The sequence below is a fragment of the uncultured Rothia sp. genome (assembly GCF_963544205.1).
Classification (GTDB): Bacteria; Actinomycetota; Actinomycetes; order Actinomycetales; family Micrococcaceae; genus Rothia.
In genome coordinates this window covers 1-169,939 of sequence record NZ_CAUUDY010000003.1, presented here as the reverse complement: position 1 = coordinate 169,939, position 169,939 = coordinate 1, and the positions used below count along the sequence as shown (strand labels likewise).

At 60.2% G+C, this 169,939-nt stretch carries 140 protein-coding genes and 3 tRNA genes; 49 read left to right on the top strand and 94 right to left on the bottom strand.

The features are described 5' to 3' along the window. Positions 1-102: 102 nt before the first annotated feature. The 5 genes from RWZ58_RS03420 to RWZ58_RS03400 all read right to left on the bottom strand — a co-directional run bounded on the left by RWZ58_RS03420 (position 103) and on the right by RWZ58_RS03400 (position 2,932). Entirely contained in the window at positions 103-594 is a 492-nt protein-coding gene (locus RWZ58_RS03420) for a hypothetical protein (RefSeq protein ID WP_314075646.1), read from the bottom strand. Between the two features lie 36 nt (positions 595-630). Then, the gene (locus tag RWZ58_RS03415; RefSeq protein ID WP_314657414.1) at positions 631-1,113 is read right to left on the bottom strand and encodes a hypothetical protein; all 483 of its coding nucleotides are present in this window, start codon (positions 1,111-1,113) and stop codon (positions 631-633) included. Between the two features lie 22 nt (positions 1,114-1,135). Beyond that, positions 1,136-1,576, bottom strand: coding sequence for a hypothetical protein (locus RWZ58_RS03410; RefSeq protein ID WP_314657412.1), 441 nt, complete (start codon positions 1,574-1,576; stop codon positions 1,136-1,138). 163 nt (positions 1,577-1,739) lie between these two features. Next, a complete protein-coding gene (locus RWZ58_RS03405; protein WP_298698937.1) occupies positions 1,740-2,375 on the bottom strand; it encodes a DUF4190 domain-containing protein in 636 nt (211 codons plus the stop codon). 209 nt (positions 2,376-2,584) lie between these two features. Further along, positions 2,585-2,932, bottom strand: coding sequence for a DUF4190 domain-containing protein (locus tag RWZ58_RS03400; RefSeq protein ID WP_314657411.1), 348 nt, complete (start codon positions 2,930-2,932; stop codon positions 2,585-2,587). A 254-nt stretch (positions 2,933-3,186) separates the two neighbouring features. On the opposite strand from RWZ58_RS03400, the gene RWZ58_RS03395 reads away from it, so the two are divergent. Next, a tRNA-Ser gene (locus tag RWZ58_RS03395) sits at positions 3,187-3,278 on the top strand. A 78-nt stretch (positions 3,279-3,356) separates the two neighbouring features. On the opposite strand, the gene RWZ58_RS03390 is transcribed toward RWZ58_RS03395, so the two are convergent. From RWZ58_RS03390 to RWZ58_RS03350, 9 genes are all read right to left on the bottom strand, one after another. Beyond that, positions 3,357-3,902, bottom strand: coding sequence for a histidine phosphatase family protein (locus tag RWZ58_RS03390; protein WP_314075649.1), 546 nt, complete (start codon positions 3,900-3,902; stop codon positions 3,357-3,359). A 169-nt stretch (positions 3,903-4,071) separates the two neighbouring features. Further along, positions 4,072-4,824 (bottom strand): winged helix-turn-helix domain-containing protein, encoded by a 753-nt coding sequence (locus RWZ58_RS03385; RefSeq protein ID WP_070832201.1) that lies wholly within the window; start codon positions 4,822-4,824, stop codon positions 4,072-4,074. Positions 4,825-5,398: 574 nt separating this feature from the next. After that, positions 5,399-6,037, bottom strand: coding sequence for a uracil phosphoribosyltransferase (gene upp, locus RWZ58_RS03380; protein WP_070832204.1), 639 nt, complete (start codon positions 6,035-6,037; stop codon positions 5,399-5,401). A gap of 184 nt (positions 6,038-6,221) precedes the next feature. Next, positions 6,222-6,308 (bottom strand) — tRNA-Ser (locus tag RWZ58_RS03375). 167 nt (positions 6,309-6,475) lie between these two features. Beyond that, entirely contained in the window at positions 6,476-7,096 is a 621-nt protein-coding gene (locus tag RWZ58_RS03370) for a TetR/AcrR family transcriptional regulator (RefSeq protein ID WP_070665911.1), read from the bottom strand. A 78-nt stretch (positions 7,097-7,174) separates the two neighbouring features. Next, positions 7,175-9,781: a YhgE/Pip domain-containing protein gene (locus tag RWZ58_RS03365; protein WP_314657408.1), complete on the bottom strand. Its 2,607-nt coding sequence runs from the start codon at positions 9,779-9,781 to the stop codon at positions 7,175-7,177. A gap of 2 nt (positions 9,782-9,783) precedes the next feature. After that, positions 9,784-10,500, bottom strand: coding sequence for a multidrug ABC transporter ATPase (locus tag RWZ58_RS03360; RefSeq protein WP_314657406.1), 717 nt, complete (start codon positions 10,498-10,500; stop codon positions 9,784-9,786). 300 nt (positions 10,501-10,800) lie between these two features. Beyond that, entirely contained in the window at positions 10,801-11,328 is a 528-nt protein-coding gene (locus RWZ58_RS03355; RefSeq protein ID WP_314657404.1) for a nucleoside deaminase, read from the bottom strand. A 42-nt stretch (positions 11,329-11,370) separates the two neighbouring features. Next, positions 11,371-13,557 carry a RecQ family ATP-dependent DNA helicase gene (locus RWZ58_RS03350; protein WP_314657402.1) on the bottom strand — a complete coding sequence of 729 codons (2,187 nt, stop codon included), beginning with the start codon at positions 13,555-13,557 and terminating at the stop codon, positions 11,371-11,373. A 337-nt stretch (positions 13,558-13,894) separates the two neighbouring features. Here RWZ58_RS03350 and RWZ58_RS03345 point away from each other — a divergent pair, with 337 nt between their 5' ends. Then, the gene (locus RWZ58_RS03345; protein WP_070507274.1) at positions 13,895-14,551 is read left to right on the top strand and encodes a DedA family protein; all 657 of its coding nucleotides are present in this window, start codon (positions 13,895-13,897) and stop codon (positions 14,549-14,551) included. Positions 14,552-14,683: 132 nt separating this feature from the next. Here RWZ58_RS03345 and RWZ58_RS03340 read toward each other — a convergent pair whose 3' ends face one another. The 8 genes from RWZ58_RS03340 to RWZ58_RS03305 all read right to left on the bottom strand — a co-directional run bounded on the left by RWZ58_RS03340 (position 14,684) and on the right by RWZ58_RS03305 (position 20,411). Then, the gene (locus RWZ58_RS03340) at positions 14,684-15,298 is read right to left on the bottom strand and encodes a hypothetical protein (RefSeq protein WP_314657399.1); all 615 of its coding nucleotides are present in this window, start codon (positions 15,296-15,298) and stop codon (positions 14,684-14,686) included. A gap of 148 nt (positions 15,299-15,446) precedes the next feature. Beyond that, positions 15,447-16,106, bottom strand: a complete 660-nt coding sequence (locus tag RWZ58_RS03335) for a hypothetical protein (RefSeq protein WP_314657398.1) — start codon at positions 16,104-16,106, stop codon at positions 15,447-15,449. A 325-nt stretch (positions 16,107-16,431) separates the two neighbouring features. Then, on the bottom strand, positions 16,432-17,247 hold the full coding sequence (locus tag RWZ58_RS03330; RefSeq protein ID WP_314657397.1) for a hypothetical protein: 816 nt from the start codon (positions 17,245-17,247) through the stop codon (positions 16,432-16,434). Positions 17,248-17,325: 78 nt separating this feature from the next. Further along, positions 17,326-17,919: a multidrug DMT transporter permease gene (locus RWZ58_RS03325; protein ID WP_297604638.1), complete on the bottom strand. Its 594-nt coding sequence runs from the start codon at positions 17,917-17,919 to the stop codon at positions 17,326-17,328. A gap of 107 nt (positions 17,920-18,026) precedes the next feature. Next, positions 18,027-18,830 carry an organic solvent tolerance protein OstA gene (locus RWZ58_RS03320; protein ID WP_314657396.1) on the bottom strand — a complete coding sequence of 268 codons (804 nt, stop codon included), beginning with the start codon at positions 18,828-18,830 and terminating at the stop codon, positions 18,027-18,029. A 136-nt stretch (positions 18,831-18,966) separates the two neighbouring features. Continuing rightward, on the bottom strand, positions 18,967-19,656 hold the full coding sequence (locus RWZ58_RS03315; RefSeq protein ID WP_314657394.1) for an amino acid transporter: 690 nt from the start codon (positions 19,654-19,656) through the stop codon (positions 18,967-18,969). 1 nt (position 19,657) lies between these two features. Next, entirely contained in the window at positions 19,658-20,167 is a 510-nt protein-coding gene (locus RWZ58_RS03310) for an asparaginase domain-containing protein (protein WP_070832225.1), read from the bottom strand. 171 nt (positions 20,168-20,338) lie between these two features. Beyond that, positions 20,339-20,411, bottom strand: a tRNA-Lys gene (locus RWZ58_RS03305). 87 nt (positions 20,412-20,498) lie between these two features. On the opposite strand from RWZ58_RS03305, the gene RWZ58_RS03300 reads away from it, so the two are divergent. The 6 genes from RWZ58_RS03300 to RWZ58_RS03275 all read left to right on the top strand — a co-directional run bounded on the left by RWZ58_RS03300 (position 20,499) and on the right by RWZ58_RS03275 (position 27,794). Next, the gene (locus RWZ58_RS03300) at positions 20,499-21,272 is read left to right on the top strand and encodes a histone acetyltransferase (RefSeq protein WP_314657391.1); all 774 of its coding nucleotides are present in this window, start codon (positions 20,499-20,501) and stop codon (positions 21,270-21,272) included. A gap of 394 nt (positions 21,273-21,666) precedes the next feature. Then, a complete protein-coding gene (locus RWZ58_RS03295) occupies positions 21,667-22,284 on the top strand; it encodes a hypothetical protein (protein ID WP_005504391.1) in 618 nt (205 codons plus the stop codon). Next, on the top strand, positions 22,284-23,318 hold the full coding sequence (locus RWZ58_RS03290; protein ID WP_314657389.1) for an inorganic phosphate transporter: 1,035 nt from the start codon (positions 22,284-22,286) through the stop codon (positions 23,316-23,318). Before RWZ58_RS03295 ends, RWZ58_RS03290 begins: the two co-directional genes overlap by 1 nt. A 142-nt stretch (positions 23,319-23,460) precedes the next feature. Then, entirely contained in the window at positions 23,461-24,543 is a 1,083-nt protein-coding gene (locus RWZ58_RS03285; protein ID WP_314657387.1) for a glycosyltransferase family A protein, read from the top strand. A gap of 2 nt (positions 24,544-24,545) precedes the next feature. Further along, complete coding sequence (locus RWZ58_RS03280) at positions 24,546-26,303, top strand: polysaccharide pyruvyl transferase family protein (RefSeq protein WP_314657385.1); 1,758 nt, start codon at positions 24,546-24,548, stop codon at positions 26,301-26,303. Positions 26,304-26,465: 162 nt separating this feature from the next. Beyond that, a complete protein-coding gene (locus RWZ58_RS03275; protein ID WP_314657383.1) occupies positions 26,466-27,794 on the top strand; it encodes an FUSC family protein in 1,329 nt (442 codons plus the stop codon). Positions 27,795-27,926: 132 nt separating this feature from the next. Here the strand turns inward: RWZ58_RS03275 and radA are convergent, their stop codons facing one another. Next, positions 27,927-29,369: a DNA repair protein RadA gene (radA, locus tag RWZ58_RS03270; RefSeq protein WP_314657381.1), complete on the bottom strand. Its 1,443-nt coding sequence runs from the start codon at positions 29,367-29,369 to the stop codon at positions 27,927-27,929. A gap of 208 nt (positions 29,370-29,577) precedes the next feature. Between radA and disA the strand changes: the two genes are divergently transcribed. Continuing rightward, positions 29,578-30,654, top strand: a complete 1,077-nt coding sequence (gene disA / locus RWZ58_RS03265; RefSeq protein ID WP_314657377.1) for a DNA integrity scanning diadenylate cyclase DisA — start codon at positions 29,578-29,580, stop codon at positions 30,652-30,654. Between the two features lie 154 nt (positions 30,655-30,808). Then, positions 30,809-31,048, top strand: coding sequence for a phosphoglycerol transferase (locus tag RWZ58_RS03260; protein ID WP_314643811.1), 240 nt, complete (start codon positions 30,809-30,811; stop codon positions 31,046-31,048). A 99-nt stretch (positions 31,049-31,147) separates the two neighbouring features. Here RWZ58_RS03260 and RWZ58_RS03255 read toward each other — a convergent pair whose 3' ends face one another. Beyond that, positions 31,148-31,912, bottom strand: a complete 765-nt coding sequence (locus RWZ58_RS03255) for a hypothetical protein (RefSeq protein WP_314657375.1) — start codon at positions 31,910-31,912, stop codon at positions 31,148-31,150. A 93-nt stretch (positions 31,913-32,005) separates the two neighbouring features. On the opposite strand from RWZ58_RS03255, the gene RWZ58_RS03250 reads away from it, so the two are divergent. Next, entirely contained in the window at positions 32,006-33,043 is a 1,038-nt protein-coding gene (locus RWZ58_RS03250) for an A/G-specific adenine glycosylase (RefSeq protein ID WP_314657374.1), read from the top strand. A 144-nt stretch (positions 33,044-33,187) separates the two neighbouring features. Here the strand turns inward: RWZ58_RS03250 and RWZ58_RS03245 are convergent, their stop codons facing one another. From RWZ58_RS03245 to folP, 11 genes are all read right to left on the bottom strand, one after another. Further along, a complete protein-coding gene (locus tag RWZ58_RS03245; RefSeq protein WP_314657372.1) occupies positions 33,188-35,758 on the bottom strand; it encodes an ATP-dependent Clp protease ATP-binding subunit in 2,571 nt (856 codons plus the stop codon). A 958-nt stretch (positions 35,759-36,716) separates the two neighbouring features. Next, on the bottom strand, positions 36,717-37,070 hold the full coding sequence (locus tag RWZ58_RS03240; RefSeq protein WP_060824230.1) for an Lsr2 family protein: 354 nt from the start codon (positions 37,068-37,070) through the stop codon (positions 36,717-36,719). A gap of 683 nt (positions 37,071-37,753) precedes the next feature. After that, the gene (gene lysS / locus RWZ58_RS03235) at positions 37,754-39,337 is read right to left on the bottom strand and encodes a lysine--tRNA ligase (protein WP_083324832.1); all 1,584 of its coding nucleotides are present in this window, start codon (positions 39,335-39,337) and stop codon (positions 37,754-37,756) included. Positions 39,338-39,389: 52 nt separating this feature from the next. Further along, entirely contained in the window at positions 39,390-40,337 is a 948-nt protein-coding gene (gene panC, locus RWZ58_RS03230) for a pantoate--beta-alanine ligase (RefSeq protein WP_314657370.1), read from the bottom strand. Further along, the gene (locus tag RWZ58_RS03225) at positions 40,334-41,296 is read right to left on the bottom strand and encodes a DUF2520 domain-containing protein (RefSeq protein ID WP_314657369.1); all 963 of its coding nucleotides are present in this window, start codon (positions 41,294-41,296) and stop codon (positions 40,334-40,336) included. The genes panC and RWZ58_RS03225 overlap by 4 nt, the downstream gene beginning before the upstream one ends. 133 nt (positions 41,297-41,429) lie before the next feature. After that, positions 41,430-43,322, bottom strand: coding sequence for a PH domain-containing protein (locus RWZ58_RS03220; RefSeq protein ID WP_314657367.1), 1,893 nt, complete (start codon positions 43,320-43,322; stop codon positions 41,430-41,432). After that, complete coding sequence (locus RWZ58_RS03215) at positions 43,322-44,119, bottom strand: PH domain-containing protein (RefSeq protein WP_314657365.1); 798 nt, start codon at positions 44,117-44,119, stop codon at positions 43,322-43,324. Before RWZ58_RS03215 ends, RWZ58_RS03220 begins: the two co-directional genes overlap by 1 nt. Beyond that, positions 44,106-44,624, bottom strand: coding sequence for a DUF3180 domain-containing protein (locus tag RWZ58_RS03210; protein ID WP_005504359.1), 519 nt, complete (start codon positions 44,622-44,624; stop codon positions 44,106-44,108). The genes RWZ58_RS03215 and RWZ58_RS03210 overlap by 14 nt, the downstream gene beginning before the upstream one ends. A 45-nt stretch (positions 44,625-44,669) precedes the next feature. Continuing rightward, entirely contained in the window at positions 44,670-45,305 is a 636-nt protein-coding gene (folK, locus tag RWZ58_RS03205) for a 2-amino-4-hydroxy-6-hydroxymethyldihydropteridine diphosphokinase (protein ID WP_399549420.1), read from the bottom strand. Then, entirely contained in the window at positions 45,305-45,718 is a 414-nt protein-coding gene (gene folB / locus RWZ58_RS03200) for a dihydroneopterin aldolase (RefSeq protein WP_314657363.1), read from the bottom strand. The genes folK and folB overlap by 1 nt, the downstream gene beginning before the upstream one ends. Positions 45,719-45,759: 41 nt before the next feature. Further along, positions 45,760-46,719 carry a dihydropteroate synthase gene (folP, locus tag RWZ58_RS03195; RefSeq protein WP_314657361.1) on the bottom strand — a complete coding sequence of 320 codons (960 nt, stop codon included), beginning with the start codon at positions 46,717-46,719 and terminating at the stop codon, positions 45,760-45,762. 157 nt (positions 46,720-46,876) lie between these two features. On the opposite strand from folP, the gene RWZ58_RS03190 reads away from it, so the two are divergent. After that, entirely contained in the window at positions 46,877-47,083 is a 207-nt protein-coding gene (locus tag RWZ58_RS03190; protein WP_294627161.1) for a hypothetical protein, read from the top strand. Between the two features lie 155 nt (positions 47,084-47,238). Here the strand turns inward: RWZ58_RS03190 and folE are convergent, their stop codons facing one another. The 5 genes from folE to ppa all read right to left on the bottom strand — a co-directional run bounded on the left by folE (position 47,239) and on the right by ppa (position 52,863). Beyond that, a complete protein-coding gene (gene folE, locus RWZ58_RS03185) occupies positions 47,239-47,823 on the bottom strand; it encodes a GTP cyclohydrolase I FolE (RefSeq protein WP_005504347.1) in 585 nt (194 codons plus the stop codon). Beyond that, the gene (ftsH, locus tag RWZ58_RS03180) at positions 47,810-50,017 is read right to left on the bottom strand and encodes an ATP-dependent zinc metalloprotease FtsH (protein ID WP_314657358.1); all 2,208 of its coding nucleotides are present in this window, start codon (positions 50,015-50,017) and stop codon (positions 47,810-47,812) included. Before ftsH ends, folE begins: the two co-directional genes overlap by 14 nt. 294 nt (positions 50,018-50,311) lie before the next feature. Continuing rightward, a complete protein-coding gene (gene hpt / locus RWZ58_RS03175; protein WP_005504342.1) occupies positions 50,312-50,863 on the bottom strand; it encodes a hypoxanthine phosphoribosyltransferase in 552 nt (183 codons plus the stop codon). A 195-nt stretch (positions 50,864-51,058) separates the two neighbouring features. Beyond that, a complete protein-coding gene (gene tilS, locus RWZ58_RS03170; RefSeq protein ID WP_314657356.1) occupies positions 51,059-52,192 on the bottom strand; it encodes a tRNA lysidine(34) synthetase TilS in 1,134 nt (377 codons plus the stop codon). A 185-nt stretch (positions 52,193-52,377) separates the two neighbouring features. Beyond that, a complete protein-coding gene (gene ppa / locus RWZ58_RS03165; RefSeq protein WP_005504328.1) occupies positions 52,378-52,863 on the bottom strand; it encodes an inorganic diphosphatase in 486 nt (161 codons plus the stop codon). Positions 52,864-53,181: 318 nt separating this feature from the next. On the opposite strand from ppa, the gene dacB reads away from it, so the two are divergent. From dacB to RWZ58_RS03140, 5 genes are all read left to right on the top strand, one after another. Beyond that, a complete protein-coding gene (gene dacB / locus RWZ58_RS03160; protein WP_314657353.1) occupies positions 53,182-54,741 on the top strand; it encodes a D-alanyl-D-alanine carboxypeptidase/D-alanyl-D-alanine-endopeptidase in 1,560 nt (519 codons plus the stop codon). A gap of 189 nt (positions 54,742-54,930) precedes the next feature. Continuing rightward, positions 54,931-58,041, top strand: a complete 3,111-nt coding sequence (locus tag RWZ58_RS03155; RefSeq protein ID WP_314657351.1) for an AAA domain-containing protein — start codon at positions 54,931-54,933, stop codon at positions 58,039-58,041. 438 nt (positions 58,042-58,479) lie between these two features. Beyond that, positions 58,480-59,721: an MFS transporter gene (locus RWZ58_RS03150; protein ID WP_314657349.1), complete on the top strand. Its 1,242-nt coding sequence runs from the start codon at positions 58,480-58,482 to the stop codon at positions 59,719-59,721. A gap of 241 nt (positions 59,722-59,962) precedes the next feature. Then, positions 59,963-60,583: a hypothetical protein gene (locus RWZ58_RS03145; protein WP_005507641.1), complete on the top strand. Its 621-nt coding sequence runs from the start codon at positions 59,963-59,965 to the stop codon at positions 60,581-60,583. 204 nt (positions 60,584-60,787) lie between these two features. After that, a complete protein-coding gene (locus RWZ58_RS03140; RefSeq protein ID WP_005504316.1) occupies positions 60,788-61,519 on the top strand; it encodes a metal-dependent transcriptional regulator in 732 nt (243 codons plus the stop codon). A 94-nt stretch (positions 61,520-61,613) separates the two neighbouring features. On the opposite strand, the gene RWZ58_RS03135 is transcribed toward RWZ58_RS03140, so the two are convergent. From RWZ58_RS03135 to RWZ58_RS03080, 12 genes are all read right to left on the bottom strand, one after another. Beyond that, complete coding sequence (locus RWZ58_RS03135; protein ID WP_314657347.1) at positions 61,614-62,498, bottom strand: metal ABC transporter permease; 885 nt, start codon at positions 62,496-62,498, stop codon at positions 61,614-61,616. Further along, positions 62,499-63,323 (bottom strand): metal ABC transporter ATP-binding protein, encoded by an 825-nt coding sequence (locus tag RWZ58_RS03130; RefSeq protein WP_314657345.1) that lies wholly within the window; start codon positions 63,321-63,323, stop codon positions 62,499-62,501. A 199-nt stretch (positions 63,324-63,522) separates the two neighbouring features. Beyond that, positions 63,523-64,485: a metal ABC transporter substrate-binding protein gene (locus RWZ58_RS03125; protein WP_314657343.1), complete on the bottom strand. Its 963-nt coding sequence runs from the start codon at positions 64,483-64,485 to the stop codon at positions 63,523-63,525. Positions 64,486-64,814: 329 nt separating this feature from the next. Then, positions 64,815-65,615 (bottom strand): exodeoxyribonuclease III, encoded by an 801-nt coding sequence (locus RWZ58_RS03120; protein ID WP_314657340.1) that lies wholly within the window; start codon positions 65,613-65,615, stop codon positions 64,815-64,817. A 223-nt stretch (positions 65,616-65,838) separates the two neighbouring features. After that, positions 65,839-66,642, bottom strand: coding sequence for an S-layer homology domain-containing protein (locus RWZ58_RS03115; protein ID WP_314657338.1), 804 nt, complete (start codon positions 66,640-66,642; stop codon positions 65,839-65,841). A gap of 486 nt (positions 66,643-67,128) precedes the next feature. Beyond that, positions 67,129-68,457 carry a glycosyl hydrolase family 28-related protein gene (locus RWZ58_RS03110; protein ID WP_314657336.1) on the bottom strand — a complete coding sequence of 443 codons (1,329 nt, stop codon included), beginning with the start codon at positions 68,455-68,457 and terminating at the stop codon, positions 67,129-67,131. Between the two features lie 402 nt (positions 68,458-68,859). Beyond that, positions 68,860-70,206: a glycosyl hydrolase family 28-related protein gene (locus tag RWZ58_RS03105; protein WP_314657335.1), complete on the bottom strand. Its 1,347-nt coding sequence runs from the start codon at positions 70,204-70,206 to the stop codon at positions 68,860-68,862. Between the two features lie 590 nt (positions 70,207-70,796). Next, on the bottom strand, positions 70,797-71,795 hold the full coding sequence (locus RWZ58_RS03100) for a bile acid:sodium symporter family protein (RefSeq protein WP_371260003.1): 999 nt from the start codon (positions 71,793-71,795) through the stop codon (positions 70,797-70,799). Between the two features lie 171 nt (positions 71,796-71,966). After that, the gene (locus RWZ58_RS03095; protein ID WP_314657333.1) at positions 71,967-73,544 is read right to left on the bottom strand and encodes a M48 family metalloprotease; all 1,578 of its coding nucleotides are present in this window, start codon (positions 73,542-73,544) and stop codon (positions 71,967-71,969) included. 381 nt (positions 73,545-73,925) lie between these two features. Further along, positions 73,926-74,879, bottom strand: a complete 954-nt coding sequence (locus RWZ58_RS03090) for a hypothetical protein (RefSeq protein WP_005507657.1) — start codon at positions 74,877-74,879, stop codon at positions 73,926-73,928. Positions 74,880-75,508: 629 nt separating this feature from the next. Continuing rightward, on the bottom strand, positions 75,509-76,645 hold the full coding sequence (locus tag RWZ58_RS03085) for an acetate kinase (RefSeq protein ID WP_314657330.1): 1,137 nt from the start codon (positions 76,643-76,645) through the stop codon (positions 75,509-75,511). Between the two features lie 715 nt (positions 76,646-77,360). Continuing rightward, positions 77,361-78,107 carry a carbonic anhydrase gene (locus tag RWZ58_RS03080; protein WP_314657328.1) on the bottom strand — a complete coding sequence of 249 codons (747 nt, stop codon included), beginning with the start codon at positions 78,105-78,107 and terminating at the stop codon, positions 77,361-77,363. Between the two features lie 433 nt (positions 78,108-78,540). On the opposite strand from RWZ58_RS03080, the gene RWZ58_RS03075 reads away from it, so the two are divergent. Further along, positions 78,541-79,227 carry an acyl-CoA synthetase gene (locus RWZ58_RS03075; RefSeq protein WP_314657327.1) on the top strand — a complete coding sequence of 229 codons (687 nt, stop codon included), beginning with the start codon at positions 78,541-78,543 and terminating at the stop codon, positions 79,225-79,227. A 120-nt stretch (positions 79,228-79,347) separates the two neighbouring features. Here RWZ58_RS03075 and RWZ58_RS03070 read toward each other — a convergent pair whose 3' ends face one another. The 5 genes from RWZ58_RS03070 to RWZ58_RS03050 form a co-directional block, all read right to left on the bottom strand. Then, positions 79,348-79,773, bottom strand: a complete 426-nt coding sequence (locus RWZ58_RS03070; protein ID WP_314657325.1) for a hypothetical protein — start codon at positions 79,771-79,773, stop codon at positions 79,348-79,350. Positions 79,774-79,875: 102 nt separating this feature from the next. After that, complete coding sequence (locus RWZ58_RS03065; RefSeq protein ID WP_314657323.1) at positions 79,876-80,964, bottom strand: diacylglycerol kinase family protein; 1,089 nt, start codon at positions 80,962-80,964, stop codon at positions 79,876-79,878. Between the two features lie 100 nt (positions 80,965-81,064). Continuing rightward, positions 81,065-82,375: a serine--tRNA ligase gene (serS, locus tag RWZ58_RS03060; protein WP_314657321.1), complete on the bottom strand. Its 1,311-nt coding sequence runs from the start codon at positions 82,373-82,375 to the stop codon at positions 81,065-81,067. A gap of 116 nt (positions 82,376-82,491) precedes the next feature. Beyond that, the gene (pheA, locus tag RWZ58_RS03055) at positions 82,492-83,439 is read right to left on the bottom strand and encodes a prephenate dehydratase (RefSeq protein ID WP_314657319.1); all 948 of its coding nucleotides are present in this window, start codon (positions 83,437-83,439) and stop codon (positions 82,492-82,494) included. A 171-nt stretch (positions 83,440-83,610) separates the two neighbouring features. Continuing rightward, positions 83,611-84,498 carry a fused MFS/spermidine synthase gene (locus tag RWZ58_RS03050; RefSeq protein WP_314657317.1) on the bottom strand — a complete coding sequence of 296 codons (888 nt, stop codon included), beginning with the start codon at positions 84,496-84,498 and terminating at the stop codon, positions 83,611-83,613. Positions 84,499-84,621: 123 nt separating this feature from the next. Here RWZ58_RS03050 and RWZ58_RS03045 point away from each other — a divergent pair, with 123 nt between their 5' ends. Together RWZ58_RS03045 and pta are read left to right on the top strand one after the other, a co-directional pair. Continuing rightward, on the top strand, positions 84,622-85,245 hold the full coding sequence (locus RWZ58_RS03045) for a GNAT family N-acetyltransferase (protein ID WP_314657315.1): 624 nt from the start codon (positions 84,622-84,624) through the stop codon (positions 85,243-85,245). A 194-nt stretch (positions 85,246-85,439) separates the two neighbouring features. Continuing rightward, entirely contained in the window at positions 85,440-87,530 is a 2,091-nt protein-coding gene (pta, locus tag RWZ58_RS03040) for a phosphate acetyltransferase (protein WP_314657314.1), read from the top strand. A 148-nt stretch (positions 87,531-87,678) separates the two neighbouring features. On the opposite strand, the gene RWZ58_RS03035 is transcribed toward pta, so the two are convergent. After that, positions 87,679-88,110 carry a hypothetical protein gene (locus tag RWZ58_RS03035; RefSeq protein WP_314657312.1) on the bottom strand — a complete coding sequence of 144 codons (432 nt, stop codon included), beginning with the start codon at positions 88,108-88,110 and terminating at the stop codon, positions 87,679-87,681. Positions 88,111-88,458: 348 nt separating this feature from the next. Here RWZ58_RS03035 and RWZ58_RS03030 point away from each other — a divergent pair, with 348 nt between their 5' ends. From RWZ58_RS03030 to RWZ58_RS03000, 7 genes are all read left to right on the top strand, one after another. After that, positions 88,459-91,686 (top strand): DUF3427 domain-containing protein, encoded by a 3,228-nt coding sequence (locus tag RWZ58_RS03030; RefSeq protein WP_314657311.1) that lies wholly within the window; start codon positions 88,459-88,461, stop codon positions 91,684-91,686. 555 nt (positions 91,687-92,241) lie between these two features. Next, entirely contained in the window at positions 92,242-92,952 is a 711-nt protein-coding gene (locus tag RWZ58_RS03025; RefSeq protein ID WP_313969154.1) for a DUF6318 family protein, read from the top strand. Between the two features lie 278 nt (positions 92,953-93,230). Then, positions 93,231-94,127: a peptide ABC transporter ATPase gene (locus tag RWZ58_RS03020; RefSeq protein ID WP_314657310.1), complete on the top strand. Its 897-nt coding sequence runs from the start codon at positions 93,231-93,233 to the stop codon at positions 94,125-94,127. Between the two features lie 293 nt (positions 94,128-94,420). Beyond that, positions 94,421-94,846, top strand: coding sequence for a metal-sensitive transcriptional regulator (locus tag RWZ58_RS03015; RefSeq protein ID WP_314657309.1), 426 nt, complete (start codon positions 94,421-94,423; stop codon positions 94,844-94,846). A 60-nt stretch (positions 94,847-94,906) separates the two neighbouring features. After that, positions 94,907-95,122 (top strand): heavy-metal-associated domain-containing protein, encoded by a 216-nt coding sequence (locus tag RWZ58_RS03010; protein ID WP_314657307.1) that lies wholly within the window; start codon positions 94,907-94,909, stop codon positions 95,120-95,122. 29 nt (positions 95,123-95,151) lie between these two features. Beyond that, complete coding sequence (locus RWZ58_RS03005) at positions 95,152-95,538, top strand: hypothetical protein (protein ID WP_005504270.1); 387 nt, start codon at positions 95,152-95,154, stop codon at positions 95,536-95,538. 310 nt (positions 95,539-95,848) lie between these two features. Continuing rightward, positions 95,849-98,251: a heavy metal translocating P-type ATPase gene (locus RWZ58_RS03000; RefSeq protein ID WP_314657415.1), complete on the top strand. Its 2,403-nt coding sequence runs from the start codon at positions 95,849-95,851 to the stop codon at positions 98,249-98,251. A gap of 192 nt (positions 98,252-98,443) precedes the next feature. Here the strand turns inward: RWZ58_RS03000 and RWZ58_RS02995 are convergent, their stop codons facing one another. From RWZ58_RS02995 to RWZ58_RS02985, 3 genes are all read right to left on the bottom strand, one after another. Continuing rightward, positions 98,444-99,100, bottom strand: a complete 657-nt coding sequence (locus tag RWZ58_RS02995) for an NAD(P)H-dependent oxidoreductase (protein WP_314657304.1) — start codon at positions 99,098-99,100, stop codon at positions 98,444-98,446. Between the two features lie 125 nt (positions 99,101-99,225). After that, positions 99,226-100,650, bottom strand: a complete 1,425-nt coding sequence (locus tag RWZ58_RS02990; protein WP_314657302.1) for an MATE family efflux transporter — start codon at positions 100,648-100,650, stop codon at positions 99,226-99,228. Positions 100,651-100,736: 86 nt separating this feature from the next. Beyond that, the gene (locus RWZ58_RS02985) at positions 100,737-101,129 is read right to left on the bottom strand and encodes an RNA-binding S4 domain-containing protein (RefSeq protein WP_005504266.1); all 393 of its coding nucleotides are present in this window, start codon (positions 101,127-101,129) and stop codon (positions 100,737-100,739) included. 290 nt (positions 101,130-101,419) lie between these two features. Between RWZ58_RS02985 and RWZ58_RS02980 the strand changes: the two genes are divergently transcribed. Beyond that, positions 101,420-102,247 (top strand): UDP pyrophosphate synthase, encoded by an 828-nt coding sequence (locus RWZ58_RS02980; protein WP_314657300.1) that lies wholly within the window; start codon positions 101,420-101,422, stop codon positions 102,245-102,247. A gap of 137 nt (positions 102,248-102,384) precedes the next feature. Here the strand turns inward: RWZ58_RS02980 and RWZ58_RS02975 are convergent, their stop codons facing one another. Then, the gene (locus RWZ58_RS02975; RefSeq protein WP_314657298.1) at positions 102,385-103,599 is read right to left on the bottom strand and encodes an ABC transporter permease; all 1,215 of its coding nucleotides are present in this window, start codon (positions 103,597-103,599) and stop codon (positions 102,385-102,387) included. A 158-nt stretch (positions 103,600-103,757) separates the two neighbouring features. On the opposite strand from RWZ58_RS02975, the gene RWZ58_RS02970 reads away from it, so the two are divergent. Both RWZ58_RS02970 and RWZ58_RS02965 read left to right on the top strand, forming a co-directional pair. Continuing rightward, on the top strand, positions 103,758-104,381 hold the full coding sequence (locus RWZ58_RS02970; RefSeq protein WP_303986898.1) for a TetR/AcrR family transcriptional regulator: 624 nt from the start codon (positions 103,758-103,760) through the stop codon (positions 104,379-104,381). Between the two features lie 114 nt (positions 104,382-104,495). Further along, the gene (locus RWZ58_RS02965; protein WP_314657295.1) at positions 104,496-105,605 is read left to right on the top strand and encodes a sucrase ferredoxin; all 1,110 of its coding nucleotides are present in this window, start codon (positions 104,496-104,498) and stop codon (positions 105,603-105,605) included. A 206-nt stretch (positions 105,606-105,811) separates the two neighbouring features. Here the strand turns inward: RWZ58_RS02965 and RWZ58_RS02960 are convergent, their stop codons facing one another. The 3 genes from RWZ58_RS02960 to RWZ58_RS02950 all read right to left on the bottom strand — a co-directional run bounded on the left by RWZ58_RS02960 (position 105,812) and on the right by RWZ58_RS02950 (position 110,383). Then, positions 105,812-107,479 (bottom strand): NAD-dependent succinate-semialdehyde dehydrogenase, encoded by a 1,668-nt coding sequence (locus RWZ58_RS02960; RefSeq protein ID WP_314657293.1) that lies wholly within the window; start codon positions 107,477-107,479, stop codon positions 105,812-105,814. Positions 107,480-107,877: 398 nt separating this feature from the next. After that, positions 107,878-109,482, bottom strand: a complete 1,605-nt coding sequence (locus tag RWZ58_RS02955) for a glycerophosphodiester phosphodiesterase family protein (protein ID WP_314657291.1) — start codon at positions 109,480-109,482, stop codon at positions 107,878-107,880. 388 nt (positions 109,483-109,870) lie between these two features. Further along, entirely contained in the window at positions 109,871-110,383 is a 513-nt protein-coding gene (locus RWZ58_RS02950) for a PTS glucose transporter subunit IIA (protein ID WP_049357482.1), read from the bottom strand. A 338-nt stretch (positions 110,384-110,721) separates the two neighbouring features. Here RWZ58_RS02950 and RWZ58_RS02945 point away from each other — a divergent pair, with 338 nt between their 5' ends. Beyond that, on the top strand, positions 110,722-111,309 hold the full coding sequence (locus RWZ58_RS02945; protein ID WP_314657289.1) for an arsenic metallochaperone ArsD family protein: 588 nt from the start codon (positions 110,722-110,724) through the stop codon (positions 111,307-111,309). A 177-nt stretch (positions 111,310-111,486) separates the two neighbouring features. Here RWZ58_RS02945 and fbaA read toward each other — a convergent pair whose 3' ends face one another. Further along, complete coding sequence (gene fbaA / locus RWZ58_RS02940; protein WP_314657287.1) at positions 111,487-112,512, bottom strand: class II fructose-bisphosphate aldolase; 1,026 nt, start codon at positions 112,510-112,512, stop codon at positions 111,487-111,489. Between the two features lie 263 nt (positions 112,513-112,775). Here fbaA and RWZ58_RS02935 point away from each other — a divergent pair, with 263 nt between their 5' ends. From RWZ58_RS02935 to RWZ58_RS02925, 3 genes are all read left to right on the top strand, one after another. After that, on the top strand, positions 112,776-113,162 hold the full coding sequence (locus RWZ58_RS02935; RefSeq protein WP_314657285.1) for a cobalamin ABC transporter ATPase: 387 nt from the start codon (positions 112,776-112,778) through the stop codon (positions 113,160-113,162). Positions 113,163-113,468: 306 nt separating this feature from the next. Beyond that, complete coding sequence (locus RWZ58_RS02930) at positions 113,469-115,070, top strand: amino acid permease (protein ID WP_314657283.1); 1,602 nt, start codon at positions 113,469-113,471, stop codon at positions 115,068-115,070. Positions 115,071-115,355: 285 nt separating this feature from the next. Beyond that, positions 115,356-116,408, top strand: a complete 1,053-nt coding sequence (locus RWZ58_RS02925) for an ornithine cyclodeaminase (RefSeq protein WP_005504242.1) — start codon at positions 115,356-115,358, stop codon at positions 116,406-116,408. A gap of 230 nt (positions 116,409-116,638) precedes the next feature. Here RWZ58_RS02925 and RWZ58_RS02920 read toward each other — a convergent pair whose 3' ends face one another. From RWZ58_RS02920 to RWZ58_RS02895, 6 genes are all read right to left on the bottom strand, one after another. Beyond that, the gene (locus RWZ58_RS02920; protein WP_314657282.1) at positions 116,639-117,451 is read right to left on the bottom strand and encodes a hypothetical protein; all 813 of its coding nucleotides are present in this window, start codon (positions 117,449-117,451) and stop codon (positions 116,639-116,641) included. 88 nt (positions 117,452-117,539) lie between these two features. Then, on the bottom strand, positions 117,540-118,364 hold the full coding sequence (locus RWZ58_RS02915; RefSeq protein ID WP_070616252.1) for a hypothetical protein: 825 nt from the start codon (positions 118,362-118,364) through the stop codon (positions 117,540-117,542). A gap of 265 nt (positions 118,365-118,629) precedes the next feature. Continuing rightward, on the bottom strand, positions 118,630-119,385 hold the full coding sequence (locus tag RWZ58_RS02910) for an RNA methyltransferase (protein WP_005507934.1): 756 nt from the start codon (positions 119,383-119,385) through the stop codon (positions 118,630-118,632). Between the two features lie 113 nt (positions 119,386-119,498). Next, positions 119,499-120,080: an orotate phosphoribosyltransferase gene (gene pyrE / locus RWZ58_RS02905; RefSeq protein WP_005504234.1), complete on the bottom strand. Its 582-nt coding sequence runs from the start codon at positions 120,078-120,080 to the stop codon at positions 119,499-119,501. 79 nt (positions 120,081-120,159) lie between these two features. Next, positions 120,160-121,740, bottom strand: a complete 1,581-nt coding sequence (locus tag RWZ58_RS02900) for an anthranilate synthase component I family protein (RefSeq protein WP_314657280.1) — start codon at positions 121,738-121,740, stop codon at positions 120,160-120,162. A gap of 27 nt (positions 121,741-121,767) precedes the next feature. Then, on the bottom strand, positions 121,768-122,100 hold the full coding sequence (locus tag RWZ58_RS02895) for a rhodanese-like domain-containing protein (protein WP_314657277.1): 333 nt from the start codon (positions 122,098-122,100) through the stop codon (positions 121,768-121,770). A gap of 309 nt (positions 122,101-122,409) precedes the next feature. On the opposite strand from RWZ58_RS02895, the gene RWZ58_RS02890 reads away from it, so the two are divergent. The 4 genes from RWZ58_RS02890 (at position 122,410) to RWZ58_RS02875 (ending at position 127,583) form a co-directional block, all read left to right on the top strand. Next, positions 122,410-123,870, top strand: coding sequence for an oligopeptide:H+ symporter (locus tag RWZ58_RS02890; RefSeq protein WP_314657275.1), 1,461 nt, complete (start codon positions 122,410-122,412; stop codon positions 123,868-123,870). A 482-nt stretch (positions 123,871-124,352) separates the two neighbouring features. Further along, positions 124,353-124,877: a DUF4242 domain-containing protein gene (locus tag RWZ58_RS02885; protein WP_314657271.1), complete on the top strand. Its 525-nt coding sequence runs from the start codon at positions 124,353-124,355 to the stop codon at positions 124,875-124,877. A 30-nt stretch (positions 124,878-124,907) separates the two neighbouring features. Beyond that, entirely contained in the window at positions 124,908-125,993 is a 1,086-nt protein-coding gene (locus RWZ58_RS02880; RefSeq protein WP_314657269.1) for an acyl-CoA dehydrogenase family protein, read from the top strand. Positions 125,994-126,248: 255 nt separating this feature from the next. Next, positions 126,249-127,583 (top strand): uracil-xanthine permease family protein, encoded by a 1,335-nt coding sequence (locus tag RWZ58_RS02875; protein WP_070832390.1) that lies wholly within the window; start codon positions 126,249-126,251, stop codon positions 127,581-127,583. Between the two features lie 329 nt (positions 127,584-127,912). On the opposite strand, the gene RWZ58_RS02870 is transcribed toward RWZ58_RS02875, so the two are convergent. The 3 genes from RWZ58_RS02870 to RWZ58_RS02860 form a co-directional block, all read right to left on the bottom strand. Next, positions 127,913-128,725 (bottom strand): HAD family hydrolase, encoded by an 813-nt coding sequence (locus tag RWZ58_RS02870; RefSeq protein WP_314657266.1) that lies wholly within the window; start codon positions 128,723-128,725, stop codon positions 127,913-127,915. Between the two features lie 68 nt (positions 128,726-128,793). Further along, positions 128,794-129,339: a YbhB/YbcL family Raf kinase inhibitor-like protein gene (locus tag RWZ58_RS02865; RefSeq protein ID WP_314657265.1), complete on the bottom strand. Its 546-nt coding sequence runs from the start codon at positions 129,337-129,339 to the stop codon at positions 128,794-128,796. Between the two features lie 84 nt (positions 129,340-129,423). Beyond that, positions 129,424-130,359 (bottom strand): carbohydrate kinase, encoded by a 936-nt coding sequence (locus tag RWZ58_RS02860; RefSeq protein WP_314657264.1) that lies wholly within the window; start codon positions 130,357-130,359, stop codon positions 129,424-129,426. 287 nt (positions 130,360-130,646) lie between these two features. Here RWZ58_RS02860 and RWZ58_RS02855 point away from each other — a divergent pair, with 287 nt between their 5' ends. Further along, positions 130,647-132,083 (top strand): glyceraldehyde-3-phosphate dehydrogenase, encoded by a 1,437-nt coding sequence (locus RWZ58_RS02855; RefSeq protein WP_314657260.1) that lies wholly within the window; start codon positions 130,647-130,649, stop codon positions 132,081-132,083. Between the two features lie 137 nt (positions 132,084-132,220). Here RWZ58_RS02855 and RWZ58_RS02850 read toward each other — a convergent pair whose 3' ends face one another. The 4 genes from RWZ58_RS02850 to RWZ58_RS02835 form a co-directional block, all read right to left on the bottom strand. Then, positions 132,221-133,417: a putative glycoside hydrolase family 15 protein gene (locus RWZ58_RS02850; protein WP_314657259.1), complete on the bottom strand. Its 1,197-nt coding sequence runs from the start codon at positions 133,415-133,417 to the stop codon at positions 132,221-132,223. Further along, on the bottom strand, positions 133,407-135,122 hold the full coding sequence (gene pelF / locus RWZ58_RS02845) for a GT4 family glycosyltransferase PelF (protein WP_314657258.1): 1,716 nt from the start codon (positions 135,120-135,122) through the stop codon (positions 133,407-133,409). The genes RWZ58_RS02850 and pelF overlap by 11 nt, the downstream gene beginning before the upstream one ends. A 33-nt stretch (positions 135,123-135,155) precedes the next feature. Further along, positions 135,156-136,511, bottom strand: a complete 1,356-nt coding sequence (locus tag RWZ58_RS02840; protein ID WP_314657257.1) for a hypothetical protein — start codon at positions 136,509-136,511, stop codon at positions 135,156-135,158. Positions 136,512-136,962: 451 nt separating this feature from the next. Further along, on the bottom strand, positions 136,963-141,852 hold the full coding sequence (locus RWZ58_RS02835) for an NAD-glutamate dehydrogenase (RefSeq protein ID WP_314657256.1): 4,890 nt from the start codon (positions 141,850-141,852) through the stop codon (positions 136,963-136,965). Positions 141,853-142,092: 240 nt separating this feature from the next. Here RWZ58_RS02835 and RWZ58_RS02830 point away from each other — a divergent pair, with 240 nt between their 5' ends. Continuing rightward, the gene (locus tag RWZ58_RS02830) at positions 142,093-143,007 is read left to right on the top strand and encodes a shikimate dehydrogenase (protein ID WP_314657255.1); all 915 of its coding nucleotides are present in this window, start codon (positions 142,093-142,095) and stop codon (positions 143,005-143,007) included. Between the two features lie 84 nt (positions 143,008-143,091). On the opposite strand, the gene RWZ58_RS02825 is transcribed toward RWZ58_RS02830, so the two are convergent. The 6 genes from RWZ58_RS02825 to RWZ58_RS02800 all read right to left on the bottom strand — a co-directional run bounded on the left by RWZ58_RS02825 (position 143,092) and on the right by RWZ58_RS02800 (position 150,269). Then, the gene (locus RWZ58_RS02825; protein WP_314657253.1) at positions 143,092-144,384 is read right to left on the bottom strand and encodes an MFS transporter; all 1,293 of its coding nucleotides are present in this window, start codon (positions 144,382-144,384) and stop codon (positions 143,092-143,094) included. A 302-nt stretch (positions 144,385-144,686) separates the two neighbouring features. Next, positions 144,687-145,859: a hypothetical protein gene (locus RWZ58_RS02820; RefSeq protein ID WP_314657251.1), complete on the bottom strand. Its 1,173-nt coding sequence runs from the start codon at positions 145,857-145,859 to the stop codon at positions 144,687-144,689. A gap of 155 nt (positions 145,860-146,014) precedes the next feature. Next, entirely contained in the window at positions 146,015-146,890 is an 876-nt protein-coding gene (locus RWZ58_RS02815) for a glycosyltransferase (RefSeq protein ID WP_070689884.1), read from the bottom strand. A gap of 49 nt (positions 146,891-146,939) precedes the next feature. Next, on the bottom strand, positions 146,940-147,317 hold the full coding sequence (locus RWZ58_RS02810; RefSeq protein WP_314657248.1) for a DUF2304 domain-containing protein: 378 nt from the start codon (positions 147,315-147,317) through the stop codon (positions 146,940-146,942). 2 nt (positions 147,318-147,319) lie between these two features. Then, positions 147,320-148,063 (bottom strand): glycosyltransferase family 2 protein, encoded by a 744-nt coding sequence (locus tag RWZ58_RS02805; RefSeq protein WP_314657247.1) that lies wholly within the window; start codon positions 148,061-148,063, stop codon positions 147,320-147,322. A gap of 184 nt (positions 148,064-148,247) precedes the next feature. Beyond that, positions 148,248-150,269: a DUF6541 family protein gene (locus RWZ58_RS02800; protein WP_070689887.1), complete on the bottom strand. Its 2,022-nt coding sequence runs from the start codon at positions 150,267-150,269 to the stop codon at positions 148,248-148,250. Between the two features lie 408 nt (positions 150,270-150,677). Here RWZ58_RS02800 and RWZ58_RS02795 point away from each other — a divergent pair, with 408 nt between their 5' ends. From RWZ58_RS02795 to RWZ58_RS02785, 3 genes are all read left to right on the top strand, one after another. Further along, positions 150,678-151,220 carry a flavin reductase family protein gene (locus tag RWZ58_RS02795; protein ID WP_049340082.1) on the top strand — a complete coding sequence of 181 codons (543 nt, stop codon included), beginning with the start codon at positions 150,678-150,680 and terminating at the stop codon, positions 151,218-151,220. 131 nt (positions 151,221-151,351) lie between these two features. Next, positions 151,352-152,581, top strand: a complete 1,230-nt coding sequence (gene argE, locus RWZ58_RS02790) for an acetylornithine deacetylase (protein WP_314657245.1) — start codon at positions 151,352-151,354, stop codon at positions 152,579-152,581. Between the two features lie 471 nt (positions 152,582-153,052). After that, positions 153,053-154,060 (top strand): MIP/aquaporin family protein, encoded by a 1,008-nt coding sequence (locus RWZ58_RS02785; protein WP_314657244.1) that lies wholly within the window; start codon positions 153,053-153,055, stop codon positions 154,058-154,060. A 161-nt stretch (positions 154,061-154,221) separates the two neighbouring features. Here RWZ58_RS02785 and RWZ58_RS02780 read toward each other — a convergent pair whose 3' ends face one another. The 9 genes from RWZ58_RS02780 to RWZ58_RS02740 form a co-directional block, all read right to left on the bottom strand. Next, a complete protein-coding gene (locus tag RWZ58_RS02780) occupies positions 154,222-154,656 on the bottom strand; it encodes a HEPN domain-containing protein (protein ID WP_314657243.1) in 435 nt (144 codons plus the stop codon). Positions 154,657-154,696: 40 nt separating this feature from the next. Next, a complete protein-coding gene (locus RWZ58_RS02775) occupies positions 154,697-155,242 on the bottom strand; it encodes an ArsR family transcriptional regulator (protein WP_314657241.1) in 546 nt (181 codons plus the stop codon). 113 nt (positions 155,243-155,355) lie between these two features. After that, positions 155,356-155,997 carry a VanZ family protein gene (locus RWZ58_RS02770; RefSeq protein WP_314657239.1) on the bottom strand — a complete coding sequence of 214 codons (642 nt, stop codon included), beginning with the start codon at positions 155,995-155,997 and terminating at the stop codon, positions 155,356-155,358. Between the two features lie 223 nt (positions 155,998-156,220). Further along, positions 156,221-156,673, bottom strand: a complete 453-nt coding sequence (locus RWZ58_RS02765; protein ID WP_294627277.1) for a CrcB family protein — start codon at positions 156,671-156,673, stop codon at positions 156,221-156,223. Further along, positions 156,673-157,077 (bottom strand): CrcB family protein, encoded by a 405-nt coding sequence (locus RWZ58_RS02760; protein ID WP_314657236.1) that lies wholly within the window; start codon positions 157,075-157,077, stop codon positions 156,673-156,675. Before RWZ58_RS02760 ends, RWZ58_RS02765 begins: the two co-directional genes overlap by 1 nt. Positions 157,078-157,235: 158 nt before the next feature. Next, positions 157,236-160,022, bottom strand: a complete 2,787-nt coding sequence (locus RWZ58_RS02755; RefSeq protein ID WP_314657234.1) for an MMPL family transporter — start codon at positions 160,020-160,022, stop codon at positions 157,236-157,238. A 198-nt stretch (positions 160,023-160,220) separates the two neighbouring features. Then, positions 160,221-160,922 (bottom strand): TetR/AcrR family transcriptional regulator, encoded by a 702-nt coding sequence (locus RWZ58_RS02750; RefSeq protein ID WP_314657232.1) that lies wholly within the window; start codon positions 160,920-160,922, stop codon positions 160,221-160,223. 280 nt (positions 160,923-161,202) lie between these two features. Further along, positions 161,203-162,867 (bottom strand): HAMP domain-containing sensor histidine kinase, encoded by a 1,665-nt coding sequence (locus tag RWZ58_RS02745; protein WP_314657231.1) that lies wholly within the window; start codon positions 162,865-162,867, stop codon positions 161,203-161,205. A gap of 93 nt (positions 162,868-162,960) precedes the next feature. Beyond that, a complete protein-coding gene (locus tag RWZ58_RS02740; RefSeq protein ID WP_005504149.1) occupies positions 162,961-163,704 on the bottom strand; it encodes a response regulator transcription factor in 744 nt (247 codons plus the stop codon). A gap of 259 nt (positions 163,705-163,963) precedes the next feature. On the opposite strand from RWZ58_RS02740, the gene RWZ58_RS02735 reads away from it, so the two are divergent. From RWZ58_RS02735 to RWZ58_RS02710, 6 genes are all read left to right on the top strand, one after another. Then, complete coding sequence (locus tag RWZ58_RS02735) at positions 163,964-164,836, top strand: PRD domain-containing protein (RefSeq protein ID WP_314657229.1); 873 nt, start codon at positions 163,964-163,966, stop codon at positions 164,834-164,836. Between the two features lie 714 nt (positions 164,837-165,550). Further along, positions 165,551-166,531: a mannose/fructose/sorbose PTS transporter subunit IIA gene (locus RWZ58_RS02730; RefSeq protein ID WP_314657227.1), complete on the top strand. Its 981-nt coding sequence runs from the start codon at positions 165,551-165,553 to the stop codon at positions 166,529-166,531. Next, positions 166,528-167,397, top strand: coding sequence for a PTS mannose/fructose/sorbose transporter subunit IIC (locus RWZ58_RS02725; RefSeq protein ID WP_005507993.1), 870 nt, complete (start codon positions 166,528-166,530; stop codon positions 167,395-167,397). Before RWZ58_RS02730 ends, RWZ58_RS02725 begins: the two co-directional genes overlap by 4 nt. 11 nt (positions 167,398-167,408) lie before the next feature. Beyond that, positions 167,409-168,263, top strand: a complete 855-nt coding sequence (locus RWZ58_RS02720; RefSeq protein ID WP_314657224.1) for a PTS mannose transporter subunit IID — start codon at positions 167,409-167,411, stop codon at positions 168,261-168,263. 186 nt (positions 168,264-168,449) lie between these two features. Further along, positions 168,450-169,223 carry an HAD family hydrolase gene (locus RWZ58_RS02715; protein ID WP_314657222.1) on the top strand — a complete coding sequence of 258 codons (774 nt, stop codon included), beginning with the start codon at positions 168,450-168,452 and terminating at the stop codon, positions 169,221-169,223. Positions 169,224-169,349: 126 nt separating this feature from the next. After that, entirely contained in the window at positions 169,350-169,844 is a 495-nt protein-coding gene (locus RWZ58_RS02710) for a hypothetical protein (RefSeq protein WP_314657221.1), read from the top strand. Positions 169,845-169,939: the final 95 nt, after the last annotated feature.

Here is a 169,939-nt window from a genome sequence, read left to right as displayed (position 1 = left end):
TGGAAGCTGTGTAAGGGTTACTATTTATAGCGTCCAAGTTTCGGGGCGCAGTTCACCATGAGGAGCGGGGCTTTTCGTGTTCAAGGTTCTGAGTTCTCGAGGCTAGTTCCAGTACTGCATAAGAGCGTTCAGGGTCCTCGACGGGCCTGAATCATTTAATCCAGACAAAGCACTCAGAATCATGATGATCAGGGCGACGATACCAATGAAAATGCATAGCCCCAGCCCGTTAAGAAGCAGACCACCGATGGCGCGCTTACCGTATCGTCGTGCCACGAACGCCTGCCAGATACCCAAGATGTTTAGCAATGGGGCAGTGAGAGCCAGGAGTGAACCGATTTCATAGCCATAGGCAGACCACCGAAACCCTAGAACGAAAGACAGCGGGCCGAGGAAGCCAAAAAGTAGGGAAAATTTCGCTGCTCTTTTACCGGCTTGCTCCCTCTGCACGTCGGGAGGTAGTAGCTCGCTTACAGATTGTCCCCAGTCGTCCGTACTGTCAGCGTCGGACTGCACGCTGTTGTTCGCCTGGTAGATCTTGGCGTATTCGGGGTTGTTATCGAAGGCTTCATTGTTTTGGGGTAGCTGCGACATCGCATCCACAACCTTTCAATACCGGGTGTTACGTGTCTATCGAAGTAAGAGAGCGTTCAGGCTCCTCGACGGGCCTGCATCATTGAAGCCGTACAGAGCAAACCCAATCATTATGATGAAGCCGACGATGGCGATGACAATGACCATTCCTATCCCGCTGAGAAATAGACCCACGTTGGCGTCCTCACCGTGCTGTCTTGCCACTCGTGCTTGCCAGAGACCCAAGAGGTTCAGTAACGGCGCAGCAATGATTATTGGCATGCCGATACCAAAGCCATGGGAAACCCACCAAAACGCTAGGGCGAGAGTAAGCATACCGAAGACACCGAAAATCAGGGAGAGATGTGCGGCTTTTTCACCAGCGCCCATCTTCCACACGCTCGGAGAGAACTCACTCGCGGGTAGCGGCTGGCCGTCCGTACCAGACTGCACGCTGTCGCTCCCCCGGTGGGGCTTGGCGTATTCGGGGTTGTTATCGAAGGCTTCACTGTTTTGGGGTAGGTGCGACATCGCATCCACAACCTTTCAGAATCCATACACGTTAGTTGGTGCGCCACACCCACAGTGTCCAGGCGTTCACGAGCACGAAGCTGACGATGGCAACCCAGCTCAATACGCGACCCGCGGCAGGAATCGCACCGTAGCGATCTGCTTCCTTAGCCTTCCACAGACCAAGAGTACCCAGCACAACAGACGGAATACCGAAAAGCCACCAGCCCCATACCGCAACGCTGACAAGACTGAGCACGCCAAAGGCAAGTGAGAGTTGGGATGCGCGTTCCCCCAAATCCCGTTCAAAAGACTCTCTTCTCTTCTGTGAGAGCGGTGTCAGCGGGGGCCGACTATCAGGGTCGTAGCGGTCATTCGGGTTGTAGTCATCATAGTGTTCGCTCGTGCTTTTATTCTGCTTCAACCCTTTGTACCCAAAGCTTGAGTCAAAGGGGTTGGGCTCTTGCAGGTAGTAGGACGACATCGCATCCACGACCTTTCAATACCGGGTGTTAACTTCACCCTAGACCTCCCCCACCTGGGGAACAAGCATGTCGAGCCCAATCCAGGAAACACACGGCATACATACAGCAAAGCCCCGCGCCTCACCATGAGGAACGGGGCTTTCGTGTGCCCTCCAGCGAGGGCGAAAGTATTTAGAAAAGCGTCAACATCTGTACAGTCTCCACGAGCTTAGAATTTGCGGCAGAATCCGAAAGAGCCAGCATAATCGCCAGCAGCATACCGCCACCGAAAAGCACCAAGAACATGCCACCAATGGCTACGCCAATCCAGTTCATGATGCGACCAGCCGAAGCAGCCGCGCCGTAGCGCTCCGCCTCGTTCGCCTTGAAGATACCGATAACACCCAGAATCAGGGAGGGCAGACCGAACATCCACCAGCTGAGAGTCGCAATACAAGCCAAGCTGATAATACCGAGCACCGTGGAAGTCTGAGCAGCCTTCTCACCGGCAAGCTGCTCGGGAGTCTTGTGAATGATACCCACGGGAATCATCATGGGCTGACCGTACTGGTACTGCTGCTGGTACTGCTGACCGTACGGGTCGTACTGATTCTGGCCGTACGAGTCTTGCCCATACGAATTCTGACCGTACTGGTCGTAGGAGTACTGATCATAAGAGCCCTGGCCGTACTGACCGTATGAACCCTGCCCGTACTGTCCGTACTGGGTATTCTGCCCATACTGACCGTTCTGGTTGTACTGCTCGTTCAGACGGTTGTAGTCCGGGTTGTAGTCGTAGGGGTCAGCGCCCCGCGGATTCTGAGACATGGCATCTCACTTTCGTACGGCTGGTGTGTGTTAAACCTAATTCACCCTAACCCATGAATGGGACGGGTACAACTAAGCCCGTTATGCAACCCCGCACAATGGCACTTTGATGCACTGGGCACGGGCTTTACAGAGCGCACAAAAGCCCGCGTGCGCACAGGGCGCTCGCGGGCTTTCACAAACTATAAAACCGCTTTGAACAGTCTGTTCTAGTACTTTACAAAAATCTTCAGAACGAGCATCAGAAGAATACCGACGATACCGAGAATGGTGCCGGTAATAGCCATACCGCGGTTCTTCAGCTCGGGGTTATTCATAGCCAGGCGACCGGTCACAATTGCCACAACACCAAGGATGTAGCCGAAGATGAACAGGCCCACGATGCCGCTCACCAGAGAGACAATGGACAGGGTCTGCGCCTTCTTTGCCTGAGCCTGCTGCTCGGGGGTCGGGACCGACTGACCGTACGGAGCCTGCTGACCATACTGGGGTGCCTGCTGGCTGAACTGGGGGTCCTGGTTGAACTGGGGCTGGGGGTTGTTGGGGTTTTCAGACATGATTTCTCGCTTCGCTGAGTGATGAGGTGCCTCTGATGTGCTGGATCGGAAGATAAAACATCAGAGGTGCCCTCTATTTATCGGTTGGACACATGCAGTGTATCGAAAATGTGTATGAGCCTCAATGTTTACAACCGGTAGTCCACGCCTAGAGGCCTACCTCCCCTGCCTACGCCTCACCTGCTACACAAGCCGAATTGACCAAGCGCAAAACAGCCTATATTCTTATAGGGATGCGCTCACGAGCGCACCGTGGAGACGTGCCAGAGCGGCCGAATGGACTTCACTGCTAATGAAGGGTCGGGGTTAAACTCGACCGGGGGTTCAAATCCCCCCGTCTCCGCCACTAAAAGCCCCGTACCGGTTGGTACGGGGCTTTTGCTATGCCCACTATATTCGGGCGCGAAGTCTAGAAGCTCCTGACCTAGAAGTTCTTAAAATCCACGAGGCGCGCATCCGCACCATCCAGCAGAGCCCACTCCCCCGGTACCTCAAACACCGCAATGGAAGAGGGCGGGAAGCCATAGTACACATCCATGGACGCATTCGGGTCAGAATCGGGGCTCATCAGACGCTGCGCGGCATCCTGCACACCGGGAAGATGCGACACCACCATCAGAGAATGAACATTCTCAGAAACACTATTGATACGCGCAATGATGCGGGACGCAGACACCTCATACAGTCCCTCATCCAGATGAGCAGTAGGCGCCTTCGCCCCCAAACCATCCGAAACCCAGGTCGTCGTCTGGCGAGTACGCAACGCCGACGACGACATAATCTGCTCCGGAATATAACCGCGCGAAGCCAACCAGGCACCAGCAGCGGCAGCCTGCTCATGACCGCGCTTCGTCAGCGGGCGATCAAAATCATTCAGACCCCAATCAGCCTCCGCATGGCGCATAATAATCAGACGCTTAACCCCGCGGCGGTGCGAGCCAGATGCAGTGTTGGAAGAATTTTCAGCCATACACCCATTCTATCTAGAGGGCGCCAACACGTGCTGCACACCGCCACGTGAACGAGCCCCGCAGACACAAGCAAGCGGGCACAAGTAAGCAGGCATAAGTAAACCCCGGCGCACCGGCATCACGCCAGCACACCGGGGTGCACTCTACAGAAGCTAAATTCTGTACACGCTAAATCGAGTATTCCGGAGCAGCCCAGACAACGACCTCGGGGTGCTCAAAGAAGCGGTAGCCCTGACCGCGCACCGTACGCACGGTACCCGACAGGCGGCCCAGCTTCGAACGCAGACGACGAATATGCACGTCAATCGTACGCTCGTGCGGATGCTCGTCACCCGAGCTCCACAGCGCTTTCAGCAGCTCTTCACGACCCACGGTACGGGAAGAATTCTCTACCAGGTGCGCCAGCAGCTCGAATTCCTTGAAGGTCAGCATGAGCGGCTCACCGTCCAGGAACACCTCGCGGCGCGCCAGGTCAATCAGAACGCCCGAGGAGTGGCTGTTCGTGGTCTCTGCTTCGCGGGCGACATTCGCCTCCGGATGCATGTACATTGCGGTCGGATCGCCGAGCGCATTACGCACCACCTCAAGGTCGCTACCCTCAGCGTTCACGGGAGCCAACGCCACAGCAGCGTAGGACTCCGACTCGGGTGCCAGATGGTGTGCATAGGTGCGCAAATCCTGAACGATACGCACCAGGGAGGTGCCGTTTGCAGCGGCAAGTTCCTCATTCAAACCCACGTAAAGCACGAAGCCGCGTGCCTCATTTTCCTGAGCCTGCTTGTGGGCAGGGTCGCCAGCTGAGAAAGTCATCGGACGCAACGTTGCGGCCTGAGCAGCGGGACGCTGAGGCTGCACGACCTGGCGCTTAGCGGCGCGGCCGCGCTGGGAGATGTGGACATATCCAGGTACAGCACCTGACATGGTTCAACCTTCTCTCAAAGTCTGTGTACGGGATCCCAGTCGTACATGGTGTGGGATGCGCCGGAAGTGACGCCGAGTCAAACAGTCCCCAATACCTGTTTGAGTCTCAATCCTCATACTTAATATTTCTCCTATTTGACGGATAAATCAAGCGGATTCAGCATAGTGGATATACCTCTGGCGGTAACAGGAGTACAATACCCCGCCCTATTTTGGGAGGTTTCAAGCAGAGCGTGAGGCTTTTAGCTTTTTTCTCACATAAATATTCACGGTTTCTGTTATGTATGGGTCATACCCTGCATTTTCATGTGAGGCTGTGAATACGCTTGAAGTTTTGAAGCACCCCAGACACCCAATTGTGTTACTTGTCACACTATAGGTGAGGTGTTCCCAAAGCCCACACCGATACCCAGCAGCACCATCGCCACCCAAGCCCCGGACGCATTAGACACGCACCGCCACACCGCGGCACGCAACCCACCGAATACTCACAAGACGTAGCAAAGCGCCTCCGCACATACATATGCAGAGGCGCCCGCTCACCGTAAGCAAATAAGCTCGCTCAGCCAGGCTATTACTCAGCCAGACCGTACAGACGGTCACCGGCGTCGCCCAGACCCGGAATAATGTACGCCTTCTCGTTCAGACGCTCATCACGAGCAGCCAAGAACAGGTCAACATTCTCCATGCCCTCAACACCCTTCTCCAGAGCAGCAATGCCCTCAGGAGCAGCAATCAGACACACACAAGTCACAGACTCAGCACCGCGCTTACGCAGGAACTTAATAGCCTCAATCAGAGTGCCACCGGTAGCCAGCATCGGATCCAGCAGGTACACCTGACGGCCAGTCAGGTCCTCCGGCAGACGCTCAGCATAAGTCACAATATCCAGGGTCTCCTCATTACGAGCCATGCCCAAGAAGCCAACCTCAGCGGTCGGAACCATGCGAGTCATACCCTCCAGCATGCCCAGACCAGCACGCAGAATCGGAACAACCAGCGGCTTCGGATCAGCAATACGAACACCGGTAGTAGTCGCCACCGGAGTCACAACCTCAACCTCTTCCACGCGGATCTCGCGAGTCGCCTCATAGGCAAGCAGAGTCACCAGCTCATCAACCAGCTGACGGAAAATCGGGGACGGAGTGTTCTTATCACGCAGAACACTAATCTTGTGAGAGACCAGCGGGTGGTCAAGAATCTTAATACGCATAATACGATTTTACCCAGCCCCGAAACCGCAAGCACCGGGAAAGCCCCCGAAGTGGCACACACCCTATAAAACACAGTAAATACCACCGCACAAACACCCACCAACGCACCCGCCAACACCACCCCAAAACAATCCAGGCATGCAAAAACCCGCCGAGACGAATCTCGACGGGTTTTCGTTGGTGCGGTGGTGGAGGGATTTGAACCCCCGTTGGCTTTTACACCAAACATCATTTCGAGTGATGCACCTTCGGCCGCTCGGACACACCACCAACAGTGGAAAACTATAGCACACCCCCAACAGGAGGGCAAGAACGAGCCCACATATAGTGCGCGTACGGCAGCCGGGTGTCGCCTCTTTCACGGCCCCTTTAACCGTGCCCTTTTCGACACCCGACACCGAAGTCCCGGCTACGTCCGCAGACCACAAAAGGTCCGACTAATGACGGATATACCCATCTACAACCAGCATGACAGCACGCGTTGCATCCTCAGCATTGCGCTCCGCCTGATGCACTTCACGATCCATGGCAAGCATATAAATCGCGCCGAACATAGAGATCGCAATCGCACGAGGATTCTGAGCGGTATCAACCGTATAGCGGCGAGCCACAGCCTCCGTCATCTCCTCCAAATAATTCAGAAGATCCAAACGGTTATCGCTCATCGCCTCGGTCCAACCATCCGCGCCCTTCCACGCCTCCGCAAGCCACATCCGAGTAAAACCCGGACGGTCCTCAAGATACTGGAACGCGGCACGAATAGCACTCCGCAACGCCTCACGCGGATCAGAATGAACCGACGCCGCGCGACGCGCATCGCTCAGCAGCAACTGCGTGCCGTACTGGACCAGCTGATCCACCATGGTCTTCTTAGAACCGAAATTGTAATAAACAGTTCCCTTAGAAACACCCGCCCGGGCAGCCACCTCTTCAACAGTGGCGTACTCAAGCCCCTTCTGGGTCATGATATCCATGGCAGCGTTGAACAACTTCAACTGAGTTTTACCAGTACGGCCGGGACGACGACTTGCAGCTTCAGCGACTGGGCGCTGCAACATCAGAAGTCCTCCCTCCCTTTTTGCAGATATATCTCTATTTTATTAGACAGTTTTCCCCGGTGCTAGCCAGCAGAGCGCCTAAACCTCAATCTCCGGCGCAAGCTTCTTCAACGACCACGTACGATCACGACGCGTGCCCAGGTAACCCAGCAACAAACCAGCCAGACCCCACAGAGTCAACACCAGCATGATGCCCCACAGGCTCGACTCATTAATGCCATACGCCAAACGACGCGTGCCCGTCACCGCATAACCCATCGGGAAGAAGTCATGCATCCAACGAATCGACTCCGGCAGAGTCTCATACGGCATCGTGCCACCCGCAGTAATCAACTGCAGAATCAGAATCACCAACGCCACCAGCTTGCCCGGCGCACCCAAGATCACCGTCAAACCGTGAATGAAACCAGTAAAGACCAGAGCCACATAGCAGAGGAACAGCCACACCAGCCACGGGTGAGCCATCTCAAAGCCCAAACCGAACTTAATCACGACAAACATCAGAGTCGCCTGAGCAATACCCACCAGGCCAAACGGCATCCAGCTACCGAGCATCACACGAATCGATGGAGCATGCGAAGCCAACGCGCGGTTATTCATCACGCGCAGCGTCTGAACCAGCATCAGGCCGCCAATCCACAGCGCCAGACACATGAAGAACGGGCCCATGCCCTCACCATAGTTACGGCCCGACGCCAGCGACTCATGCGACAAAGTCACAGGGTTCGACATCGTATCCGCAACCTTCGCCTGATCAGTCGGCGCAAGGCTCGGAACCTGCTTAGCACCAGAAGCCAGACCGCTCTCCAGCGACGAAGTACCATCCTTCAACTCGGAAGCACCATCATTCAGCTGAGTAGAACCATCAGACAGCTTCGCCGTACCATCAGAAAGCTTCGACGCACCATCCTTCAGCTCATTCGCGCCATCAGCCAGCTTCTGCTGACCCTCAACCGCAGACTGCTCCTTCTCCGCCAAAGTACCGCTACCATCCTTCAGCTCGGCAGTGCCGTTCTTCAAAGAATCAGTACCCTCCTTCAGCTCAGAAGCACCACCGGACAGAGTCGCAGAACCACTCGCAAGGCTCGAAGCACCCGAAGCAATCTTGGAATTACCATCCGCCAAAGTCGCCGAACCCGACGCCAACGAGGATGCGCCCGCATCCACACGAGCGGCACCATCAGCCACCGACGAAGCGCCCTTCGCCAACGACGAAGCACCAGAATCCAGCGAATCCACGCCAGAAACCAAAGTCTGAATCTTCGCCGCAGTCGACGACGTACCATCAGACACACAATGGCTCGACTTCAACGCGCTCAACTTCGACAGGGCATCAGCAGCGGCAGCATCACGAGTAGCCAGATGCGACTGCAGAGCCTTCTGATTCAGCTCAGCAACCTCATTCTTCGTCTCCTCAGAATCAACAGCCGCCACCAGCTGATCAGCCTGCTCCTGAGTCAACGTACCCGCCTCAACCAGCGGAGTCACCCGAGCACGAACCTTCTGCGCACTCGCAGACACCACAGTATTCGACAAGTCACGACCAAAATCGCCACTACCAGCAGAAGTATCCGTCTCATGCAGGCGCATGCACATCGCGTTCAGCTCAGCCGGCAACTCACGAATACCAGCCTGATCCATACCCGAACGCAGCTGATGAATACCCGACGCCAAATCATTAGCGCCCTTCGCAACCGCCGCCGAACCATCCTTCAAGCTCGCAGTACCTTCAGCCAGGGTCGCCGCGCCGTCCTTCAGCTTCGATGCACCATCAGAAGCAGACGCCGCCGCCGAAGCCAAAGTCGACGAACCATCCTTCAAACTCGAGGCACCATCAGCAAGCTTCGACGCGCCAGAATCCAGCTTCGCGGCGCCCGAATCCAAAGTCGACACACCATCAGCAAGCTTCGCGGCGCCCTCCGCCAACTGCTTCTGACCGTCCAACAGCTGGGACTGGCCATCAGCCAGGGAGGAGGTGCCATCCTTCAGCTTCACGGCACCATCATTCACCGTGGCGGTACCATCCTTCAGCTGAGTGATAGCGTCAGCCAGCTTCACCGTACCGTTATTCACCTTCAACGCACCATCAGCGGCCTCACCCATCTTCGAATGGATGGTCGTGAAGCTAGCCAACAGCGAATTAGCCGTCGAATTACCGACCTTCTCAGCCACCGAATCACGCACCGCAGTGCCCGCCTTCGTGACAATATTCGTCAGCACATAGTTATTCGCGTCATTCGTAATGACCTCAATACCCGCCGAACGCGCATCAATAGTGCCCGTCTTACCGTCAGCATCAGGCTTGAACGAACCGGCACTCTGCAAATTGCGGGAAAAATCCTTCGGAATCACCATCGCAAAGTCATAAGTACCGTTCTCCACGCCCTCGACAGCCTCAGCACGAGTCTGTACCTGACGCCAATCAAACGTGCCAGCATCCAGAAGATTCTTCTTCACGTCATCACCGGTATTCACCCGCTGACCCTCAGAATCCGTCGCGCCCTCATCCTCAACCACGAGAGCACCCACAATGCCGTTCACATTGCCGTAAGCATCCCAGTTACCGTACAGGTACAGGGCACCGTACAACAGCGGAATACAGGACATAGCAAGCAGCACCAGAACCGGCAAAACACCGCTGGTCAGGCGCTTAAGCTCAACAAGAGCCACACGCAGAACAGTCATTCTTACTCCTTCTCAGCGCTTTCGCCATGTTCGGGGGATTCAATCGAAGACTCAACATCCTCAGCAGAGGTCAGCTGCTCCTCCTCAGGGGCGCGACCAACCACAGCACGCGCACCATGCCACGATTCAGAAATATGCGGAACAACAGCCACCACAGTGCGAGGGTGATCCTCATCAGCGGCAAGCTCCTCCAGGAAGGGAAGCCACATATAGGTATGGTTCAGGTGGCGCGAGGGCGTATCAAAAACCAACAAATCAGACGGGCTATGTTTCGCCAAAGCAGCCATCAGCTCAATATTCATCTCGCCGCTAATCTCGTCCATCCACAGGCCGTCCAGCTCCTCAAGGCCGCGTTCCTTCAGCCAGCGGCTCGCGCGGGAACGACCAAAAATCGGCAGATTATAGGAAAGCATCTCCGACACGTAATCGTGCACACGCATATGCTGCTCGGGAGCGGTCACATCAGGAGAGTCCACCACGCTGCTGAGAGCACGCAGACGCTTCATCGAAATACGGCGGGGCTCTTCATCACCCGTGCTCCAGCTAATCGTGCCGCCGGAGAGGGGGAGGCGACCAGTCAGCGCCAACGCAAGAGAAGTACGCTCCAACTGGCTATCCGCCTGAACAATAATGACTTCACCCTCGCCCACTGAGAAGGTGGTGCGGTCAAAAAGCGGAGTGTGGCGCCCTTTTGCCCAAATATTGTCAACGCTTAACACGGTTAAATCCCCTCAGAGAATGGATGATTCGGGTGAGTTTCTGGGAGCCCTCAGCAGACTGTGCGCGGGGTGTTAATTTCAATCGCGGGCAGACGGAGGCTCCAGTGCCTATATATGGTAGACCCCGACATGTGTGATGTAGTGGGCTTTTTGCTCGAAATTGGGTACCAATTTTGAAATTTTTGAAGTATTTTTCAAATAAATGGGTGGTTTCGTACAAATAACGTGGAAAGCCACGCGTTCTCACGCAGCTTTCCGCGTTATACAAAACAGTTTCTGAGGCGACACCACGGGTGACAGCTAGGGGCGGCGTTCCTTAAAGAAGTCCACCATCAACTGCGCACACTCATCAGCACGCACCCCCGCATACACCTCGGGAGCTGGAGCAACCCTGCCGTCACGCAGTACATCATAACGACTACCGGCAGCGCCAGTCTTCTCCTCCCAGGCACCAAAAACCACCGTCGAAACGCGCGACGCCAAGATCGTGCCGGCACACATCAGGCACGGCTCAACCGTCACGACCAGGGTGCACCCGTCCAGGCGCCATTGCCCACGATGTGCCGCCGCCTGACGAATCGCATTCACCTCCGCATGGGCGCTAGGGTCGTGCTCCTGCTCGCGGGTATTGCCCGCCGAACCGATAATGATACCCCGCTCATCCACCACCACGGCACCGATAGGAATCTCTCCACGCTCACCTGCGGCGGCACCCTCAACGAGGGCACGCACCATCCACTCGCGGTGTTCGGGGCGAGCGGGAATATCGCTGAGCGCAGCGGAGGAACCGTCAGTGACCGTTAATTTTGAATATTCCGAATATGACATAAATCCTCGTCAGGGGAATAACTGAAGCATTACCGAGCGCGACTAGTGAGTAGCAGCCAAAGAGAAAGGATACACCGCAGAGGCACCCGCCAGTCGTAGCTCACGCGCCACCGCAGTAAACGCCCAGCGTGAATCCACCACATCAGAAACCAGCAGAACCGGGCACTGATGCTCACGCACGTAGTCCAGAACCTCAGCAGGAACCCGGTACGAGCGCAACACGTCCGCGCAACGGAACGCGCTATTGCCGCCAAAGAAACGGGGCTCATCCACCAGAGAAACCTGACCCAAATCCACCAGGCGACCCACCGACGCCAGTCCCCGTCCCAAAGACTGAGTCAAGCGCGGACGCACCGGCGACGGCAGAGTCAGCACAGCCACCGGACGACCCGCCTCAGACCATTCCCAAGCGGCAAGCACCTTCACGCAGGCGCGACCCAGCTCGGCAGGAACCTCAGAATCAACCGGCTCACCCAGCTCATTCGTCGCCAGAAGCTCACGCAGGCGAGTGCCGTACCCCATGTCGCTCAGACGCGCCAACGCATAACCGGGTTCAGCCTGCTCCTCCGGGCGGATACGACCGCGCGGTGCATCCGCACCCATCAGCTGATCCAACCCGCTCGGCCACATGCGACGCGGCTGCAACGGCACACCGACCGTGTTGAAGCTGCTCTGTGCCGCCTGCAGCGCCTCAGTAGGGACCTCCACCGGGTACCAGGGGCCCGCGCACACATCGCAACGGCCACAAGCGGTAGCGGAAGCATCATCAAGCTGCTGAGCTAGGAAAAGCATACGGCACTGACTAGTGCGTTCATACTCCAGCATAGCGTTCTGCTCCAGCACACGCGCCTGCGCCACCGCCGCATAGCGAGCGTTATCGTACCGCCACGGCGAAGAGGTTCGACGCCAATAGTTGCCTTCCTTCACGACGGCACCCTCAACATCCAGCACCTTCAGCAGAAGCTCCAGGGTGGATCGGCGCAGCTGAACGCGCGCCTCCAAAGCGGTAATGCTCAATCCCTCCGGGGACTGAGCCAGGGCATCAAGCACCGCCAGCGCCTGCTCCTCGTTAGGCATGGAGGCGGTCGCAAAGTACTCCCAAATGGCGCGGTCTTCACGACCGGGCAGGAGCAAAACATCCGCATTGGCGGCGCCTCGACCGGCACGACCAATCTGCTGGTAGTAGCTCACCGCAGATGACGGCGCACCCAGGTGCACAACAAAACCCAAATCAGGCTTATCAAAACCCATACCGAGGGCACTCGTCGCAACAAGAGCCTTCACCCTGTTTTCCTTGAGTGCCTGTTCTGCAACCAGGCGCTCATCCGGGTCGGTTTTACCCGTGTAGGCGAGCACCTCGTAGCCGCTGGCGCGCAGAGCGTTTGCGGTATCTTCTGCCGCAGAAACCGTCAGCGCATAGATAATGCCGGATCCGGGCAGGTCGTTCAGGTGGGTGAGTAGCCAGCCGATGCGTTGCGCCTCATTGGGCAGGGTGAGCACGCCCAGGCGCAGGGACTCGCGGGATAGCGGGCCGCGGATTACGTGCACGGGGGCGGTGTCAGTGCTGAGCTGTTCGGCGATATCGCGGCTCACACGGTCGTTCGCGGTTGCGGTAGTCGCCAGCACCGGCACACCCTCCGGCAGAGACTTAATGAGCGAACCAATGCGTCGGTAATCGGGGCGGAAGTCATGACCCCAGTCAGAAATACAGTGCGCCTCATCAATGACGAGCAGACCCAGGCGCGGCAGCAGGTACGGTAGCCACTGCTCGCGGAATGCCGAGTTGTTGAGGCGTTCGGGGCCCACCAGCAGCACGTCAAGCTCATCAGCTTCGAGGCGGGTGCGGATCTCGTCCCATTCGGTGACATTCGCGGAGTTTACCATTGCAGCGCGCACTCCCGCGCGGGATGCCGCCTCGACCTGATCACGCATCAGGGAGAGCAGCGGGGAGACAATAAGCGCCGGACCCATACCGCGGGCACGCAACAGCAGGGAGGAGATGAAGTAGACGGCGGACTTACCCCAGCCGGTACGCTGCACCACCACAGTGCGGGCTCGGTCAGCGACGAGGGCACGAATCGCCTCGTACTGGCCATCGTGGAACTCAGCATCAGGAACGCCGGTGAGGCGGCGCAACACTTCGCGGGCTTCAGCGTGCAGAGGGTCAGAGTGCAGGGAATCAGCGCGCGGGGAGTCCGCGGGGCTAGAAGCTGACTGCTGGGGGTTCATGGTTCTCTCCAACGGTGGGTGGTTGGGGTCATCGCTACGCCGCGACGCGCCGTGCTCTCTTCCCATCATGTCACACCCCGTATCGCACGGCTCTGCTGATGGTCATTTCTTGGGGAGGCATGCGAGCGCCGCGTCACCTCGCGTAGTTTCGCTGTGCGAGTGGGGAGATTTACGCCTCGCTCACCCGTGCGTCCAGCGTAAATGCCGGTAGAATTGTGCCAGTAATACACAGCCTCCGCATAGTTATGCGCAATGTTCACCATAGGTACGCTTTCTATGCTGGTGTTACTCCGCCGCCGATCCGTGTGTGCGGTCCACTCACAGTTCAGGATTTTTCATGACTTTTCTTGCCACCGCTTTGGCGCATCTTCCGGTTGCGCTCTTGGGCCTCGACCTTGAGCAGTTCCTGCTCGATACCGGCCCCTGGGTTCTGGTTGTTTCGGCAATTATCGTATTTATTGAGTCCGGTGTTCTTTTCCCGGTTCTTCCGGGTGACTCCCTGATTTTTGCTCTGGGTATGCTTCATGAGCAGATGGGCCTGTCCCTGTGGGTTGCTTTCCCGGTCCTGGTGCTGGTTGCTATTGCTGGCGCTGAGGTTGGCTACCAGATTGGTGCCCGTTACGGCCGTAAGATCTTCAAGGATGACGCGAAGATTCTGAGCACTAAGAACTTGCACACTACCGAGGAGTTCTTCCAGAAGCGCGGTAGCTTGGCTCTGGTTCTGGGTCGTTTCGTGCCGATTGTTCGTACGTTTGTGTCTCTTGCGGCGGGTATTTCTTCGTACGACCGTAAGAAGTTCCACCTGTGGAATGTTGTTGGTGCGGTTGCGTGGATTGGTTCGATTGGTCTGGCGGGTGTGCTGCTGGGCGGTATCCCGTTCGTGCACAACAACATTGAGTACATTGCTGTGATTATTGTGGCGGTTTCTGTGGTGCCGGTTATTATCGAGTACCTGCGTGGCCGTTCGAAGGCGAAGCAGGAATCTGCTGAGTAATACGTGAGTCCTTCTCGGCTACTGAGCCGGGGACGAGAAAGGGTGGGGATACCGTTTGGTATCCCCACCCTTTTGTGTTCTCTCAACCCCTGTGGAGGCGACGCCCCGGAAGCGAGCTACACCTCCGCGGGGTTACTTTAGGCCCATGCTTTTAAAGTCCTCATGAGCTTTGAAGTACTGCAAGACCTGCGGTCGGGTCAGAAGAACAAGGATGGCGATGTGCAAGGCAACATCAATTACGGTCTTACCTAGAACCAGCAGAACCATGACAGTGGGATCTCCATAGTGGTATGCGCCTGCTGTCCTCGCCACTTCTAGGATGGGCATACCAGCCCGGCTCAAAACAGGGAGCATTAGTACGCTCGATAGGGTGAGGAGGATGTATAGCGCACAGTCAACGATGACCAGTATGTGCGCCCATCGGGCTCCTTGCCAGAGCTGCCAGACGACGAGTCCTCCGATAGCGGTAAAGCCAATCCATGAGAAATCATTAAAATCCACACCATCCCAGGCCATCATGTAGAGGGATGCTAGGGCTGCCAATACCATCACAGCAATTGCGCAGCCCATTGCCGCACGCAGAGCGGCAGGTTGTGAAGGGACGTAGACTACCCCGTAGGGGCCCGGTGTTCCGTACGAAGGAGCGGGTACGCCCGGAACCGGAAAGTTCGGTGCCATAGCGTTATTGGGCTGAGCTGCCTGCGGTGCCGGATTGGCGCCCGGCGGGTTGGGAACGTTGTTAAACATCGTCGTTCTTTCTTGTATGTGCCCCACGCTGATGCGTGAGCCGGTGATTGTTTAAGTGATTGTTCTATCCCCCTGCAGGCTCATGCGAAACCTGCATTAGGGGGTGGGCGGGGTATGCCCCGATTGGTTATGTCTTCTGCAGTACGAGTTAGCGCACGCCCATGCGTCGCAGGTCTCCACGCAATTGGATGTACCGCCCCACCTGCGGCTGGCAGAGAAGAACAATAATCACGATGCGGCTGATGAAATCAAAAGCGAGCTTTGCATACAAGACTTCAAAGGACATAAACGGGCCAAAAAACATCACTTTATACATTGCTGATTGGTTGTCGTTGTCCAATAAAACGTGAGAGAAGAGAGCTACAAACACAAGATCCAGGATCATGCGTAGTGCGCCCTCGATAATAATCGCCTTTCGTGCCCATTGATAACCATCATTGAGGCGCCCAGCAGCGAATGCTCCAAAAACAATGGGGAAGATCATCGTAAGCCCCATGGTCGTGCCTGCCAGCATATACGTGAACGTGAACTCTAAACCCACAATAGGCTGTAGGGGATACGTAGACAGGAACACAATCATGAAGATGAATACAATCTTGATGGCGAGGGGGCGCGGGGGAAGATTGCTGGTTACCTGAGGGTTAGGCGCACCGTGCACGGGGCGGGAACCAGCAGGAACCGGAGGCTGAGGTGCCACTGCTGCGGGTGCTGCGAAGTTCGGTGCCGGAAAGTTCGGTGCTGCGGCATTAGGCTGAGCTGCCTGGGGTGCCAGCGTGCCCACTGAGGTGCCGGAAGCGTTGTTAAACATCGTCGTTCTTTCTCTCGTATGCTCGCACTATGGTGCGCAAATCGGTGGTTGTTCCACTTTCTAGGTAAATTTAAGTGAAACCTACCTAAAAGAGTTATTTGATGTAGTTAGCTGAGAGAATAATACTTTTTCAGTATAGGGTAAGCCCTTCGAGGGGAATAGGGCTTTTTATAGAAAGACTGGAACCTTTTAGACAACTCAAAGGGTTTTACCAGCTAGAAGATTGCGATGTTTAACGCGAAAGGGTGGGGATACCGTTTGGTATCCCCACCCTTTTCATGCTCTAAACCTTTTGGTGATAGTGGTGCCGTTTGGGACAAACGCCCTAGTTGAGGCGGTAGCCTTCCTCGGTGTACACGGAAGTATCCTTGTAGCCGCGCTGTTCGTTGCGGGAATTCCTCCGTGCATCCTTGCGGTGGGTCGTCTTGTACTGTTGTGCGACTGCCTCTTCAGCCCGTCGGTTAGCTTCTTTCTCTTCCCGACATGTCTGCTCTTCTTCCAGGTGAGCACGCGTTTCTGTGTCCTGATGCACAACGATCCAACCGTCAGCGGCGTTCACCTGTTCACGTGCTTCTATCCATGCCAACCTCGCAGTAGCCATAAACGACCTGGTGGAGCGGCTCAAGAGCAGCACAACTATCAGAAGGTAGAAGGCCGTAAGAAAAGCTCCCATAATGTCACTCACCACAATGGAAACTACGTAGTCTCGGGGCCTTGAAGTCAACGATTCATCCGCCAGCCTGGAGAAATAATCAGCCGAGATGAAAGATTGCAAACTCATCGCCCCGACAAACACCACAAAAGCACTACCGAAGAGGGTGAGGAAGTACGCCCATCTACGGCCCTTCCACAGTCGACGGAGGACGAAAATCGGTATAAGAGAGAAGATGAAGGTAGCAAATATGCCTGAAATGATGATGCCAGGCATATTTTCCATAACGCGGTCTGGGACCTCGTTATGGATAGATACATAGATACGTTGGATTGCGGACAAAACAATAATGGCTGTAGCGCACCACATGACGCCGCGCAGCGTCTTCGGGCGCGGCGGGAGCACCACCTTAGGGGCGGCAGGCGCAGTGGAGGCGGCGGGGCTAGTCTGCGATGAGGATTCGTGCAAAGGTTCGGAAGTAGGGTGCACGGGTCATCCTAACGGTGGTTGGTGAATAAAGTTATCGGTGAGCTGCAGGTCCGGGACCCGCAGCCAGAATCTGCAAGGCTAAATCAGGTAGTCCTCGCTGCGGCGCAAACGCCAATCACGGCGCGCCTCCATGTAAGAACGCGACTGACGCGACCACACCAACGCCAACGCCACCACGCACACCAGCATGTACGGCGCAGCAATATACACGGGCGTATACAACGGCGAAGCGCTACTGAGCAGCAGCTCAACATCCTGGCTCGGTGCACCATTCAACGTACCCAGAAGAGCCGCAACCGCCAGCATAATCAGCAGGGACGCCAACACACCCAACGCCAACGCCACCGACAGCACCAGCGCTGCCCAACGATAACCGCGCAGATACGCCACCGTACAAAAACTATGCAACGTCACGTTACCGAACGCACTCACCAGCAAGAACATCACCGGGTAGTACGCCTGCGCCTCCACCAGCGACTGGGCACGCCAGGTTGACAGGTGCGCCAGCTGCGTCGTCGCATAGGTGACGCCGGTGTACCCAATCAGCACCAGCCAACCCACAGCAATAGCGAGCAGAACCCAACCCGCCACAGACACGAGGGTCGGGGTGGCAGGCTTCGTAGGATGGGTGGTGTTCGGAGCGGATGGCGGAGAGGACTCAACGGCGGACATAGCTGAATCTTTCGAATGTCGGCTGATAGTGTGCGGAAGATGTATGAGCGAGTGTGTGGTGTGTGGGTGGCGGCGCGGCGTTCGTCTACCGCGCCGCCTCAAAAACTTTAGGCAGAAATGGACGGGTCAACCGTCGCAGAAATACTGTCAGGTAACGACGGCGAATCTGCCTGATTCGCCATCGCAATCCTCAAATTATTGAAGCGGTAAATGGTCAGCAACGATAAACCGACCTCGCTCAACCAGACCAAGCCCAAGAGCACAAGCACCAGCATCGGATCAAGGCCCAACGAAACACCCGCCCAGTCAAGCATCAACAACAGGAACGTGATGGGTGAAAGCACCAAACCCACCGCAATATACCCAATCAGCGAACAGATCGCCCACACGCTATACACGGAGGCGTCCGCCGAATCGCGGGGAGGGCGCACCAGCGGCCACATCTGAACCACCAGGTAGAGAGCGGCAACAAACCCAAAACAAATCGCCAACGGCTGCGTGTACTGAGAAATAATGAGGCCCTCAACCAGGCTCAAAATACACAAAATAACAGCGCGAGCCAGGAGGTTTTTCCTCAGCTTCTGCTTGCGTTCCTCCACCTCCTCAGCGGTGTAGGTGCGCAGAAAAGCGGGAACCTGACCCTGCCCCGGGAACGGCGGCAGAGGACCCGTCGGGTGCGTACGCACCACAATCGGCGGGTTCGTACCATCCTGAATGATGACGGTAGAAGTCGCCGAAATAACCGGATGCGAACCAGTCACCACCGGCGGCACGTTCAGCGGAACGGACACCTCCGGCGTAGCAGGAGTCACGTGACGAATAGGCGCCTGAAAGCGAGTCTGCATACTGAGGTCTTCATCCGGGCGTTCCTCGGATGAAGCGGCATCTGTATTCAGGTGTGTAGCGCCCATGAGTGGCCTCCTGGCAGGTGCGGATCGTGTTTCTGTCTCTACCGTATCACGCGTACTTTAAGGGAATCTGAGCAGTAGCTGGGCGCCGCGGGCAACGCCGCCCAGCATCATTAATTGCCTCCTGTTGAGGCGCAGGTTAGCCCTGCTCCGCCGCCTGCGAAACCTCCGCGTTCGGCTCTGCTACCTTCTGCTCTTCTGCATTCTGGTGCTCTTCCTCCGCCTTCTTCCGCTTGCTACGGCGCAGGCTCCTGCGAACCGCCAAACTATAGAACAGCGAGAACAGAACCTCCAACGCGAAGGAAGCCATCACCGTCAGCAGGGTCACCGTATAGAACATGCCCACCCGGTCCAGCAGAGTCTGCGGGCCGTGCAAGGCCACGAGTACATAGGTGAAGAACGCCGTCATGATGGCAGCCGCAGCCCCGGATGCCACATTCGCAAGCAGCACCAGCTTCACCGAACGGTTTGCCCGGTAAATCATGGCAAGCCACATGTGCATCACCAGGTACACCAGCGGCACCGCACCAATCGGGAAAAGCGTGACGCGAATGAAGTAATAAACAATAATCAGCGAAGGAACCACCAGCAGGAACACACGCACCAGGTAAAGGTTCTTAGCCGGCAGCGGATACTCACTGGCAACATTCCAGAACTCGTCAGCCTGCTGCTCCAGCTCCTCCATCGCCTGCAACTGCATCAGCTGCGCCTGTGACATATGTTCCTGGGACATATGCTCCTGCGGCACAAGATCCGAGGAACCCGCCACCGGCGCCAGCTCGGCGGCAGAAACCGGTTCGCCCCTCCGCATACGAGCGGAATCAGCCATACTAGCCCTCAAAAATACCGCGCGAACGGTCCTTACGCACGCTCTCAGCAGGGAAAATACGGCCGCTCATGCTGATGTACACGCCCGGCTCCAGCAGGTTCAGGGCGGCAATAGCGGCACCCAGGTTGAAGCCTGCATCCGAACGAGCCATCACGGCGGGCTGCATCGCGCCGGTCAGCACCACAACCTTATCGCCCAGGTCAGCGTGCTCCACCAGGTAGCGGGCGGTCTCCGGCATAGTGTCGGTACCGTGAGTGATGAGCACCTGGTCGTTGGTAACAGCGTTCAGCGCCTCGGTCAGCTCGGCACGATCCTCATCGGTCATGTCCAGGCTGTCCTTACCAATCAGCGGGCGAATATCAAAACGGATATCAGTAATCACGCGGTCCAGCAGGTCCTTAGCGGCAGGCTCACCAATATCCATGGTGCCCGCCACCGAATAGAACTTATCAATCGTGCCGCCAGTGGCAAGAATCGTAATCTCTTCAGGGTTCTTAATGGTGACGCTCACGGGGTTTCCTCATCTTTTCAGGTCAACGTACACGAACTAAAAACTGCCAGGCCAACCCGGCAGAATACGCCCCACCACACGGGATCAACACGGGGTGAAAAGCCCACGCATGAGGGTGAAGACGCAAAAACCCGCCGACCCCCGCAAAGCGGGAGGCGACGGGTCGGCTAGTGCGCCCTGTGGGGCTCGAACCCACGACCTGCGGATTAAAAGTCCGTAGCTCTACCGACTGAGCTAAAGGCGCTCCTATCCACACAAAATTGAAAGTGTGCAGATAGAAATACTATACACTACCGGCCCCCAGCCGATGAACGGTACACTGGGAAATCCTATGTCTACACCCGCAGCATCAACCGGCGCCTCCGGGCGCGCACGACACCGAACCCACCACCGCCCCGTCCTCTACTCCGCCGAAAAGTTTGAACGCCACGAAGGCGGCATGGACCCCGCCGCACGCGAGGAGGCGGCACACGCCTCCGCACGCATCCTGCTGATGCGCGGACGCGGCACCGATGAACAGATGACCGAACGGCTCGTCAGCTTCACCGACGACTACGGTATTGAGATGCTCGCCGAACTCTGGTCGCACGCGAGCGCCCACTCCCTGCCGGGTGCGCTGTGGCGCATGTACTGGCTGCGGGATCTGGTGCATCGTTCGCCGCGCGGGGTGAGCCGCGCTTTTGAGCTGGGCATGGCGGAGGATTACCGTTCGCACGTGGTCGCGGGTGTTCCCGACCCGCCCGGTGCCGATGAGGTGGTCCACACGATTGATGAGATTCTGGCGGGCCTGTACACCGGCGATATGGACATTGCGATGGAACGCTGCGCCGCGTTTGCGCACGTGGTGGCGTTGGGTATTCGCGCCGATTATGCGCGCTCTGCCGGGCAGGATGGTGCGGTTCCGGGTAGCCACGAGGTGAAGCGTGAGGCGGTGGAGCGTCGTGCACGCCTGCCGCGTCAGGCTCAGCAGATGGAGCAGATTGCGCACGATTTGGAGGCGGTCGCCGCCCAGCTGCGCGCCGTTGAGGCTGGTCAGCAAGCTAACGGGGGTTCCGGGGCTGATTCTGCGCAGGAAAAATCGCAGACCAACCTCGAAGCATTCTAGTCTTCTGCGACGTTTAGCCGCCCAAAAATGCGGGTTCGTGCCGCGAATTGGCACAGGTTCCACATTGGGTCGCACAGGCATGAAAAGCCTGTTTTCGATTGACTCTGCGCCGGGTGCGGGTGGATAATAATTACAAGATGTCGGGTTGCTAATAGGTAGCCCCGGGCTCCAAATCTTTAGCCGCTTCGAGCGGCCTTCCGCCGAGAGGCGCTCCCAACCCGACATCCCTAAACGTTCCGGTGGGGGTCGAGAAATCGACCCCCACCGTTTTTGTTTAAACCCGGTCAAGAAGCCACTGTCAGCTCGGCGCGATTGCGCATGAAAACCGGGTGCCCGTGAGATACCCACGAGCTGTGCGCACCCGCAACCCCTAATACTGGTTAGACTGGGAACTATGCTGCACCGACTTTTTCCCCACGCTAACGAATCCCTCGCCTCCCTCGCTGAAATCTCAGCGCAGGTCGGTGAGGCAGCCGCGTTGCTCTCCGAAATGGTCGGCTCCCCCGTCGCAGAGTACCCCGAACTCTTCGAACGCATGCTCACCCACGAGGCGGACTCCACCAACCTGCTGTTCCGTACCCTCACCGAAGTGCGCAGCTCCTTCTCCCCGCCGATCCCGCGTGAAGACCTGTACACGCTGGCACGCAAGCTCACCAACGCCGTTGAGAAACTCACCAGCGCCGCACACGTGCTATCCCTGCACAGCATTGACGGCTTCGCCACGCACATCACCTCAATCCTGGACATTATTCAGCGTCAGGCGGTGCTGACCGCCGCCGTCATCCCCAAACTCGCCGATATTCGCGGCCTCGACAACTACTGGATGGACATGCTGCGCATCTCCCGCCAAGCACTGCGCACCGCCGAAGAATACGACGCGTACATTGCCGAACGCTACACCCCCGAACGGTACCGCCGCTACGCCACCTTCCTCGCGCAGCTGACCGCCGCCTCCAACGCTATGCGTGATGTGTCTGCCGAAATCGGCCGCATCATCGTTCAGGAATCCTAATGCTCCTGGGTCTTCTCGCCTGCTGCGCCTTCATTGCCGCGGTCTACATCACCGCTCTGCACGACGCCTCAAACGCCGTCGCCATTCCGGTGCGTACCCGCGCCCTCGGCGAGCGCTCCGCCCTGTACCTTGCCGCGCTCTTCAACGTGCTCGGCGTTGTTGGTGCGTTCCTGCTGCTCGGTGAGTATTCCGCCTCGTGGGTGAGCGCCCCGGACGGTACCACCGGCCTGAACGGCATCGTTGCGGCGCTGCTGGTCTGCGTTATTTGGGGTGTGCTCACCTGGTTCCTGCGGTTGCCGTCCTCCTCGACCCACGCGCTGGTGGGCGCCCTCGCCGGCGTGAGCTGGTGGACCCAGACGAAACTCGAGGACGGTGCTGAAGCCTTCGGTTCCCTCGCCTTCCTGCCGCATATTTTTGGGGCGACCCTACTGCCGCTCTTCTACCTGCCGCCGCTGATTTTTCTGCTGTCTTGGCTGATGGTGGTGCCGTTCTACCGGCTCGTGGTGGGGCATAACCCGCGCCTGGTGAATCAGCACGCCCGCGAGGTGCTGGCGGTGTCTGCCTCCGCGATTTCGCTGCTGCACGGCCTGCAGACCGGCTACCTGTATCTGCTGCTGTGGGCGCTGCTGAGTGAACGCATCATGGACCCGGCGCTACTCCAATCCCTCACCAGGGGCGGGATGCTGCTGGGTGCCCTCGTCATTGCCCTCAGCCTGGGCGCGGGCACGCTGACCGGTGGCCGCCGCATCGGCTACACCTTCGCCTACAAGATGGTGCGTCTGGATCCCTTCCGCGGCGCGGTCGCCCAGGGCACCACCGCCGTTGTGCAGGTGCTCGGCTACTTCCTGCTGCAGGTGCCGTTCTCCTCCTCGCACCTGGCGACCGCCTCGGCGCTCGGCGCGGGCGTGAACCAGCGTTTTAACGCGTTGAAGTCCAGGATTGTTCTGCAGATTCTTCTGGTGTGGCTGGTAACCATTCCGGCGTGCTTTGTGCTCGGAGTGCTGGCAATGGTGGCGCTACAGTCCATCCACTAGATTTTGGGGACGCTGCATGCCCCACCGTGTCCACTGCCGCGGGATAGCCGGGCAGCGGGTTGAGTCTGAACAGTGCACACCTTCATAATGGGTTGAGTTCTTGGGCTGGCACGCGCCCACTCACCCTCGACTGATTGTGGTTATGTCTTCTCCTACCGTAGCTATTCTGGTCCGCACGAAGGACCGCCCCCGCTTCTTGAGCCGCGCCCTGGAGAATATTGCGCAGCAAACCTTCACTGACTACACGGTCTGCGTGATTAACGACGGTGGTAACGAGCAGGCGACCCGCGCCGTTATTGAGGCGTCCCCGCTGGGTATGCAGGGCTCTGATGCGCAGGGTTCCAGCCGCGTGCAACTGCTGACCACCGCCGGCGACAACATGGAGGCGGCATCCAACGCCGGTTTGGCGGCGACCACCTCCGAATTCGTGGCGATTCACGATGACGACGACCTGTGGGCACCCGAGTTCCTGGAGCGCACCGTCGCGGCGCTGGAAGAGAGCGGCGCGCTCATGTGCACCACCCGCATTGTGGAGCGGTACGAACGCGAAAACGCCGATGGCGAGTTCGAGGTGTACGAGGAGCGTATTTTCCACGATGGCCTACCTGGCGTGGGTTTGCAGTTCCTGTTCCGCACGAACCGTGCCGTGCCGATTGGCATTCTGTACCGCCGCAGCCTGCACGAGCTGGTCGGTTTCTATGACGAGTCCCTGCCGGTGGTCGGCGACTGGGAGTTCAACATGCGTGCCGCCTCTGTTGCAGATATTCTGCTGGTGGATGAGCCGCTGGCGTACTGGTCGCTGCGCCCCGACGCGGAGGGCTCCGAGGCGAATAGCGTGAAGCGTCAGGCTGATCACGCCCGCTTCGATTCGATGGTGCGTGCCCGCGCTATCCGCGAGGATCTGCAGGCGGGTGCCCGACCGGGCGCGTACCTGTACCAGGCGCATCTGGCGGCTGACTTGGAGCGCCGCGTCATTGACGGGCACGATCTGACCCGTGAATCCCTGGACATTCTGCGCTCTATTGAGAGCCGCCTGGAGCGTATTGAGGCTCGTCAGCAGGCTATTGAGTCCCGCCAGCAGAGCATTGAGGAGCGCCTGCGGGTTCTGAAGTACCTGCGCGCACCGGGCCGTGCACTGCGTTCCTTTGCGCAGCGTTCGCTCAATCAGCGTTCTCAGGCTCGTCGCGGTACTGAGGCAGGTTCTACCGGCGAGAAGGACGCATAGCCGTGACAGAGAATAATCATTCTTCTACAGCGCCGCCCGTTACTGAAGCACCGCACTTTAATGAAGCACCGCGCGTACTCGTCATCGGCGATATCGGCCAGCACACCTACCACGTGGGCGACGAAGCCATGACCATTGCGAGCGCCCAGGCGCTTTCCGAAGGCGGCGCGGCGGTCACCCTCATGACCCGCGATGTGGGCCATTCAGCGCGCTATATCGGCGCGGCTGCTCATGAGGCGGGCGCCCCCTACGAGTACCTGCCGTTCTTCCTCTTTCCCTGGGCACCGGCTGAACGCGAGCTGACCCTTGCGGCGCTCGAGTGCATCCTGGTGGAGCTGCACGCCAACCGGGAGCGCCCCTCCACCGCCGAGCTGGTGGCGTTACCGCAGGTGCAGGCACTGCCCGAGGTGTTGCATCCGCTGGAGCAGACCGTTGAGCGCATGGTGGAGTTCGCAGGCTCCATCGCCGCCATGGACGCGGTCGTGGTCTCCGGCGGCGGTAACCTCAACTCCCGCTACGGCTGGCTGCTCTACGAACGTGCCGCCGCGGTACGTGCCGCCGAGCATGCGGGCGTGCCCGTGTACGTGACCGGTCAGTCCCTGGGCCCGGTCCTCAACCCCGAGGATGCGCAGGTTCTGGAGCGCATGCTGCGCGCCGCCCGTTCGGTGACGGTGCGTGAAAGCTCCTCGCTCGCCTGGTGCCGTGAGCGGGGTATTGACGCGCGTCTGAGCGTAGATGACGCCACCAACTATCGGGTGGCTTCCCCGGCGCGTACCCTGCACTATGCGGAGGGTATTTCCGCAGGTCAGGCACTGAATGAGCTGCCGGAGCACTACGTCTGCGTGACCGTCAACGAGTGCACCAACCAGCAGGCACAGCAAATCGCGCGCCTGCTCGACGGCATGTGGCGCGAGCACGGCTACACGCCCGTCTTCCTGAGCCACTACGGTGACCCGCAAGACCCTGCAAGCGGCGATATTCAGGCGCACCAGCGCATCGCCAAGCGGCTCAGCCCCTCCACCCCGACGACCCTGTTACCGGTTCTGCACGCCGACCAGAGCATCGCCGTGCACCGTGCGGCGGCGTTCACCCTGACCAGCCGCTACCACCCGGCGGTGTTCTCCGCCGCGGCGGGTATTCCCGTGCTCGCCCTCGTGCCGGATGCGTTCACGCAGATGCGTGTGGGCGGCGCCCTGCGCCAGTACGGGCTGGGCGAGTTCACCCTGCCGTTGGGCATGCTCGCCGGTGGGGTTCCCGAGCTGATGGTTGCCGCCGTCCTGCGGTACGCGGCGGTGGCATCGGATGCACGCCGCATCGAGCTACTGGAGGTTCTGCGAGCTGAGCGCGCCTACCTGCTCGCGCAGATTCTTGCATCCGACGCAGAAATTCGCGGCGAGTCAGAAAATCACGGCGAAGCAGAAGCCCCCGCCCCCTTCCCCACCGTGGAGCAGGTCCCGGCGCTCCCCGAACCGCTGGGCGCGACCGTCCGTGCCGCCCGCGAGCTCTTCACCGAAACCTCCCTCACCGCAGGGTTCGAGTGGGCGATGTCTGACCGGGCGCACTCCTGGGATGCCGAGCACCGCCGGCAGCTCGAGCGCGCCCGCGCAATCGGCGGGTACAGCGCGCACGGTATTCACGGGGCACACGGTGCAGAAGAAACGCGCCCCATCACCATTGAGGCTGATTCTGAAGCACCCGCCGAGACGCATTCCGCCCAGCCGGGTCTGCTGGCGAGGGTGGCGCGGCGCCTCCGCGGCTAGATTCGCGGCTAAGCCCCTTGCACTGAGGTTTCGGCACGCAAGCTGAGGTTTCGGCACGCAAAACCGCCCAAGCCGGGGCGCTAAGCGGGGTTCGGGGCGCGGGGTCTCTCACACTTCAACCCAACACTCCCCTACCCCCTTGTGCACCGCATATGCGCCGGTATGATGGTGCCCATGGCACGATTCGCAGACATTCTACGCACTACTGAACAGAACACCCGACAGTTCATCCGTGAGGGTGTTCATCGAGTCCGAGCAGACTTCTTTCAGTCTGTGCAGATTGTTGCGGCGTCTATGGGCGCTTGGCTTTTCGCTGAGCACATCCTGGGCCACCACGAGCCCATTTTCGCGCCGGTCGCTGCCCTCGTATCCCTCGGCTATGTAAGCGGTGCTAAGCATTCCCGCCGAATCCTTGAGGTATCCTTCGGCGTGACCCTCGGCATTCTCATTGGCGACCTTCTGCTGATCCTGCTCGGTCACGGTACCTGGCAGGCGGCAGTGGTGCTTTTCTTGACCGTGATTATTGCCCGATTTATTGATAAGGGCATTATTTTTACGATTCAGCTCAGCTTCCAGGCCTGTTTCACGTTGCTACTGCCCGTACCTGACGATGCGTTCACCCGCAGTTTTGACGGCATTGTCGGTGGCGCCTTCGCGTTCCTCGCCATGTACCTGATGCCGCGCGACCCGCGTAAGAACCCGCGTGCCCGCGCGCAGGCTCTCATGGATGCGTTCGCGAAGGTTTTCCAGCTCTCCTCCGAGGCAATCCGCTACTACGATTACAACAAGGCGTACCAGAGCCTGCTCGATGCGCGCGCCCTGCAGCCGCTCTACGATGCATGCCGCGGTGACCTGATTACCGCGCAGGGCATGAGCGAGCTGTCCTGGAATAGCCGCAAGAGCAAGGGCGAGCTGGCGCGCATGGCGAAGACCCTCGCCGCGGTGGATTTGGCGATTCGTAACGACCGCGTGCTCAACCGTCGTATGGCGTCCACGATTCACCACGTGCAGTTGCGTACTGCCGCGCAGCTCTCGCTTAGTGACGCACTGACTGAGCTGTCGCTGGCGGCGCAGAGTCTCGGCCTGGGTATGTCTGCCCCGACGGAAGGCGAACGCGAGCACTACATGATGGCGGCACGCGAGCGCATGATCAAGCTTGCCGGCACCCTCGAGCCGCGCACCATGGGTGTGGCGACTTTTGAGGGCGAGTCGCTGGTGCTGATGCTCCGCCTGATTGTGGTGGACTTTTTGGAGGCGACCGGCTTGTCCCACAAGGATGCCGTGGCGGTTCTGGTACCCCTCGGCGAGGCGGTCACGAAGCATGCACCGCGCACCTCGGCAATCCCGATTGTTGACGCTGACATGGACGACTCCACGGTGGTTGATGACGTGACCGATAGCGCGGTGAACACCCACCACACGAACAAGCTCAACACCCGCTCGATCAACATTATGTTGCACGAGAACGAGGAGGAGAGCCGCTCCTCCTAGCGGGGCTCTAGCAGGGTTCTGGCAGGGTCAGCGGCAACCCACCAAGACGCACAACGGAGGGGCTCCCGGCGGCATTCACGCCAGCCGGGAGCCCCCTCCTCTGCTATCTCTATGCTGTTGATGCGCGGGTGACTATTTCTGCGGGAAGAGCAGCGCGAGCGCCTCACCCAGGGTGGTTACCTCACGCACGGTGACGCCCTCGGGCACGTCCCCCACACCGGTCGGGGAGGCGGGCACCAACACGTGTGTGAAGCCCAGGCGGCCCACCTCCGCGATACGCTGGCGGATGCCCGGCACGGCACGCACCTCACCCGCCAGGCCGACCTCGCCGAAGACCGCGAGTTTGCGCGGTAGCGGCTTATTTTGCGCCGCCGAGGCAAGGGCCATAACGCACGCCAGGTCGGCAGCGGGCTCGGCAATTTTTGCGCCGCCCACCGTGGAGACGTAGCAGTCGAGCTTGCCCACGTTCAGCCCGGCGCGGCGTTGCAGCACCGCCAACAGCATCTGAATACGCGCCGAATCCAGGCCCGAGACGGTACGGCGAGGGGCGGGCGCCACCGCCTGATCCAGTAGCGCCTGCACCTCCGCGAGCAGGGGTCGACGGCCCTCCATCGTGACGGTCACGCAGGTGCCCGCCACCGGGTGCGGGGTACTCGAAACGAACATGCCGGAGGGGTCCAGCACCGGCGCGATGCCGTCCTCGTGCATGTCGAAACAGCCCACCTCGTCGGTGGGTCCGAAGCGGTTCTTAATCGCGCGTAGCATGCGGATATTCGAATGCTTATCGCCCTCGAACTGGCAGACCACGTCCACCAGGTGCTCGAGCAGTCGCGGGCCCGCGATGGTGCCTTCCTTGGTCACGTGGCCCACGAGCAGGGTGCACATATTGCGTTCCTTCGCGGCGGCAATCACGGAGGCGGCAACCTCACGCACCTGGGTCACGCCGCCGGCGCTACCCTCAACTTCCGCGGAGGCGAGGGTCTGCACGGAGTCAATGACCAGCAGGGAGGGGTTGACCTGCTCAATATGCGCCAGGGCGGTGCCGAGGTCGGTTTCGCTGGTCAGGTAGAGGGTATCCGCGATGGCGCGGATGCGGTCGGCGCGGAGCTTGACCTGCGCGGCGGATTCCTCGCCGGTAATGTACAGGACCGGGTGCGGCGGCTGGGTGTTCTGCACCGGATTATTCTGCGCCCCCTGCTGCCCCGCATTTCCGGCGGTGCCGCGCGCGAAGGTGGCGGCAACATCCAGCAGTAGGGTGGATTTGCCCACGCCGGGTTCGCCCGCCATGAGGATGACCGCGCCGGGTACGAGTCCGCCGCCGAGCACGCGGTCAAATTCGGGGTTTCCGGTGCTCATGTAGGCAGCTACGCGCGAGTCGACTTCTGCGATGGGCTGGGCGGGTTTCTGCACGCTGGATGCGGCGCGGGTGCGCGCACGGGTGCCCCCGGCGGCTTCTTCGACGGTGCCCCAGGTTTGGCATTCGCCGCATCGGCCTACCCATTTGGCGGTGGTCCAGCCGCATTCGGTGCAGCGGTAGGCAGGTGCGGTTTTGGTGTTTTTCGTGCGCGCGGTCATGGGTCTATTTTAGGGTCTGGGGCGATATGGTGCGCGGTGTTTGGTCAGGGCGAAATGGGGTACCGCAGAACACATTTTTACTCTTAAATGCAGATAGTTTCACCTCGTGCACTCCCGTATAAATATCGAGAATATACGTTCGCTTTTAAGGCACTTTAGCCCGCCGTTCCGCCCCTGACCTGGCTCAATAACCACCCTTACGGGTACAATGTTTTTTGTGCAGATGAATTATAGTGACCTATTGCTTAAAACTATCGCCCGAATCGCCCCCGGCACCGAGCTCCGCGAGGGCCTGGAACGCATCATGCGTGGCCGTACGGGCGCACTCATCGTACTCGGATCCGACCGCACCGTATCCTCCCTGTCTTCGGGCGGTTTCAACATCGACACCGAGTTCTCGGCAACCCGCCTGCGCGAGCTGGCGAAGATGGATGGCGCTATCATCTGCGACCGCGACGCCACCCGCCTGTTGCACGCCGGCGTGCAGCTCATGCCGGACGCCTCCATTGAGACGAACGAGTCCGGCACCCGCCACCGCACCGCCGAGCGCACCGCCATTCAGACCGGTTTCCCGGTGATTTCGGTGAGTGCCTCGATGTCCGTGATTTCGGTGTACGTTGACGGCACCCGCTACATGGTTGAGGACAGCCAGTACCTGATGGCTCGCGCAAACCAGGCGATTCAGACCCTTGAAAGCTATAAGAAGCGTCTGCGTTCGGTGCTCTCCAGCCTGTCTGCCCTGGAGATTGAGTCGAACGTTTCCCTGGGCGACGTGGCGATGACCCTGCAGCGCATGGAGATGGTGAACCGCATTATCCGCGAAGTCAGCCACTACGTGCTGGAGCTCGGCGTGCACGGCCGCCTGATTGCCCTGCAGCTGGAGGAGCTGCGCGCCCCCGAGATGACCGCTAACGACCTGATTCTGCGCGATTACCTGCCCGAGGTGAACGACGAGCTGATTACCGCTGGCGTTGAGGCACTTCAGAACCTGGACGATATGGCTATCGTGGATCTGCGCACGATTGCCCGCACTGTCGGCTTTGGCGAGAACCCCGATCTGGAGTTCCCCCTGCAGCCTCGCGGTTTCCGTCTGCTCGCCGGTATTCCGAGCATCCCGAACGCTATTTCTGAGCGTCTGGTGGAGCGCTTCGGCAGCCTGCAGGCTCTCATGGCGGCATCCCTTGAGGATCTGCGCGCCGTGGACGGTGTGGGTGAGGCTCGTGCCCGCACGGTGCGTGAGCAGCTGTCCCGCATGGCGGAGAGCAGCTTGGAGAAGTACCTCTAAGAAAGACCCATACGCAAAGCCCCCGTGCCGGAAGACTATCCAGCACGGGGCTTTTTCCGACCTCACGAGAACCTTTTGCATTATGATGTAGTGACAGCGGAGTTTTCTCCGCACCCTGATGTCTCATGCATCATGACACCCCCTGGAGGTCACAATGTCGTACTCACGAGCTAAGTATCCGTCGGCTAAGCGCCCCGTCCCGTTCTTCGTGTGGGCGTCCCCCATCCTGTTCCTGATTTACCTGCCGCTGCTGTGGTTCAAGGTCATCCCCAATTCTTTTGAGGTGACCGACCTGTCCACCCTGCTGTTGGCGGCACTGCAGTGGACCGCTTTCGGTAGTCTGCTTGGGTACCTGGGCGAGCGCCGCTTCGCCAAGCCTCGCACCTCCAAGTAATCACCAGATAAAAGCTCATACGAGAAGCCCCCGCGCCGGAAGACTATCCAGCACGGGGGCTTCTCACGCCCATTCACGGGCGAAAACTATAGAAGTGAACTACTGAATCACAAAGTTCACCTGAGCCGAAGTCACACCATTCACCGTGGCAGTCGCCCAATAAGATCCCTTCTGAGCGGTCGAAGCGGAGGAACAACCCAGAACGTTGATCTTACGGTCCCACGCCAGATCGGTTGCGCCCTCGGCACCTGCGGCCACCTCAGACTTCTGAACGGCGGTCGCCGCGCACAGGCTACGGGTGTACACCTGAGCCGCACCGGAGGTGATGTTCAGGTCCACGCCGGTGTTCGTGCCCTCGCCGCCCACGGCGCAGGGGGTCTTCGAGGAGTTCGTGTAGGTCACGTGGAAGGACACCTGCTCACCGGCCGCGAAGGTACGCTTCGCGGGGGTGACGGTCACCTTCAGGTCGTTCGCGGTGCACGCCGCAACAACAGCCGCGGTGGTCACCGAGGGAGCCGGTGCGGGGGTGGCCGGGGTGACTACGGGGGTAGCGGTGGTCGCGCTTGCAGTGGGTGCTGCAGATGCAGTCACCGAAGGGGTTACCGAGGCAGTTGCCGAAGCAGTCGCGCTAGCGGACGGGGTTGCCGAAGCAGTCTCGGAGGGGCGAGCACTGAAGCTCTGGAAGGGTGCACCGGAAGCCGTCGCGGTGGAGGCTACGGTAGCGTCCTTCTTGCCATTAATCATGCCGACCATGGAGGTCACGCCAGCGACCAACAGCAGAATGACAGCGAGCAGAGCAATGACCGCCACGATACGACGACGGCGGTACACTTCGGGAGGCAGAACGGGACCATTTTCAGACATACCCTTAAGGATACCGGGTTTAACCCTGAGATTCACAGTGAACTCTGTTCATGCGGTTTTGGGAATATATGCCCTGTGGCGTAGGCTTTTCGGATGACCTCAGAGCCCAAACGCACCGCACGCACACGCCCCGAACCTACCCTGCCCGAAGGCACGAATACCGAGGCGCTCCACCACCGAATCAACCAGTGGTTCCTCGACCAGGCACGCGATTTGCCGTGGCGTCGCGACGAGTGCACCCCCTGGGGCGTGATGGTCAGCGAGTTCATGCTGCAGCAGACCCCCGTCAAGCGTGTTCTACCCGTGTGGGAGGAATGGATGCGCCGCTGGCCCACCCCCGCCGACCTTGCCGCCGAGCCCGCCTCGGAGGCGGTGCGCGCCTGGGGCCGCCTGGGTTACCCGCGCCGCGCGCAGCGTCTGCACGGTGCCGCTGTGGCGATTGTGGAACAGCACGGCGGTGAGGTGCCCGCCGACTACGAGGCACTGCTGGATTTGCCGGGCGTGGGCTCCTACACTGCGGCGGCGATTAGCGTGTTTGCGTTCGGTCTGCGCGCCACAGTGATTGATACGAATATCCGCCGCGTGCATGCGCGCGCCGTGTCTGGCAAGGCACTACCCTCCCGCTCGTTGACGGCGACTGAGACTCGCCTGGCGGAGGCACTCATGCCCGCCGACACCCCCACCTCCTGCCTGTGGAACGCGGCGACCATGGAGCTCGGCGCGCTGGTCTGCACGGCGAAGTCCCCGAGCTGCAAGCTGTGCCCGGTGGAGGATCTGTGCGCCTGGATTGCGGCGGGCAAGCCGGAGGCGGATTACACTCCCAAGGGTCAGAGTTGGCACGGCACGGATCGTCAGGTGCGCGGGGCGGTTATGGCGGTGCTGCGTGCGGCGCATGAGCCGGTGAATCGCGACCTCATCCTGGGTGCAGGCACCACTGCGGTCACTGGTGCATCAGCTTCGCCTGACTTGGCCTTCCCGGCGGATGCACCCGCCGCGGTGCATCGCCCGCTGAAGGCGCTGTACGACCTCTCCCCCGTTGCCGAGCAGCTGCAGCGCTGCTACGCGGGGCTTCTGGCGGACTCTCTCGCCCGCGAAGTCGCCCAGGGTGATACTGTGCTCGTCTCGCTCTAGTACCCGCCGCAGAAAGGCTCCTAGAGGCTCCTGGGGGGCTTATAAAAGCATAGAAACGCCTGAGGGGCGGTACCGGAAGTATCCGGTACCGCCCCTCAGGCGTTTAGTGCACTAAGCCTAGCTACCTAGGACTTATTCCAGAGCTTAGTCGTTGCCCTGACCCTCAGCGGCAGGCGCCTCAGCTACGGGAGCCTCGGAAGACTCGCCCTCGTTCAGCTCCTGCACCGAGTCCAGAGCCAGCTCCTTCATCGGCTGAGAAGAGAAGACGAACTTCGCGGAGTCGCCCTCACCCTCAACGTCCACGGTGATCTTCTCACCGGGCTTGATGTCGCCGAAGAGGATCTTCTCGGACAGGGCGTCCTCAATGTTGCGCTGCATCTCGCGGCGCAGAGGACGAGCACCCATGGACGGGTCGTAACCCTTAGCCGCCATGAGGACCTTCGCAGCGTTGGTCAGCTCAATGGACATATCCTGCTCCGCCAGGCGCTTAGCCAGGCGACCCACGAACAGGTCCACAATCTGCAGAATCTCAGACTCGGAGAGCTGCGGGAAGACGATAATGTCATCCACACGGTTCAGGAACTCGGGGCGGAAGTGCTCCTTGAGATTCTCCATCACACGTGCCTGCATGCGCTCGTAGTCGGCTGCGGTATCATCCATCGCTTGGAAACCAACCGGGATGCGGCGGTTCACGTCACGCGAACCCAGGTTGGTGGTCATGATGATGACGGTGTTCTTGAAGTCCACCACGCGACCCTGCGAGTCGGTCAGGCGACCGTCTTCCAGGATCTGCAGCAGCGAGTTGAACAGGTCGGCGTGAGCCTTCTCCACCTCGTCGAACAAGACCACGGAGAAGGGCTTGCGGCGGACCTTCTCGGTCAGCTGGCCGCCCTCATCGTAGCCAACGTAGCCGGGAGGCGCACCGAATAGACGGGAGACGGTGTGCTTCTCCTGGTACTCAGACATATCCAGGGTGATGAGCGAATCCTCATCACCGAACAGGAACTCCGCCAGAGCCTTGGCGAGCTCGGTCTTACCCACACCGGTCGGGCCGGCGAAGATGAACGAACCACCGGGGCGGCGCGGGTCCTTCAGACCTGCTCGGGTACGGCGGATAGCGCGGGACAGTGCCGCAATAGCGTGCTCCTGGCCGATGACGCGCTTGTGGAGCTCCTGCTCCATGGTCAGCAGGCGGCTGGACTCTTCCTCAGTGATCTTGTAGACCGGAACACCGGTGGAAGCGGCAAGAACCTCAGAAATAACCTCGGGGGTCACGGTACCGAATGCGTCGCCGCCTTCGCGCCATGCCTTCTCGGCTTCTTCCTTCTCAGCCAGGACCTTCTGCTCCTGATCACGCAGGCCTGCGGCCTTCTCGTAATCCTGGGAGTTGATGGCGTCTTCCTTCTGCTGGCGCAGCTTGGCGGCCTTCTCGTCGAGCAGCTTGATTTCCGGGGGTGCGGTCATGCGCTTGATGCGCAGGCGTGCGCCCGCCTCGTCAATCAGGTCGACAGCCTTATCCGGCAGGAAGCGGTCAGAGATGTAGCGTGCCGCAAGGTTCACGGCAGTCTCGATAGCCTCGTCGGTAATGGTGACGCGGTGGTGTGCCTCGTACTTATCGCGCACACCCTTGAGGATCTGCACGGCGAGCTCCTGAGAGGGCTCCTCAACCTGAATCGGCTGGAAGCGGCGCTCCAGGGCGGCGTCCTTCTCAATGTGCTTGCGGTACTCGTCCAGGGTGGTTGCACCAATGGTCTGCAGTTCGCCTCGAGCCAGCATGGGCTTGAGGATGGAGGCAGCGTCAATCGCGCCCTCAGCGGCACCTGCACCGACGAGGGTGTGAATCTCGTCAATGAACAGGATGATGTCGCCGCGGGAGCGGATTTCCTTCAGGACCTTCTTCAGGCGCTCTTCAAAGTCACCGCGGTAACGGGAACCTGCGACCAGGGAGCCCAGGTCCAGGGTGTACAGGTGCTTGTCTTTGAGGGTCTCGGGGACGTCACCGTGCACGATAGCCTGTGCCAGGCCCTCCACGACGGCGGTCTTACCGACGCCGGGCTCACCAATCAGCACGGGGTTGTTCTTGGTACGGCGGGAGAGGACCTGCATGACGCGTTCCATCTCCTTGTGGCGGCCGATGACCGGGTCCAGCTCGCCCTCACGTGCTGCTGCGGTGAGGTTGCGGCCGAACTGATCCAAGATGGTCGAACCCGCGGGAGTGCCTTCGCGAGAGTTACCCGCACCCACGCCGGCGGTTTCCTTATCGCCGGAGTTGTTGCCGGGGTAACCAGAAATCAGGTCCATAACGGCCTGGCGCACGGTAGCGGGCTCAGCGCCCAGCTTGACCAGCACCTGGTTTGCCACGCCCTCGTTTGCACGAACCATTCCCAGCAGGATGTGTTCGGTGCCGATGTAGCCGTGGTTCAGCTGAATAGCCTCGCGCATGGACAGTTCGAGAACCTTCTTCGCGCGCGGGGTGAAGGGGATGTGGCCGTTAGGCGCCTGGGGGCCGGGGCCGACGATGTCCTGAACCTGTTCACGTACTGCGTTCAGGGTAACGCCCAATGATTCCAGGGCGCGGGCACCGATGCCTTCGCCCTCGTGAATCAGACCGAGCAGCAGGTGTTCGGTACCGATGTAGTTGTGGTTGAGCATGCGTGCCTCTTCCTGGGCAAGCACCACAACGCGCCGAGCTCGATCGGTAAAGCGTTCAAACATTTACGCACTCCTTGCATTTTCCTATTGATACAAGAGTACGTTGAGCTGCGGGTTTATGCCCCCCGTGTGGGCGCCTGTTCGCCATCAAGAGAACAGATGAGCTGTTCGGGGCGTTTTGAGCGTGTTTTCGGGCGCCTAGGAGGGGGTTCCGCGGGATTTTGGGGAGGTTCCAAGGAGTAGCTCCACAGGTGAGGGAGAGGTCGGAAAGCAGGTGCGGAGGCTCTGCAAGTGGGCCCTAAGGGGTACTAGAGCCGATACGAGGGCGCCTGGGAGAGCAGAACCCACAAAAAGCCACACAGACCCACACTGAAACCCCTAGTTTTCTGCACGCGCGTGAATATATTGCAGAAATTTTTAAAAATTTATATGTTTGCGTGAGAAATTTCAATAATTCGCAAAAATATATACAGCTCGATTATTGGCAGAATATTTCCACATAATTCCCAGGCAATCTACAGCAGAATTTCCTCCGACAATCATCTCGACATCAGGAAAGTATCATGGCAAATCTCCACGACAGCACACGGGCAGCACGCTTATTATTTTCTACCCCATTCAGCGCATGCACCGCGGCCCATACCAAGTGAATATCCCAGCAAATAACAACAGTGCCGAAGAGATTAATGCGCTAACACCTTTAGTGTTCCTGCCGATGCATGAAATCTAAATGAACGCAGTTTCCAAATGCAGGATATGTCGTTACGGTTGACCAACATCCCTCTCATCATTGCGCAGAATGTACCATCAGGACACCCAATATATTTTACATGTAAATAGTTAATTGGATTTTGAAACAAAACATCCCCTCCCCTATTCAGATATGCAGAACATATCAGCATGCACAAGAAGGCATAACAAAAGGCGGACGGTGAGAACACCGTCCGCCTTGAATACCGGAGGCATAGAACTCTAAGGAACCAGCCCCTCCAGTAATGCACAATGCATAAGCCTGAACTATTTAGCCCTGAGCCTTCATTGCTTCGTAGTATGCGTCCTGAATATCCTGGTGGATACGACCGCGGTCAGAGACCTTGTGGCCGTTAGCCTTAGCCCACTCACGGATTGCTGCGGTCTCGGGGTTGCGCTTGACCGGAGCAGCGGTACCGCGGGGTGCACGGGTGCGCTGGGTAGCGGTACCCTGCACGCGGCGGGACTTTGCCACGAAGGGGCGGATAGCGTCACGCAGGCGAGCTGCGTTAGCGGAGGACAGGTCGATCTCGTAGTGAGCACCGTCCAGGCCAAAACGGATGGTTTCGTCTGCGGGGCCGCCGTCGAGATCGTCTTCAAGGATGATGCGAACCTTCTGTGCCATTGAGGCACCTCCTCATCTGATTGCATATATCCTGTGGATTAAACCCAAAAGCCTCTATCGGAGATTGAGAAAATAGTGTGCCGGATATATTTATGTACTAATTTTCTTTCACATAGTAACAGAAATATATTAAAGATTCCGAAAATATCCTGAATATTGAAATAATGCGCTGATCGCTCTGAGCGATATATCCATTCCGTTCGTCTCCGCATAAATCCGTACCCACCCCACACATTAATGTGCAGTTTGGAGTGCAAATACTTTGGATTCTCTTGCGCACACACGGAGACAAATATCAAATAATGCGCACCCAGCACCGCCCAACAATCTACAGGAAATACACTGCTCACACAGGCACCCACAATAGACCATTCATGCTGCACATTTCCGAACCATTCAAAAGCGAAATTCTGCCCCTATCCCAGCACCTCATTCTTTTCTATACGACACATTCGTGTATAAGAACAGAAACCCCCGCCAGAACGAATAGAGCAGCATAAATCGGCACCAGAATGGAACAAAAAAGCACCGAAAAAGCCTCTGACCTGTGCAAATACCAATTTAAGCCCACAGCACACGCTATACACCGTGCAAAACAGTGCACACAAAACGGCGGGTGCTGCAGGTACACACCGTACCCGCGGCACCCGCCGCATTATCGCCTCTCAAGGTAAAGCTAAAGCTTAGGCTTCCGGCTTCATCAAGGGGAAGAGAATAGTCTCACGAATACCGGGCTGACGCACCACAGTACCCGGACGCTCCGGATCCTGGTCGCCCGCCAGCAGCATAATCAGACGGTCAATGCCCAGACCCAGGCCACCCATCGGGGGTGCACCGTGCTCCAGGGCGCGCAGGAAGTCCTCATCCAGCTCCATCGCCTCATCATCACCGGCAGCAGCCAGTAGCGACTGAGCGGTCAGGCGCTCACGCTGAATAACCGGGTCAATCAGCTCGGAGAACGCGGTACCACGCTCCATACCGCCAATAATCAGGTCCCACGCCTCAATCAGAGGTTCACCGGAACGGTGCGGACGAGCCAGCGGCTGAGCGCTCGGCGGGTAATCGTACACGAAGGTCGGGTTCACCAGGGTCGGCTCAACAATCTCACCGAAGAGCTCGGTCACCAGCTTCTCAGCGTCCCACTTCGGGTCGATATCAACCTCGTGCTTCTCAGCAATCTCACGCAGAACAGAAGCGTCGGTCTCGGGGGTGATCTCAACGCCCACAGCCTCAGACAGGCCCGGGTACACGCCAACCCACTTCCACTCACCGAACAGGTCGATGGTGCCGTTCTCAGTCTCAATACGCTCGGTACCAACAGCCTTCGCGCAGCTCTGGATAATCTCCTTCATGCGCTCAGCCATCACGAACTGGTCTGCGTAGGTCTCGTAGCACTCCAGGGTGGTGAACTCGGGGCTGTGGGTCGAGTCCACACCCTCGTTACGGAACACGCGGCCAATCTCGTACACACGCTCAATACCACCAACCACTGCACGCTTCAGCGGCAGCTCGGTCGCAATACGCATGGTCATCGGCTGGTCGAAAGCGTTCAGGTGGGTGCGGAACGGGCGAGCAGTCGCGCCACCGTGCACCAGCTGCAGAACGGGGGTCTCAACCTCAATGTAGCCGTGATCCTCCAGCACGCGGCGGACGGTGCGGGTAATCAGGGCGCGCTTCTTCACCAGCTCGCGAGCCTCCTCGCGAACCATCAGGTCCAGGTAACGCTGGCGAACGCGGGTTTCCTCGTTCAGGTCCTTGTGCAGAACCGGCATGGGGCGCAGCGCCTTAGACGCCATCTTCCAGTCGGTCACCATAATGGACAGCTCACCGCGGCGAGAAACAATCACGCGGCCGGTCACGAACACGTGGTCACCCAGGTCAACCAGGGACTTCCACTCGGCCAGGGACTCCTCGCCCACCTCAGCCAGCGACAGCATCGCCTGGATGCGCTTACCCTCGGTGCCACCCTGCAGGGTCGCGAAGCACAGCTTACCGGTGTTACGAACGAACACCACGCGTCCACCCACGTGCACCACACGGTCGGTCTCGTCGCCAGCCTTCAGTTCGCCGGACTCCAGCTTCGGGTCGTACTCGGCGCGCAGATCCTCAATGTGGTTGGGCTCCACGCGGTTACCCTCAGAATCCAGCAAACCCACCGGGTATGCCTCACGACCGGACTCGATCAGCTTCGCGCGCTTCTCCAGGCGAATCTGCATCTGCTCGGACATATCAGCAATCGCCGGTGCGGCAGTGTGCTCAGTGCTCACGGTGATACCTATCTGTGTAGTGTGTTGGGGACTCTTCTAAACGAGCGAACGCTTAGCGCAGGTCCATGTTGTCAATCAGGCGGGTCGGGCCAACGAACGCAGCAACCAGTGCCAGCACTCGCTCCGACTCCTCAGTCGGCTCACCGAAAGTCATCGGATCAACCAACTCCAAGTAATCCAGGCGCACGCCGGGAGTGGAATTAATCCGCTCGCGCGCACCCTCCAAATCAATCTCGTGGAAGCCACGGTTCAGCGAATTCTCACGCAGCATCGCCAGGGTGCGGGACAGCACCAGGGCGGACTCGCGCTCCTCATCCGACAGGTAGCCGTTACGCGAAGACAGCGCCAGGCCATTATCGTCGCGCACAATCGCCACCGGACGCATGGTCACGTCGTGGTTAAAGTCGTGAACCATACGCTGAATCAGGATGTACTGCTGAGCGTCCTTCTGACCGAAGTACGCATTCACCGGGTGGTTACCGGCTGCGGGGCGAATAATGTTGAAGAACTTATTCACCACGGTCAGCACACCATCAAAGTGGCCGGGGCGGGTCGCACCCTCAAACTTGGTGCCCAGCTCGCCGCTCGAAATGCGGATCAGCGGGTCACCATCGGGGTACATTTCCTCCACAGAGGGTGCGAAGATGATGCTCACGCCGGCGGCACCAGCCAGGGCAGCGTCTGCCTCCAGGGTGCGCGGGTATGCTTCGTAATCCTCGCCGGGGCCAAACTGCAGCGGGTTCACAAAAATGGAGGCGACCACTACATCATTCTGTTCAGCGGCGCGACGCAACAGGGTTGCGTGGCCGTCGTGCAGGGCGCCCATGGTGGGCACGTAGCCCAGGGATGCGTTCTGGTACTGAACTGCGGTGCCGTTCTGCTCCGCCTCCTGGCGGGCTGCCCGGTCCAGTTCCTCCTGCGCTGCGGCAAGAGATTCGGTGATTGCCGTGCGGAACTCCGCAATGGTGGTCACGACTCGGGGCTTCGAAGTCTCAGTCATGACGAGAACTCCTTGTTTTCGGGGGTTGAATCGTCAATATCGCCGGGGTGGTTGCGGTCCGAAGACTCACCCAGCAGATTCTCAATTCGTCCCAGTTGTTCATCGTTTAACAAACCTCTATTATGCGCTCTTTTTGCGGTTGCGTGTGCCAGAGCGGCATAAGAGTCTGTAATATCACCTGTTTTCTCATGCTCTGAGTACTCATTCAGAGCATGCAGGTGAGCCTTCACGGTGCCTGCGTCTCCACGTGCCACGGGCCCGGTCAGGGCACCCTCGCCGCTGGCGAGCGCGTTGTCCACGGCGGCTCGAACAAGCGGCCCCATGTAGCGTGCCGGGTCCTCAATACCGATGGATGCGAGCATCTGCTGGGACTGACCCAGGATGGTCACGAGGTGGTTCGCGGCGTGCGCCAGGGCTGCGTGGTAGAGTGCCCGGTCAGCCTCGGCAACGTGCACGGGTTCGCCGCCCATCTCCACCACGAGTGCCTGAGCAATCGGGATGAACGGCGCCGGACCGGTCACGGCGAAGCAGGTGCCATTCAGGCGCTGCAGGTCCACGGACATGCCGGTAAAGGTCATGGCGGGGTGAATCGCCAAACCGATAGCGCCCAGCGCGGTCGCCGGTGCGAGCACCTCGGTGCCGTGGCGGCCGGAGGTGTGCACCAGAATCTGACCGGCGGTAATACTTCCCGAGGACGCCAGGTAGGTGACAAGACCCGGCAGCTCATCATCGGGAACCGCAAGAATCAGCAATTCACTACGTTCGGCAATCTGCTCCACAGGCAGCAGCGGCACATCGGGAAGCAGCATCGCGGCACGCTCCTGAGAAGCCTCAGACACCGCGTGAACACCCACAATCGTGTGTTCGCAGGCGCGCAAAGCCGCACCGAGGACGGATCCGACCCTCCCGGCTGAAATAATTCCAATGCCCAAACGCGCAGGTTTTGAATGCTGTATCACGGCTTTAAGTATATTCTCCCTTTCACGCAGGCCCTGCCGCCGGTGTCACGAAGAGCACCGACGGCAGGATGCGCTCTGCAGTTTTGCTAGTTGTCTGGCTGAGCTAGCGGGTTAGCTGAGCTGGCGGGCTGGCTTAGGGGCGCCCGCTCAGTACCGGCTCAGGTACGCGGTAGTAGGGCTCAATACCCTCCAGGCGAACCGTCATCAGCCACACCAAGTCCTCGCAGACGCGCGGCGGCAGGTGCATCATGAGGGTGCGCACCGGGCCGGGTACCGTACCGAAATGCACGCTCGCGCATCCGAAAGCACGCTGCAGCGGGCCCTGCCCCCAGCTCACGCTCAGCACACGGTCGACCGGCACAATCGACAGCGTGCGGATAAAGTAGCCGCCACGAATCAGCAACAGGTCACCGCGCGTATGCTCACCAACGCTCGCGCGTGCGACATCAGAATCAATGCGGGTGGTCGCCCGCGCCGAACCGGCAGTGTAACCGACCGTGGTCACGCCGTTACGCTTCCAGGTGAGCAGGTCCATCCAGCGCGCCGACGAAGGGGTCACAATCATTGCCGGAACCTGCGGCTGCTGACGCTTCAGCGAACCGTCGGCGGTATCCAGCAGCACCTGCGCCTGCGCCTCATCCAGGGCGGGTAGGAGCAGACGCAACACCATCAGCGCCTCCTGCCTATTACCAACCGGCAGGGCAACATTGCGGGTCACCAGCTTCTGGTTGTCGTTCTGCTCAACACCGATACCGGCAATGGTCATCTTGATGCGGTACCAGCCGAACACACGCCACAGAATGGACTGTTCCACCGCCAGCGCCTGAATACGCTCAACCATCACGTTCTGGGTGTGCGTACCGGTGAAACCGTACCGCAGGGTCACCCCGCCCTGACCACTCGGGGTGATTTTGAAGTTCGCGGCACCATCAAAACGCGCCCACAACGTACCCAAGTAACCGAGCAGCGGTACGAAGGTGCCGGGTAGCAACGCCATGAAAATGAAGAACGGGTTCTCGCCGCTTATCACCGCAGCGAAGACGGCCGCACCCAGCATGAGGCTCACGACGGGCACCAGCCACACCAGATGCTCCAGCATGATGGAGGCAACCAGACGCACATTCGAGATGCGGAAAATCGGCGGCTGCGATGGGTCAGCCGCGACCGGCATCGGCATGCGAGCGCCGCGGCGGGATGCGCCGGGGTACTGAGTACCGGACTGCTGGATGCCCTGCTCGGGTGCGGGCTGCACGGGTGCGGACTGCGAGTAGTCGCCCTGCTGAGGTGCCTCCTGCTGATGAGCGGGCTGGGTGCCGTCCTGCGCGGGTGCGCCATAAGACGCTTCATAGGACGTTTCAAACGGGTGATGCAGCTGATTCGCATCCGGCATGCGCTCCGCCGAAATCTGCATGCTGTCGGGCAGCACGTCGACCGGGCGGCCAGCCGCCTCTGAACGCAGCAGGTTAATACTCGCCATCGCGGTGCGGCGCAGAACCTCCGCCTTGCGGGCAGAAACGTACTTGATGTGCAGCGCCTCCGAAGAGCCGTCAGCCACCTCAAAACGAAGCTCCGACAGACCCAGCAGGCGCGCCACCAGAGGACGCGAAATGTCCACGCTCTGCACGCTCTCCAGGCGGATCGTGCGGTTCTTTTTGAACAGAAAACCGCTACGGCGGTGAATCGCCAAATCGTCCAGGCTGTAGCGGGTAAACCACCAATCAATCGAGCCGCCAACCAGAATCAGCATGAGCACGCCGAAGCCGATGAGCTGCGAGTACGTCGCGCTGAAATAGCTGCTGTTCTCGTCGAATGCCTGCGTCAGGCGCGCGCCCCACTCATTCGGCGGGGTCGTCAGAATATTCAGGATGATGCTCTGGAAGAAACCAAACGCCAACAGAATAATGAACCAGAGGTTCATGATGAACGTGCGAATATCGGCACGCCACCACTTCTGCTCCTGCGGTACCTGAGACACAGGAGGCTGCGGTGCCTGCGACGCGGGGTTGGGCGGAACCGGGGTACTCATTAGAGTGCCGCCATTCGCTCATCGGCGCGGCGCACCAGATCCGCGCGCAGCTCCTCCGCCACGTTCAGCGGAATACCAAACAGCACCATCGTGCCGGTGGTCGTACCTGCGGTGCGCACCGTCAGGCGGGCAACACCGCACATGCGCTCCAGCGGACCCGAATCCACATCAACATACTGGATGCGACCGTACGGCATGGAGCTCATCGAACGGAACACGATACCGCGGCGAGCCATCAGGTGATTCGACTCCAGCGCGTAGCCGAGCGCGCGAGTACGGCGCGGAGTGGTCAGAATCCACCACAGACCCCACACACCAAACACCGCGACCACCGCCAGACCGACGATGCGTAGCACCTCCGGGCCGCCGAAGAACGCACCCGCACAATACAGGGCAACACCCGCAAGAATCGGGAGCGCCAGGGCAGAAATAGTGTGAACAAAACGAACCGTCAGGTAGCCGGAGGCGGCGGGCACCCACTGCGGCTCCGGCACGGGCTGCGAGGGAACCGGCTGGGAGCTTACCGGCTGGGAAGGTGCCGGCTGCGAGGGAACCGGCTGAGGCGCGTTCGGGTACGCGGCAGCGGGCGGAACCTGCTGACCGTACTGCGCTTGCTGGTCATACTGCGCTTGCTGGTCATACTGGCTCTGCTGTCCATACGGGGCACCAGCCTGACCGTAGGGTTGCTGGTACTGTCCGTACTGGTTCTGCTGAACAGGCTGACCATACTGACCCTGTTGGGCGTCCTGCCCATACTGGCCATTCGGCGAATAACTATTCTGGTTAGGAGCCGACATAGGTTCCTCCCTCTCGCGGCTTTACAGCACCGGAAGAGGAGGCCGCATCCTCATCATCCTCCGGCGGAATACGACAACAATGCTGAGCCCACAGGCCAGCAATCAGCAGGGCAACACTGCCCACACAATTAACAAGAACCTCCCAAAAGACCACCGAAAAACCGCGCACAGACACCATCGCCACATGGTAACCAAGAATCGCAGCGCACCAGCCCGTCAACAGGGCACCGGTCATGATAGAACCCTGCGCATACGCCACCGCACGCGCCGCAAGAATCGGGCCCATATGGGGTACCTTCTCACGCGTCTGAATACGACGATAACGAGCCACCTGCACACCCAGCCATACGGCGCCCGCCGCAACCAGCAGGCACACCGCGCCGAGCATCCACGAAAAATTCAGCTCACCAAAACCGGCGCCAATCATCGCGGAATTCACCATAAGAGCGGCAGCGGCACCGCACACAGCCGCCACAATAATCGCCCGATAACTCAGGGGCTTCACGGTGTTTCCTTTCGGTAGGTTCCTCTACCTTCCAGAGTGCCACATTTAAGGCTGATCAGGTACCTGCATCTCACGCATATAGCTGATAGCGTCTTCATCCGCCCCAAGCAGCGTGCGGGACAGCTCCGCAACGTTCACGACCTCGCGGCTCAGCGGCGCAGGAACCTCATCCGGCCGCTCCCCCGAAGGCTCCGCACGCCGGGTCACCGTCAAGTGTGCCTGCGGGTCCATCTGCGCCCACGGCACCAGCACGAAAGCACGCTCCTGCACCCGCGGATGCGGCAAAGTCAGCACCGGATCCTCAGAGATCACGCCGTCATAGTCAATCACGTCAATATCGAGGGTGCGCGGGCCCCAACGCACCAGGCGCTCACGGTGATGCGCCGCCTCCACCGCATTACACAGCTTCAGTAGCTCGTAGGCGCCCAGGTCAGTGGCCACCTCAATGACCGCGTTCACGAAATCCGGCTGACCCACCGGGCCACCCACCGGGGCGGTACGGTACAGCCCGGAGGCGCGCACCAGCTGCACGCCGCCCGCCACCAGGTCGGCGACGGCACGCTCCAGGGTGTCTTCGCTTTCGCCCAGGTTCGAGCCCAGTGCCAGCACTGCGCGGTGCCTCTGTATGCTGGGTTTCTGCGTATCGGGCTTCTGCGTGTCGGTTTTCTGGGTGCCCAGCACTAGCGGCCGCCCTCAGCGGTACGCTCAGTAACACGCTCACGGAACGCACTCACCGCCACGTTACCGAACGGCAACTCAATCGGCGCCTGCGGCTTCGACACGGTAATCTCCACCGCCTCAACGTGCTCAAACATCGCGAGAATACCCTCCGCGATATTCACGGCAAGGGTCTCAATCAAATCCAGCGAACCGTTCGTAATGTGGCGGTGAATCAGGTCCACCACCAGCGCGTAGTTCGTGGTCTTCGTCAGGTCATCCGTCGCAGCGGCGGCGGAAAAATCGCTGTACAGGGTCGCATCCACGACGAAAGGCTGGCCGTCGCGCTTCTCAAAGTCGAGCACACCGTGGTAGCCCTTGGCGGTGATGCCGGTGAGGGCGATGCGGTCGTGGCGTGCGTAATCTGCCTGGGTCATTGGGGTCTCCTAAAAGTATTCGGGTAGTCGGCGAGCGAGGTTTAGCTGACAGAACGCAGTGCGGAGGCGACCGTCACCGCATCCACGCTGGCGGGCACGTCGTGCACGCGCACCGCCCACACTCCGCGCGCCGCGACCAGGGCGGTTACCGCCGCCGAGGCTGCGGCACGGTGCTCAGCCGGGCGCGGCTCCGACAGCGACTGCCACAGTTCGCGTTCAGCTTCGCCCGCATCGGTTGCGGTAAAGCCGCTCGCGTTCAGGCGCTCAGCCAGCGCCATATCCGCCGCGGTCAGGGCGTTGGCGATAAAACGCTTGCGGGAACCGGCAATGAGCAGGCGGTGGCCCAGGCCCTGCAGCTCGTCAATGGCGGCGAGCAGCTCCCAATCCTGCATGCCGCCCTTCGCGAAGCCCAGGCCCGGGTCAAGAATCAGGTTCTGCGGCAGCACACCGGCGGCAAGGAAACGCTCACGCAGGCCGGTCAGCTCCTCCACAACCTCGGTAACCACGCCGCGCGGGTACTCCGCCAGGCTGTCCATGGTCTGGGAGGTGCCGCGGGCGTGCATGAGGATGTACGGCACCTGCAGCTCGGCGGCGGTTTCAATCATTTCGTCGCTTACGTTCAGACCGGACACATCGTTGATGATGTGCGCACCGGCGGCGATGGCGGCGCGGGCGGTCTGCGGGTTCATGGTGTCAACGCTGATGGTGGTGCCCATCTGCGCGACTGCCTCGATGACGGGCAGGATGCGGCGCTGCTCCTCCTCCACGCTGATGCGCACGGCACCGGGGCCGGTGGATTCGCCGCCAATATCGATAATGGAGGCGCCCTCGGCAATCATGCGGGCGGCGCGGGCGATGGCGTCGGTGGCTGCGTAGTGCTGGCCGCCGTCGCTGAAGGAGTCGGGGGTGACGTTGAGGATGCCCATGACGAGGGTGCGTTCGGCGGCGAGCGCGTCGCAGGGCAGGGGTGCTACACGGGTGGTGTGTGTGGATTCGGTCATGGTTTTAATCGTACCGAATCTGCCGGATGACACAGCGCGCCATATTTGCATATGGCATACCGATTTAGGGGTATCCTGGGAGGGTATGCTCTGCCTGCGTCACAGCGGTGTGGGTTGGGCACCTCATACACATACATACTCTAGGAAGTGACTCATTGTGAATATGAAGACCGGCGCTTGGATCCTGTCCCTGGTGGCTCTTGCCGCGCTTGTGACCATTGTGCTTGCTGAAGGCGCCCCCGCGGTCCGCTGGATTGCTTTCGGCACCGCAACCGGTTGCGGTTTCATTGCCGTGGGCTTGATCGTGACGCTTGCCCTGGGTTGGGATGATCCGAGCGAGGCGAAGGGTCGCCTGCAGCGTTAGTGGTGGGGCTCTTCTAGCTTCTGCGGTAAGGCACTATCGGCGCCGCCACGGCCGCAGAAGGCACCCGGCTCAGAACACACTCTCGGAGCACTTTGGCGATGCTAAAAGGGGCGGAGGTTTTCACCTCCGCCCCTTTTAGCGTGTCTATCGTGCGCTTAGCGCTGCGAGAAAATCAGGCTCATCGCCTCCGCACGGGTTGCGCCGTTCATCAGCGCACCGCGTACCGCACTGGTCACGGTCTTTGCGCCCGGCTTACGCACACCGCGCATCGACATGCACATGTGCTCAGCCTCAATCACCACAATCGCGCCGCGCGGGTTCAGGTGCTCCTCCAGAGCCTCCACCACCTGCGTAGTCAGGCGCTCCTGCACCTGCGGGCGGCGAGCGTACATATCCACCACGCGAGCGAGCTTGCTCAGGCCGGTGACCTTGCCGTCCGGGCCCGGGATGTAACCCACGTGCGCCACGCCGTGGAAGGGCACCAGGTGGTGCTCACAGGTCGAGTAGAACGGGATGTCCTTCACGAGCACCATCTCGGAGTGGGCGATATCGAAGGTCGTACCCAGAATCTCGCCGGCGTCCTGGTGCAGGCCCGAGAAGAACTCCGCGTAGGCACGCGCCACGCGGGCCGGGGTCTGCTGCAGACCGTCACGGTCCGGGTCCTCACCAATCGCGAGCAGAATCTCTCGGACGGCAGCCTCAATACGCGGCTGGTCGACGGCGTTCTTAGCCTCGCTCATTCTCTGCTCCATTCTGGTTCGGGGTGCCGTTCTCCGGGCGTTGCGCCGGAGGGGCGGGGTAGTTCGGGTACTGCTGGGTGGGCATTGCGACGGTCGGGTCGGCGTCCGGGTCGCTGAGGGGCGCCTGAGGCGGCAACGGCTGCGTAGGTGCTACCGGGACCTGCTGCGCGGGTGCAGCCGGTGCTACCGGAACAGTCGGCGCCTCGGCAGGTGCTTCCTCAGACTTTTCGGCTTCCTTCGCCAGCTCGCTCGGTGCCTTCACCGGCGGGATGTCGGTACGCTCGCGGGTCGACTTGGAGTACCAGTACTCACGCTCGGGGCGCTTGCGAACATCCTTGAAGATTTCGGCAATCTCGTTCTCGAGCAGGGTTTCCTTCTCCAGCAGGGCGAACGCCAGGCGGTCCAGAATATCGCGGTTTTCCAGCAGAATCTGGAATGCCTCATCGTGTGCCTGCTCCAGCAGGGCGCGGATCTCAGCGTCAACCTTTGCCGCGGTCGCGTCGGAGTAGTTGCGTGCCGAAGCGCCGCCGCCACCGAGGAACGGTTCGGTGTCTTCGCCGCCGAGCTTCACGGAACCAATCACGGCGCTCATGCCGTAGTCGGTGACCATCTTGCGGGCGGTGTCGGTTGCCTTCTGAATGTCGTTAGACGCACCGGTGGACGGGTCGTGGAAGACGATTTCCTCAGCCGCACGGCCACCCATCGCGTACGCCATCTGGTCGAGCAGTTCGTGGCGGGTCGTGGAGTACTTGTCGTCCTGCGGCATGACCATGGTGTAACCCAGGGCGCGGCCGCGCGGAAGAATCGTAATCTTGGTGACCGGCGCGGAGTTACGCAGTGCCGCCGCGACCAGGGCGTGACCGCCCTCGTGGTATGCGGTGACCTTACGCTCGTGCTCGTTCATGATGCGCGAGGAACGCTGCGGACCAGCCATGACGCGGTCGATTGCCTCGTCGATAGCGCGGTCGTCAATCACGTTGCCGTTATCGCGGGCGGTCAGCAGAGCCGCCTCGTTCATGACGTTCGCCAGGTCAGCACCGGTGAAGCCGGGGGTGCGCTTAGCGACCTGTGCCAGGTCAACGGTGTTAGCAATCGGCTTGCCTGCGGCGTGAACGCGCAGGATGTGTTCGCGGCCCTGCATGTCGGGGGCGTCCACACCAATCTGACGGTCAAAACGGCCGGGACGCAGCAGCGCCGGGTCCAGAACGTCGGGTCGGTTCGTTGCCGCAATGACGATGACGTTCGAGTTGCCGTCGAAGCCGTCCATCTCAACCAGCAGCTGGTTCAGGGTCTGCTCACGCTCGTCATTACCGCCGCCCATGCCGACGCCGCGGCGGCGGCCAACAGCATCAATCTCGTCGACGAAGACGATGGCGGCGGGGTCGCTCTTCGCTTCCTTGAACAGGTCGCGCACGCGGGACGCACCCACACCCACGAACATTTCAACGAAGTCAGAGCCAGAAATCGAGTAGAAGGGCACGCCAGCCTCGCCCGCCACAGCCTTGGCGAGCAGGGTCTTACCGGTGCCGGGAGGGCCGTACAGCAGAACGCCCTTGGGGATCTTTGCACCCAGGCGGGTGAACTTTTCGGGTTCAGCCAGGAACTCGCGGACTTCTTCCAGCTCGGCGAGCGCCTCGTCCACGCCGGCGACGTCGCTGAAGCGGACTTCCGGCTTGTCCTTGGTGAACTTCTTCGCGCGGGACTTGGAGAAGCTCATCACGGATGAGCCGCCTCCGACTCGTCCCATCAGGAACCAGAAGAGCACACCAAAGAGCAGAATCGGCAGGAGCAGGGACACCAGGGAGCTCAGGAAGCTGTGCTCAACCGGCTGGTCCGTGTAGCTTTCCAGCTCGGCGGATTCCATTGCCTTAGCGACTTCTTCGCCGCGGGGCTGCACGTAGTAGAAGCGCACCGACTTACCGTAGTTGTCGTTGCCCTTCTTGTAGTCGTCCTTAAGCTGCAGCTCGACGCGCTGGTCGCCGTCGTAGATCTTTGCGCTCTTGACCTGGTGGTCGTTGAGCAGCTGAAGACCCACGTTGGTGTCCACCTGACGCGAGGGCTGAGTGAAGAAGGAGGCCATGAGGAAAGCCAGCATGATCACGAGAGCTGCGCCCGGCCAGAACCAGGGGCCGTTAATCAGCTTCTTCAGGAAGCCCTCCGAGCCTTTCTGCGGAGTATTGGGGGTTTGCGCCAATGCTTTGTCCTTACGTTGCGGCTGTAACCCGTTGGGGTGCGGCATGCCTGCCGGAACACCCAACGATGCAACCTTAAATGTACCCTACCCCGGCGGGCGGCTAGGTACCGGGCTTCTCTATTTCACCTGCGGGCTAAAGGGTTGTAGCACTCGGCGGGGGTGAAAGTGCATCTTCTGCGCCGGGTACATCCGCCTCCGCGTACATTCGCCGCCGGGTACAGCAACGCCCCGCTCCCCCACAAGCGTGAGGAGGCGGGGCGTAACCACCTACAGCATGGTTGCTGAGGTGAAGGCTTAGGAGTAAACGTGCGGGTGCAGGGTTGCGACGCAGTCCAGGTTGCGGTACTTCTCAGCGAAGTCCAGGCCGTAACCAACAACGAACTCGGGCTCGATGTCCCAACCGACGTACTTGACCTCAACGTCAGCCTTGACGACCTTGGGCTTGCGCAGCAGGGTGCAAATCTCAACGGAAGCTGCGCCGCGAGAAATCAGGTTCTGCTGCAGCCATGCCAGGGTCAGACCGGAGTCAATGATGTCTTCAACAATCAGGACGTTGCGGCCCACCAGGTCGGTGTCCAGGTCCTTGAGGATACGCACAACGCCGGAGGACTTGGTGCCGGAACCGTAAGAAGAAACAGCCATCCAGTCCATGGTGTAGTGGCCCTTGAGAGCGCGGGAAAGGTCAGCCATGATCATGATGGCGCCCTTGAGAACACCCACCAACAGCACGTCCTTACCGGCGTAGTCTTCGTCGATGCGCGCCGCCAGTTCGGCGACCTTCGCGTTAATCTCTTCCTTGCTGAAGAGAACGTTCTTGATATCGTCCTGCACGTCGATAGCCTGCACGATGTATTCCTTCGTATTCTTTTAGACGCTCTGCGCCTCCGCCGGGGCCCCGGGGGCGGGGTTTCATGCCTTCCCACAGCGGACAATGTGGATGGTGTTCGCTTTAAGTATGGCTTAAAACGGCGCCGCGGCGCACCTCACCACGCAGATAGTGTGTGCTGAGGGCGCTCCACAGGCATCTAGCTGGGCACCTAGTTAGGGTCGAGTTGGCACTAATACGAGCACGTCCAGGCGTTCACCGGTTGCCGGATGCACAATTTTGCGGCGGCGGTACGCGCTCACGTGACCGGGCATCTGAACGGGCCCAGCTACCGCGTATTCGGCGGTGAAAGAGTCCAGCGCCTGCAGTCGCTCGAAGCTGGGGTTCTCTCCTCTGGCTGCCTTGCAGGCGGTCGCGAGCACACGCAAACGTAGCGCCGGGTGCAGCTCCGCCACCTGCGCGCGATCCAGCAGCACGGCGTCCTCACGTTCGATGCCGCGCACGGCGGTTCCGGCGGGTAGAAGCGCCTGCTTGTAGGCTGCCTGCGCCTGCTCGTCGAGATAGTCGGCATCGGGGCCGGCTACGGAGGCGGTGCGCGCCAGGGAGCGGGCGACGTCCCCGCCGAGGTGCTCCTCCAGGTAGGGCAGCACGCTGTGGCGGATGCGGGCACGCATGAGGGTTTGGTCGGTGTTGGTCGGGTCGATCCAGGGGGTGAGGGTTTCGGCGTCGCAGATGTCGAGCATGTCTGCTCGGCGCAGGCCGAGGAAGGGGCGCAGGTAGGTGACGCCCCCTTCGACGCGCACGGGCGGCATACCGGCAAGGGAGCGTGTGCCGGAGCCGCGGCTTAGGCCGAGCAGCACGGTTTCTGCCTGGTCGTCGAGGGTGTGGCCGAGTAGCACGGCACGGGCGCCGGTGGCTTCGACAGCTTGGGTGAAGGCGGTGTAGCGGGCGGTGCGCGCCGCCATTTCGGGGCCCATGTTGCCGACGGGAACCTGCACTTTTTCGGTGATGACGGGGTGAAGCCCCAGGTCGGTGAGGGTCTGCGCGGTCTGCGCGGCGACTGCGGCGGAGTTTTCTTGCAGGCCGTGGTCGACGATGATGGCGCCTACGCGTACGTCGCCACGGCGGGCGAAGTGCGCGGCAATGGCTGCCAGTGCGAGGGAGTCGGGGCCGCCGCTGCAGGCGACCAGGAGCAGGGGCAGGTCGGCGGCGTCCGCGGTGGAGGCGGTGCGGGATCGTCCGGTGGCTTTGATGCTTCCTGCGCCGAGGAGCTTTTCGAGGGCGGCGGCGAGGTGGCGGCGGGCAGTGCCGACGGCGGGGTGCAGGCGTCCTGCGCGTCCATTCTGCATGAACCAGTCCTATCAGAAGTTACGGTTTACCTGTAGAGGGCAACCATGGCGGCACCCGTGTTAATAGTACGGGCACAGCAAAAGGGGGCGTGCCCACCGCCTCCAGCACGCACGAAAACTCGCACGAACCGGACACGGGGAACACGCCCCCTCTAAAAACCGGGTGCACCTAACGGTGCGGCAGCTTAGTGACCCTCAGCTGCGAAACGGTCGATAGCCTCCTGGACCATCTTCTCAGCAGCAGCCAGGTCTTCCCAGCCCTCGCCCTTAACCCACTTGCCGGGCTCCAGGTCCTTGTAACGCTCGAAGAAGTGCTGAATCTCAGCCTTCAGCTGCTCCGGAACATCAGCCAGGGACTTGATGTGGTCGTAACGCTTGTCGGTGGGAACGCACAGAACCTTAGCGTCGCCGCCAGCCTCATCGGTCATGTTGAACACTGCAACGGGGCGGGACTCAACCAGCACGCCGGGAACAACGTCAACGTCCAGGATCAGCATTGCGTCCAGCGGGTCGCCGTCCTCACCCAGGGTGTTCTCGAAGTAACCGTAAGCGGTGGGGTACTGCATGGAGGTGAACAGCACGCGGTCCAGGCGCAGGCGGCCGGTCTCGTGGTCCACTTCGTACTTCACGCGGGAGCCGCGGGGAATTTCAATAGTGACGTCGAGTTCCATCGGAACCTTCTTTCTCGTGAGTTAGAGTCACTTTCGCGGCGACTTCGGCGCGCAAGGTGCGAAAGTTAGGTGTTGAACTCACCCATTGTAACCCGTTCACGCACACCGAAACCGCGTATTCGGCGCCAAAACCAGCGTAATTTACCACGCTCACACCACTGTTAACGTTCCGCCTGGTCCCGCGCACACCAGCGCGACCCGCCGCCGTGCCGGGCAGGGCAGATAGGGTTCGTGAAGGGAGGGAGGAACGCGGCAGGAGTGTTCCAACACCGGCGCGCAAATTCGATAGGTAAGCCATCCGCCCGCTATGCTCAAAAGATGCCTTCCAACAAGCCCAGCACACAGACCACCACCCTCACCCGCCGCGCCGCCCTCACCCTCGGCGGCATGCTCCTCCTCACCGCCTGCGGATCCGCCGCAACCGAGCAGAAACGCCCCGAAGGTTCCGCAAGCCCCACCGGCAGTGCATCCGGCAGCGCCGAGGCGACCGCCTCCGCAACCCCGAGCGCTACCCCGAGCCCGGCCCTCGCCCCCGCACTGCCCGAAGCGGAACAGGAGCAGCTACGCAACGCCCTCACCGCACTCTTCGCGGACGGCACCTACCCGCAGTACAGCCTGCTCGTCACCGGCATGGACGGCAACCTGCCCAGCGTCAAGGCGACCACCGCACCCGTCGACCTGTACGCCGCCAACGCCGACACCGCGCGTGTGCCCGCCTCCACCTTTAAGGTGCTGACCCTGTTCGCGCTCAACCACTACGCGAACCTGCAGGCGCGCCTGCGCACCCGCGTCACCCGCGACACCGCCGGACTGTACCTCATGGCGGGCGGCGACACCCTGCTCGGTGCGGGCGCCTCCAACCCGAAGCAGATTGTGGGACGCGCAGGCCTGGGCACCCTCGCCGAACTGACCGTGAAGGCGCTGAACGAGGGCGAAAAGCCGACCGCGGCGCTGCCCGTCTACCTGGACGGCACCTTCTTCAGCGGCCCCAGCGTGAACCCCGGCTGGGATGCTGCGGACGTGGCATCCGGCCAGATCACGCCCATTCACCCGATTGCGCTCGAATCGCACACGGTGCCGGGCAAGTCGACCGCAAGCAACCCGGTACGCCCGGATGATGCGGCGGTTGCCGCCCAGCAGGCGTACGTGGATGCGCTCAACACCGCCGGTAAGGAGTCCGGGCTGAGCTTCACCCTCGCGGAGCGCCGCACTGCCCCTGCGGAAGCGGTTGAAATCGCCGCGGTCGAGTCGGCAACCCTGCTGGAGCAGGCGCAGCACATGATGCTCGAATCCGATAACGCCCTGGCTGAGGTGCTTGGCCGTTGCGCCGCCATCGCCGCAGGTAAGGAAGGCAGCGGCGAAGCGGCACAGCAAACCGTGCGCCAGGCGCTCGTGGATGCCGGCGTGAACATTGAAAACCTGGTGCAGGCGGACGTGTGCGGCATGTCGTTGACGGACCGCGTGACCGCCCGAACCCTCGTGCAGGTTATTGCGCTCATGAACGCCGACGAGCACGCCGAGCAACTCATGAGCACCTTCCCGGTGGCGGGCGTGAGCGGCACCCTGACCGACCGTTTTGGTGCGGCGAACGCCGTGCACGCGCGCACTTTTGTGCAGGCGAAGACCGGCACCCTGTACACGGTGTCTTCGCTGTGCGGTGTGGCGACCCGACCCGACGGCACCCGCCTGATTTTCGCGATTATTCTGAACGATCTGGGCGGCTCGGATGCGCTGCCCGCCGCGAAGGAACGCGTGGACGCCGCGGCGGCGGCGATTGCGAACCGCTCGACCGCGCCGAGTGCTTCTAGTGCTTCTAGCGCTTCTAGCGCGCCGGAAGCTTCCGTGGACGCTACTACAGAAGCAGCAAAGACCCCCTAAATCACCCCGTGCAGGTTGATTTTATGTAGTGTTTCACGTGAAACCTGAAAATCAACCTCTCGGGGCAAGATCTCTCGGGACAAGGGGTGGCTCGGGGCGCCGACAGGCTCCTCAACCGGAGCTCCCACCCACTTACCCGGCGGGTTTCACGCCCGCCTTGTTTCTCTCTCCTCCAGCAGAAAAGTCACCATGGACCTTACCTTCACCCTCGCTGATCTGACCGCCACCTCCATCTGCGAGCTGCGGCTCTACACCGAGCTTCAGGAGCGTGCGCAGAAGCAGTCTGCGTGCCCGACCGCCGAGAAGTCCGAGCGCGCCCGCGAGGCGTACCGCGAGTGCCTGCGAGTGCTGACCGAAGGTGGCATGGTCGGCAGTGCAGTAGTCAGCGGTGAGCATGCGGGCGGCACAGTGCACCCGGTACCCCTGGTGGCGACCTCCGCGGCGGGGCTGACCTACACGGTGGAGCTTGACCGCCTCGACTGCCCGGCTGCGAACAGCACCGCCGAGAGCAATACCGCCCAGATCGTCTGCACCCCGCATCTGGGTGAGGCGGCGCATCGGGCACTGTTGCGCGGTGCCCTGGCGGCTCACCTGCTGACCGCCGGTGCCGTTGAGAGTGCCGCTGAGAGCGCCACCGAAAGTGCCAAGAACGCGGTGCGCCTCGACCTCTGCCTGGAGCGCGGCGCGGAACCCGAATCGGAGCATACTGAACTCTCCTCCCCCGCCGGTCAACCTCACCGGGTTGATTCGGCGCGTATTCTGCCGCTCATCCGCCTGCAGGAGCAGCGCCTCCTCTCGCTCACCCAGGCGCTGAACGAGGGTGTGGAACCGGCGGACCTTGCCGAGCGCATCCCGCATTTTCTGACCTGCGGCGAGTGCCCGGCATGCCTGAACACATACCTGAACACAGCGGCATCTCTTGCCCTCGCGACCGACGCCCCGAAACTCATCGCCGAAGACACTGCCGAAGACGCCACCGAGGACCGGGAGACTGAGGAGCATCTGGTCATGTACCGGGTGCCCGCCGCCGTGGAGAACGACAGCGAACAGTACCGCCTGCAATGCCTGCTAGATGCCCAGCTCGCCTCCCTCGAAGAGCACGCGGCGGAGCACGGCTGGGGCGCCGGTGAGCTTGAGGCGGCGATGCTACTGTCCATGACGAATTACCACCGCCGTGAGCGCGCCCCGTTCTGGCGTGAGCACATTCGCCGCCTGGAGGACGGCCCGACGGCGTGGGTGGCGAGCCGCGATTACGCGTACCTTGACCGGGTGCAGGTACTTTCGGCGGAGCATGCGCACGCTCTTCTGAACACCCCCGCAGACCTGGAAGCGCTTGCCGCCGCCATGAAGGAGCCCACCGAGGTTGAGGACGCCCCCGGCTGGTATCGTGTGCGCGGCGCACAGGTGCGCCTGTTGCGTGCGCGAATTGAGGCTGACCCGAGCCTGGTGATTGCGCCCTCTGACCGTGCGGTGTTTTGTGCGTATGAGGCGGGGGTGAGCCCGCAGATTGCGCTGGACCGTATGGAGTCGCAGCTGAATTATTTCCGTGCGTCGAATCCGGGTGAGCGTGTGCCCGCCGAGTTGGCGGCGACGGGTTTCTTTGGCATGCGTGTGCTGGCGGTGGCGCAGGGCGGTTTCCGTGCCGGATCCGAGGATTCTGCGGACCCCGAAGAGACTGCCGCAGAGGTTGCTGGCGGGTCGACCGGCGAGTTCTTGGAGGTGCTTCTGCAGGAGCGCATCCGCGTGAAGGATGAGCCGCACGGTGCCCTGCCTTCGGGTATTGGTCCTGGCGATCCGGTGTCTACGGCGACGATTGAGGCGGCTCTGCAGGCCGATGTGCACGGGCTGCTTTTCGACAGTGCTCTGATGCCTAGCGCGCTCATGCCTAGCGGCCCTATCACCGATGAAGATTCCGAGCCCTCCGATGCCCCCGCCTCCCCCGGCGCCCTGCCGAGCGTGCTCGATGCAGCGGCTTCCCTGACGGGTGTGGAGAGCGCCTCCGCGGATTTGCTGTTCCGCCGCGCGCCGCGCCTGAAGAAGAGCGCCTCGAACGCTAAAAATGCAGAAAATCTACCCCGTGAGGTTGATTTTCACGCCTCTGACCTGCCCACGGTGGATGCCGTGCACGCGGCGGTTCGCGCCCTCGACCACTCCTATGTGGCGGTTCAGGGCCCTCCCGGTGCGGGCAAGACTTTCCTCGCCTCGCACGTGATTGCGCGCCTGGTGGCGGAGGGTGCGAAGGTGGGCGTGGTGGCTCAGTCGCATGCGGTGATTGAGAATCTCATGGTGGCGTGCTGTGCCCGTGATGGTTTTGATGTTTCGCGTGCGGTGCGTCTGCGCGGCAAGTCGGTGACCCCGGACGCACCGTGGTCTGAGGTGTCTGATTCTGAGCTGGTGGAGCTGATTTCTGGTGCTGGCGGCCTGCTATTTGGCGGTACGGTGTGGGATTACGTGAGTGAGCGTCGCGTGCCTGCCGGGTCGCTGGACGTGCTGGTGGTTGATGAGGCTGGCCAGTTCTCGCTGACGAATACGGTGGCGGCGGCTCGTGCGGCGCGTTCGGTGCTGCTACTGGGGGACCCGCAGCAGTTGCCGCAGGTGTCGACGGGTGTGCACCCGTACCCGGTGGATGTTTCGGCGTTGGGCTGGTTGTCTGACGGTGCGGCGGCGTTGGATCCTCGTTTTGGCTATTTCTTGGGCGAGTCGTGGCGTATGGATTCGGCGTTGTGCGAGCGGGTTTCGTGGCTGTCGTATGATGGCGCGTTGGCGAGCGCGGCGGCGACGGCTGGTCGCGCTCTGCAGGGTGTTGCGCCGGGTGTGGTGTCGTATCCGGTGGAGCATGCGGGTTGTTCGGTGCGTTCTGTGCAGGAGGCGCAGGCGGTGGTGAATTGCGTGCGCGAGTTGTTGGGTCGTGAGTGGGTTCCGGCGGCCGGTGCTGAGCCGCGCCCGTTGGCGGCGGAGGATTGTATTGTGGTGGCGGCGTATAACGCGCAGGTTGATTGTGTGCGTGAGGCGCTGATTGCCGCTGGACTGGCGGATTCTTCGGGTGCTGGCGTGCGTGTGGGTACGGTGGATAAGTTCCAGGGTCAGGAGGCTGCGGTGGTGTTGGTGTCGTTGGCGTCGTCGCGGGTTGATTCTGGGCGCGGTGCCGGGTTTGTGCTCTCGCCGAATCGTTTGAATGTGGCGGTGTCGCGCGGTCAGTGGCGGGCGGTGTTGGTGCATTCGCCGTGGGTGGCGCGTTCGGTGCCGCAGGATGTTGAGGAGGTGCTGGCTCTGTCGGGCTTCGCAGGTCTGGTGGAGTAGCGCGCCGCTGAGTAGTTCCCCGCTGCGTTGCGGGGGTCTTTGGCGTGCCCGGAATCGGGTTTAGCTGAGGTTTAGTCAGGGTTTAGCCCCCGAAGGTTTAGCCACGGAAAGCACCAAGAATGAATTATAGTCAGACTAACCCTAATGTCAATACTCAAAATGAGAAAAATTTTTCAACTAGCCTTCACGCATATGATTCACGTCTCTTATAGAATCTAAAGTATCGCGCGACACACTTTTGTGCGGGGGGTGGCTCCCGATGAGCCGCTCCGTGCATCCTCAACCACCCATCATGACCGGCGGGCACAAGCAGAAACAGGCACATACAGGCAGACACAGCCGACTGTCAGGGTATTCACTCATACGATTGCGCACGACGAACTGCACACGGCGGATTGCACGCCGCGCGACACCCTAAACCCCATCGTGGAGGCCCCCATGAGTGTCAACACCGAGCTACTCAAGAATAAAGATTTTAGAAATACTCTTTTCGCCATTGGAGCCAACCAGCTCTCAGACTCGATGAGCTATATCACCACGCCCATCATTATTTTGGCGCTGACCGGCTCCCCCGAAGCTGCGAGTATCACCCTCTTCGTCGCGGGCGTTCTCGCCACCTGCGCCGGAGCGGTATCTGGAACATGGGTCGACAGAATCGGCCCCTCAAAGTGCCTGGCACTATCCTGTATTGGCCAGTCACTGTCCTGGATAGCGATTCTTCTCTACCTCGTTTTCAACGTCACCAACATTTACGTTTTGGTGATCACGATTTCTCTCGCCGCCATCATTTCCACCTTCGACTACCCGAGTGAACAGTCCATCATCACCCGCGTAGTCCCCAAGGAACACCTGGGGTACGCCTCCGGTATGGGTGAGACGCGCGAGTCCACCGCCAACCTGCTGGGCGGCCCGGTCGCCGGCATCATTATTGGCTTCTCGACCGTGCTCATGACCGCTGTTCACGCGGTCGTCAACCTGCTGGCGTTCATCGTTGCACCCAAGACCTACGGCGCTAGTCGGCAGCCCGCGGAAGAGGAGGAGGGCGAGAAAACCAGCTTCTGGCAGGACTCAAAAGCCGGTTTCGAGTACATCTTGAAGAACAAGGTACTGGTGTCCATTGCGTTCGTTTCAACGCTTGCGAACTTTGGAACGGTCGGTATTCCGCTGACCTTCATCTACTACTACACCCTGGAGGGTGCACACCCGCTTTTCATCGGTATTTTTGCGAGCGCCTTCGGCGTGGGCGTGCTGCTCGGTTCGTTCTTGGTCGGCCCGCTGACCGAGAAGTTTGCGCTTGGCCCGCTCGGTATCACCTCCCTGGCTATCATGTCGGCATGCTACCTGTTGCTGCCGGTGGTTCATTCGATGCTGTGGGCGGTGTGCCTACTGATTGTGCTGGCGGGTGTTGTGCTTCCCTCTTTCAATTCAAGCATCATTGCGTACATCAACGCGTCCACCCCGGAGCACATGATCGGTCGCGTGCACTCGGTGCAGGGCATCCCGAACATGGCGCTGACCCCGCTGGCTGTTCTGCTGGCTGGTTTCCTCATTGTTGATTGGGGTATTACGTACACGGCGCTGTTCTACGCGGTGTTCATTTTCCTGTCGCTGGTGGTGATGGTATTCCAGAAGCCGCTGCGTCAACTGCCGCATATCTCGCAGGTAACGAACGCACAGTAGTTCCGCGGTAGCCCCGTCTATCAACTCCACTCAACGCCCCCGAAAGCGAATAATTCAACGTGCACTTGCATGAAAATTATTTGCCTTTCGGGGGTGTTCTACGTCCTTTTGAGGATTTCTGCACACAGTGCACACTCACGATAATTCCCCTTATCAATGCGTATTTTTGAGGCTTTAAATGTTGCCGGTATTACGGCGAACCTTACGCCGCTTGTTGAAGGTTTTACGGCATAATAGGAAGGTGTTCGTTCTAACCTTTATTCAACGTTCCGCACAGCACTCACTCACTGCACTGTCGGACGAACTCGCAAAGCTCAACCCGCGTGTTGCCTTCGCCCAGACATACCCTGACGAAATTCAGGGCGCCTTCGACCGCGCCAGCGACGCACTACACGCGGCGCTCATTGCCGCGCGCGATAACGGCTTCTGGGTCGGCATCGGAATTGGCGAGCTCAACATCCCCCGCTTCGCAGGCGCACTCGGCGCCGTCAGCACCACCGACTGCACCGGCGACGCCCTCGAATTCTCACGCCTCGCCGTCGAAGAAGCACAGGGAGGCGCACCCGTACGCTGCATCAGCGTCAGCGCCGACAACCGCCACCTCGCAGACCTCGCCGCAGGCTCCGCACGCCTGCTCTACCGCGTATGCGCCGACCGCACCGACGCCGAATGGCGCGTGGTCAACCTGCTCGTACCCGGCGTGCGCGGCCAGCAGAAAGCAGCCGCAACCGCACTCGGCATCACCACCCAGGCGGTCAGTCGCACTCTCGTCCGCTCCCTCTGGCACGAGGAGCAGGCGGCACGCGGTGCACTCATCGAGCTGCTGACCCGCATTGACCGTTCGCGCCGCCGCGCCACCTAACCGCCGCCGCGCACCCCTCATTCTTTCGTGCCTGCCAGCCTTTCGTACCTGCCAGCGCGGAACCGAACACCCGATCCCGCCCGTGATGGTCGCCCCCTGCCAGGGGTGAACCGCCGGGCGGGACGCTCTTTAAGCCTGGATTTTCACCGCTTCCGCAACCATCATCCCGGCGGGCAAAACCCGAGAAAAGGTAAACTTATCTTTATGCCTCTTTCAGAACTTTCCGTCAGCACCCAGAACTACCTCAAGGAAATCTGGAGCCTCGAAGAATGGACCAAAACCCCTGCCACCGCATCCGCCCTGGCAGAGCGCATGGGCCTGCGCATTTCTTCGGTATCTGACGGCCTCAAGCGCCTCGCCGCCGCCGACCTGATCGAGCATCAGCCCTACGGCGCTATTGAGCTCACTGAAACCGGCCGCTCCTACGCGCTGGCAATGATTCGGCGCCACCGCCTCATCGAGACGTTCCTCGTGGAGACTCTCGGCTACACCTGGGACCGTGTGCACGACGAGGCGGAGGTTCTGGAGCACGCGGTATCCGACTTCATGGTGGACCGCATCGACACCCTGCTGGGGCACCCGACCCGCGACCCGCACGGCGACCCAATCCCCGACTCTTCGGGGCACATTAGTTTTCCGCAGACCGTGCCGCTGAGCCAGTGCGAACCCGGCGAAACGGTCGTGCTCGAACGCATTAACGATGACGACCCGCGCCTGCTGCGCTACCTGCAGGGCCACGGTTTTGTGCCCGGTGTGCGCCTGCACATTGAGGAGGGTGCACCCTTCTCGGAGGCGGTGAACGTGAGCGTGGTCGGTGCCGGTTCCGGCAACCTGCACGAAACGGACGCGGCCGGTGCTGTAAAGCCCGGCGGCACGATTATTCCCTTGGGTGCGGAGGCGACCGCCTCCCTATTCGTGTCCCGCACAGTGCGCTAGATACAGGGCGGTAGTGGCACCCTAGAATTTCAGAAAATAGCGCTAGGCGGAGGTCCCGTGAGGGGCCTCCGCCTAGCGCTGTATTGAGTTAGTTTTAGGAAGCTGAGGGCTCAGTTTTCGCTGCACCAGTGCTGAGCCGGCGGGCTCGCATCCTGCCCAGCAGACCGTAGCGCGGGGCGAACACGTACGCCAGGGCAAACAGCAGGCCCTGCGTGACGACCACGGCACCGCCGGGGGATACATCCGCGTGGTAGCTGGCGTACAGGCCGGTCAGCGTACCCACCAGGGACACTCCCACGCTCACCGCGAGCATGGGCACGAACCGGTCAGTTATCAGGCGCGCGGTGGAGCCGGGGATGACGAGCATCGCCACGACCAGCACCACGCCCACAATCTGCAGCGCCACCACGGAAGTCAGCGCCAGCATAATGAGTAGCAGCGCACCGAGCAGACGCGGACGCAACCCCACCGCCTGCGCAAAGCCCGGGTCGAAGGCGTACAGCACAAAGTCGCGGCGCTTGACCAGCAGCACGGCGGCAACCACCACCGCGAGGATAGCGACCTGCCAGACGTCCGACCAGGACACACCCAGCACGTTACCGAAGAGAATATGGTTCAGGTCGGTATTCGACGGCGTAACCGAAATCAGCACCAGACCGAACGCGAACAAGGTCGTAAACACGATGCCGATCGCGGCATCCTCGCGCACGCGTCCGCTACGCCGCACCCCGCCGATGAGCGCCACCGCCACGAGCGCGGCAATGACCGCACCCACCGCGAAGGGCGCACCAAAAATGTAGGCGAGCACCACGCCGGGCAGCACCGCGTGCGAGATCGCATCGCCCATGAGCGACCAGCCGAGCAGCACGAGCCAGCAAGAGAGCAGGGCGCAGACGGCGGCGGCGATGACGGTGACCACGAATGCGCGGAGCATGAAGGGCAGGGTCAGCGGCTCCACCAGAAAGTTGAGGATGTCCATTTAGTTCTTCCCTTCCGCAGAGCTGATCGTAGTAGTGCCAGAGGTAGTAGCGCTGGAGGCAGCAGTCGGCGCGCCGGCGTCCACTTCCATGCCGAAGGCACGCACCAGGTTCTCGGGGGCGAGCACCTTCTCGGGGGTATCGTGCATCAGAATATCGCCTCGTAGCAGTAGCGCCTCGTCGGCGAACTGGCGCAGGGTCGCCAAGTCGTGCGTGGAAACCAGCACGGTCGCGCCCTCGTCACGCAACTGTTTGATGACCTGCATGAGCATCGCCTCGCTGCGCTTATCCACGCCGGCGAAAGGCTCGTCCAGTAGCAGCAGCTGGGCGCCCTGGGCGATAGCGCGTGCCACGAAGGCGCGCTTACGCTGACCGCCCGAGAGCGCCCCAATCTGGCGGTCAGCAAGGTCGGTCAGTTCCACGCGGGCGAGCGCCTCATCCACGGCGGCACGGTCTGCGGCATGCAGGCGGCGGGTGATGCCGAGGTTGCGGTAGCGCCCCATGCTGACGACCTCGCGCACGGAGATGGGGAAGGTCCAGTCGATTTCTTCGCTCTGCGGCACGTAGCTGACGAGTCCGGCGCGGTGGTGCGCGTTCTTGCCGCGGCTGCCGCGGTGACCGCCGACGGGCTGCCCGTCGAGGGTGATGTTGCCGGCGTGCACGGGCACGACCCCCATGATGGCTTTGAAGAGGGTGGATTTGCCGGAGCCGTTCATGCCGATCAGGCCGCAGATACGCCCGGTGTCCAGGGTGAAGGATGCGCCGGTGAGGGCGCGGACTGGCCCGTAGTTCACGTGCACATTTTCGCAGCTGAGAAGAGTGCTCATTCCTTGTGTTCTTTCTGGTGGTCACCGTATGCGTGCGACGGGTGTACTTGCTTGTGTGGTGGTGAGTGGGTGGGTGTGAGTGGGTGCTGTGTGAGCGAGTGTTAACGGCGTGGGAGGAGCGGAGCCGTGAAGGCGACCGCCCCTCCTATCCTATCGGGGGTTTGGGGTTTACCCGGGTTTATTCCGGGTTTATTCGGGTTTAGGAGTTGCCCTTGAGGCCCGCAACGATGGTACGTGCATCGTAGCGGATCATGTCCAGGTAGGTGGGCACGGGGCCGTTCGCCTCGGAGAGCGAGTCCACGTAGAGTACGCCGCCGAATCGTGCGCCGGTGGCGTCGGCTACCTGGCGCATCGGGTTGTCAGAGACGGTGGATTCACAGAACACGGCGGGCACCTGGTTCTCGCGCACGTAATCAATCGCGGAGGAAATCTGCGAGGGGGTCGCCTGCTGTTCGGAGTTGACCGCCCAAATGTACTTTTCCTTCAGGCCCGCGTCTGCCGCCAGGTAGGAGAAGGCACCTTCGCAGGTGACGAGTGCGCGCTGGTTCTCGGGCAGGGTGGAGATTTCCTTGACGAGCTCGTCACGCACGCCCTGCAGCTGCTTCTTGTAGGCTTCACCGCGGGACTTGTAGTCGGCGGCGTGGGCCGGATCGAGGGCGCTAAATTCGCGAATCATCACGTCCACGTACTTCTGCACGTTGCTGGGGCTCATCCAGGCGTGGGGGTTGGGCTTGCCCGCGTAGGCGTCCTCGGTAATGGAGATGGGCGTGACGCCCTCGGAGACGGTCACGTGCTTGGCGTGGGATTCTTCAACGAACTTGGCGAACCAGGATTCGAGGTTCAGGCCGTTGTCGAGCACCAAGTCGGCGGCGTGCGCCTTCTTCAGGTCGGAGGGGGTGGGCTCGTACTCGTGAATCTCTGCGCCGGGCTTGGTGAGGGATTCGACGTTCAGGTCGTCGCCTGCCACGTTGCGGGCGATGTCTGCGAGCACGGTGAAGGTGGTGAGCACGGTCTTCTTGCCGCTACTGCTCTTAGCACTATCGGTGGTGCTAGCAGTGGCGCCGCAACCGGTGAGCACGAGTAGCAGGGTGAGTGCGAGGGCGGCGCAGAGCGCCTGGATGAGGCGGCGTGCGTTGCTGCCTGCGGGGGTGAAAGCGTTCATGAGGCATCCTTCATTGGAAGTCACGGGTTTGAGCATGTGGTTGATGTGTGGAATTTGCCGCGCCGGGGCAACAGGGACACGGTTGTGTCTGCGCAGGCATCATAATGCGCTTTTGCCTGTCGTCCCGGGCGGAATTTAACAATAGTTCGTCTAGCCGAACTTTTCAACTAAGCCACACAGAAACCCCGAAATATCAACAGAAACACAGGGACAGACACACAAGGGCAGGCGCACAGGAACAGAAGCACCTGCAGATACAGCAAGGAGGCGAGGGACCCCTCCCCCGCCTCCTTGCTGCACGCGGTTCTACGGCAAGCTAGGCGCTCGGCTTAGTCGGCAATCTCAACCACGACCGGCGTGTGGTCGCTTGCACCTTCACCGGCGCGCTCCACCTTATCGATCCAGGCGCGTTCCACACGTGCGGCGAGCGCAGGCGAGAACAGCTGGAAGTCAATGCGCATACCCTCATCCTTGGTGAAGCGGCCCGCCTGGTAGTCCCAGTAGGTGTACTCGCCCGGGGTGTGCGGGCGTACTACGTCCACCATGCCTTCTTCGAGCAGGGCGGCGAAGGCGCGGCGTTCGGGTTCGGAAACATGGGTCATTTCGTTGCGCAGGAAGTAGTCAATATCCCACACGTCGGTGTCTTCGGGGGCGACGTTCCAGTCACCGACCAGGGCCAGCTGCGACTGCGGGTTAGCGGCCAGTTCGTTGTGCACGTTCTGGCGGAGCGCCTCCATCCAGCGGAGCTTGTAGTCCATGTGCGGGTCGGTCAGGCCACGGCCATTGGGCACGTAGAGGCTCCAGATGCGCACGCCGCCGCAGGTCGCACCGATAGCGCGCGCCTCCAGCACCTCGGGTTCGCCGGGCTTGCCGAAGTGCGGCTGGTTATCAAAGCCGCGCTGCACGTCTTCCAGGCCGACTCGGGAGGCGATTGCCACGCCATTCCACTGATTCAGGCCAAAGTGCGCAACCTCGTAGCCCATGAATTCGAAGAGGTCGAAGGGGAAGGTTTCGTCTTTGGTTTTGGTTTCTTGCAGGGCGAGCACGTCAACGTCGTGTTCGTCGAGCCAGTCTTCGACGCGGTTTTCGCGGGCGCGGATTGAGTTGATGTTCCAGGTGGCAATCTTCATGCCTTCTAGCTTAGCGGGTGCAGCGCAGGCGCCTTTCATTGCACAGAGGCGATTGCGCGGCGGCATGCGCGGCGGCACGGGCGCTCGCAACCTGCCGGAACAGCGCACCGCCCGCCTGCGCAACCCATTGGGTCGCACCGGCGGGCGGTGAATATATGCGCTAGTTAGCACTGAATCTAGTTAGCGCTGAATCTAGTCGGTATTACTCCTAGTCAACGGCTTCCTAGTCAACGACGGGAGTGCCCACGACCTTCAGGCCCTTATCGCCGTACGCCTTGAGCATGTACAGGGCGTCGGAGAAGTACAGGGGGCTGGTGGGGTCTACCACGTCTACTGCGCCGTCACCGTTGCGGTCGACTTCGGGGTAGGCGCCGAGGGTGCGGGCTGCCCAACGGTTTTCGGTCTTGAACTGCTCAACCTTCTTAGCTTCGGCACGTAGCGGGCGGCGAATCTGGCGCATGCGTGCGGCACCATCGGGGCTACCTGCGGCACGGTAGAGGAACGCGGCGAGGGTGTTGCGGGTGGCGTAGTCATCCGGGTGGAAGAGCCCGTCATCCCAGCCGGAGGTGATGCCCGCATCCGCCGCCCAAATGTACGCGGCGTAGTCGGGGTCGGTGGTTGCCACGTCCTTGTAGGGGGAGGTCTTGGGCAGGTTCTTGACGGTCGGCGATCCCGCCATGCGGTAGAGCATGCGTACGAGCTGGCCGCGGGTGACGGTTGCGGTGCTGTGGCGGCGGGTGACGGTGTATTCTTCGCTGTCGAGGTAGCCGTGGCAGACCGCCCACACGCCGGGGGTGGCGCTCATGGTGCCAACAAAGGTGGCGACGCATTCTAGGTATGCGGGGTCGTCCTTGGGCTGCTGTGCCTTGATGACGAGCTGCAGGTTCACTGCGGGTTCTGCGGCGGCAGGCTGTGTGCTCACCGCGGAGGTGACTGGTACGGCACCGAGGGCGAGTGCGAGAGTGAGTGCAAAGATGCGGCGTGCGCGAGTGGTGGGTGTGAGGACTCGGGAGATAACCGGAAGCATGGGCTGTCCTTATGTAATTGTGGTTGGGAACCGGCCGGAAGGAACCGATTTTTGGGTCGACCGCGGGGTCGCCAATGGAGCGAATAGGAAAAGGGGAAAGGAGTGGGTTGAGGAATAGTGAGAAGCGGCAATGAATAAGGGCTGACGTGCGGCGATACGCGGTTTTGGTGTGTACCAATGATGTGCGTGTTCCGCATGCTGTCGCACGGCTATGGTGGTGCACAGTGAATGGACTGTTTTACACCGCCATAGAAAGTTTAAAGTACATATTGATATTTTATTCAATATTTAATTGAGACTTTTATCAACTAAAAATTAAACATTGTTCTAAATGACAAAGCAGCTGCGAATGGTATGTATTCCATTCGCAGCTGCTTTGATTTTTAGCTGATATATCGCGGTATAACGCGTCCACTAGGGCACACGCCCCTGCATCACGATTCACAGAAAAGTCCTGAACCGGTTCGGGCGTGTCTACTAGCCCCGCTAGCCGCGCATCACGTTATAGGCTTCCTTGGTGAGCTGACCGGCGGGCGAGGTGGAGTGGCGCAGCTCCTCGACCTCAATAACCACATTCGCGCCGATTGCGCCGGTAATGTACACGCGGCGGCCAAGCATATTGCCGTCACCGATACGGTCGTCCTTGGCGGTGCCTTCGGTGATGCGCAGGTCGTAAATCTTGTTTTCAATGTAGAAGCCGTACAGGGAGGCGGGCTTCTCCGGCGGGTTGTAGGAGACGGGCGCGACCATGCGGGTACCGCGCGCGTTACGGCTGATGTACCAGTTGGCGGCCTCGTCGGCGCGGGCGGCACCGCTGACGGTGCCAGCCCAGCTGGAGCCTTCCGCTTCGCATCCGATGAAGATGTTGTGCGCCCACTCAATAATCCAGCCGTGGCCCGCGTTGGAGCGTGCGGTGCAGCCGATGAACATGTTGCGTTCGCCCTGCACGATCCAGCCTGCGCCGGCGTGGCGGGTGGCGGGCTCGTAGAGGGCGTTCTTGTTGCTGGTGCGGTGGTTGCTGTTGCTGGAGCAGTTCTCAAATTTCGCCTGTGCCGCGTACACCTCGATACCGGCGTAGGAGCCGCCGCTGAGGTTCGCTTCGGCAACGTCTACGCCGCGTAGCTTGTTGTCTGCCGCGCCGGAGTTTTGGCCTTCGTTGGGGCGGCGGGGGTGGCCGGCAGGCTTGCCGAGCAGCAGGCCCTGGTTGAGGGTGCGGCGGATGGTCACATCGTCAATTTTCATGCCCTGGTCGTCCAGGCCGAGCACGGCAACGCCAATGGCGGTGTCCCAGACTTCCACGCCGGCGATAACGGGCACGATGTCGGGTTCGTTGAGCTGGTCGCCGGTCAGGTGGGTGTGGAAGATGACGCCGGCGACGTTGTTCAGCGGGGCGGTGTGCGCGTCGAGCGGGTAGCTGTTGATGGGGGTGTTGGCAGCGTTGGTGCGGATGTGCAGGTTGCGCACGCCCATGCGCATGGGCTTGTTGGCGTTGTAGTTGCCGTAGACGGGGGTGGTGTAGCTGCCGACGTGGAACACGCCGGTGTATTCGGTATGGCCGTTGGTGGTGGTGGGGATGGCGCGGTCGGAGTGCGCGATGACGACGGTTGAGGAGCCGTAGCCGAAGATTTCGACGCGGTGCTTGATGTCGATGAAGGGGTAGGAGACGCGGTAGATGCCGCGGGGTAGTTCTACGGATCCGCCGCCGCGTGCGGCGACAGCGTCGACTGCTCGCTGGATGGCTGCGGTGGAGTCTTTGGCACCGGTGGGGTCTGCGCCATAGTTGATGGCGTTGATGCTCATGGGCGTATCGGGCATGAGGGGCTCAATTCTTTCGATGGGTACCGCGTTCGGTGCTGAAGGCGGCGCGGGTGAGTGAATTGAGTGAATACGGCTGTAAGTGAATACGGTGCTGCGTGGGTGCAGTGTTGAGTTTGTGTGGTGCGGTGTGTTGGGCGCATTTCTGCGGGTGTTTTGGCGTGTGTGGGTCTATGCACCGGCAGACCTGCCTCCTGCTCAAGGGTACCGCATTGCGCGTGTGGAGGCGATGACCGGGCACTGTGATGCCCGCTCCCCTACCCCGTTTTTCTACGGTTTTTCAGCTGTTTTGTGGGCGGGGTAAACGCTTGAGGGGCGGGGATTACTCCCCGCCCCTCAGACGTATGCGTTTCAAGATTTTGTAATCACGAGCCTCAGCCCGCGCAGCTCAACCCGCGAGGGTTAGCCCATGAACACGCCGTTGCCGCGCTTCTCCAGCTGCTTCGGCGCGAAGGTTGCGTGGCGGATGTGGTCCACCTCGATGAGCACGTTATCGCCCATCGCGCCGGTCACGTGAACGCGGCGGCCAACCATGTTGTTATCACCAATACGGTCATCCTTCGCGGACGCAGTCGTAATGTGCATATCGCGAATGTTGTTCTCAATGTAGAAACCGTACAGGGAAGCCTTCGCCCAGCTGTAAGGGTTGTGCGAACGAGGAGCCACGAAGCGGCTACCGCGTGCGTTACGGCCAATGTACCAGTTCGCCGCCTCGTCACCTCGAGCACCGCCGGTAACAGCATCCTGGAAGCTCGAAGACTCACCCAGGCAGCCAATGAACTGGTTGTTACCCCACTCCACGAGCCAGCCGTGACCGGCGTTCTCCTGGGCGGTGCAGCCAATGAACATGTTGCGGGTGCCCTGAATGAACCAGCCCGCACCCACGTGGCGGGTCTTCACCTCGTACAGGGCGTTCTTACCCTGGTTACGCTTGTTGAACCAGCTGGTGGACGCCTCGAACTTGGACTGAGAAGTGTAAATCTCGATACCCGCGTAGGTGCCGAAGCTCATGTTTGCGTCAGAGACGTCAATCATGGAGAACTTGTTATCTGCCGCACCGGGGGTGTCACCCTCGCGGGCACGCAGCGGGTGGCCGACAGGCTTGCCGACGAGCAGGCCCTGGCGCAGGGTCTGGCGGATGCGCAGCTTGTCGATCTTCATGCCCTGGTCGTCCAGGCCCAGGATGGCAACGCCAATGGCGGTGTCCCAGATTTCGATGTTGGACAGGGTGGGAACTGCGTCCGGCTCACCGGGGTTAGCGTCCGCAATGCGGGTGTGGAAGATGACGCCTGCAACGTTGTCGACGGGCTGGGTGTGCTTCTCCAGGAAAATCTGGTTGCTCTTAGAGTTCAGCGGCAGGTTGTACTTGTTGGTGCGGATGAACAGGTCACGCACACCCATACGCATGGGCTTGTTCTGGTTGGTGCCACCGCTCATGGGGGTGGTGTAGCTACCGGTGTGGAAAACGCCGGTGCATTCGTAGCTACCGTTCTTGGACGACGGGATGCTCTTGTCGGTGAAAGCGACGATTCGGGTTGCCTGACCGTGGCCGAAAATCTCGACGCGGTGCTTCATCTCAAGGAAGGGGTAGGAGACGCGGTACATGCCGCCGGGAATCTCCACGGAGCCGCCGCCCTGGGCAGCAACATCGTCGATAGCCTTCTGGATAGCGCTAGTGGAGTCTCGTACGCCGGTCGGATCAGCGTTGTACTTGGAATCGCATACGTTCACGCTCATGATGGTAGCCATGGTGTGTCCTCTTTCTTGGCGGATACAGAACAGCGATTAGCGCATAGAGTTCTTCCTATGCGCGTCGTTAAGCTGAGTGTATCCAGTTGTGTCTGAGTGAATAAGTGATTTTGAGCTTCCTGCCGGTTGAGTGAGTGAGTCTCTTCCGGTGTGGGATGCGGGCGGGGAGTGAATCCGCTGCATCAACGCTCGTGGGCGGTGTGAGGGAGTGAATCTCAACCGTTCCCATGTGAGTCATAAATTCTTGCATACAGGATGCGAATCTGTCTAACCCACGACAAAACATTCTAGGGCAAATTTGGGGCTTTTTCGCCGCTCAACGCCCGATAGTGTTGATTGTCTCCTCGGTCACTTTTATGCAGTGGAGTGCACATACCCCACAAAAACCCAACTGACCAGTACAAATACCACATTTTGCACATAAATGCACTAGTCAGGGAATTTTTGGCAGTGCGCGCCATATCACTTCATAAACCGATTGATACGGCCCAAAGTCCCCCATTAAAACCCCTCATCAGAGGCTTATCTCACAGGTTCAGAGGACCCCAATAGCACCCGGCAAGCAACCCCAGCAGACAGGGTTCAAGCCCCTACTGAACTTCCTTCGCGGAGGCTGCACCCACCACATCCAGGCGCGCGTAGCGGCCCGCAAGCCAGGTACAAATCATCAGCTGAACCTGATGGAAAATCATGATCGGCAGCATCATCAGACCCAGCGAGCCCGCACCGAAAATAATGATCGCCATGGGCAGACCAGCCGCCAGCGACTTCTTCGAACCGCAGAACTGAATCGTGATGCGGTCGGCGCGGTTGAAGCCCAGGCGCTTAGCCAGCTGGTCGGTCAGCCACAGCATGAACACCACGATAATCGCCATGAGCACGACCAGCAGCACGATCTGCCACCACGCCACGCGCGTCCACACGCCCTGCACCACCGAGGCGGAGAACGCCGAATACACAATCATCATGACCGAGAACTTATCCAGCCACTTGGTGGTCGGCTTCTTGGCGAACTCCCCCACCCAGCGGCGCGTCAGCTGACCGAGCACGAACGGCAAAAACAATTGAATAGCGATATCCAGGAAGACCGTGCCGGAGAACTCAATATGCCCCGTGTTCATCAGCAGCATGGCGAGCAGCGGGGTCGCCACCACACCCACAATCGAAGAGAGCGAAGCGCTCACAATCGCCGCCGCCACGTTACCGCCCGCAATGGACGTAAACGCAATCGACGCCTGCACGGTCGAGGGCACAAAGGTCAAGAACAGAATGCCCATGTACAGCCCATCACCGAGCACGAAACGCAGCGGGGAGAGCGCCAAACCGACCAGGGGGAACAGCACGAACGTGCAGCTCAGAATCATCAGGTGCAGACGCCAGTGGGTCAGGCCGCGAATAGCCTCCGCGGTGGAGAGGCGAGCGCCGTACAGGTAGAACAGCAGGGCGACCGCGAACTTCGTTCCGGTACTGAACCATTCGGCGAAGTCGCCGCGCGCAGGCACGATAATGGCGAGGATGACCGCGGTAATGAGCATGGTCAGCAGCGGGTCGAGTTTGATGGAGCGAAGTGATGAAAGCATGGTTTCCATTCTAGAACTGCGGCACACGGCGGATGCAGTGGCGGGCGCGCCTTCTCACCTGGGGGTCACGCGGGAGGTAGTTAACGAGTGAACCCGCCGGAGTGCGTTAGCACCCCGACGGGTTCGTGAAGGTTATTGAGCTGTGCGGCTCAGATGAGGCGTTCAGAGTAGGCTCAGTGGCTACTTCTTATCACCGTCGAAGCCGTAACCGTACGAGCCGCCCTCAGAGGAGTTGTTGCCGTACTGGCCGTAGCCATACTGCTCAGACTGGCCGTTAGGCTGACCGGCAGAAGGCTGCTCGGGAGCAGACTGACCAGCGGCAGGCTGACCGAAGCCGGGCTGCTGACCGTAAGACGGCTGACCCGGCGCGGGCGCCTGCGGGCCACCGGGCGCACCCGGTGCCGGCATGCCACCGGCGGCAGCGTACGCATCCCAACGCTGACCGTGGAAGGCACGAGCCTGCTCGGTGAGCCAGCCAGCGAACAGCGTAGAGTTCGCGTCGAACTCAGGGGCGTTCTCGGGCTTGGAGTACACGTCCACGGTTTCCAGGGTGTGGTCAGCCCAGGTGTCCTGGTGCTCACGCATGAACTCGGTGGACTGAATCGGGTCAGGCCACATGTGCACCGGCTCAGACGCCGGAATCAGCACAGGAACGCGCGGTGCGGCATCCTTGACCGGGTTCTCCGTCGGGCGCCAGAACAGGCGGCCCGGCTGGGTGCGGTCACGCAGCGCGTGCGCACGCCAGGTGAGAATCGGGTGGCTTGCCAGCAGGTTCACGTACCAGACGGCAAGACCGCGGTCGGTCACGGCACGGTCGGCAAGCTCATCGAAGTTGACCTGCTTGTTCAGGTACTTACCTGCCGCAAGCACCTTGACGGCACCCTCAGCGCCCTCGGGGCAGAAGCGGTAGCCGAAGTTGTCGGCGGTGTATTCCTGCGAGCGGGACAGCGCACTCGACAGCACCGGAATCTGGTTGAACAGCGTAGTGAAAATCAGACGGAAATAACCGACGTGACCTGCGGCGATGTGGCCCACCTCGTGGCCAATGATGAAGCGCAGCGCCTCCGGATCACGGGACTTACCACCGATCTCGAACAGGTCAGAGTACAGGCAGATGTAGCGGCGGAAGCCGTGACCTGCCGCGAAAGCGTTCATCACGCCGTTACCGAGGATGACGTACGCGTCCGGCACGCGGCGCAGACCCGCCGCCTCCGCTGCTTCGGCGAGCATCTGGTACGCCTCAGGGAACTGGGTCGGGGTGATGCGCACACCGCGAACACGCTGCTGCGCGTAGTAGATTGCACGAACAATGAAGATGGCAATGGGGCCCAGGATGAGCAGACCAACCGTCTGGAAAATCAGGTCTTCCAGGCTTGCGGAGGTGCTGCCGGAAGGTACTCGAACCGAGCCTTCACCGGTTGAGTTGAAGACGTAACGCATCATCGAGCTGAACAGGTCAGCCAGCGCCATGAACAGCACAATGTAGCCGACCGCGGTGACTGCGTAGGCGGCGACCAGCCACGGAATTTCGGAGGGGTGACGCAGCGCGTGCAGCACCTTCGGCGGCAGCATCGACTGGTAGGCGAAGAGCTTCGGCTGGGGCAGGGGGCTGACCGGCTTCTGGCGCTCGTCTTCGGGGAGCCAGCCGGCGGAGAGGTCCTGCGGGAGGGGCTCACCGGGGGCGTGGAATGCCTGCTGGCCGGGCTGGGCGTTGAACTGCCCACCGGGCTGCTGGTGGTTTTCAGGGGGTTGAGTCATGTCTCGTCCGCTTCGTATCGAGTGTTATCTGATTCCACTCTATCGTTTTTGGGCACTTACTAGTGAATGTGAATGCGCTTTTTCTCACGGAACGCTCACCACTTCTCATCTTCCCTGCAATAGCCCGCCAAGAGATACAATGCTTAGCTTTTCTCCCTATTGATGCATGCAGAGGGGCCGGTTCCGCACACGTGGTGCGGAACCGGTCCCTCCAAAAGCTGACAGAAGAATAGCGTCTACTTATTAGGGACACCACTCCCTAATACACTAAAAATCCATCAACTTTATACTCAAATAAACATCACAATATATAAATCTCAATCCAAGATTGAAGTAGGTCGAATGGGTCACTACTCCATTCAGACCTAATGGAAGCTGATATTAAACAGCTGCCGAAAGATAAGTGACAGTACCCCAGGGGGAAGTCACAATAACGCGGTACTGCACCGGAATGACCTTTGCCGACTGATGCGCGGGGTCACCGTAGGTGTGCTTACGCAGGTAGGTCATGTACGACACAACGTCTTGACCAGCATTGGGGTGGGTAATGTTAGCCATCACCTGAATATCCCAGGACCAGCCGTCGCGGCCTTCAGCAGTCGTGTAGTGCTTACCGTATGCGTAAGTCCACAGGGGGCTGTTTTCCTTGGGAGGACGGGGACCATCCGGGAAGTGCAGGTAGTTGTACTTACCGTGAGCGATGTAGGTAGAGCGGCTGCCCTTGTAGTTGTCGTTGAGGCGAACAACCGGGGGGTTTGCGCCCTTGCCCTTGTAGCCTTCGGCGTAGTACATGTTGTTCTTGCGGTTTGCGTCAGACTCACCGAATGCGAAACGGTCCGCACCGGTGGGGGTCGGTGCATAGGAGACGTCACCTGCAACGTTCTCAACACGAACGTTGATGATAACGCCGCCACCAACGCCACCAACGCCGTCCTTGGAGGTGTAGTCAGGGGTGTCCTTGCCGTTCGGGGGGTAAATCGGCGGGAAGTCGCTCACACCCTCGTAACGACCCCAGGGGTAAGCAAGCTTATTTTCGGGGGTGGTGTTGTCGATGAAGTAGGTCTGCGGCTGGGGGCTGCAGTTGGAGGTGGGCATTACTGCCCATTCGTATTCTTCATTCACGGTACCCTTGTAGCGGCGACGGTTGGCACGTTCACCCCAGGGCACGGATACGATGGTGCCGTATTCGCAAGGGTTCTTGGATGCGGCGTAGGCGGGCACTACGGCGGTTGCTGCCACAACGGGCGTTGCCCATGCTGCACCCTTGACCAGGGTACGACGGCCCATCAGCTTTCCACTTTGTTCGGAGTGGCTCTTAGTCGAGTGAATATCCATTACCAAGTCTCTCTCAATTGGAATGAGTTTTGCACATTGATCCACTTTATTTCTGCATAAAATATACAGATATAAAAGTTATCGCAGTATGTGTTTAACGTACAGTTCAGAGTGTGCTCTCAGAATTCTTTTGCGGCTATAAGTCCGCTTCAGTTCTTTTCGATGAACACTCGTTATATGAACACGCTTTATATGGAATCACAAAAATTTGTATTTATTGTTTCATATTGTGCAACAACTTGGATCGATAAAAAATTCCTAACAGAATTAATCTAGGATTATCAATCTTTTTTCACCCTCAACCTTAACTGCCATCAATGTTGGAATGTTGCGAATCAATGCACTCAACCCCCCCCTTGCACAACTTTCCCAAGCAAGCAATAAGTTTACACTTTATGCAGCATCTAAACCCACACTTTCAACTAACTTTCATTCTTGTTCTCTAAGTGATGAATGATACACATGCAATACATGCCACATTGCCGTAATATTGCATTGTAAAGTAAGTTGGACCACATATATTCATGCTAATGGATGCCCACAAAACAAGTCCGCTGCAGCACCGTACGGAACGGGAACTGCAGCGGACTGCCTATATTCAACCGCCTACACGGCGGGGTGCGTGGGGCTTAGAGGCTCTTGACGAGTTCCTCGGTAGCCTCAGCAATAGCCTTCTCCTCGTTGGTGGGGATGACCAGCACCTTGATAGCGGAATCCTCGGTGGAAATCACGCGCGGCTCGGGGGAACGCTTACCGTTCTCCTCCTCGTTGTACTTGATGCCCAGGGGGCCGAGGCGGTCCAGGACCAGCTTGCGGAAGTCGCCGGAGTTCTCACCGATACCAGCGGTGAAGATCAGTGCCTGCGCGCCGCCAACAACCAGGTTGTAGCCGCCAATGTACTTCATCAGGCGGTAGGAGGTCATGTCCAGTGCGAGCTGTGCACGCTCGTCGCCGGACTGTGCAGCCTCAACGACCTTACGCATGTCGTTGGAGCCAGCCAGTGCGAGCAGGCCGGACTCCTTGTTCAGAATGGTGTCCAGGCGGGCACCGTCGATGCCCTCACGAACCAGAATAGTGGTCAGTGCCGAGGGGTCAATGTCGCCGGAGCGGGTACCCATAATCAGGCCAGCCAGCGGGGTGTAGCCCATGGAGGTGTCGACGGACTTGCCGCCCTTCACAGCGGTCACGGACGCGCCGTTACCGAGGTGAGCAACAATGCCGTTGAACTCGTCGCGTGCAATGCCGAGCATGTCAGCTGCAACGTGGGAGACGTACTCGTGGCTGGTGCCGTGGAAGCCGTAGCGGCGGATGCTGTACTTGTCAGCCAGGTCGTAGGGGATTGCATAGCGCCATGCTTCTTCAGGCATGGTGGAGTGGAACGCGGTGTCGAAGATAGCAACCTGCGGCAGGGAGGGCCACTTGTGCATTGCTGCGCGCATACCCTGAGCGTGTGCGGGGTTGTGCAGCGGTGCCAGCGGGGAGAGGTCGTCGATCTGCTGGACAACTTCCTCGGTCAGCAGAGTGGGGTGGGTGAACTTCTCTGCACCCTGCACCACGCGGTGGCCGACTGCCTGCAGCTCGCGGCCGTGCAGGACGGGCTCGAGCTTCTCAGACATGATGTCGAATGCGACTTCGTGGTTGGGGACGTCGGTGCCGATGTTTTCGACGAGGCCGGAGGTCAGCATCTGCTCTGCCTCGGGCAGGGAGGTGTCACGCACCTGGTACTTCAGGGAGGAAGAACCAGCGTTCACAACGAGAATAAGCATGAAAGTATCTCTTTCGTAGTTTTCTTTTCTGCTCCATTCTCGCACTTTTCGAGCCTGCGTGCGAGACGGTCCCGACTGTGTTTTTAACGGGGGTTTTTGTCGCGGGCGGTATCAGGGCATTAACGGGGTCAGGAGGCGCCGGTTTGGTGGGCTCTTTTCTTTTCGATTGTCGTGACCGGCTGACGGGTTGTTAGGAATGACCTAGTTACTGGTCGTGTTTTCAGAGCTTAGGTATAGTTGGAACTAGCAAGGTAACACAAGAACCCTGAGACAATCGCCGCAAGGCGAGGAGGTATAACGGGTGAGCCGTAGCGGGGTGTACTGGTGGATTCTGGTCGAAGCTCGGACCTTGCGCATAAGGCACCCTCGATGGGTGCCTTTTCTGTTTAACTACAGCTCAGGGGAGAAGACACATTCTGGTGCCTCCCCTCCCCTGTTTCTACGTTTGCGGGTTGGTCCACTAGCTATCGGGATTTTTGCCGAGTCACAGCATCTAGAAGCGATGACTACGCCGAGGTGGACTACGAGAAAAATAGTGTAAAAAATCGCCAATTTTTTCACTATCCCCTCTGATTTTCAGGAAATAGTGAAAAAATCCGCGATTTCTTTCATAATCCAAGTCACATATGGGCGACTTGAGGGTACCGGGGGGGCTCCCCGACTTAGCCTCCCTTGCAGGGGCGCATCCTAGCGGGAAGCCGTGCCCCCCCCCGCTCTACTTATTCCGTTCCTTCAGTCGTTTTTCAACAAAGAGCTTGTAGCCCTGCGGTTCAAGGATATGAGACGCCTTCCACTTATTGGGTCGCTCCGCGGTACGGTGCAAACGCACATAGTAGGCGGGGCTAAGGCTTCCCTCGACTCGCACGCTAACCGTAAGCCAGTAAGGGTTGTCCCCACCAGGAACTTTCAGGGTCGGGTCATCAACCAGTTCAGCGCTGATTACGGTTCCTTTCAAAAGGTCAATACGCGAGTTAGGCCCGTACTCATTCTGCACTTCGGGGTCAACCATCGGGTAGAGCTCTTCTGACCATTCCTTGTACGGCTTGCCGCTGGTGTAGGCGGCGACGATTGCTTTCGCGGCTTCAAGGGCACGACCGCGGTCTTCGTCAGTGATGCTGTTGAGGGTGGGAACGCTGGAGGGCTGCTGGGGTCCACCGCCGGTTCCTGCCAGGGGTGAGGGGTCAAGGCTCACGGTCGGGGTCGGGGTCGCTGCCGCAATGGTGGATGCTGCGGTGGTGCTTGCCTCTGCGCTCGGGGAGGCGGTCACCTCGGCAACGGTGGGGGTGCGGCCTGCGGTGGTGGTTGCAGGTGCAGGAGTAGTAGTAGGACTGGGGGTACTGGTTGCGGTCGAGGCGCCGCCGGTGATGAGGGTTCCGCCCGGTGCGGAGCTATCAGTACTAGCGGAACAGCCGCTGGCGAGCAGTGCGAGGACAGCGGCGGTTGCGGTGATTTTGCGGGTCATGGAGAGGGGCTTTCTCTGATGAACGGTATCTATGTATCGGTGTGATGCGTCTAGGCGGGACATATGCTTAGGCTGTGTAGCGTTACGACCGCCTACGGTTAGTGTCTGCGTCGGGCATTGACGCGTAGTGGGTGCATGGTTCGCACCGGATTAGCGGTAGAAATTCGGTGTTTTTGTGCAGTCCAGCTCATATCATGGTAGCTCAGGGCGAGCGCCTGCAGGATATCTGTAGGCATGATAGGGTATCTTTTGACACCGATAACCACGTGCCGCCGTGTTTTTTCGTCTTGCAGTCCTCGATGTTGTGTTCTGGCTCAGACGCTTCTGCTGCGGCACCGCATAGTTTCTCATCACTCATTCAATCTCTGCCCTCCTGCTGGGGGTGGGTTTGTCGCGCCCCGAATTGTGGGGTCTACGTATTTTGGAGATTGTTATGGAGAACAAAGGCGGAGTCACCATCCCCCGCTGGGCTTTCGGACTGGCAGCAGCCGTCGTCGCCCTCCTCGTCGTACTGGTCATCGTGCTCATTCCGCGCGGCGGCGATAATTCCAACACCTCCGCCGCGGGCGGTTCGAACGGTGCGGCTCAATCGAAGGCCACCTCAACGGTAGCGGCAGGCACCTGCGGCGCTGGCGCCTCAGACGACCAGGCAGTACTGGATGCAGCCCCCAAGGACACCACGTGGGTAACCACTGATGGGGGTTGGATGGGTCCGGTATCGAAGACCGCCGGTCCGATGGCGAACTCCCCGATCCGTAACTGCTTCGAGCACTCGGCTGAAGGCGGATTGTACGCCGCAACCTGGGCTTATATTCAGATGGTTGAGGCCCCGAAGGACTATATGCCGACTATTGTTGGCCCCGGCGCCGATACGCTCCGCGAACTCCGCAAGAAGGACACTACGACCGCTCCGGTTCTCCACATTTCCGGCTACCGTTACATCTCCTACACCCCGGAGCGTGCAACGGTGCGACTGCTGATCAAGACCCCGTCGGCTACGTACTGGTCTGCCGATATTGTGATGGAGTGGCACGATGGTGACTGGCACTATTGGGCTCCTACTACTCCTACTGAAGCTGGCAAGGCTGACCCCGACGAGTTCATCACCTGGGGTTCCTAAAAGCTAACAGCCCGTACGGGCAATAAAACGCGGTGGGGCACGACCTTTCATTAGGTCGTGCCCCACCGCGTTTATAGGTTTATGCCAACTCTAGGAGCCAGACCCTAGACGCCGCCTCCGTCAGAAGAAGTCAATGTCAGGGAGGCCCGAAAATATCTCAGCAAAGAGCTCGTACGTACCTATCACAAAACGCTCACTGCGGTCCTCCACCTCGCTATCAGCCCGCGAATACATGAAAAGGCCACCAATAATCTTCACACCAAAGAAATACAGCCCAACACAGCCAAGGACCAGAGCCACAAAAGGCATCACCAGCATGACCACAAAGTGAAGAATCACGTTATCAATCGAGCCGCCAAGCAACACCAGGCCGACGATAACAACCCCCGTTACGATCAAACACACGGGCACGCTCACAACATACATGCCCCAGGCGATGATACGCAGAACAGTCTTCCAGAAGCCACGGCGCGGTTTCTCCTGCAGATAATCTGCGGGATGCGAAAGATATGGTGCGGTTTGCTGAAGTGCCGGCTGGTTGCTCATAGGTGGTTGTCTCCTGACGTACTCGGTGCATACATCAACAATCCGAGAATACGTCACCCACCTGGGCGATTCCTCAAAACGGGCGCAAGCAAACCACACCTGTTAGAGCACGTCCGGGTGGACCGCCACCTCCACGGCGGCAGGCAGCACCCGCGCACTAATGCGGTACGCCGACGGCGCCGGGTCACCATCCACCTCAACAGGCTGCGCACCGTCCGGGAACTCCAGTACCACCTCAGAACCCACCAAGTGGCGAATCACCGGCAACTCAATACGCGGCGAACCCAAAATCGTGCGGCGCGTAACCTTCGCCAACAACAGGCCCCACTCCACCAGGTCACGCGGCGACGCCACAATCACCTCAAGGTTGCCATCATTCACATCCGTCATATCCGCCAGGCGAATACCACCCTGCAGGCGACCACAATTCGCAATCAGCACCGAACGCATCGGCAAAATACGAGGCTCCCCACCGTCCACACTGATACTCACCGGGTGCGACCTGCCCAGCATATGCTTCATGCCAGACTGCACGTACGCCACCCAACCGAACTTCGCCTTAATATCCTCGTTCGTGTCATTCATAACAAGCGCGTCAAAGCCGGCACCACTCATCACAAAGAACGTGTGTTCGGTTTCTTCGCCGGTGGTGCTCGTCGTCGTCATCTCAATCGCATCAACGGTCTGACCTGCACCGTTAAGCGCAATATCAATGCACGCCGCCACGTCACTGACCGGAATATACAGGTTGCGCGCCAGCAGGTTACCGGTACCCATCGGCAGAATACCCAGACGCGGCTTGCGCCCCTCATGATGCGCCAGCGCCGCCGCCACAGCACGCACCGTGCCGTCACCGCCGGCAGCAATCAGCAGGTCAACGCCCTCAGCGATCAGCTCGCGGGCAACCTCGGAACCGGGCTCGTCCACGCGGGTGGTGCGCACCAGCGCCTGCGGGTAGCCATTCGCCGCGAGGGTACGTTCCAGAATCTCAATAGCCGCCGCAGCACCCGGCTTGCTCGGGTTGTACACCACGCCCACGCGCTGCGCCTGCCCGGTGGGCAGGGTCGGCAGAACGCCGAAGGGCGCACCCAGTTCGATAGCGCGTCGGCGCGCTTCACGGCGGGCACGAGTGACGGAGGCGGTCAGAGCCGCCGCCGCGGAAACACCAAGGAGCTTACGGTATAGAGGCATAGTTCTTAGACTACCGGGATACGCAAAAACCCGCCCACCGTTTACGCGGTGAGCGGGTTTTTCAGCTGGTTTTGATACGCCTTAGCGGGCGGGCAATCCCTTACTCAGCAGCTACTGCGGGGATAACCTCAGCGCCACCCATGTACGGGCGAAGGGCTTCCGGAATACGGACAGAGCCATCTGCCTGCTGGTGAGTCTCCAGGAGGGCAACCACCCAGCGAGTCGTCGCCAGGGTACCGTTCAGGGTCGCCACGGAGCGGGTGCGGCCCTTACGCACGTTGCCTGCCTCGTCCACGGTGTCCGGGGTGCGCTCGCGAATGTTCAGGCGGCGCGCCTGGTAAGTGGTGCAGTTCGAGGTGGAGGTCAGCTCACGGTAGGTGCCCTGGGTGGGGACCCACGCCTCGCAGTCGAACTTGCGGGCTGCGGAGGTGCCCAGGTCGCCTGCGGCGGTGTCAATCACGCGGTATGCGAGGCCGCAGCGCTGCAGCATTTCCTCTTCGAGGGCGAGCAGCTTCTCGTGCATCTCTTCTGCCTGCTCGACGGGGCAGTACACGAACATTTCAGCCTTGTTGAACTGGTGCACGCGAATGATGCCGCGGGTGTCCTTACCTGCGGAGCCAGCCTCGCGGCGGTAGCAGGAGGACCAGCCCAGGTACTTCTTCGCGCCCTTCTCAAAGTCGAGAATTTCGTCGGTGTGGTAGCCGGCGAGCGCCACCTCGGAGGTGCCGACCAGGTACAGGTCGTCGCGCTCCAGGCGGTAGATTTCATCGTCGTGCTTGACGTTGAAGCCGGTGCCGTTCATGATTTCGGGGCGCACCAGGGTGGGGGTGGTCATCATGGTGAAGCCGTGCTCGGTTGCGAGGTCGAGCGCCATCCACATGAGTGCCTGCTCGAGGCGTGCCACCTGGCCCTTGAGGAAGTAGAAGCGTGCGCCGGAGACCTTCGCGCCGCGTGCCATGTCGATGCCATCGACGAGCTCGCCGATTTCGAGGTGGTCGCGCGGCTCGAAGCCGTCAGCGGTGAAGTCGCGGGGGGTGCCGACCTTCTTGACGACCACGTAGTCGTCTTCGCCGCCGGTGGGCACGCCGTCGATGATGAGGTTCTCGATGCTGCTAATCAGTTCCTCGTATTCGGCGGTCTTCGCTTCGGAGGCTGCCTTCGCCTCGTTGACGCGGGCGGCCAGTTCCTTCGCCTGTGCGACGAGTGCGGGCTTTTCTTCCTTGGGTGCCTTAGCAACCTTCTTGCCGAATGCGTTCTGCTCGGCGCGCAGGTTCTCGTATTCGCCGATGAGTGCGCGGCGTGCGGTGTCGGCTTCGAGGATGCGGTCGACGTGGGTTTCGTCCTTGCCGCGTGCTCGCTGGGAGGCGCGGAAGACATCGGGGTTTTCGCGGAGGAGGTTAATATCAATCACTGTTTTATCCTACCTAATCTTGAGGTGGGTTGTGGGCGGGGTTTGCGCTGGTGGGGCGCGGGTAGGTCACGGGTATCTATGAGGGGGTATCTAGCGGCGGGCGGCTAGTGGTGCCGCTAGTGGCGCTGCAGCTGTGCGGGGCGGCCGTTCGGGAAGAGCGACTCGACCCACTCGTGCGCGGCGTCGAAGGAGGCATCGGAGTGGATGCTGTCGACCTCGGTATTTTCGTGGTCGGCGCGCGGGTAGGAGCCGAGGAATTTCAGCGTCGGGGAGACGCGGTGCAGGCCGCGCAGTGCATCGCGCATGCGTGCCTCATAAATGTGGCCGTCGGCGTCGATGCTGAACGAGTAGGAGCCCATGCCTTCGCCGGTGGGGCGAGATTCGATGCGGGAGAGGTTCACGCCGCGCACGGAGAACTGTTCGAGCAGTTCGAGCAGGGCGCCGGCGCGGTTGGCGGGCAGCGGCACGGTCAGGGTGGTTTTGTCGGAGCCGGTCGGTTCGGGGATGTCGGCGGTGCGGGAGAGCAACACGAAGCGGGTGACGGCGTTCTTGTTGTCGCCGATGTTGTCCTGCAACACGTGCAGTTCCGGGTGGTAGGCGAGTAGCGCCGGGGAGCAGATTGCCGCATCGTAGGTGCAGCCCTCTTCGAGCAGGCCAACAGCCGCCGCCGCGGTGGAGGAGCCGGGCAGGTACGCCGCGGTGGGCACGTTATCCTGCGCCCAGCCACGCACCTGCGCCCAGGCGTGCGAGTGGGTGGAAATCGTCTTGACGTCCTCAATGTTGAGGGGCTTTGCGGCGACCAGCACGAAGCGGATCGGCACGAGCACCTCACGGATAATGCGTACACCCTCGCTGGCTGCGATAGCGTCCAGGGTGGCGCTCACGCCGCCCTCCACGGAGTTCTCGATGGGCACCATGGCGGCGTCCGCCTCGCCCGCATTCAGGCGTGCGAGCGCGTCAGGCACGCTGGTGGCGGGGATGCGTTCGGCGTCAGCTGCGCCGGGGACGCTCAGCAGGGCGGATTCGGTGAAGGTGCCGGAGGGGCCAAGGTAGGTGTATCGCATGCCACTATAGTAGCGTCTGCCGTGGAGGGGGCGCCGAATTGGGCCATAGGTTACGGTCTTTGGCGGTAGTTAAAAGCCCCCACCAAAGTCGCTAACCTATGGTCGAAAAATTTAAGTCATTACCGAAAAACTTAGGTCATGACCGAAAGACCTAAATCACGGCTGGAACCGCTACCTCACGAACTGGCGCACCCGCGCGGTGTCCCAGTACTGGGCGGGCACGCCTCCACCCATGAGCTCACGGGCGATAGCGGCAGCCTGCACGGAGCCAGCCTCCGGCAGGGGCGCGTGCGAGCCGGCAATAATGACGTTGCCGCGGCGGCGGCCCTTCAACATTGCCGAATCCGCCACGATGCACACGTACTCAAACACCTCAAGCAGGGCGGACGCCTCAGCGCGGGCACCGGTCAGCGCCGGCCCGTCGCCGCAGTTCAGGATGTACAGGCCGCCGGGCGCCAGCGACTCGGCGACGGTGCGGGTGAACTCGACGGTGGTGAGCGCCTCGGGGGTGGTGTCCCCGGCGAACACATCACGAATCAGCACGTCGCGGGAAGCCGGGGCAAACGTGGAGGTGACGGCGCCCGCCTCGCCCACGCGAATCTTCACGCGCGGCGCCTTGGGGATGTCGAACCAGGCGCGCACATACTCGGCGAGCTTGGCATCCAGCTCAACAACCGTGTTGCGGCTGGTCGGGTACAGGTCAGCGAAATAGCGCGCCATGGAGCACGCACCGCCGCCCAGGTGGGTGATGCGCAGCTTCGCGGCGTCCAGGTGCTCCTCCACATGCGAGGAGACGACCGCCGCAATCCAGCGCATGTACTCAAAATCCAGCTGGCGGGGCTCACCCACAATCACGTGGGAAGACTGCACACCATTAATGAGCAGCAGCCAGCCGTCGGCATGGTAGCCGTCGGGGACCAGCTCCGCCTCACCCGTAGAGATCGGGTACACGCCAGCGGCGGCACCCTGCACGGGGGTGCTCTCAGTATCGTCGATGCGGTTCTTCTGCTGCTTCTGCGCCTTTTGGGCTTTCTTCGGTGCCCTGCTCTTTTTCGCCATACCCACTAGACTAGCCGACAAGCCTCAAGGCAACAGAGCGCTCTGCAACAGCCCCGCACGCCCCTAGCGTACGCACCCGCGGCAAACCGCCTCCACAGGGGCCGGCTGAGTAGACTAGAACCCATGGGATTTGTATGTCAGGGCCGCTACGCGCTCGCACCAATTGAACCGACCGACGCCGAAAAATACGTCAACCTGCAGCTGGACTGCATGGAGCAAACCTACGACCCGATCTACTTCGACACGCTCGGTGAAAGCTTCACCGCCCGCCACCGTGCCGAACGCAACGAATACCTCGAAGACTTCCACCGCCACCTCTCCTCCCCCACCGTGCGCGGCTTCTTCGCCTACGACGTACCCGGCTGGACCCCCGACGGCGGGCTCTCCTGCTCCATCGGCGCACGCATCGACTGGGATAAGCCGGTCGGCCTGGCGCTCTCCCTGTGCGAACCCTCCTCCTGGGAACTCGAACGCGCCGAGTCCCTCCCCGAACTGCCCGCAGGCACCCGTAAACTCGTGCACCTGTACACCCTCAACCACACACACGGCACCGGGCTCGGTCAGGCACTCTACGAGTCCGTCATCTACCCGGACGAAAACTCCTACCTGTGGGTCATGGCAGAAAACGAACGAGCGCTCTCCTTCTACGAGCGCCTCGGCTACCACAACGAAGGCGTGTACTTCCAAGCACGCGGCGCCTGGGAGCCCGGCCACAGCGTACGATACACACGCATCCTCAACCCCTAAACAGCGCACCCAAACAGGGGAACAGCCCGCCCACATGACGCAGCGCACCGCACCCCCTGTTAGGCGCCACCCCCACAACGCCTTAAGATAGAAGATGACCTATAAGCTCGACGCACCCGCGCACAGGAGCACATACACCCCTGCGCAGCCGCGGGACCCAGCGCCGAACATCCGCATAGAAGGAAAGTAAAACTATGACCACCGGTCTTTACCTCTCCGCTATGTCCCAGAACTCGGGCAAGTCCCTCGTCGCCCTGGGCCTAGCAGACTCCCTCATCAAGCGCGCAGACCGCGTCGGCTTCTTCCGCCCCGTCTTCGACGGCGCAACCATCTCTGACGACCCCGTAGCACGCCTCATCCGCGAGCACTTCGGCCTCGCTGAGGAGCAGGTCGGCGGCGCCGTCTCCATGACCGACGCCCTCGCACTCATCGCAGAAGGCGACACCGAAGAGATTTCCGCCCGCGCAGTCTCCGCCTACGAGAAGGTCGCAGCAAACAGCGACGTCGTAATCGTCGACGGCGTCTACCTGCCCGCTAACGCGCTCTCCGTCGAGTTCGACCTGAACGTCCAGATTGCACGCGACCTCGGCCTGCCCGTCGTCGCTATCGTCGGCGCACAGGAAGCAACCGTCGAGGAAGCAGTCACCGCCGTTGACGTGGCACGCACCGAGCTGCTCGCATCCAAGGCAGACCTGCTCGCCATCATCGTCGGCCGCGCAGAACCCGAACTGCGCGAAGAAATCGAGAAGTCCGTCAAGCGCGGCGACGCAAACCTGCCCGTCTACGTACTGCCCGAAATCCCCGAGCTGAACGCACCCACCGTCGGTGAAGTTGCCGAGGCCCTCAAGCTCGACACCGAAGGCATCAAGGCAGAAGACCTCAGCCGCGATATTCACGGCATCAAGGTCGCAGCAATGAACGTCTCCAACTTCCTGAACCAGTTCGTTGACGGCGACTTCGTCATCGTCCCCGGCGACCGTGCAGACATCGTTGCAGCAACCCTCGCGTCCGCACTGGCACCGACCTTCCCGGCGCCCTCCGGCGTGCTGCTCACCGGCGGCCTGGACGCACTGCCCGGCAAGAACACCGCAGTCGGCTCCCTCATCGACAACGCACCGTTCCCCGTGCTGTCCACCACCAAGGACACCTTCAAGTCTGCACGCGCAGTCTCCCGCGTCCGTGGCGCCCTCGAAAGCGGCCACCAGCGCAAGCTCGCAGCAGCAATGGGCGGCTGGGACGAGCACGTCAACAAGGACGAACTGCTCGCACGCCTCGAAATTGAGCGCCCCGCATCCATGACCCCGCTGCGCTTCCTGCACAACCTCATCGAGACCGCACGCGCAAACCGCCGCTCCGTGGTCCTGCCCGAGGGTTACGACGTGCGTATCCTGCGTGCATCCGAGATCATTGCACGCCGCGACTTCTGCGACCTGATTCTGCTGGGCAACCCCGCAAAGATTGCCGAGATTTGCCAGGCCGAGGGCATCGAACTGCCCAGCTCGATCCGCATCATCGACATCGAAAACAACGAGTACACCGAAGACTTCGCAGCAACCTACGCTGAGCTGCGTGCACACAAGGGCGTCACCATTGAGGCTGCTCGCGAGCGCATGACCGACCCCTCGTACTTCGGCACCATGCTCGTCTACAAGGGCATCGCCGACGGCATGGTTTCCGGTGCTGTGAACACCACCGCGAACACCATCCGCCCCTCGCTCGAGTTCATCAAGACCCGCCCCGGCACCAAGATCGTGTCCTCCGTCTTCCTGATGCTGATGGAAGACCGCGTTCTGGTCTACGGCGACTGCGCAGTGAACCCGAACCCCAACGCAGAGCAGCTCGCCGACATCGCGAAGGCATCCGCAGAGACTGCACGCCAGTTCGGCGTGACCCCCAAGGTTGCTATGCTGTCCTACTCGACCGGCACCTCCGGCGCTGGCGCGGATGTGGACGTTGTGCGCGAGGCAACCGAGATTGTGCGCGCATCGAACCCCGACTTCGCGGTCGAGGGCCCGATCCAGTACGACGCTGCATCGAACATGTCGATTGCGTCGACCAAGCTGCCCGGCAGCGAGGTTGCTGGTCAGGCTACCGTGTTCGTCTTCCCCGACCTGAACACCGGTAACAACACCTACAAGGCTGTTCAGCAGTCTTCGGGTGCTGCCGCTGTGGGCCCGGTTCTGCAGGGTCTGCGTAAGCCCGTGAACGACCTGTCGCGCGGCACCACCGTTGAGGACATCATCAACACCGTTGCGATTACCGCAATTCAGGCGCAGAGCCTGTAAGGTGCACGCGGCGCTGTAGCGTGAAGGCTGCGGCGTTCCGCTGATATAGAAATCTCCCGCACTGGGCGGGGCATGCCTTGGAGGTGTGCTCCACCCGGTGCGGGAGATTTTTTGTAATTACAGGGATTTTTTGGGACCGCTCCTCCGGTTAGGCTTTGCGGCGGAGGCGCACATAGTTAATCACGCCAAGAACAGCCATGCCCACGGCGGTCAGCACCGGGCCGAGGGCGGGCGGGAAGAGCCAGGTGAGCCCCGCCTCCACGGTGTAAGCGATGAGGCGGTAGGCAAGGTAGGCACACGCCGCCACGAAGAGGGCGTAGGCGACGATGATGCCGACCGGGCGGGGCTCGTAGCCTTCCCTTCGGGCACGGAGAGCGGCACCCAGGGCATTACCCAGGTACAGGGCGAGAGCGCCGACGACGACCGCAGCGGTGAAGGCGCCGTCAAGGAGCGTGCGCGGGGTGAGCGGTGCGGTGCCTACCTCGGCGAAGAGGTTGAGGAGGCGCACCACGGTGTAGGCGTAGCAGAAGATAGCTGCGGCGCGGATGGTGAGGGGTAGGTTGGTCCAGAAGGTTTTCATGCGGCCCCTTTCGAGGTGGAGGGCAGGCTTCTGTCTGAGTGTTATCCCAAGGATACCTAAGAACGCTGGCGTGTGATGCGAATCAATAGCATGTGGGCTGGTGTGTTGCGTGTATGGGGCGGGGCGGTTTTTTGTGCTGACTTTTACCTTTACTGCGCCGAGAAGCCACATGTGTTTCGAAAAGCAACATGTTAAGTGGCTTCTCGAAACACATGTGGCTTTTCGAGGAAGAATTCATGGAGGAGGCGGGGTAGAGAATTTTTGTAATTACAGACTTTCACCGCTCCTCGCCCCGAACCAGTGACCACCCGGGCAGCGCCAAACCGTCCGGGCTGCTAGGCTGCTGCTATGACCACGACTGACGAAACTCTCCCCCTGGGGCTCTACGAACACCTCAAGAGCGCATCGCTCATGGGCCGCGCCATCCCCGAAGGCGCGCAATGGCAGGAAGAAATCCTCAAAAAGGACGACTACAATATCCCCGAACTGCTCACCCAGTTCTTCGCTACCCAACTGGCCCCCGCCCTCGAAAGCCTCAAAACTCCCGCCGACCAGGTGGAACTTGTCAACCGCATGATGGAGCTCCTACCGCAGGAGGCCAAGGAGCAGAACGATTCGTTGCTGACCGATGATGACAGCAACGTAATTCAGATGCGCGAGCTCGCCCTCACTGACGCAAAAACTACGCGCCCCGATATTCCTCTGAGCGATGTCGCTCTGATGACGAATACTTCTAAAGACCTGAATCTCAATACTGAAATTCAGAAAGAATTAGAAAGTGCAGACCGTGTAGATTTGCTCTGCTCTTTTCTGAAAATGTCTGGTGTTAATAGTTTGAGTGAGCAGCTTAAAGCTATTAAAAATCGCGGTATTCCTTTCCGCATTATTACCACCACCTATATGGGCGCGACCGACCGCAAGGCTATTGACCGCCTCGTTGAAGAGTACGGCGCGGAGGTGAAAATCAGCTACCAGGGCGACAGCACCCGCCTGCACGCGAAGGCTTGGCTGTTCCACCGCAATACCGGCATGTCTACCGGCTATGTGGGTAGCTCGAACCTCTCCAGCGCTGCGCTCACTGACGGTCTGGAGTGGAATGTACGTATCTCCAGCCCGATTACGCCCGGCCTGATCCGCCAGTTTGAAGGCCTGTTCGAGAGCTACTGGAAGAGCGGTGATTTTACCCTCTATACCGCTACTGACCAGGAGAAACAGGAGCTCGACACCGCCCTGGCCAAGGCCGATATTACTGGCCGCAAGAGCAAGGGCCTGGAGTACGATATCGACTCGTCTCTGCTGGATGTGCACCCGTTCCCGCATCAGGCGCGTATGCTCGAAGAAATGCAGAACGCTCGTTCTAAGGGACGTCACCGCAACCTCGCCGTGGCCGCAACCGGCACAGGCAAAACTGTGTTCTCAGCTCTCGACTACAGGCGCCTCTGCGAGCAGTACGGCAAAAAGCTGAAGCTGCTTTTCATTGCGCACCGCAAAGAAATTCTCGACCAGGCGCGCCGCACTTTCGGTGACGTCATGCTTAAAGGTAATTTCGGTGAGCTCCTGACCGGCGGCAAAAAGCCCGAATATAACGAGGCAGTTTTTGCGACCATTCAAACTTTGTCAGGTGCCGCCCTTGAGAATTATGCACCGGACTATTTTGACGTCATCATCATGGACGAATGTCACCACATTAAGGCCGCCAGCTGGGACAAAGTTTTCAACTATTTTGAGCCCCGCGAATTTATTGGCCTGACCGCAACCCCCGAGCGAGAAGACGGGGTGAACATCGCCGACAAGTACTTCGGCGGCTACGTGGCGACCTCAATTCGTCTGTGGGATGCGCTCGAAGACCACCTCCTCGTACCCTTCCAGTACTTCGGTATTGCCGACGGCACCGACCTGCGCCGCGTCGACGTTCGAGGCGGCAAATACGACGAGAACGCCCTGGAAAACCTGTACACCAAGGGCGAGGCTGAACGCCGCCTGCGCATCATCGTGGAGGAGCTGCGCGAGAAGGTCGACAACCCCCTGCGCATGAAGGCGCTCGGGTTCTGCGTGAGTGTGAAGCACGCCGAATACATGGCGCAGAAGTTCAACGAGGTGGGTATTCCCGCTGACTTCTTGGTGGGTACGGATTCCGCCGAACGCCGCGCCGAAGTCATGAAAAACCTTGCAGACGAAGCGCACGAGCTGACCACGATCTTCACCGTGGACCTGTTCAACGAGGGCGTCGACATTCCGAGCGTCGACACGCTCCTGATGCTGCGCCCCACCCAGTCGCTCACGCTCTTCCTGCAGCAGCTGGGCCGCGGTCTGCGCCGTGCACCGTTGAAGTCTGTTCTGACGGTCCTCGACTTCGTGGGACACCAGAACAAGAACTTCATGGTTCACAGTAAGTACCGCGCCTTTGTGCGGCAGGGCACCCTGACCGAGCAGGACATTAAGAGCCCCGAGCTGCCGGCCGGTTGCCACTTCCACCTGGATGAGCTGACCCAGAAGCAGGTCATTCAGAAGATTCGTGAGTCCCTGCGCATGAACCAGAATGCCCTTATCGACACCGCTAAGAGCTACCTGGAAGATATGCGCAGAAACTCCGCGGGCACCGATATTGACCCCACCGTCATTGACTTCATCAACCGCTACAGCATGGGTCTGCCCCAGATTTACGGCCGTAGCAGCAAGGTGCCCCTACCCGGTATTACTAAGCCTGTTGCAACGACCTGGACCAGCCTCAAGGCCGCGAGTGGACTGTACCCCGACCTGGTGGTTCCCTTCCACGACAACGTGTCCGTCGAAACGAATAAGCGCGTCAAGGCGCTCACGCACGTGCACGACACGTTCCGCATTAACGCCTACCTGGAGCTGCTGAACACGGGCATCCTGGAGCAGGACATGACCGACGAACAGCGCCGCCACGCATGGATGCTGCTGTTCTCCATCTGGCCGAAGGCCAAGTGGGACGGTTCCACCGAGAAGTTCAGCCTCGACGAGGGCATGGCGACTCTGCGCAAGAACCGCGGCATGCTGCAGGAGATAGAGAGCGTCTGGCGCTTCAACGCCTCCACGGATACCGTCTCCACCCTGCCGCTCTTTGAGGGCGAAGGCATTCCCCTGCGCACTCACGCCCTCTACTCCCGCGAGGAACTATTCGCCGGACTGGGCGGCCAGGAGGAGAACTTCAAGGTACCCGGCGGCGTGGTCAACGGTGTTGTACCGTTCGACCCGACGAACACCACCGCGCTACTGGTGACGCTCGAGAAGTCTGAGAAGCACTTCTCGCCGGCCACCATGTACAAGGACTACGCCATCAGCACTGACGAGTTCGCGTGGGATTCGCAGAGCGCAACCACCCCCGAAAGCCCAACGGGGCAGCTCTTCCAGCATCATGAGGAGCGAGGCCGACGCATCGTGCTCTTTGCCCGCCAGCACAGGGAGAACGGGCTTGGCCCCGAACCCTACATGTGCCTGGGCACCGTGAAATACATTTCTCACGAGGGGTCTAAGCCGATGCATATTCGCTGGTCGCTGGACCGCCCAATGCCGGCGTCCATGTTCCAGATCGCGAAGATTGCCTCATAGGTTGTAAATAACTGCAGCAGGCGGCCCCGGATGCGTGTGCGTCCGGGGCCGCCTGCTTTTTAGACAGAGGTTTTCGATAGGTTAGTGTCTTCGCCGTGGGTCTTTAACCCGCGGTGAAGACACTAACCTATCGACGAAAAAGCTAAGTCATAACCCATAACCAGCTCTCACCTACCTGGTGCGGAGAGGGATTCGGTCATGAGTTCCGGATTTGTGCCGTAGGTTAGCGTCTTTGGTCGTAGTTAAAAACCATGGCAGAAGACGCTAAACCATGGCACAAATTCTGCAGGCGTGGCACCTCCGCGGGCGCAGAGATATTTGATACATAAAACATTGAGAAGCCCGAATAATGACCAACCACCGTCATCATCCTCAAAAGAATGCAAACGACGGCAAACATGCGGTAGGGTGGTAACTGTAGTGTTCCACAGCGCATTGATGCGCTTGATGGGCGCGCTACGGGGCTGTTTTCTTCCGGCAGTCAATGAGGCCCGTGAATAACGGCCCGACATGCACATATATCACACCATCACCGACGATAGGAGCGTACCTTCTATGGATTCGACCATCTTTAATCGCCGTACCCTGTTGGGCAGCGGCGCACTTGTGGGCCTGGGGGCCCTGCTTGCGGCATGTGGCCAGCAGGCAAATAACGAGGCGGCAGCCACCGCCTCCGCCGCGCCGAGCGAATCGGCATCTACTTCTGCTGCGGCATCTGAATCTGCATCAGCTTCAGCAACCCCCTCTACTGTCCGAGGCTACTCGGGCGGCTCGAAGGCGCCGGATGGGGAATACCGCCCTGCTGATAAGTACGGTCCGGCACAGAATGTACCGAAGCCTAACGTTCCGGAGGACGGCTACAACGAAAAGTCTTTGGAGGGCATGCGCAAGACGATGGATGCCTGGATTTTGTGGGCAAATTACGGCACTCAAACTGGCGATTACTCGATGGCTCGCAAGTTCATCTCGCCAAATTTCAAACGTGAATTGGAAGAGTATAAAAATGCAGAAGAGCTTTATCAAAGCGGCGGATGGATCATTGGTGGAATCGACCATTTTCTAGCCGATGGAAACCCTTGGTCCGAAGACGGTGAAACCTACTTCTGGAAAGCCTATCGCGAATGGGATCGTGAGATCTTTGTTGAGTCTGATGGGAGCTGGGTTAGCTGGACCAATGATGACAAAACTGATGATACCTTCAAATTTGAACTGAAGCACAACGGTCAAAAATGGGAAATCATTGATTATGTAAGTGTTGAGGACTAAACATGAGACAGAATATTAAAAATATTTCATTGATAATTATTGGAATAAATATTGTATGCTCATCAATCGCTCCGGCATTAGGTAGCGACTCGACAAAAGAATGTTCATCTGAAAATAGCGCCAAAGTATGTCAAACCACTAAGAATACAAAATATAAAGACAAAAGCGGAGGCAATAGAAACACAGGTCATACCTCAGAAAATATAAATGACGGAAATTACCCATCTCAGTCATCAAATTCAGAACCTAGCACCTACGCCTCCAAAGGCGCTAACGGCATGACCCTAATTCGTTCCAAGAGTGACTCTAACATCCTTGGTTGCGTAGGTAAGGGCGGAAAGATTGGAAACGTAAAACTCAACAATCTTATCGTTCGTGACGATGGAACCTACATCGATGGCGGCTTTGGCAAATATAGCCGCACCTCAGAAACCTGTGTCCCCAACGATACCCGCACCCTGACCAGTGCCGACAGTCCGGGTCCTACCGGCCCGACCTACGAAGAAGTTATGACGGAAATTCGCCATGCTGCAGAGTCGCTAGAGCCCGGTAAGCCCACCCTCCACCAGTCCTACAACAATCCCGCAGGAACCGGCCGTGCAGAAGGCGACCCCAACGTCTACAAGGGCGACCAGATCAACTTCTACGTCAATGACGGAGGACCCTACCGCCTCGAAGCAGACATGCTCGCCGGACACGTCGAAATTGAGCTCATGCCCTCCTCCTATGTCATCGAGTACGGCAACGGCGATACTGCCACCAACTACACCGCTGGCAAACCGGTTACCACCTACCCTCGTGAGCGTCCGAGGCAGACGGATACCAGCTACGCCTACCAGCGTTCCGGTAACTTCCATGCGTATGCGACCGTACACTACACGGCTCGTTTCCGCGTGGATGGTGGCCCGTGGCAGATGATGATGGTGACCCCGCAGGCAACCAGTGACCCGCTGCTGGTGCGTGTGTGGTGGGTTGATGTGGGCCGCGTGGCAGGTGACTGCAGCTACGACGACACTCGCTGGGGCTGCAAGAACGATCCGACGATGGGTAAGAAGGATAATCCGAACCCGCGCCTGCGCAAGGCCGACATCCGTACCGGCCAGCGATGGCACCTGAATGATAACGGTGACGGGGACACGGAGTATTCGTTGCACCGTGACTGGCCCGACATGTAGGGCCGCCCCCGTGGGTCTTATGCTGAGAAGCCACATGTGTTTCGAAAAGCCACTTCTTTGGTGGCTTCTCGAAACACATGTGGCTTCTCGCCGTTCATAAGGGAGGACCAGGAGAACTTTCGATAGGTTAGTGCCTTCACCGTGGGTCTTTAACCCGCGTTAAAGTCACTAACCTATCGACAGGGCCGTAACCTATCGAAGAATCCCCCTATCGACAAACCCCCGCCCCCATACCGCGTAACAACTCGTAACACCCCCTTGCGATATACCCCCCTAGGGTATATACTGGAGTCATGGAAACCACTAGCAACCAGTGCTGCCACAGCACATCCGCCCAGGTCAGCACCGCATCCGACGCACCCGCCAAGGAACAGTCCGAGGCGCGCACCGGCGCATGCTGCGGCGGCGAGGCGCCCGAAACCCAGCACGGTTACGCCTCCAACAAAGAGGCGCACCTCAAGCGACTGCGCCGCATCGAAGGGCAGGTCCGCGGCATCGCCCGCATGGTCGACGAAGATAAATACTGCATCGACATCCTCACCCAGGTTGCCGCGGTCTCTAAGGCGCTCCACGCCGTCTCCCTGAACCTGCTCGAAGAGCACATCGGCCACTGCGTGACCGGCGCCGCCGTCGAATCCGAACGCACCGGCGACCCGACCATCGCAGAGGCCAAGGTCAAAGAGGCAACCGCCGCGATCTCCCGCCTCATGCGCAGCTAAACGCGCCGCAAACCACTCGGCGGCCCCAAGTTTTCAACCCATTACCGAAAGGAAATCATCATGAGCACCACCACCGTTAAGGCAACCGGCCTGACCTGCAACCACTGCGCTATGAGCGTCAGCGAAGAGGTCAACGAAGTTCCCGGCGTCACCGGCGTGACCGTGGACGTCGTCAAGGACGGCGTCTCCACCGTGATCATTGAGCACGAGGGCACCCTCAACACCCAGGCTGTTGCAGACGCTATCGTAGAGGCTGGCTTCACCCCCGCCGTCTAGCACGGCAGCCGGCTCGATTAGGAGTCATCATGGCTTACCCTCCGCAGTACATTGCGATGGTTGTTGGCGCGGTTCGCACCCTTGTCGGCACCGAAAACATGCACCTGCGCGACGCAATCACCCGCGTGGCCAGGCAGATGAATCTGGATGCGGCACTGGTCGATTCGTGGGTGAAGCAGAGCCCCGAATATACGGCGCGTGAGGATGCACCCGGTGCGGCGCGACGTAGCGGCACGAGCGCGAATAAGCGTTCCGCCGAGCATGAGCAGGGCGTGAAGGCGCGTGAGAAGGCGAATGCTTCGCCATTCCCGCGGGCTGCCGTGAAGCGTGCCTACGGTGTGTCTGATCGTGGCGCGAAGGTGACCGGTATTCGTCCGCATACGAGCAGGCCGGATGGGCTGCCCGGCGACCACTAAGCCGCCGCAGCATTACTCCCGCCGCCGCGTTTACAGCCTCGCGGTTTTACCCGCAGCTTTCACCCTCGCGCGCGCTCGATACCGCGTCCCGATACTGCACCAAGCACCGTCCGGGGCGGGGTTCTTTGAGGCCCTTCCTCCACTCGGTGTGCGCCTTTTTCTACCCTCCCGTTTTGAGTTTTGAGGAAGTATTGTGTCTTCTACACAGCCTTCAACGGCACCCCAGAAGCCCTCATCACAGAGTGAGCGCTCTCTTTTTAATCCAGCCGGAACGACCGCAAAATCAACGGAGTCGACCCGAATTATCCACGTGGATATTCAGGGTATGACCTGTGCATCCTGCGTGGGTCGTGTGGAGCGTAAGCTCCGCAAAATCCCTGGTGTTGACCCGGCGGTGAACCTGCCGCTGGAGTCGGCGCGCGTCATCGTGCCCGAGGGTGTGAGCGACGAGCAGATTGTTGAGACCATCAACAGTGCCGGCTATACGGCGCACCTCAAGAACGGGCCGCGCGCGGGCGCTGGAACGAACGCGAGCGCATCCGGCGGCGGCGGCCATCACAGCACTCCGAGCATGAATGACGGCTTCACTGACCGCATTATTTATGCAGCGATTTTGGGTGTGCCGGTTCTCTTGATTTCGATGTTCCCGTCGCTCCAGTTCCCGAATTGGGGTTGGGTTGTGGCGGTTCTGACGGCGCCGGTTGCGTTTTGGTGTGCCGCGCCGTTCCACCGTGCGGCGCTGATTAATGCGCGTCACGGCTCGTCCACGATGGATACGCTGGTATCTCTCGGCGTGGTGTTGGCGTATTTCTATTCGCTGGCGCAGCTGCTCATGAACCCGGCGTTGACGGCGCATGTGCATCATACGGACGGTAGTTTCTGGTCGATATTTACCGGCAACCATGCGCCGCTGTATTTTGATACGGCGTCCACGGTGACGCTGTTCCTGCTGATTGGTCGCGCGATTGAGCACCGCACCCGCCACCGCTCCTCGGAGGCGCTGCGCACCCTGCTGAACATGGGCGCGAAGGAGGCGACTCTGCTGCGCACCGATAAGCAGGGCGTGACCAAGCAGGTGCAGGTTCCGGTGGAGGACCTCATGCCGGACGACCTGTTCCTGGTGCGCCCTGGCGAGAAGATTGCCACGGACGGCGTGGTGGTCGAGGGTACCTCCGCGGTGGATGCGTCCCTGCTGACCGGCGAGTCCGTGCCGGTTGAGGTGCATCCGGGCGATACGGTCACGGGTGCCACGGTGAACACTTCGGGTTCGTTGACGGTGCGTGCGACCCGCGTGGGCGCCGAGACGACCCTGGCGAAGATGGGTGAGCTGGTGGCGAGCGCCCAGGAGACGAAGGCTCCTATTGCTCGCCTGGCGGACCGTGTTTCTGCCGTGTTCGTGCCGGTGATTTTGACGATTTCGGCGCTGACTCTGGTCGGCTGGTGGCTGGTGTCCGGTGACGGTGCGGCGGCGTTCAACGCGGCGGTGTCGGTGCTGGTGGTGGCGTGCCCGTGTGCCCTGGGTTTGGCGACCCCGACGGCTCTATTGGCGGGTACGGGCCGCGGCTGGCAGTTGGGTATTTTGATTCGTAACGCGCAGGTGCTGGAGGCGACGAGCACGGTTGATCGCGTGGTGCTGGATAAGACCGGTACCGTGACGACCGGCGAGATGTCCGTGGCGTTCTACGGCACCTTCGGTGATTATGAGTCGGCGGGTGACCTTGCCGGTATTTCGCCGGAATCCGCAGATTCCAAGAACGAGCGTTCCCTGTCTGTTCTGCGTGATGCAACCGCCGTGGAGGCGCTGAGCGAGCACCCGATTGCCCGCGCGATTGCCGGTTTCGCCCGCGAACAGGGCGTGCTGGCGGAGGGCGCTTCGGCACCGAGCGTGAGCGGCTTTGAGGGTGTCCCCGGAGGCGTGCGCGGCGTGCTGAGCAGCGCCCAGGAAGGTGCCGAGAATGGCACCTCCCAGCTGGTTGTGGTGGGTACCCCCGAGTACCTGCAGGCAGCCGGTGCGCAGCTGAGCGAGAGCCAGTTGGCCCTGCTGGACCAGGCTCGCCGGGCGGGTCTGACGACCGTGGTTGTTGCCCGCGGCGAGGCCCCTGATGAGGCCCCGAACGGTGAAGCCCCGAGCAGCGCCTCCGCTCTGCAGCCGGTCGGCATGATTTCGGTTGCCGACACCCCCAAGCCGGAGGCGGCAGAAACCATGGCGCAGCTGCGTGAGCTCGGCCTGGAGCCGATCCTGCTCACCGGTGACGCCCCGCAGGTTGCGCAGGCGGTCGCCTCGAAGGTCGGTATTTCGGCTGAGAACGTGTATGCCGGCGTGACCCCGGAGGGTAAGTCGCAGGTGATTGAGAAGTTGCAGGCTGCCGGTCACCGCGTGGCGATGGTCGGTGACGGTGTGAATGACGCCCCGGCGCTGGCTCTTGCTGAGCTGGGCATTGCGATGGGTTCGGGCACGGACGTTGCCGCGGAGGCAGCAGATATTGTGCTGACCCGTTCGGATGTCGCCTCAGTGGTGACGGCGCTGCGCCTCTCCCGCGCTACGCTGCGCACCATTAAGTCGAACCTGTTCTGGGCGTTCGCCTACAACTCGGCGGCTATTCCGGTCGCTGTGGCGGGCCTGCTGAACCCGATGATTGCGGCTGCGGCAATGGCGTTTAGTTCGGTATTTGTGGTGCTGAATTCTATGCGTCTGACGGCGTTTAGGAAGTAGCGCCCCGCCGTTATACAGAATGAATTGCCTCGCGCGATTTCAAACGAAAATTTCAAAAGCGCATCTCACCGTGCTTTTTGCACGGTAAAAGATATAAAGAAATGCACCGCCCGTGTAAAGGCGGTGCATTTCTTTATATTTAGTTTTCACGGGCGGCGGCAAGAAAACCTCGCCGAGAACCCGACAAGAACCTTACGCCCAGGTGACCAGGTCCTCGATGGAGCGGCGGCTCTTCGGCGCGATTTCGTGGGCGCGGTAACCGAAGGTCACAGCCACGGACACACCGAACTCTTCCGGGTCGAACAGGCCGGCGGAAGCGAGCAGCTCGTTCACTGCCTCGTAGTCCATGCCCTCGATGGGGCAGGAGTCAATGCCGAGCATTGCGGCGCCAGTCATCATGTTGCCCAGGGCGATGTAGGTCTGCTTGGATGCCCAGTCGAAGAGTGCGCGGTCGCTTTCCAGGATCTTCATGTCGTTCTTCTGGAAGTTGCCGTAGCGTTCGAGTGCAGCCTGCATCTGCTCCTCGGTGAGGTCGCGGCCTTCGAGGGTGCGGCGCATCCACGGGGTGTCGTAGCGCAGGCCCTTCTTCGCCAGCAGTACGACCACGTGGCTTGCGTCGTCGAGGGCGCCCGCCATGCCCCAGGCGATCGGCTTGAGCTTTTCGCGCAGTTCGGGGTCCTGGATGACCAGGAACTTCCACGGTTCGGTGCCGACGGAGCTGGGCGACAGGCGCGCAAATTCGAGGATTGCGGCGAAGTCTTCGTCACTGACGCGGCGGTCGGGGTCGTAGGCGCGGGTTGCGCGGCGGCGGGCGAAAATTTCGAGGGCTTCTTCGCGGGTTACGGTCACGGTTTCATCCTTTGCATGAGGGTTTCAATATCCTGTCATGCTACACCTGCGGAGGGTGCGGGCGGTCTAATTGTGAGCCATTACGCCCAGAGCACGTATGTTCGAAGCAGTCAGGCTCGAAGGGTTTAGGCACCGGCTTTCATCCACACATCCGAGCGGGCGCGGCGGCCGAAAATGACCGCGCGGATTCCTTGGAAGTACAGAATATACGCCGCCCACAAGCCGCAATACCCGGCGAGCGCATCCATGGCACCGGCGCCGACCGCCCAGTGCAGGCCGAGCATGACCGGCACGTACATGACGAGCATGATGAAGCAGCCGATTGCCAGGTATTTCACGTCCTGCGCGCCCATGAGGATGCCGTCCAGGGTGAACACGTACGCGGCGATGGGCTGACCGAGCGCAATGATGACGGTGGCGATGGTGAAGAGGAACGCAACTTGCGCATCCTGCGTGAAAATCCAGGAGCCGAAGAAGCCGATAAGCGGGCAGATCAGGCCGGTGATGACGCCGTAGATGAGGCTCATGCGGAGCAGCCGGTTTTTCAACTGGCGCACCTTCGCACGTTCGGATTCTACGTTGAGGTCGCGTTCGCCGAGTTCCTTGCCGAGTAGCGCCTGCGCGGCGATGGCGAGGGAGTCCAGGGCGTAGAGGAAGAGGTTAAATACGCCCATGCCGAGCTGGTATGCGGCGGTGTGTTCGGTGCCGAATCGTGCCACGACGAACACGGTCAGCAGGGAGGCGATGCGCATGGACAGGGTGCGCAGCATAAGCCAGGAGCCGAGAGAGAGCACCGAACGCATGCCGGCAACGTCGGGTGCCCAGCGGACGGCGTGTTCGCGGGTGCCGCGCATCATGACCACACCGAGCGCGGCAGCCATGCCCCACTGGGTGAGGGAGGTACCGGTCGCCGAACCGGCGACGCCCCAGCCGACCGGGTAGATGAGCAGCCAGTTCAGCATAATGTTCACGAGCGTGCCGACCGTGGCGACTTTGAGCGGGGTGACGGTGTCTTGCAGCCCGCGGAGCGTGCCGACCTGCGCGAGGATAATCATCATCGGCGGAATACCCCACAGCGAGTGGTGCAGGTAGTCGAGGGCGTAGCTCATGGTTTCGTCGGTCGCGCCGAGGCCGCGCAGCAGCGGGTCTGCGAAGGCGTATCCGGCGATCATGAGGAGCATGCCGAGGCCGAAGGCGACCCACACGCCGTCCACACCGATCTGCCAGGCGCGGCGCAGGTTCTTCTCTCCGAAGGCGCGCGCCACGGCGGGCGTAACGGAGTAGGCGAGAAAGTTCATGAGGCCCACGACCGTGGTGACGAGCGTGGCGGCGATGCTCATGCCCGCAAGTTCTGCCTTGCCGAGCTGGCCGATGAGGGCGGAGTCGGTGAGCACGAAGATGGGTTCGGCGATGAGCGCGCCGAAGGCGGGTACGGCGAGGGCGAGGATGCGCCGGTTCAGCGAAGGCTCGGAGGTGTTCGCGGCGGCATTCGCGCTGGGGTTCACGGCGTTCTGGCCGGACGCGTTGTTCGGGTGCTTCTGTGTGCTCATCCTTCTAGGCTACTCCCCGCCGCGGCGGCGGGTGCCTGCGCGCGGGGCGGGGTGCACTCTGCGAGATAGGCGTGCGAGATGCGCGGTTAGGCGCCTCGGCCGCGTAGTTCGTCGAGGGCGCGGCGTTCCTTCTTGGTGGGGCGGCCGCTGCCTCGTTCGCGTTTGGCGACCGGCGGCATGGAGAGGTAGGCAGGGCGCGGGCCGGAGAGGTCTTCGTAGCAGGTGACGGCGATGGGGGCGCCTACGCGTTTGACGAGGAGTTTTTCGACTTTGAAGACGCGTTCCCAGCCGGGGTAGCGAACCTTGACGATATCGCCTTTTTTGAGTTTTTGGGAGGGTTTGGCGGGGGCGTCGTTGACGCGCACGTGGCCGCCTTTGCATTCGTCGGCGGCGAGGGAGCGGGTTTTAAAGATGCGCACTGACCAGAGCCAGAGGTCGAGCCTGGCGCTGGTTAGTGCGTTGGTGTCTTCTGCGGTCATGTGTTCATTGTGGCGCGAGGCGGGCGGGGCACCAAATCAGGTGCGCCCGCCTATCCTGCGCAATCTCACCGCAATCTCACCGGGCAAATCCGCAACCGGCACCGAAGCCGCCATGCGGCAGAAAATTTTCTATTGCACGCACCAAGCTATTGAGCGCAAACCCGCATCCACTAGGGGTATTGTTAAGTCACCTTCTCAAGAAGTGTTCTCAAGGCCACCTAGTTCGCGTGGTCTACGGGGGGGTTGTGGCCGCGACGCCACGGGCTCCCGTAACAGATTGGATATACACCATGTCAGCTTTGAAAAAGCTCCTGGCGGCTGCCCTCATCAGCACTGTGCTGTCTTCTTGCTCCTTCGGCCCTTCTCTAGAGAAGGACGAAAGCGCCCGAGCAATCTTCGACGTAGAAAATGATCGGGTAATCCTACCCCTGGATGCATACGACACCACCGGTAAGGACGAATACTTCACCAAGGCCCTTGAGCTGGCACGCAAAAAGTGTTTTGCCGAACACGGGCAGCACTACAAGATGTTTGTCCGCACCGAGGGGGCCGGCAGGAACTACGGCAGGACCTACGGAATCTGGAATGTTGAGCGCGCCCAAAAATACGGCCTCCACGAGCCCAATGAATCGAATACGCTGGATCTGTCCTCCCCTGCGCCCTCCTCCGACCCTGGGAAGGATGTCCGCACCGAATGCTATCAGCGCGCCGTCGATGAGATGAAGCAAATTGGAGAGATACCATTCGGCTCCACCACGTATACACGTTTGGAGACCGACGCTCGAAACGCCGCTGGGGATAGGCAACTCAAAAAATCTCTTGACGACGAATGGAAGCGATGCGTCAAGGATAAGGGCCTCACCCCTGATAGTGAGATGACCGTCAAAGAATCGAAGAATATTCCTCAGAGCGCCGTCGCCTCCGAAGAAGAAATTCGAATCGCCACTATCGAGGCGCAGTGCAATCAGGATGTGGGCCGTTCGCAGAAGCTCTACGACCTGGAGGCGCAGTACCAGAAGCCGCTCGTCGCCAAGAACCAGGCCGCCCTGGAGAATGAGCTCAAAGAATTCAAACGCCGGGACGAGCAGTTCAAGCAGTACGTGCTCGACAACCAGTAACAGCGAATAGCAGTCGGTAATAGTCGGTATGCCGAAAGGGTGTGTGCCGTGTTCAGTGAACACGGCACACACCCTTCTTACGTTGTACCGGCTATGTTGCGTCAGCTACGTTGTACCGGCGGTCTAACCCGCGGTGGTTATGCCTCCACCGTTGCGGTGCGGCGCTCCTTGAGAGCCCAGCCGATGACACCGGCGAGCAGACCGAACGCAACCCAGGAACCGAGCACCAGCCACTGGTCGCTCGTTGCAACCTCCGGGAAGTACGCAATCGAACGCAGCAGAGTCGAGGAAGCACCCGGCACCAACATCTGACCAATCTGACCCCACGCACCGGGCAGGAACACGCTCGGCATGCTTGCGCCCGAAATCGGGTTACCAATGAACATGGTGATGACCGCGCCTACAGCGAGACCAATCAGCGGCGAAGACAGTGCACCCACACCCACAATGAAGAAGGCGGTCGCCAGGTAGGTAGCGCCGAACGCAGCCCACAGGGTTGCGAAGTCGCCGGGGATGAAACCGAACCAGGTGCTCAGAATCAGGGCGGTCAGTGCACCACCGATGACGGCGTACAGGGTTGCGGTGGCGAAGCGGCGCCAGGTGCCGTTCACGCGCAGTGCGGAGAAGGAACCACCGAGAATACCGCCAATGACCAGCGGGAATGCGGAGATAGCGATACCGGAACCGGAGGAGTCACTCTCGCTCAGGGGCACCACTGCGGTGGTCTTCACCTCCATTGCGGATGCCTGCTCGGCCTGCACCTTCATCTGCTCCAGCTGGGCGGCAGCCTGTGCACCCTGCTCACCTCCCGCCTGCACCGCCTGGGTGAGGGCTTCCGTCTTAGCGGCGAGTGCCTTCTGCTGAATCTGCGCGTTCAGCTGGGTGGCAACACCGTTGAGCATCTGGGTTGCTGCGGCGTTCGCGGCTGGTGCGGTCAGCACCTCGGGAGCGGCGCCCTCGGTGAAGATAATTGCGCCGTAGGTTTCGCGCTGCTTGATTTGCTGTTCAGCCTCTTCGCGGGAGGATGCCTGCTTCAGCTCAAAGGTCTCAATGCCCTTATCTTTGAGGGACTGTTCAAACTGACTGACGGTCACCTCGGGGCCTGCGATAGAGACGGGCAGGTTCTTTGCCTCCATGGTCTTGGTAGGCCAAGTGAAGGCTAGGACGACGAGTGCTACCAGCAAGGATGCTAGTACGGAGGTGCTGATGACCTTAATCCAGGAGGAACGCTCGGTGGTTTCTTGCGCGTTTGCTTCTGCAATGCTCTTGGCCGCAATCTTCTGGGATGCGCGCTCGGGGGCTGCGGCGGTCACCGATTCCGCGGTGACTGCGGTGGCGGTTTCGTTGTTCATGACAATCTCCAAACAAAATGCGTATTTCGTTTACGAATCAGAACTCTACTCTCGGTTTTTACTGAGTACAAACGAAATAGCTATTTTGTTTACAAAGTCACAAAAAGAATCAGCGTTGTGTTTACGCGTTCTTTAGCCTCACCCCCTAGACTGGAACCATGCCCCGACTAACAGACGCCACCAAAGCCGCACGCCGAGCCCAAATCATCGAAGCCGCCATTAGCTGCTTCCTCGAAAAGGGCTACACCAACACCTCCATGAGCGACATTATCAAAGCCTCCGGGCTGTCCTCCGGGTCTATCTACTCGCACTTCTCCGGCAAAGAAGACATCCTCATCACCGCCATCAACGAGCGCCTCGAAAATGTCAAAAATCTCTACGCCGCACTCCCCGAAGGCGCCGGGCCCCAGGACATTCTCGAGACCATCCACACGAACCAGCTGGTAAACGACAATTTCTCTGCCATGCTGCGCATCCGCCTCGAATCGCTCCACGCACCCGAAATCGCCAGGGCAACCGCAGACGTCATGCCCCTGTTGCAGGGCATCATCGTAAAGACCCTCACTCCCTGGGCCACTGAACAGCTGAGCGTTCTGCACGAGATTAACCCCGATCCGGCACAGCGCACCCCCGAACAGGAGGCGCTCATCACCGACTACGCCCGTGACGCCGCGGACGCCTTCATGATGGTTTTTCAGGGCTACATGCTCCGCTCCTTCCTCGGTAACTCCAACCAGAAGGACCGCCTCTATCGCGTTGCTTTGGCGCTCCTTCCCGAGTAGTTGACCGCCCGATAGACCCTAAAAATCACCCTTGAGCGGTTGTCTTTTGGGTTTATCGGCAATTTTTGGGCACTATAGTGCCCTCACAATCTGCAGGCGTAGAATCGAGGAATTATGACTGAATCCTGCACCCCCGCAACCCCCAAGCCGCGCGCCACCAACCCCGCCGAGCTGAACAACCTGCGTGCCGCACACGCCGATGAGCTCTCTTCACGCACCCGCGCCACGAGCATCCCGGCAGACTCCTGCTCCCTCTACAACGACGAGGCGCTCGGCGGCACCGCCGGACGCGCCACCGCATGGCTTGCGCTCGAACACGTGGGCCAGTGGGGTCGCGACGTGCTGGACGGCTCCGCCCTCGGCGAGGAGCTTTCGGAGGCGTTGGGCGAGGCAGTCTCGCAGGCGGGTTTGAAGTTCCTACTGATCCGCCAGACGGGCAGGGCGGGGCGCGTACTGCACGGCGCGCCGGATGCATCCGGCAACCCGACCCACCGGGTACTCTACGCGCTCTGCACCCCGGGTGAGGAGAAGCTCTACTCGTTCAACGTGAGCACCCCCGAACAGCTTCTCGACCTACCCCTGGGCAACCCCCAGGAGTTGATTCAGGCGACCGGCGCGGAGCTCATGGACTCCCCCGCCATTCTCGTGTGCACCCACTCCAAGCGCGACCGCTGCTGTGCCCTGCGCGGTCGACCCATTGCGGCGCACCTGGCGGATATCCTGCCTAGTAATATGGTCTGGGAGTGCTCGCACACGGGTGGTCACCGCTTTGCCCCGGTTGGCATTATGCTACCCACCGGCTACACCTACGGTCGCCTCTCGGAGCCTTCGGCGCTGGCGGCGTACCTGTCGCTGGCGGGTCGTTCTATTCCGTCGCTGCACGGCCTGCGAGGCCGCAGCACGGATACCCCGGTGGAGCAGGCAGCGGAGGTTGCCGTACGCCTCGAACTGGAGAAAAAGGGTGAAGAAGTAACCTCTGGAGGTTTGGTTTCACGTGAAACATCGGTAGCGGAGGCACTGAGTACACTCCTCGAGGCGGGTATCGACCCCGCGGTAGACACCGCCGAACACCCCACCCTGGAGGCGGCACTCACCTCCCACACCGACGGACGCACCTGGGTCACCTTCTTCGAGCGGGTCGCCCTTGAGCCGCGCCCCAACTCGTGCGGCAAGGGTCCCGCAGATGCTTTCAGCCGCGAGCTGCTCGCACTGCGCCAGCTCTAAGCCCTGCACCAGATACAAGCCCCGTGCCAGCTATAACCCCTGTCCCAGCTCTAGGCAGAGTCAGCTCTAGCACCCACGCATAATGTAGACAGCGTAAAGCCCCGGCGGGCACCTTCTCGGGTACCCGTCGGGGCTTCGCTACATTCAGAATTCACCGTATCCAGGGTTCGCCGTAACCGGCATCCCGCCGTATCTGGCGAACAGCCTTACCCGGCGAACGGGTTCGGCGCGCCGATGTACTGCAGCTCGGTGTACTCCTCCAGACCCTCGGGGCCGCCCTCGCGGCCCATGCCGGACTGCTTCACACCACCGAAGGGCGCCGCCGCATTCGAGATCACGCCGGAGTTGTAGCCGATCAGTCCGAACTCCAGGCCCGCCGCCATGCGCGTAAAGCGCGGGTGGTTGCTCGTGTACACGTACGCCGCCAGGCCGTACTCGGTGTCGTTGGCGAGCTTCAGAGCGGTGTGTTCGCCCTCCTCACCGTAGCCGCCGAAGGTGGTAATCGGGGCGACGGGGCCGAAGATTTCCTCACGCCACACGCGCATCGAATCGGTCACGCCGGTCACCACGGTGGGGCGAATGAAGTTGCCCTTGTTGAGGTTCTTGGGCATGCCACCGGTATCGCTCGGAACGTTCTCCTCAAGCTCGGGAATGTAACCGCCGCAGGCGAGGAGCGCACCCTTGCCCAGGGCGTCTTCCACCATAAAAAGCATGGATTCAACCGCTGAAGGTTGAATTAGCGGTCCGCAATCGGTTCCCTCGACCGTTCCATCACCCACGACGGTCGCCTCCATGCGTTCCACGAAGGCGCGCGTGAACTCTTCGGCAACGTCCTCGTGCACGATAAAGCGGTTGGCGGCGGTGCACGCCTCGCCCATGTTCCTCATCTTCGCCGCGTAGGCACCCTCAACGGCGGCGGGGATGTCCGCATCCTCAAAGACGATGAACGGGGCGTTGCCACCCAGCTCCATGGAGGTGCGCAGAACGTTCTGCGAGGCCTGCGCGAGCAGGGTGCGGCCCACGGCGGTGGAGCCGGTGAACGACACCTTCCGCAGGCGCTCATCAGCCATCAGCGCGGAGACAACGTCGCCGGTGCGGGAGGTGGTCACCACGTTCAGCACACCATCCGGCAGGCCCGCCTCGCGCATCAGGTACGCGAAGTACAGGGAGCTGAGCGGGGTCAGGGAGGCGGGCTTGAGCACCACGGTGCAGCCCGCAGCGAGCGCCGGGGCGACCTTGCGTGCCGCCATGGCGAGCGGGAAGTTCCAGGGGGTGATGAGCAGGCAGGGGCCCACGGGGCGGCGTACGGTGGTGATCTGCAGCCCGGATTCGGGGGCGACGGCGGTGCGGCCGAAGCTGCGGGCGGCTTCTTCGGCGTACCAGCGCAGGTAGTTCGCGGCGTAGGCGACCTCGCCGCGGGACTGGTCGAGGGGTTTGCCCATTTCGAGGGTCATGAGTCGGGCGATGACTTCGGTGCGCTGGGTCATGAGCGTGTAGGCACGGTTGAGGATGTCAGCGCGTTCGCGGGGGCTGGTTGCCGCCCAGGAGGCGCGGGCGTCGCAGGCGGCGTCGAGTGCTTCGATGCCCTGTTCGACGCTGGCGTCAGCGACGTGCGCGAGAATCTGGCCGCAGGAGGGGTTGTGTACGGGGAAGGAGCCGTTGTCGCCGGTGACCCAGCTGCCGCCGAGGAGCAGGTCGGTGGGCACGTAGAAGAAGGGGTAGGAGGGCCGCTCGTAGGGGTCGATGGGTTCGCGCTGCGGCATGTTAATGCTTTGCATGTGCGGTTCGGCGCGGCCCCGTAGCTCGGCGGACTTCGCGGCGGGCTTTTCGGAAGTAGCGCTCTCGGAGGCGGAGCTTTCGGGTGAGGTGGTCATGGCGTGCCTTTCGGGTTGGGGCGGCCGGTGCGGTCGACTCTGACGCTTTTAATTCTAGTCCCCGTCCTCTCCCCTGCCCCGCGGCCCGCTACGCGCCCCAAAACGCGCGCGGAGTGCCTGTGCGCGCCGCCGCTGCCCATCTCTCCCCCGCCCGACCAATCATCCCGCCGCCCGAGCACGCCGAAGGGGGCTGCATCCGCTGCGGATGCAGCCCCCTTCGGGACGGATTCTCGCTCGGTGCGTCGCTCAGCACGCGAGGGTCCTAGCTGGGGGGTTATGGGAGGCCTAGCCCGGAAGGGATGCTCGGTGTGCATCCGCGAAGCCCTGCGCCTCGCTCTCCGCGGTGGTGAGCCGCGAGTTGCGGGGTGCTCGGCGGTGGTTTAAGCCCACCTGCGCTCTCAAACCCAGGACTGACGTGCCTCGATCCGGGTCAGCTCCAGGGGACCGCCATCGTTCGTGCCGTGGAAGCGGCCGAAGTGTACGTACGGGCCGCGGTAGGCGCTGTGGTTGATGGGGCTGGAGTACTGGCCGTTGACGGTGTAGTAGAAGCTGTTCTTGTTCACCACGATCTTGCAGTTCAGTGCCTGGCCGGTGGTGACTTTCTGGCGCAGCTTCATGGTGTGCAGCACGCGCGGGCTGGTCTGGTTCGGTTCAAAGCAGAGAATCTGCGCCACGGAGCCGCCGCGGTAGTTGGGGCGGAAGGCGAGCACGTAGGTGCCGTCTTCCTGCTTTGCGGAGAACTTCTTACCGATGCCGAAGGCGCCGTCGTGTTCGCGGCCGAACGCAATGTAGCCATAGTGGCCGTCCTGCTGCGGCACTGCACCGGTCCACTTCATGGAGAAGTCGAGGGTGTACTTTTCGCGGGTGGTGTAGTTCGCCAGGGGGCCGAGCAGTACGGATTCGTCGTAGCGCTGGTTGTGCACGATGGCTGCGCCGGTCAGGTCGGGCATGTCTGCTGCGACGGAGGGGTCGGCGGGCAGCATACCGTGGGGGCGCTGGCCGGTCTTAATCTTGACGCTGGCGTCGAAGGGGTCACCGATCACCCAGTAGGGGTCGGGGCACATGAAGCCCTTCACGCCCAGTGCCTTGTACTTTTCGTAGGCGGAGCGGCGGTGGATTTCCCAGACGATGACTGCCTTGCCGAGGCCGGTGAGGGCGCGTACGTTCTCCTCGCTCATGGAGCCCTGGGAAGCGCCGGTCGGCTTCTCGTAGTAGGGTACGCCGATGGCGTCCACGTTTTCGTGGCGTGCCATTGCGGAAATCTTGTCGATGGGGTCGCCGCCGTCGAAGTAGCACCAGGTGGCGCAGCCTGCGGAGTTGGCAAGCTTCAGGTAGCGGGAGGTGGGTTTGAAGCCACCGTTGCCGTCACGGTACATCTTGATGACGGTGCGGCGCTGCAGGCCGCGGTCGGTGATGAACTTGACGAGGCCTGCCTGTGCGGGGCCGTCCTTCGCTTCGAGGAACAGTACGACCTTCTTGCCGCCGACGGAGGCGTATTCGCCGCCTGCGGGTACAGCGTCAACTGCTGCGATGGCTTCTTCGAGGGTGGGGATGTCGTACAGGCCAATCTTCTCACCCAGGTTCTTGCGCATGTCGACCTTGTGCTGGCGCAGTTCGGCGAGGGTGTGGCCGCGCACGTCCAGGGCCGCACCGGTGGTGCGCTTGATGTTGGTGTCGTGCATGCAGACGAAGTGGCCGTCGCTGGTGGTGCGTACGGAAATTTCGACGGCGAGGGCGCCTCGGCGTACGGACTCTGCGTAGGCGTAGGCGGTGTGCTCGGGGTTAATGTTGCCGGCACCGCGGTGGGCGATGAAGAATTCATCGGTCTTGTAGAGCAGCTGATGGGCGGGGGAGCCGCTGTGTACTGCCGCGAGCTGTGCGCGGGTGTTGGCTGCGGCGTGGGCTTCGCCTGCCTGGAGCATGAGCGCGGCGGGTGCCAGTGCGGAGGCACCGATGAAGCCGCGGCGGCTCAGATTCTTGGAGATTTTCGGGAATGCAGTCACCGTAGTGGTCCTTTTTCGTTTATGAGTTGAGCGTAATGTGTGTGGTTGGTCATTGAAGTTTTGGTTTATAGCTGAGGGTCCGGATTCTCTCAACTCAAACTGCAACTCTAAGTAGAATAACGATTTTTTATCGGTTCTTCATAGCGTTCACAGGAAAATAGGGTATTATTTGCGCCTCATTCTTGCTCGCAGTGCAAGCTGCGCTGGGTATTCCTCCTTTTCCGCCGCTTTTAGTGGCGGCTTTTAATACGGTGTTAAAAAATTTCTCGTGTAACGAAAAAGGCCACGCCTGTAGCCCGATTGAGCCTGCAGGACGCGACCTTTTGCGTTAAACGTTTTTCACAGGGTATTCCCCTTATTGAAGCTGAGCTATTTTCGCTGGTTCAGCTTACTTCTTGGATGCCTGAGCGACGCGGTCACCGGCTGCGACGGGGCGGCGTGCCTCGGAGTCCTTGGAGATGTTGAACTTTGCGGTGTTGGTGATCATCACCATGGTTTCCTTGGAGGGGATGCGACCCTCGATAGCTGCCCAGTCCACCTCGATGATGGGTGCGCCCGCCTCAACCTTATCGCCTACGTTAGCGATCTTGGTGAAGCCTTCGCCGCCGAGCTCAACGGTGTCGATACCGATGTGGACCAGCACCTCGCCGCCGTTTTCGGTGCGGAGCATGAATGCGTGCAGGGTGTCCTGAATCAGTGCGATGGTACCTGCAACGGGTGCGACGATGGTGCCTGCGGTGGGGTTCACTGCGTAGCCGTCGCCCATAACGCCCTGAGAGAAAACGGGGTCGGAGACTTCGCTCAGCGGCAGGTACTCGCCGGTAACAGGTGCGACGTAGACGTCTGCGGACGATGCTTCCTGTGCGGCAGCTTCCTTCTTCTTCTTGCCGAAACCGAACATATATGCTCCTTCTGGTCGTGTGGCGCTATGAATAGCGTGTATTTGTAGCGCTGATGCGTCCGCGTCGGATGCGGGCGTCGTTGCCTTCTTGGTTTCACACCGGGCGGCGCCTGCCTAAACGCAGGGTTCGCACACTCCGGTGCATATGCACTCAGAATACAACACCTGAACCCGCAGCTCACGAGCTGAGGGTCATTCGACTCGAATTCTGCAAATATTCCGCAATTCTGGAACTTCACATCACACTTCTGCACTCTTGAGGTCGCGAGTACACTTAGTGAAGGACTGGCACCCCTCCCCCGAGCCGGTGCCGATAAGAAAGAAAAGGCTGAAAACTGATGACTGAAGCGGTTGAAACCGTTCTTGAAGTATTTATTCCGGGTCCCGGCGAGAACCCGGAGGATCCGCAGGATATGGAGCGCTCCATCTTCCTGGGTGCAGCGCAGGAGGCGCTGGATTCGGGCGTGGACATTGAGGTGTACTCCACCGACTCCTACCCGTCCGCATTTGAAGAGTGCGCACCGGTTGCCGAGCAGATTGAGATGAACGGCCGCGAGGTTCTGCCGCTCATGCTGGTCAACGGTGAGGTGAAGGTGTCCTTCGCGTACCCGACCGCCGAGCAGATTAAGCGTTTCTCCCGCGCCCACCTGGTCGCCCAGCCGAAGGCGAACGCGGCAGCGGCGGCGTGCGGCCCCTCCGGTTCCCCGGCGGCGTCGATGATCCCGAACCTGAGCCCCCTGGCGGAGCCCGCAGGTTTCGCGGCAACCCTGGCGGGTAAGGCACCCCAGCCGGTTGGCGGCCCCGAGATTGGCAACCGCGTGAACCTCATGGGCGGCGACACTGGCGACGGTATCCCCACCTCCGGTTCGGTGGCTGTAAAGTCCGGCGGCTGCGGATGCGGTGGTTGCGGCTGCGGCGGCAAGTAAACCCCGCGCTGCCCCGCTGAGACCCGGTGCAAATACTAGATTCGCGCGGTTCTAGCTACATACACAAAGAGCGGTGCCCGCCTCCTCGTACTGAGGAAGCGGGCACCGCTTTCGCTTAACGAAGCTTAGGTTCACACCCGGCAGCGACTATAGGCGCTGCGGCGGGCGAACAGTACCTTACTTGATGGAGGTACCGACGGAACCGAGCTGCTGGCAAGCCTCGACCACGCGTGCGGCCATGCCTGCCTCTGCAGCTGCACCCCAAACGCGGGGGTCGTAGGTCTTCTTGTTGCCGACCTCGCCGTCAACCTTCAGCACACCGTCGTAGTTGCTGAACATGTGGCCAGCAACGGGGCGGGTGAATGCGTACTGGGTGTCGGTGTCGATGTTCATCTTGATAACACCGTAGGACACTGCGTCTGCAATCTCCTGCTCGGTGGAGCCGGAGCCACCGTGGAAGACCAGGTAGAAGGGCTTGTCGCCCTTGCCGTACTTAGCGCCGACCTCGGTCTGGATTTCCTTGAGCAACTCGGGGCGCAGGTGAACGTTACCGGGCTTGTACACGCCGTGAACGTTACCGAAGGTCAGAGCAGCCATGTAGGTGCCCTTCTCGCCCAGGCCGATTGCCTCAACGGTCTTGATTGCGTCTGCAACGGTGGTGTACAGGGAGTCGTCGATAGCGCCTTCAACGCCGTCTTCCTCGCCACCAACGGCACCAATCTCAACCTCAAGCACGATGTTTGCCTTGGAGGTGCGCTCGATCAGCTCAGCAGCGATCTTCAGGTTCTCGTCCAGGGAGATAGCGGAGCCATCCCACATGTGGGAGTTGAAGATGGGGTCTTCACCGCGAGCAACAGCCTTCTCGGACTCTGCCAGCAGGGGCAGAACGAAGCCATCCAGCTTGTCCTTGGGGCAGTGGTCGGTGTGCAGTGCAATGTTCACGTCGTACTGCTTAGCAACCTCGCGTGCGTATGCTGCGAAGGCCAGGGAGCCAACGACCATGTCCTTCTTGGAAGCGCCGGACCAGTATGCTGCACCACCGGTGGATGCCTGGATGATGCCGTCCGAGCCAGCCTCTGCGAAGCCGCGGATAGCAGCGTTCAGGGTCTGGGAGGAGGTCACGTTCACTGCGGGGTACGCGAAGCCCTTTTCCTTCGCGGTCTGCAGCATTTCTGCGTAAACTTCGGGGGTTGCAATAGCCATATGCTGACTCCTTGGATAGATGCGACCGGTTACCGATGTTGGGCCGGTTCACCATTTTTTGTTGGCGCGCGAGACGCCTCCTACTCGCACTATTTTACCAAGATACGACTTATTTATCGTTAATTTTTTGTGGGTTTTTTTGGGTTTACTGCAGCGAGAGTTCCGCGAATTACCGCGGTAAAGTAGAGGTGTTAATGACTTGATGTGCTCTGTGCGTGCAGGTCAGCGTACACATCACCCGGACGCGACGAAAGGAACCTCCCATGAGCAAGGCGAGCGCTAAAAATAATCCGAAACAGCTCGACGCGAAGCGTGAGAAGCGTGCCCGCCAGGCGCAGCGTCGTGCTGAGCGTGAGCACCCGAATGCGGCGGCTATTGCGCCCGTGCGCGCCCAGTTGGATGAGGTTCTGGAGCGTAAGAGTCGGCATGTTTTGGGGCACGGCGATATGGCGAAATCCCTTGAGTTGATGGAGAAAATGCGTGATGCGGGCGCGAGTGACCATGAGATTGATGTGGTGCTTGCGGAGGGGAAGCTCCCCTCGGTCGTACAGGTGGGCCGTAAGTCGTTGATGCGTTGGCCGAGTTGGTGGTGGTTGAATCGTCGTGAGCGCGCGTTGCGGGCGAAGATTGACCGCCTGATGGAGGGCTAGGTCCCCGTTTTGAATAGGTTGTGAGAGCACCCCGTTGTGGGTGCTCTTGTGCTGTGCGGTGGTGGGGTAATTGATTTTTGGCATATATTGCGCAATTAATCTATTTCACAAAACAATTAAAACCACACAATACAACATGAACCAAATATATTCATAAGATATGCATTATATGTATATAAATTGTTACGTGACGCGGGTTATATTTACCTAAATTGCCGTGCTATAGTCGTTACAACTCACAGACGTGTTCCCAACCACATTTCATGTAACACGTGCTTCAGACGTAACTATCCAAGGAGGTATAGCATGAGCACCTCACCAAACAAGAATCCGCAGACCTCTGCAGCGGATCAGCACACCAAGCCCCCGACGGACGACCCGTTCGCACACGAACAGGAAGGCTTTCACAAGGGGCTTGGCGCACGTCAGCTCCAGATGATCGCCATCGGTTCCGCTATCGGTACCGGCCTGTTCCTGGGCACCGGTAGCCGCCTGCAGGACGCAGGCCCCATGCTCGCCGTCATCTACGCCGTCATCGGCTTCTTCGGCTACCTGATTCTGCGTGCTCTCGGCGAGCTGATTCTTCACCGCCCCTCCTCGGGCTCCTTCGTCTCGTACACCCGCGAATTCTACGGCGAAAAGGCCGCATTCGTCTCCGGATGGCTGTACTGGTTGAACTGGGCAATGACCGCCGTTGCAGACGCCACCGCCATCGCCATCTACATCAGCTGGTTCGGTCGATACAACCAGTTCTTCGCAGACATTCCCCAGTGGCTCAGCGCCTTCATCGTCGTTGTCATCACCGTTGCGTTGAACCTCATCTCCGTTAAGCTCTTCGGTGAGCTGGAATTCTGGTTCGCACTCATTAAGATTCTTGCCCTGCTGTCCTTCATGGCGGTAGGTATCTGGTACCTGGTCTTCGGTGAACCCATCAACGGCGTCCGCCCCGGCCTTGAACTCATCGCTGCCAATGACGGCTTCTTCCCCAACGGTATTCTTCCCGCTCTTATCGTGGTTCAGGGCGTTGTGTTCGCCTACGCCGGTATTGAGCTGGTCGGCACCACCAGTGGTGAAACCAAGAACGTTGAGAAGGTTATCCCCCGCGCTATCAACACCGTGATCTGGCGTATCGCGATCTTCTACGTTGGTTCCGTGGTTCTGCTCTGCCTGCTCATGCCCTACACCGCGTACAAGGATGCAGAGTCGCCGTTCGTGACCTTCTTCGACTCGATCGGCATTGACGGTACCGCACCGATTATGCAGCTGGTCGTTATTACCGCGGCTGCTTCCTCGCTGAACGCTGGCCTGTACTCCACCGGCCGTATCCTCCACTCGATGGGTGTTGCGGGTTCGGCACCGAAGTTCACCACCAAGGTGTCCCGCTCCGGTGTTCCGGTGGCAGGTATTCTGCTGACCGGTGTGGTTGGCCTCTTCGGTGTTGTGCTGAACTTCTTCGTTCCCGAGCAGGCGTTCGAGGTCGTGCTGAACATCGCGTCGGTGGGCACCATGGCTAGCTGGGCGGCTATCGCAATGTCGCACCAGAAGTACCTGAAGATGGTCGGCGAGGGCAAGTACAAGCGCCCCAACTACCGCGCACCCGGCGGTCGTTTTAGCGACTGGGCTGTGATGGTGTTCCTCGCTGTTGTGCTGGTGCTGATGGCTCTGGATTACCCGGTGGGTACCTACACCCTGGCATCGCTGCTGGTGGTTATCCCGCTGCTGATTATCGGCTGGTACACGGTTCGTGACCGCGTCAACGAGATTGCTCGCGTCCGTGAAGGCTACACCGGTTCCGTGCCTGTCATTGCTGCCCGCCCCGTGGTGAAGAAGCTCGTTTCGGAGCCTCGTACCCACATTGACCTGGGTGAGCTGGACCTTGAGGACGAGGACAAGCCGAAGGGACGCTAACCCGACCGGCAGCCTCCAATCCCGGCGATATCCCAGTGAAATCCCGGTCGAGGCAACGAGGGGGTTCTAAACCCTAGCCTGTAGGTTCCAGGAGTTCTAGAACCCCCTCCCCGCACGTCTTTTCGTGTTCGCTCCGTATTACATCCGTGTAATACATAAAGCAAAGTACATATTTACAGCATTTCTAATACGGTGTGTCCTGCAATATATTTTGAGATAATAGATATCCGCAGTGACCACCAGATGCACAAAGAAGTTTTGTGCAGATATTCAAAGGAGAAAATCATGACTGAACGTCCTAGCGCACACGCGGTGGAATTTGTTGACGTCGCCTCGATGGCGAAGTGGATTCAGAAGGACGGCGTAGGCAACATCATTGCCGGCATGGTCGACTTCCTCGAAGAAGACTTCAAGAAGTGGCAGAGCTTCGACAAGATCCCGCGCGTCGCCTCCCACACCCCCTTCGGTGTAATTGAGTTGATGCCCACCTCCGACAACATCACCTACTCCTTCAAGTACGTGAACGGCCACCCGTCGAACCCGGCACGCGGCTTCCAGACCGTGACCGCGTTCGGTCTGCTCGCTGACGTGGACAACGGCTACCCGGTGTTCCTGGCTGAGATGACCCTGCTGACCGCGCTGCGTACCGCTGGCGTGTCCGCCATGGTTGCTAAGCACCTGGCACGCAAGGACTCCAAGAAGATGGCGATGATTGGTACCGGCTCGCAGTCTGAGTTCCAGGCGCTGGGTATGCGCGCTGTGCTCGGCATTGAGGACCTGTCCGTCTACGACGTTGATCCGCACGCGATGGAGAAGTTCCGCCGCAACCTGGAGCCGCTGGGCTTCCGCATCCACCTGGCTAAGGACGTGGATGAGGCTGTTGAGGGTGCCGACATTATTACCACCTGCACCGCCGATAAGCAGCAGGCGAAGGTTCTGCTGGACCGCCAGGTGAAGCCCGGCGTGCACCTGAACGCTATTGGTGGCGACTGCCCCGGCAAGACTGAGCTGGAAAGCGAAATTCTGGACCGCTCCACCGTGTTTGTTGAGTTCCCGCCGCAGACCCGCATTGAGGGCGAGATTCAGCAGAAGGACCCGGACTTCCCGGTGGTGGAGTTCTGGAAGGTTCTGACTGGTGAGGAGCCGGGCCGCGTGTCGGATGAGCAGATTACCCTGTTTGATTCGGTGGGCTTCGCGATTGCTGACTTCTCGGGTCTGCGTTACGCCCGTGCGGCCACGCAGGACACCGACCTGCAGCAGTTCATTGACCTGGTTGCTAGCCCGGATGATCCGAAGGATCTGTACTCGCTTGTGAACGTTAACGTTCCGGTGGGCTAAAGGGCTTAGCAGCCTGACGCTGAGTGGCCTTGAGCTGGCGAGCCTGTAGGTGCGCTGGCGTAGGCTGCGAGGTTGAGAGTGAATAAAGTGAGGGCCGGGGAGTGGTAACACTCCCCGGCTCCTTCTTGTGCGATTTTCTTATGCACAGATTCTTGTGCGCGGATTTTCTTATGGGCAACTTGTGAGCATTCTGCGGCTGGTTCGCCCGTTCTGCCCTTCAGCGGGTGTGGCTACTGGTGGGTGGCGATAATTTCACGTGCCTTCGCCACACGCTTTTCTTTTTCTGCTTTCAACTGGTTGAGCTTCGCCTGATTCTTCTCAATGAGAGGCCCCTGATAGGATGCCTCAAGATCACCCAAACGCTGAGCCATACCCACCTTCTGGTTGCATTCAGCTTCGATGGTTGCGAGGCGAATTTCCTCCGGCTTAGCTTCTTCGTTGCCTTGGGAGGAGGTCATGAGATGTGCGCTTTCTTCGGACGTCCAGTCGCTCTCCCCTTCCCTGGGGGTTAGCCCGCGTTCACGCAGGCAGGTCCACCATTCTGAGCGAATATTTTTCCACTCATCGGTTTGGGAGGCGTAGGTGTATGCCTGTGAGTTGAGCTCTCCTACAAACCGGTATTCTTTTTGATCAAGTTCAACATCAGAGAATGCGGCTTTCACCTCTTCTTGGCACCGGGTGTTGATGTCGTCCACTGCTGAATCGTCTGAGCCTCGGGATTCCTTCTGGGAGTACCCGTACTTTTTGGCGTACTCAACGTTCCAGTTGCCGTATAGGCCTCCCGGTTGCGGGGTGTCTATTGAGGGTACGGCGTAGGACTGCCCGTGGTGCGCGTAGCATTCAGACATGAGCGTATGCCACGCCGTGCTCACCGTACGGAGTGTTAGTTCATCCAAGGCGTACTCGTCCAGCGGAAGGTGTATGTAGTTCTTTGAATAGTCGAGAACAGCTTTTCGTGAGGTGTCCCGCTCGGCACTGTTGGAGCAGGATACGCACGCCCCCAGCAGGCAGAATACTGTTACCGCAGAGAGAGCCTTACGCATAGGCTTTTCCTCCTCCATACCTCGTTGTAGCGTTCAAACGGAGTTACCCCAATTATCCCAAGGCCTGCTATCTGCTTGTCGCTGATATCTACTGGTGGGTGGCGATGATTTCACGCGCCTTGGCTATCTTCGCGTCACGTTCAGCCTTCAAATTATTCAGCAGCGCCTGATTCTTCTCAATCAAAGGCCCCTGATAGGACGCCTCAAGATCACCCAAACGCTGAGCCAACCTCACCTTCTCGCTACATTGAGCTTCAATGGTTGCCAGGCGGATCTCCTCCTCCAACACTTTGGGATCATCAGAATTCAGACTGGCCATTCTGGCCGTTTCTTTGCTCGTCCATTCGCCGTCCCCGGTGCGAGGCGTCAACCCTTTCTCACGCTGGCAGTCCCACCAATCTGAGCGGGCTTTCTTCCATTCAGGGTCACCCTGCGCACGCTGGTACGCTTCGCCACGGATACGATTGACGGGGCGGTACTTTTCCTCATGAGCCTCATCAAACTTGAGCGCATCCAGTTCTTCCCGATGCTCTTCGTGGCAGCTGTCCTTGACGTCTTCAGGGATGCTCTCATAAATCCTATACTGCTCTTCTCTGACTTTGCTGGACGTAAAATGATTCGCCGCATGCTTCACATTCCAGGAGCCGTACTGGGAGGCATCGCCAGAAACCCAGCCGTTTTCTAGAATTTCAAAATCGTATCCTTTTTTCGCATAGCACTCTTTACGAATCAACAATGACGCCCTACCCGTTATATCTAGGGCCTGGTCACTCCTGTCGTATTCGTCGAGCGGAAGAGTAATATAGTTATTTTCAAAATCTAGCTGGGCTTTGAAGCTAGTATCTTTAGGCGCAGCGGCACAGGAACTTAAAGCTAAAGCAAAGCAGGCGAGTAGGGCAGCAGATTTCTTCATTGTTACCGACTCCTTTCAGGGGAATGACGTCGCGGTCATTCATATCCACAACCCGCAACCATTGGCGAGCCGAAGCCAGGAAATCCATCGCATGTCCCAAACCGAAATTGAGAGTGCGATTCTCACATCTCCTGTGATTTGCATTAACACTAACACGCCTAGGTAATTCCATGCGTGGTTTAAGCCACCCCGACCCCCAACAAAAAGGTTCCGACGCGCACACAACGCATCGGAACCTTTAAACACCTCATAAACAGCCGCCAAACTACGATGGAATCTGACCAAACACATGGCGGCGAACCCACGCATGCATCGCAATACCCGCAGCCGTCGCCGCATTCATCGAACGCGTCGACCCAAACTGCTCAATCGACAGAGTATCCCTAGCCGCCGCATGCAACTCCTCCGACAGGCCCGGGCCCTCCTGACCAAAAACCAGCACACACTTCTTCGGCAGGTCATAGGTCTCCAGCGGCACCGAATCCGGAAAAATATCAATACCAATAATCTCCAGGCCCTCACCCTGCGCCCACGCCACAAAATCCTCAATCGTCGGATGATGACGCACATGCTGATAACGATCCGTTACCATCGCACCACGACGATTCCAGCGGCGACGCCCAATAATATGGACCTCCTTCGCCAACATCGCATTCGCCGTGCGTACCACCGTGCCAATATTCAAATCATGCTGCCAATTCTCAATCGCCACATGAAAATCATGGCGGCGCGTATCCAGGTCAGCAATAATCGCGTCCATCGACCAGTAACGGTACTTATCCACCACGTTACGGCGGTCGCCCTCACGCAGCAGCTCCTCATCCCAATGGTCACCCTCGGGCCACGGGCCCTCCCACGGGCCCACACCCACCTCAAAACGGGCAGTACCCTGCTCAGTACCCTCAACAGCTTCAGCTACAGCCGCCTCAGCGGGCACGGCCTCAGCCGCCTCACGATTCTCAACCATCACAACCACCTTCACGCCAACAACCAGCGCCACAACCGGCGCCCACAGAGCCATCTTACAGACAAAAACCCGCACCACCAGCCACACACAGTAGCCAGCGGCACGGGTTCACCCGCCACAGCGGAACGTCTAAAAAATCACGAGGTCCTAGCCCAAGCCAGTAGAGACTAGTCCAGGCCCAGCTCATCCTTCGAGTACGCGTACAGGCACGGAACGCCCGCAACCTCTTCCACATGCTCCTTAGCGCCGGTCGCACGGTCAACAATCACAGCAACCGCCACAACCTCAGCGCCAGCCTTACGCAGCGCCTCAACAGCAGTCAGCGCCGAACCACCGGTCGTGGAGGTGTCCTCCACAGCAACCACGCGGCGACCTTCAACGCTGGGGCCCTCCACCTGACGACCCATGCCGTAAGACTTCTGAGCCTTACGCACCACAAACGCGTCAATCGCACGGTCCTGATCGCCAGCGGCACGCATAATCGCGGTACCCACCGGGTCAGCACCCATGGTCAGGCCGCCAGCAGCCTCAAACTCGATGCCGTTCTTATCCAGCAGGTCCAGCATGACCTGACCAACCAGGCGAGAAGCCTCGTGGTGCAGGGTGATGCGGCGCAGGTCAACGTAGTAGTCGGCTTCCTTGCCGGAGGCGAGGACCACGTGCCCGCGCACCACAGCCAGCTCCATAATCAGCTGGCGCAGGCGTTCACGGGCTTCTTCAATGGGGAGGTTTTCAGAAAGCTTAGTCATAGTTCCAGTGTAGCGGCTCACGTGCAGGCGGCGCAGGCTATCCTGCGCTATCCCACTACCGCGTTATCCCGGCACTAGGCTATTCCACCACGCGACCCACCGACGGCGGTAGGGCAGCGCGCAGCTTCGTCAGCATCTCCTCATACTCGGCGGCAGGATCGGAATCGGCAACCACCGCACCACCGGCGGCAAGAGTCACCGTGCCCTCATCGTGCGCCACGAGCGTGCGAATCACAATCGACAGGTTCGCCGAACCATCCGCCGACACAAAGCCCAGGGCACCCGAATACACGCCGCGAGCGCGATTCTCCAGGCCCTCAATAATCTGCATGGTCGAGGGCTTAGGCGCACCTGTCATGGAGCCGCCCGGGAAGCACGCCCGCGCGGCGGTCACCGCACTCACGCCCTCGCGCAGACGAGAGCTGACCGTGGACACCAGCTGGTGCACGGTCGAGTAGCTCTCCACGCCCATGAGCACCGGCACGCGCACAGACGCCGGGTCAGACACCGTGGACAGGTCGTTACGCAGCAGATCCACGATCATGAGGTTCTCGGCGCGGGTCTTCTCATCGGTACGCAACCATGCCGCCGCCGCGGCATCTTCTTCCGGGGTGGCGCCGCGAGCAATCGTGCCCTTAATCGGCTTGGTCTGCGCGTTGCGGTGCGTATCCACGCTCAAAAAACGCTCCGGCGAAGAAGAAAGCACCGAAAAATCACCGCACCGCAGATACGCCGCATACGGTGCCGAGTTGTGGGCGCGCTGGCGGCGGTACAGCTCAAAGAAAAGCTCCGGGCTCGGATTGGGGATGCGCGCGACCGTCTGCGCGGTAAGGCACACCTCGTAGCTGTTACCCTCGTAAATTTCGCGCTGACTAGTGCGAACGGCATCCATGTAGGCTTCCGCGGCAGGTGCCGGGAAGAGCAGGGGCTCGGTGAGCTCGGGGGTATTTACGGGGGCATTATCTGAGGCACTCTCCCCCACCGCGCTCAGCGCCGGAGCCAGCACCGTGCTCAGCAGCCGCTCCGCCGCCTCACACCACGACTCATCGCCCACCAGCCAGCTACGCGCCGCAACCCCCGGGCGGGCATGCTCATGCACCAGATAGCGGACCGCCGGCAACCACAGAGAATCCGGGGTCGGCGCCTCATGCGCCGGCAGGTAGCCGGGCACCGGGTGGCCGTGCTCCATGCCCATGGCGGCACGCGCCTCATAGCCGAAATAGCCCACGTAACCGCCACGCAAACCCGCGGGCAGACCGGTTGCCGCCGCCGCATCCGGGTGCACACGCGGTGCGCAGGCGAGCGCCGCCTCCAGCTGGGCGAAGGGGTCTTCCCCGCCAGATTCAGCCGCCGCACGCGCAGAATCCACGCGCAGGGGCGACAGCTGCGCCGGAACCACGCCCACGTACGAGGCGACCGACATGGGCGACTCCTCGCGCGCCGAATCCAGCCAGAACGAATACTCAGCGCCAGCAGTTAACAGCGGGTACGCCTCCTCGCAGTTCACCGCGAAAGGAAGCGGGCGCACGGCAAGCTCCCGCGTCTGCGCATCCCACGGGATGCTCTGCAGAATACTCGGCAGGGCATACGGGGAGGCAGAAGCAGGAGCGTTCGGGGTAGACAAAATACAGTCCGCGGAAGTTTCAGTCACGGACTCCATTGTATGGCGTGCAGGCGAACCAACGGTTTAGTGAACGACCGCGGGAGCTTCGCCGTTCTCGCTGGTCATCGGCAGGCCGGCAGCGAACCATGCGCTGGTGCCGCCCGCGATGTTGTGTGCGGCGTAGCCGTGCTCGCGCAGGAAGGTTGCCGCGCGGTTCGAACGGCCGCCACCGTGGCAGATAACGTAGAAGTCCTCGCCCGGCGCGGGCAGTTCAGCCAGACGATCGGTGAGGGTACCGAGGGTGATGTGCTTAGCGCCGGTCGCGTGGCCTCCCTCCCACTCGTAGTCTTCACGCACGTCGATGATGGTTGCGCCTGCGGGAACGTCGCGGGGGTCAACCGGGGGTACAGCAGTCATAGGGTTCTCCTTTGAAATGGTTAAAAATGAGCCGGTCGGCACGGCAAGGTGCCGGGTGGGCATAGTTGTGGTTCCACTCTATCGCGTTGGGGGTGTGTGACGCATCTAGCCCGGTATTTGGGGGTTTGTGGGTTCCCGGAATGATGCATACGAAAAAATCGAAATGGTTTTTCATGCACTGCATGAGAGTACATTCTGTGAAGTATAGGTGCGTTGCATGTATACATATGCATGGTCAAGGGTATACACTTATACACATATTGTCCGGGTCACACAGAAAACCGGGCGCAACAGAAAAGAATTTTCACCATGTCCAACACCATCACAGGTGCCGAACCCAAGGACACCAAGACCTTCTTCGGCCACCCGAGCATGCTCGCGAACCTGTTCACCGTAGAAATGTGGGAGCGCTTCTCCTTCTACGGCATGCAGGGCATCATGATCTACTACCTGTACTACACCGCCGACAAGGGCGGCCTGGGCCTCGACAAGGACCTCGCCACCGGCGTTATCGGTGCGTACGGTGCAGTCGTGTACCTCATGGCAATCCTCGGCGGTATCCTCGGTGACCGCATCCTCGGCCCCGAGCGTACCCTCTTCTACTCCGCCATCGGCATCATGGCGGGTCACATCTCCCTCTCCCTCATCCCCGGCATTCCGGGCGTGGTAATTGGTCTGCTGCTGGTGGCCATCGGCTCCGGCGGTCTGAAGAGTAACGCATCCGTGCTGGTCGGCTCGCTCTACGGCGACCACGACTCCCGCCGCGATGCAGGCTTCACCATCTTCTACATCGGCGTGAACACCGGCGCACTGCTCGGCCCGCTCCTGACCGGTTGGGGCTGGAGCACCTGGGGCTTCCACATGGGCTTCGGCCTTGCCGCTATCGGTATGGCTGCCGGCCTGATCCAGTACTCGCTGACCCGCAATAACCTGCCCGAATCCGTACACCACGTGGGCACCCCCTTCACCGGTGCTCAGAAGCGTAACTTCGCCCTGGCACTAGTCGGTATCATCGTGGTTCTCGGCATTCTGCTAGCAACCGGCCTGATGACCGCAGACAACCTCAAGAACTGGGTCATGGCCTTCATCTTCATCGGTGCAATCGCCCTATTCGCGCAGATGCTGACCGCCAAGGACGTCACCGCCGATGAGCGTTCCCGCGTCACCGCGTTCATTCCCCTGTGGATTGCAAACGCCGTGTTCTGGGCACTGTACCAGCAGCAGTTCACCGTCATGGCGGTGTACTCGGATGAGCGCCTCAATTGGAACATTCTGGGCATGGAGCTGACCCCGAACCTGGTCAACTCCATCAACCCGGTCTTCATCATCATCTTCGGCATGATGTTCTCCGCCCTGTGGACCAAGTGGGGCGACCGCCAGCCGGTCACCACCCTGAAGTTCTCCGCAGCGCTGATTATTATCGGTCTGGCGTTCTGGATTTTCCTCGCTCAGGCGGGCGTTCAGAGCGTGAATGTCGGCTGGATCGTGCTGATTCTGTTTGTCTGCACCATCGCCGAGCTGATCATTTCGCCGGTCGGTATTTCGCTGGCGACCAAGCTCGCACCGAAGGCGCACCGCGTGAACATGATGGCGCTGTACTTCACCTCCGTGGCAATGGGTACCGTGCTCTCCGGTTGGCTGGCGCCGTTCTACAGCATGGAGACTGAGGTTCCCTACTTCACCTGGATGGGTATTATCACCATCGCAACCGGTGTGCTGCTGTTCCTGGTGCACAAGCCGGTTCAGAAGCTCATGCGCGGCGTGAAGTAGCCACAAAGTTGCTTGTCTAGACCGCTGACTCGCTATTTTTGGGCGGCGTGAGCGTGTAGGCGAACGCATATAGGCTAGGGCCCCGAATCCTTGAATTACCAAGGGTTCGGGGCCCTCGCTGTATGCGCTGGTGCATGCACCGGTGTATGCGCCCGCAGCCGGGGCTCCAGAGGGTTTTCCTTAATGAGACAATCCGCGCGGATTTTCTTATTAAGCGCCTTAATAAGAAAATCGGGGGCAATTGTCTCAATAAGCCCCTCTGTGACGGGCGGGTTCCCGCGCGTGGAACTACTGCGCGGGACTGTGACGATTTATTTCTTCACATGAACGCGCATGACGACACACAGGGTCAAAAAGGGACGCATTAAGCCACGAACAGAAATCTACTAGACAGCCCTCAACCACAGGTCTAAGGTGATTCCAGAACGAGTCGGAAAACCCCTTCCGGCACGACCCTTCAACCCTTAGCCGAGGAGAAAATCATGGCACTTTACCTGGTAGAACTGACCCCCGCACAGCCGTCCAAGGACGAAGCAACCGCACTCATCGAGACCGTCAACTCGTCCCTGACCAACGGCGCCGAGCTCATCGAAACCCAGGTCTCCGCAGACCACAAGATCGTCTTCGTCATCATCGAATCCGAGAACACCGCATTCGGCCCCGACCTCGCCGCAGCAATCGGTGAGCGCGCCTCCGTCGAAGGCCCCGACGCAGTCCGCCTGGTCGGCGCAGAGCTCGAAGACATCAAGAAGCTCAAGAAGGACGCAGACTACCTGGTTGAGTGGGACATCCCCGCAGAAATCACCATGGAACAGTACCTGACCCGCAAGAAGGCAAACGCCCCCAAGTACGCTGAAGTACCCGAGGTTTCCTTCCTGCGCACCTACGTTCGCGAAGACACCGCCAAGTGCCTCTGCTTCTACGACGCACCCGACGAAGAAGCTGTTGTTCGCGCCCGTAAGGCCGTCAGCACCCCCATTGACCGACTGTTCAAGCTGCACGCATAGACGCGATGCTCCCCTCTTAGGAGAAACCCCATGTCCGAGTTCACTCTCGAGCCCCTCTACGACTACCCCCAGCGCGAGCAGGTGCTCACACTCGCCCGAACCCACGCTAGCGCGGTTGACCGTGGCGAGCGTTCCCCCTTCGAAAACCTGCGCGAAATCGCTAAGGACGGCCTGATTACCCTGGGTCGCGACGGCGGCTCCCTGGTCCCCCAGGTTTCGGTAGCGTTCGACCTTGCCACTGAGGATGCCTCGACGGCGTTCTCCCTGTGGGCTCACCGCTCCACCATTGCATTCTTCGACGCTGTGGGTCGCGAGCTGCCCGCCGGCCTGGCGGATGCGACCGTCAGCGGCACCACCGCCATGGCGGCGGCGTACAAGGAGGCTTCGGGCCTGGCACCGATCAAGGTTGAGGGCACCCTCGTTGAGGGCGGTCTGAAGTTGAACGGTTCTATCTCCTGGGCGTCGAACCTGTACCCGGGCGGTGTGATTGTTCTTCCGGTGGCTGTGCAGAACGCCCCGGAGAGTCACCCGAACCGCTACATCGTGACGGTCCGCCAGGATGTTGAAGGTCTAAGCATTGACTACCACCGCAACCTGCTGGCACTGAACGGCACCGAGTCCGGCACCCTGAAGTTCGAGGACGTTTTCGTTCCGAGCGAGGACATTCTGAGCGACAACATTGAGGCGTTCCTGCGCGATGTGACCGCGCCGTTCCTGCTGGTTCAGTCGTCGTTCTGCCTGGGTCTCGCCGCTGGCGCCCTGCAGGAGGCTGCTAAGCACCTGGACGTCTCTCAGGGTGTGTTCCGCCCTGAGTTCCCGCTGATTCTAACTGAGTACCAGAGCCTGCGTGAGGAACTGGTTCGCCTGGCGTCTGAGCCGGAGCGTGCTGAGCGTCGTGACCTGCTGAGCCTGCGCCTGGGTGTTTCGCACTTTGCAACCATTGCTACTCACTTTGAGCTGCAGGTTGTTGGAGGCGCCGGTTACGTGGCTGATTCCCCGACGGCTCGCCGCCTGCGTGAGGCGACGTTCCTGCCGGTTCAGTCCCCGACCGAGGGTCACCTGCGTTACGAACTGGCGCGTTACGATCACTTGGAGAACCTGCGTGACGCTCTCTAAGCCACTGAGCTAGCTGTAGTGAGTGTTTTTATTCGCTCTTTGCATCAATACCCTGTATATGCGATTTATTGCATATACAGGGTATTGATGCCTTCTGGGCTATATACGCGATATAGAGCCCACGATAAGAGAATATATGCACCACTCAACGTATCCCTGCTCATATTTACACCCGTTTAGCTGTGACCCACGCTTGTATACGCGTAGAATGATGTGGAATTTTATACACCACCACATTCACCTCAGGAGCTCCCTTTGAGCATCTCTAAGCTTCTCGGCTTTGACTGGTCGATCCACGGCGACGGCCGCAGCATCAAGCCCGGTTCCTTCGTTGCCCCGAACGAGCGCCTCGCATGGCCGATTACCATCGGTATCGGCGCGCAGCACGTGGTCGCAATGTTCGGCGCGACCTTCCTCGTGCCGATTATTACCGGCTTCCCGCCGGCAACCACCCTGTTCTTCTCGGGTATCGGTACGGTCCTGTTCCTGCTGATTACCCGCGGACGCGTCCCCTCCTACCTGGGTTCCTCGTTCGCATTCATTGCACCCCTGGCGGCTGCTATGAACTCGCACGGCCCGGCCGGTGCCCTAGGCGGTATCGTCATGGCGGGTGCGGCGCTGTTCCTGGTCGGCCTAATCGTTCAGTTCGCTGGCACCGGCTGGCTCACCAAGCTCATGCCCCCGGTCGTGACCGGTTCGATTGTGGCGCTGATTGGCTTCAACCTGGCGAAGAGCGCTAAGGACAACTTCATGGTGGCACCGGTGACCGCGCTGGTGACCCTGTGCTCCATCATCCTGATTTCGGTGCTCTTCAAGGGCATTATTGGTCGCCTGTCCATCCTGCTGGGTGTGGGTATCGGCTACATCACTGCCGTGATTCGCGGTGAGGTGGACTTCTCCAAGATTGACAAGGCTGTGCAGACCCAGGGCATCATTGGCCTGCCGCAGTTCCAGACCCCCGAGTTCCACTGGGAGCTCGCCGGCCTGTTCATCCCCGTGATTCTGGTGCTCGTGGCTGAGAACATCGGTCACGTGAAGTCTGTTGCTCTGATGAGCGGCAAGAACCTGGACGACTACTCCGGTCGCGCCCTCATGGCTGACGGTCTGGCAACCACCATCGCCGGTATGGGTGGCGGTTCGGGTACCACCACCTACGCTGAGAACATCGGCGTGATGGCTGCGACCAAGGTGTACTCCACCGCGGCGTACTGGGTGGCGGCTATCTTCGCGATTGCGCTGTCCATGTTCCCCGCATTCGGTGCGGCAATTGCAACCGTTCCCGCGGGTGTTCTGGGCGGTGCCGCAACCGTTCTGTACGGCATGATCGGTATGCTCGGTGCACGTATTTGGAGCGAGAACCGCGTGAACTTCTCGAACCAGATCAACCTGACTACCGCCGCTGTGGCGCTGATTGTGGGTATTGCGGACTACACCTGGACCTTCGGTGAGCTGTCCTTCGCTGGTATTGCTCTGGGCACCGCGGCAACTCTGATTATCTTCCACCTGATGACTTTCATCGCGAAGTACACGAAGGCTGCTGGCGACCCGCTGGAGCCCTTCGACCCTGAGAAGAGCACTGAGGGACACTAAGCTCCTCACCGCCCGGCAGGAGTGATTCTCCTGATGCGTAGGGCGCAGAAAAGCGGCCTGGATGGATTGGTTTCCATCCGGGCCGCTTTTGCGTCTTCTGGGTGTTATGTACAAACGACTACCTTGCTTAGACACAAATCAGATGTAAATCAGACACAAAAATTTGAGTCTAGACATAAATTTTTATGTCTAGACTCAAATTTTTTATGTGTAGACATAAAAGTTTATGTCTGCGTTATGTCTAAGTTATGTCTGCGGAGGCTCACCCAGTCGCTCGTACTGGCTGGCTAGTACTGGGTGGCTCGCGCTGGATAGCTAGCACTAAGCGGCTAGGACCGTTCGGCGAGCATCGCCTCAATCGTCTGCGCCACGCCGTCCTCGTCGAAGGGCGGGCAGGTGCGCCCCACCTTCGCAATGAGCGCTGGCTGACCCGACGCCATGGCGAAGCCCTCCCCCGCCCAGCAGAGCATCTCCGCGTCATTCGGCATGTCACCAAACGCCATGACCTCGTGCGCCTCAATGCCGTGGCGCACCGCAAACTTCTCCAGGATCCTGCCCTTGTTCACGGTCTTAGAGCCCATCTCCACGAGCGGCTCGCCAACCACGCCGCGGGTCACCGACACGAGCGAACCGACCGCCTGATGCACGCGCGCCTGCAGAATATCCGGGTCCATGCCGGGCACACGAATCAGGTACTTAATGACCGGGGTTGAGCCGATACGTTCCAGTGCTTCGGCGATTTTCGCCTCCACCACGCGGGCACCCTCGAGCACCTCGCCGCCGTCGTGCGGGCCCTGAATGTAAACCGTATCCACGGTTTCGAGGGTGTAGGTGGCGTCGGGGAACATGGGCTCTAGCAGCTCGTGGGCGCGGGCAATCACCGCGGGATCAGCGCCGTTGACTTCTTCCACCTCGTTCGCGCCCAGGTGGTACACCACGGCGCCGTTGGAGCAGATGGCGTAGGAGTCGAAGTCGGTCTGTTCGCGCAGGGGCGTGAGCCAGCGGCTCGGGCGGCCGGTGACGAAGACGATGTCAATTCCGGCAGCGCGAGCGGCCTCGAGGGCGCGCAGGGTGCGCGGGCGGAACCGGAAGTCATGCCCGATGAGGGTGCCGTCCAGGTCGCTGGCGATGAGTTTAATCATGCAGTGTTTGCCTTCGGTGATGGGGGTGTCGGTGCTGGTTAGGGCGCGGGTCTAGTGAGGCTGCGCCGCTAGGCTGCCGGTTCCGCGTAGGTGACGGTCAGGAACGCGCGACCCAGGCCGTGGCCGAGCAGGTTGAAATTCACGACGGCGGGGGTGGCGTTCTCGTCAATGTCGAGCTTCTCCACGTCTACGGCGGTGACGCAGAAGATGTAGCGGTGCGGGCCGTGACCAGCCGGAGGCGCAGCACCCAGGAAGCCCGCCACACCGGCGTCGTTGCGGTGCGTCAGGGCGCCGGCGGGTGCCTCCGCGCCGGTGTCGATGCTGGTCACGCTGGCGGGAATGTTGGAGACGGTCCAGTGCCAGAAGCCGCTGGGGACCGGCGCATCCGGGTCGAAGCAGGTCAGCACGAAGGACTTGGTGCCTTCGGGGAATCCGCTCCAGGACAGCTGCGGGGAGCGGTCCTGACCACCAGCAATGCCGAAGAGTGCGGAGCGCATCCATTCGGGGGCGGTGCCGCCGTCCTGAATGTCGGTGGAGGTCAGGGTAAATTCAGGCAGTTCGGGCATGCCCGCGTAGGGTTCGCGGGGCAGGGGCGCGGTGCCAATGTTGGTCATGGTGCTCCTCAGCGTTGGGGTGCGGGTGGATATGGCGACGCCGGCGGACAGAGTGAGCTATCCGCCGGCGAGGCGTGAATTTTTTTAGCCGTTGAGTACGGCGTCGAGTTCTTCGCGGGTGGGCGGGTTAGCGCCCGCGCGGGAGACGGTGATGCCGGCTGCGGTTGCGGAGAAACGCAGCAGGTCAGCAATCTCTTCTGCGGTCAGTGCGGCAACCTTAGCGCGCGCCTCGGGACCGGCAATGCCGCGGTCGAGCAGACCTGCGATAAGTGCCGCCATGAGGGAGTCGCCAGCACCGACGGTGTCCGCAACCTCCACGCGGTGTGCGGGCTGGCTGATGCCCTCGGGGTACTTCTTGGTGAAGGCGATGGGGCCGTCTTCGCCGCGGGTGATGACCATCAGTTCTGCGCCGAGGTCGAGCCATGCGCGGGCGGTGTCATCGAGGGAGCGGTCGGGGTAGAGCCACTGCAGGTCCTCGTCGGATGCCTTCACGACAGTGGAGAGGGAGACGAACTTTTCAGCCCATGCGCGGCCCTCGTCAACGTTGTGGATGAGGGTGGGGCGGCAGTTCGGGTCGTAGCTGAGCAGGGCGCTGTCGCGGGCTGCTTCGAAGGCTGCGGCGACCACGTGTGCGCCGGGTTCGAGCATGGCGGCGATGGAGCCGGTGTGCACTGCATCGGAGGTGCGTGCCAGTTCGGTGAGCTTCTCGGCGACGGAGTCGAGGGACCAGGTGATGTCGAATTCGTACTCTGCTGCGCCGTCGGCACCGATGGTTGCCTGGGCGACGGAGGTGCGCTCGGCACTGTGCTCGAAGGGCAGGGTCACCTGGGATGCTTCCAGGTGCGCGTCAATGCTCTTGCCGTAGGTGTCGGGGCCGTAGTGGCCGACGAAGTTGGTGGAGTGGCCGAGGCGGCGCGCGCCGACGGCTACGTTCATGGGCGATCCGCCGGGGTAGGCGTGGGTTTCTCCGTCGTGCTGGTGGACGACGTCTACGAGTGCTTCACCGATTACAGTCAACATGGTTTCAATTCTACTCATGTTTGTGCCCTCGTGGCGTGTGTTTTTGTGGGTATTTAAAGTGGTTTTGCTTTCCCTTCTGAGGGCTTGTGTTGGCTTGCCGTGTGGGTTCACAAACTGCCTTCTGTCTCTTCTGACTTTTAGCCTCAATATCGCTAATTTTGAGGGTCTGGAGGGGTTCACACGGGTTAGACTTAAACCGACGCCGGGTCTTAACGCCCGGCACGGTATTGACGCGACAGCATCGTCGCGCCTACCCTCCAACGACGAAGTTAGGAAGAAGGTCATACGTGACGACTGCAACCGCTACCTGGGTTAACCGTGAGGCTACCGCAGAGGAGCTGATCCCCCTCATTGGTAAGCTCCACCGCGAGAACGGTGTGGTGCTGAGCATTCACGGCCGCAGCCTGGTCAACAAGTCTGTCATTGAGCTGCTGAAGCTGCACGATTTCGTATCCCACATCGATGGTGCGCCCCTGAACCCCGCGCACTCCCTCGAGCTGGTTCGTGCTCTGACTGAGCTGAACCTGGGCGCTTGCTCGATTAACATTGCTGCTCTGCACAAGGCACATCACGAGGCTGGCTCCCCCGAGCTGTCCATGTGGCTGCCCGAGCAGCTGGGTTCCTCCGTGAACCACCAGGGTGATCAGCCGAAGGAGCAGGACGTTGTGCTGTACGGCTTCGGTCGTATTGGTCGCCTGCTGGCTCGTATTCTGCTGGAGCGTTCCTCCTCGCCGCTGGGTTCTGGTCTGAACCTGCGCGCTGTTGTGGTGCGTAAGAACGGTGATAAGGACCTGGTCAAGCGTGCATCCCTGCTGGAGCGCGACTCGGTCCACGGCCCCTTCAAGGGCGTTATTGAGGTGGACGAGGAGAACAGCACCATCATCGCTAACGGTGTTCCGGTTCGCTTCATTTACTCTTCGGACCCGACCACTGTCGACTACACCGAGTACGGCATCAACGATGCCCTGCTGGTGGACAACACCGGCCGCTGGCGCGACGTTCCGGGCCTCGAGCAGCACCTGAACCGCCCCGGTATTTCTCGTGTTCTGCTGACCGCTCCCGGTAAGGGCGACATGAAGAACATCGTGTTCGGCGTGAACGATGACGTTATCACCGATGAGGACAAGATCCTTTCCGCAGCATCCTGCACCACCAACGCAATCACTCCGGCGCTGAAGGTTCTGGATGACGCATACGGTGTTGAGCGCGGCCACGTTGAGACCGTTCACGCATTCACCAACGATCAGAACCTGATTGACAACTTCCACAAGGGTGACCGCCGCGGCCGTTCCGCTGTGCTGAACATGGTCATTACCGAGACCGGTGCTGCTAAGGCTGTTTCGAAGGCTCTGCCGCAGCTGGAGGGTAAGCTGACCGGTAACGCTATCCGTGTTCCCACCCCGGATGTCTCCATGGCAATCCTGAACGTGAAGCTGACCAAGCCCGCAGGTTCCGCTGAGGAACTGAACGAGCTGTTCCGCCGCGAGTCCATTGACGGTGCTCTGCGCCGCCAGGTGGGCTACTCGGATTCCCCCGAGGCTGTTTCCACCGACTTCGTGGGCTCCCGCACCGCGGGTGTTGTGGACTCGCTGGCTACCGTGGTGACCGATGACTCCGCAATTGTCTACGTCTGGTACGACAACGAGTTCGGTTACTCCTGCCAGGTGATTCGCGTTCTGGAGCGTATGGGCGGCTACGACGTGCCCTCCTACCCCGCTAAGTAGGTCACCCCAGCTCATCTGACACACATATAACGAACCCACCGGTACATATAGCCATTTGGCTATATTGCCGGTGGGTTTGTTTATGAGGTTATATGCGCTAGCAGTACGCTCACAGGCGGTACTGTGCAAGCGGCGATTTACGCCTTACGGCGGTACACCACACCCTGATGCGCCCGCAGCGTGAAGCTCGAGGGCACCGGGCGGTTCGCCGCATCCACCAGACCGGAGGGAACCTTCACGGTCACATCCTTTGAGCCGGTGTTCAGTGCCGCCCAGCCGTTCGTAAACGCGCGGGTCTGCGCGGTCTTCTGCGCGATAATACCGCCGACCGGGTCCCCCAGGTCGTAGGAGAGCTCGGGGGCGTGCGGAATCTCGTCGTAGGCGTCGTGGTGGGTTGCGCTGATGCCGGTGAAGGCGCCTCCACCGAACACCCAGAAGCCCGCCAAACCGTAGAGGAAGTTCTCATCCGTGCCGGTAATCGGAGCCTTGCGGTCACTGAGCGGGGTGCGCAGAATCGTCACCTTCTTCTGCGAGGCAGCACTACGGCCACCCAAGCCCGCAAAAGTAGCACCCAGCTTCACCTCGCCCGCCGAGCCGTTCGCAATCTCGCGGCCCTGCATCACGGCATACGGCGAAGACAGGTAGTCGTTCGGACCCCAGCCGAGCCACACCTCCTCAAAGCCGCCACCGTAGGCGCTGTGACGCTCCCACTTGCCCCAGCGCAGACGCGCTTCAGCAATATTGGGCACCAGAATCTTGCCGATTTTATTCAGCTCAATACCGGCGTAGGCAACCAGAAAATCCAGGTGCTCACGGATCTTCGTCATGGACTCCACACCCTGAATGGGCAGGTCCAGACCGTAGTAGTCGTTCTCCACGTCGTTATCCGCCATGACCCCGTCGAAGGGTGAGTCGCGCATTTCGCGCACCACAGCGTCCACCCAGTGCCAACGGTAGTCGGCGTTCCACACCTGCATCTGGAAGTGCTTGGGGTAGCCCTTCCACTCGATGCGGTCACCGTTGAGGCGGTGCGCGAAGAAATCCTTACCGGAGTTCGCCATCGACTGCGCCAGCGGGTAAGACACACCCGAGGAATAAATCGGGCCGGGCTCGTAAGAGCGGGTGGAAGACAGACACTTATACGCCAGCACCACCATTTGAGGTGCACGCTTCTTCAGGTAGCGTGCTGCGTCCAGTTCCCAGGGCTGCAGGATTGCGACAGAGTAGTTCTTGACCGCAAAATCAAGCTGCTGCTGGGTAATGGGCTTGCCGCCGTAGCGGACCCAGGCACCAAACTTGCCGGGTCCGCCCAAGCGGTTGAGTTTATTCGCCATCGTACTCCGGGTCGAATTCGGGATCGCGAGGAGGCAGCTTGCCCAGCTCGCGGTAGATCGTGTTGTAGCGGTCCATGACCAGTCGCAGCTGGAAGAAGCTGACGATACGGTCGTAGGCGTTCACACAGTAGCGTTCGTAGATGCTGGGCTCCTCCATGAGGGTGCGCAGCGCCGCCGCGAAGCCGTGAATATCGCCGGGGATGGTCAAGATACCGCAGTTACCGATTTCGTGGCCGTCGGGGGCGACCAGCACATCGTCGATGAGCTGGGACATGCCGCCCACGTCGGTGCTGACCAGCGGGATGGACGCAGCCATCGCCTCGAGCGCCACAATCGGCTGTCCCTCATTGTAGCTGGGCATGAGCAGCAGGTCGAAGCGGTCGAGCATCGCACGCACGTTCACGGTGCCGTGGAAGGTGATGTACTCGCCCATGTTGAGCTCTTCGATGGTGCGCAGGCACAGCTCGTAGTACTCGGGCAGGTGGTCCTTGGGGCCGAGCACGTCCAGGTGGAAGTTCACCAGGCCCTGATCGCGCAGCACCGCGAGGGAGCGAATCAGGTCGGTCAGGCCCTTAATGGGCACCACGCGGGCGATGAACACGAAGCGCCACACGTGGCCGCGACCCTCAGCGAGGATGCGGGCACGTGCCGCCTGGCGGGCGTAGTAGGCTTCCGCCACGGACTCGATGAGCATACCGTTGGGCAGAATAATTGCGCGGTCCTTCTCGCCCTCGTTCATCTGGTCGATGGGCGCACCGATACCGCGTGCCTCTTCCAGCGCCTTGGGGTACAGGTAGGTTGCCATGTCGGCGCTCGGGTAGCAGAAGCGACCCATCTCAACGAACCAGACACACCAGGCACGCTCGTCGAGGGTGACCGGGCCCAGGCCGGGGTGCTCACGCTCCTCATTGAGGAAGGCGTAGTCGGTGGTGACGGGCTTCGCCATGTTGCGTTCGAGCTTGGTGTTCACGGTGTCGCGAATGTAGAGGTTGTGCTCGGTCAGCAGGAAGCTGGTGCCGTGGTCACGTGCGGCTGCGGCGGCGATGAGTGCCGCGTAGCCGGTGGTGTGGGCGTGGTAGACGCGGGCGTGCGGCATCCGCTCGTGCAGGATTGCGAAGAGGATGGAGACGAAGTCGCGCACCTTCCAGAAGAGCTCACCGAAGGGTACCTCGGAGAAGAAGCCCAGGCCCGCAATAGCCTGCATGAACTCGCGGGTTCCGAAGAGGCCGAAGAGGTTGTAGCTGCGGGTTGCGGGGTTGATGCCCTCGTCGTAGAGCTTCCAGAGGGGGTTCACGTCGCCAGCGATGAGGGCGCTGAAGCCGTCCATCAGGCGCTGAGTGAGCGCCTGACGCTCCGCAAAGCTCATGCGCAGTGCGGAGGGGTCGCAGGCTTCCGCGAAGGCCTCGCGGTTGACTTCCAGGCTCAGGTACAGCACCTTGACCCACTTGACGTTCTCGGGCATGCCGTAGAGGTCTTCGTGGGGGGAGTTCTTATCCCAGGCGATGTGAATGATGCCGTAGGTCAAATCCGGGTTTTCGCAGACGATATCGTGCACCACCGCGGACACACCACCCTTGAGGTAGGGGTAGGTGGATTCCATGATGATGGCGACGTCAACGTCCGGGTATTCGGGGTCGCTGTAGTGGGGGCCGGGAGCCGGAAGCTGCAGCGGCGCGTAGTGGTTTCGGTACATCTGTTCAGTCATTGTCGTATGTATCTTTCGCGGACCGTGCGTTTCTTACCAGGCGAGGGCTCGACGCCAGAAGAGGGAGTACTCGGGTGCTGCCCACGCCTGACGGTAGACGCGGTAGCAGGCGAAGGCGAGCACTGCCTCGCCCACGATGATGGGCAGGTAGCCGGTCTCGTTGGGCAGGATCATGAAGGAGATGAAGAGCAGCACCAGGTGGGCTGCGGAGAGCAGCTGCACGGTGACGTACATGGTCATGTACTCAATCTGGTAGATCAGCAGTGCCACTGCAACGAAGAGGAACGCCACGACCAGGCCGGAGAGCGCCAGCGGGTAGGACTGCGGCAGGAAGATGAACATCAGGATGCCGGTGACAATAGCGCTGGCGATGTAAATCAACAGGGAGTTGCGGATAGCGTGGTTGGAGGCGCGCAGAGCCTTCGAGGACTCCGCCTGAACACCCTTGTAGGGCAGGCGGTCGAAGATGGTCCACAGGTGCTGGATGCTTGCGTTGACGCGGTCTGCCTCCACCACGAAGAAGTAGTTGTAGGCGATAACGCAGGGGATCAGGCTCAGGTAGATTGCCACGACGTTGATTTCGCCGCCGGTGACCAGGAAGAGCATGTACTTATCGGCCCAGATGATGGAGCCGGTGAAGAAGCCGCGCAGGGCATCGAGTGCAATGTCCTTGAGCGGGATGCGTGCGAAGTGCAGCAGGTGCACCAGGTCCTTGCCGAGGCTCACCAGCAGGATGATCGAACCAACCAGCGGCGGCAGGAACCAGATGATGGGGTAGCAGAGCAGGGCAAGAGAGTAGCCGAGCCACGCGATGAACCAGATGATGCGGTTCTTCGCGAGGTTCGGAATGACCAGCAACTGCGCGAACGCAATGTTAAGAACGCCCAGAACGAAGAACGCACCGAATGCAGTCGGGCTCCAGTGAAGGACGAGGGCGACCGGAATTGCGAAGAGCAACACCAGCGGCATGGTCATGAAGAAGAGGTAGAGCCAGTTGCGGGTGAACGCGGTCAGGTCGGTAATGTCCTGGAACTGCGGTTCGGACATACGCGCGCGTACGGCGCGTGCTTCGGCGCGCTTGAGCTGGTGCTCAAGGGTTTCAGCGTGAATACGCAGGCCTTCGCGGGCGTCCGCAATCTTCTTGTGCTCCATCTGGATAGCACGGTAAAGGGGCAGGCAGGCTGCCTGGCTGAGCCAAGGAACGGTAATGGACGCTGCCAGGATCACCTGAATCAGGGGTACACCATCGAGGTTGTACCGGTTAATCGTCGGAGTGACGATGGGGAAGATGGTGGTCAGCAGTGCGACCGGAGAGACGTAAAGCAGAAAGTTAATGAGGAGGCGCCATGCGTTGTTGCTTTTTTCCTCAGTACCGTGGTTGGTAGACAATCTTGCAGACTTTCAGTCGATAATTGTAAAGATTAGGGGCAGTGTGTTTTAACAGCACCGTGTGACGTGCCAGAGGGAATACTTGTCGTGCCGTGAAGTACCGGGTCCCAATGGCTTGCGCTGATGCCGCCGAGAATCAATATACGGCATATATCAACTAAAACCTTTGGTTTCCTTAACCCTCTACTTGATATTTGAAGGGATTTAGGACACACCCCCATAATGTGCATCATGCCAAAACACAAAACGCCTAGTGAGTGTGACATTCTGAGCAATATGCACATTGTGCAATAACCTTTGGGGGCGTCTCCACCCAGAGTATCCCTACACAGAGTGTCACTATGCAGAGTGTCCCCACCCAACATGCTCCTGCGCAAAAGCATCCCGGCCCCTCCCCAACCGGGAGGGAACCGGGATGCTCTAAGCGGCGACCCTAACGGGTCTTAGCTGATTAGGATGCGCTCGAGAGAGTACGCAGTGCCACGGACACTACAGCCAAGCGCGGGTGACCGGATGCGTCGAGAGCGGCCTCGCCAATCTCCTTCAGGATGCGGTCAATGTTGCCCACGCGGGTCGGGTGCTCTTCAATCCAGGTAGCCAGTGCCTTCTGCGCACCGTCCACGGTGGAGAAGTCACCCTTAGCGCCCTCTGCCACGGACAGTGCCAGACCTGCAGCGGTCTCGTAGAGGCTGCCGCGCAGTGCCTGACGTGCCAGGATCTCCCAGCGGTCGCTGCGGGGCAGGTCCGAGATGAGGCCGAGCAGCTCGTCCACCTTGAAACGGTCGTAGGTTGCGAAGTAGACCGGTGCCAGCGAAGATGCCTCGAAGTCGTGGTCGCGTGCCGAACGGATAACATCCAGCAGGGCGTAGCCCTCGAAGCCGCGAATCCAGATGACGATGAGCTCCTCGGGCAGGCCCCATGCCTCGCCTGCGTCGCGCTTTGCACGGACGCGAGCACGGGAGGTGCCGGAGAGGTACTCGGGCAGGTTGTGGCGCATCTCGACGACGGAACCGAAGGTCTCCAGCAGCTCAGAGATGCTGGTACCAGCAACCACGCCGCGCTCGGTGATGAACCAGCGGACCGCACGATCCAGAACGCGCTGGTTGTCGCGCAGAACGGTGAACCATGCATCCAGCGGGGTCTTCGGGGGCAGTTCGCGGTGCAGCTTAGCTGCGGTGCCCAGCTCGAAGAGCTCGCGAGCGACGATGAAGGCGCGTGCGACGGAATCGATACCGACGTTGAACTCCTCCATCACGCGGTATGCGAAGGTGATACCGCCGATGTTCACCAGCTCGTTAGCGACGCGGGTGCAGATGATTTCCTTACGCAGCGGGTGCGAGTCCAGGTGCTGACCGAAGCGCTCGACGAGTGCTGCCGGGAAGTAGCTGCGCAGAACGCCTTCCAGGTAGGGGTCGTCCGCGAAGTCGGTCTGCTCCAGTGCGTGGGTGAGGTAAATCTTCACGTACGCAGCCAGGACGGACAGCTCGGGGCGGGTCAGGCGGTCGCCGGTGGTCTCCAGGCGCTCGTCCAGCTCCTCGTCGGTGGGCAGGAACTCGACGGCACGGTTCAGGCCAGCGTGCTCTTCCAGGTCGTGCATGAGGCGCTTGTACAGGTTGGTGCCCAGGAAGGAACCGTGGAACTCACCCTGCAGCAGGACGTTCTGCTCGACGTTGGTCTCGAGGACCTTGCCGCCGACCTCGTCCTGCAGGGACTCGATGAAGGAGGCGCGCTCTTCAACGGGCAGTTCGCCGCGTGCCACGAGGCGGTCCACCAGGATCTTGATGTTGACCTCGCGGTCACTGGTTTCCACACCTGCGGAGTTGTCGATTGCGTCGGTGTTGAGGATGACGCCGTTGAGCGCAGCCTCGATACGGCCCAGCTGGGTGAAGCCGAGGTTACCGCCCTCGCCAACAATCTTGGCGCGCAGGTCCTTACCGTTGACGCGCAGTGCGTCGTTAGCCTTGTCGCCAACCTGTGCGTTGGTCTCGGTGGAGGCCTTCACGTAGGTACCGATACCACCGTTGTAAATCAGGTCAACCGGTGCCTTGAGGATTGCGGAAATCAGCTCGGTCGGTGCCAGCTCGGTGACGGACTCGTCCAGGCCCAGGACCTCGCGCACCTCGGGGGTGATCTCGATGGACTTCAGACCGCGAGAGTACACGCCACCACCGGCGGAAATCAGGTCGCGGTTGTAGTCCTGCCACGAGGAACGGGGCAGATCGTACAGGCGCTGACGCTCGTCAAAGGAGACAGCAGCGTCCGGGTTCGGGTCCAGGAAGATGTCGCGGTGGTCGAATGCTGCGACCAGACGGGTTGCCTTGGAGCGGAGCAGACCGTTACCGAACACGTCACCGGACATGTCGCCGATGCCGACTGCGGTGAACTCTTCGGTCTGAGCGTCGTGGCCGAGCTCAGCGAAGTGACGCTTGACGGACTCCCATGCACCGCGTGCGGTGATGCCCATTGCCTTGTGGTCGTAGCCGACGGAGCCGCCGGATGCGAAGGCGTCGCCCAGCCAGAAGCCGCGCTCCAGGCTGATTGCGTTTGCGGTGTCAGAGAATGCTGCGGTGCCCTTATCCGCTGCAACCACCAGGTAGTAGTCGTCAGCGTCGCGTGCCACAACACCCTCGGGGCGAACGACGGTCTCGGTGCCGTCGGTGCCAACTGCGAGGTTGTCGGTGACGTCCAGCAGGGAGCCGATGAAGACCTTGTAGGACTCGCGGCCCTCGGTGATCCATGCGTCGCGGTCCACTGCGGGGTCGGGCAGCTGCTTGGGGTAGAAGCCACCCTTCGCACCGGTGGGGATAATGACAGCGTTCTTCACCATCTGTGCCTTGACCAGGCCCAGAACCTCGGTGCGGAAGTCGTCACGGCGGTCGGACCAGCGCAGGCCACCACGTGCGACGCTACCGAAGCGCAGGTGAACACCCTCAACGCGCGGGGAGTAGACGAAAATCTCGAACTTGGGGCGGGGCAGGGGTGCGAAGTCAATCTCCTGCGGTGCCACCTTGAATGCGAGTGCGGGACGGTCAGCCAGGTATGCGTTGGTGCGCAGGATTGCGCGAACAACCTTGCCGAGGGAGCGCAGGTAGCGGTCAGCGTCCAGGGTGGGGATCTGGTTCAGTTCCTCAACCAGTGCTGCTTCGATTTCCTCACGGCGCGCGTTGCGCTGCTCATCGTTGAGACCGTTGTTCGGGTCGAAGCTGACCTCGAAGAACTCGACCAGGTGCTTGGTGATGGTCGGGTTTGCGAGCAGGGTGTTCGACATGAAGGACGGGGTGTAGCCCAGGCCCAGCTGAATCAGGTAGTGGTTCAGGGCACGGAACAGGCGTACTTCCTGCCAGGTCAGGCCCTCAGCCAGGATCAGGCGGTCCAGGGTATCGGACTCGCGCTCACCGAGCAGGTATGCGTTCAGGGCATCCTCGTAGAGGGAAGCCACAGCGTTTGCGTCCACGCCCTCGGGGAATTCAACTCCGAAGTCGTAGAGGTAGCCGTAGTCTTCGCCATCCTCAGGCTTGAACTCGTAGGGCTTCTGATCAACAACGACCAGGCCCATATTCTGCATAACCGGCAGAAGCTCGGTGAGGGTGTGAGGTGCGGACAGGTAGGTCTTCAGTCGGGTAGTGTTGGCTTCGCCGGCTTCAACCTTGATTGCGGCGGGCTTCTGGCCCGAGAGAGATTCAAGAATCACGATATCCTCGATTGCTTGTTCTACTGTGTAATCGGCTCGGTAGGCTGCGCTAGTCGCATCTGCCCAGGCTGATGCGAGTCGGCGGCCTTCCGCTCCGGGTTTCCATGCCTCAATAGCAGCTGCGGTTGCTTCCACCCAGGAGCGGGCGGCTTCTTGCAGTCGCTTTTCGAGAGCTTGATGATCCGTCTTCGGCACATCGTTGGGGTTGGTGAGCCGAATGCGGAAGAATAGACGCGCCAACGATGAGGAGGACAGGTACACCTCATGGTCGATGGCACTCAAATCAAATTCCTGTCGGAACACCTGCTGGATGCGGGAGCACACGTTCGTGTTGTAGCGGTCCCGAGGCAGGTACACCACAGCGGTAATGAACCGGTTAAACCGGTCGGCACGCAGGAACAGGCGGGTCTTGCGGCGCTCCTCCAGACCCATGATGCCGCCGAAGGTCTCGGTCAGCTCATTGGCGGAAGCTTGCAGCAGTTCCAGGCGGGGGTAATCCTCCAGGGCACCCAAAAGCGCCTTGTCGGAGTAAGAACCGGGGTGGTAGCCGAGGCGGCGGCGCACCATCGCGATACGCTCACGCACCAGCGGAGTCTCAACGGCGGGCAGCGCGTACGCCTGGCGGGTGAACAGACCCAGGATGACGTACTCGCCAATCACGCGGCCGTTCAGGTCGAAGCGGCGCACGCCAATGTAGTCCAGGTAGTCGTTGCGTGCGACGGTGGAGCGGGAATTCGCCTTCGTGATGTACAGCGGGCGCGGGAACAGAGCGCGCTCCAGGGTCTCACCCGAAAGCGGGATGCGGCTCTTACCCTCCGTGGTGCGCAAAATACCGAGCGCCGAACCGGGGCGGTCCACCAGGGAAATAGTGCCGGAGGTGCCGTCCAGCACGCGCTCCTTCACACCCATGAACACGAAGTTGCCGCGGGTCAGCCAGCGCAGGAAGTCCTGTGCCACCTCCACGCGGGAGGCAGGCTCCACACCGCGCGGGTGGGCAGCGTAGGACTCTTCGCCGTGGCCCAGAGTTGCGCCACGCAGGTCATACATGGACTGCGCCAGGTCGAAAACGCGGGTGACCATAGCGTCCAGGTCGGTGTGGCAGGCGCGAACGTCAGCGAGGACGCGCTCAACTTCCTTCTCGCAGCGGCGCTGATCTTCCTCGGTGAGGTAGCGGGTCAGGCGGACCGCAATCCAGGACTCAATAGCGACCGTGGTGCCTTCGGGGGCGTTATCGCTGAGCTTGAGGGAGGGCACGCCAAGAGTTGCGGTATCGCCGCTGGCAAGGTTGCCGCGCATGCCGGTGCCACGCAGGCTCAGGAGGTTACCGTCCGGGCCACGTTCGGCAAGAAAAGTGGGGTGAAGAATAGTGACAAAACCACCAAAGTGCGCGGCGAGGCATGCGGTCAGGGAGCTGACAATGTGCGGCATGTCGTCAGTCGCGACGTACAGGGTGGTGTTATATGCGTCGTTGCGTGCGGCAACGACAGGGGTCTTAGGCATACGGATTTGAGCCAGCGCACGGTGGGTGCGAGCCAAATCCTCTAACTCTGCCGGGGTGAACTCTTCACGCTCATCTTCGGGGCTGTTCAGGAAATACTGCTCGACCCATGCATCGGCGCCAGCGAAGTGTGCCATAGCCTTGTCAGTCATTGACAATCTATCCTCCGAATATCGGTATCACTTCACTGTGACGGTGTCTGTGTGGTCTCATGTGCGCCATGCGGCGCGCGAGTACTTATACCAAGCTTATACCTTTGAGATGTTTCTGTCAGACATATCGCTCTTGTGGGCGTAGAAATTATTTTTATCTTCTTCCCAACTCCAGCGCGCATTTGGTACGGGTTCAAGAAAGTAGGTGCATCTTACGAGGCGGACACGTACAGTGAAACTATGAGTTTGCGTACTGAATCCTTCCTGGTGGGCCTCATTGGTGACGGCATCACCTCCTCACTGACCCCTCCCATGCACGAGGCAGAGGCGGACGCGCACGGCGTGCGCTACCTGTACCGCCCCGTCGACCTGGACGCCTTGAACCTGGACGGTGCCTCCGCACCGGCGCTTCTGGATGCGGCGGCGCTACTCGGCTTTAACGCTTTCAACATCACGCACCCGTGCAAGCAGTCCGTCATGGAGCACCTGCACGAGCTCTCGGATGCCGCCCGCGCCCTGGGCGCGGTCAATTGCGTGGTGATTCGCGAGGACGGCAGCTTCTACGGCGACAACACGGACTATTCGGGGTTCATCGCGGGTCTAAAGCGCGGCCTGCCGCAGGTCGCGGAGGATCCAGCGCGCCTGGAGCACGTGGTGCAGCTGGGTGCCGGCGGTGCCGGCAGCGCCACCGCGTACGCACTGTGCCGTCTGGGGGTGCGCCGCCTGAGTCTCTTCGAGCGTGACGCGGCGAAGGCTCAGGGGCTGGCGGAGCAGCTGGGCGGGCTCTTCCCGCAGACCCGAATCGAGGTGCTAACCAAGGATGAGCGGTTGATTGAAGCTCTACTGGAAGCTCAGGGTTTGGTGAACGCAACCCCGGTGGGTATGCACATGCATCCGGGTATGCCGTTGAGCGAGTCGGCACTGGATGCCGGGGTGCTGCGCGAGGGTCTGTGGGTTGCGGACGTCATCTACCTGCCGCAGCAGACGCAACTGGTGCGCGCGGCACGTGCCACCGGGTGCGAGGTGCTGACGGGTGGCTACATGGCAGTGGGTCAGGCGGTGGATGCGTTCCGCCTCTTCACCGGGCTGGAACCGAACGCCGAGCGCATGGCGGCTCATTTTGAGGCGCTGATTGCGGCACAGCAGGGGGTTTAGAAAATTAAACACGCAGGTGGGGCTGGATAGTTGTCTATCCAGCCCCACCTGTATTTATTCTATATACGGAATATATTCTGCGGGCTATGCGTCCAGCTCAGCCAGGGTCTTCTTGTACCCCTCACGAGCCGTCAAAGCCCCCAATGCCACGAGCACGCACATGGCAACCGTGAACACGGCGGGCAGCACCGCGTTATGCAGGTCGGCACCTGCGAGGCTGGTCGCCACGGCGGGTGCTACACCTCCGGAAATTGCGAAGCCAATCTGGGTACCGAGCGCCAGACCGGTCACGCGAACGCGGGTCGGGAACATCTCCGCGTAGAAGGCAGGCCACACGCCGTTCGCCATGGAGTATAGCGCGCCGTGCATGAGCACACCGTAGGCGAAGATACCCACCCAGTTACCCTCGGTAATCGCGCCGAGGTACGGGAACATCACCAGGGAAGAAGCCACCGCACCGGTAATGAACACGGGCTTGCGGCCAATCCGGTCGGCGAGCATGGCGGCGAGCGGAATAGCAATCAAACCGAGAGTGTTCGAGGCGACCGGCACCAGCAGCATGGTGCTGCGGTCCAGCCCGTAACCCTTCGTGGCGAAAGACAGCGCGAAGGTCGTGAAGACCATGTTCACGGTGTTAACCATGGCGCACACGGCGATGGTGAGCACGGCACGCTTGTGGTGCTTGAAGACCAGCACGAGCGGGGACTCGGTGAGCTTCTCACGCTGCAGGTAGGCGGGCGGCTCGGAGAGGGTACGGCGAATCAGCCAGGCGGTGACCACCACGAATGCGGAGAGCCAGAAGGGTACGCGCCAGCCCCAGGTGAGCAGGTGCTCATCCGGCAGGGCGGCGAAGGGAATGAACACGGCGGTCGCCAGCAGCGAGCCGAACTGGGTGCCCTGCAGGGTCCAACTGGTCGTGAAGGCACGCTGGTGTTCGTGGGCGTGCTCCAGGGAGATGGAGATGGAACTTGCCTGCTCACCGGCGGCGGAGAGGCCCTGAAGCATACGGCAGGCAACCAGCAGAATCGGCGCGATAATACCCGCCTGGCTATAGGTCGGCAGACAGCCAATCGCAAAGGTTGCGGCACCCATCAGGAAGAGGGTGAGCATCAGGACGAATCGGCGGCCGTAACGGTCACCGAGGGGGCCAACAATCATGGCACCGAAGGGACGCACCACGTAGGCGACACCCACAACGACCATGGACTTGAGGATGCCGATGGCGGCGGTGTCTTCGGGGAAGAAGATGCGGTTGAGCACGATTGCGGCGGCGGTGCCGTAGACGGCGAAGTCGTAGTATTCGAGGGCGGAGCCTATCCAGCTGGCGAGGGCGGCTCGTCGTGGTGATCGGGCGGGCGCGTCGGTGCGTCGGCTCATGGGTGGCTCCTTCGGTGGTGTACCCGTTGGGAGGGGCGGGGCGGCTGTGTGGGCGGCCCGCGCAGTCTGTCAATGTGCCCTTCCAGTGTAGGGAGCGTACCGCACGTTTTCCATAGGGTTACCTAAGTTCCCAGAGTATGAAGACAGAGCATGAAGACAGAGTGTGAAGTAGGGATAGCGGGCTGACACCTCCAACCCCAGCCAGTTCATATGCGACAAAAAATGAGGGGTTGAGCATAACTATTCGTCTGCTCAACCCCTCATCATTTATTTATCAAATACTCTTCATCTCAGCGTTGCTACTACTTCGATGCAGAACGCGCATGCCACACCATCGCGGCCAAATGCACTAGCAGGCCAAGCATCGGACCCGCATACAGGGCAAGAAGAGTGCGCGTTAGAAGAGGCAACGGCGACACCGCAACAACACAAGCAACCACAGCCGCCAGCACCCAACCAGCCACATAAGAGCGGTGCATATTCAACGCAATCACCAGCGACCCCGACAGCACCAAAAGCGCCAGGAAAGCAGAAGCAAACACCAGAAGCGCAAGCATCGGAGAAGTCACCACCTCGGCGTACGCTTCAACCTCTGAAGGCTTCGGCGGATAAAGCAGACCAAACAGCCACGGTCCCAGCACATAAGCCGCTGCAGCGCCCACAAGACCCACACCCAACAGTGCACCAGCAGGCTTCGCAAAAGCACGCAACGGATGGTTCTGCTGCTTCAAGAAAGCAGACACCGCAACACCCTGAAAAGCCTGCAGAGGAATCATAATCGGCGAGCGCGTAATCGAAATCGCGAGAATCAGAACCGCCAAAATAACCTGTTGCAGCGAGTCATTCGAATCAATGCTCGCGTTCAACAGAAGCGGCAAGCCCATCATAAGAACCGCGTTAGCAGTCGACGACCCCATCGACAGCGTGTAGTTATACAGTAGCCGACCCGATGAAACATCCGCACGAGAGCCAAAAACTCGCCGTGCCTCCGGCAGCAGAAGCACCATCAGCAGCCACAGAAGTACCGGAGAAACCGCTGCGGCTTCAAGACCGATGAGATGCGCAGAGACCAGACCAACCGCACAGATAGCCACAATGCGCCAAATAGCGTCAAACCCCGACACGCTCGCGAAGAGGTACCAGCTTTCCTGACCAGCAGACGCACCATAGAGAGTCATATGCATGGCGTAAAGGGCCACACCGACACTCAGAAGAAGCACACCGTTAAACCCGCTCAAGGGAATCTGAGCAGGAGCCCACAGAGGGCTCGTCACTAAGGTCAGACCGCCCACAATAAGACCCACCAGAGCACCCATAGGGGCAATACGTGCCCCAGTTTTACCATCGCGGCGTGCAGTGCCCACGGCGCGGGTAGCTTCCTGCTGGATACCTACCACCACACCGTAGAGGGCAAAAAGGAGCGACCAGAAGAGAAGGAACTCCGTCAGGCTTTCGCCCTCCAGAAACCGTTTCACAACAACGGTAATTCCTAGAGAAGATAGTGCAGCTAAACCGGACGATCCCAAAATTGCCATCGAATGACCACGAGTCATTTTCTTCGGCTGGGACTCTGCCGATGATTCCACGCTATCTCCGTTCTCTACTGGTCGCACCTATTAGATTGAAGTCTTTACTTTACGACGTGCTCGGCAAGGTTCTTAACACCCTGCCACTTCTTCGCCAGAGCCGCCTTCGGCAGCAGAGTCAGCGCGTGAGCGCGCGAGGAGAAACGGATACGAGCCACGCGAGCAGCCTTCTTCCAGCCCAGGGCGCTCATCTCTTCAACCATGGTGTTGTAGTAGCGGCGCTCCTCCTCAAAGCGGGTACCCTCCAGGGCGCGCCAAGACGAGTCAGAACCACCGTGGCGGCGGTACATGAACGCAACCTGCGGATCGTAGTACAGGGAGCCGCCGCGCATCGTAATGTCGAGAATCAGCGCCATATCCTGGATAACGTTCAGGCCCTCGCGGAAGCCGGTACCCACGATAGCGTCCTTACGCCAGCCCAGGGACGGGAAGTAGAACCACGCGCCACGCAGCAGGGAGGTGGCCAGCTCCTCGCCCTGCAGAACAGCCTCACCCTTGGGACGGTAGAACGCCTTAGTCTGCTCCACCAGGGTGTTCGACAGGCCGTTGTTCTCATCAATCACAACCACGCCAGGCTGGAAGATGGAAGCCTCGGGGTGCTTAGCCGCCGCGTCCACGAGCCACTGCACGTAGTTGGGGAGCATGACGTCATCAGCACCCATGACGGTGACCAGCTCGTTCTCCACGAAGGTCAGGCACTTGCGGTAGTTCGCGTTCGCACCCAGGTTGGTTTCGTTGCGCATGTAGGTGATGCGTTCGTCCTTCAGGGACTCGAACCAGCCGGGAATCGAGTCGTCCGGGTAGCCGTCATCGACGACAATCAGGCGCCAGTCCGGGTTGGTCTGACCGACCACAGACAGCACAGCCTGCTTCATCATGGCGACGTCGCCGTAGTAAGGGAACAGAATATCAACGGTCATGGGGTATTACTCCAACTCACAAGGGGTGAAAAGTACTGAAAGATAAAGACTAAGAATCTTGCTGGTCACGCTTCTTCGCACCGGATGCACCCTCCGGCTGCTCCTGAAGCGCCTTCAAAATGGCGACTTCCTCAGCCAGGATGCGGGTCTTCTCCGACAGGCGCGACAGCTCCAGGGTCAGGTGAATACTCACACCCATCAGCAGCAGAATCGACAGCAGGAACAGCAGGTTCACCGGCAAGGCTACGCCCACGAAGTCCGCCACACCATTGAGAAGAGTCGGGAAAGCACCCAACACAATGATGATGGCACCAATAATCAGCCACAGGGCGGCGTAGCGCTCCTTCATGCGCTGGTTACGTACCTGAATCACCACAAAAGTACAGACCAGAATGGCAAGGATCAAGAAGAAAACACTGGCGCTCACGGCTACTTCTCCTCGGGGCGGCGGCTCACCGAAATGCCGTAGGCAAACAGTGAACGAACCAGATAGATGGCAGACTTCAGCGGACCGGAGGAGGGAGTACCTCCCTGACGCTCACGCATATGCACCGGCACCTGACGCACCTTCAAACCATTGCTAATTGCCATGGCGGTGATGTCAATCGTGTCGCCCAGGTATTCGGCGGGCAGGTTACGGCAGTAGAAGTCGATACCGCGGCGGTTAGCAATCTTAAAACCGCTGGTCACATCCGTGAACGGGGTACCCGCCGCGCGGGTAAACAGAAACGACAGCAGGCCCATCGCCCACTTGCGCGGACCGGATACCTCATAGTCCGCAGCACCATCGGCAAAGCGGGAACCAATCACGATGTCGTAATCCTGCACCGCCTCAATGAGCGAGGGGATGCTCTCGGGGTGGTGCTGGCCGTCCGAATCCACCTGCATGGCGTAGTCGTAGCCCATGCGCTGCGCGTACTTGTAGCCGGTGCGCATGGCGGCACCCACACCCATGTTGTAGGGCAGGTCAATCACAAACGCGCCCGCCTCACGAGCCACGGCGGAGGTGTTGTCGGTGGAGCCGTCATTGACCACCACCAGGTCCACGAAAGGTACCGTCTCCTGCAGCTCAGTAATAGTGCCGGGTAGCGCTTCTTCCTCGTTCCAGGCGGGCATAATCACCAGCGTACGAGGGAACGTGCGGGGGGTAAGGGACGATGTGGGAGAACCCATAGGGCAGTTACCCCTCCTAACGATTGTGTCTTACCGTGCGTGCGAAAGCCGGCATGCCCTTGTGGACATACCGGCTTTCATCATATCAGTGGTTCCGCGGCATCTCAGATTTGGCGACAGATTGTAGACTGCACCATTTATTCTCTGAGATACATACGCTTTATGAGGGGTGCTCGCGTACCTTCTAGTTATCGCAGGCGCTAATACGGTACAGAGTCATCGGACCCGAGGAGTACACGGGGGTCAGAACATCCGTATCAATAGCAGCCACCATGCCGTCATAGTTCTTCTGCTGAGTAGGACCGAAATTGCCCTGGTTCTCCAGGTGAACATACCAGTGAGCCTTGTACTCGTTCACTTCGCGGCAGACTTCCGGGTTCGTGCGGGCATCCTTCAAATCATTCAGGATTGCCGCGTACTTCGGGGAGGTCTGGAACTCGAAGTGGTAGCTGGTCAGGTGGCGGTCAGCCAGCGCGTAAATGTAGGCGCTACCGTCCCAGGGGTTATTGACGATGGTGTCGCCCTTGGGCACGATCTTCGGGATTTCGTTAATGACGTTCATCTCATCCTGGTTCAGGATGTCGGAGGTCGGGGTCACCTTGTACCTATCCGCCACTTGCAGAGTTGCGTCGTGCATCGCCGGGGTACGCGAGGACAGGCCCGCAACCGCGAGCACCAGCACCATGGAGACACCCATCATTGCCGGGGCAACCTTCGCGTGCTTCTCACGCGGAATAGCGTGCATGATGCGCACGAAGATGCCCTCCGCGGCGCCGCCCAGGCCGATACCAGCGAGCAGCACTGCAGGGAACACCACCAGAGCAGCCAGGCGGAAGTGGTCAGTGTACCAGGGAGCCACCATCAGCAGGCGGAAGTCGCCACGCGGCACCGAAGCCGCAATGATCCACATGTAGCCGACCAGCATCCAGCTACCAATCAGCCACAGGTTACGGCGCTTGTACAGCAGGTAGCCAACACCCCACAGCGCCAAGAAGCCCAGCAGATATGCGGGCGCAAAATTACCACCTAGCGGGTTTGCGTTCTCCAGGCCCAGGAACAGGAACTGGTAGACCGCCTCGCCCTCGCTCATGATAGCGGTCCACAGGTCGCTGGCTTCCTCACTCGGACGCAACGCCAACCAGATAGTGACACATCCGGCGATGAGAGCGACCAGAACGCCGGTACCCACCAGACGCTCACGAGTGGATCCGCCGCGGGTGCGCAGCACCTGCACCACGCCACCCAGAAGCATGGGCACAGCAAACACTGCGGCAGAAACCACCGCGTTCGGATGCACCAGAGCCAAACCGCCCAGGCCCACCAGAATCGTCAGCGACAGGGACAGCACGAAGGAGTACTCACGGCGCGCCATGAGCTGAATCATGTGTAGCAGTAGCGCCACGAACGCGGGCAGCAGGGCATAACCCAGAAGGTTCGGGAACAGCACACCCCAGAACAGCAGCAGACCCGGGAACGCAAAGAAACCGCAAGTCAGAGCCGGAATGGCGAGCGCCTGCAGGGGGCGCAGGTGCGGAATGCTCAAGCACATAGCAATCAGGGAGCAAGGCCAGATAATGCCTGCCGCCAGCAGAATCATGACGATGGTTGCCGTAGCGATGCTCGTGCCGGTCGTGCTGTAAATCAGGTACACGAAGTCGTGCCAGCCGGCAGGATAAAAAGTAGGTTCTTGATTCGCGGCGGCAATTGCACCCAGAGTCAGGCTGGAGGCGTCGCCGTGCTCCTGAATCCAGCGAATCGCGTTCATATGGAATGAGTTATCGAGGGTCTGCGAGAACGCCTCGGGCCCAAAGACCATATGCTGGGTTGCGTGCAGGGTCAAGAAACCGCCCAGCACCGCGCCGATTACGGGCCAGGCGAGGGGCACGGTATTACCCGCCCAGTTCTCTGCGGCCTCGCTGGAGGCGTCGGGTAGGGCGGAGGGCCAGCGGCGGCCCACCAGGTGCATCACACCCGCGGCGGCAGCCACCAGCACGGCGCCAACCGGCACGAAAGAAATCAGGCTCCACGGAACACCGGTCTTACCCAGCACAATCGCGGAAACAGCCACCAAAGCGAAGGACAGCAGCGGCGCATAAAAAACGCGCAGACGTGCGGGAACACGCAGCGCCCAGCCCATTGCATAGCCGGGGCCAAAAGCCAACACGACCGCAAAAAGTAGCAGCGGAATAGTTGCCAACCAGCTCATTAACCCTCTTCTCCCCACAGTTCACGCACCGGAAAACCCCTCAAATACGGGGGTCGGTGCGCTTTCGCGTACCAAGCAAGGATACCTTAGAGCCCTCTTCACCCCCGCGAAACCCCGCGGAAGAGAGAGGGACAGCACCCAAAACCAAGCGTTCCGAACCTTTCACGGGGTGCCCCATGGAACATCCCGCAGAACACCTCCGGGAAGCCCCCAAACGGCGAAGAATATGACGTAATATTTCGCGCCCCGCGTCATGAAAGGTGCACCTAAGAAACATAGGGCAATAAATAAGGTGTTCAGCACCCATTAGCTTTACCCTGAAACATATCTCCCCTTAACTAAAGGGTCGCCCAACGCATACACATCTGGACGAACCCTCAAACGCAGCCGCAGAAGAAAGGGTCGATCATGACCGAAACCATTGCAGCACAGGCACCCATCGCCGACACCTCCGAGCAGTTCAAGCTCGCCTTCGGACACCAGCCCGCCGGCGTCGCCATCATCACCGCCACCGACGAAAACGGCGAACCCGCAGGCTTCACCGCCTCCTCGCTGACCTCCGTCGCCGCAGAACCGCCCATCATCGCCTTCTCCCTCAAGGCAAACAGCGGCTCCGCAGCAAAGATCGCGGCTGCCTCCTCCTTCCTCGTGCACATGCTCGACGCTGAGAATGTCACCCTCGCGAAGAACTTCGCAACCCACGACTACCCCCGCTTCGAAGACCCCAGCACCTGGGAATTCGTCCACACCGGTGAGCCCCTCGTCCACGGCGTGCGCCGCGTACTGCGCGCAACCCCGCTCAGCCGCGTTGAGGCAGGCCCCGCACTCGTCTTCACCGCGCAGGTTGAAGAGTTCATCCGCAACGACTGCGAAGGCACCCCGCTGGTCTACCACTCGCGCAACTTCCACGCGCTGGGTGACCACTCCAACGTGAACAACTACAGCATCTAACCCCGCGCAGGGGTCACGGGGCGGTATTCGACGACCATGAGGCGACGAATGCCGCCCCGCGGCGTACCCTGAACATAACAGCGCACGCGACACATGACAGCGCACAGCATCACAACGCAGAAGGAATAGTTATGACGGCTCAGACTACCCAGCCCGCATCCCTCCCCTGGCTCGAAAAGCTCATCGCGATTCCCACCATCTCCGGCAGCTCCAACCTCGAACTCATTGAGCTCATCGAGGCCGAGTTCGCCCGCTACGGCTACAGCGGCGTGCGCACCTACAACGAGGACGGCACCCGCGCCAACCTCTTCATTACCGTCCCCGCCGCGGACGGCACCACCCGCGGCGGTGTTATTCTCTCCGGCCACACGGACGTTGTGCCCGTTGCCGGTCAGGACTGGGACGCCGACCCCTTCACCCTGCGCGTGGAGGGTACCCGCGCCTACGGCCGCGGCGTCTGTGATATGAAGGGCTTTATCGCCGTGGCGCTCTGGCTGCTGCCGCGCGTTGCGGAGGCGAAGTTGCGCGCTCCCCTGCACTTCGCGTTCTCCTACGACGAGGAAATCGGCTGCGTCGGCGCCCCCTCCCTCATCGAGGAGTTCGTAGCGCGCGACCTCGCCCCCGACTACGCGATTGTGGGTGAACCCTCCAGCATGCGCATCATCGACGCGCACAAGGGCGCGCACCGCGGCCGCGTCACCTTCACCGGCGTGCCCAAGCACGGCTCCCTCGCCACCCATGGCGTGAACGCGGTTGCTGCCGCTGGCGAGTTCATCACCTTCTTCACCGACATGGCGGACCAGTGGGAAGAAGAAGGCCCCTTCGACGAGTCGTTCATCATTCCCCACTCCACCGGCAGCGTGAACCTGGCAAACGGCGGCCTGCAGTACAACATCGTCGCCGAGCAGGCGGTCGTAGAGTACGATGTGCGCACCCTGCCGCAGGTGACCACCGAGTTCTTCGTCGAGCGCATTGACCGCGAACTTTCCGAGGTCATCCTGCCCGACTTGCAGGCACGCGCCGCACGCGCCGAAAAGCTCACCGGCGCGGAGCCCGGTAGCCTCACCTCCCGCGTGGGCGTGAAGCACGAACTGCTCGCCGCCGTACCTGGCCTCGGTACCGAAGACGACGCGCCCATCGTGCGCCTCGCCCACGAGTGGCTCGGCACCAACGACGCACCGCAGAAGGTCACCTACGGCACCGAAGCGGGCCAGTTCCAGCGCGCCGGCGTGCAGAGCATCATCTGCGGCCCCGGCGATATTGCGCAGGCGCACTCCCCGAACGAGTGGATTGAGCTGGAGCAGCTGAGCGAATGTGAGCGCTTCTTCGAGGCGATTCTCGACTGGGCGAGCGCCAAGTAGCAGCCGTGTAGCGGCATAAAACTCAGCTCACTGCGGCTCATGAGAGCCGCACGAAAATTACAGAAAATGCCCGGGCACCTTCAACGGTGCCCGGGCATTTTTTGTGCTGATGGCGGGTAGTGAAGGTGGGGGTTCAAGTGTTGGTTGAGCCATGGATTTACCTGTGGGTTGAGCTGTGGGTTTAAGTATGGGTTTATGGAATGAGTCCAAGGTGTGGACTATGCCCGTTTTTCCCCTCGTCCACCACATTTATTTTTAAACGAAAAACCCGAAAAACCGCTTATGTCTAAGGGTGAAATAACACAAAAGTATTGTCTTCCAGGGGTATTCAAGGTTCCATAGATGCCAAAGGTTAAACACGCCACCCAGGCGACATAACCCACACAAAACCACACCTCCCTCACGCTCGGCACTGCACACCCGGTCGAACCCCGGTTCACCACCCGCAGTTCACTACCTGAAGGACACCCCGTGTACACCATCAGCCCCTACCTCGCCGAATTCCTCGGCACGCTCATCATGTGCACCATCGGCTGCGGCGTCATCGCCAACGTCGAACTCCGCCGCTCCAAAGGCCACGGCGACAACTTCTTCACCATCGCCTTCGGCTGGGGCTTCGCCGTCACCTTCGGCGTCTATGCCTCCCACGCCTACTCCGGCGGCCATCTGAACCCCGCCGTGTCCATCGGCCTGGCTGCCTTCGGCGAATTCCCCTGGGAGAAGGTCCCCGGCTACATCATCGCCCAGGTCCTCGGCGCGATGGTCGGCGCCGGACTGGTCTACCTCAACTACCTGCCCCACTGGAAGGCAACCGCCGACAAGAAGATTAAGCTCGGCATCTTCGGCACCGTCCCCGCCATTCACAACTACTTCACCAACGCCCTCTCCGAAATGATTGGCACGTTCATGCTGGTCTTCTCGGCACTGTACACCGGAGTGAATTTCAAGCCGACCATCAGCGGTGGCGTGGAGCTCTCGCTCAACCTCAACGACGTGCTCAAGCCCCTCGCCTTCGGCTTCATGGTCGCCGTGCTCGTCATCGGTCTGGGTGGTCAGACCGGCTACGCGCTGAACCCCGCCCGTGACTTCGGTCCGCGCCTCATGCACGCCCTGCTGCCCATCCACGATAAGGGTTCCTCGCGCTGGTTCTACGCCTGGGTTCCGATCTGCGGCCCGATTGCTGGCGGTTTCATGGGTGGCGCGTTCTTCAAGCTCTACTACGAGGGTCAGGTCAGCCCGTGGCTGTTCGTTTCCAGCGCTCTGGCGGTTGTGGTTCTGCTATTCGCGTGGTGGGCTAACAGCCACCTGTACCGCGCACCTAGCTCCGAGGTTGTCCCCGAGTTTGAGGACACCCACGCTACCGCGGCGGCACGCGCAGCGACCTACACCCCGACCGGTTCCATGCCGGTCCTGCTGCCCGAAGAGGTGAAGGAGAACCGTAGCACCCGCGTCGTGAACCGCGTGACCGACGGCGAGTAGCTCTTCTCATCTAGGCTCCCCTGTCTAGGGTTTCATCTAAAAACGGCGAACCCCTCATTTTCATAACCTGACTTATGTTGTTCAGGTTCTGAAAATGAGGGGTTCGTTGCGTCTACCTCACGGAAGGAGGTTCATTCAGGGGTGCCGAAAAGAAATACAGTCTAGAAAGGTCCTAGCTTAGGTACAAAAAGAGTCATCTCCTGAACGATATACTCTGCATCTTCCAAAGCCTCTTCAGCTTCTTCCACAGCTATAGGCTCATAATCCAAACCGGGATACTCAACCTCATGGCGAGTTCGACGCAAGCGAGAATACAGCTTACCCACCACATCATGAGGGCCTCGCTGAGCACGCAACGCATCACCCACCACAATATGACCTCCCCGAGTAGTCGGCCGCAGACCCTGCACCGCCAAGGCGGCAGTCATCGCCAATCTCGAAGCATCATAGAGGAGCGTATAGGCACCTTCCGGATCATCAACCACCAGACGATGCGCCGTCTTTAGATGCCGGCGAGCACGCAACAACAGACCTTGAGCATGCTCACGATTTACAGCGACCCATTCCAACTCACCGGCATTAATCAGCTCAAGCATGCGCTCCCGACCAACAGTCCAAGGACCAGGAGTCGGGGCATTAGGCTTCAGCGTCGACATCATTCACCTCCAACTGCCCAAAGAGAACCTCCATCGGGCGCGACCGCACAGTCTGCACGAAACCATCCTGCGAATTCCAAGCCTCAGGAGATAGCCGCTTTACGTTCACCTCATAGCCAAGCTTCTGCTCAGCATCATCAATAGCCTCATACAGCTTCTGACGTGAAGGGGAGCCAACAACCAGCACATCAATATCGTTCGGCACGTGCCCAGCCACCCCAGAACGACGGCTAGCCCACGAGCCATAAATAGCGGCACCCTCAATATTGGAAACACCCTGCAAAGTATCCCGGAGCACCGGAACGGGGCCATAAGTTACCAGGATCAACTGACGCATCGCCTGGCCCACCGGATTATCAACCTTGGCTTGCACCATACGGGTCCTGCCAACATTCTGGACGGTCACCAAGCCGGACTGTTCCAGACGGTTCACCTCTCGGGAGACAGTCGGCAACGATGCACGTGTCGCATCAGCAATCTGCGACACCGTGTACTGCTGCTCAGGGTGAGAGAACAGCAATGCCATCACTTCACCCTGCAGGTCACTACGCAAGATAGGAAGGAGACTAGGAGCAGACGTTTTCATAACATGAATTATATCAATCATGTTATGAAAACGTCTGCCAATTTGGAGGGGTTCTAGACCGCGGCGGATGCCATTGCCAGCACCCGATCATGCTTAGCGAGGCGGCGCTTCTGAATCGCGCGCACCACCCAGATGCAGACCGCACCCAGGACCGCGCCGGCAGTGTTATTCACAATGTCATCCACGTCGAAAGTACGGTAGGTGAAGCCCGCCAGACCCCAGTTACCGGTCAGCTGGCTCAGCTCAATGAAGCTCGAAAGCGCAAAGCCACTCAGCGCAGTAGCGCGCAGACCCCAGCGCAGGCAGCCCGCAGTAAAGAAGCCCAGCGGAATGAACATCGCGATATTGAAGAAGAGCTGCGCGTACACGGTGGTGAAGAAGCGGCGCAGACCCATGCCAGCCGTCAGGTCCCACGCCTGCTGCCAGCTCCAGCCCACATAGAAGCGCGGGTAGTAGAGTTCGGGGTTCGTGACACTATTCGCGCTACCAATCGGGGTCAGCGTCAGCGAAAGAATCGACGCAAGGAACAGTGCGAAGGATGCAGTCAGCAGGTACTGGCGGATGCTGTGTGCTCGGCCGGTCTTCTTGGCGCGCAGTCGCATGCCAATGAAGCCGATGATGGAGAGCGCCACGGTGAGCGCCGCAATCTCGATGGCAAAGGTGCCAATCATGTGTTTGTTCAGTAGTTCCTGCATGCTGTGTGTTCCTTAAGTCGTGAGAGTGAGTTATATGCTTCCCACCTGAACATATGTCTGTCCTTACATATATTTCCGGTGGTATATAGCGGGTGTCTGTTCATGCCCGCCGCATATCGTTCACCACCAGTGTAAAAGACAGCTCTATGGCTCACCCTAGGCGAAACTGTGAAAAACCTGTACAGCACCCGGCACGCCACGCAAACCGCTACAGCCGATACCGTCAGTACAGAACATCCGGCGGGAACACCGGCGCAATATACCGACCAAACAACAGCACAAACAGGAACGCGCCCGCAATCGCAGCCACCATCGCACCCACAACCTGCACCAGCCAGAGCATCAGGAACTTCACCATCTTGCCCTCAGCGCGGGCGGTCAACGCCTCCACCATGGCGGTCGAGAAGGTCGTAAAACCACCCAGCAGGCCGGTCGTAATCACCGTGCACCAGAACGCCACCTGATCCGTGGCGTTATAGTGCACGCCCAGCGCGCGAGGATTCGATACCGGCAAAATCAGCAGACCGTACAGGAACGAACCCACCAGGTTAATGACGAACACCGGGCTAATAATCGACGACTCCGTGCGCAGGCGAGGCGACATCGCCTTATCGAGGAAGAAGCGGGTCATCGCACCCAGACCGCCGCAGAGGAACACCATCAGAGCGAAAAACATTAGCGGTCCTCCTCAGCATCACGGGCGGGCACCAGGCGGGACGCCACAAAACGGCCGGTCAGCATGCCGGCTGCGGCGGCAACCAAACCACCCACGAGCAGCACCAGAATCGCCAGCACCATATACCCGCCGTGCACCGTGTACGGCAGGAAAATCGTCTGCGCCAGTACCGCAGCAATCGACGAATACGTCGTGTAGCCGCCCATCATACCCGCACCGAACAGCAGGCGGAACGAGTGAATCTGCTCCTCGCCGTCACGGCGCGCGTAGGCGTTCCACACCATCGTCAGCAGGCCCAGCGTGAACGAACCCAGCAGGTTCGCCACCAGCACGCCGCCGGGGGTGTACACGCGGCACAGCGCACCCGTGCCGCCGCCCAAAAAGACAAGAAAAGGGGCAGGCACACGGTTCAGAACGCCTCCTATCCTCTGCCGGATACTCGCGCGGTTTCTCATCACCGTGCACCTGCCCTTTCGTCTCGTATTGGTCTTCAGTATTAGTCTTCAAAGTGCGCTATAACAGCGCACAAACGCACACTAATACTTTAGCGGTTACCCAGGCTTTAGCTGTTACCCGAATCGGCGGCAGACTCGCGCTCGTGCTGAATCTTCTCGCTCAGCGCGGCACCCTCAACATCCATATTCGGGGTGAGGCGGTCCAGCCACTTCGGCATCCACCACGCCTTATCGCCCAGCAGAGCCATAATCGCCGGGGTCAGCGTCATGCGCACGATGAACGCATCCACGAGCACACCGAACGCCAGGCCGAAGCCCATCGGGCGAATCATGGTCGATTCAGCGAAGATGAAGCCGCCAAACACCGAAATCATGATGATCGCGGCAGCCACCACCACGCGCACCGCGTGGTTATAGCCACTCACAATGGCGGTCGCCGCGTCCTTACCGTGCACGTATGCTTCACGCATGCCGGTCACCAGGAACATCTGGTAATCCATGGCAAGGCCGAAGAGAATACCGATGAGCAGGGTCGGCAGGAAGGACAGCACCGGGCCCGGGTGGTCCACGCCGAAGAGGGAACTCATGAAGCCCAGCTGGTAGATGGACACCACGGCACCGAAGCTTGCCAGCACCGAGAAGAGGAAGCCCACCGAGGCAACCAGCGGAACCATAATCGAGCGGAACACCAGGATCAGCACAAGGAAGGACAGGCCCATCACCACGCCCAGGTACAGGGGTAGCTTCTGCGCGAGCACCTCGGAGACATCAATATTGCCGCTGGTCTGGCCCGCAATGCCGAGAGACACCTCAGAGCCTTGAACCGGAACGGTTACGGCGCGCAGCTTATGGACGAGCTCTTCGGTCTCCACGGAGCTTGCACTGTGCGCAGGAATCACCTGGAAAATCATGAGGGTACGGTCATCTGTCATACCGCCGGGAACCACAGCCTGCACATTCGCGCCGCCGCGCTCCTTCACCGCGGAGGCGATATCAATCTGCACCTGCTGAGCCTGCTCCTCGCTCATATTCGCGGGAGTATGCGCAACCGCAACCAGCGGGGCGCTCATACCCTCACCGAACTTGTCCTTAATCAGTGCGTACGACTTATACGCGGCGCTATCGGAAGGGTAGTTCGAGGCATCCGGCAGACCCAGGCGCATCTGCGACATGGGTGCAGCAACCACCAGCAGCGCCACAGTACCGACCACCAGGGTCAGCAGCGGACGCGCCAGCACGAGACGCAACCAGCCGTTCGGCTTCTCGGTGCGCTCGGCATCCTGCGCGCGGCGCTCCTCAATCTTCTTTGGAGTATCGATGGAAGCCCACAGCTTCTTCGGCATGATTTTGGCACCCGCCAGGGACAGCACCGCAGGGGTGAGAGTCACCGCAATCAGGGCGGCAACCACCACGCAGAACGCGGCGGCGTTACCCATCACGCCCAGGAAGGGAATACCGGTCACATTCAGCGCAACCAGCGCAATAATCACGGTGCTTGCCGCAAAAATCACGGCATTACCGCTCGTGCCGTTCGCCAGGGCAATCGCCTGGACCTTCGGCATGCCGTCGAGCAGGTTCGTGCGGTAGCGGTTCAGGATGAACAGCGAGTAGTCGATACCGACCGCCAGGCCAAGCATCAGGCCCAGGGTGTAGGCGGTGGAGCTCATCTGAATGATGGAAGACAGCGAGAGCGTGCCGAGCACACCCACCACCACGCCCACCAGGGACATCAGAATCGGCAGGCCGGCAGCCACGAAGGTGCCGAGCATGACCATCAGCACGATGAAGGCGATAACCATACCCGCAACCTCACCGGTGTGCGAGCCGCCGCCGAGCGCGGATTCGCTCAGGTTCGCGTCGAACTGGACGGTCGCCCCGTGCAGGTTCGCCAACTCGATATCGGACATGACCTTCTGCAGGTCGGCGGAGGGAACCTCAAAAATCTTCTTCTTGAACGACACGGTCGCAATCGCCGTGGACTGATCCTCAGAGACCATACGGTAGCCTGCGGTGAAGTCGTACAGCTTCTGCTGACGCTCCAGCTGCTCACGCTGTGCGGGCAGCTCACTTTCGGTCTTCTGCAGCTGGTTGCGCTGCTCGTCCAGCTTCTTCTTGCCTTCAGCCAGTTCGTCCTTCTTGGAAGCAATCTCTGCGCGGCCCGCATCGACCTGCTTCTGGCTCTCGGCGAGGGTGTCGCGCTGCTGGTTGAGGGCGTTCTGCTGTTCGGTCAGCTGCGCCTGCTGGGCGTTGAGCTGCTCGATCATCTCGGCGGGTGAGCCTGCCGCCTCCGCCTGGGCGTAGCCGCCCTTCAGCTGTGCCTGTGCGTCATCGAGCTGCTTCTGCGCCTCGTCCAGCTGCTTTCGACCAGCGGTAATCTGCTCCTGCGAGTCGTCGAGCTTCTTCTCGTTCTCGGCAATCTGCTTGGTGCCCTCTTCAATCTGGGATGCGGCGGCACTCAACTGCTTTTTGCCGTCCTCAATTTGGGCGGGAGCGGCCTCGATTTTGGCGTGCGCCTCGTCGAGCTGGTTTTTCGCCTCGGCAAGCTTGGAGGTGGTGGTGAACGGGTCGGTGACCGCATCCACGGAGGGCACCTCGGCGGTGAGCTTATTCAGCGTGGCGGAGAATGCCTGCTTCTGCTCTTCGGTGAGGGCGGTGCCGTCACCGGTGGTGAGAAGGATCTGGCCGGAGCCGCGGTTGGCGCTCGGGAAGCGCTGGGCGAGCTCGTCGGAGAGCTGCTGGGTTTGCGTTCCGGGCATGGTGAAGGTGTTGCTGAGCTTGCCGTGGAACGCGGTGTAGGCACCCGCTACACCTGCAATGATGAGTACCCAGGTGAGGATGACAGCCCAGGCACGGCGGGCGGCGGCTTCACCGATGCGGTAGAGCCATGTAGCCATGAATTATTCCTTTGAAGTTGAGTGAGTGAAGAGTTTGGTGCGTTTGGTGCGTTGGGTGCGTGTGAATACGGTGGTTGCCCTGTTTTGCCACCCGCATGCTGAGGTGACGCCCCTGTTTTTGGGCAAAAACACCCCGCTTCGGGCACCTGCAGATGAGGTGCCCGAAGCGAGAGTTTTTGAGCGTGAATGCTATGGGGCTTAGCTTGCGAATTCGCCCTGGACCAGGCGGCCCAGGTAGTCGAGTGCCTCGAGTACGCACTGGCGCATTGCTTCGATGGCGAGTGCTTCGGGGTGGGTGTCTTCGGGGGCTTCCGCTGCGACCTTGGCGGTTACTTCTTCGGCGCGGGTGAGGTAGTAGTAGACGCCTTCACCGATGGTTTCGGAGAGGTTGGAGGCGAAGACTGCCACGCGCAGGTAGGGCAGGTCGGGGTATGCCTCGAGGTATCGCTCGAGGAAGATGTCGTAGGTGCGCTCGAGGATGACGTGCGAGTATTCCTCGAACTTCGCGGGGCTGTCCATTTCGAGGGCGTAGAGCAGGTGTGCGAAGGGTGCGATGTACTCTTCGAGGGTGTTGCTCATGAAGACATTGCGGGCGATGGAGAGCATTTCAGCTTCCATGCTTGCGTTTTCGCCGGAAACGGTAAAGTCGCATTCTTCGAAGATGCGGTTGAAGTACTGGTTCATGCGGGTGACCAGCACGTCGTCTACGGAGGCGAAGTGGTTAAAGATGGTGCGGCGGGAGACGCCGGCGCGTTCTGCGAGTGCTTCTGCATTGAGGGCGCCGTAGCCGCCCTCGAGGATGAGGGCTTCTGCTGCCTCAACGATTGCGATGCGGTTCTCCGCCTTGCGGGCGGAGCGCTTGTCCGTGATATTTGCGGGGGATTCAACAAGATTAGCCATGTTTTTTACAATACGCGCATTGTTTCACCGGGGGTAACTATTTTGGGGTTAGATTGACCACATATTTGCACTCCAGGCAATAAACTTGAAGTGCAGATTTAATGTTTACTCAACAAGCAATTTAGTGTTTTTGCACGTCAACCCACCATAAAGCCGCAAAAGCACCACAAAGGGGAGCAGAGTGCACACACAGCACACCTCACTCCCCCTCAAGCAGCCATTCACAGAGTGGACGCACGCGGACCAGGTAGCAAACCAGACCGGCTGATCAGACGCCGGACTAGGCAGCCGGCTGAAGACGCGCATCCAGCGGCAGGCGCACCGTAAAGACCGTATGACCCGGCTGACTCTGCACCTGAATCGAACCACCGTGCGCCTGCACGATTGCCTGCACAATCGCCAAGCCCAGGCCGGTGGTTCCATCCGAGCCGGAGCGCGCCTTATCGGCGCGAGTGAAGCGGTCAAAAATCTTCGGCAGGAATTCGGGCGCAATACCCGGGCCGTTATCGGTCACGGTGACCACAGCCTCGCGACGTGCCGCATCCACCGACAGGCCCGCGGTCACGCGTGTGCCCTCATCGGTGTGCTTGCGGGCGTTCGAGAGCAGGTTCAGAATCACGCGCTGAATCTGGGAGCGATCCGCCACCACTTCGACGGGCTCATCGGGCAGGTTCAGGTGCCACTCGTGGGTGCGGGCTGCCGCCTGCATATCGGAGGTACATTCGAGTACCAGCTCGGTCAGGTCAACCTGCTCCAGCTTGGGTTCGCGTCCCTCGTCGAGGCGGGCGAGGGTCAGCAGGTCTTCCACGAGGCGGGACATGCGTTCAGTCTGCGAGTCGATACGCGCCAGGGAGGACTGGCCGGACTCACTGAGCGGTTCGGTCCAGCGGAGCATATCGGAGTAGCCCTTAATGGCGGCGAGGGGCGTGCGCAGCTCGTGGGATGCGTCCGCGATGAAGGCGCGAATCTGATGCTCGGTGCGTTCGCGCACTTCGAGGGCGGAGTTCACGTTATCGAGCAGCTGGTTGAGGGCGTAGCCGACCGCGCCCACTTCGGTACGCGGGTCGGAGTCACGCGGCTCCACTCGCACCGCCGATGAGATGGTGTGTTCTTCCAGGTCCAGGTGCGCCACGTCGGTCGCCACCGCGGAGACTCGTTCCAACGGCTTCATGGTGCCGCGAATAATGTAGGAGCCAGCCACACCGGCGCCGACCATTACGGCTATGGATCCGAGGGACACCACAATCACGAAAATGGTGAGGGTCTGCTGCACGTTGGCGAGCGGGATACCGACCACCTGCGCGTCGGCGGTATTACTAGCCTTCGGGGTGATTTTCACGAGGTACAGACCGGATTCCAGTTTGATCTCTCGGACTTCTTCTTTGGTGGCGTTCAGCGCCATGGTTCCGAGGGTTACCTGGTCATTGGCGGAGAGGCTTTGTATAGTGCCGTCGCTGGCAAGCTTGCTGGCGATTTCTACGGCACCTTCGGATTCCACACAGGTGATGATGGTTCCGGACGCCTGACCGGGTGCAAAGAGGGAGCTGCTCTTCTGCAGATCATCACAGTCCACCTCTTCTTTTTTGCCGGTTCGAGATGAGGGCTGCACCACGCGGTGACTGGTTTCTTTGAGGTCGCTTTGCGCCTGCTGGTAGAGGGAGTTCTGCAGGGTCACATAGGTGGACAGGCCGATAATGAGGCAGGCAATGCCGAGGGCTGCCACGAGGATTGCGATGAGGCGCGAACGCAGGTGGGGTACGTAGCCCAGTTCTTCGGGGGATGCTTCGGGGTTCCTCATGCTCTTCCAAGCGGCGCGTAGGCGCACGAAGAAGTTTCCGCGGGAGGGAACGGATCCGTCGCGCACGGAAGTACCCGCGCGCAGGGGGCGGGTTGCTTCGTTATCCGAGGAGGCGGGTTCACTGGGTGAGTAGGAGCCCACGAGCATCCTTTCTTTCTATATTCGAAATACGGAATATAACTGATATGGCGCGGTATAACCGGGTGTTATACCGCGCCATATGAAGAGCAGAGAATAGAACTATACGGCGGGACGCAGCACGTAACCAGCACCGCGCACAGTGTGAATCATCGGTTCGCGACCCACATCAATCTTCTTACGCAGATACGAGATGTACAGCTCCACAATATTTGCCTGGCCACCAAAATCGTAGTTCCAGACATTGTCGAGAATCTGACTCTTGGAGACCACGCGCTTCGCGTTTTCCATGAGGTAGCGTAGCAGGTCGAACTGGGTTGCGGTGAGGTTGATTTGCTCGCCGCCGCGGGTGACCTCGCGGGTGTCCTGGTTCAGCACCAGGTCGCCTACAACGAGCTCAGCATCATCAATGGCGGCGACACCGGAGCGCTGCACCAGGCGGTGCAGACGAATCATGACCTCTTCCATAGAAAAGGGCTTGGTCACGTAGTCATCCGCACCGGCGGCAAGACCCTCAATACGGTTGTCGACCGAGTCCTTAGCGGTCAGGAAGAGGCAGGGAACCTCGGGGTAGAACTTACGGATACGGGTGAGCAGTTCCAGACCGTCGAAGCCGGGCATCATAATGTCCAGCACGAGCACGTCGGGTCGCCAATCGCGGGCAATCGCGAGCGCGGAGGGGCCGTCACCGGCGGACTGCACATCCCAGCCGATCATTTTCAGACCCATGCTGACGAGTTCCTTGAGCATTTCCTCGTCGTCGACGACGAGGGCGCGGATGGGGCTGCCGTCCGGGTGCTCGAGTGCGGGAAGGTTCTTGGCGATTTCGGTTGCTTTACTGCTCATGTGGTTAAGAGTATCGCGATTTAGGGTTCACGGTGGGGCGGGATCCGGTTTTCAGCCGCAAACTTATGGAATGCTTGCCCGCGTCACAGCTGGGGCACAGTTTCGCGCCGCCCATTACCCCAACCACGCGCGTTAACCCTTCAATACGGGTTCAATCTTTCGGTAAAATTTGTAGTAGCTTAGGTGATACTCAATCGCCTTTTATCGTTTCAGTGTGCCACCCCGACACAGGCGCCCCGACACCCGCAGAGGAGGACACATGCGCATTAGCCGTATTTATAACAATAATGTTGTCCTCACGGTGGATCATTTGGGCAAGGAGTCCGTGATGATTGGTCGCGGCATTGCCTTTGGCAAGCGTAAGGGTCAGCTGATTGACCCGTCTGCGGTGGAGCAGACCTTTGTGCCTGAGAAGGGCATGTCGGGTGAGCGTCTGAGCATGACGCTGTCTGAGATTCCGGCGGAGATTCTGTCGATTGCTACGCAGCTGGAGTCGAAGGTTCGCGCCGAGGGTGCGCTGGAGCTGTCGAATTCTTTTATTCTTCCGTTGGCTGATCACCTGCATTATGCGGTGGTTCGTGCGCGTGATGGGGTGCGGGTGGAGTATCCGCTGGCGCCGGAGGTGACTGTTCTTTACCCGCGCGAGGTGGAGTACGGCCGCGAGGTTTTGGCGATGGTTCGCGAGCGCCTGCAGGTTGAGCTGGATCCGAATGAGGCTATTCCCCTGGCGTTGCACCTGGTCAATGCGCAATTTGCGACGGCGGATATGTCTCAGGCGTTCCGCATGACTGAGGTTTTCGCGCAGGTTTTTGAAATCATCGAGGCGAGCTACGAGCAGAAGATCGACCCGGATTCGATGAGTGCGGCACGTTTTGTGACGCATCTGCGGTACCTGTTTGTGCGGGCGAGCCGCGCCTCCACGAATCGCACAGAGGACGCTGAGGATGAGGTGTCGCAGCCGAGCCTGTTGGCGGCTCTTCGTGAGGATGCACCGCGCGCCTACGCGTGTGCACAGAAGGTTTTGTTGGTGTTGCAGATGCAGTTGAAGCAGAGCCTGACTCGTGACGAGTTGACGTATTTGACGATTCATATTGCGCGCCTGGCGCGGGATATGTGGGGCATTAACGCGTAGCGTATGCTCTGTAGGAAGTGACCGGGGGTTCTCGGTCGCTTTTTCTATGCCCGAAATCCCGGTGAGGAAATTCCGGTAAGGGTTTCGAGTGAAGAGTCTAAAGCAAGGAGTCTAGGGAAGCACTGCCGGGCGGAACGTGGCCGTTAAAGGTGAGCCGCTATTTATAGATACAACCTGTCACTAAAATGTCGTTTTCCCGGGTTTTCTTTCGCGCGTTAGCGCGTCGATTTAAATTTTGAAATGACGCTTTATAGCGGCGTCTTCCAGAAATACCATTCTGTGGACAGACCTCAGACAAATGTGGGTTTTTTATTAATCCCACATGTTTTGATTCGCACACTCATTTTTTTGTTCGGTATTTTCTTTGTAAATAATTTTCTCACGCTCGTGCGATCCATGTATTCCACATCAAACACCTCGTCAGCCCACCAGCAAAGTGCCAACATTCCCGAATTTTCGCGAGAGTAACGCATTCCCCTTCGCACGGGCAAGCATTTTTCGGTGTTCTGTTTAAATTTTTTACACCCTGGCAATAAATACGTGTTTTGACATCAAAAACCCATATTCCAACACCGATAAAAATGTCACAAGAACCTAAAGTGTGCATGCTCAGAAAAAACCCACAAAACACAAAAACAACGTGTTACTATCTGAGAATTATGAGGCCCCTCACGGGACCTATACACACCATGTCACGAAAACGAGAGGACCACTATGGTCACTATCATTGTGGCGGCACACGGCGAGTCGGCTCCGGCTCTGCTGAAGACCGCCGGCATGATCCTCGGTAACTTCGAAAACGTCCACCCGGTCACGTTCCTGCCGGGTCAGGGCCCCGAAGATCTCGTCGAAGAGTACACCCGCATCGTTGAGGCGTCCGAAGCAGAGGAAACCCTGCTGCTGGTCGACCTCTTCGGCGGTAGCCCCTACAACGCCGGTGCGCAGTTCGCAGCCACCCGCGAGGGCGTCGACGTCGTCTCCGGTGTCAACGTACCGATGCTTATTGAGGTCATCTCCGGCGCAGGCCGTAAGAACGCAACCCTCAAGTCCCTGGTCGCTAAGGCGCACAAGGCTGGCACTAAGGGTATTCGCTCCTTCCAGGAGGCGAACCAGCCCGCAGCCGCCAAGCCCGCCGAAGCGAAGCCCGCAGAGACCAAGGCGGTCGAGGTTCCGGCTGCTCAGCAGGTTCCCGGCGGCACCATGGACGCTATCTTCACCCGCATCGACTCCCGCCTGATTCACGGTCAGGTGGCAGGCACCTGGGTTCCGCATATCGCACCGCAGACCTTCATCGCGGCATCCGATAATGCGGCACACGATCAGCTGCGCAAGTCCCTGCTGCTGCAGGTCGCGCCGACCAGCGTGAAGACCAATGTCCTGGACATCGCTAAGGCTGGCCGCGTGTACAACAACCCCAAGTACACCGGTATGAAGACCATGTTCGTCGTAGAATCCCCCGTTGACGTGGTGCGACTGCTCGACGAAGGCGTCAAGATCAACGAAGTGAACGTTGGTGGCGTCACCTTCAAGACCGGCATGGTTCAGCTCTCGGACGCAGTGTACGCCTCCGAGGAGCACCTGGAAGCCTACCGCGAACTCATTAAGCGCGGTGTGAAGCTGACCGTGCAGCAGCTGCCCAACCATTCCCCGGTTGACCTGGCAAAAATCCTCAAGCAGAAAGGCCTGGACGCATGAGCGCCCTGACGTTTATTCTCGTTGTTCTCGTGGCGTTCATTGCGGGCGTCGCATCCGTGGTGGACGAGCGTCAGTTCCACCGCCCCCTGGTCGCTTGTACCCTGATGGGTTGCGCGCTGGGTGACCCGACCACCGGCATTATGCTCGGTGGCGCACTGGAGCTCATCGCACTGGGCTGGATGAATGTCGGTGCGGCGATGGCTCCCGACTCGGCTCTGGCGTCCACTATCTCCGCTGTTGTTGTGATTCAGGGTCACCAGGACATCACCACCGGTATTGCGATTGCTGTGCCGCTGGCGGCAGCAGGTCAGGTTCTGACCATTTTCGTTCGTACCATTACGGTGTTCTTCCAGCATCAGGCTGATAATTTCGCGAAGACGGCGAACTTCCGCGGTATTGAGTTGATGCACATTAGCGGTATGGCTCTGCAGGGTCTGCGCGTGGCTATCCCGACCGCTATTGTGGCGCTGATTAGCTCCGAAGAGCTGACCCGCCTGCTGGACATGATTCCCGCCGAGGTGACCACCGGTCTGCGTATCGCAGGTGGCATGATTACCGTGGTTGGTTTCGCAATGGTCATCAACATGATGCGTTCGAAGGCTCTCATGCCCTTCTTCTTCCTCGGCTTCATTGCCGCTGCTGCTATCCCGGCAACCCAGTCGATTTCGATTGCTGGTACCGAGGGTGCGAAGGATCTCGTCGCCACCCTGTCCGGTCAGGCACAGTTCAACCTGGTTGCTATCGGTATTGTGGGCGCCTGCCTGGGTCTGCTGTACACCCAGCTGAACCCGCTCTTCCATAAGAGCGAGGCACCCGCCGCAGCACCGGCAGCCGCAGCAAACGACCTCGATAACGAGCTCGAGTAAGGAGCATCATCATGACTGAGAACAAGAACGTCGAGCTCGTTGAAGTTCCCGAGCTCACCCAGCGCGATAAGATCGACACCTACATCCGTTCCACCTTCCTGCTCGGTTCGTTCAACTTTGAGCGTATGCAGTCCATTGGTTTCGCGGTTTCTATGATTCCGGCCATCAAGCGCTTCTACACCAAGAAGGAAGACCAGGCGGAGGCACTGACCCGCCACCTGGAGTTCTTCAACACCCAGCCGTGGGTTGCATCCTCGATTATGGGTGTGACCGCTGCGATGGAGCGTGAGAAGGCATCCGGTAAGGACATTGACGAGGCAGCAATCACCAATGTGAAGGTGGGTCTGATGGGCCCGCTGGCTGGTGTGGGCGACCCGATTTACTGGGGTACCGCACGTATCGTGCTGGCGGCTCTGGGTGCATCCCTGGCGGTGACCGGTAATATTCTGGGCCCGCTGCTGTTCTTCTTCGGCCTGACCGCGATTCGTTGGGCAACCCGCTGGTACGGCTTCAAGTACGGTTACGAGAAGGGTACCCAGATTGTGACTGAGGCTGGCGGTAACACCCTGCAGAAGATCACTCAGGGTGCATCCGTGATGGGTCTGTTCGTGATGGGTGCGCTGGTGTACCGCTGGACGAGCGTGAACATTCCGTTACCGCTGACCAGCTACAAGAACCAGGCTGGCGCGATGGTGGATGTGACCGTTCAGTCGGTGCTGAACGACCTGCTGCCGGGTCTTGCGTCGCTGGCCCTGTGCTTCCTGTGCATGTGGCTTCTGAAGAAGAAGGTCAACGCTATCTGGTTGATTTTCGCTCTGTTTGGCGTGGGTATCCTTGGTTCGTACCTGGGCTTCCTGGCTCTCTAAAAAATCTGAGGGATGAGCCCTTTCACCCTTCTATGAGGGCGTGAGATTCAGGGGCTGTATCTCAAGTGGCGGGGGTGCGGTCGGTACACTTGAAGTACCGGCGGCACCCCCGTTTTTCGTGGGCGTTTTTCGTGGGCTGCGGCGTGCAGTTCGCGGCGATGTGGCCTTTTCCGTGAAGGAGTTTTTATGACCAAGTTGATGGCTTTCGATTTGGACGGCACGATCCTGTTTAACCGTGCCGTGGAACCTGCCAATGAGCAGGCGATTGCCCGCTGGCAGGCGGAGGGTAACCTGGCGGTGTCTTGTACCGGTAAGAGCATTTTTGCCACGCAGCTGGCGTTGAACCCGACCGCCATCCGCTTTGATTACCACGTGCTGTACACGGGTGCGGTGATTACCGACCGGGATTACCGGGTGATTTACCGTCAGCCTCTTCCGCTGAGTGTTGTGCAGGCGTGCTACGAGCATTTCAGCACCGTGGACGGCGTGGCTCTGTTCGCAACCACCCTGGATAACGATTACAGCCTGTGCGACCGGGTGGGCTCCTCGACGAATATTCTGCCGGCGTTTACCCCCATGGAAGCTGGCGACCTGCAGAACCACGAGTACGTGGGCGTACCCCTCTGGATCCCGGATGCGCAGGTCCGCGAGGCGGCGTACGCCTGGATTCTGGAGCGTTTTGGCGATTCGGTGGACTGCCACAAGAACCAGGACTTCCTGGATATCGTGCCGCCCGCCTGCACCAAGGGAACCGGCCTGCAGCACCTGGTAGAGTACCTGCAGTCCGAGCATCCGGGCACCTCCTATGAGGTGCACACGATTGGCGACTCGTGGAATGACATCGACATGCACCGCTACGCTGACCGTTCGGCGTCTTTCAGCTACTCCCCCGATGATGTCAAGGCCGTCACCACCGATTGCGTGGATAAGGCGTACGAGTTCATTGAGGCTTCCCTGTAGCTGCTTCGGAGGCGGCGGCGCGGCGAGCGCCGCGCCTGCCAGCCGCTTTCTCTTGCGCGTGCTCGCCGCCCACTCCCCCGTTTCACGTGAAACACCGCTTTCCCAATACTCCCCATGAGGTTTCCTATGTGCCCCTCTTCCTCTAAGCCTTCCAAACCCCAGTCCGCAAAGAGCCAGCAGCCCGAGCCTGCCCAGTCTTACGACCCGTCCAGCTTCTCCGATACCTTCCGCGCTATGGCGCGCGAATCGCTCGTGAAGAACCAGAAGAACCAGCCGGACTCCCCCATCGTCTCGATTTCTCCGGTACTGATTATTCTGGGCGCTATTGCGGCGGCGCTGTACGGGCTGTGGCAGAGCTGGGCGTGCCTCATTCCGCTGGTGCTGATTCTGGTGCTTATGTGGGTGCGGTACACGATGCAGCGTCAGGCGCTCAACGATTTTGCAGAGCTGGAGGCGGCACGCACTGCATGGAAGAAAACCCGCGGCCGCCAGTACCTGGAGCTGATGGCGGCGCAGTCGGCGCGCATCCTGGAGGAGAATAAGGCGCTGACCAAGCAGGCTCGCGCGCACGTGCAGGAATACGCGGATTTCGCGGCACAGAAGCTGGGTGCACAACACTAAACGTTTTGAACGCACGGGCATAAAGAAACCCCCTCAGAGATGAACTGCGCCCCGAAACTTGGACGCTATAAATAGTAACCCTTACACAGCTTCCA

Bases quoted from the DNA above. Each gene is read 5' to 3' on its own strand.
- RWZ58_RS03390 (WP_314075649.1), bottom strand. From the start codon at position 3,902: ATGGCTGAAAATTCTTCCAACACTGCATCTGGCTCGCACCGCCGCGGG.
- RWZ58_RS03275 (WP_314657383.1), top strand. From the start codon at position 26,466: ATGATGGTGCCCATGGCACGATTCGCAGACATTCTACGCACTACTGAA.
- RWZ58_RS03080 (WP_314657328.1), bottom strand. From the start codon at position 78,107: ATGACCCGCAAAATCACCGCAACCGCCGCTGTCCTCGCACTGCTCGCC.
- RWZ58_RS02730 (WP_314657227.1), top strand. From the start codon at position 165,551: ATGGTCACTATCATTGTGGCGGCACACGGCGAGTCGGCTCCGGCTCTG.
- RWZ58_RS02740 (WP_005504149.1), bottom strand. From the start codon at position 163,704: ATGAGCAGTAAAGCAACCGAAATCGCCAAGAACCTTCCCGCACTCGAG.
- RWZ58_RS03155 (WP_314657351.1), top strand. From the start codon at position 54,931: ATGGACCTTACCTTCACCCTCGCTGATCTGACCGCCACCTCCATCTGC.
- RWZ58_RS02800 (WP_070689887.1), bottom strand. From the start codon at position 150,269: ATGAGCTGGTTGGCAACTATTCCGCTGCTACTTTTTGCGGTCGTGTTG.
- RWZ58_RS03365 (WP_314657408.1), bottom strand. From the start codon at position 9,781: ATGACTGTTCTGCGTGTGGCTCTTGTTGAGCTTAAGCGCCTGACCAGC.
- RWZ58_RS02795 (WP_049340082.1), top strand. From the start codon at position 150,678: ATGACCGAAACCATTGCAGCACAGGCACCCATCGCCGACACCTCCGAG.
- RWZ58_RS02950 (WP_049357482.1), bottom strand. From the start codon at position 110,383: ATGTTCGGTTTCGGCAAGAAGAAGAAGGAAGCTGCCGCACAGGAAGCA.
- RWZ58_RS03315 (WP_314657394.1), bottom strand. From the start codon at position 19,656: ATGGCTGATTCCGCTCGTATGCGGAGGGGCGAACCGGTTTCTGCCGCC.
- RWZ58_RS03245 (WP_314657372.1), bottom strand. From the start codon at position 35,758: ATGTTTGAACGCTTTACCGATCGAGCTCGGCGCGTTGTGGTGCTTGCC.
- RWZ58_RS03240 (WP_060824230.1), bottom strand. From the start codon at position 37,070: ATGGCACAGAAGGTTCGCATCATCCTTGAAGACGATCTCGACGGCGGC.
- RWZ58_RS02980 (WP_314657300.1), top strand. From the start codon at position 101,420: ATGTCAGCTTTGAAAAAGCTCCTGGCGGCTGCCCTCATCAGCACTGTG.
- RWZ58_RS03015 (WP_314657309.1), top strand. From the start codon at position 94,421: ATGGAAACCACTAGCAACCAGTGCTGCCACAGCACATCCGCCCAGGTC.
- tilS (WP_314657356.1), bottom strand. From the start codon at position 52,192: ATGCAGAATGGACGCGCAGGACGCCTGCACCCCGCCGTCGGCACTGCC.
- RWZ58_RS03120 (WP_314657340.1), bottom strand. From the start codon at position 65,615: ATGAAGATTGCCACCTGGAACATCAACTCAATCCGCGCCCGCGAAAAC.
- RWZ58_RS03135 (WP_314657347.1), bottom strand. From the start codon at position 62,498: ATGGACATCCTCAACTTTCTGGTGGAGCCGCTGACCCTGCCCTTCATG.
- RWZ58_RS03370 (WP_070665911.1), bottom strand. From the start codon at position 7,096: ATGTTGCAGCGCCCAGTCGCTGAAGCTGCAAGTCGTCGTCCCGGCCGT.
- RWZ58_RS02990 (WP_314657302.1), bottom strand. From the start codon at position 100,650: ATGAGCACACAGAAGCACCCGAACAACGCGTCCGGCCAGAACGCCGTG.
- RWZ58_RS02775 (WP_314657241.1), bottom strand. From the start codon at position 155,242: ATGGCATTGCTGTTCTCTCACCCTGAGCAGCAGTACACGGTGTCGCAG.
- RWZ58_RS03025 (WP_313969154.1), top strand. From the start codon at position 92,242: ATGGATTCGACCATCTTTAATCGCCGTACCCTGTTGGGCAGCGGCGCA.
- RWZ58_RS03140 (WP_005504316.1), top strand. From the start codon at position 60,788: ATGCCTCTTTCAGAACTTTCCGTCAGCACCCAGAACTACCTCAAGGAA.
- RWZ58_RS02970 (WP_303986898.1), top strand. From the start codon at position 103,758: ATGCCCCGACTAACAGACGCCACCAAAGCCGCACGCCGAGCCCAAATC.
- RWZ58_RS03320 (WP_314657396.1), bottom strand. From the start codon at position 18,830: ATGGGCGCTACACACCTGAATACAGATGCCGCTTCATCCGAGGAACGC.
- RWZ58_RS02750 (WP_314657232.1), bottom strand. From the start codon at position 160,922: ATGGCTAATCTTGTTGAATCCCCCGCAAATATCACGGACAAGCGCTCC.
- RWZ58_RS02860 (WP_314657264.1), bottom strand. From the start codon at position 130,359: ATGTTGACTGTAATCGGTGAAGCACTCGTAGACGTCGTCCACCAGCAC.
- RWZ58_RS03300 (WP_314657391.1), top strand. From the start codon at position 20,499: ATGTCTACACCCGCAGCATCAACCGGCGCCTCCGGGCGCGCACGACAC.
- RWZ58_RS03400 (WP_314657411.1), bottom strand. From the start codon at position 2,932: ATGTCTGAAAACCCCAACAACCCCCAGCCCCAGTTCAACCAGGACCCC.
- panC (WP_314657370.1), bottom strand. From the start codon at position 40,337: ATGACTGAGACTTCGAAGCCCCGAGTCGTGACCACCATTGCGGAGTTC.
- RWZ58_RS03065 (WP_314657323.1), bottom strand. From the start codon at position 80,964: ATGCCTCTATACCGTAAGCTCCTTGGTGTTTCCGCGGCGGCGGCTCTG.
- fbaA (WP_314657287.1), bottom strand. From the start codon at position 112,512: ATGGCTATTGCAACCCCCGAAGTTTACGCAGAAATGCTGCAGACCGCG.
- RWZ58_RS02715 (WP_314657222.1), top strand. From the start codon at position 168,450: ATGACCAAGTTGATGGCTTTCGATTTGGACGGCACGATCCTGTTTAAC.
- RWZ58_RS03110 (WP_314657336.1), bottom strand. From the start codon at position 68,457: ATGCCCGATACGCCCATGAGCATCAACGCCATCAACTATGGCGCAGAC.
- RWZ58_RS03050 (WP_314657317.1), bottom strand. From the start codon at position 84,498: ATGGCGAAAAAGAGCAGGGCACCGAAGAAAGCCCAAAAGGCGCAGAAG.
- RWZ58_RS02720 (WP_314657224.1), top strand. From the start codon at position 167,409: ATGACTGAGAACAAGAACGTCGAGCTCGTTGAAGTTCCCGAGCTCACC.
- folP (WP_314657361.1), bottom strand. From the start codon at position 46,719: ATGACCGAATCCACACACACCACCCGTGTAGCACCCCTGCCCTGCGAC.
- RWZ58_RS03340 (WP_314657399.1), bottom strand. From the start codon at position 15,298: ATGTTTAACAACGTTCCCAACCCGCCGGGCGCCAATCCGGCACCGCAG.
- RWZ58_RS02985 (WP_005504266.1), bottom strand. From the start codon at position 101,129: ATGACCGCAGAAGACACCAACGCACTAACCAGCGCCAGGCTCGACCTC.
- RWZ58_RS02900 (WP_314657280.1), bottom strand. From the start codon at position 121,740: ATGGAGTCCGTGACTGAAACTTCCGCGGACTGTATTTTGTCTACCCCG.
- RWZ58_RS03075 (WP_314657327.1), top strand. From the start codon at position 78,541: ATGGAGAACAAAGGCGGAGTCACCATCCCCCGCTGGGCTTTCGGACTG.
- RWZ58_RS02915 (WP_070616252.1), bottom strand. From the start codon at position 118,364: ATGAAGAAATCTGCTGCCCTACTCGCCTGCTTTGCTTTAGCTTTAAGT.
- disA (WP_314657377.1), top strand. From the start codon at position 29,578: ATGTTTTTTGTGCAGATGAATTATAGTGACCTATTGCTTAAAACTATC.
- RWZ58_RS02725 (WP_005507993.1), top strand. From the start codon at position 166,528: ATGAGCGCCCTGACGTTTATTCTCGTTGTTCTCGTGGCGTTCATTGCG.
- RWZ58_RS02770 (WP_314657239.1), bottom strand. From the start codon at position 155,997: ATGCAGGAACTACTGAACAAACACATGATTGGCACCTTTGCCATCGAG.
- RWZ58_RS02745 (WP_314657231.1), bottom strand. From the start codon at position 162,867: ATGCTCGTGGGCTCCTACTCACCCAGTGAACCCGCCTCCTCGGATAAC.
- RWZ58_RS03325 (WP_297604638.1), bottom strand. From the start codon at position 17,919: ATGTCCGCCGTTGAGTCCTCTCCGCCATCCGCTCCGAACACCACCCAT.
- RWZ58_RS02890 (WP_314657275.1), top strand. From the start codon at position 122,410: ATGTCCAACACCATCACAGGTGCCGAACCCAAGGACACCAAGACCTTC.
- RWZ58_RS03220 (WP_314657367.1), bottom strand. From the start codon at position 43,322: ATGAGTACCCCGGTTCCGCCCAACCCCGCGTCGCAGGCACCGCAGCCT.
- RWZ58_RS02920 (WP_314657282.1), bottom strand. From the start codon at position 117,451: ATGCGTAAGGCTCTCTCTGCGGTAACAGTATTCTGCCTGCTGGGGGCG.
- RWZ58_RS03385 (WP_070832201.1), bottom strand. From the start codon at position 4,824: ATGTCAGGTGCTGTACCTGGATATGTCCACATCTCCCAGCGCGGCCGC.
- RWZ58_RS02960 (WP_314657293.1), bottom strand. From the start codon at position 107,479: ATGACCACCTCACCCGAAAGCTCCGCCTCCGAGAGCGCTACTTCCGAA.
- RWZ58_RS03105 (WP_314657335.1), bottom strand. From the start codon at position 70,206: ATGGCTACCATCATGAGCGTGAACGTATGCGATTCCAAGTACAACGCT.
- RWZ58_RS03345 (WP_070507274.1), top strand. From the start codon at position 13,895: ATGACTTTTCTTGCCACCGCTTTGGCGCATCTTCCGGTTGCGCTCTTG.
- pyrE (WP_005504234.1), bottom strand. From the start codon at position 120,080: ATGACTAAGCTTTCTGAAAACCTCCCCATTGAAGAAGCCCGTGAACGC.
- argE (WP_314657245.1), top strand. From the start codon at position 151,352: ATGACGGCTCAGACTACCCAGCCCGCATCCCTCCCCTGGCTCGAAAAG.
- RWZ58_RS03095 (WP_314657333.1), bottom strand. From the start codon at position 73,544: ATGACTCAACCCCCTGAAAACCACCAGCAGCCCGGTGGGCAGTTCAAC.
- RWZ58_RS03290 (WP_314657389.1), top strand. From the start codon at position 22,284: ATGCTCCTGGGTCTTCTCGCCTGCTGCGCCTTCATTGCCGCGGTCTAC.
- RWZ58_RS02780 (WP_314657243.1), bottom strand. From the start codon at position 154,656: ATGCTTGAGCTGATTAATGCCGGTGAGTTGGAATGGGTCGCTGTAAAT.
- dacB (WP_314657353.1), top strand. From the start codon at position 53,182: ATGCCTTCCAACAAGCCCAGCACACAGACCACCACCCTCACCCGCCGC.
- pheA (WP_314657319.1), bottom strand. From the start codon at position 83,439: ATGCGATACACCTACCTTGGCCCCTCCGGCACCTTCACCGAATCCGCC.
- RWZ58_RS03010 (WP_314657307.1), top strand. From the start codon at position 94,907: ATGAGCACCACCACCGTTAAGGCAACCGGCCTGACCTGCAACCACTGC.
- RWZ58_RS03350 (WP_314657402.1), bottom strand. From the start codon at position 13,557: ATGAACCCCCAGCAGTCAGCTTCTAGCCCCGCGGACTCCCCGCGCGCT.
- folE (WP_005504347.1), bottom strand. From the start codon at position 47,823: ATGAGCGAGGCTAAGAACGCCGTCGACCAGCCGCGTATTGAGGCTGCC.
- pta (WP_314657314.1), top strand. From the start codon at position 85,440: ATGACCACCGGTCTTTACCTCTCCGCTATGTCCCAGAACTCGGGCAAG.
- RWZ58_RS02830 (WP_314657255.1), top strand. From the start codon at position 142,093: ATGAGTTTGCGTACTGAATCCTTCCTGGTGGGCCTCATTGGTGACGGC.
- RWZ58_RS03260 (WP_314643811.1), top strand. From the start codon at position 30,809: ATGTCGTACTCACGAGCTAAGTATCCGTCGGCTAAGCGCCCCGTCCCG.
- RWZ58_RS03020 (WP_314657310.1), top strand. From the start codon at position 93,231: ATGACCCTAATTCGTTCCAAGAGTGACTCTAACATCCTTGGTTGCGTA.
- RWZ58_RS02870 (WP_314657266.1), bottom strand. From the start codon at position 128,725: ATGATTAAACTCATCGCCAGCGACCTGGACGGCACCCTCATCGGGCAT.
- RWZ58_RS03420 (WP_314075646.1), bottom strand. From the start codon at position 594: ATGTCGCAGCTACCCCAAAACAATGAAGCCTTCGATAACAACCCCGAA.
- folB (WP_314657363.1), bottom strand. From the start codon at position 45,718: ATGACCCAGGCAGATTACGCACGCCACGACCGCATCGCCCTCACCGGC.
- RWZ58_RS03215 (WP_314657365.1), bottom strand. From the start codon at position 44,119: ATGTCGGCTCCTAACCAGAATAGTTATTCGCCGAATGGCCAGTATGGG.
- RWZ58_RS03100 (WP_371260003.1), bottom strand. From the start codon at position 71,795: ATGGAAACCATGCTTTCATCACTTCGCTCCATCAAACTCGACCCGCTG.
- RWZ58_RS02735 (WP_314657229.1), top strand. From the start codon at position 163,964: ATGCGCATTAGCCGTATTTATAACAATAATGTTGTCCTCACGGTGGAT.
- pelF (WP_314657258.1), bottom strand. From the start codon at position 135,122: ATGACTGAACAGATGTACCGAAACCACTACGCGCCGCTGCAGCTTCCG.
- RWZ58_RS03005 (WP_005504270.1), top strand. From the start codon at position 95,152: ATGGCTTACCCTCCGCAGTACATTGCGATGGTTGTTGGCGCGGTTCGC.
- RWZ58_RS02755 (WP_314657234.1), bottom strand. From the start codon at position 160,022: ATGGCTACATGGCTCTACCGCATCGGTGAAGCCGCCGCCCGCCGTGCC.
- RWZ58_RS03255 (WP_314657375.1), bottom strand. From the start codon at position 31,912: ATGTCTGAAAATGGTCCCGTTCTGCCTCCCGAAGTGTACCGCCGTCGT.
- RWZ58_RS03045 (WP_314657315.1), top strand. From the start codon at position 84,622: ATGGGATTTGTATGTCAGGGCCGCTACGCGCTCGCACCAATTGAACCG.
- RWZ58_RS03070 (WP_314657325.1), bottom strand. From the start codon at position 79,773: ATGAGCAACCAGCCGGCACTTCAGCAAACCGCACCATATCTTTCGCAT.
- upp (WP_070832204.1), bottom strand. From the start codon at position 6,037: ATGCGTATTAAGATTCTTGACCACCCGCTGGTCTCTCACAAGATTAGT.
- RWZ58_RS03030 (WP_314657311.1), top strand. From the start codon at position 88,459: ATGACCACGACTGACGAAACTCTCCCCCTGGGGCTCTACGAACACCTC.
- RWZ58_RS02880 (WP_314657269.1), top strand. From the start codon at position 124,908: ATGTCCGAGTTCACTCTCGAGCCCCTCTACGACTACCCCCAGCGCGAG.
- RWZ58_RS03405 (WP_298698937.1), bottom strand. From the start codon at position 2,375: ATGTCTCAGAATCCGCGGGGCGCTGACCCCTACGACTACAACCCGGAC.
- RWZ58_RS03090 (WP_005507657.1), bottom strand. From the start codon at position 74,879: ATGGATATTCACTCGACTAAGAGCCACTCCGAACAAAGTGGAAAGCTG.
- RWZ58_RS03125 (WP_314657343.1), bottom strand. From the start codon at position 64,485: ATGAACGCTTTCACCCCCGCAGGCAGCAACGCACGCCGCCTCATCCAG.
- RWZ58_RS03085 (WP_314657330.1), bottom strand. From the start codon at position 76,645: ATGCTTATTCTCGTTGTGAACGCTGGTTCTTCCTCCCTGAAGTACCAG.
- RWZ58_RS02965 (WP_314657295.1), top strand. From the start codon at position 104,496: ATGACTGAATCCTGCACCCCCGCAACCCCCAAGCCGCGCGCCACCAAC.
- RWZ58_RS02825 (WP_314657253.1), bottom strand. From the start codon at position 144,384: ATGAGCCGACGCACCGACGCGCCCGCCCGATCACCACGACGAGCCGCC.
- RWZ58_RS03035 (WP_314657312.1), bottom strand. From the start codon at position 88,110: ATGAAAACCTTCTGGACCAACCTACCCCTCACCATCCGCGCCGCAGCT.
- RWZ58_RS03355 (WP_314657404.1), bottom strand. From the start codon at position 11,328: ATGTCATATTCGGAATATTCAAAATTAACGGTCACTGACGGTTCCTCC.
- RWZ58_RS02850 (WP_314657259.1), bottom strand. From the start codon at position 133,417: ATGGCGAATAAACTCAACCGCTTGGGCGGACCCGGCAAGTTTGGTGCC.
- RWZ58_RS03295 (WP_005504391.1), top strand. From the start codon at position 21,667: ATGCTGCACCGACTTTTTCCCCACGCTAACGAATCCCTCGCCTCCCTC.
- RWZ58_RS02975 (WP_314657298.1), bottom strand. From the start codon at position 103,599: ATGAACAACGAAACCGCCACCGCAGTCACCGCGGAATCGGTGACCGCC.
- RWZ58_RS02815 (WP_070689884.1), bottom strand. From the start codon at position 146,890: ATGACCGTTGATATTCTGTTCCCTTACTACGGCGACGTCGCCATGATG.
- RWZ58_RS03115 (WP_314657338.1), bottom strand. From the start codon at position 66,642: ATGCTTCCGGTTATCTCCCGAGTCCTCACACCCACCACTCGCGCACGC.
- RWZ58_RS02765 (WP_294627277.1), bottom strand. From the start codon at position 156,673: ATGTTTTTCGCTCTGATGGTGTTCCTCTGCGGCGGTCTGGGTGCGATG.
- RWZ58_RS02710 (WP_314657221.1), top strand. From the start codon at position 169,350: ATGTGCCCCTCTTCCTCTAAGCCTTCCAAACCCCAGTCCGCAAAGAGC.
- RWZ58_RS02930 (WP_314657283.1), top strand. From the start codon at position 113,469: ATGAGCACCTCACCAAACAAGAATCCGCAGACCTCTGCAGCGGATCAG.
- RWZ58_RS02885 (WP_314657271.1), top strand. From the start codon at position 124,353: ATGGCACTTTACCTGGTAGAACTGACCCCCGCACAGCCGTCCAAGGAC.
- RWZ58_RS02865 (WP_314657265.1), bottom strand. From the start codon at position 129,339: ATGACCAACATTGGCACCGCGCCCCTGCCCCGCGAACCCTACGCGGGC.
- RWZ58_RS03285 (WP_314657387.1), top strand. From the start codon at position 23,461: ATGTCTTCTCCTACCGTAGCTATTCTGGTCCGCACGAAGGACCGCCCC.
- RWZ58_RS02925 (WP_005504242.1), top strand. From the start codon at position 115,356: ATGACTGAACGTCCTAGCGCACACGCGGTGGAATTTGTTGACGTCGCC.
- RWZ58_RS02935 (WP_314657285.1), top strand. From the start codon at position 112,776: ATGAGCAAGGCGAGCGCTAAAAATAATCCGAAACAGCTCGACGCGAAG.
- RWZ58_RS03130 (WP_314657345.1), bottom strand. From the start codon at position 63,323: ATGAGCACTCTTCTCAGCTGCGAAAATGTGCACGTGAACTACGGGCCA.
- RWZ58_RS02835 (WP_314657256.1), bottom strand. From the start codon at position 141,852: ATGACTGACAAGGCTATGGCACACTTCGCTGGCGCCGATGCATGGGTC.
- RWZ58_RS03150 (WP_314657349.1), top strand. From the start codon at position 58,480: ATGAGTGTCAACACCGAGCTACTCAAGAATAAAGATTTTAGAAATACT.
- RWZ58_RS02895 (WP_314657277.1), bottom strand. From the start codon at position 122,100: ATGACTGCTGTACCCCCGGTTGACCCCCGCGACGTTCCCGCAGGCGCA.
- RWZ58_RS02910 (WP_005507934.1), bottom strand. From the start codon at position 119,385: ATGGCTCTGTGGGCGCCGGTTGTGGCGCTGGTTGTTGGCGTGAAGGTG.
- ppa (WP_005504328.1), bottom strand. From the start codon at position 52,863: ATGGAACTCGACGTCACTATTGAAATTCCCCGCGGCTCCCGCGTGAAG.
- radA (WP_314657381.1), bottom strand. From the start codon at position 29,369: ATGACCGCGCGCACGAAAAACACCAAAACCGCACCTGCCTACCGCTGC.
- RWZ58_RS02945 (WP_314657289.1), top strand. From the start codon at position 110,722: ATGACTGAAGCGGTTGAAACCGTTCTTGAAGTATTTATTCCGGGTCCC.
- RWZ58_RS02805 (WP_314657247.1), bottom strand. From the start codon at position 148,063: ATGGGTTCTCCCACATCGTCCCTTACCCCCCGCACGTTCCCTCGTACG.
- RWZ58_RS03335 (WP_314657398.1), bottom strand. From the start codon at position 16,106: ATGTTTAACAACGCTTCCGGCACCTCAGTGGGCACGCTGGCACCCCAG.
- RWZ58_RS03250 (WP_314657374.1), top strand. From the start codon at position 32,006: ATGACCTCAGAGCCCAAACGCACCGCACGCACACGCCCCGAACCTACC.